Source organism: Paraburkholderia sp. BL6669N2 (assembly GCF_003387275.1).
Classification (GTDB): Bacteria; Pseudomonadota; Gammaproteobacteria; order Burkholderiales; family Burkholderiaceae; genus Paraburkholderia.
This window is the reverse complement of the sequence record NZ_QUNA01000001.1, coordinates 57,672-288,357: the sequence shown is the minus strand read 5'-3', so window position 1 is coordinate 288,357 and position 230,686 is coordinate 57,672. Positions and strand designations below refer to the sequence as shown.

Annotated in this window: 180 protein-coding genes, 6 pseudogenes and 2 riboswitches (2 of these 188 only partly in view); of the genes and pseudogenes, 61 read left to right on the top strand and 125 right to left on the bottom strand. The window is 63.1% G+C overall.

What is annotated here, in order from left to right; all coding sequences use genetic code 11:
- Positions 1 to 407 carry the end of a DUF4062 domain-containing protein gene (locus tag B0G80_RS01210; RefSeq protein WP_116116677.1) on the top strand. It extends 610 nt beyond the left edge of the window, so the window shows 407 of its 1,017 coding nt (coding positions 611-1,017); the start codon falls outside the window, past its left edge; the stop codon is at positions 405 to 407.
- Here the strand turns inward: B0G80_RS01210 and B0G80_RS01205 are convergent.
- The 8 genes from B0G80_RS01205 to B0G80_RS01170 all read right to left on the bottom strand — a co-directional run bounded on the left by B0G80_RS01205 (position 404) and on the right by B0G80_RS01170 (position 8,087).
- Positions 404 to 589 (bottom strand): hypothetical protein, encoded by a 186-nt coding sequence (locus B0G80_RS01205; protein ID WP_116116676.1) that lies wholly within the window; start codon positions 587 to 589, stop codon positions 404 to 406. The genes B0G80_RS01210 and B0G80_RS01205 overlap by 4 nt on opposite strands.
- A gap of 26 nt (positions 590 to 615) precedes the next feature.
- Positions 616 to 939 (bottom strand): hypothetical protein, encoded by a 324-nt coding sequence (locus B0G80_RS01200; RefSeq protein WP_116116675.1) that lies wholly within the window; start codon positions 937 to 939, stop codon positions 616 to 618.
- Complete coding sequence (locus tag B0G80_RS01195; RefSeq protein WP_116116674.1) at positions 932 to 1,504, bottom strand: hypothetical protein; 573 nt, start codon at positions 1,502 to 1,504, stop codon at positions 932 to 934. Before B0G80_RS01195 ends, B0G80_RS01200 begins: the two co-directional genes overlap by 8 nt.
- Before the next feature lie 50 nt (positions 1,505 to 1,554).
- Positions 1,555 to 2,076 carry a hypothetical protein gene (locus B0G80_RS01190; RefSeq protein WP_116116673.1) on the bottom strand — a complete coding sequence of 174 codons (522 nt, stop codon included), beginning with the start codon at positions 2,074 to 2,076 and terminating at the stop codon, positions 1,555 to 1,557.
- 677 nt (positions 2,077 to 2,753) lie between these two features.
- Positions 2,754 to 5,963, bottom strand: a complete 3,210-nt coding sequence (locus B0G80_RS01185; RefSeq protein ID WP_116116672.1) for a DUF927 domain-containing protein — start codon at positions 5,961 to 5,963, stop codon at positions 2,754 to 2,756.
- A gap of 52 nt (positions 5,964 to 6,015) precedes the next feature.
- Positions 6,016 to 6,240 carry a hypothetical protein gene (locus tag B0G80_RS01180; protein ID WP_116116671.1) on the bottom strand — a complete coding sequence of 75 codons (225 nt, stop codon included), beginning with the start codon at positions 6,238 to 6,240 and terminating at the stop codon, positions 6,016 to 6,018.
- Between the two features lie 118 nt (positions 6,241 to 6,358).
- Positions 6,359 to 6,613, bottom strand: coding sequence for an AlpA family transcriptional regulator (locus B0G80_RS01175; protein WP_116116670.1), 255 nt, complete (start codon positions 6,611 to 6,613; stop codon positions 6,359 to 6,361).
- A 211-nt stretch (positions 6,614 to 6,824) separates the two neighbouring features.
- The gene (locus B0G80_RS01170) at positions 6,825 to 8,087 is read right to left on the bottom strand and encodes an integrase arm-type DNA-binding domain-containing protein (RefSeq protein ID WP_116116669.1); all 1,263 of its coding nucleotides are present in this window, start codon (positions 8,085 to 8,087) and stop codon (positions 6,825 to 6,827) included.
- Between the two features lie 455 nt (positions 8,088 to 8,542).
- On the opposite strand from B0G80_RS01170, the gene B0G80_RS01165 reads away from it, so the two are divergent.
- Positions 8,543 to 9,028 (top strand): DUF2147 domain-containing protein, encoded by a 486-nt coding sequence (locus B0G80_RS01165; RefSeq protein WP_116116668.1) that lies wholly within the window; start codon positions 8,543 to 8,545, stop codon positions 9,026 to 9,028.
- 111 nt (positions 9,029 to 9,139) lie between these two features.
- On the opposite strand, the gene B0G80_RS01160 is transcribed toward B0G80_RS01165, so the two are convergent.
- The 6 genes from B0G80_RS01160 to typA all read right to left on the bottom strand — a co-directional run bounded on the left by B0G80_RS01160 (position 9,140) and on the right by typA (position 19,000).
- The gene (locus B0G80_RS01160; RefSeq protein WP_106284577.1) at positions 9,140 to 9,589 is read right to left on the bottom strand and encodes a transposase; all 450 of its coding nucleotides are present in this window, start codon (positions 9,587 to 9,589) and stop codon (positions 9,140 to 9,142) included.
- Between the two features lie 160 nt (positions 9,590 to 9,749).
- Positions 9,750 to 10,847, bottom strand: coding sequence for a cell division protein ZapE (gene zapE, locus B0G80_RS01155; RefSeq protein ID WP_106284576.1), 1,098 nt, complete (start codon positions 10,845 to 10,847; stop codon positions 9,750 to 9,752).
- Between the two features lie 89 nt (positions 10,848 to 10,936).
- Complete coding sequence (lpdA, locus tag B0G80_RS01150) at positions 10,937 to 12,367, bottom strand: dihydrolipoyl dehydrogenase (protein WP_116116667.1); 1,431 nt, start codon at positions 12,365 to 12,367, stop codon at positions 10,937 to 10,939.
- A gap of 138 nt (positions 12,368 to 12,505) precedes the next feature.
- Positions 12,506 to 13,792: a 2-oxoglutarate dehydrogenase complex dihydrolipoyllysine-residue succinyltransferase gene (gene odhB, locus B0G80_RS01145; protein WP_116116666.1), complete on the bottom strand. Its 1,287-nt coding sequence runs from the start codon at positions 13,790 to 13,792 to the stop codon at positions 12,506 to 12,508.
- Between the two features lie 139 nt (positions 13,793 to 13,931).
- Entirely contained in the window at positions 13,932 to 16,793 is a 2,862-nt protein-coding gene (locus B0G80_RS01140) for a 2-oxoglutarate dehydrogenase E1 component (protein ID WP_106284573.1), read from the bottom strand.
- Positions 16,794 to 17,173: 380 nt separating this feature from the next.
- The gene (gene typA, locus B0G80_RS01135) at positions 17,174 to 19,000 is read right to left on the bottom strand and encodes a translational GTPase TypA (protein WP_007182288.1); all 1,827 of its coding nucleotides are present in this window, start codon (positions 18,998 to 19,000) and stop codon (positions 17,174 to 17,176) included.
- Positions 19,001 to 19,319: 319 nt separating this feature from the next.
- On the opposite strand from typA, the gene B0G80_RS01130 reads away from it, so the two are divergent.
- The 4 genes and pseudogenes from B0G80_RS01130 to B0G80_RS01115 all read left to right on the top strand — a co-directional run.
- Positions 19,320 to 19,835: a MarR family winged helix-turn-helix transcriptional regulator gene (locus B0G80_RS01130; RefSeq protein ID WP_106284572.1), complete on the top strand. Its 516-nt coding sequence runs from the start codon at positions 19,320 to 19,322 to the stop codon at positions 19,833 to 19,835.
- 49 nt (positions 19,836 to 19,884) lie between these two features.
- Positions 19,885 to 21,393, top strand: coding sequence for an efflux transporter outer membrane subunit (locus B0G80_RS01125; protein WP_116116665.1), 1,509 nt, complete (start codon positions 19,885 to 19,887; stop codon positions 21,391 to 21,393).
- 80 nt (positions 21,394 to 21,473) lie between these two features.
- A complete protein-coding gene (locus B0G80_RS01120; protein WP_181919885.1) occupies positions 21,474 to 22,766 on the top strand; it encodes an EmrA/EmrK family multidrug efflux transporter periplasmic adaptor subunit in 1,293 nt (430 codons plus the stop codon).
- A gap of 19 nt (positions 22,767 to 22,785) precedes the next feature.
- Positions 22,786 to 24,360 (top strand): annotated as a pseudogene (locus tag B0G80_RS01115) (DHA2 family efflux MFS transporter permease subunit); the annotation flags it as partial.
- Positions 24,361 to 24,480: 120 nt separating this feature from the next.
- Here B0G80_RS01115 and truB read toward each other — a convergent pair.
- The 9 genes from truB to B0G80_RS01070 all read right to left on the bottom strand — a co-directional run bounded on the left by truB (position 24,481) and on the right by B0G80_RS01070 (position 37,553).
- On the bottom strand, positions 24,481 to 25,416 hold the full coding sequence (gene truB, locus B0G80_RS01110; RefSeq protein ID WP_116119464.1) for a tRNA pseudouridine(55) synthase TruB: 936 nt from the start codon (positions 25,414 to 25,416) through the stop codon (positions 24,481 to 24,483).
- Between the two features lie 94 nt (positions 25,417 to 25,510).
- Complete coding sequence (gene rbfA, locus B0G80_RS01105) at positions 25,511 to 25,876, bottom strand: 30S ribosome-binding factor RbfA (RefSeq protein ID WP_007182294.1); 366 nt, start codon at positions 25,874 to 25,876, stop codon at positions 25,511 to 25,513.
- A 216-nt stretch (positions 25,877 to 26,092) separates the two neighbouring features.
- Positions 26,093 to 29,053, bottom strand: coding sequence for a translation initiation factor IF-2 (infB, locus tag B0G80_RS01100; protein ID WP_116116663.1), 2,961 nt, complete (start codon positions 29,051 to 29,053; stop codon positions 26,093 to 26,095).
- Between the two features lie 93 nt (positions 29,054 to 29,146).
- Positions 29,147 to 30,622 carry a transcription termination factor NusA gene (gene nusA / locus B0G80_RS01095; RefSeq protein ID WP_012432652.1) on the bottom strand — a complete coding sequence of 492 codons (1,476 nt, stop codon included), beginning with the start codon at positions 30,620 to 30,622 and terminating at the stop codon, positions 29,147 to 29,149.
- Positions 30,619 to 31,077 carry a ribosome maturation factor RimP gene (gene rimP, locus B0G80_RS01090; RefSeq protein WP_106284567.1) on the bottom strand — a complete coding sequence of 153 codons (459 nt, stop codon included), beginning with the start codon at positions 31,075 to 31,077 and terminating at the stop codon, positions 30,619 to 30,621. Before rimP ends, nusA begins: the two co-directional genes overlap by 4 nt.
- Positions 31,078 to 31,613: 536 nt before the next feature.
- A complete protein-coding gene (gene rluB, locus B0G80_RS01085; protein ID WP_116116662.1) occupies positions 31,614 to 33,488 on the bottom strand; it encodes a 23S rRNA pseudouridine(2605) synthase RluB in 1,875 nt (624 codons plus the stop codon).
- 64 nt (positions 33,489 to 33,552) lie between these two features.
- On the bottom strand, positions 33,553 to 34,749 hold the full coding sequence (scpB, locus tag B0G80_RS01080; RefSeq protein WP_116116661.1) for an SMC-Scp complex subunit ScpB: 1,197 nt from the start codon (positions 34,747 to 34,749) through the stop codon (positions 33,553 to 33,555).
- A 370-nt stretch (positions 34,750 to 35,119) separates the two neighbouring features.
- A complete protein-coding gene (locus tag B0G80_RS01075; RefSeq protein WP_116116660.1) occupies positions 35,120 to 36,346 on the bottom strand; it encodes a pyridoxal phosphate-dependent aminotransferase in 1,227 nt (408 codons plus the stop codon).
- 304 nt (positions 36,347 to 36,650) lie between these two features.
- Positions 36,651 to 37,553, bottom strand: a complete 903-nt coding sequence (locus B0G80_RS01070) for a LysR family transcriptional regulator (RefSeq protein WP_116116659.1) — start codon at positions 37,551 to 37,553, stop codon at positions 36,651 to 36,653.
- A gap of 409 nt (positions 37,554 to 37,962) precedes the next feature.
- On the opposite strand from B0G80_RS01070, the pseudogene B0G80_RS01065 reads away from it, so the two are divergent.
- Positions 37,963 to 38,358 (top strand): annotated as a pseudogene (locus tag B0G80_RS01065) (transposase); the annotation flags it as partial.
- Between the two features lie 290 nt (positions 38,359 to 38,648).
- Positions 38,649 to 38,903: a hypothetical protein gene (locus B0G80_RS01060; protein ID WP_116116658.1), complete on the top strand. Its 255-nt coding sequence runs from the start codon at positions 38,649 to 38,651 to the stop codon at positions 38,901 to 38,903.
- Positions 38,904 to 39,219: 316 nt separating this feature from the next.
- Here the strand turns inward: B0G80_RS01060 and B0G80_RS01055 are convergent, their stop codons facing one another.
- A complete protein-coding gene (locus tag B0G80_RS01055; RefSeq protein ID WP_091794922.1) occupies positions 39,220 to 39,543 on the bottom strand; it encodes a hypothetical protein in 324 nt (107 codons plus the stop codon).
- A gap of 265 nt (positions 39,544 to 39,808) precedes the next feature.
- Between B0G80_RS01055 and B0G80_RS01050 the strand changes: the two genes are divergently transcribed.
- The 3 genes from B0G80_RS01050 to B0G80_RS01040 all read left to right on the top strand — a co-directional run bounded on the left by B0G80_RS01050 (position 39,809) and on the right by B0G80_RS01040 (position 41,529).
- Positions 39,809 to 40,528 carry a YdcF family protein gene (locus tag B0G80_RS01050; protein WP_408967688.1) on the top strand — a complete coding sequence of 240 codons (720 nt, stop codon included), beginning with the start codon at positions 39,809 to 39,811 and terminating at the stop codon, positions 40,526 to 40,528.
- Between the two features lie 248 nt (positions 40,529 to 40,776).
- Positions 40,777 to 41,016, top strand: coding sequence for a hypothetical protein (locus B0G80_RS01045; protein ID WP_106284560.1), 240 nt, complete (start codon positions 40,777 to 40,779; stop codon positions 41,014 to 41,016).
- 255 nt (positions 41,017 to 41,271) lie between these two features.
- Positions 41,272 to 41,529 (top strand): hypothetical protein, encoded by a 258-nt coding sequence (locus tag B0G80_RS01040; protein ID WP_007182306.1) that lies wholly within the window; start codon positions 41,272 to 41,274, stop codon positions 41,527 to 41,529.
- A 77-nt stretch (positions 41,530 to 41,606) separates the two neighbouring features.
- Here B0G80_RS01040 and B0G80_RS01035 read toward each other — a convergent pair whose 3' ends face one another.
- On the bottom strand, positions 41,607 to 41,897 hold the full coding sequence (locus tag B0G80_RS01035) for a putative quinol monooxygenase (protein WP_116116656.1): 291 nt from the start codon (positions 41,895 to 41,897) through the stop codon (positions 41,607 to 41,609).
- Between the two features lie 515 nt (positions 41,898 to 42,412).
- On the opposite strand from B0G80_RS01035, the gene B0G80_RS01030 reads away from it, so the two are divergent.
- Positions 42,413 to 43,747, top strand: a complete 1,335-nt coding sequence (locus tag B0G80_RS01030; protein ID WP_258878789.1) for an EAL domain-containing protein — start codon at positions 42,413 to 42,415, stop codon at positions 43,745 to 43,747.
- Here B0G80_RS01030 and arfB read toward each other — a convergent pair.
- A complete protein-coding gene (arfB, locus tag B0G80_RS01025; protein ID WP_012432640.1) occupies positions 43,744 to 44,148 on the bottom strand; it encodes an alternative ribosome rescue aminoacyl-tRNA hydrolase ArfB in 405 nt (134 codons plus the stop codon). The genes B0G80_RS01030 and arfB overlap by 4 nt on opposite strands.
- 153 nt (positions 44,149 to 44,301) lie before the next feature.
- Between arfB and B0G80_RS01020 the strand changes: the two genes are divergently transcribed.
- Entirely contained in the window at positions 44,302 to 44,943 is a 642-nt protein-coding gene (locus B0G80_RS01020) for a VC0807 family protein (RefSeq protein ID WP_116116655.1), read from the top strand.
- 273 nt (positions 44,944 to 45,216) lie between these two features.
- Here B0G80_RS01020 and B0G80_RS01015 read toward each other — a convergent pair whose 3' ends face one another.
- The 3 genes from B0G80_RS01015 to recC are packed head-to-tail and all read right to left on the bottom strand — an operon-like array spanning position 45,217 to position 54,364.
- A complete protein-coding gene (locus B0G80_RS01015) occupies positions 45,217 to 47,304 on the bottom strand; it encodes an AAA family ATPase (protein ID WP_116116654.1) in 2,088 nt (695 codons plus the stop codon).
- On the bottom strand, positions 47,301 to 50,993 hold the full coding sequence (gene recB / locus B0G80_RS01010; RefSeq protein WP_116116653.1) for an exodeoxyribonuclease V subunit beta: 3,693 nt from the start codon (positions 50,991 to 50,993) through the stop codon (positions 47,301 to 47,303). The genes B0G80_RS01015 and recB overlap by 4 nt, the downstream gene beginning before the upstream one ends.
- Entirely contained in the window at positions 50,990 to 54,364 is a 3,375-nt protein-coding gene (recC, locus tag B0G80_RS01005) for an exodeoxyribonuclease V subunit gamma (RefSeq protein ID WP_116116652.1), read from the bottom strand. Before recC ends, recB begins: the two co-directional genes overlap by 4 nt.
- Positions 54,365 to 54,587: 223 nt before the next feature.
- Between recC and B0G80_RS01000 the strand changes: the two genes are divergently transcribed.
- Positions 54,588 to 57,143 (top strand): FUSC family membrane protein, encoded by a 2,556-nt coding sequence (locus tag B0G80_RS01000; protein WP_116116651.1) that lies wholly within the window; start codon positions 54,588 to 54,590, stop codon positions 57,141 to 57,143.
- A gap of 26 nt (positions 57,144 to 57,169) precedes the next feature.
- On the opposite strand, the gene B0G80_RS00995 is transcribed toward B0G80_RS01000, so the two are convergent.
- Together B0G80_RS00995 and B0G80_RS00990 are read right to left on the bottom strand one after the other, a co-directional pair.
- Positions 57,170 to 57,379, bottom strand: a complete 210-nt coding sequence (locus tag B0G80_RS00995; protein ID WP_116116650.1) for a hypothetical protein — start codon at positions 57,377 to 57,379, stop codon at positions 57,170 to 57,172.
- Positions 57,380 to 57,578: 199 nt separating this feature from the next.
- Positions 57,579 to 58,046, bottom strand: coding sequence for an Lrp/AsnC family transcriptional regulator (locus B0G80_RS00990; protein WP_181196667.1), 468 nt, complete (start codon positions 58,044 to 58,046; stop codon positions 57,579 to 57,581).
- A gap of 243 nt (positions 58,047 to 58,289) precedes the next feature.
- On the opposite strand from B0G80_RS00990, the gene B0G80_RS00985 reads away from it, so the two are divergent.
- Positions 58,290 to 58,859, top strand: coding sequence for a cysteine dioxygenase family protein (locus B0G80_RS00985; RefSeq protein WP_116116648.1), 570 nt, complete (start codon positions 58,290 to 58,292; stop codon positions 58,857 to 58,859).
- 212 nt (positions 58,860 to 59,071) lie between these two features.
- On the opposite strand, the gene B0G80_RS00980 is transcribed toward B0G80_RS00985, so the two are convergent.
- The 4 genes from B0G80_RS00980 to B0G80_RS00965 form a co-directional block, all read right to left on the bottom strand.
- Positions 59,072 to 61,699 (bottom strand): mechanosensitive ion channel family protein, encoded by a 2,628-nt coding sequence (locus tag B0G80_RS00980; protein ID WP_116116646.1) that lies wholly within the window; start codon positions 61,697 to 61,699, stop codon positions 59,072 to 59,074.
- Between the two features lie 190 nt (positions 61,700 to 61,889).
- Positions 61,890 to 62,537, bottom strand: coding sequence for an NAD(P)-dependent oxidoreductase (locus tag B0G80_RS00975; protein ID WP_116116644.1), 648 nt, complete (start codon positions 62,535 to 62,537; stop codon positions 61,890 to 61,892).
- Positions 62,538 to 62,681: 144 nt separating this feature from the next.
- Positions 62,682 to 63,137, bottom strand: a complete 456-nt coding sequence (locus B0G80_RS00970) for an Rrf2 family transcriptional regulator (RefSeq protein ID WP_116116642.1) — start codon at positions 63,135 to 63,137, stop codon at positions 62,682 to 62,684.
- Between the two features lie 87 nt (positions 63,138 to 63,224).
- A complete protein-coding gene (locus B0G80_RS00965) occupies positions 63,225 to 63,698 on the bottom strand; it encodes a hypothetical protein (RefSeq protein WP_116119462.1) in 474 nt (157 codons plus the stop codon).
- A 300-nt stretch (positions 63,699 to 63,998) separates the two neighbouring features.
- Here B0G80_RS00965 and B0G80_RS00960 point away from each other — a divergent pair, with 300 nt between their 5' ends.
- Together B0G80_RS00960 and B0G80_RS00955 are read left to right on the top strand one after the other, a co-directional pair.
- The gene (locus B0G80_RS00960) at positions 63,999 to 64,580 is read left to right on the top strand and encodes a DJ-1/PfpI family protein (RefSeq protein WP_116116640.1); all 582 of its coding nucleotides are present in this window, start codon (positions 63,999 to 64,001) and stop codon (positions 64,578 to 64,580) included.
- 142 nt (positions 64,581 to 64,722) lie between these two features.
- Positions 64,723 to 65,046, top strand: a complete 324-nt coding sequence (locus tag B0G80_RS00955; protein WP_106284544.1) for a hypothetical protein — start codon at positions 64,723 to 64,725, stop codon at positions 65,044 to 65,046.
- 3 nt (positions 65,047 to 65,049) lie between these two features.
- On the opposite strand, the gene B0G80_RS00950 is transcribed toward B0G80_RS00955, so the two are convergent.
- Positions 65,050 to 66,798 (bottom strand): ATP-binding protein, encoded by a 1,749-nt coding sequence (locus B0G80_RS00950; RefSeq protein WP_116116638.1) that lies wholly within the window; start codon positions 66,796 to 66,798, stop codon positions 65,050 to 65,052.
- 402 nt (positions 66,799 to 67,200) lie between these two features.
- On the opposite strand from B0G80_RS00950, the gene B0G80_RS00945 reads away from it, so the two are divergent.
- The gene (locus B0G80_RS00945) at positions 67,201 to 68,388 is read left to right on the top strand and encodes an ammonium transporter (RefSeq protein WP_116116636.1); all 1,188 of its coding nucleotides are present in this window, start codon (positions 67,201 to 67,203) and stop codon (positions 68,386 to 68,388) included.
- A 179-nt stretch (positions 68,389 to 68,567) separates the two neighbouring features.
- A riboswitch (Fluoride riboswitch) is annotated at positions 68,568 to 68,629 on the top strand.
- Positions 68,630 to 68,707: 78 nt separating this feature from the next.
- The gene (crcB, locus tag B0G80_RS00940; RefSeq protein WP_116116634.1) at positions 68,708 to 69,088 is read left to right on the top strand and encodes a fluoride efflux transporter CrcB; all 381 of its coding nucleotides are present in this window, start codon (positions 68,708 to 68,710) and stop codon (positions 69,086 to 69,088) included.
- Here the strand turns inward: crcB and B0G80_RS47945 are convergent.
- The 3 genes from B0G80_RS47945 to B0G80_RS00925 form a co-directional block, all read right to left on the bottom strand.
- Positions 69,022 to 69,339: a LysR family transcriptional regulator gene (locus B0G80_RS47945; protein WP_116116632.1), complete on the bottom strand. Its 318-nt coding sequence runs from the start codon at positions 69,337 to 69,339 to the stop codon at positions 69,022 to 69,024. The genes crcB and B0G80_RS47945 overlap by 67 nt on opposite strands.
- Positions 69,340 to 69,428: 89 nt before the next feature.
- The gene (locus tag B0G80_RS00930) at positions 69,429 to 70,049 is read right to left on the bottom strand and encodes a hypothetical protein (RefSeq protein WP_258878787.1); all 621 of its coding nucleotides are present in this window, start codon (positions 70,047 to 70,049) and stop codon (positions 69,429 to 69,431) included.
- A 178-nt stretch (positions 70,050 to 70,227) separates the two neighbouring features.
- The gene (locus tag B0G80_RS00925; RefSeq protein ID WP_116116628.1) at positions 70,228 to 70,509 is read right to left on the bottom strand and encodes a hypothetical protein; all 282 of its coding nucleotides are present in this window, start codon (positions 70,507 to 70,509) and stop codon (positions 70,228 to 70,230) included.
- 363 nt (positions 70,510 to 70,872) lie between these two features.
- On the opposite strand from B0G80_RS00925, the gene B0G80_RS00920 reads away from it, so the two are divergent.
- Together B0G80_RS00920 and B0G80_RS00910 are read left to right on the top strand one after the other, a co-directional pair.
- Entirely contained in the window at positions 70,873 to 71,091 is a 219-nt protein-coding gene (locus tag B0G80_RS00920) for a hypothetical protein (RefSeq protein WP_116116626.1), read from the top strand.
- A gap of 917 nt (positions 71,092 to 72,008) precedes the next feature.
- Positions 72,009 to 72,293 carry a hypothetical protein gene (locus tag B0G80_RS00910; protein WP_116116624.1) on the top strand — a complete coding sequence of 95 codons (285 nt, stop codon included), beginning with the start codon at positions 72,009 to 72,011 and terminating at the stop codon, positions 72,291 to 72,293.
- Positions 72,294 to 72,491: 198 nt separating this feature from the next.
- On the opposite strand, the gene B0G80_RS47745 is transcribed toward B0G80_RS00910, so the two are convergent.
- From B0G80_RS47745 to catA, 6 genes are all read right to left on the bottom strand, one after another.
- Complete coding sequence (locus B0G80_RS47745; protein WP_309568737.1) at positions 72,492 to 73,073, bottom strand: hypothetical protein; 582 nt, start codon at positions 73,071 to 73,073, stop codon at positions 72,492 to 72,494.
- A gap of 396 nt (positions 73,074 to 73,469) precedes the next feature.
- Positions 73,470 to 74,246, bottom strand: coding sequence for a benzoate diol dehydrogenase BenD (gene benD / locus B0G80_RS00895; RefSeq protein WP_116116622.1), 777 nt, complete (start codon positions 74,244 to 74,246; stop codon positions 73,470 to 73,472).
- Positions 74,243 to 75,265: a benzoate 1,2-dioxygenase electron transfer component BenC gene (benC, locus tag B0G80_RS00890; RefSeq protein WP_116116620.1), complete on the bottom strand. Its 1,023-nt coding sequence runs from the start codon at positions 75,263 to 75,265 to the stop codon at positions 74,243 to 74,245. The genes benD and benC overlap by 4 nt, the downstream gene beginning before the upstream one ends.
- A 38-nt stretch (positions 75,266 to 75,303) precedes the next feature.
- On the bottom strand, positions 75,304 to 75,792 hold the full coding sequence (gene benB / locus B0G80_RS00885) for a benzoate 1,2-dioxygenase small subunit (RefSeq protein ID WP_106284531.1): 489 nt from the start codon (positions 75,790 to 75,792) through the stop codon (positions 75,304 to 75,306).
- Positions 75,789 to 77,147 (bottom strand): Rieske 2Fe-2S domain-containing protein, encoded by a 1,359-nt coding sequence (locus tag B0G80_RS00880; protein ID WP_116116618.1) that lies wholly within the window; start codon positions 77,145 to 77,147, stop codon positions 75,789 to 75,791. Before B0G80_RS00880 ends, benB begins: the two co-directional genes overlap by 4 nt.
- 112 nt (positions 77,148 to 77,259) lie before the next feature.
- The gene (gene catA / locus B0G80_RS00875; protein WP_116116616.1) at positions 77,260 to 78,195 is read right to left on the bottom strand and encodes a catechol 1,2-dioxygenase; all 936 of its coding nucleotides are present in this window, start codon (positions 78,193 to 78,195) and stop codon (positions 77,260 to 77,262) included.
- 174 nt (positions 78,196 to 78,369) lie between these two features.
- Between catA and B0G80_RS00870 the strand changes: the two genes are divergently transcribed.
- The gene (locus B0G80_RS00870) at positions 78,370 to 79,293 is read left to right on the top strand and encodes a LysR family transcriptional regulator (RefSeq protein WP_116116614.1); all 924 of its coding nucleotides are present in this window, start codon (positions 78,370 to 78,372) and stop codon (positions 79,291 to 79,293) included.
- A 248-nt stretch (positions 79,294 to 79,541) separates the two neighbouring features.
- On the opposite strand, the gene B0G80_RS00865 is transcribed toward B0G80_RS00870, so the two are convergent.
- Complete coding sequence (locus tag B0G80_RS00865; RefSeq protein WP_116116613.1) at positions 79,542 to 81,005, bottom strand: mechanosensitive ion channel family protein; 1,464 nt, start codon at positions 81,003 to 81,005, stop codon at positions 79,542 to 79,544.
- A gap of 527 nt (positions 81,006 to 81,532) precedes the next feature.
- Between B0G80_RS00865 and B0G80_RS00855 the strand changes: the two genes are divergently transcribed.
- Entirely contained in the window at positions 81,533 to 82,741 is a 1,209-nt protein-coding gene (locus tag B0G80_RS00855) for an MFS transporter (protein WP_408967687.1), read from the top strand.
- Positions 82,742 to 82,774: 33 nt separating this feature from the next.
- Here B0G80_RS00855 and B0G80_RS00850 read toward each other — a convergent pair whose 3' ends face one another.
- Entirely contained in the window at positions 82,775 to 83,059 is a 285-nt protein-coding gene (locus tag B0G80_RS00850; protein WP_106284525.1) for a hypothetical protein, read from the bottom strand.
- A gap of 179 nt (positions 83,060 to 83,238) precedes the next feature.
- Between B0G80_RS00850 and B0G80_RS45620 the strand changes: the two genes are divergently transcribed.
- The 5 genes from B0G80_RS45620 to B0G80_RS00830 all read left to right on the top strand — a co-directional run bounded on the left by B0G80_RS45620 (position 83,239) and on the right by B0G80_RS00830 (position 92,883).
- A complete protein-coding gene (locus B0G80_RS45620) occupies positions 83,239 to 83,406 on the top strand; it encodes a hypothetical protein (protein ID WP_181919884.1) in 168 nt (55 codons plus the stop codon).
- A 400-nt stretch (positions 83,407 to 83,806) separates the two neighbouring features.
- Positions 83,807 to 84,643 (top strand): IclR family transcriptional regulator, encoded by an 837-nt coding sequence (locus B0G80_RS00845; protein ID WP_106284524.1) that lies wholly within the window; start codon positions 83,807 to 83,809, stop codon positions 84,641 to 84,643.
- 365 nt (positions 84,644 to 85,008) lie between these two features.
- Complete coding sequence (locus B0G80_RS00840) at positions 85,009 to 86,406, top strand: MdtA/MuxA family multidrug efflux RND transporter periplasmic adaptor subunit (RefSeq protein WP_116116610.1); 1,398 nt, start codon at positions 85,009 to 85,011, stop codon at positions 86,404 to 86,406.
- An 18-nt stretch (positions 86,407 to 86,424) separates the two neighbouring features.
- Positions 86,425 to 89,559: an MdtB/MuxB family multidrug efflux RND transporter permease subunit gene (locus tag B0G80_RS00835; protein ID WP_116116608.1), complete on the top strand. Its 3,135-nt coding sequence runs from the start codon at positions 86,425 to 86,427 to the stop codon at positions 89,557 to 89,559.
- A 3-nt stretch (positions 89,560 to 89,562) separates the two neighbouring features.
- Positions 89,563 to 92,883 carry an efflux RND transporter permease subunit gene (locus B0G80_RS00830; RefSeq protein WP_116116606.1) on the top strand — a complete coding sequence of 1,107 codons (3,321 nt, stop codon included), beginning with the start codon at positions 89,563 to 89,565 and terminating at the stop codon, positions 92,881 to 92,883.
- A gap of 258 nt (positions 92,884 to 93,141) precedes the next feature.
- Here B0G80_RS00830 and B0G80_RS00825 read toward each other — a convergent pair.
- Positions 93,142 to 93,636 (bottom strand): annotated as a pseudogene (locus tag B0G80_RS00825) (transposase); the annotation flags it as partial.
- Positions 93,637 to 93,693: 57 nt separating this feature from the next.
- Here B0G80_RS00825 and B0G80_RS00820 point away from each other — a divergent pair.
- Positions 93,694 to 94,965 (top strand): IS256 family transposase, encoded by a 1,272-nt coding sequence (locus tag B0G80_RS00820; protein WP_408967704.1) that lies wholly within the window; start codon positions 93,694 to 93,696, stop codon positions 94,963 to 94,965.
- Positions 94,966 to 94,994: 29 nt separating this feature from the next.
- Here B0G80_RS00820 and B0G80_RS00815 read toward each other — a convergent pair.
- From B0G80_RS00815 to B0G80_RS00800, 4 genes and pseudogenes are all read right to left on the bottom strand, one after another.
- Positions 94,995 to 95,789, bottom strand: a pseudogene (locus B0G80_RS00815) (IS256 family transposase); the annotation flags it as partial.
- A gap of 485 nt (positions 95,790 to 96,274) precedes the next feature.
- Positions 96,275 to 96,739, bottom strand: coding sequence for a hypothetical protein (locus B0G80_RS00810; RefSeq protein WP_116116604.1), 465 nt, complete (start codon positions 96,737 to 96,739; stop codon positions 96,275 to 96,277).
- A gap of 108 nt (positions 96,740 to 96,847) precedes the next feature.
- A complete protein-coding gene (locus B0G80_RS00805) occupies positions 96,848 to 97,411 on the bottom strand; it encodes a peroxiredoxin (RefSeq protein WP_116116602.1) in 564 nt (187 codons plus the stop codon).
- A gap of 199 nt (positions 97,412 to 97,610) precedes the next feature.
- Entirely contained in the window at positions 97,611 to 98,948 is a 1,338-nt protein-coding gene (locus B0G80_RS00800; RefSeq protein WP_116116601.1) for an EAL and HDOD domain-containing protein, read from the bottom strand.
- 300 nt (positions 98,949 to 99,248) lie between these two features.
- Between B0G80_RS00800 and B0G80_RS00795 the strand changes: the two genes are divergently transcribed.
- Positions 99,249 to 101,063, top strand: coding sequence for a bifunctional diguanylate cyclase/phosphodiesterase (locus B0G80_RS00795; protein WP_116116599.1), 1,815 nt, complete (start codon positions 99,249 to 99,251; stop codon positions 101,061 to 101,063).
- Positions 101,064 to 101,166: 103 nt separating this feature from the next.
- A complete protein-coding gene (locus B0G80_RS00790) occupies positions 101,167 to 102,624 on the top strand; it encodes an HDOD domain-containing protein (protein WP_106285983.1) in 1,458 nt (485 codons plus the stop codon).
- A 136-nt stretch (positions 102,625 to 102,760) separates the two neighbouring features.
- Here the strand turns inward: B0G80_RS00790 and B0G80_RS00785 are convergent, their stop codons facing one another.
- Complete coding sequence (locus B0G80_RS00785) at positions 102,761 to 104,131, bottom strand: EAL and HDOD domain-containing protein (RefSeq protein WP_116116597.1); 1,371 nt, start codon at positions 104,129 to 104,131, stop codon at positions 102,761 to 102,763.
- Positions 104,132 to 104,395: 264 nt separating this feature from the next.
- Between B0G80_RS00785 and B0G80_RS00780 the strand changes: the two genes are divergently transcribed.
- Entirely contained in the window at positions 104,396 to 105,154 is a 759-nt protein-coding gene (locus tag B0G80_RS00780; RefSeq protein ID WP_106285981.1) for an acetoacetate decarboxylase, read from the top strand.
- Positions 105,155 to 105,248: 94 nt separating this feature from the next.
- Here B0G80_RS00780 and B0G80_RS00775 read toward each other — a convergent pair whose 3' ends face one another.
- Positions 105,249 to 106,043 carry an ABC transporter substrate-binding protein gene (locus tag B0G80_RS00775; RefSeq protein ID WP_116116596.1) on the bottom strand — a complete coding sequence of 265 codons (795 nt, stop codon included), beginning with the start codon at positions 106,041 to 106,043 and terminating at the stop codon, positions 105,249 to 105,251.
- Positions 106,044 to 106,289: 246 nt separating this feature from the next.
- Positions 106,290 to 107,198 carry a LysR family transcriptional regulator gene (locus tag B0G80_RS00770; RefSeq protein WP_116116594.1) on the bottom strand — a complete coding sequence of 303 codons (909 nt, stop codon included), beginning with the start codon at positions 107,196 to 107,198 and terminating at the stop codon, positions 106,290 to 106,292.
- A 126-nt stretch (positions 107,199 to 107,324) separates the two neighbouring features.
- Between B0G80_RS00770 and gstA the strand changes: the two genes are divergently transcribed.
- Positions 107,325 to 107,945 (top strand): glutathione transferase GstA, encoded by a 621-nt coding sequence (gene gstA / locus B0G80_RS00765; protein ID WP_116116593.1) that lies wholly within the window; start codon positions 107,325 to 107,327, stop codon positions 107,943 to 107,945.
- Positions 107,946 to 108,011: 66 nt separating this feature from the next.
- On the opposite strand, the gene astE is transcribed toward gstA, so the two are convergent.
- From astE to B0G80_RS00715, 10 genes are all read right to left on the bottom strand, one after another.
- Positions 108,012 to 109,064, bottom strand: a complete 1,053-nt coding sequence (gene astE, locus B0G80_RS00760) for a succinylglutamate desuccinylase (RefSeq protein WP_258878786.1) — start codon at positions 109,062 to 109,064, stop codon at positions 108,012 to 108,014.
- The gene (astB, locus tag B0G80_RS00755; protein WP_106285977.1) at positions 109,048 to 110,388 is read right to left on the bottom strand and encodes an N-succinylarginine dihydrolase; all 1,341 of its coding nucleotides are present in this window, start codon (positions 110,386 to 110,388) and stop codon (positions 109,048 to 109,050) included. The genes astE and astB overlap by 17 nt, the downstream gene beginning before the upstream one ends.
- A gap of 9 nt (positions 110,389 to 110,397) precedes the next feature.
- A complete protein-coding gene (gene astD / locus B0G80_RS00750) occupies positions 110,398 to 111,861 on the bottom strand; it encodes a succinylglutamate-semialdehyde dehydrogenase (protein ID WP_116116589.1) in 1,464 nt (487 codons plus the stop codon).
- Between the two features lie 2 nt (positions 111,862 to 111,863).
- Positions 111,864 to 112,904, bottom strand: a complete 1,041-nt coding sequence (gene astA / locus B0G80_RS00745; RefSeq protein WP_116116587.1) for an arginine N-succinyltransferase — start codon at positions 112,902 to 112,904, stop codon at positions 111,864 to 111,866.
- On the bottom strand, positions 112,901 to 113,959 hold the full coding sequence (gene aruF / locus B0G80_RS00740; protein ID WP_116116585.1) for an arginine/ornithine succinyltransferase subunit alpha: 1,059 nt from the start codon (positions 113,957 to 113,959) through the stop codon (positions 112,901 to 112,903). The genes astA and aruF overlap by 4 nt, the downstream gene beginning before the upstream one ends.
- 41 nt (positions 113,960 to 114,000) lie before the next feature.
- Positions 114,001 to 115,236: an aspartate aminotransferase family protein gene (locus B0G80_RS00735; protein ID WP_116116583.1), complete on the bottom strand. Its 1,236-nt coding sequence runs from the start codon at positions 115,234 to 115,236 to the stop codon at positions 114,001 to 114,003.
- A gap of 138 nt (positions 115,237 to 115,374) precedes the next feature.
- Positions 115,375 to 116,424: a GlxA family transcriptional regulator gene (locus B0G80_RS00730; protein ID WP_106285973.1), complete on the bottom strand. Its 1,050-nt coding sequence runs from the start codon at positions 116,422 to 116,424 to the stop codon at positions 115,375 to 115,377.
- 25 nt (positions 116,425 to 116,449) lie between these two features.
- The gene (locus B0G80_RS00725) at positions 116,450 to 117,241 is read right to left on the bottom strand and encodes an ABC transporter ATP-binding protein (RefSeq protein WP_106285992.1); all 792 of its coding nucleotides are present in this window, start codon (positions 117,239 to 117,241) and stop codon (positions 116,450 to 116,452) included.
- 81 nt (positions 117,242 to 117,322) lie between these two features.
- Positions 117,323 to 118,036, bottom strand: a complete 714-nt coding sequence (locus tag B0G80_RS00720; RefSeq protein WP_106285972.1) for an ABC transporter permease — start codon at positions 118,034 to 118,036, stop codon at positions 117,323 to 117,325.
- A gap of 4 nt (positions 118,037 to 118,040) precedes the next feature.
- Positions 118,041 to 118,730 carry an ABC transporter permease gene (locus tag B0G80_RS00715; protein ID WP_012432581.1) on the bottom strand — a complete coding sequence of 230 codons (690 nt, stop codon included), beginning with the start codon at positions 118,728 to 118,730 and terminating at the stop codon, positions 118,041 to 118,043.
- A gap of 437 nt (positions 118,731 to 119,167) precedes the next feature.
- Between B0G80_RS00715 and B0G80_RS00710 the strand changes: the two genes are divergently transcribed.
- A complete protein-coding gene (locus B0G80_RS00710) occupies positions 119,168 to 119,524 on the top strand; it encodes a helix-turn-helix domain-containing protein (protein WP_199730111.1) in 357 nt (118 codons plus the stop codon).
- Positions 119,514 to 120,794: a type II toxin-antitoxin system HipA family toxin gene (locus tag B0G80_RS00705; protein ID WP_106285971.1), complete on the top strand. Its 1,281-nt coding sequence runs from the start codon at positions 119,514 to 119,516 to the stop codon at positions 120,792 to 120,794. Before B0G80_RS00710 ends, B0G80_RS00705 begins: the two co-directional genes overlap by 11 nt.
- Before the next feature lie 24 nt (positions 120,795 to 120,818).
- Here the strand turns inward: B0G80_RS00705 and B0G80_RS00700 are convergent, their stop codons facing one another.
- The 3 genes from B0G80_RS00700 to B0G80_RS00690 all read right to left on the bottom strand — a co-directional run bounded on the left by B0G80_RS00700 (position 120,819) and on the right by B0G80_RS00690 (position 124,847).
- A complete protein-coding gene (locus B0G80_RS00700) occupies positions 120,819 to 121,772 on the bottom strand; it encodes a patatin-like phospholipase family protein (RefSeq protein ID WP_106285970.1) in 954 nt (317 codons plus the stop codon).
- A 28-nt stretch (positions 121,773 to 121,800) separates the two neighbouring features.
- Positions 121,801 to 122,352 (bottom strand): hypothetical protein, encoded by a 552-nt coding sequence (locus B0G80_RS00695; RefSeq protein ID WP_116116581.1) that lies wholly within the window; start codon positions 122,350 to 122,352, stop codon positions 121,801 to 121,803.
- 893 nt (positions 122,353 to 123,245) lie between these two features.
- On the bottom strand, positions 123,246 to 124,847 hold the full coding sequence (locus B0G80_RS00690; protein WP_116116579.1) for a rhodanese-related sulfurtransferase: 1,602 nt from the start codon (positions 124,845 to 124,847) through the stop codon (positions 123,246 to 123,248).
- 749 nt (positions 124,848 to 125,596) lie between these two features.
- On the opposite strand from B0G80_RS00690, the gene B0G80_RS00680 reads away from it, so the two are divergent.
- Positions 125,597 to 126,592: an LLM class flavin-dependent oxidoreductase gene (locus B0G80_RS00680; protein WP_106285966.1), complete on the top strand. Its 996-nt coding sequence runs from the start codon at positions 125,597 to 125,599 to the stop codon at positions 126,590 to 126,592.
- An 87-nt stretch (positions 126,593 to 126,679) separates the two neighbouring features.
- Here the strand turns inward: B0G80_RS00680 and B0G80_RS00675 are convergent, their stop codons facing one another.
- The gene (locus B0G80_RS00675; RefSeq protein ID WP_116119459.1) at positions 126,680 to 127,813 is read right to left on the bottom strand and encodes an alpha/beta fold hydrolase; all 1,134 of its coding nucleotides are present in this window, start codon (positions 127,811 to 127,813) and stop codon (positions 126,680 to 126,682) included.
- 404 nt (positions 127,814 to 128,217) lie between these two features.
- On the opposite strand from B0G80_RS00675, the gene glgC reads away from it, so the two are divergent.
- The 5 genes from glgC (at position 128,218) to B0G80_RS00645 (ending at position 134,424) form a co-directional block, all read left to right on the top strand.
- Positions 128,218 to 129,480, top strand: a complete 1,263-nt coding sequence (glgC, locus tag B0G80_RS00670; protein WP_116116577.1) for a glucose-1-phosphate adenylyltransferase — start codon at positions 128,218 to 128,220, stop codon at positions 129,478 to 129,480.
- A 63-nt stretch (positions 129,481 to 129,543) separates the two neighbouring features.
- Positions 129,544 to 131,004: a glycogen synthase GlgA gene (gene glgA / locus B0G80_RS00665; protein ID WP_106285963.1), complete on the top strand. Its 1,461-nt coding sequence runs from the start codon at positions 129,544 to 129,546 to the stop codon at positions 131,002 to 131,004.
- Positions 131,005 to 131,296: 292 nt separating this feature from the next.
- Positions 131,297 to 132,163 (top strand): pyridoxal kinase PdxY, encoded by an 867-nt coding sequence (pdxY, locus tag B0G80_RS00660; protein WP_116116575.1) that lies wholly within the window; start codon positions 131,297 to 131,299, stop codon positions 132,161 to 132,163.
- Positions 132,164 to 132,399: 236 nt separating this feature from the next.
- Positions 132,400 to 132,861 carry a hypothetical protein gene (locus B0G80_RS00655; protein ID WP_116116572.1) on the top strand — a complete coding sequence of 154 codons (462 nt, stop codon included), beginning with the start codon at positions 132,400 to 132,402 and terminating at the stop codon, positions 132,859 to 132,861.
- 411 nt (positions 132,862 to 133,272) lie between these two features.
- On the top strand, positions 133,273 to 134,424 hold the full coding sequence (locus tag B0G80_RS00645) for a branched-chain amino acid ABC transporter substrate-binding protein (RefSeq protein WP_106285960.1): 1,152 nt from the start codon (positions 133,273 to 133,275) through the stop codon (positions 134,422 to 134,424).
- A 52-nt stretch (positions 134,425 to 134,476) separates the two neighbouring features.
- Here the strand turns inward: B0G80_RS00645 and B0G80_RS00640 are convergent, their stop codons facing one another.
- A complete protein-coding gene (locus B0G80_RS00640; protein ID WP_116116569.1) occupies positions 134,477 to 136,393 on the bottom strand; it encodes a DUF3857 domain-containing transglutaminase family protein in 1,917 nt (638 codons plus the stop codon).
- 338 nt (positions 136,394 to 136,731) lie between these two features.
- Positions 136,732 to 137,397 (bottom strand): hypothetical protein, encoded by a 666-nt coding sequence (locus B0G80_RS00635; RefSeq protein WP_106285958.1) that lies wholly within the window; start codon positions 137,395 to 137,397, stop codon positions 136,732 to 136,734.
- A 334-nt stretch (positions 137,398 to 137,731) separates the two neighbouring features.
- On the opposite strand from B0G80_RS00635, the gene B0G80_RS45615 reads away from it, so the two are divergent.
- Positions 137,732 to 137,872 carry a hypothetical protein gene (locus tag B0G80_RS45615; protein WP_166679090.1) on the top strand — a complete coding sequence of 47 codons (141 nt, stop codon included), beginning with the start codon at positions 137,732 to 137,734 and terminating at the stop codon, positions 137,870 to 137,872.
- Positions 137,873 to 138,127: 255 nt separating this feature from the next.
- Here B0G80_RS45615 and hutG read toward each other — a convergent pair whose 3' ends face one another.
- The 8 genes from hutG to B0G80_RS00595 all read right to left on the bottom strand — a co-directional run bounded on the left by hutG (position 138,128) and on the right by B0G80_RS00595 (position 147,658).
- Complete coding sequence (hutG, locus tag B0G80_RS00630) at positions 138,128 to 138,943, bottom strand: N-formylglutamate deformylase (protein WP_116116567.1); 816 nt, start codon at positions 138,941 to 138,943, stop codon at positions 138,128 to 138,130.
- Between the two features lie 69 nt (positions 138,944 to 139,012).
- The gene (locus B0G80_RS00625; RefSeq protein ID WP_116116565.1) at positions 139,013 to 140,419 is read right to left on the bottom strand and encodes a formimidoylglutamate deiminase; all 1,407 of its coding nucleotides are present in this window, start codon (positions 140,417 to 140,419) and stop codon (positions 139,013 to 139,015) included.
- A gap of 8 nt (positions 140,420 to 140,427) precedes the next feature.
- Positions 140,428 to 141,651, bottom strand: a complete 1,224-nt coding sequence (gene hutI, locus B0G80_RS00620) for an imidazolonepropionase (RefSeq protein ID WP_116116563.1) — start codon at positions 141,649 to 141,651, stop codon at positions 140,428 to 140,430.
- A 100-nt stretch (positions 141,652 to 141,751) separates the two neighbouring features.
- Positions 141,752 to 142,375: a HutD family protein gene (locus tag B0G80_RS00615; protein ID WP_116119458.1), complete on the bottom strand. Its 624-nt coding sequence runs from the start codon at positions 142,373 to 142,375 to the stop codon at positions 141,752 to 141,754.
- Between the two features lie 17 nt (positions 142,376 to 142,392).
- Positions 142,393 to 144,081, bottom strand: coding sequence for a urocanate hydratase (gene hutU / locus B0G80_RS00610; RefSeq protein WP_012432559.1), 1,689 nt, complete (start codon positions 144,079 to 144,081; stop codon positions 142,393 to 142,395).
- 62 nt (positions 144,082 to 144,143) lie between these two features.
- Positions 144,144 to 144,839: a histidine utilization repressor gene (gene hutC, locus B0G80_RS00605; protein ID WP_012432558.1), complete on the bottom strand. Its 696-nt coding sequence runs from the start codon at positions 144,837 to 144,839 to the stop codon at positions 144,144 to 144,146.
- A 25-nt stretch (positions 144,840 to 144,864) separates the two neighbouring features.
- On the bottom strand, positions 144,865 to 146,388 hold the full coding sequence (hutH, locus tag B0G80_RS00600) for a histidine ammonia-lyase (protein ID WP_116116561.1): 1,524 nt from the start codon (positions 146,386 to 146,388) through the stop codon (positions 144,865 to 144,867).
- 373 nt (positions 146,389 to 146,761) lie between these two features.
- On the bottom strand, positions 146,762 to 147,658 hold the full coding sequence (locus tag B0G80_RS00595) for a LysR family transcriptional regulator (RefSeq protein ID WP_116116559.1): 897 nt from the start codon (positions 147,656 to 147,658) through the stop codon (positions 146,762 to 146,764).
- A 106-nt stretch (positions 147,659 to 147,764) separates the two neighbouring features.
- Between B0G80_RS00595 and B0G80_RS00590 the strand changes: the two genes are divergently transcribed.
- Together B0G80_RS00590 and B0G80_RS00585 are read left to right on the top strand one after the other, a co-directional pair.
- Positions 147,765 to 148,670, top strand: coding sequence for an NAD-dependent epimerase/dehydratase family protein (locus B0G80_RS00590; RefSeq protein ID WP_116119457.1), 906 nt, complete (start codon positions 147,765 to 147,767; stop codon positions 148,668 to 148,670).
- A 109-nt stretch (positions 148,671 to 148,779) separates the two neighbouring features.
- Positions 148,780 to 148,962 (top strand): hypothetical protein, encoded by a 183-nt coding sequence (locus B0G80_RS00585; RefSeq protein WP_116116557.1) that lies wholly within the window; start codon positions 148,780 to 148,782, stop codon positions 148,960 to 148,962.
- A gap of 122 nt (positions 148,963 to 149,084) precedes the next feature.
- On the opposite strand, the gene B0G80_RS00580 is transcribed toward B0G80_RS00585, so the two are convergent.
- From B0G80_RS00580 to B0G80_RS00565, 4 genes are all read right to left on the bottom strand, one after another.
- Positions 149,085 to 149,822 carry a thioredoxin family protein gene (locus B0G80_RS00580; protein WP_116116556.1) on the bottom strand — a complete coding sequence of 246 codons (738 nt, stop codon included), beginning with the start codon at positions 149,820 to 149,822 and terminating at the stop codon, positions 149,085 to 149,087.
- 47 nt (positions 149,823 to 149,869) lie between these two features.
- A complete protein-coding gene (locus tag B0G80_RS00575) occupies positions 149,870 to 150,298 on the bottom strand; it encodes an SRPBCC domain-containing protein (protein WP_116116554.1) in 429 nt (142 codons plus the stop codon).
- The gene (locus tag B0G80_RS00570; protein WP_116116552.1) at positions 150,205 to 150,630 is read right to left on the bottom strand and encodes a helix-turn-helix transcriptional regulator; all 426 of its coding nucleotides are present in this window, start codon (positions 150,628 to 150,630) and stop codon (positions 150,205 to 150,207) included. Before B0G80_RS00570 ends, B0G80_RS00575 begins: the two co-directional genes overlap by 94 nt.
- 279 nt (positions 150,631 to 150,909) lie before the next feature.
- A complete protein-coding gene (locus tag B0G80_RS00565) occupies positions 150,910 to 152,292 on the bottom strand; it encodes an NCS2 family permease (RefSeq protein ID WP_116116550.1) in 1,383 nt (460 codons plus the stop codon).
- A gap of 452 nt (positions 152,293 to 152,744) precedes the next feature.
- Here B0G80_RS00565 and B0G80_RS00560 point away from each other — a divergent pair, with 452 nt between their 5' ends.
- From B0G80_RS00560 to B0G80_RS00550, 3 genes are all read left to right on the top strand, one after another.
- On the top strand, positions 152,745 to 153,725 hold the full coding sequence (locus B0G80_RS00560; protein ID WP_116116549.1) for a PRC-barrel domain-containing protein: 981 nt from the start codon (positions 152,745 to 152,747) through the stop codon (positions 153,723 to 153,725).
- Complete coding sequence (locus B0G80_RS00555) at positions 153,722 to 154,975, top strand: MFS transporter (protein WP_116116547.1); 1,254 nt, start codon at positions 153,722 to 153,724, stop codon at positions 154,973 to 154,975. Before B0G80_RS00560 ends, B0G80_RS00555 begins: the two co-directional genes overlap by 4 nt.
- A gap of 456 nt (positions 154,976 to 155,431) precedes the next feature.
- Positions 155,432 to 156,703, top strand: a complete 1,272-nt coding sequence (locus B0G80_RS00550; RefSeq protein WP_408967704.1) for an IS256 family transposase — start codon at positions 155,432 to 155,434, stop codon at positions 156,701 to 156,703.
- Between the two features lie 499 nt (positions 156,704 to 157,202).
- Here the strand turns inward: B0G80_RS00550 and B0G80_RS00545 are convergent, their stop codons facing one another.
- Positions 157,203 to 158,564, bottom strand: a complete 1,362-nt coding sequence (locus B0G80_RS00545; RefSeq protein ID WP_116116545.1) for an MFS transporter — start codon at positions 158,562 to 158,564, stop codon at positions 157,203 to 157,205.
- A 67-nt stretch (positions 158,565 to 158,631) separates the two neighbouring features.
- Complete coding sequence (locus B0G80_RS00540; RefSeq protein ID WP_116116543.1) at positions 158,632 to 159,804, bottom strand: M20 aminoacylase family protein; 1,173 nt, start codon at positions 159,802 to 159,804, stop codon at positions 158,632 to 158,634.
- 118 nt (positions 159,805 to 159,922) lie between these two features.
- On the opposite strand from B0G80_RS00540, the gene B0G80_RS00535 reads away from it, so the two are divergent.
- Positions 159,923 to 160,873 (top strand): LysR substrate-binding domain-containing protein, encoded by a 951-nt coding sequence (locus B0G80_RS00535; RefSeq protein ID WP_116116541.1) that lies wholly within the window; start codon positions 159,923 to 159,925, stop codon positions 160,871 to 160,873.
- Positions 160,874 to 160,896: 23 nt separating this feature from the next.
- Here the strand turns inward: B0G80_RS00535 and B0G80_RS00530 are convergent, their stop codons facing one another.
- Positions 160,897 to 162,333 (bottom strand): aldehyde dehydrogenase family protein, encoded by a 1,437-nt coding sequence (locus B0G80_RS00530; protein WP_116116540.1) that lies wholly within the window; start codon positions 162,331 to 162,333, stop codon positions 160,897 to 160,899.
- 212 nt (positions 162,334 to 162,545) lie between these two features.
- Between B0G80_RS00530 and B0G80_RS00525 the strand changes: the two genes are divergently transcribed.
- On the top strand, positions 162,546 to 162,917 hold the full coding sequence (locus B0G80_RS00525) for a cupin domain-containing protein (protein WP_116116538.1): 372 nt from the start codon (positions 162,546 to 162,548) through the stop codon (positions 162,915 to 162,917).
- A gap of 113 nt (positions 162,918 to 163,030) precedes the next feature.
- Here B0G80_RS00525 and B0G80_RS00520 read toward each other — a convergent pair whose 3' ends face one another.
- The 3 genes from B0G80_RS00520 to B0G80_RS00510 form a co-directional block, all read right to left on the bottom strand.
- The gene (locus B0G80_RS00520) at positions 163,031 to 164,422 is read right to left on the bottom strand and encodes an FAD-binding oxidoreductase (RefSeq protein ID WP_116116536.1); all 1,392 of its coding nucleotides are present in this window, start codon (positions 164,420 to 164,422) and stop codon (positions 163,031 to 163,033) included.
- A 68-nt stretch (positions 164,423 to 164,490) separates the two neighbouring features.
- The gene (locus B0G80_RS00515) at positions 164,491 to 166,077 is read right to left on the bottom strand and encodes a cytosine permease (RefSeq protein ID WP_116116534.1); all 1,587 of its coding nucleotides are present in this window, start codon (positions 166,075 to 166,077) and stop codon (positions 164,491 to 164,493) included.
- 281 nt (positions 166,078 to 166,358) lie between these two features.
- Positions 166,359 to 167,339, bottom strand: a complete 981-nt coding sequence (locus B0G80_RS00510) for a LysR family transcriptional regulator (RefSeq protein WP_116116532.1) — start codon at positions 167,337 to 167,339, stop codon at positions 166,359 to 166,361.
- A 157-nt stretch (positions 167,340 to 167,496) separates the two neighbouring features.
- Between B0G80_RS00510 and B0G80_RS00505 the strand changes: the two genes are divergently transcribed.
- The 5 genes from B0G80_RS00505 (at position 167,497) to B0G80_RS00485 (ending at position 172,626) form a co-directional block, all read left to right on the top strand.
- Complete coding sequence (locus B0G80_RS00505) at positions 167,497 to 168,903, top strand: NAD(P)/FAD-dependent oxidoreductase (RefSeq protein ID WP_116116530.1); 1,407 nt, start codon at positions 167,497 to 167,499, stop codon at positions 168,901 to 168,903.
- A 403-nt stretch (positions 168,904 to 169,306) separates the two neighbouring features.
- Entirely contained in the window at positions 169,307 to 169,693 is a 387-nt protein-coding gene (locus B0G80_RS00500; protein WP_258878785.1) for a hypothetical protein, read from the top strand.
- Positions 169,694 to 169,715: 22 nt separating this feature from the next.
- Positions 169,716 to 170,399, top strand: coding sequence for a heavy metal response regulator transcription factor IrlR (gene irlR / locus B0G80_RS00495; protein ID WP_106284967.1), 684 nt, complete (start codon positions 169,716 to 169,718; stop codon positions 170,397 to 170,399).
- Positions 170,396 to 171,811, top strand: a complete 1,416-nt coding sequence (locus tag B0G80_RS00490) for a heavy metal sensor histidine kinase (protein WP_116116527.1) — start codon at positions 170,396 to 170,398, stop codon at positions 171,809 to 171,811. The genes irlR and B0G80_RS00490 overlap by 4 nt, the downstream gene beginning before the upstream one ends.
- Before the next feature lie 188 nt (positions 171,812 to 171,999).
- Complete coding sequence (locus B0G80_RS00485; protein ID WP_106284969.1) at positions 172,000 to 172,626, top strand: carbonic anhydrase; 627 nt, start codon at positions 172,000 to 172,002, stop codon at positions 172,624 to 172,626.
- Positions 172,627 to 172,661: 35 nt separating this feature from the next.
- On the opposite strand, the gene B0G80_RS00480 is transcribed toward B0G80_RS00485, so the two are convergent.
- Complete coding sequence (locus tag B0G80_RS00480) at positions 172,662 to 173,555, bottom strand: LysR family transcriptional regulator ArgP (protein ID WP_106284970.1); 894 nt, start codon at positions 173,553 to 173,555, stop codon at positions 172,662 to 172,664.
- A 97-nt stretch (positions 173,556 to 173,652) separates the two neighbouring features.
- Between B0G80_RS00480 and B0G80_RS00475 the strand changes: the two genes are divergently transcribed.
- On the top strand, positions 173,653 to 174,270 hold the full coding sequence (locus tag B0G80_RS00475) for a LysE/ArgO family amino acid transporter (protein WP_116116525.1): 618 nt from the start codon (positions 173,653 to 173,655) through the stop codon (positions 174,268 to 174,270).
- A gap of 262 nt (positions 174,271 to 174,532) precedes the next feature.
- On the opposite strand, the gene B0G80_RS00470 is transcribed toward B0G80_RS00475, so the two are convergent.
- From B0G80_RS00470 to B0G80_RS00425, 10 genes and pseudogenes are all read right to left on the bottom strand, one after another.
- A complete protein-coding gene (locus B0G80_RS00470) occupies positions 174,533 to 174,751 on the bottom strand; it encodes a hypothetical protein (RefSeq protein WP_106284972.1) in 219 nt (72 codons plus the stop codon).
- Positions 174,751 to 175,101 carry a hypothetical protein gene (locus B0G80_RS00465; protein ID WP_116116523.1) on the bottom strand — a complete coding sequence of 117 codons (351 nt, stop codon included), beginning with the start codon at positions 175,099 to 175,101 and terminating at the stop codon, positions 174,751 to 174,753. The genes B0G80_RS00470 and B0G80_RS00465 overlap by 1 nt, the downstream gene beginning before the upstream one ends.
- A gap of 249 nt (positions 175,102 to 175,350) precedes the next feature.
- Positions 175,351 to 176,262: an endo alpha-1,4 polygalactosaminidase gene (locus B0G80_RS00460; RefSeq protein WP_309568735.1), complete on the bottom strand. Its 912-nt coding sequence runs from the start codon at positions 176,260 to 176,262 to the stop codon at positions 175,351 to 175,353.
- Positions 176,263 to 176,364: 102 nt separating this feature from the next.
- A complete protein-coding gene (gene pelG / locus B0G80_RS00455; protein WP_116116519.1) occupies positions 176,365 to 177,738 on the bottom strand; it encodes an exopolysaccharide Pel transporter PelG in 1,374 nt (457 codons plus the stop codon).
- Positions 177,738 to 179,390, bottom strand: coding sequence for a GT4 family glycosyltransferase PelF (gene pelF, locus B0G80_RS00450; RefSeq protein ID WP_116116517.1), 1,653 nt, complete (start codon positions 179,388 to 179,390; stop codon positions 177,738 to 177,740). Before pelF ends, pelG begins: the two co-directional genes overlap by 1 nt.
- Entirely contained in the window at positions 179,387 to 180,397 is a 1,011-nt protein-coding gene (locus tag B0G80_RS00445) for a hypothetical protein (RefSeq protein ID WP_116116516.1), read from the bottom strand. Before B0G80_RS00445 ends, pelF begins: the two co-directional genes overlap by 4 nt.
- A pseudogene (locus tag B0G80_RS00440) lies at positions 180,390 to 181,817 on the bottom strand (PelD GGDEF domain-containing protein). The gene B0G80_RS00445 and the pseudogene B0G80_RS00440 overlap by 8 nt, the downstream one beginning before the upstream one ends.
- Positions 181,818 to 181,907: 90 nt before the next feature.
- Complete coding sequence (locus B0G80_RS00435) at positions 181,908 to 182,459, bottom strand: penicillin-binding protein activator LpoB (RefSeq protein WP_116116513.1); 552 nt, start codon at positions 182,457 to 182,459, stop codon at positions 181,908 to 181,910.
- A gap of 37 nt (positions 182,460 to 182,496) precedes the next feature.
- Positions 182,497 to 186,456 carry a tetratricopeptide repeat protein gene (locus B0G80_RS00430; protein ID WP_116116511.1) on the bottom strand — a complete coding sequence of 1,320 codons (3,960 nt, stop codon included), beginning with the start codon at positions 186,454 to 186,456 and terminating at the stop codon, positions 182,497 to 182,499.
- Complete coding sequence (locus tag B0G80_RS00425) at positions 186,446 to 189,244, bottom strand: sugar ABC transporter (protein ID WP_116116509.1); 2,799 nt, start codon at positions 189,242 to 189,244, stop codon at positions 186,446 to 186,448. The genes B0G80_RS00430 and B0G80_RS00425 overlap by 11 nt, the downstream gene beginning before the upstream one ends.
- A gap of 640 nt (positions 189,245 to 189,884) precedes the next feature.
- Positions 189,885 to 189,964: riboswitch (cyclic di-GMP riboswitch) on the top strand.
- Between the two features lie 54 nt (positions 189,965 to 190,018).
- Here B0G80_RS00425 and B0G80_RS00420 point away from each other — a divergent pair.
- Positions 190,019 to 190,891 carry a spherulation-specific family 4 protein gene (locus B0G80_RS00420; RefSeq protein WP_116116508.1) on the top strand — a complete coding sequence of 291 codons (873 nt, stop codon included), beginning with the start codon at positions 190,019 to 190,021 and terminating at the stop codon, positions 190,889 to 190,891.
- Positions 190,892 to 191,290: 399 nt separating this feature from the next.
- Positions 191,291 to 191,452, top strand: coding sequence for a DUF1328 domain-containing protein (locus B0G80_RS00415; RefSeq protein ID WP_007182451.1), 162 nt, complete (start codon positions 191,291 to 191,293; stop codon positions 191,450 to 191,452).
- Between the two features lie 209 nt (positions 191,453 to 191,661).
- On the opposite strand, the gene B0G80_RS00410 is transcribed toward B0G80_RS00415, so the two are convergent.
- Together B0G80_RS00410 and B0G80_RS00405 are read right to left on the bottom strand one after the other, a co-directional pair.
- Positions 191,662 to 192,291 (bottom strand): GNAT family N-acetyltransferase, encoded by a 630-nt coding sequence (locus B0G80_RS00410; RefSeq protein WP_116119455.1) that lies wholly within the window; start codon positions 192,289 to 192,291, stop codon positions 191,662 to 191,664.
- Positions 192,292 to 192,395: 104 nt separating this feature from the next.
- Entirely contained in the window at positions 192,396 to 193,301 is a 906-nt protein-coding gene (locus B0G80_RS00405) for a LysR substrate-binding domain-containing protein (RefSeq protein WP_116116506.1), read from the bottom strand.
- 106 nt (positions 193,302 to 193,407) lie between these two features.
- Here B0G80_RS00405 and B0G80_RS00400 point away from each other — a divergent pair, with 106 nt between their 5' ends.
- Positions 193,408 to 194,298, top strand: a complete 891-nt coding sequence (locus B0G80_RS00400; protein ID WP_116116504.1) for a DMT family transporter — start codon at positions 193,408 to 193,410, stop codon at positions 194,296 to 194,298.
- Between the two features lie 65 nt (positions 194,299 to 194,363).
- On the opposite strand, the gene rfbC is transcribed toward B0G80_RS00400, so the two are convergent.
- From rfbC to B0G80_RS00300, 20 genes are all read right to left on the bottom strand, one after another.
- Positions 194,364 to 194,915, bottom strand: a complete 552-nt coding sequence (rfbC, locus tag B0G80_RS00395; RefSeq protein WP_116116503.1) for a dTDP-4-dehydrorhamnose 3,5-epimerase — start codon at positions 194,913 to 194,915, stop codon at positions 194,364 to 194,366.
- A gap of 110 nt (positions 194,916 to 195,025) precedes the next feature.
- Positions 195,026 to 196,021, bottom strand: coding sequence for a GlxA family transcriptional regulator (locus B0G80_RS00390; RefSeq protein ID WP_116116501.1), 996 nt, complete (start codon positions 196,019 to 196,021; stop codon positions 195,026 to 195,028).
- A 727-nt stretch (positions 196,022 to 196,748) separates the two neighbouring features.
- Entirely contained in the window at positions 196,749 to 199,961 is a 3,213-nt protein-coding gene (locus B0G80_RS00385; RefSeq protein ID WP_116116499.1) for a multidrug efflux RND transporter permease subunit, read from the bottom strand.
- Positions 199,962 to 199,974: 13 nt separating this feature from the next.
- Positions 199,975 to 200,523, bottom strand: a complete 549-nt coding sequence (locus B0G80_RS00380; protein WP_106284987.1) for a GNAT family N-acetyltransferase — start codon at positions 200,521 to 200,523, stop codon at positions 199,975 to 199,977.
- 4 nt (positions 200,524 to 200,527) lie between these two features.
- Positions 200,528 to 201,109 (bottom strand): GNAT family N-acetyltransferase, encoded by a 582-nt coding sequence (locus B0G80_RS00375; RefSeq protein WP_116116498.1) that lies wholly within the window; start codon positions 201,107 to 201,109, stop codon positions 200,528 to 200,530.
- Between the two features lie 4 nt (positions 201,110 to 201,113).
- Positions 201,114 to 202,475 carry a TldD/PmbA family protein gene (locus B0G80_RS00370; RefSeq protein WP_116116496.1) on the bottom strand — a complete coding sequence of 454 codons (1,362 nt, stop codon included), beginning with the start codon at positions 202,473 to 202,475 and terminating at the stop codon, positions 201,114 to 201,116.
- Positions 202,475 to 203,911, bottom strand: a complete 1,437-nt coding sequence (locus tag B0G80_RS00365; protein ID WP_116116494.1) for a TldD/PmbA family protein — start codon at positions 203,909 to 203,911, stop codon at positions 202,475 to 202,477. The genes B0G80_RS00370 and B0G80_RS00365 overlap by 1 nt, the downstream gene beginning before the upstream one ends.
- Entirely contained in the window at positions 203,904 to 205,571 is a 1,668-nt protein-coding gene (locus tag B0G80_RS00360; protein WP_116116492.1) for an ABC transporter ATP-binding protein, read from the bottom strand. Before B0G80_RS00360 ends, B0G80_RS00365 begins: the two co-directional genes overlap by 8 nt.
- Positions 205,568 to 206,683, bottom strand: coding sequence for an ABC transporter permease (locus B0G80_RS00355; RefSeq protein ID WP_116116490.1), 1,116 nt, complete (start codon positions 206,681 to 206,683; stop codon positions 205,568 to 205,570). Before B0G80_RS00355 ends, B0G80_RS00360 begins: the two co-directional genes overlap by 4 nt.
- Positions 206,637 to 207,689: a microcin C ABC transporter permease YejB gene (locus tag B0G80_RS00350; RefSeq protein WP_116116488.1), complete on the bottom strand. Its 1,053-nt coding sequence runs from the start codon at positions 207,687 to 207,689 to the stop codon at positions 206,637 to 206,639. The genes B0G80_RS00355 and B0G80_RS00350 overlap by 47 nt, the downstream gene beginning before the upstream one ends.
- 8 nt (positions 207,690 to 207,697) lie before the next feature.
- The gene (locus tag B0G80_RS00345; protein ID WP_116116487.1) at positions 207,698 to 209,626 is read right to left on the bottom strand and encodes an extracellular solute-binding protein; all 1,929 of its coding nucleotides are present in this window, start codon (positions 209,624 to 209,626) and stop codon (positions 207,698 to 207,700) included.
- 291 nt (positions 209,627 to 209,917) lie between these two features.
- Complete coding sequence (locus B0G80_RS00340; RefSeq protein WP_116116485.1) at positions 209,918 to 212,662, bottom strand: TonB-dependent siderophore receptor; 2,745 nt, start codon at positions 212,660 to 212,662, stop codon at positions 209,918 to 209,920.
- 304 nt (positions 212,663 to 212,966) lie between these two features.
- Positions 212,967 to 213,542: a helix-turn-helix domain-containing protein gene (locus tag B0G80_RS00335; RefSeq protein WP_012432476.1), complete on the bottom strand. Its 576-nt coding sequence runs from the start codon at positions 213,540 to 213,542 to the stop codon at positions 212,967 to 212,969.
- Positions 213,543 to 213,840: 298 nt separating this feature from the next.
- On the bottom strand, positions 213,841 to 215,025 hold the full coding sequence (locus B0G80_RS00330; RefSeq protein WP_116116484.1) for a lipopolysaccharide assembly protein LapB: 1,185 nt from the start codon (positions 215,023 to 215,025) through the stop codon (positions 213,841 to 213,843).
- Positions 215,026 to 215,034: 9 nt separating this feature from the next.
- Complete coding sequence (locus B0G80_RS00325) at positions 215,035 to 215,463, bottom strand: biopolymer transporter ExbD (RefSeq protein WP_011487696.1); 429 nt, start codon at positions 215,461 to 215,463, stop codon at positions 215,035 to 215,037.
- A 24-nt stretch (positions 215,464 to 215,487) separates the two neighbouring features.
- The gene (locus B0G80_RS00320; protein WP_012432473.1) at positions 215,488 to 215,910 is read right to left on the bottom strand and encodes a biopolymer transporter ExbD; all 423 of its coding nucleotides are present in this window, start codon (positions 215,908 to 215,910) and stop codon (positions 215,488 to 215,490) included.
- A gap of 12 nt (positions 215,911 to 215,922) precedes the next feature.
- The gene (locus tag B0G80_RS00315; RefSeq protein ID WP_116116482.1) at positions 215,923 to 216,828 is read right to left on the bottom strand and encodes a MotA/TolQ/ExbB proton channel family protein; all 906 of its coding nucleotides are present in this window, start codon (positions 216,826 to 216,828) and stop codon (positions 215,923 to 215,925) included.
- 76 nt (positions 216,829 to 216,904) lie between these two features.
- The gene (locus B0G80_RS00310; protein ID WP_106284998.1) at positions 216,905 to 217,573 is read right to left on the bottom strand and encodes an energy transducer TonB; all 669 of its coding nucleotides are present in this window, start codon (positions 217,571 to 217,573) and stop codon (positions 216,905 to 216,907) included.
- A 1,040-nt stretch (positions 217,574 to 218,613) separates the two neighbouring features.
- The gene (gene uvrA, locus B0G80_RS00305; protein ID WP_116116480.1) at positions 218,614 to 224,547 is read right to left on the bottom strand and encodes an excinuclease ABC subunit UvrA; all 5,934 of its coding nucleotides are present in this window, start codon (positions 224,545 to 224,547) and stop codon (positions 218,614 to 218,616) included.
- Between the two features lie 263 nt (positions 224,548 to 224,810).
- On the bottom strand, positions 224,811 to 226,367 hold the full coding sequence (locus B0G80_RS00300) for an amino acid racemase (RefSeq protein ID WP_116116479.1): 1,557 nt from the start codon (positions 226,365 to 226,367) through the stop codon (positions 224,811 to 224,813).
- A gap of 111 nt (positions 226,368 to 226,478) precedes the next feature.
- Between B0G80_RS00300 and B0G80_RS00295 the strand changes: the two are divergent.
- Positions 226,479 to 226,812, top strand: a pseudogene (locus B0G80_RS00295) (LysR substrate-binding domain-containing protein); the annotation flags it as partial.
- Here B0G80_RS00295 and B0G80_RS00290 read toward each other — a convergent pair.
- Together B0G80_RS00290 and B0G80_RS00285 are read right to left on the bottom strand one after the other, a co-directional pair.
- Positions 226,782 to 227,099 (bottom strand): single-stranded DNA-binding protein, encoded by a 318-nt coding sequence (locus tag B0G80_RS00290; protein WP_106285001.1) that lies wholly within the window; start codon positions 227,097 to 227,099, stop codon positions 226,782 to 226,784. The pseudogene B0G80_RS00295 and the gene B0G80_RS00290 sit on opposite strands and share 31 nt — an antisense overlap.
- A 126-nt stretch (positions 227,100 to 227,225) precedes the next feature.
- Positions 227,226 to 228,149 carry a LysR family transcriptional regulator gene (locus B0G80_RS00285; protein WP_116116477.1) on the bottom strand — a complete coding sequence of 308 codons (924 nt, stop codon included), beginning with the start codon at positions 228,147 to 228,149 and terminating at the stop codon, positions 227,226 to 227,228.
- Positions 228,150 to 228,378: 229 nt separating this feature from the next.
- Between B0G80_RS00285 and B0G80_RS00280 the strand changes: the two genes are divergently transcribed.
- Positions 228,379 to 229,446, top strand: coding sequence for a glutathione S-transferase family protein (locus B0G80_RS00280; RefSeq protein ID WP_258878784.1), 1,068 nt, complete (start codon positions 228,379 to 228,381; stop codon positions 229,444 to 229,446).
- Here the strand turns inward: B0G80_RS00280 and B0G80_RS00275 are convergent.
- Positions 229,359 to 230,270, bottom strand: coding sequence for a LysR family transcriptional regulator (locus B0G80_RS00275; protein ID WP_116116475.1), 912 nt, complete (start codon positions 230,268 to 230,270; stop codon positions 229,359 to 229,361). The two genes, B0G80_RS00280 and B0G80_RS00275, sit on opposite strands and share 88 nt — an antisense overlap.
- A 167-nt stretch (positions 230,271 to 230,437) precedes the next feature.
- On the opposite strand from B0G80_RS00275, the gene B0G80_RS00270 reads away from it, so the two are divergent.
- Positions 230,438 to 230,686, top strand: the beginning of a protein-coding gene (locus B0G80_RS00270; RefSeq protein WP_408967948.1) for an SDR family oxidoreductase. The gene runs 489 nt beyond the window's last position; only the first 249 of its 738 coding nucleotides appear in the window; it begins with the start codon at positions 230,438 to 230,440; the stop codon falls past the right edge of the window.

The window sequence follows — 230,686 nt, the reverse complement described above, 5'->3', positions numbered from 1 at the left end:
GCGGCGAGACCGATGGAACCACGCTGTCAGCTGCTAACGGCACCTTTTCTAAATCTGCCTTGGACTCTGTTCTAGAACTTCATTTGACGTGCAAAACAGTTAGAGGCAGCAGGCTGCAAGAAAGAACAGTGACATGGACAAACAGCTATATTCATGTGTTCTCCTTGCTCGCGGCAAAGCTGCTTGAAGAACCGAGCGATTCGAATGTTCGTGGATACCTTAGGCACCTTCTGCAAACAGAGTTAGCAGAAGCCTCCGTGGAAGTTGACGAGAGAGACTTTCAATCAATGAAACTGAAACTCGTCGCTCTTGGCGTGATTTCTCTTCAGAAAGCCTCTTCGCATCTGTTGTGGATTCTGACCGCGAACGGCAAGGCGCTGATGATGAAAATGCACTCTACACCCTAGATCGCCGCCCGTGCTTGAGCCGCTGCAACGCGCTGGGCGTGCGCCTGTGCTTGGTGACCGGCTTTCTGCTGTGCCGCGATCTGATCGATCATGCGGTTTCCGTCCGTGTGAACGACAGGCCCTGCGCCGTTGGTCGGGCCTTGATAATTGCCGCCTGCCTTCATCGTGTCCATTGCGTTCATGCTTCTACTCCTTTGGGGTTGGTGATTTAGCGATTCATCATTGCTTGAAGATTCTCTAGGCCGCGTCGTGCGCGTTGCTCTTCTGCGGTCTTGCGTTCTGCTCGTTCATCGTCGGACATCGAAGCCTTGCCCGAACGGTGCGTACTGAGTTCGGTGAGCGGATCGACATGGCCGCGCCCGCTGTCGAAGAATGTCGCTGCGGGCTTCTTCGGCGGCTTTTGGGTCGCTGCCTTCGGTTGATCCGCCGATGGCTCGGCGGCCTTTTTGTCCTTGGGCGTCGGTGCTGCCGCTGCGAAGAAGGTTGACGATTCGCCTACGGGTTCAGCCGCTGCGCTGCCATGCTTACGCAATCCGATTTTCTGCGCTCCTCGTATCGGGTAAATCTCTCACGCCTAAATCGCGTGCAATCTGTGCTTCGTTCGGGTGCCCTGTGCGCGCGTCACCATCGACTCTAGGCCAACGACGCTCAAAGAGAACGAACAGCACAAAAGCATCGACGTTGTTAGTGGTGGCTTCAAAGGCCCGCCACTCTTCGTCAGCGTTCTCCCACAATGCGTGACCTAAGACTAGCGCGCGCAGATAGCTGTATTGCGCATCGGTCGCGGCGTTTAGTTCCGCAATCCAATCGCGCGTCGTGCCTTGCATCCCTATGGCCGCGTCAATGAAGTGCTGGCCTTCGTCGCGACGATAGAAGTCGTTCCAGCCGGTCACATCCAGCATAAGTGCGTCGTCGGATCGCGTGCGCTCGCTCTCTGGCAACCTCGCCTCACTGCCGTACATCGCGTAGAAGTCGGCCTGCGTGAAGTCGGTCTTCCCTGCCTTCGTCGCCGTCGCGTATATCCAGCGGTTAGCGATGCGCCGCCCGAACTCGCTGGCAATGCTGTCGTATTCGTGTTCTAACTGGCTCGTGGGCATTGGGCTGTAGGTCGGTGTGGATTCGGGTCGCGGTTGGCTCGTAGTGCGCCCTAGTGCCTCGTGGTTTGGTCCGTTTCCGCAGCCGCGCCGAACTGACGATCAATGCGCCGTTGGTAGAAGTCCGCGAGCGACTTGTCGATGAGCTTCTGCTGGCCGCTTTCTGTCATCTCTGTGATGCCCAGCAGCATGTTCAACTGGCCGATGGCGTTGAGTCGCGCCGACTCCCTGTTGCGGTCGTCCATCACGATCTGAAGCAGCTTATGGGCTGCGAGCCTGCTGTGCCAAAGGTCTTCAGGATTCGATGCCTTGATCCGTTCCGTCACCTTCGCGGCGATAGATTGGACTGACAGGAGCGCGAGCGCCAGCATGTCGGCGTTGCCTAAGTATTTGCCGTACCTGATCATCTCGAAGGCGCGGATCACGGCGGCGTCACGCGGGATGCCCTTGACGTAAAGGTCAATGAATGAATCGACGTTCTTTGCTAGATCGGGAAACAGCCAATCCTCGTCTGCAAAATTTCGCGGGTCGTGGCGCTCTATGTCTTCGTTTCCGTGGTTGTAACTTCTGCTCATGATTCGGTATCCTATGCTTACTTACGCCCGAATGTACTAGCCTTGGGTGTCGGAGTCGAGTTCCCGTTGGCGTTTGCGGGGATTGATGCGGGGAAAGCGTCGGCGTGCTGGCGATAGTGAGTGTAGAACTCAAACGGGCATTGAGTTCGCCGCGTCCTGTCTACGCTCTGGTGCAGAACCTCTAGTCTCTTTTGTGGATGTTTTTCGTGGTCCGCTGATGTGCGTCGGCGGGTGGGACGGGCCGCTGCGCTGCGCGTTGTGATAGAGGATCGCCGCGCCCCTAATTACTCCTATTACTCCTACAACTAGAACGGAGTAACCCAGCAAAGCCGCGCCCTGCCTAGCGCTTACTCCTATTACTCCTATTACTCCCAAAATATATAAGAAGGCGTAAGCAGGGCCACTAGCGCACGTCACTTTGTTTGCTTGTTCTTTCGTATTAACCGACCATGCGTTTGAATGATACAAAATCTCCTCTTTTCTCTCCCTCTCCCTCTATCTCTTCGAAAAGCGGAGTAATTCGAGTAATCGGAGTAAGTCTGTTGATTTTAAATAACTTTCCGGAGTAATTTGCAAAGAGTCAGGAGTAATCGGAGTAGTTCGAAACAGACCGACGCCAAAGAAAAGGGCGTCACATTGGACGCCCAAGGCATAACGACAAACGTTGAACAGGCACCTCACTCGGTCAACGCTTCGCGCACCTTGTATAGATCGACGTGATACATCCGAACAGTGCCTTTGCCGGGTACGCCTTTTCCCTTGGCTGCGCGCCCATCTTTAGCGCGATCAAACAGAGCGTCGGCGGCCTCCAACGCCTTGATCACACGCTTCGAATCAAACCCCTTCGTCACAGCATGCAAGCCCGAAGACGTCAGCAAGTAACGCCGACGCACGCGACCTTCATCAAACGCTTCCAGCCCCGGCGCGGTATCGTCTTCGGCCACGGGCGTATCATCTTTGATCGCCTCCCAATAGCCGTACCTGTCGCCGCTGACGCGGTGGGTGACGGACTTGGTGATTTTTCGGTCTTGCCCGTCTTCGCCCTTCTCCACAACCTCCAACTCGCGCAACTCACCGTAGCGGATATCAGAGAATTTTGTATCCTCGAATCGCTCAACGCCGTCGAGCAGGGATTGAAGAATCTGCGCATCTTCGGAGTTCGACATTTTCGATGAAGGTCGATAGGCTTTCCATGCCTTGAACGACGTTTGCGCAGCGGCGGCAGCTTCCCCTTCATCCCACGGTGCGATGCCGTACCCCACCGCCAACTCGCCCGCCAAGCCGCACATAGCAAACGCTCTCGCAACACGACGCTCTTGCCCGTCCGCAGCGTCGAACTCCGGCATCAGAGCGTCGAGCCGTTCGCCAAGCTTCGCACCGGCGGCAAGATCGACAATCAAGCGCTCCACGAACGCGACGCCCGCCCACCCGTAGTTCTCTGCCGCCAAACGTGACACTTCATCCGAGAACGCCGCGCCAGACGAACGCCCTTGGAGGTCATCAAACGCGCCGTATTTCCGCGAAGCCGGAACATCAAGCAAACGAACCTGCTGCCCGGCTTTCGCTTGCAGATCGTCTTGCTGAAGCAACGCGCTCATCGTGCCTTCGCCGTTCGACATCAGGAAAACTCGCCACGTCTTCGACTCGCGCACATCGCCGTTTTGCTGGGCGCGGCTTCGACCAGAGCCATTAATGAGCGCATAGGCGGCTTCATACACGTCGCGCATGTCGCGGGCCTGTCCCATCTCGTCCAAAGCCAGCAGCGTGTCGGTGTGTGTAACCGCCGCGCCCTCCAAACCGTTCGCCGTCGCGTTCCAAGTCCGCATAAACTTCGATCCGCCCCACGTCGCGACAGCAGCACGCGCGATAGTCGATTTACCAGTCGAGCTATCACCGAAGAAGTGAAGGCCCGCGCCGGATACGTGCAAGTGCTTCAGCAGCGGTCCAGCAAACGAAGCGCTAATCCCTAGCATCAGGAGCGGATTCCCACGAGCCAGCGCGGCCATGCCCTTCCAGCCTTCGAGCGAGCCGCCAGAGCCGTACGGCGCGACGACAGAGCGCGACTGGAAATAAATGTCCTTACCGCCGATCACGCGCTCAGGCAATACGAACGAGGCCGCGCCATCCCAGCCGGTCGTTGACGCGCTGAACAGCTTCCTATTGGACTGGAACATTCGGAAGTACTTCACCAACTCTTTCTCATCGTCCGGGTTTATCTTCAGGCCATTCTTGGTGAGTTCGCGCTTCGCGTCGGTCGCGTCGCCGACAAGCATTGCTGACGGCACACACCATTTCTTCCATCCCTTCTCCGTCTTGAACTCGATCAGGATGCCATAGTCCGAATCGTTCCGATCACGCGTCTCAGCAAGAATACGCAGCGGCGAGCAAAGGTGAACGTCAATGTTAGTCGTGGTGTCATCCTTGGTGCTGTACTTCACGCCATGAAAGTACAGACCCGCAAGATACTTCCGCTTTTTGATTTCAAACGGCGCGTCATAAACGCGATAGCACGGCCGCTCTTCTGCCTTCGGGAAGTATCCGTTGCCCTCGGCGGTCGCGCCCGACTCCGTGCCCAGCTTCGACTCAAACGGCTCCTTTTCGGACACATCGTCGTCGCCGTTTTCCGGCGCAACGGATTGCGCTACGTTGGGACTGTGTTCAGGCTCAGGAGCGTCGTTCCTTCGATCAATTCGATAACGCACCTTCGGCGTCTCATCGGACAACTCCCAACCCATCATCGCTTCATACTCCGCAGCGGCAGCGATCTGCGCCACTTGATCACGTGCCCACACCATCTCCGGCGACTTCTCCGACTCCTTCAGCCAATCGCAATACGTTTCATCGGTAAGCACGCCTGCCGCGCGCGCAGCTTCGAGAAACGAAGGACGGCCACAGGTCGTGTGCTGGCAGAAATAAGTGTAGTTGTATTGGTTATCGGCGTTCGGTGTATTGATCATCGCACCATCAGCGCGACCGTCAGTGTGATCGCCTGAGTTCACGCAATCCATTGCGATTCGCCCTTGCCCACGATCCACCGCACCGCTCGCCAGCGCATCGTCGCTCCACTTCTTGTAGATAAACGCCTTGAAGCCTGTAGGGTCGTTGTCGGTCGATCCGATGACCACGCGCGGTTTCGAGCGCTCCACCTTAATGTCGAACGCCTTTAGGATTTCGTCAGGCTCGTATAGCGCGTTCAGGTCCGAATCGACAAGGCGAACATTCCACGGCTTGCCGCCAGCGTCGGGATATTTCAATTGGCCGTCCTTCGTCTTCGAGTTCACGCCGAAGGGAATACGGGCTATCCGATTAACGTCAGGCAGTTCGTCAATGCCGTGGCGTCGGTGCAGGGTTTTGATAATTGCGCAGGTATAGTCCTTCGCATACGCCAGATCGGTGATGGGAGTTTTAAGCACATACCAAATTTGCGCGTTTCCTGGCGACGTTTCCACCACGAAGGTCGGCTTCAACTTCCCGGTGAAGAAGTCCAGCCCCTGCGGATCAGGAGAACGCGCGGCGTCCATCGACTTCGTGCCAACATCGTCAAGCATCACCGCCAGCAGCGCCACAAAGTCTTCTCCGCGCCGCCGCCAAACCGTCTTGCCGTTTTTCTCCGACACAGACGAACGCGAAGCGGAAACTGTCACATAGGGGTTTTGGTCTTCGTCTAACTGACCTTCAGTGCGCTGGCCGTATGGCTCAACCCAAGGCGCGTCTTCCGGTCCAATTGCCGTTTCTCGTTGCACCCACGTCACGCGCCAATCTTCAGCAGCGCCTTCCGCGCGCTTCAACGCCGCCTTCATCGTGTCAAGCATGAGAATCGAGTTTGCGCGGCGCTGCGCCAGTGTTAAGTCCTTGACGTTGTTTCCGTTTTCACTAACGCATTGCATAATAGTTCCTGTAGTTCCTGTCCTGTGAAGTTTTCTTTTAAGCCGCTGCTAGTCACAGCGGCTTTTTCTTTTCGCCAACGCGCCGACCGTGCGTGATCGGGCGGCCACGACGCGCGCCGCTGCTATCCGGAAACGGATTGACGCGGGTCTTCGCGAGATGGATAGTGGCCCTACGCAAGTACTCCGATAGCGTCATGCCGATATCCGCCGCCGCGGAATTTGCCTCTTCGAGAAGTGCTGGGGTGAGGCGACACGCAACTTTTGCTGTGTTGTCCATTTGGACCTCCTGTTGTTTACGGGTTCTATTTTCGGCTGTCCTAGTGTCCAAACTCGCTCAACAAAAAGCCCGCAGGCGGTTCTAGCACCGACTCTGCGGGCTTGCGGGAACACATCCATCAACCAGGTTCGCCGCCCTCAATCGGGTGCGCTGCCAACCACGCGTCCGGTCCAACGCGCATCCACTCGTGCAGCGCAGGAGCGTTCCACAAGCGCAGGCTCGGTGACACCTTGAGCGGCTGCGGGAACCGGCCTTGCTTTACCATCTTCCAGATCGTGGTATCGCTCAGCGGGATCACGCCTTTGAACTGCGCACGCCGCACCAAACCAGTCAGCGGCAGTTCTTTCGTTGTACTATTGTTATTCATGATCATCTTTCCTGTCGTGGATATGCAAACTGATCGGCCAAAAGAAAACGCGCGCGTCCCATCGGCTCAGAGCCTTGGGTAACGCGCGCGTTTAGCTGCCGCAAAAATCCCTAAATTGCCGTCCCGGCGTCTTCGCGGGTCGGTGTAATCCTTCGTGAGTCTTTATACTGCCCTACCTTAATGACGCCTGCAAGCGAAAACGAGTGTTCGCAGCGGCTCAAGCCGCCTTCGCCCGCCGCGTCTTCAGCACAGAAACTTTCTCGCTCGCGGCCAGCTTACCGATCAGGTCGGCGTAAAACTGCAGGGCCTCGCGTCGTTCCTCTACAAGTTCGTGATGGTGATACGCGCCCGCTACGCCCTTTTCCGTGTGCGCCAGCAATAGCTCGACAACATCGCGCCGGAATCCGTGCTCACGAAGGATCGTTGCGCCAGTTCCGCGCAGGCCGTGCGGCGTGAAGTCGCTCGGAACGTCCTTAAGTCTCTTGAAGAAGAAGGTCATGGTTGCCGGGGAGATCGGCACAGACAGCTTAGATGATGTCGTAAAGGCCCAGCGGCCATCGCCGGTTAGCGCGTACTGCGCTTCGAGTATCGCGACCGCCTGACGGCTCAGGAAGACGCGGTGCGGCTTGCGCATCTTGGTCCGCTCTGCCGGGATGGTCCAACTACCCTTCTTCAAGTCGAATTCGGTCCACTCCGCCTTCAGCGCTTCGGTCTTACGGCATAGCGTCAGCGCGATTATCCGCGCAGCGGCGACGGTCGAGGGATGGGCCGCGCCATCTACCTGACCCGCTATCGCGCGCCAAAACACGCCTAGCTCCGGTTCGGTTAGGTGGCGGTGATGCTTCGAGGGCGGCACCTTGATAACACCGGTCATCGCTGCTGCCGGGTTCGCTCCCTTCTCCACTCGAAGCGTTCGTATCGCGTGATCGAAGACTTGCTGAACAAGCGCGCGCACCTTCTCAGCCGTTCCCGGAATCGCTTTGAGGGCTTGGCCTTCGATGATCTCCAAAATCTGGTAAGGCTTCACATCGGCCAGCGACGTTCGTCCAATTGACGGCCAGACGAAACGCTCTAGTAGTGATCGCATCTTTCGCTGATACGGTGCGGTGGCGTCGCCTAGCTGCTCGGTCAGCCACTTCTCGGAGAAGGTCTTGAACAGGCCGTCGTCGGCCATCGCCGCGCGCCTCTTCTCTTCACGGTCGGCCTTCTTCGCAGCGGAAGGATCGACGCCTGCCGCGAGTTGCTGACGGGCGGCGAAGTGCAGATCACGCGCGGCCTTGATCCCGACTTCGGGGAACTGCCCGAACGTGACTTCAGAGCGCTTCCCGCTGGGCGCGACGTAGCCGTAACACCAGGTGCGCGTTCCCGCCGACGAGACACGAACGAACAAGCCGCCGCCGTCCGCGAGCTTGTAGGGCTTCTCCTGACCACGCGCGGCGTTCAGCTTCGCGGCGGTGAGGGTGTAGTTAGTTGATCGCATTTCTAGCTTCCTTTCGTTTAACTTTCGCCGTAAGGTGGCGCGGCTCGCCCGTCGCATTCCCCGTCTTAATCCCCGCATTCCCCGCGTACTGGAAGACGATGGAAGCGAAAGGAACGGAAACAACCGCGAAGGGTATTTATCACTTAAGTTTTTGATTTTACGCACTTTTAATGTACGTAACTAAGCAATGCTAAGCAATTACGAAGGACGGCGAAGATCGAATAGAGTATCCACTATCAAACGACGCGCGCACTTTCACGTATTCTGCGCTGACGACGTGTCACCGGCGGCGGCCAAGCAGCAATCCACAGGCCGCGGGCGGCGCACGAGGGCAGCAGACATTGAACCTGAGGGGCCATGCAAGGCATCACGGCGGCCGTGGTCTGAAGACCGCCCGAGATGCCAATAACGCCGCGCGACCATGATCGCGCCGTCTTTAATCAAGGAGGAAGACAATGATGCAATTCACCCACCGCGCGCGCGCAGTCGCGCTTCGCACAGCCCGACATGCGGCGCTCGCCGGCGTCCTGCTCGCCAATGCCGTGACGGCCATGGCGCAGGCCGACAGTCCGGTCGGCACCTGGCAAACCATTGACGATCATACGGGCCAGCCCAAAGCGCTCGTGCAGATCTCGCAGGACGGCAGCGGCGCGCTCAGCGGCAAGGTCATCAAGGGTCTCGGCGCGAACGACCAGCCGGATCGCCGCTGCACGGCCTGTACCGACGCGCGCAAGGATCAGCCGATCCTCGGCATGACGATCCTTAGCGATCTGAAGAAGGACGGCGACGCCTGGGATCACGGGCAGATTCTCGACCCGGAAAATGGCAAGCTCTACAAGTGCAAGATGCACCTGGAAGACGGTGGGAACAAACTGGTCGTGCGAGGGTATATCGGCGTGTCGCTGCTGGGTCGCTCGCAGACGTGGATTCGTCAGCAATGATGCACGGGTAGCTCGGGGCTCGTTACAGAGCCCGCATGGAACGATAAAAAACGGCCGACGATCGCAATCGTTCGGCCGTTTCTTTTATTGGAAGACGCTGCGTTGTGTGGGTCATGCAGCGTGTTTGAAGGGCGAATGGAACGGGAACGGCGAGGACGGCAGTGGCTGGCTGGTGGGCGGGCTGTACACCGCTGGTGCGACAACCGGCGCCTTTTCGGCTTCACCGCTCTTCGGCTTCTCGTTCACGTGCGTACGCATGCGCGCTTCCATCAGGCCGCAAAGTTCTTCGCTCGCCGCGCCGAACAGTTGCTCCATGACGCGGTTGAGCACACCGGATTCGTACCACGCCTTGAAGCGGCGATGGCAGGTCTGGTAGGACGGGTACTTGCGCGGCATGGCGGACCAGGTGGCGCCGCTGTACATGACCCACAGCACGCCGTTGAGCACCGAGCGCGTATTGGCGAGCGGCCGGCCACGCAGTTCGGAGCGCGGACGCAATTCGGGAAGCAACGGTGCGACACGTTGCCATTCTTCGTCGTTGATATCACGGTAAGGATTCATGGTTTCTCCTTTGTCAAAACCTTGACAAAAGATATCCAGTCGTCCGCGCACGGAATATAAGACCAATCCGAATCTTGAAATTACGCCGGACGACGCCGCGCTGTCGGTGAACGGCGCGTGATCTATCGCAAAAGCGCCGCCGGCCACGGCATGCGGCGCCTCAGGTCAGCGACGTATCGACGATCCGCCGCGGCGTGTCGAGATATTCCTTCGATTGCATTTCGACGATGCGCGACACCGTGCGCGCGAACTCGTTAGCCATCGGACCATCCGTATACAGTTGATCGGGCGGCACCGCGGCGGACATCAGCAGCTTCACCTTGTGATCGTAGAACACGTCGATCAGCCACGTGAAGCGGCGTGCTTCCGAGGCCATGCGCGCGGACATCTGCGGCACGCCGGAGAGGACCACCGCGTGAAAGCGGCTCGCCAGTTCCAGGTAGTCGTTCTGCGAGCGCGGTCCGCCGCACAAGGTCGCGAAGTCGAACCACACCACGCCGTCAGCGCGGCGCAGCGCCTTCAACTCGCGCTTTTCGATGTGCAGGATCGGGCTTTCGTCGGGCACCGCGGCAAGACGCGCGAACGCGTCGCGCAAGGCTTTGTCGGCGGCGGCGCCGAGCGGCGTGTGATACACCTCGACCTGCGCCAGCGTGCGTTGCCGGTAGTCGATGCCCGCATCGACGTTGATCACGTCGAGCTTCTGCTTGATGAGTTCGATCGCCGGCAACATGCGGTCGCGATGCAGGCCGTCCGGATACAGCGTGTCCGGATCGTAGTTCGAGGTCATCACGAACTGCACGCCGTTTTCGAACAGCTTGTCGAGCAGGCGGTACAGGATCATCGCGTCGGCAATATCCGACACGTGGAATTCGTCGAAACAGATCAGCCGGTAGCGTTTGGCAATGCGGCGCGCGAGTTCGTCGAGCGGATCGGCCTGGCCTTTCAGATCTTCCAGTTCGCGATGCACTTCGCGCATGAATTCGTGGAAATGCAGACGCGTTTTGCGCTGCACCGGCACGATCATGTAGAAGCTGTCCATCAGAAAGCTCTTGCCGCGCCCTACGCCGCCCCACATGTAGACGCCGCGCGGCAGGTCCGGGTGGATGATCAGCTTCTTGAACGCGTTCGAGCGGCGCGACTTGTATTCGACCCACTCTTCATAGCACCGCTGCAGACGGTCGACCGCCGCGCGCTGCGCCGGATCCGATTGGTAGCCGCGCGTCTGCAGTTCTTTTTCGTAGTATTCGGTGACGTTCATCGTGTTGCTGCAAATAGAAAGGCGGGAGGGAGTGAACCCGCCCGCCTTCGTGGTAATGCCGGAGTACTGTCAGTCAGGCGTGCGCGGAATTACATGTTCAGCGCGCGCTTGTCCACGGCGAGTGCCGCTTCGCGCATGACTTCCGACAGCGACGGGTGCGGATGGCAAATACGGCCGATGTCTTCCGACGCCGCCTTGAATTCCATCGCCACCACGGCTTCCGCGATCAGGTCCGATGCGTCCGCGGCGATGATGTGCACGCCGAGAATTTCGTCGGTCTTCGCGTCGGCGATCATCTTGACGAAGCCTTCCGCCTTGTTGATGCCGAGTGCGCGGCCGTTCGCCATCATCGGGAACTGGCCCGTCTTGATCTCGCGGCCTTCGGCCTTGAGCTGCTGTTCCGTCTTGCCGACCCACGCGATTTCCGGTTCGGTGTAGATCACCCACGGAACGCAGTTGTAGTCGATATGCGGCTTCTGACCGTCGATGATTTCAGCGACCAGCACGCCTTCGTCTTCCGCCTTGTGGGCGAGCATCGGGCCGCGCACCACGTCGCCGATCGCGTACACGTTCGGCACCGAGGTCGCGCAGTGGTCGTCGACGTCGATGAAACCGCGCTCGTTGGCCTTCAGGCCGATCGCTTCGAGACCGAGGTTGTCCGTGTTCGGCACGCGGCCGATCGACACGATCAGGCGGTCGGCTTCGAGCTTCTGCGCGTTGCCGTCCTTGTCCGTGTAGTTGATCGTCACGCTGTTATCGGTCGTGGTCACTTCGCCGACCTTCACGCCGACGTGGATGTCCAGACCCTGCTTCTTGAACTGCTTGGCCGCTTCTTTCGCGAGCGCCTGGTCAGCCGCGCCGAGGAATTCCGGCAGCGCTTCGAGCACGGTCACGTCCGCGCCCAGACGGCGCCACACCGAGCCCAGTTCCAGACCGATCACGCCCGCGCCGATCACGGCGAGTTTCTTCGGCGTGGAGTCGAAGCTCAGCGCGCCTTCGTTGTCGGCGACGATCTTGTTGTCGACCGGAATGTTCGGCAGATGGCGTGCCTTCGAACCTGTGGCGATGATCACGTTCTTAGCCGTGACCACTTCAGTTTCGCCTTCGCCGCTCACTTCGATCTGCACGCCGGCGTCCGTCTTGCCGGTGAACTTGCCGTGGCCCTTGAGCCACGTGATCTTGTTCTTGCGGAACAGGAATTCGATGCCCTTGGTCATCTTTTCGACGATGCCTTCTTTACGGGCCATCATCTTCGAGATATCGACCTGCACGTTCTCCACGGAGATACCGTGGTCAGAGAGGTGATGCGACGCGTTTTCAAATTCTTCCGACGACGCGAGCAGCGCCTTCGACGGAATGCAACCCACGTTCAGGCACGTGCCGCCGAGCTTCAGCGTGCCGGCCGGGTTCTTCCATTTTTCGATACATGCGACGGTCTTGCCGAGCTGCGCTGCGCGGATGGCGGCGATGTAACCGCCAGGGCCTGCGCCGATCACGACGACGTCAAATTCTTTGGACATGACAATCCTTTTGATGGCGGAACGGCGCGCGGCCACGCTTCGTGGCGCACGGCGTTCCTGTACTGCGGAATGCGAAAAACGTGATGCTTATATGGCGTCGGTTTGCGCTAAGGCAAGCCGACGCCAGCCGAGCCGCGCTTACAGGTCGAGCAGCAGGCGCGCCGGGTCTTCCAGCGCATCCTTCATGGCGACCAGCGACAGCACCGCTTCGCGACCGTCGATGATGCGGTGGTCGTACGACAGCGCCAGGTAGTTCATCGGGCGGATCACGATCTGGCCGTTCTCGACCACAGCGCGTTCCTTGGTGGCGTGCACGCCCAGAATCGCGGATTGCGGCGGGTTGATGATCGGGGTCGACAGCATCGAACCGAACACACCGCCGTTCGAGATGGAGAACGTACCGCCGGTCATTTCTTCGATCGACAGCTTGCCGTCTTTCGCCTTCTGGCCGAATTCAGCAATCTTCTTCTCGATTTCGGCGAGGCTCAGCTGGTCCGCATTGCGCAGGATCGGCACCACCAGACCGCGCGGCGAACCGACTGCGATACCGATGTCGAAGTAGCCGTGATAGACGATGTCGTTACCGTCGATCGACGCGTTCACCAGCGGGAATTTCTTCAGCGCATGGACCGCGGCTTTCACGAAGAACGACATGAAGCCGAGCTTCACGCCGTGTTCCTTTTCGAAGCGGTCTTTGTACTTGTTGCGCAGGTCCATCACCGGCGCCATGTTCACTTCGTTGAACGTGGTCAGGATGGCGTTGGTTTGCTGCGACTCGAGCAGACGCTCGGCGATACGCGCGCGCAGACGCGACATCGGCACGCGTTGTTCCGGACGGTCCTTCAGCCATTGGTCAGCCGAAGCCGGCGCCTTGACGTCCGGCAGCGACGGCTTCGCAGCCTTCTGTGCGGCGGCCGGTGCCGGTGCCGGTGCGGCCTTGGCAGCAGGAGCGCCCGCGGTCAGCACGTCACCCTTGGTGATGCGGCCGTCGCGGCCCGTGCCGGACACATCGCCCGCGCCCAGGCCCCTTTCGGCCATCAGCTTGCCGGCAGCCGGCGAAGCAGCGGTGTTCGCACCCGTTGCGGATGCAGCTTGCGCCGCCGGAGCCGGTGCAGCGGCGGGTGCCGGTGCGGCTTCCGGAGCGGGCTTCACTTCGGCTTCGACAGCGGCGGCGCCTGCCTTGCCTTCGGTGTCGATCTTGGCGATGACCTGATCCGCCGTGACGGTGTCGCCGTCGTTCGCGATGACTTGCGCGAGCACGCCGGCCGAGGGTGCCGGCACTTCGAGCACGACCTTGTCGGTCTCGATTTCGATGAGAATTTCGTCTTGAGCAACCGCTTCGCCCGGCTTCTTCTTCCACTGGAGCATCGTGGCTTCCGAGACCGACTCGGAAAGCTGGGGAACCTTGACTTCAACAATAGCCATTATGAATATCCTGAATACGTATCGGGTGACGGCGCGCGATCCATGGACCCGTCACCGCCTGCGAACCTTGACTGCCGCGCTGATCTTTCAGATGCGGCACGGGAAAGCGCCCTGCGCTTTCCCGGTTCAGCTCTTGTGATTATTTAGCGATCGACGCGCTCTTGAGGCGGCCGAAAGCGCCTTCGACCAGCGCCTTCTGCTGCTCGTAGTGCTTCGCGTAGTAGCCGACTGCCGGCGAGGCCGAAGCCGGACGTCCGCTGTATGCCAGCTTCTGCCCTTCCTTCATGCCGTCCTTCAGGTGGTGCTCGATGTAGAACCACGGGCCCTGATTCTGCGGCTCGTCCTGCACCCAGACCACTTCGGTCGCGTTGTCGTACTTCTTCATTTCCGCTTCGAACTGCTTGTGCGCGAACGGATAGAGCTGTTCGATACGGATGATCGCGACGTCGTTCGACTTCGATTCGCGGCGATGCGCCAGCAGGTCGTAATACACGCGGCCCGAGCAGGCGATCACGCGCTTGACCTTCTTCGCGTCGATGGCTTCGTCGACTTCGCCGAGGATCGGCTGGAACGCGCCCTTTGCCAGTTCGGAAAGGTCCGACACGGCTTCCTTGTGACGCAGCAGCGACTTCGGCGTGGCGACGATCAGCGGCTTGCGGAACAGGCGGATCATCTGACGGCGCAACAGGTGGAAAATCTGCGCCGGCGTGGTCGGTTGAACGACCTGCATGTTGTGGTCCGCGCACAATTGCAGGAAACGTTCGATACGTGCCGACGAGTGCTCCGGACCCTGACCTTCGTAGCCGTGCGGCAGCAGCATGGTGAGACCCGAAACACGGCCCCACTTCACTTCGCCCGACGAGATGAACTGGTCGATCACGACTTGCGCGCCGTTCACGAAGTCGCCGAACTGCGCTTCCCACGCGACGAACGTATTCGGTTCAGCGGTCGAGTAACCGTATTCAAAGCCCAGCACCGCTTCTTCCGACAGCACCGAGTCGATCACCGTGAACTTCGCCTGACCTTCGGCGATGTTCTGCAGCGGCACATACGTGCCGTCGTTCCAGCGTTCGCGGTTCTGATCGTGCAGCACCGCGTGACGGTGCGTGAACGTGCCGCGGCCCGAATCCTGACCGGTCAGGCGCACTGCATAACCCGACGCAACCAGCGACGCGAAAGCCAGGTGTTCGCCCATGCCCCAGTCGAGCTTCGCTTCACCACGGCCCATCGCGCGACGGTCGTTGAGAACGCGCTCGACCAGCGGGTGAACCTTGAAGTTTTCCGGCACCGTGGTGACGCGCTCGGCCAGACGCTTCAGTTCCGCGAGCGGCACTGCGGTGTCCGCAGCGTCGGTCCACTTTCGGTTCAGGAACGGCACCCAGTCCACCGCGTACTTGCTCTTGTAGTTCGAGAGCACCGGATCGACCGTGTGGTGGCCTTCGTCCATGGCCTTGCGGTAGGCCTTGACGAACTCCTCGCCTTCTTCCGCGGTGATCACGCCTTGCTGCACCAGCTTTTCAGCATAGAGTGCGCGCGTGCCCGGGTGCTTGGCGATCGTCTTGTACATCAGCGGCTGCGTGACTGCCGGCGTGTCCTGCTCGTTGTGGCCCAGCTTGCGGAAGCAGACGATGTCGACAACGACGTCCTTGTGGAACTGCATCCGGAAGTCGATCGCCAGTTGCGTAGCCAGCACGACCGCTTCGGGATCGTCGCCGTTCACGTGCAGCACCGGCGCTTCGATCATCTTGACGACGTCCGAGCAATACAACGTGGAGCGCGAGTCGCGCGGGTCCGACGTCGTGAAGCCGATCTGGTTGTTGATGACGATATGCAGCGTGCCGTGCGTGCCGTAACCGCGCGTTTGCGCGAGGTTCAGCGTTTCCATCACCACGCCCTGGCCCGCGAAAGCCGCGTCGCCGTGGATCTGCACCGGCAGCACCTGCAGGCCGCTGTCGTCGCCGCGACGGTCCATACGGGCCTTCGCCGAGCCTTCGACCACAGGGTTGACGATTTCGAGGTGCGACGGATTGAACGCGAGCGACAGGTGAACCGGGCCGCCTTCGGTCGAGACGTCCGACGAGAAACCCTTGTGGTACTTCACGTCGCCGGCCGGCAGGTCGTCGTGGTGCTTGCCTTCGAATTCGGCGAACAGGTCAGCCGGCATCTTGCCGAGCGTATTGACCAGCACGTTCAGACGGCCACGGTGAGCCATGCCGATGACGATTTCCTGAACGCCGTTGGCGCCGCCATGACGCACCACTTCGTCCATCGACGCGATGAAGCTTTCGCCGCCTTCGAGCGAGAAGCGTTTCTGGCCGACGTACTTGGTGTGCAGGAAGCGCTCGAGGCCTTCAGCGGCCGTCAGGCGATTCAGGATGTGCTTTTTCTTTTCGTTCGAAAAGTTCGGCGTGGAGCGGATCGACTCGAGCCGCTCTTTCCACCAGCGCTTCTGTTCCGGATCGCTGATGTACATGTACTCGGCGCCGATCGTGCCGCAGTACGTGTCGCGCAGAGCCTTGACGATCTCACGCAGCGACGCGCGCTCAAATCCGAAATACAGATTCGTGGCGCTGAACTCCTGGTCCATGTCGGCTTCGGTGAAGTCGTAGAACGCGGGTTCGAGTTCGGGAATAGCGGGACGTTCGCGGCGCTTCAGGGGATCGAGATTGGCCCATTGCGAGCCGAGGAAGCGATATGCGCCGATGAGGGACTGCACATAGACCTGCTTGCGAGCGGTAGCGAGATCTTCGCCGCCGGCTGCCGTGCGCGGGATGAAGGCATTAGCCTTGGCCCGTTGTGCAAACGATTCGACGATCGGGCCATGGGCCACGTCGTTGGCATTGCTGCCATCCGATGCAGGAACGTTCTGCAACGCGTCGAAATAGCTGCGCCAGTTCTCGGGCACTGACGCCGGATTATCGAGATACGCTTCGTACATTTCTTCTACGTACGGAGCATTGCCGCCGAACAGATAAGAGTTCGACTGGAATTGCTTCATCATTTTTACGCTCACCTTTCTTCGAGTTTCTCGAGAAATAGCGGGTTACAGAACCTTCCGCGACACGGCCTGACCGTTTAGCGGATTGCGCGAATCAAGTCTTGCTTGGAAGGACCTAAAACTTTGCACCCGGGGAGCATATCACAGAACGGATAGCGCAGATAGCAGACGGATTGCCGCTGAAGCCCGTCGCGACGGGCTTTCGGGCCACTTTCGGGAGTCGCAACAGTCTTCTGCGGAAATCGGGGACAAACGGTCAAAGCGGCGCCAGGCGCGGCATATCGGCGGCGACCAGAAGGCCGGAAACGACAAAAGCCACCCGAAGGTGGCTTTTGCCTGACTGCTAGCGTGCGCTGCACCGGCCAAAGCCGATGTCCGCCTGCTTAGTCCACCGCGCCCTTGCGGCTCGCGCTGCGACGCTCGTGTTCCTTCAGGTAACGCTTGCGCAGACGGATGGACTGCGGCGTAACTTCGACCAGTTCGTCGTCGTCGATGAACTCGACCGCGTATTCCAGCGACATCTGGATCGGCGGCACGAGGCGCACTGCCTCGTCCGTACCCGACGAACGGACGTTGGTCAGCTGCTTGCCCTTGATCGGGTTCACGACCAGGTCGTTGTCACGGCTGTGAATGCCGATGATCATGCCTTCGTACAGCGGCTCGCCCGGCGACACGAACATACGGCCGCGATCCTGCAGCTTCCACAGTGCGTACGCGACTGCCGCGCCGTCGTCCTGCGAAATCAGCACGCCATTGCGACGCTCGCCGACCGCGCCTTCCTTGACCGGCTGATACGAGTCGAACGTGTGGCTCATCAGGCCCGTGCCGCGCGTGAGCGTGAGGAATTCCGACTGGAAGCCGATCAGGCCGCGCGCCGAAATACGGTACTCGAGGCGCGTACGGCCACGACCGTCCGACGCCATGTCGAGCATTTCGCCCTTGCGGCGGCCCAGTTCTTCCATCACGCCGCCCTGGTGGCCGTCTTCCATGTCGACCGTCAGGTTTTCGTACGGCTCGTGCTTCACGCCGTCGACTTCCGTCATCACCACGCGCGGACGCGACACAGCCAGCTCGTAGCCTTCGCGGCGCATGTTTTCCACCAGAATGGTCAGGTGCAGTTCACCGCGGCCTGCCACTTCGAACGTGGTTTCGTCGCCGGTTTCCTTCACGCGCAGCGCGACGTTGTGGTTCAGTTCCTTCATCAGGCGGTCACGGATCTGACGGCTCGTGACGAACTTGCCTTCGCGGCCGGCCAGCGGCGACGAATTGACGAGGAAGTTCATGGTCAGCGTCGGTTCGTCGACAGTGATCATGGGCAGCGCTTCCGGTTGTTCCGGTGCGCAGATGGTCACGCCGATGCCGATTTCTTCGATACCGTTGATCAGCACGATGTCGCCGGCTTCAGCCGAGTCGACCTGCACGCGCTCGAGACCCTTGAACGACAGCACCTGGTTGATCTTGCGATTCAGAATCGCGCCGTCAGGACCCGAACGCACGGCGACCGACATGCCCGGCTTGATCGTGCCGCGCGTGATGCGGCCCACGCCGATACGGCCGACATACGACGAGTAGTCCAGCGACGTGATCTGCAGTTGCAGCGGAGCCGACGGATCGGCCGGGCGAACCGGCACGTGTTGCAGCACGGCTTCGAACAGCGGGCGCATGTCGCCTTCACGCACGTCCGGGGTCAAGCCCGCGTAGCCATTCAAGCCCGATGCGTAGACGATCGGGAAGTCGAGTTGTTCGTCGGTGGCGCCGAGTTTGTCGAACAGGTCGAACGTCTGGTTGATCACCCAGTCGATACGCGCGCCCGGACGGTCCACCTTGTTGATCACGACGATCGGCTTCAGGCCGAGCGCCAGCGCCTTTTTGGTCACGAAGCGCGTTTGCGGCATCGGGCCTTCGACGGCGTCGACCAGCAGCAGCACCGAGTCGACCATCGACAGCACGCGCTCCACTTCGCCGCCGAAGTCGGCGTGGCCCGGCGTGTCGACGATGTTGATGTGCGTGCCTTCGTACTCGACCGCGCAGTTCTTCGAAAGGATCGTGATGCCACGTTCTTTTTCGATGTCGTTCGAGTCCATCACGCGCTCAGCGATCTGCTGGTTGTCACGGAACGTGGCGGTCTGGCGGAGGAGCTGGTCGACGAGCGTGGTCTTGCCGTGGTCGACGTGAGCAATGATGGCGATGTTGCGTAGGGCGCGAGTCATAGGAACCTGGAGACAGTTGAGTGCGCCAGCAGCAGCATTGTGTGAACGAAACCAACAAAGCCCAAAGCGCACTTTTGGGAACCCAATATTGTAGCACGTGCAAATGAAGCTTTCTGGTATTCCCTGATAGGGCCGGGGTCGGCGGCGCAGCGGCCATCAGAAATGAAACGTAAGCACGCGGGCGAAATCCTACGCAAAATCACGCGGATTATGACTTGAGCGGAGAAAGTTCCTTGCCTAAGCTGTAATAACACTTGCCGCGTCAACCAACCGACCTCTATAATCCTGCCTAGTCAACCATTGCATTCGCACGAGAATCATGACGGAGCCGTCCGCTACACCCCCGCCGGAGATCAGCGAATACCAGCTAGGCGAAAGCGTCGGCTATCTGATCTCGCGAGTGAAATCGACCCTGTCGAACCTGGTCACCCAACGCAGCATGGCCGAACTCGGCATCACCAGCCAGCAGGGCAGCATCCTGTTTATGGTGGCCAGCGGCAAATGCCTGCTGGCGGCGGAACTGGCCCGTGAATACGGCATCGACGCGAGCGCCGTCACGCGGTTGATCGACCGGTTGGAGAAACGCGGTCTGCTGACGCGGGTTCGCAGCAATGAAGACCGACGAGTCGTGCGCCTCGCGCTGACGCCGGAAGGTCACGCCATCGCCGCCAAAATGCCGGCTATTTTCACCGGCGTGCTGGACAGTCTGCTAGGCGGCTTCACCCCGGAAGAAGTAGGTTTTCTGAAGAGCATGCTGCGTCGCGTGCTCGTCAACTCCGGCGATCAAACGGGACTAACCCGTGATGCAGCAAGCAATTTTGACAGCAAATCGTAAGAAATTGCTTGCAGTGTCCATCATTACATTCCACTCAAAGAGTCGAGCGATGAAATCCCTTTCCCTGTCCGCGCCCGCGCTTTCGAGCCGGGCCGCCGTCGCCGCAGTGGTGACGGCGCTCGCCCTCACGGGGTGCGCGAACTACTTCGGTATGAAAAGCGACAAGCAGATCTCGTCGCCCGCTCAGTACGAGTCCGCCCAGAGCCTCGCCGGTCAGGGCGGCCAGTGGCCGTCGCTCGATTGGGCCAACCAGTTCGGCGACCCGCAACTGCCCAAGCTGATCGCCGAAGCGCTGGAAGGCAGCCCGTCGATCGCGCAGGCGCAAGCGCGTCTTGCCAAGGCCTCGTCGTATATCGAGAGCTCGCGCGCGGCGCTGTACCCGAAGGTGAACGGCAGCTATTCGTGGACCCGCGAACTGTTCTCGGCCAACGCGCTCTACCCGCCTCCGTACGGCGGCACCTGGTATAGCGAGAACAACGTGCTGGCCAGTGCGTCGTGGGATCTGGATCTGTGGGGCAAGAATCGTGAGCGGCTGGGTCAGGCCGTGTCGCAGGAAAAGGCCGCTGAGGCCGATATGCAGCAGGCGCGCGTGACGCTCGCGGCGTCGGTGGCGAGCACGTATAACCAGCTCGCGCAGCTGTACGCGTTCCGCGACATCGCCGCGCGCGAAATCGCCAACCGCCAGGATATCGGCCGCATCACCAACGGCCGCGTGACGGCCGGCCTCGACACCAATGTCGAACGGCAAACCGCGAACGGCAACATTGCGACCAGCCAGTCCAATTTGACCGACCTCGACGGTCAGATCACGGTCGTGCGCTATCAACTGGGCGCACTGCTCGGCAAGGGTCCGGATCGCGGCCTGCAGATCGCGCAGCCCGCGCTGACCAACGGCAACGTGGTGGTGCTGCCGGACAACCTGCCCGCCGACCTCATCGCGCGCCGCGCGGATATCGTCGCCGCGCGCTGGCAAGTCGAAGCCGCGATGCACGACGTGAAGGAAGCCAAAGCCGAATTCTTCCCTGACGTGAACCTCGCGGCCGGCTTCGGTTTCGACGCGTTCGGCTGGGGCCGCTTCCTTAAATCCAGCAGTCGCCAGATGCAATTCGGCCCGGCCATTCACCTGCCGATCTTCGACGCCGGCGCGCTGCGCTCGCAGCTGAAGGGCCGCTTCGCCGACTTCGACCTGGACGTGGCGAACTACAACCAGACGCTCATCAGCGCCCTCGCGGACGTCGCGACGCAAGTGTCGTCGATCCGTTCGATCGACCAGCAGCAAGGCGACGCACAACGCGCGCTCGACGCGTCGACCAAGGCATATGAGCTGGCTGTGATCCGCTACAAGGCCGGTTTGTCGCCGCAGTTGCAGGTGCTGACCGCCGACCAGAACCGCCTTGCCGCCGACCAGACGGTGACCGGCCTCAAGATGCGCCGCCGCGACATGCAGATCGGGCTCATCAAGGCGCTCGGCGGCGGCTTCGACGCGACGCAGACCGGCCTCGTGGTGCCGACCGATGCTCCGGCATCGGCCTCCGCCGCGACCACCGCTGCGAACTGAGCGCGCGAACCACGCCAGATCGAACACACGCATAAACATCCGAATAAACGACGACGTCTGAAAGAACCCGGAGCACATTAATGAGCACCACCCAACAGCCCGCGGCTACGACTCAGCCGACCCAGCCGACCCAGCCGACCCAGTCGGCCCCGCAGCCGACGCAACCGCCGGCACAACCCCCGGCGAACAACGGCAAACGCAAACTCATGATGACGCTGCTCGTCATCGTGATTCTGATCGCCGCGATCGCCTACGGCTTTTACTACTTCCTCGTCGCGCGCTTCCATGAAGACACCGACGACGCGTACGTGAACGGCAACGTCGTGCAGATCACGCCGCAAGTTACCGGCACGGTCGTCGCCGTGAACGCGGACGACACGCAAACGGTGAAGGCGGGCGACCCGCTCGTCGTGCTCGATCCGGCCGACGCCCGCGTCGCGCTCGATCAGGCCGAAGCGAACCTCGCGCAGACGGTGCGTCAGGTGCGCGGCCTGTTCGCCGACGACAATCAATACCAGGCACAAGTCGCCCAGCGCCAGGCCGACCTGTCGCGCGCCCAGGACGACCTGAAGCGCCGTTTGACGGTCGCGCAAACCGGCGCCGTGTCGCAGGAAGAAATCTCGCATGCCCGCGACGCCGTGAAGAGTGCGCAAGCCGCCGTCGATGCCGCCCAGCAGCAGTTGAACTCGAACCGCGCGCTGACCGCCAACACCACGATCGCGAATCACCCGAACGTGCAGGCCGCCGCCGCGAAGGTCCGCGACGCGTACCTGAACAACGCGCGTAACAACCTGCCGGCGCCGGTCACGGGCTACGTGGCCAAGCGCTCGGTGCAAGTCGGCCAGCGCGTCTCCCCAGGCACCCCGTTGATGGCGATCGTGCCGCTCGGCGGCGTGTGGGTCGACGCGAACTTCAAGGAAGTACAACTCAAGCACATGCGCATCGGCCAGCCGGTCGAACTGACGGCCGACGTGTACGGTTCGTCGGTGGTGTACCACGGCAAGGTGGTCGGCTTCTCGGCGGGCACGGGTTCGGCGTTCTCGCTGTTGCCCGCGCAGAACGCGACCGGCAACTGGATCAAGGTGGTGCAGCGTCTGCCGGTGCGGATCGCGCTCGATCCGAAGGAACTGGAGCAGCATCCGCTGCGGATCGGCCTGTCCATGCAAGCCGACGTCAGCATCAAGGACGACAACGGCGGCCAGCTCGGCCAGGCGCCGAACACGGTCTACCAGACCAACGTGTTCGAGAAGTACGGCGACCAGGCTGACGCGGAAATCGCCCGCATCATTTCGCAAAACGCCGGTCCGAACGGCGGCTCGCAAAAGTCGACCCAGGCCGACGGCGCGAAGCCTGTCGCAGCGAAGGTGATGTAAGGCACGCGACGATTCAGACAAGGCTTCTTTAATGGCTCAGGCTCAGGCGCAAGTCCCTCATCCGCCTCTCGAGGGCGCGCAACTGGTGATCGGCACCATCGCGGTGTCGCTCGCCGTTTTCATGAACGTGCTCGACACGTCGATCGCCAATGTGTCGATTCCCTCGATTTCGGGCGACCTCGGCGTGTCGTCGGATCAGGGCACGTGGGTGATCACCTCGTTCGCGGTCGCCAACGCGATCTCCGTGCCGCTCACCGGCTGGCTGACCGAACGCATCGGCCAGGTGCGGCTGTTCATGGCGTCGATCATCCTGTTCGTGATCTCGTCGTGGATGTGCGGCCTCGCGCCGACCCTGCCCTTTCTGCTCGCTTCGCGCGTGTTGCAAGGGGCGGTGGCCGGTCCGATGATTCCGCTGTCGCAAACGCTGCTGCTCGCAAGCTATCCACGTGCCAAGGCGCCCATGGCGTTATCCATGTGGGCGATGACCACGCTGATCGCGCCGGTGGCCGGCCCGATTCTCGGCGGCTGGATCTCGGACAACATCTCGTGGCCGTGGATTTTCTACGTCAACATTCCGGTCGGCGCGATTGCCGCCATGGCCACGTGGACGATCTTCCGCAATCGCGATTCGGTCATTAGAAAAGCGCCGATCGACGGCGTCGGTCTAGGCCTCCTGATCGTCTGGGTTGGCTCGCTGCAGGTCATGCTCGACAAGGGCAAGGACCTGGACTGGTTTTCGTCGACGACCGTCGTCGTCCTGGCGCTGGTGGCGGTGATCGCGCTCGCGTTCTTTATCGTGTGGGAGTTGACGGCCGAGCACCCGGTGGTGGACCTGTCGCTGTTCAGCCGGCGCAATTTCACGGGCGGCACCGTCGCGCTGTCGATCGGCTACGGCCTTTACTTCGGCAATCTGGTGCTGCTGCCGTTGTGGCTGCAAACCGACATTGGCTACACCGCGACCGAAGCCGGCTTGGTGATGGCGCCGGTCGGCCTGTTCGCCGTGCTGCTGTCGCCGATCACCGGCAAGATTTTGCCGCGCACCGATCCGCGCTATATCGCGACCCTGTCGTTCCTCGTGTTCGCACTGTGTTTCTGGATGCGTTCGCGTTATACGACCGGCGTCGATACGTTTTCGCTGCTGGTGCCTACCTTGATTCAAGGGATCGGCATGGCCGGGTTCTTCATCCCGCTCGTGTCGATCACCCTGTCGGGACTGCCGGGCAACCGGATTCCGGCGGCGTCGGGCCTGTCGAATTTCGTGCGGATCATGTGCGGCGGCATTGGCACATCGATTTTCCAGACGGCGTGGGATCACCGCACGATCATGCATCACGCGCAACTGGCCGAACAGGCCAACGCGTACAACCCGGTGTTCGACCAGTCGATCCGGCAGATGGGCGCGGCGGGCTTCAGTCAACCGCAGGCATACGGACTGTTCAACACGATGGCGACGCAGCAGGCGGCGCAACTCGGTGTGAACGACCTGTTCTTCGTGTCCGCCGGCATCTTTATCGCGCTGATCGCGTTGATCTGGATCACGAAGCCAGAACGTGCTGGCGGCGACGCGGGCGCGGCGGCCGCGGCGGCGCACTGAGCTTTCGGCGCAAGTCCGTATCCGGCAGAACGATATAAAAAAGGCGGGACCGCTTCTTCTGAGCGGTCCCGCCTTTTTCTTTGCAGCGCGTTTGTCGCGCGCTTGCCACCTGCATGGTTTTCAGCTCGCCGTCGTGACGACCAGCCGTTCGGGTGCCAGCACACCCTCGCCTTGTCTGGCGACGCCAAGCAGACGCCCTTGCGCCGCGTACACCCGGACGCGCGGCGCATTCACCGCATCGCCCGTGATGGTCAGTTCGGACAGTTTCAACCGCTGGCCGTGCAGGAAGCGGCGGGTCTCGTCTTCGTTCAACCGCACCAGCGGGAATGTCGACAGCAACGCATCGACCGGTTGCAGCCATGCATCGCGTTCACTTTCGGCTGCGTCGGACAACGCGTCGAGCGTCACCGAATTGTCGAGCGTCAGTGCGCCGACACCGGTGCGCCGCAGCGCCACCAGATGCGCGCCGCAGCCCAACGCTTCGCCGATATCCTCGGCCAATGTGCGCACATACGTGCCCTTGCTGCACGTCACGCGAAACGTTACGTCCGGCAGCGCGCAGGCGAGCATCTCGAGCGCGAGGATCGTCACCTGACGCCCTTCCCGCTCCACCGTCTGACCTGCGCGCGCGTATTGGTATAACGGCTTGCCATCGCGTTTGAGCGCCGAATACATCGGCGGGACTTGCGTGATTTCGCCGACGAACTTCGGTAGAACCGCCTGAACCGCCGCTTCGTCGCACGTGACTTCACGCGTGTCGATCGCCTCGCCTTCGGCGTCGCCGGTGGTCGTGCGGATTCCGAGGCGCATGGTCGCCTCATAGGTCTTGTCGGCTTCGAGCAGGTCTTGCGAAAACTTGGTGGCTTCGCCGAAACAGAGCGGCAGCAAGCCTGTGGCCAAGGGATCGAGCGTGCCGGTGTGGCCCGCCTTTTTCGCCAGATAGAGACGCTTCGCGCGAATCAGCGCGTCGTTGCTCGACAGGCCGAGCGGCTTGTCGAGCAGCAGCACGCCGTCGAGCGCGCGACGCGGCACGCGGGGGCGTTGAGGTGCGGTCATGTCAGAAAGACAAAAGTCTTCGAAGGGTGCGGAAAACAGCACTGAGCGCATAGCGGCTCAGGCATGGCAGCGAGCGCCGCGGCAAACAGCGCGTTCAGTCTTCTTTCGCGCGATTGGCGTTGGCTTCGTCGATCAAACGCGACATCTCGACGGCGCGCTCGATCGTTTTGTCGTAATGGAAATGCAGCGTCGGCACGGTGTGGATATGCAGGCGCTTGAACAGCTGATTATGCAGATGGCCGGCCGCGTGCGTGAGCGCCTCGAGCGTCTGCTGCGGATCGCCGGTGAGCGTCGTGAAATAGATCTTGGCGTGCGCGTAGTCCGGCGTCAGTTCGACGCTTTGAATCGTGACGATGCCGATGCGCGGATCTTTGACCTCGCGAAGCAGCTCGGACAGATCGCGCTGGATCTGATCGGCGATCTGCACGTTGCGATTGGGTGAAGAACGTTTTTTAGGCATGGTGTGATGTGATCCGTTCTGACGGATGCAAAAAAGTGGTTCGCGCCGCTGCGTTTCGGGCTTTATCCTCGCGGCATTCAAACGGCCCAGGATGACCGGAAGAAACTCGAACGCAGGCGCTCTGCGCGACGGACACGAACAAAACGTGTGGCCCCAAAAACAACGGGCGGAGCGGGCGTTAAAGCCCGCTCCGCCCCTAGAGCCGTGCCGCGTGAATTACAGCGTACGCGCGACTTCGGTGATCTCGAAGACTTCGAACTGATCGCCTTCGACGATGTCGTTGAAGTTCTTGATCGACATACCGCACTCGAAGCCCTGACGGACTTCCTTCACGTCGTCCTTGAAGCGCTTGAGCGAATCGAGCTCGCCCGTGAAGATGACGACGTTGTTGCGCAGCACGCGCACCGACGACGAGCGCTTGACGAAACCGTCCGTGACCATACAGCCGGCCACCGCGCCGATCTTCGGTACCTTGAAGACCTGACGCACTTCGACCGTACCCGTGACGATTTCGCGCTTTTCCGGTGCCAGCATGCCCGACATCGCGGCCTTCACCTCATCCACTGCGTCATAGATGATGTTGTAGTAGCGAATATCGACGCCGTTGGCTTCCGCCAGCTTGCGCGCCTGCGCGTCCGCACGGGTGTTGAAGCCGATGATGACCGCCTTCGAAGCCGTTGCCAGGTTGACGTCGGACTCGCTGATGCCACCCACGGCGCCGTGCACGATCTGCACGCGCACTTCGTCGGTCGAAAGCTTGAGCAGCGACTGCACCAACGCTTCCTGCGAACCTTGCACGTCGGCCTTGACGATGAGCGGCATGTACGCCACTTCGCCTTCGCCCATCTGCTCCAGCATGTTCTCGAGCTTCGCGGCCTGTTGCTTGGCCAGCTTGACGTCGCGGAACTTGCCTTGACGGAACAGTGCGACTTCACGCGCCTTACGGTCGTCCGGCATGACGATGACTTCTTCGCCTGCCTGCGGGACTTCCGACAGACCCTGAATTTCGACCGGGATCGACGGGCCCGCCGACTTGGTCGGCTTGCCGGTTTCGTCGAGCATGGCTCGCACGCGACCGTAGGCGCTACCTGCCAGCACCACGTCGCCGCGGTTCAGCGTACCCGACTGGACCAGGATCGTTGCAACCGGACCCTTACCCTTGTCGAGCTTCGCTTCGATAACGAGACCCTTGGCCGGTGCTTCGACCGGTGCCTTCAATTCCAGCACTTCGGCTTGCAGCAGCACGTTTTCCAGCAGATCGTCGATGCCCGCGCCGGTCTTGGCCGACACCGGCACGAACGGCGATTCGCCGCCGTATTCTTCCGGCACGACGCCTTCCGCGACGAGTTCCTGCTTCACGCGTTCCAGATTGGCATCCGGCTTGTCGATCTTGTTGATCGCGACGACGAGCGGCACGCCGCCTGCCTTCGCGTGAGCGATTGCTTCCTTCGTTTGCGGCATCACGCCGTCGTCGGCTGCAACCACCAGAATCACGATGTCGGTCGCCTTCGCACCGCGGGCACGCATGGCCGTAAAGGCTTCGTGACCCGGCGTGTCGAGGAACGTGATGACGCCGCGCGGCGTTTCGACGTGGTAAGCGCCGATGTGCTGCGTAATCCCGCCCGCTTCGCCCGCTGCAACCTTGGCGCGGCGGATGTAGTCGAGCAGCGACGTCTTGCCGTGGTCGACGTGACCCATGACCGTGACGACCGGCGGACGCGGCAACGATTCCGCATCGGAAATCTCGCCTTCGACCAGCATGGCTTCCGGATCGTCCAGCTTGGCCGCAACCGCGTGGTGGCCCAGTTCCTCGACGATGATCATCGCCGTTTCCTGGTCCAGCATCTGGTTGATCGTGACCATCTGGCCGAGCTTCATCATCGACTTGATGACTTCCGACGCCTTCACGGCCATCTTGTGCGCCAGATCGGCGACGGTGATGGTTTCCGGCACGTGCACTTCACGCACGATCGGTTCGGTCGGCGCCTGGAACGTGGTGTTCTGATCCTGATGCTTGCCGCGACCCTTCGGGCCACCGCGCCAGCCGCGATCGACACCGCCGCTCGTATCGCCACGCGTCTTGATGCCGCGGCGCTTCGCGGCGTCGTCCTGCCAGCCGCCCTTGCCGCCGCCCGGCTTCTTCTTGTCGCCGGCGGAAGGCGTGGTCGTGGCTGCCGGAGCCGCAGCTGCCGGCTTCTTGGCTGCCGGACGCGCCGGTGCTTCACCAGCCGGACGCGCCGGCTTGTGAAGCGTGCCCTTCGCTTCCGCGGCCTTGGCCGGCTCAGCGGGCTTCGGTGCCGGTTCCGGCGCCTTGACCTGCGCCTTGCGCGGCGTGTTCATCATTTCGCGAATCGCGCGCGCTTCGGCTTCAGCCGCGGCACGGCGCTTGGCGATCTGTTCCTGCTCGGCACGCGCTTTTTCAGCAGCCTGACGCGCTGCGTCTTCTGCTTTCTTCGCGGCTTCGCGTTGCGCGGCGCGCTCTGCTGCGGCGCGCTCGTCGTCCTGCTCGCTTTGCTTGGCGACCGCCGGCTCCGCAGCCTTGGCGGCGACCGGCTCAGCCTTCGCGGCCGCAGGCTGCGCAGCTTGTGCCGGCTTGGTAGCCTGCGCCTGCTCGCGAGCTGCCGCCTCGGCCGCAGCACGCTTCTTCGCGGCTTCTTCTTCGGCGCGGCGACGCTCGGCTTCAGCAGCCGCTTCGCGCGCCTGACGTTCCGCTTCTTCGCGCTCGAGTTGTTCCTGACGCGCCTTCAGCTCCTGAGCCTGCTTTTCGAGCAGCTCGGCTTCGTGACGAGCTTCCTCTTCACGACGCTGGAGTTCCAGATCGTCGATGTCGGCCTCAGCCACATGATTCGATGCATCTCCGTTTTCAGCGGAGGTTTCGTCGCGGCGGACGAAAGTGCGCTTCTTACGCACCTCGACCTGAATGGTGCGAGCTTTGCCCGTCGCATCGGATTGCTTGATTTCCGACGTATGCCGTTTCGTCAGCGTGATCTTGCGCTTGTCAGCATCAGTCGAGCCGTGAGACTTGCGCAAGTGGTCGAGCAGACGCGCCTTGTCCGTTTCGGACAAGCTATCGTCTTCGCTCGCTTTTGTGACGCCCGCCGCCTGCAGCTGCTCAAGCAGCACGCCTGCAGGCATTTTCAGTTCCGCGGCAAATTGGGCTACGTTGTTACTCGCCATTCATTCCTCTTAATGCAAGGACCGATTCCTTGCGGTTAGCATCGGGTCATGCGGCCTGACGGCCGCTTCAATTTAGTGCGCCATGGTCATTTCTCACTGGAACCAGTGTTCACGTGCTTTCATGATCAACGCCTTAGCGGCATCCTCTTCCATTCCGGTCATCTCGACCAGTTCATCCACAGCCAGCTCGGCGAGTTCGTCGCGCGTCTGGATCTGATGTTCGGCCAGCTTGGCGAGCAGGTCGGCGTCCATGCCGTCCAGGCTCTTCAGGTCGAGCGCTACATTTTCGACCTTTTCTTCATTCGCGATTGCCTGCGTCAACAGCGCGTCGCGCGAGCGATTACGCAGTTCGTGGACGGTGTCTTCGTCGAACGCTTCGATTTCGAGCATTTCGTTGAGCGGCACATAGGCAATCTCTTCGAGGCTCGTAAAGCCTTCGTCGATCAGGATGTCAGCGACTTCTTCGTCGACATCGAGACGCGCCATGAACAGGTCACGCAAAACGCCACGTTCCTGATTCTGCTTTTGCGCAGATTCGTCCGGCGTCATGATGTTGATCTGCCAGCCGGTGAGTTCGCTGGCAAGACGCACGTTCTGGCCGCTGCGGCCGATCGCGACCGCCAGTTCGTTTTCGTCTACGACGACGTCCATCGAATGTTTTTCTTCATCGACGACGATCGACTGGACGGCTGCCGGCGCGAGCGCGCCGATCACAAACTGTGCGGGATCCTCCGACCATAGCACGATGTCGACGTTTTCGCCACCGAGCTCGTTACGCACCGCCTGCACGCGCGAACCGCGAATGCCGACGCAGGTGCCGATCGGATCGATGCGCTTGTCGTACGCGACCACACCGATCTTGGCGCGCACGCCCGGATCGCGCGCGGCCGCCTTGATTTCCAGCAGGCCTTGTTCGATTTCCGGCACTTCCATCTCGAACAGCTTCATCAGGAACTCGGGCGCCGTACGCGACAGTTCGATCTGCGGACCGCGCGCGGTGCGATCGACCTTCGCGATGTAGGCGCGCACGCGGTCGCCCACGCGCAGGTTTTCCTTCGGAATAAGCTGGTCGCGGCGCAGCAGCGCTTCGACACGGCCGGTTTCGACGATGAAGTTGCCCTTGTCGAGACGCTTCACCGAGCCGGTCATGATGTGCTCGCCGCGCTCGAGGAAGTCGTTCAGGATCTGTTCACGTTCGGCGTCGCGCACCTTCTGCAGGATCACCTGCTTGGCGGCCTGCGCGCCGATACGGCCGAATTCGATCGACGGCACCGGTTCCTCGATGAACTCGTCGAGTTGAATCTCGGGCTTCTGTTCGCGTGCTTCGAACAGCAGGATTTCCTGATCCGGCTCCTGCAAACCGGCTTCGTCCGGCACCACTTTCCAGCGTCGAAACGTTTCGTGTTCGCCGCTTTCACGATCGATCTGGACGCGAATATCCGCGTCTTCTTCGAAGAGTTTCTTGGAGGCCGAAGCGAGGGCCGCCTCGAGCGCGGCAAATACCACGTCTTTGTCGACGTTCTTCTCGCGTGCCAGCGCATCCACCAGCATCAACACTTCGCGACTCATTGTTTGCGGCTCCTAAAGTCAAACTTCGGAACGAGGCGTGCCTTATCGATATCCGCGAGCGTGAAATCGAGCATCGCGGCGCCTTCCTTCCCTTCAAATTCCAGACCGATCGTCTCGTCTTGCGGAGCATGCAGAATGCCCCGGTACGATTTCCGTCCGTCCAATGGCTTTTTCAATGTGATTACCACTTCGCTGCCTGCGAAGCGTTCAAAATCCGCCAGTTTTTTCAGCGGGCGGTCGAGCCCCGGCGACGATACTTCAAGCCGCTCGTAATCGATATTTTCGACCGTCAAAACGTGCTGGAGCTGACGCGTGACTTTCTCGCAGTCTTCGATCGCGATGCCGGCCGGCTGGTCGATATAGATACACAACATGCCGCGCCCGGTGCGCTCGAGATCGACGAGCTCGTAGCCGAGTCCCACGACCGTGGTTTCAATCAGTTCCGTCAGTTGCACAGTGCCCTCTTAGATGTTCGCGCAGCGAGCCTGCCGCTTGTTTTGCAAACAACCAATGCGGGCCGCGCGCCAAGCCGGCGCACGTTCGTGCTACCCGAGATGCCGAACCACTGAGAACTGCGCGGCAAAAAAAAATGGGCTAAACGCCCATCATCTTATTGCCGGTGGTCGCACCTGAGCCGCACATAAAAAGCCGCACGCCCAGCGACTTCGCGATTGTAGCCATTTTTCGGGACAAACGCAAACCGCAGAACGCCGCCCAACGCGCTTTTCCGCTTGATTTCATGGGAATCTTTCAACGATATGACGGCGCTTCGGGGCTTTTGCAAGGCGGCTGACGCCGCCCTGAAGCTGCACCGGACAAGCGGGGCAGATGAAATCCGCCCTCACTTCCCGTTACACCGTGGTTTTATGCGTCACATGAAATGTGAGCGGCGCCGGGCCAATGCCTTTCGTCGATCGACTCTGCCGGTCGCCGGCAAAAGATCCTTGAAAAAAATCCGCGGCTGACCGCCATTGCATGACCGGCGTGGTGCTTAGCGACCGCGCGAACGGCCGCGAGGAGCGCCGCCACCACGATTGGCGCCGCCGGCGTTGCCGCCGCCCGCACGGTTGCCGGCGCCGCCGCGATTCCCGCCCGGCCCGCGATTGCCGCCGCCGCTGCCTGGATTGGGAGCGCCGCTGCCGCCGGCGCGCTTGCCCCCGCCGGCCGCACGGTTGCCACTGCCGGACGGTGCGCGATTGCCATCGACTTCACGGCCGCCACGCGGGCCGCCCGCGCCGCCGCCCATCGGGCCACTGAACCCACCGGCGCCACGTGCGCCGCCGCGATTGCCGTAACCACCGCCGAAACCTGAGCCCGCACCACCACCGAAGCCACCGCCCGCCGCACCTCGCCGTCCCTGGCCCTGGCCACGCGGTTGTTGCTGGTCGAAGCGGCCATGCGACATCAGCACGGGTTCGCGGCCGATGAAGCCCATCGACGTCTGCATCGGATCCGGCTGCTTGCGCTCCGGCGCTTCCCGGCGACCACCCTTGTCTTCCGCCGGCGCCTTCAGGCCGACCGACGCCATCAGCGCGCGCACCTGGTTGTCCTCGAGCTCTTCCCAGCGGCCGCGCTTGAGACCCTTGGGCAGCGAGATCGGGCCGTGACGGGTACGAATCAGGCGGCTGACCATCAGGCCGGCCGCCTCAAACATACGACGCACTTCGCGGTTGCGCCCTTCGGCGAGCGCGACGTGATACCAGTGATTCGTGCCTTCGCCGCCGCCGTCGCGGATACGCAGGAAGTTGGCGGGGCCGTCTTCCAGCTCGACGCCGTTCAGCAGCTTCTGACGCATGCCTTCGGCCAGTTCGCCGACCACGCGCACCGCATATTCACGCTCGACGCTATAACGCGGGTGCATGAAACGGTTCGCCAGATCGCCCGACGTGGTCAGCATCAGCAGACCTTCGGTGTTGAAGTCGAGACGGCCGACCGCGAGCCACTTGGCGGTTTTCATCGGCGGCAGATTGTCGAACACCGACGCACGACCTTCCGGATCCGCGTGGCTGACGATTTCGCCGGTCGGCTTGTGATACAGCAGCACGCGCGGCGGCTTGTTGGCCAGCTTGCGCTTGACCGGCTTGCCGTTGATGCGAACCTGGTCGGTCGGCATGATGCGCTGGCCGATGTGAGCCGGCTCGCCGTTCACCGACACGCGGCCGGCGACGATCAGTTCTTCCATGTCGCGGCGCGAACCCATGCCGGCTTCGGCCAGCACCTTGTGCAGCTTCGGCGCGTCGTCGTCAGCGGCGAGCACGCGCTTGGGCGCGGCCGGCTTGCCACGGCGCAGCATCGGCGCGCGCACGCCGCCGGTGGTGCTGTTGTCCGCGTCGAACGCGGGCGATGTGACGTACGAGAACAGATCGTCCTGACCCGCGACTGCCGCGGCCGCCGGCGCTTCACCGCCGCGGCGGCTGTTCTGACGCTGGCCGCCTTCACGCGGCTGACGCTCGCGTTGACCTTCACGCTGACCTTCGCGCGGCGCACCGTCACGCGGTGCGCCCTCGCGCTTCGCGCCGCCCGCATTGCGGCGCGGCCCTTGACCCTTGGCGCCCGCGTCCTTGCGCGGCATACGCACTTGCGCGACGACTTCGCCGTCCGGCGGCGCCTCGGTGACGACCGGCGCCCCTTGCGCGGGCGCGCCTTCGGCGCCCTTCGTCTTCGCGCCGGCGCGACGCCGGGCGATCAGGCTGCGCGGGCCGCGACGCAGGCCGCGGCGCGGACGGTCTTCGCCGTCTGCTTCCGTGGTCTGCGCCGGGCGTTCGCCCTCGCCTGCCGACGCTTGCTTGGTGCGCGTTTCGTCAGCGCGCGCCGACGGCACGGCGCGCTCGGATTCGGACGAATCGGTGTCGTGGGTATGTGTCAAAACAACCTCAAAATGTCAGGTCGCGCACGCCCGTTGCGGGCGTGGCAAAAAAAGTTCGGTTACGTCAGGCGCTGCGCGACTCGGGTTCGTCGTCGGTCAGAATGCCTGCGTCCTGCGCCGCATCGCGACGATCCACAGGATCGCCGTGCGCCGCCTTGGTCGGGTTCGGCTCGGCGGCGTGCTCCGTATTGCGGAGTACGCCCGAGTCGTGCGCGGGTATTGCCGGATCGGCCTGGGAGACCGGATCGTGATTCTCTGCGGACTCGGCGACGCCGGTCTGCGGTACAACGTTCGCCGGGTGCGCAGCCTCAGTCTGTTCCTGCGCGGCCGGCGCGGCAGCGGCGTCCGTATGCGCTTCGGATGATGCCGATGCGTTTTGCGCGGCAACTTCTACCGCCGCGTCGGCCGCCTGCGCCGATTCCACCGGCTCAGCGTGCTGCGTCTCGTGCTCTCCAGCAAGCTCGTCAGCGATTTCTGTTCCTGACGCCTCGCTCAGTGCTCCAACCGGGCTGTCAGCGGCATGGCCAACTGCGGCGGCGGAGTCGGATTGCGGCGCTTCGCTCGTGGCTTGCGGAATATTCTCCGGCTCGCTATCGGCAGTTACACTCACAAGCTCATCCGCAGCAGCGCCTGCTTCAACTACCACACCGGAATCCACCTGCTCTTCTTCCGGAGCCGAAACCTGAGCGACATCGGCGTCGGCGAACTCGATTGCGTGCTGGCCGAGCAGATCCGCGTTCAACTGCGCCGACGGATCGGCGAGCGGCGGCAATTCGTCCAACGCCGTCAGCCCGAGGTCGTCGAGGAATTGCCGCGTGGTCGCGTACAGTGCCGGGCGACCCGGCACGTCACGATGACCGATCACTTCGATCCAGCCGCGATCCTCGAGTTGCTTGACGACCTGCGTATTCACCGTGACGCCGCGAATCTCTTCAATGTCGCCACGCGTCACCGGTTGCCGGTATGCAATGATCGCGAGCGTTTCGAGTACCGCGCGCGAATATTTCGGCGGTTTCTCAGGATGCAAACGATCCAGATACGAGCGCATCGCCGGCTTGCTTTGAAATCGCCAGCCCGACGCCAGCCCGACCAACTCCACACCGCGCCCAGACCAGTCCTGCTTGAGGTCTTCGAGCAACGTCCGAACGGTGTCTGCCGACACGCCGTCGGCAAAGAGCTTGCGCAACTCGCCGAGCTTTAACGGCTCCTGCGCGCAGATCAAGGCAGTCTCGAGGACGATCTTCGCCTCTTGGGTATTCATGCAGCTAGGTCAGACCCTGTGGTCAAAGAACCGGATCAAACAGACGATGTGGAACTGAAGACGCGCTCGCCCGATTCTGATCGGTCATATTGATGGGAGCACGCACCGGGGGGAGGCGAAACAGACAATCGAACCAAACCCAGCCGGACGGAGCAGCGATATTCCTGAAGGGAACCGCGTGACTGAGCGCCATATTACGCAAAAACAATCAGTGCGTAAAGACGAAATCCCCCGCGCATTTTCCAACCCCGGCTTCACGGACGTGCTTTAGTGAAAAAGCGGGCCTAATTTGATAAAAACCCGCTTTTTTTCGCCGATCTTCGCCTGGTTGGCTCAATAGCTTCAGGCAGCCACCTTTTCCGCCACGTGTTCATTGTGCCGTCGCATGTTCCCTCAAGAACCGCTTCAGGCGCTCGACGCCGGTGTCCAGCCGCGCCGTGTCGCAGGCGTAGCACCAGCGCACGAAGCCCTCGCCTTGCGGACCGAACGCGCTGCCCGGCGCCACGCCGAGCCCGACGTCACGCACCATCGCCTTGCAAAGCTCCAGACTGCGCGAAGCGCCCGGCATCGAGAAAAACAGATACATCGCGCCGGGCGGCGCCTTGACGTCGACGCCGGGCACCGAGGCGAGCGCGCTCACCAGATGGTCGCGCGACGCCTTCAGGTCGCGCACCAGTTCCTGCGTGAAGCGCTCGCCCTGCTCGATGGCCGTAATGCCCGCCTGCTGCACGAAGGCCGGCGCGCACGAAGTGTTGTACTCGACGAGCTTGCCCAGATCGTCCATCAACACGGCCGGCGCGACGATCCAGCCGAGCCGCCAGCCTGTCATCAACCATGCCTTCGAAAACGAATTGACGCAGATCACGCGTTCGTCCCGGGTGGCCAGATCGAGGAATGACGGCGCCGTGCGCGAGGGCGCCCCGGCCGCGCCGGGCTCGGCGTCCGCATAGTAAAGGCGTTCGTAGACTTCGTCCGCGACGATCCAGATGCCGTGGCGCCGGCAATGCGCCAGCACGGCACGCTGCTCGTCGCGGCTCATCACCCAGCCCGTCGGATTGTTCGGCGAGTTGATCAGCAGCATTTTCGTGTCCGGGGTCAGCGCCGCCAGCAGTTGCCCGAGGTCGAGTTGCCAGCCGCGCTCGCCGTAACCCAGCGCGACTGTTTCGACATGCGCGCCGAGAATCTTCGGAATCTCGACCAGATTCGGCCAGAGCGGCGTGACCGCGACGACGCGGTCGCCCGCGCCCACCACGAGTTGCGCCGCGAGCATCAGCGCATTCACGCCCGCGCTCGTCACCGCGACGTGCTGCGCCAACGTCGCGCCGTGCAGGTCGCTGACATAGCCCGCCAGCGCGGCGCGCAGCGGCGCGATGCCGAGGTTGTGCGTGTAGAACGTCGCACCGGCCGCGAGCGACGCGCTAGCAGCGTCGCGGATGAAGGCGGGCGTGACGCGGTCGGATTCGCCGAACCAGAACGGCAGCACGTCGGCGACGCCGAAACCGGCGTTGGCGACTTCGCGGATCTGCGAAGGACGCAGTGCGCGCACGGCATCGCGCGCGTTCGGGATGGATGGCACAGGCAGGTCCGATTCGCTCATCGAGGATTCCAGACGGGGGAAAGGCATGGGTTGAACTTCAGCAGAGGCGATAGTTTAGCGTGGTGCGTCTTTTCGGGACCGCGAAACCGCCGGATGAAAATGCGTGGCGGACGATTGGTCGCGGATGGGGCGCGGCCAGGCGCCATGCTTTGAGAGCCGCGCCGATCGCCCCGTCGCACCGCCCGAACTTAGGGTAGCGCACTCGTCACGCCACCGCGCCTTCTACCCATCGGAATTTCGCACTCTCTATGCGGCCGCGCATTCGCCACTCCCTGGAACATCGCGCACCGTCGACCACCACAAACTAGTTCAAGTCCTCCGCCCTCCCCGGCAACTGGCGAATCAGTCCCCACACCGCCTCCGCCGCCGGCGACAGCGAGCGGTCGCGCCGGCGCACCAGCTCGACCGTACGCTCGGCGCGCGGCTCGAGCGGCCGGGCTACCAGCGCCGCGCCCGCCGGTAGCGGCAAGGCCAGCCAGGGCAGCACGCTCACGCCGACACCCGCCTCGACCAGCCCAAAAACGGTCGCGGAATGCCCCAGCTCCTGCACCACCGTGGCGCTCACGCCGTATTCCTGCATCGCCGCGTCGATGATCGGCCGGCTGCCCGATGCGTAATCGAGCATCACGAGCTGCTGGCCGTCCAGGTCAGTCCACGCCACCTGCTCCTGCGCCGCTAATGGATGATCGTCGCGCGAGACGACGCAGAACGAATCCGTCATCAGCGATTCGCTTAGCAGGTCGTCGGCGGAAAACGGGCCGATGACCACGCCGAAGTCCACCTCGCCCGACTTGACCTTGCGCACCACGTCGCTCTGCACGTCGTCGCGCAAGCCGAGCGCGATGTAGGGGAATTGCTGCCCGCACGAGGCCACCACGCGCGGCATGAGCCGGCATGCCACCGTCGGGCTGGCGGCCACCACCACGCGTCCGCGGCGCTGTTCACCGATTTCGCGGATCTCGCGCAGTGCGTCGTCAAGGTCGGTCAGCAGACGCGACACGCTCGACACCAGGTTGCCGCCGACATCCGTGAGTTGCACCTCCCGGGTGGTGCGGTCGATCAGCTTGAGGCCGATCTCGCTCTCCAGTTCCCGCACGCAGCGGCTGACTGCTGACTGCGTCAGGCCGATTTCATCGCCGGCGCGGCTGAAGCTCTGCAAACGGGCGACCTCGATGAAAACCCTTAGCTGGCGCAGCGTGACATTCATTTACCGACCTCATCAATTGCATCATTTGATGCGCATTGTAAGGCTAAAGACAGCACCCCATCTCCTTTTCGCAGTTTCGCTGCAATGCAGCAATAAGGCGCAAACGCACGCTGGTCGGGCCTGATTGCACAAGATTGGTGATTGTCCCGATTTGCGAGATGGGTTTTTTGGATTCTTATACGCCCCTAGCTAGCGCCCGCGCTGGCCCGCTGTCACAGGGCTTTCAGGCGGTTGGACTCAACTTGGCACACTTCCTGCATTTAGATGCACACAAGGGTCGGCGCCATGATTCTGACTGCATAGCAGACCGTGGCAAGCCCGACCCTCCTTGGCACTCGCCTATCGAGTGCATGGAGAGTGCGCGGCGCGGGGCAGCGCACCGGAGTTAGCTTCGCTGAGGTGAAACATGATGCTGTTCGACGATTTGAGAGACAACGAGTGGGCGCTGGTCGAGGCGTTGTTCTGTGCGGAGCCCGCACGGAGCGAACGGCGCGGTCGGCCACGCGTGGAAGCGCGCGCGGTTGTCAACGCCGTGCTGTGGGTGCTGTCGACGGGCGAAGGCTGGTCCAAACTGCCGGGCCGCTATCCGTCGCCGCCGACTTGCCGCCGCCGTTTCGACGAGTGGCAAGCCGATGGTACGCTCGCCGAAATAGTTAAGCGACTCGGCACGAGCGGCCGTGAAATTTCGCTGCGCGGCCGGATTGGCGCGACCGCCGCGAAACCGCCGGCACCGCCGAGCCGTGACCGCCTGCGCGGCGCATTCTGGACCAATCCGGAATCGTGGCGCGCGCCGGTCAAGATGGCCTGACGCATACTGCTTTTCCTCCGGGCGCCTGCTGGCGCCCGGCATGTATCAAACCCAGGTCGACGCGTCTTCATGCACGCCCTGCCTGATATGGGCACCGCTCCCGGCGCGCCCACCACAGTCGTCCCTTCCCGCCGCACCCAGCTTGCGCGCTGCTTCAGAGGTCTGAAGCGGCGCCATCGTTGCGGGTGAAACATCCATTTACTATTACTTACAGCGTGCTTTCGTGACTGGGCATACCTTATATGTATGCAAACAGGCCTTGTTGATCGGCTTGACGGGAGCTCAGCATGAAACCAATGTCACTGCTTCTGTGCGGCATTGTCGTTTCATCAATGGCCGCACCGGCGCTCGCTCAAGAGCGCCAACAGGCCTGGAACTGGAGGCCGGATCGTCCGGCTACCATCGAAGCCTGGCAGCAAAGCGATACACGCGCTCGCGACTTCACACCGCCGGCGCCGCGTGGGGATTTGCGCGGCGATATCGCCAGCAATGTGCGAACGCGGCCGGAGCCGGCTCGCCCGGATCCGACACGTCGGCGTTAGGCGGAGCCGGACGTGAGCAGCGGCCGTGCGCAGTGCCGGCGAAATTCCGCAGCGCATATTGAGTAATTGGGGGAACCACCGCGCGTCGTGCCAGTCTGATTTAACGCCATTAGCACAGCGTGGCAGTAGTAATTCCGGTACGCCCGTATCCTCGCGATACGGGCTTTTTTTTGCGCTGTCCTTACGCAAATCGCGCCGCCCGCGGGCACGCACGACACACGGCGCAACGCAAGCGCAATGAAGCGAAGACCGAGCAATGGGGACGCCGCCAGCCGCTCGAGGCGGCCGGGTAACAACGCCTGCCGGCCCGCCTGACCTAAGGTCGGACTTCGAGCGCGGCGGTAGGCCGCGTGTCGGCGGTGGCGACGACGTAGTCGTTCATGCGCTGCGCTGTCCAGCTGAGCAGACGTTCGTCATGGGCGAGCCGCGCAAACTCGGCTCTGCCGCGCTCCGTAAGCACGGCGATATCGACAGGTGCGTGAAAGCCCGGAGCCGGCGCGACAGTGCGCTGCCGAACGGTGTCCATCAAGCCTAGTGCGCGAAGATATTGGAAAACACCCGGCCTTCTAGCCCATGGGACCTGGCGATATTGCGCCCGCCGCAGCGCTTCAAGTACCGCTTCGTTGGAATACGTGGTCATCTCACTTCTTTCTTAAAGTGCAGCTATGACACATTTATGCCCAACACGTCACCGCGCCACCAGTGACGCGCGTAGCACCCGCCCTTGGCTGGAAGCTGACTGCAACGCGTGCAGTCGAATTCCGCCAGGTGCTGCCTGGTCTCGTTTCGGAACCCCCGTCTGAACGGCATGTTAGCGTTCTGTCCACGAACCGACGATGCAACCGCTGCGGCGCGATAGCAAGCCCGTGGATTTGTCCCGAAAGACATACGTTACCCCATTTAAATTGATTCTATTCACTTTATTAGCGCTTTTTTTTGCAGCAATCGTGCTATGGAAGGGCGCCCGCCGCCCTCTCGCCATCTGCATGGTCGCCTTCTTCTGGCTGCTCGCCGCAGGCTGGCTCACTGCACCCTTGCTACGGTTGGCGCAGCCGCACTGGCGGACGGAGACGCCGGCCACGTTCGCGCCGCGCACCGCGATCATCATGCTGGGCGGCGGCACGATCTACGGCGACGACCACGTCCTCATGCCTCCACGCGACGTGCTGGCGCGCATTGCGGCAAGCGCCGAGTACTACGCCGCCTGCAAACGCGCGGCGGATACGTGCCATGTGATCGTGAGCGGTGGCAATCCGCAGCGGCATCCCGCCACCGAAGCCGACACGTATCTGCCTTACCTGCTGCGCCGGCAAGTGCCGCGCGCCGACATCGTGCTGGAAAACAGCAGCCGCACGACCTACGAAAATGCGCGCAACGTCTCCAGCATTCTGCAGGGCTCGCGTTACGACTCGCTGATCCTTATCACTTCGGCCTATCAGATGCCGCGCGCCCTGCTCGACTTCCACCGCTTCGGCCTCGCACCGCAGCCGATGATCTCGAACGCGATCGGCGCACGTCTTGGTGTACTCCCGCGATATGACAATCTGGCGAGCGCGGAGATCGCGTTGCACGAATTGATTGGCATCGCGCAATTTCACGTCTATCGCGCGATTGGCTGGTTCTGAAATTCGAGTCGCATGACAAAACGATTATTTAGAGATGCCAACCATGTGCTTGAGTGGTGATACGTCGTCATGACCTCTCGCGTCAGTCAACACGCATTGCAACCGCCGCCCGAACGTAACCAGATGTAACGAATTGTCATTGGAGTTACAAAACCCTCTGTTGGAGCGGATATTGCTGGCTAGAATGCATTGTCTTTCCGTTTGGACAGGCAAGTACTCAGGTCCACAACCACTCTGCGGAGGTAGCAATGAAGAAAGTGTCCCTGGCGATCCTGGTTTCCCTCAGTGCCGTAACGGGCGCGGCCTATGCGCAGGACAACGGCGTCATGATGAGCACCGATCCGGCCAAGGCCGCCGACGTCGAGCAGCGTGCGCAAGATTTGCAAAACCGTCAGCAAGCAATGGACAGCGCACCGGCCATGCCGATGAAGCACCACAAGGGAAGCATGCATCACAAGAAAGCGCCTAAGGCCGACGCCGGCTCGTAAGCATAGCCACCCAACTCCCCCGCGGCCCCGCCGCGAGCGAGCAAAAGCCGAAGCCGGCGCCGCCGGCTTCGGCTTTTTGTTGTTTAATGAGTTGGCGAAAGACTCGCCAGACGCGGAGCAGCGCGGCGCGCCGAGCCGGCCCGCGCTGGCGGCTCGAGCCGTGCGGCGCCCGGTTGGCGGTGTGCTAAAGTCGCGCACCGACCGGCGCCTGGCCGGAATCCCCTAACCCGTGCGCACCTTGGTGCGGAGGACAGCATGAGCAACATTCAGCTTGATATCGAATGGACTGAAGCAGCATCTCGCAAAATCGAAAAACTGATGCCGCGCGGCGGTCAGGAAGCGTTTCTGGCGCTGCCGCCCGTCGAATGCCTGCCGATGGAAGGCGATGTGCTGTTTCTTGGCCCGGACGGCAAGCAGCAGCCGTTCATCGTCGCGGAACGCCAGTATCACCATGACGGCGACGCAGACTGGACCATCATCCTGATTCTCGACGTTCCGCAAGCCACGCATTAACAGCACAAACGGCGAACGCCGTGCCGGGCCGCTCGTGCCCGGCAGCGCGCTCGTCATTGTGCGATTCGCCTGAAGGTTCAGGCGATTTTCGACACGACGCGAATCTCCGCGTGTTCCACCCAGTCTGCCACCGCTTTCCTGTACGCCTCGATGTGTGCCGATTTTGCATGCACCGCGAGCGCTTCCTGGCTTTCCCAACGCTCGACAAACACGAACCGGCGCGGCTCCTGCAGGTCGCGGTGCAGATCGTACTGAAGCGCTCCCTGCTCGTTGCGCGTCGGCCCGACCAGCCCCTCCAGCGCCTGCCGCAGTTGCTCTTCATACCCCGGCTTCGCCACCGAGATTGCGACCACCGCGATTTCCGACATGCCTGACCTCCCTTTTCACGAAAAGCAGCAGCATACCGGGCGCTCGTCAAAGCTGCAGGCGGCCTGCGCGCAAATGAGCGGCGCGCGTGTTCAGGCATCGCCTGCACCGACCCATAACCGGTTCAGCATCCTTCCGTCTGAGTACCGTCCTTGCCTGGAGTTTGGCGGGTGTCCGCTTGCCGCCCTGTTACGCTCGGTTTCATACAGGCGATTGATTGCGCGAGGCGCAACCGGGTTTGCGCGGCAAACGCGCGCAAAACTCACGCCGGACGGCCGGTCGGCGTGGAGATCGGCATCACCGCGGATATGACCCTGCGTCTGTGATTACCCGCACATTCACGCGAATTGCAAACTGATAGACTGGTTTTGAATAATTCGCCGGAGTCCAGCATGGCTGGCATCGCTCTCCGCGTTCCCGGGCTGTATCCGAGTTGCCCTGCGCGCGCGTGGGCCGTGCATTCGTTGCGCGTCGCATTGCCTGGCGCGTCCCGTCACCCGTTTGCCGCGATGTCGCCATGTCCGCTCTCTTCCCCGCCTTTATGCCATCCGTCAGCGAATTGACCCTGAGCGGCCTGCTCCCGCATCTGGTCCGGGACGAGTCCGGCTGGACCGCGACGTGGCGCGCGCTGACTTTACATAGCGTGTTCCAGCCGGTGCTGTCGGTCACGCACCAGCGCGTGGTGGGCTATGAGGGCTTGCTGCGTGCCTTCGATCCGGTCGGTTTGCCGGTCTCGCCCGACGTGCTGTTTTCCGGCACCCGCTCGGCCGCGGACGCCCGCGAACTCGACCGCATCGCGCGCTGCCTGCATGTGGCGAATTTCATGGAGCAAGGCATCAGCACCGGCTGGCTGTTTTTGAACACGCGCCCGCAGGTGTTCGAAACCGGCTGGCCGCAACGCGCGTTCATCGACGAACTGTCGTCGCATTTCGGTCTGCCGCAGGAACGCATTGTGATCGAAGTGCTCGAGCAGCCCGCCGACGACGAATCCGCAGTCGCCAGCATGCTCGCCGCGTCGCAGCCGCGCGATTTCCTGATCGCGATCGACGACTTCGGCACTGGCTTCTCGAATTTCGACCGCGTGTGGCGCTTCCGCCCGGACATCGTCAAACTCGACCGTTCACTGGTCGCGCGCGCCGGCAGGCGCGAAGGCGACGACTCGATGATCGGCCATCTGGTCTCGATGCTGCATCAGTCCGGCACGCTGGTGCTGGCCGAAGGCGTCGAAACCGATGAAGAGCTGATGATCCTGATGGAGGCCGATGTCGATTTCGTGCAGGGTTTCTGGCTCGGCCAGCCGAAGAGTTCCGTGAAGGCGGCCTGCGCCAAGGTGCCGGCGGTGATCGAATCGATGTGGAGCAAGTTCGCGGAGTACGAACGCGAGCATGCCGGCCACCAGCGGCTCGGTTTTGAAGGGTTCGCAGAAGCCGTGCTGAGTGCCGCCGAGACCTACAAGGCCACCGGCGATCTGCGCCAGGCGGCGCAAAAGGTCTGGCATCTGCGCGAGGCACGCCGCGTATTCGTCACCAACGGGCTGGGTGAGCAAACTCTGCCTTCCGTGACGGCCGCCTCGGTGCCGCCGCCTCCGCTACGGCTCGCGCCGCTCTACACCGATACGCGCAGCAACTGGTCGCGGCGCGCCTACTTCAAGCACGCGCTCGCCGCGCCGGGACGCGTCGCCATGATGGGCCCGCACTATTCGCTCGCCGACGGTCAGGACTGCTACACCGCGGCCCTCGCCTTCGAGCATGACGGCCCGCATGTGTTGTGCGTCGATTTCGTGCCCACCGCCACGACCGCCGTGGCGCGTCCTGCGGGACCCGGCCCTTCGGGACGCGGCGGCAAGCGCTAGTCGTCGACGCGGCCGCGGCCGGATTTGATCTCGCTGCGTTTGGCTTTGCCGTCGAGGCGCCGCAGGTTCGACGCGCGCGTCGGCCGGGTTGCGACGCGCGGTTTGCGCGTCACGCTGACGCTTTCAATCAGTTCATCGAGCCGCGCCAGCGCCGCCGCCCGGTTCATCTCCTGCGTCCTGTGCTCCTGCGCCTTGATGATCACCACGCCGTCGCGCGTGAGCCGGTGATCGGACAGCGCGAGCAGGCGCATTTTCAACACTTCCGGCAACGACGATGCCTGCACATCGAAGCGCAGGTGAATGGCGCTCGACACCTTGTTGACGTTCTGACCGCCCGCTCCTTGCGCGCGCACCGCGGTCAGTTCGATTTCGTTCGGCGGGATCGGATAGCGGGATGTCATGACACGAGCTTGAATCGGAAAACATGAGTGTACACAGCGCGCGACCGATCACCGACTACGGACTATCGGGCGCGCCTGCCGATGCGAAAAACTATTTGCGTCGACGCGGGCAGTTCATCGATACTGCGTTTTTCGCTTACAGCGTAAATTCACATGAAGCTCCGCCCAGGGTTTGTGCTGGAACTGGCTGTCAACTTTCTGTTGCCGTGGCTCGCCTACCGGCTTGCGCTGCCGCATCTGGGCGAGACCGGCGCGTTGATTGCGTCAGCCGTGCCGCCGATCGTGTGGAGCCTGATCGAACTCGTGCGGTTCCGGCGCGTGGACGCGCTCAGCGTGATGGTGTTGGCCGGCATCGTACTCTCGGTCGCGGCCATGGCGCTCGGGGGCAGTCCGCGCATGCTGTTGTTGCGCGAGTCGCTGGTATCTGGCGCGATCGGCGTAGTGTTTCTGCTCTCGTTGCCGATGCGCCGCCCGCTGATCTTTTATCTCGCGCGCGCCACCGTCGCGCGCGAAATGGAAGGCGGCGCGGCGCGCTTCGAGGCCCTGTGGCAGGAGCGGCCGGCTCTCGTCAGCGCGATGCGCTTGATGACGCTGGTGTGGGGCGTCGGCCTGACGGGCGAGACGGCGTTGCGTGCGTGGATGGCGCTCACGTGGCCGATCGAGCGCTTCCTCGTGGTATCGCCGTTTATCGGCTACGGCATTTATGGCGGGCTCGCGTTGTGGACGTTCTGGTATCGGAAGACCATGCCTAGCCGGGTCGAGGCGGGTGTGCAGTCGGGTGGCGCGGCTGGTTGAACGGGTTCGGCGCGAAATGGGCGCTTGGACCGTGGCGCCAATCTACCTTCTGCCGTTCTGCCGTTCTGCCGTTCTGCCGTTCTGCCGTTCTGCCGTTCTGCCGTTCTGCCTTCCTACCTTCCTGCCGTCCTGCCGTCCTGCCGTCCTGCCGTCCTGCCGTCCTGCTGTTCTGCTGTTCTGCTGTTCTGCTGTTCTGCTGTTCTGCTGTTCTGCTGTTCTGCAGCCTAACCCGCGCGACCAGCTCGCGAAGCAGCCTCCCGCTGTCCAAATCCGCTATTCAGCCCCACGCCACACCTCCGCGATCCGCGCCGCTAACCCCGAGTCGCGCTGTGTCGGCGTCGCAATCGCCTGCGCCAGCACGGCGCGCGCGCCGATCACTTCGACCCGTTCACGCGCGCGCGTGATCGCCGTGTACACCAGTTCGCGCGACAACACCCGACTAAATACGGAAGGCAGCATCAGCACCGCGTGCTCGAACTCGGAGCCCTGCGATTTGTGAACCGTGAGCGCGAACGCTGTGTCGTGCGGCGGCAGCGCCGCCGGCGAGACCGCTCGCAAGCCGCCGTCGCCGGTCCGGAAATACACGCGCAACGCGCCGTTCGCGCCCGGCAGCGCAATCCCGATGTCGCCATTGAAGAGACCGAGCGCGTAATCGTTGCGCGTCACCATGACGGGACGGCCGGCGAACCACTGCGCGCCCACTGCCAGCGTCACGCCCGCCGCGCGCCGCACCTGCGCCGCCATCGCCGCATTTACCTGATCGACGCCGCGCGGTCCGGAACGGGTCGCGCACAAAATGCGAAAACGGTTCAACGCGTCGAACAGTGGCAATGGGTCGGGCGTTTCAGCTGCCAGCGCTGTGGCAAGCGCGTCGGCGTACGGCGCGAAACCTGTGGCGAGCCGTGCGACGGTGCGCTCGGCAAGCGCCGCGTGCGTATCTTCGTGAAGCGCCGCAGCGCACGTTTCTGTCGGATCGGTGCGCAGGACATCGAGCGCGGCGCTCGCCGAGCCATTGCGAATCGCGAGCGACAGACGGCCAATGGGCGATTCCAGGCCGAACCGATAGTTGCGCTCGAGCCAGACGACACAATCGGCTAGCGGGTTCTGCATGGGCGACGCGGCGGCCATGTGCGAAGGTGGTGGCGCGGCGCTTTCGAAAAGGTCGCCAACAGGTAGTTCGTCGAAAGCACCAGGCGAGTCCGTGTGTACAAAAAGATCGTCGTCGGGTGCATCAGGCTGCGCGAAAAAATCCGCGGGCTCCTCGCCGAAGCCTCGCGATGCGCCGGGCAATGCCTGCGCGAGTTGCGTTTCGTCGATGCCGAGCGCGTCGGCGATGCGCCGCAAACCACTTTGCGTGAAAGCCGGGCGCGCGCTGAGTTCGGCGAACACCGCGCCGGCTTCGACGGCGGCGAGCTGGTCCTTGTCGCCGAGCATCACGAGACGAGTCTGCGGCGCGATGGCGTCGAGCAGATGCGCGGCCATGGCGACGTCGATCATCGACGCCTCGTCGATCACGACGACGTCGTAAGGCAGCGGATTATCCCGATGATGCCGGAAGCGTCCTCCCGGCCCGGAGCCGAGCAAACGGTGCAACGTGTACGACGTCTGCGGCAAACGCGCGGCCAGTTCGAGCGGCAAATCGCCGGCGCGCGCGAGCAAGGCCTCCTGCATGCGCTGCGCGGCTTTGCCGGTGGGGGCCGCGAGTGCGACGCGCAGATCCGCGCGTGCATCGAGCAGGCAGGCGAGCACGCCGACCACGGTCGTGGTCTTGCCGGTGCCCGGTCCACCGCTGACAATGGTGAGTTGCCCGGACAGCGCCATGACCGCCGCGACGCGTTGCCAGTCGACCTGGTCGTCCTTCGGCGGACCGAAGTAGCGCAGGAGACGCTGGTGGAGTGTCCCGGCATCGGCCAATCGCCCGACACGCTCTCCCGCCCGCGCATGCGCCACCAACGCGCGCGCAAGCCGCCGCTCGTAGTCGTAGTAGCGAGCCAGATACAGCCGCCCTTGCCCATCGACCACCAGCGGCCGCAACGCCGCCGAGCTTTGCGAACCATCGCTCGCCATGCCGCTGGCGAACAGCGCGGCGCGCACTTCGGCGATCGACGCCTCGAAGCGTCGCGCCAGCACCGCGAGCGGCACGCATACGTGGCCTTCGGCTGTCGCGCGGCTCGCGGCAAACGCGCTCCGCGCCGCCCACTTGACCGCCTCGGCTGACGCGCCGCCACGCCGCGCCAGCGCACCGATGCGGCGCGCAAAACCTTCGGCGAGCGCAATACTGAAATCCGCCGGCGCGGGCAGACTCACGCCGATGTCGTCGAGCTCGGGAGGCGCCGATGCGCTCTGTTCGAACGTGCTCATTGAGCACCTCCGATCATGGCCGCATCGAGCAGCGCGACCAGCTCGAATGCGGGACGCCGCATATGCACGCCTGCTGGACCATCGGCATCGCGCCAATGCGGGCGCACGCCGCGCACGAACAGATACAGATAGCCGCCAATATGCGTGTCGTACGAATAATCGCGCACCCGCGTTCTCAGATAACGATGCAGCGCAACCGTATAAAGCAGCGCCTGCAGGTGATACGCGTGGCTCGCCATGGCCGCTTCGAGCGGAGCCGCGGCGTAGTCGGCAGCGGTGTCGCCCAGATGGTTCGACTTCCAGTCGACGATCCAGAAACGCCCGTCGTACTCGACGATCATGTCGATAAATCCTTTGACAAACCCACGCAACACGCCGGGTTCCAGCGCGACGTCGGGATAGCCATGTTCGATCAACAACTCGCGCAACGCGGGGAAGTCCAGCGACGGCGCGGCGAACAGAAACTCGAGCTCGTTCAGGCGCCGGCGCGGGTTCAGCTTGGCGAGCGTCATGCCGGGCTGCAGTTCGGTGGTGACCACGTCCCTGAGCAGGTTGTGCATCATCGCCGGCAGGCGTGCGGCGAGTTCGGGCACAGCCGGCGCCGGACGCTCGCGCAACGCGCCGCGAATGGCATCGGTCCACGTATGCGGCTCGGTGAAATCAGCGAGTTCGAACATGCGGTGCAGACAGTCGCCCGCAGCGGCGCCGCGCGGAAACGCGAGGATGTCGTCCTCGGCGTAGGCCGGAACCTGAGGCGTGGGCGCGGGCGCGACAACGAGCGCATCGGCAATCTCGTCGTGATCGGGACGCACCTCTTCCACCGGCGCGTGCATCTCTTCGCTCTTACTGCCGGCGGCGATCAGCCCGCTAAAACTCGCCATGCGCCACTGATCGCGCAACGGCCTGCGATTGGCTCGCGCCTGCATGCGCGCGCTGCGGTCCTGGAGGCTTTCGAGCGGCACGCGGCGCGCCGGCCTCGGCAGTGCAGCGAGCGTGATCGGGCCGCCAGCCAGCGCCTGCCAGCGCGCCGACAATGCGGCTTCGTCGGGCGGCTCGGCGAGCCAGTCGCCGAACGCATGACCCTCGCCGGCCACGAGCCAGTTCAACACGCTGCGGCGCGACTCCTTCGTGGAGCGCGAGGACTGGTACGTACCGGCCACCAGATAGCAGCGGTAGACCGCGCGCGTCAACGCCACGTAGACGAGCCGCGCCCGTTCCGCCGCCTGTTCGCGCACCGCGTAGCGCGATGCGTGCTCCGCTTCTTCGTCGTCGCAACCGTAGTGCAGTACCGCGTGGCCCATGTCGTCGTGATACTCGCGCGCATCCGGCAAACCGGACGACGGCGGCTCGCGCAAGCCGCCGTCGTTCAGGAACGGGCAGAACACCACCGCGTATTCGAGCCCTTTCGATTTATGGACCGTGACGATCTGCACGAGATTGCGATCGGACTCAAGCCGCAACTGCGCGTCTTCGCCGCCGCCCTGCGTGCGTTGCGCGGCGAGCCAGCGCAAGGTCGGCGCGATGCCGGGCAGCGTTGCGGCGCGCGCCTGAACGAGTTCGGCCAGATGGTTCACGTTCGTCAGACGACGTTCGCCATCCGCCGCGGCAACCAGCCGTTGCGCGACGCGCAGCTCACGCATCAGCGTGCGCCACATCACCGCGAAACCGCGCTCGTGCCACAGCGTGCGATAGCGCAAGAAACGCTCGACCCAGCCCATCGCGTCGGCGGCGTGCGCGGGATCGTCGGCGACCGATGGCGCGTCGGCGACCTGCTCGAGTCGCCACAACGCGGCGGCGTCGAGACCCAGCCAGTCGGTGGCCAGCGCGGCGCGCAGGCGGCGCAGATCGCCGGGCGTATCGACGGCGGCCAGCACGCGCTCGATCTGCTCGGCGTCGAGCGTCGCGAACACCGACGCCTGCGCCAGTTCCACGCTGCCGACACCCCACGCGGCCAGCACGCGTTTGATCAGACTGCCCTGCTTGTGCGTTTGCACCAGCACCGCGATGTTGCCGGGCGCGAGCGGCTCATCGCCGATCGTCACCGCGCCTTCGCGCGCGCCGCGCAACAAGCGCACGATTTCGGCGGCGCACGCTTCGCTCGCTTCGCGCTGGGCCTCGCGTTTGGTCAGCGCGGCGTCGCCTTGCGGCAAGGTCCAGATACGAAAGTCGCCGGCACTCGCGTCCGGATCGGTGAACGGCGGCCTGCGCCGTTCGCCCGCGCGCACCGGCTGGTAGTCGAGACCTTCCAGCACGAACGCTTGGTGGTTGGCTTTGAAAAGCCGGTTGCACGCCTCGACGATAGGCGCGGTCGAGCGCTGATTCACGGCCAGCGTGTAGCACGCGGATGCCGCCTCACGCGCCGCCAGATAGGTATGCAGATCCGCCGCGCGAAAACTGTAGATCGCCTGCTTCGGATCGCCGACCAGAAACAGCGGGCCGGCCGGCGCGAAGATGCGGCTGAAGATCGCGAACTGCAGCGGATCGGTGTCTTGAAATTCGTCGATCAGCGCGGCGGGATAACGCGTGCGCAACGCGTCGGCAAGCCACGGATGCGCGGCGAGCGCGCGATACAGGTTGGACAGCAGATCGTCGAACGACACCACGCGGCGCGTGCGCTTGCGCGCCACCAGTTCGGCGGGCGCGTAGCCGAGCCAGGTCTGCACGAGCGAGAGCCAGCGCGCGCGTTGCGCGGCCTCGGCCGCGACCACGGCCGCCGCCAGCGCTTCGGCATGCTCGAAGAACGCATGTTCGGGCGGCTCGAACTTGACCTTGGTAGCCTTCTTCAACGCCGAAGCCGTCAGCTTCAACGCGGCCTTCGGCGGCGGCGCATGACAATCGCCCTGCGCGAAGTACTCGGTCCATGCGGCGATCGCGGCGCTCACATGGTCGGGCTTGTGCGACGTCTTGCTCAGACGGTCTTGCGCCTCGGCCAACAAACGGACGATCGAATCGCGCTCCGCATGCCAGAGATCGCACGCGGCGTCGAAGCCGGCTTGCGGATCGGCGCCCGTGCCGCTTGCGTCGACCTTGCCCCAGCGCAATTGCGCCAACGGCTTTTTCAACCGACGCGCGAGTTGTTCGTCGAGTGACGCGGGGCCGGCGCGTTTGGCCACCAGCCACGCGGCGAACGCAGGATGCGCATGCGCCACCGGTTCCACCTGCTCACGCCAGAAGTCAGCCGCCATTTCGAAGCGCAAGGCCGCGTCGTCGGCTTCCATTTCGAAGGCGAACGGCATGGCTGCAGCGAACGGCGCTTCCTGCAACGCGCGCTGACAGAACGCGTGGATGGTGTGGATCGCCGCCTGGTCGAAGGTGCGCAGCGCGCGCCGCACCACTTTCAACGCGTTCTCGCGCGCGATGCCCCGCTCCGGCGCCAGCGTCGTCTCAAAGAGACGGCGGATGAACGGATCGCCGCCGTCGTCGTCCAGGTCGATGGCGCGGTCCAATTCCGCGAGACGCCCGCGTATGCGCTCGTGCAATTCCGCGGTCGCCGCCTTCGTGAACGTGACGACGAGAATCTGATCCGCGTTCAGGTTCTTTTCGAGCAGCAGCCGTACGTACAGCGCGCAAATATTCCAGGTCTTGCCGGTGCCCGCCGACGCCTCGATCTGATTCACGCCGTCGAGCGAACAGGCGAAGACATCGAGTTCTTCGGCGACCAGCGCGTGATGCTTCGTGGCGCCGCTCATGATGCGCTCCGCAGATGTTGCAGGAGCGGCTTGAACACGATCGCGGCGAGGCTGCCGAACAGTTCGTCGAGCATGAGCGGCGTGCCGCGCAAGGCAATGCGCAGGGCGGGGTCGTCGGACTCGCCGCGCACGCGGTCGTTGATCCACACGCCCTGCGCCGCCGAATCGCTTTCGCTGACCTTGGCCCACGCGCTCTTCGGGAAGAAGCGCAGTGGCAGCATGCGGCCTGCCTTGAACAACGCGGCGAGCGGCGCCAGTTCGTCGAGCGGTGCGGCGACCGGCGCGAGCTCGAAGCTCTCGCCGCTGCCATGCCAAACGGTGCGGCGCGGACCGTTTGGCTGCGCGGCGCAATAGACGAGATGCGCGAGCCATGCCGACAGATAGTCGCGGGCGGTAGGTTTGGCGTAGCGGAAAATCACTTGTCCTGTTTCGGTGAGCAGGTTCAGACTGCCGTGCAGTTCCAGCGGCGTTTCGGCGGCTTGACGAAGCTGCGCGTCATGCGGGCCGAACAGCGCACCGGCCGTCCCGGCGCTGTCGGGCCAACGCGGCACGATGTCGAGCACGAATGGCAGTCGCTCGACGCCCGAAGCCACCTCGCGGCGCACGCTGTCGGCGAGTTGACGCAACGCGCCGAGTTCGCGCGCTCTCCACACCGCGCCGGTCGCACCGCCCGGCAATTCCGGGCTCGCTGCCGCCACGCGGCGCACGCGTTCGAACACGACGTCGTCGTCCGTATCGAGGTCGAGCAGCACGGGCAACAGACGGTCCGCCAATGCATCGCGCCCCGCGTAATCCAGGTCGAACGGCTCGGTATCGAGCAATTCGCCTTGTGCCTCCGACAGCACGATACCCAAGCGGTCGCGCAACAGCGCGCGCGCAGGATGCCGCCAGAAACGCACGAATTCATCGAAGGCAATCGGCGCGGGTTCTTCGGGAGGCAACGGTCGATCGAAGAACGGCGCCGCGGCCGGATGTGTAGGCGCGGCCAGCAACGTGGCCAGTTCGGCGCGGTCCGCGTCATAGCTGAACAGCCCGGATTGCGACGAGAAATAGTCCGACGCGAACGCCTGCAACGGATGATCGACGATGAACGCATGTCGCGCGCGCTCGACTTCCGCAGGACTCGCGCCCTCGCCCGCCGACGCCTGCGCGAGATGGTCGAGCAATTCGTCGACCAGCGCGGCCGGCGGCAACGGCGCGTTGTCGCGAATGCTCCGCCCCGTATAAGCGATGAAGAGACGATCGCGCGCCGCGAGCAGAAGGTCGAGGAACAGATTGCGCTCATCGTCACGCCGTTGACGGTCGCCGGCTTTGCCGAACGCGGCCATCAGATCGAACTCGTCGGCGCGCGCAAGACTCGGCAACACGCCGTCGTCCATGCCGAGCAGGCAGACGACGCGATACGGCAAGCCGCGCAAACTCGTCAACGACGAAAACGTCACGCTGCCCCAAGGCACGCCGCCGCGCGCGGGGTCGTCGAGTGCCTCGGTGAGTGCGCCGCGCACCACCGCGGCAGGTATCCCGACTTCCTGCGCGCCGGCCTGCATCGCGTCGCCCATCTTGTCGATCGCGTCGCGCACGGCGGCGAGCGAATCGGCGAACTCGACGCCGCCGTCGAAACACTGCGCCAGCGTTTCGAGCAGCAGTTGCGTCCATTCGGAGGGCGTGCGCTCGATCGCGCAATTCGCCGCGAAGCTCTCGATGTCGTCCACGAAACGCGACAGGCGGCCGAGCAATTCCGCTTCCGAACCGTCGGCGCCTTCGACCGGCAGCCAGGCATCGACCGGTTCGCCGCCGTCCGGCATCGCGTAGCCGAGATAGAGACGCGTGAGCGCATCCGCGAACGTATGGCGGGCGATCGGCACGTGCTCGCCGGACGGCTCGACCGGCGCGAGCCCGCGACGCGCCCCTGCCGCCGCCAGCCATTCCTGCGCGGCTTCGAGCGAGCTGGCGTCAATGCCGTAACGCACGGCAATCGCGTCGACGCGCAGCCATTCGATCAGATCCGGCGCACCCACGCTGCGCTCGGGCAAGGCCAGCCAATCGAGCAGCAAACGTGCAACCGGATTGGCCTGCGAGGGTGGCAAGCCGGTAATCCGATACGGAATGCGGCGCGTGTCGCCGGGCGGCGTCGTGCCGAACACGGCGTCGATCAGAGGACCGGCCGCCGCGAGGTCGGACACGGCGACCAGCACGTCGGACGGCTGGAGGTCGTCGAACTCGTCGAACCAGCCGAGCAGACGATCGTGCAGCACTTCGAGTTGGCGCGACAGGCTGTGGCAGACGTGAACTTCGATGCCGCTCTCGATCGGCAGTTCGTCAGCCTCAGTCTCGTCCTGCAGATTGAGAATGCCGTTCTGCACGGCGGCGAGCCAACTCGGCTCCGGGTTCTCGGTGAAATCGCCGGCCTCGCCTGAAGCAGCGCTCTCAGTCAACTCGTGCAGCATGTGCAACTGCGCCTGGGTCTGGCGGCCCCACTCGGCAAGCAGTGGATGGCCGACTTCCTGATAGTCGAGCTGGCCGGCGGCGTCGAGCGCTTCGACGCGCCCCGCGCTGACGACGTCGAACCAGAACTCGCGGCACGGATTCATCACGTACAGCCGCACGTCGATCCAACGCGAGAGCGCGCGCAGCAACGCCACATGCAACGGCGGCATGGTCGGCAGCGCGAATACGCTGACCGCCTCGGGCCACTGCGCATTCGAAATCGCCTCGAGGTCGAGCGTGCCGATTTCGTCGAGAAAACGATAAGCGGGCGGCAATGCAGCCGCGGCAGATTGCGCGTCGCCTGAAAGCTCCGTCAGCACAGCGCGCCACAATGCCGCTTGCCAACGCTCGTCCTCGCGCGCCGCTTCACTCGCGCCGACAAGGCGCGGACCGGTGTCGTCAGCCGCGCCGCTCGCGAAGATCGAGCCGCCCTTCTGCCATTGCAGCAGCCATTCCGGGCGATAGGTCAGATAGTGGTCGAGCACGGTCGCCACGCGGCGCGCGAGTTCATAGCGCATCGACGCGTCCGCTGCATCGAGATACGTGCGTAGACGCGGCGACGCATTCCACGGTAGCGCTTCGTCAGCCTCGCCCAACAGCCGGTAGCAACGCCACACGAGCCGGTCCGGCGCGAACGGCGAATGCTTCGGCACCTCGATCACGCCGCCGATCTGCGCCCATAGCCATTGCGCGAGATAACCAAAGTTGACATTCGCGCAGATGCCCTGGCGCGCGGCGATATCCAGTTCGAGCCGGCGCCGCACCGCCGCGCTCGGGACGATCACGGGCTGCGCGGTCCACGGATCGGACGGCGTTTGTGCCAGGTCGTCGAGCAGCGCGCCGACAAGGGTTTCGTAGCGATTCGAGTAGAAGAGCTGGAGCATGGATCCTGAGGCTTGCGGGCGGCATGGGCGGAACGCCCCAAGCCGCGACAGACATTGAAGCGACAGCATAACAAACGCATCCCCAGGGCAGAACCTGGCCGAACGGACGAGGTCAGATCAGCCATAAAATCAGTTAGACTCGACGGCAGTTCGGGCTGCCCGGGTTTGCTTGGGTCTGCCCCATCAACCGCGGTTTTCTCAGTGAATGGAATCCAGGCAGTCGATGCGTTATTCGGTTGAAATAAAAAAATTCCTCTACAGCCAGTACTTTTATGGCGGCCTGCGCATCGCAGTCGGCGTGTCGTTACCGGCGGTTCTGTGTCTGATCGTGTTTCACGATCGCGAGCTCGGCTTCACGATCGCGACCGGCGCGCTCGGCGCGTGCGTGGTGGATATGCCGGGGCCGCTCAAGTACAAGCACAACGAGATGCTGGCGTGCACGGTGATCGGCTTCCTGTCCGCGCTTGCCACCGGGCTCGCCACGGTGAACGCGGTGGCGCTGTGGTGCACGGTCGTGCCGCTCACCTTCCTGCTGTCCTTGATCGTCGTATACGGCAACCGCTGGCCTCAGATCAGCTTCGCCACGCTGTTCATGATGATCATGACGCTGGAAGAGCACTTCACGCCCATACAGGCGCTCGTCAACGCTTCGTGGATTCTGGTGGGCGGCCTCTGGTACACCTACTGGTCGACCTTCGTGAGCCGCTGGATGATGCATCGCATCGAACAGCAGGCGCTGGCCGAAAGCGTGTTCGCGTGCGCCGACTATCTGCTGGCGCGCGCCGAGTTCTACGACCTCGATAACGATCTCGACGAGTGCTATCGCAACCTCGTCGACAAGCAGATCACCGCGGTGGAGCGCCAGGACGCCGCGCGCGACATCGTGCTGCGCAATCTGCCCAGATTCAAGAGCGGCAAGCTCGAACCACGCCGCGCCATGCTGTTCAATCTTTTCATCAACACGGTCGATCTTCACGAGCTGTTCGTTGGCGCCCATACCGATTACCCGCTGGTGCGCACCACGTTCGGCGGCTCGGATCTGCTGGTGTTCTACCGCGACCTGATTCGCAAGGCGGCTGCCGATCTGGAAGAGATTGGCCTTGCGGTACTGCAGAACCAGGCGCCGCGTGGGCGCGTGAACGTGAAGGCGGAATTGCGCGCCATCGAGTTCGAAATCGAGCTGATGCGCAAGCAGGATCTGCCGGCAAAAAACCACGAGGCGTATTCGGCGATCTCGTCGACTTTCCGGCGCGTCTGGAGCGCCACGCGTCTGATCGACAAGATGCGCAAAAGTCTCTCCAGCGAGCCCAGCACGAGCGAGACCGAACTGCGGCTCGATCAGGCGCTCACGCGTTTCGTATCGAGCCGGCGCGTGCCGTTCGGGCAGATCTTCTCGAATCTGACCATGGCCTCGCCGAGCTTCCGCCACGCGTTGCGCGTGACGATTGCCGTCGCCGTGGGCTTCTGGCTCGGGCGGCTGCTGCCGCTCACCAATGCCTACTGGATCGTGATGACCACCGTCATCATCCTGAAGCCCGGCTATTCGCTGACCAAACAGCGCAACGGACAGCGGATTGTCGGCACGCTGATCGGCTGCGCGGCGAGTATCGCGCTGATGATCTTCGTCAAGGAGCCCCACATCCTGCTGGCCGTGATGTTCGCGTCGATGGTGATGAGCTACAGCCTGCTGCTGTTCAATTACACGGCGAGCGTGGTGTTCACCTCGTCGTATGTGCTGCTCATGTTCCATCTGCTCGCGCCGGGCAGCATGCGCATCATCGGCGAGCGCGCGATCGACACCGTGGTGGGCTGCGCGATCGCGATCGCGGCGAGCCATCTGTTCCCGTACTGGGAATATCGCTTGATGGGCAAGCTGGTCAACAACATGATCAACGCGACGCGGCAGTATCTGGAAGCGAGCTGGTGGTGGAGCGGCAAGCCGGCCGCCGCGGTGGTCGCTACCGTGACCGAAGCCGGGGCGCGTGCGCCGACGGCGGCGATGGCCGATCCGGCGATCGACTTCGGCAAGCCGGTGTTGGCGGCGGCCGGTGGTGCGGCGCGCGGCGGCGGCAGCGTTGCAAACGGTCACGCCAGCGCTGGTGCGGGCGGTAGCGCGAAGGCTGGCGCAAACGGTGTCGCTAATGCGGCGGCGACAGCGTCCCTTGGCGCAACGGCGAAACCAATCGCCGACGCCGGCGCCAGTGCGGGCACGACCACGGTCAGCAACCCGACCGCGAAGCCCGTCTCCGGCGCCTCCGCTGCCGCTGCCGCGGCGGCGACTGCGCTCGATCGCGACTACCGCTACCGGCTCGCCCGCAAGAACGTTCACGTAGCGTTCGCCAATCTGGGCCAGGCATTTCAGCGCATGATGCTCGAACCGAAGTCCGCGCAGAAGTTCGTGCCGGAGTTGAACGGCCTGCTGGTGCGCAGCCACGTGCTCGCCTCGCAGATCACCGCGGCCGCGCCACTGCTGCGCACTTCGGCGCAACAGCAGGTCGACGGCGTCTCGCTGCAACCGCTGCAGCGCGCGCTGAGCGTCGTGCGCGACAATCTCACCGAGGCTGAAACCGGCACCGCGCCGGCCGCCGATCAAAACGAGCAGATCAAACTGCTGGGCCGCGAACTCGATGCGATGGTGGTCGAAACGGAGAAATCGCCGGACTATTCGGCGGATGCCGTGCATGACATGAAATTGCTTGCGCATCAGTGCAAGCAGATGCTGTCAGCGGCGGCGCAGATTCGCAAGGATGCGAGCGTGATTCGCCTGCCGGACGAGTGAAAAATGGCGTCGACGTGCGCGTCGCCCTATTGAGCAACGCCGCTTGCCGGCTTGGCGGCAGTCGCCGCTGCGGCCGCACCCGACGAAATCGACGGCGCCTCTGCATTCTGGCGGTCGAAGTCGTGCTTTTCCTTGATGGCGTTATAGAAGAGCGTGGCGATCACCAGCAACACCGCGACCACGATGAACGCAGCAATGCCAAAGGTCGGGTTCTTCTTGCGCGGAGGTTTGTTCATGAGGCGGGCTCGGTTCGCGAAGCAGTCGCGGATGGTGTCTGGGAAGGCGGCATTCTACGCCCACTGAGCTTGCACACAGCTTGCAGCGGCCGGGCTCAATGGCATGGGCATGTGAGCTTGCGGGAAAGCCTCGGCTGTCGCCGCGTGCTCGTATGATTCGCTGTTTGAAAAGCAGCAAACGGCGCACCCGCTGCCCCACCTACCTCACCATGGCCGGTCTCACCGGCAACGCCGTCGAATATTTGATCTGCTCCATCGCAAAACTCGAACTCACGTCGTACAGCGGCACTGCGGCGATCAGTTGCTTGTACACACGGTCATAGTCGTCGATGTCAGACACCACCACGCGCAGCAGGTAATCGGTTTCGCCGCTCATCCGGTACACCTCCACCACTTCCGGAATCTCCTGCACCGCATGCGTGAAGGTTCGCGCCCACTCCTCCGTGTGCTGATTGGTGCGCACCGCGACGAACACCGTCGTGCCCACGCCGAGTTTGCGCGCGTCGCACAGCGCGACCTGCGCGCGGATCACGCCCGCCTCTTTCAGACGCTGCAGCCGCTTCCAGCACGGCGTTTGCGACAGATTCACGCGTTGCGCCAGTTCGGCGATCGGCATGGTCGCGTCCGCTTGCAGCAACTCCAGCAGCTTCCGGTCGATGATATCCATTCCCGTCATGACATCCCCATAGGAAATTATTCTACTTTTCAGATTCCAGAGGGAATTATATGGAAACTCTTTCTCCAGGCAAACCGGTATAAATATCCCTATCCGAAAACAACCGATGAGCAGCCCAGCCGCTGCCTGATCATCATGAGTCAAGACCTCCGCTCCGCATCCCTCGAATGCCTCCAAGCCCAACGCTTGCTACCCGTCAACGCGGCTCAGGCGGCCTCGTGCGAGCAGGTGGACATGTTGTTGCGCGCCGTGCGCAACGCGCCGCTCGCGCGCCTCTGCGACACCCTGGACGCGATATTCGACGCCTGCGCCCATTTCCCCGAACCTTCAGATTCGACCTTTTTCGCGCGCAGCATGCGCGTGGCGCTCGCCGAGGCGGCGGCAAACCCGGAATTGCTCACGGCGGCACAACGCGAAGGCGCGGTCGAGAAATACCGGCGTCATCTGCTGGCTGCCGATCCGCACGGCCGCTACGCGATCGCCGCGCTGGTGTGGCTGCCGCAACAGGCGAGCCCCGTGCATGCGCACCACACGTGGTGCGGCTACGCCGTGGTGGACGGCACGCTGAGCGAAACAGTATTCGAATGGAACGGCGCGCAGCATTGCGCGAGCGCCACGCGCACACAAGCGCGCAAAGCGGGCGCGGTGTCGTTCGTGCGCGGTGGGCGTGGCGGGATTCATGAGCTGGGTAATCGCAGCGAAGCGCCGGCCGTTTCGCTGCATATTTACGGCGTCGCGGGCGCGCAGATCGCGACACACGTCAATGACATCGTGCGTACGGCGGATGTGCCGGCGCTGGCCTGAAACGACATGCGGCACGGGTGCCCGGCACATCTGCGCCCCCGACCCTTGTGACACGCAAAACGGGCACGCGCGCCGTGCCCGCTGAAACTCACGTCCAGCGTGAACCGCGCGGCTTCGTCGCAAGCCGGACATGCAAAAGTAGCGTGTGACCTCGCGCGCTCGCATGGACACGACGCGGGCACGAAAGACCAACTTCCCACTCCCGGCAGCTATCAACTCTTCCCACCCGCCTCGCCTGCCGTCGGAATCTGTGGCGGAATCGGCGCGGTTTGCCCGGTCGGCGGCGGCGCCGGCCGCGGTTCGTGCGACACATCGCGTGCGACGGCAAGCGGCGCATGCACCGCCCGCGCCGCCGATGCCGCGCCAGCCTGCGCATGCTCATGCGGATGCGCAGCGATTCCCGACACTTCGTCGTCCTGCAAAGGCTGCCCTTCGCTATCTTTCGACGACGTGTACACACGCATCTGCGGCACCGGAATCTCGATACCCGCTTCGTCCATCTTGCGCTTCAGACGCAGATTGAAGGCGCGCGCCACGCTCCACTGCTGCAACGGTCGCGTCTTGATCTGCCCTTTCACGACCATCCAGTTCGGATCGAACCGGTCCAGCCCCCACACCTCGATCGGCCCAAGCATCTCGCGCCGGTAACGGAAGTCGGCCATCAGATCCGCGCCGACTTCGCGAATCAGTTGCGTGATCTGATCGACGTCGGTGGTGAACGACATGCGCACTTCGAACACGGCGTACGCGAAGTCGCGCGAGAGGTTCTTGACGATCTTGATCTGCGAGAACGGGATCGCGTGAATGGCGCCCTGACCGTCGCGCAGCCGCACGGTACGGATCGACAGATGCTCGACCGTGCCCGCGTGGCCGCCGTCCACGTCGATCCAGTCGCCCACCGAAATCGTATCCTCGATGATGATGAACAGCCCCGTGATCAGGTCAGTCACGAGCGATTGCGCACCGAAACCGATCGCGAGGCCGATCACGCCGGCGCCCGCCAGCAGCGGCGTGACATTGATGCCGAGATTCGCCGCCGTCACGATGCCGGCGATCGTCATGATCGAGACCAGCAGGACGTTGCGCACCAGCGGCAGCATCGTGCGGGCGCGCATGCTCGGCGCACGGGCCTTATTGCGCGGCCCGGCGGGATTGAGCGCCTCGGTGATCGCCGTGTCGACCAGAATCCACAACAGCCAGGCAATGAACACAGTGGCGACGATCGCCGTCACCGCATGCGCAATACCGCGTGCGGCAACGTTTTCCTCGACCACCGCGGCGAGCGACACACCCCACAAACGCGCGGCCAGCTCGAAGAAGAACAGCCAGATGAAGAGAGTCAGCAGCGTGCCGAAAAAGCGCAGCAAGCGTGTCAGATAGGGCGAGCGGCGACGCGCGCGCGCACTGCGCGGGCGCGTCAGACGCAGCACGATGGCCGACAGGAAAAACGCCAGCACCAGCAGGGCCGCGGTTACCACCGAAATCTGCAGCACGTTTTCGCTGGAGCCCGACCCGCCGAGCGTCGCCACCACCGAAGCGGTGGCCAGCACCAGCACGGGCACGTGCCACAGCGCGGCGAGCACCTCGAAGGCGTCGGTCGCGGCCTTGTGATTGGTGCGCTGCTCGTAAGGCCGGTTGCGGATCAGATGCGCGACCGGCCGGCGAAACGCGAGCGCGAAATAGCCCGTCAGCACAGCGGCCGTCATGTTGGCCGCCGTCGAAATCAAGGCGGCGAGGTTCGAGCCGAGTTGATGCGCGACGTCGTAATTGACGGCGGCGTCGCCGAGCGCGCCGCACACGCCGACCACGAACAGCACGCGTCGCGCATGATCGATCAGCAGGCGCACGGCGATCCGCCGGTGCCCCGAGCCGAACAGCGAAAACATGATCAGACAGATCGCCGAAAACACCGCGCCCGCGACGATCGCATACGCGACCACCATGCCGAGCGTACGGCCGAGCGCGTCGGGCATGGCGCGCACGAACAGCAGCGCGGCCACGAAGGCGATGATCCAGGGGCCGACGCGACGCAGCGCGAAGATCAGCAGTTCGCGCGTGGTGGGATTCGGCTGCAATCCCATGACAATGCCGAAGCGCCGGTACAGGCGATGCTGCACATAGATGAGCGCGCCGGCGCAGGCGCCCCAGCCCGCCAGCATCGCCGCCATCGAAAACAGAATCCGGCCGAAGCTCTCGTGCCCCTGCCCGGAGACGATCGTGTAGAGCTCATTGCCCGCCGCGTTGAAGCGGCCGCCCCAATAGCGGACCGGCGTACGGCCTTGATGCACGTCCGATTCGAACGACGCGATGCCCGACGCGATCGCGCCGAGCAGGCCGGCGCTCGGCTGCGCAGGCGCGGGCGGCGCGACGTTTTGCGAGACGTCGCGCAATTTTTTGAGCTGGGTGACGAGCGCGGTGCGCTGGCGGTCGTTATCGAGCGTGGAGATCACGCTGTCGAGCGAGCGCGCCAATTCCGCCTGGCTGGCCGGCGACGGCGCGGACGCCTCCTCCGCGGCCGAAGCGCCTGAAGCGGAGGACGCGGGGGTCGCCGAGACCGTCGCGCTGTTGATCAGGCTCTGCAAGGCCGGGATGACGGGCGTCCCGGTGGGGGCGCCCGCGGCAAACGCGTTCGCGGGCAACCAGCCGACGGCACTCAGGATCAGCGCGACAAAAACTGCGGCCGCCCATGCGCCGAACCGTGCGGCGAGTGGCGGGCGCGCGCCACGGCGGGCCTCGCATGCGCTACGGTCAGAAGAAAAATGAAAGGCGGCGTGGGTCGCCGGCTGCCCGCCGTTGGACGGCGCAGCCTCGGACTCACGCCGCGACGGGCATGACTGCATGGCAATCCGTAAGAAAACGGGAGACGCCAGTGTATCCGCACTTTTATCGGGAGCGACCGAACTTGCGTAACCGAATGTTAGGACGCTTGCGCGGGCTCAAGCGTTGTGAGGACCGCGCGCGAGTCCTGACGTCGCGTTGGCGTTGGCGTCGGCGGTGCCCGCGCGCGGCCCGTTCAGCCTCGTTTCCGGCTCAATAAGCGACCGTTGCGACCTGACGGATGAAACGGCCCTGCTCCAGTTCATCGACGAAAGCAACGGCGTAGTCTTCCGCGGAAACGCGGCTATTGCCCTCGGCATCGGCCAGCAACGTGTTCGCGCCCGTGCGGAATTTGCCCGTGCGCTCGCCCGGCGCGATGATCGCGGCCGGCGCGAAGAAGGTCCAGTCGAGGTCGGTCGCGCTGCGGTAGTCGTCGAGTACTTTCCGATGCTCGAGCGCGATGGCCTTGTAGGCGTCAGGAAAGCCTTCCGAATCGACCAGTTGCTTGCCCGGCGCCACTTCGAGCGAACCCGCGCCGCCCACCACGACGAGGCGCTTCAGGCCCGCCGCGCGCACGCCTTCGATAAGCGCGCGAGTCGCTTTGCCGAGCGCCGCGAGATCGTCTTGCGGCGGCGCATAGGCGCTCGCCACCACGTCGTGGCCGCGCACCGCCGCGCCGACGCTCGCGGCATCGAGCAGATCCGCTTGCGCCGCTTTCAGATTCGCCACGTCGGTCGGCACGCGCGCCGGATTGCGCGCCAGGGCCGTCACCTGATGCCCGCGGCGGGCCGCTTCGGTGGCGATCCGCGAACCAATCATGCCGGTGGCGCCGAACAATGCGATCTTCAACTGTTTGCTCATTTTCACTGCTCCTGTCGTTAGCATATATGTAACTGTATCAATTACATATAACGCGGAAAAAAGAGGGGCTTGAGCCCCCGTTCGTTGAGAGGCGCATGTTGCGATTGACCGCCACGCGCCCTTCCGTACTGCTTTTTTGCTACGTCACCCGTGCGAGCGCTTCTTGCGTTCGCGCTGCTTTTCGGCACGCACCACGTCGGCTGTGGCGTCGGCCAGCGTGCGCGCGCCGAGCGAGGCTTCCATGGCTTGCTGCGCTTCGTCGATGATGCCGCGCAGTACGCCTTGGATATTGCGCCCGACCATGCACGCCGGATTCGGCTCCTCGCGATGCAACGCGAACAATTGCGCGTCGTCTACCGCACGATACACCTCGAGCAGCGTGATCTGCTCCGGCGCCCGGGCCAGCAGCGCGCCGCCGCCCGCGCCGAGCTGCGAGGTGGTGAGGCCCGCTTCCGCCAGCATGCTCAGAAGCCGCCGGATCAGCGCGGGATTCGTATTCACGCTCCCCGCGATCATGTCCGACGACAACGGCGCGCCCTCCTGCAACGACAGCAGCGCGAGCACATGCACCGCGAATGCAAACCGGCTACTCGTGTTCACAACAAACCCGCCCGGCGACGACAATGTGTAACCATAGTAATTACATTTAATCCGACTGTCAAACGATATGGCGAGCCAGCCGGCATGTCACTTGTCCATCTGCTTTTGCGCATCGCCGGATTCGCCCGATGACGACGAAGCCGCCGCATTCGTCGACGACGCCGAGCTTTGCGCCGACCATTCCTGGAGCTTGCGCCCCGCCGATTCGAGCCCCTGCCCGGTCAGCGACGCAGCCTTGCCGAGTTGCGCATTGGTGGCGCTCGCCGCGCTTTGCAGGTTCGCTTGCGCCGTCGAAGCCAACGCGTTGGGGTCGATCTTGATCGTGGGCGCCGAGGCCGAGTCGAGGTTCTGCTGCGCGGCGGACTTCGTCGCGTCGACCTGCTGGCCGACGTAGCTGGCGGCCTGATCGAGCTTCTGGCCGGCGACCTGGGCCGCGTCGTTGAGCTTGCCGGCAACCTGGCCGGCGGACGCGTCGTTCTTCTGACAGGCGGCGAGGCCGCCGAACACGACGGCAACGAACGCGGCACGGCGCAGCAAGGATGAACGGATGGATAAAATCATGATTGTGTGTGAGCCGCGTCGAGCGGCTTCCGCATGCGAAAACGCGCCAATGATACGCCGTTGCGCTGCACGCGCCTTAACGAGCGCCTGGAAGGCGGTTCGCTCGAAGCAGCGCCGCGCGCCGAGCCTTACGCCGGCGCTGAGTTCCACGGCCCGGACGCACGCGTCCGGTCGCGTCCACCGCATGATCCGTCGCGGTTCTGTCAAACGTAGTGGAGTAGACTCCCTGAGCTTATGCGTGTCAACGAGTGAGCGTCGCAGCTCATTCGCTGTGTTCCGTTGATCAATTGGAGGCATACGATGGCGGCAAAGAAGATTCTGTTTCTGACCGGCGACTTCGCCGAGGATTACGAAACGATGGTGCCGTTCCAGGCGCTGCAGGCAGTCGGCCATGTGGTCGACGCGGTCTGCCCGAACAAGAAGGCGGGCGACCGGATCAAGACCGCGATTCACGATTTCGAAGGCGATCAGACCTACACTGAAAAGCCCGGCCATCAATTCACACTCAACGCCACCTTCGACGACGCCGACCCGAGCCAATACGACGCGCTCGCGATCGCCGGCGGCCGCGCGCCGGAGTATCTGCGGCTCAACCACAAGGTGATCGAACTCGTGCGGCAATTCGCCGAAGCCGGCAAGCCGATCGCGGCCGTTTGCCACGCCGCGCAACTGCTGGCCGCCGCCGACGTGATCCGCGGCAAACGCATTTCGGCCTACCCGGCCTGCGCACCCGAAGTAAAGCTGGCGGGCGGTGAATACGCCGACATTCCCGTCGACGCCGCGATCACCGACGCCAATTTCGTCACCGCACCGGCGTGGCCCGCGCATCCCGAATGGCTGCGCCAATTCCTCGTGCTGCTCGGCACGCGCATCGAACTCTGATCTGTCTGCCTGATCCATCGGCGCGCGCATTGTCCTTGCGACAACGCGCGCACGCCAAAACTTCCCGCAATTGAGACTCGTCCGATAGTTCGTAGCGCAAGGCTTTTCTATAGTCGCCGGCTGACTTGGGAGAGCTTTTTCAATGGAACTGACCGACTGGATCGTCATTCTCGCCGTCGTATTGATCGCAATTGCCTTTTTCTGCGGACGCACGCCGGCCAACTGGTCGCGCGAAAACCGCGCGCGCCGTCTGGCGGGCACGCGCATGCTGGTTCAGGCCGCGTGTTCGGTATGGGCTGCGCTGTTGCTCGCCGCGCGCGGCCTCTTCGCCCTGGACGGGTTGCCGGGTCTGCATCCGGCGCCGCTGGAAGCCCTGACAGGCGTTACGATCCTGATAGCGTGCGGCTGCTACTGGTCGATTCGCGGTAGAAAAATGCTCAAGCCACGCCGTCTCTTTACCGCGTAACGGCTACGGCGTACTGATGCCGGGCCGCGCGTCCGCCGCATGTGCGGCGCCGCCATCACTTCCACTCCTTCGATCGCGATCTTCCACGCCCGGGCGGGCCTCGCGAATAGCTAGAGCACTCGTCACCACCGGTGGCGCCGACGTGCCGACCGCCTGCTGCGCGATCCGCGCCTCGGCCTCAGGCAGCGACAGATAGAACGTCGTGCCCACGCCTTCTTTCGACTCCGCCCACACACGTCCGCCGTGCCGCTCCACCACGCGGCGCACGAGCGCGAGGCCGATGCCCTCGCCCGCCGCCACGTTGCCATGCAAGCGCTGAAACGCGTTGAATAGCCGCGGCAAGGCGACCGCCGGAATCCCCAGGCCGTTGTCCCGCACGTAAAAGATCCGCAGCGAGTGCACACCGGGCGGCGCGGGTGTCGTACCGATCTCGATCCGGCCTTCCCGCGAAGGGTCGAGATAATTCACCGCGTTGCCGATCAGGTTCGCGAATACCTGTTCCAGCGCAGTGGGATCGCCCCACACGGCGGGCAATTCGCCCACGCTGACCGGAGCGCGGCGCGCGCGGATCGAGGCTTGCATCGCGTCGATGACGCGCGGCACGATATCGCGCACCTCGACCTTCTGCTGCCGGTACTCGACCCGGCCGACGCGCGACAGCCGCAACAACGCGTCGATGATGTGCGAAGCGCGCAGCACCGCCGTCTGCAGATAATGCAACGCTTCGCCGATGTCCTCGTCGACCACCCGCTCGATGCGCTGCCGCGTCTCGGCCGCGAGCGACGACTCGCGCACGGCGGCGCGAAGTTCGTCGCACGAACGAATCAGCTCCTTCGAGAAGCCTTGCAGATTCACCAGCGGCGCACGCAGATCGTGCGACACGCTGTAGATGAACATTTCGTTTTCCTGGGTCTGCTGACGCAAGGTCTCGTTGATCCGCGCCAGTTCGCCAGTGCGTCGCGCAAGATCGGCCCGGAAGCGCGCCTCTATGCGCTCGGCTTCGAGCAGGCGCCGGCTGGTCTCGTGCAAGGTCAGATCGAGGCGCGCGATCTCGTCGCGGCCGGGGCCGATGGGCGCCAGCGGTTCATTGCCCGCGAGGCGCCCGGCGTTGTCGGCGAGGAGCGCAAGCCGGCCACGCACGCCGCGCGTGAACAACCAGACAGCCAGCGCGACGAACAGCAGGGAGCCCAACACGGCCGCGACCACTAGGGTCTGCTGCCGCTCGCGGGCGGCGTCGGCCGCATTCGAACGCAATGTGTCGAGACGCCGCTCTTCCGTCTGGAACGCCGCGATTTGCTGACGAAAGCGGTCGAGCACATCGGACGGCGCAAGGTCGCGGAAGCGCGCGAGCACGTCGCGCCGCCGGCCCGAACGCAGCAGGTCCTGGATGCGGTCGGACCATTGCCGGTAAGCCTGCACCGACTGGCGCGCCTGAACCACGCGCTCGACTTGCGCCGGATTGTCGGCGACCAGTTCGGCCAATTGATCGATACGCCGGTCGACGTCCATCCACACCGACACCGGCGTGGAAAAGCGGCCGTCGTTGGCAAGCACCGCGCCGCGCAGCGCAACCGACTCGCCCAGCACCGGTTCGAGAATCGCGGTGGTCTGACGCAGCACGTCCTGGCTATGGATAGCCCAGCGCTCCGCCTGTGTCGCATCCGCTTGCGCCTTGACCAGTCCGGACAATAGCGACAACTCGAAGAGGGCCGGAATCGCGATCAGCAACAGGCCTTTAGTGGTCAGTCTCATGCGTGCGCATTGGGGGTCGGTGGCCCGACAGATCATGCTCGGGGACGGGACATTATGTCGGCGTTGTGCAGGAAAACAAAGCGCGCCCGCCATCGGCCAGGCCTGCGCCGCCAGCGTGCACCACAGTCGTACGAAAAACGTCAGCGTTTTGAACTAAACGTAAACAAAATCGAATAATCAGCCCCGATTTGGTTCGCATCTTTCGCGGCGGGGAGCATATGCACATAAATTGTGCGTTTTGTGTGAGTCGAGGTGCGACCACGACGGTGTGCGTGTTGCTCGGAATGCACGTGCAATCCCTTCACCGGTGCGGAGTTGCACCTCCTCGACGCGGCTCGCGCACAAATTTGGCCCGTTTCTTGCATTCAACGCCCGCTTTTTTGGCATACGCGGGACATATCGATGGAAAGTCTGAAAACCGGCACCGACACCCTCTTTCTTTTGCTCGGTGCCGCGATGGTGCTCGCCATGCACGCAGGGTTCGCGTTTCTCGAACTTGGGACAGTGCGCAAAAAGAATCAGGTCAACGCGTTGGTCAAGATTCTGGTGGACTTTTCGGTCTCGACGATCGCGTATTTCTTTATCGGCTACACCATCGCGTACGGCGTGCAGTTCTTCGGCAGCGCCGAGTCGCTGGCGGCGCACAACGGCTATGCACTGGTGCGCTTCTTCTTCCTGCTGACATTCGCCGCCGCGATTCCCGCGATCGTGTCCGGCGGCATCGCCGAACGTTCGAAGTTCAACCCGCAACTCTTCGCGACATTCGTGCTGGTCGGCTTCATCTATCCGTTCTTCGAAGGAATAGCGTGGAACAACCGCTTCGGCGTCCAGGACTGGCTTGCCCACCTGTTCGGTGTGCCGTTCCACGACTTCGCCGGCTCGGTCGTCGTGCATGCGTTCGGCGGCTGGGTCGCGTTGCCGGCCGTGCTGCTGCTCGGCGCCCGTCACGGCCGCTATCATCGCGACGGTGGGATCGCCGCGCATCCGCCTTCGAATATTCCGTTCCTCGCACTCGGCGCCTGGGTGCTGGCGGTCGGCTGGTTCGGCTTTAACGTGATGAGCGCGCAGACCATCGACAAGATCAGCGGCCTCGTCGCCGTCAATTCGCTGATGGCGATGGTCGGCGGCACGCTGACCGCGTGGCTCGCGGGCCGCAACGACCCCGGCTTCACGTACAACGGGCCGCTCGCCGGACTGGTGGCGGTCTGCGCGGGCTCCGACGTGATGCATCCGCTCGGCGCGCTGGTGACAGGCGGCATCGCCGGGGTGCTGTTCGTTTATATGTTCACCTGCGTGCAGAACCGCTGGCGCATCGACGACGTGCTCGGGGTGTGGCCGTTGCACGGCTTGTGCGGCGCGTGGGGCGGCATCGCCGCAGGCATTTTCGGCCTGCGCGCGCTCGGCGGCCTGGGCGGCGTTTCGTTCGGCGCGCAACTGGTGGGCACGCTCGGCGGAATCGTGGTCGCGACGCTCGGCGGCACGCTCGTGTACGGCGCGATCCGGTTGACGGTGGGGCTAAGGCTCGATCAGGAAGACGAATACAACGGCGCCGATCTGTCGATCCATAAGATTTCCGCGACCTCGGAGTGAAATGCGACCGGGAGCGCCGGTCGGCGCTTTCGTCTCGCGTACGCGTCGCGCCGGTGGCTTTTCAGCTCCGGCGCACGGATCGCGCCGGCGCCGAATCAGCGGCATTCCATCGGGTCACTCGCCAGCAATCCGTTGCGAGCGCTCCGACCTGTCCCCGCTTGCGCGCGCCGCTGTTAGACTTCCGCGCTGGAGATGGCATTCTCCCTTAACCGCCCTCGTGGCTGATGATGCCTGCTTCGTCCGGATGAACGCGGAGTCGGCATCGTGCTCCTCGCTCTGCCCGGTTTGTCGACACTCCGGTTTTGCCAGGCCTCCTCTCATGTATTGGTCCATACTCGCTGTCGGCATCGGCGGCGCGCTCGGTTCGTTATTCCGCTGGTTTCTGGGCATTCGCCTGAACGGCGTCTTCAGCGACTTGCCGCTCGGCACTTTCGCCGCCAACGTCATTGCCGGATATGTGATCGGCCTCGCGGTCGCAGGCTTCGCGCGGGCGCCGCAGATCGCGCCCGAATGGCGGCTCTTCGTCATCACCGGCTTGATGGGCGGTCTGTCGACTTTCTCGACTTTTTCAGCGGAAGTGGTGCAGCGCCTGCAAGACGGCCGGCTCGGCTGGGCGGCGGGCGAGATCGTGATTCACGTGGCCGCGTCGCTTCTGATGACCATGCTTGGCGTTGCGACGGTGTCGCTGCTGTCTCGCTGAAGTCGCACTCTTCTCGATTCGCTCATCCGCACGTCTTCGACGCTCGCCAGTCCGGCGGCGTGCAGGTCCGCGCCACGCCGCGTCCGATTGAACAGCTTGACGCCCAGCGCCTTTTCCCTGCGCGTGAGCGCCTGACTCAGCGCGGGTTGCGCGATGTTCAACCGGTCAGCGGCGCGCGCACGGCCGAATCCGAAGACCCGGCCGCTATTGGCACCGTACTGCGAGTGGGCTGGCGACAAATCGACGCTCATAGCGACGCCGGTTTCGGTCCATCAAAATTTGAGTGGAAGCGCTCCTTGCCGACGGTTGAGACCGTCTGCGAGCTTGCGCCTTGAGCTCTTTAGCGAACCCTCGATTTTCCACCACTCTTCGCCCGGCGCCTGAAGAGCACAGCGAATCCAAGCGCGACAAGCAAGGCCACTATCAGACCGGCGCTCATGCCCGTCGTGCCGCGCCTTTCATCCGGACTGGAAGCAGCGGAAGCGGCAGCAAGCGAAGAGCTCGGCGTTTCAACCGGCTTCGGGAGCGCCACACCGGCGGCACTCCCCTGGCGCACGAGAGAGGCCTCCGACGTCGGGGACGCCTGAGATGCGACCGCAGGAACGGTATCCCCAGTCGGACCGACAGGAGCACTTTCAGTGGATGAAGCCATGGCCGGAGCCTGTGCGGCGTTAGAACTCGCTTCGGCAGATCTGGCCAGCGCCTTCCACCTGGCGAATACCGTATCAATGCAATGAACGTCGCTGCATGCGTTGCGCGATTGCCGCCACTGAGCGACCTGTTCGCGCGAAAGCTTGCCGCTGCTCAACAGAGCCTGTTGTTGCGCGGAGATATCGTCGTATTCGTTGTTCAGGATGGCGTGGTCGCATATGACGCGTTCAGCCGGTTGTCGCGTGGTTGCACATTGAATATCGCTTGCCCATGCTCCGGTTGGACCCAAAGCCGCCATTGACAGCAGCATTGGCAGAAATCGCTTTAAATGCACCGGCCCTCCTTGAATGTCGTTGCCTTGTTAAAAGTGCGGTCGCTCGCGAGCGAAATTCCCTATGCCTGCGGCAGGGTCACGAGACCGTTCACAGTGCCGCCGCATGAGGCGGCACTCGAAGCAGCTTACCGAATCTGGCTCGCAGTCGCTGATTTCATGTCACGGTTAAAAGAGACCTCGCCTGTTCGAGGAGAGCTTGCGACGCGGCGAACTCATTGCGCCCTGCCATCGTCAGCGCCGCTTTGCCTGTGCGAACGAACAGATCGTCGTCAGATGTTACGACGGCACTCGCCTCTGGACCGGGACGGTCGTACCGGCGAAAGAATTCGAGCATTTGCGACGCATCCAATCGCGAATCCTCAGGACCCGCCCTGGCTAGAATCTCGGCGGCTGCTGCTAGCTGTCGAGTGGCCTGGAGGAATTCAGTACGGTCCATGAAACTTGCCCCATGAGTCACCGTGGTCGATTAGTCACCGTGGTCGATTGTTCGAAGAGTTTAGCGCAAGACTTTCCAACGCTGCCGACGTCGGCGGCTAGACGACGCGACTGAGTTCTAACGTACATCACCTCTGAACTGACGATTGCCGCCCTGTCCAGGGCATGCGGTTCGCGTAAGTGTTGGCCTCGACGGCAGCGGACAAGCTGAAATGTTCGCCTAAACCCAACATCGGATCACGCCTTCGCCCGGCTAAATCGGCATCAACAAGGCTTGCAGCCCCGACTCGAATGGCTCTGCGGAAACGACCTCTCCGTCGGCACGATCGTTGCAAATATGGCTGCCTCAACGGAGGTTGCCATCATGTGCGTCTTGCAGGGTTTCGTTAATGCCATTCCGCTGCGTGCGTCTTCACTTGTCGCCGCCGCTACCATCTCTGTCGTGGTGATCTGCGGCGCCGGCATCGCAGCATTCGTTGGGTTGCTGCCCGAGTCGGATGACGTGGCCGTCGCAGTGACGGCGACGCCGTTAATCGACATGCAAGTCGACGCTTATATGAAGCGTGTCGCAAGTGCGTATTGAACCGCCAGCCGTAAAGCAGGCGCGAACGCCGCAGCCTTGCGCTGCTCGTTTACGTGCGAGCTACCGCGACGCCGATCCCAATCAGCTATCAGGAGCGCAGTACGCCTTTCAAGCGCCCCAGTTCAGCGGGTCTCGTGTATGAGCGGTACAACTCGCCAACCGTGCCGAATGCCAGGGCCGGTTTGAGAGTGGCACCGGGAAGTGCGTGAGTAATCCAATCAAAGGCATTCATTTCACGTTGAGCGGCATGCACCGCCGCGGTAAGCACGGTGAGGGCTCGTTCTGCGGAGTGCCCACCCAGGTCGACGAAGCAGCTCTCAAATGGATGCTTCGTTATGCTCTCGACGTGTAACGCTGACTTTCGAACGTCCAAATCAACCTCCTTCGTGGATTGCCCATCCTGTATAGCAACTGAATATGACAATACATCGCGTTGTCCCGCCAACGATTCGACTCGCCTCGCGCGAGCATGACGGTCGCGCTGCGGCGCGGTAACCGTCCAGGAGAATTGGCGCGCAGCAACGCGGCGTGAACAGGCGCACACCCTTTTCGAATCCAGTCGCGAGTATTCCTCGTATATGCAGTCAGATCCGCGCGATTACGCGTGGCAACTCTGGAGGAATACATCTTGAAATACGGGTCTGTGTTCGTCGCTGTCGCGCTGTCGCGCCGTCTGCCGATGCCGAAGTAACAGGACAGGCAATCGACCTCAGGCGCTCGAATTCGGCGTAACGCTGTCATTTTCGGTGCCGGGCCACGACTCACCTGCATGCATCGCATCGGGACGCAGCCAATGTCCGCCCTGATTGCGCTGGAGTAGCTGCTTGCGAATCGCCGCTGCGCAACCGGTCAGCTTTTAGCGGCATACGAGACTTCGGCGCGACTGACGCACGCGTCTGCATCAAAGGAGAATCACCATGGAAAAGTCGGCGACGAAACTTCTGTTCGCGCGTGTCGCTATCGTGTCGCTTTGCGCGTGCGCCGCGACGCTTGCGCAGGCTGGCGGGAATGGCAATGGCGGGTCTGGCGGCGGCGGTGCTCACGGTGCCGCGACCGCAGGCATGACGTACCACAGCGAGCCCGTCTCGAGTCCCTGGAACCGGGTTCCTGGCGACATGAGCAAGAGCGCGGACACGGCGCATCAGGATATGCCCGGCATGACTCCCAACTACAACACTGTGCCGGATAAATCAGTGCAATGAATGCCTGAAAGTTTGCCGGCGCGAGGCGGTTCATCGTCTGCGCGCCCGGCAACATGTTTGAATGGCGCGCTACCTCAGGTGGGAATGCCGCTGCCCGCGCCCGGCTTCACATACCGACAATTCGCGCCGCTGCCGGGCCAGAAAAACGTTACTCGGGCCAGCCGGAAGGCGTAATAGCCGATTACGCTCGTCGCCTCTTCATTTCGCCAATTGCACTGGCAAGCGCATGAAGTTTTCGATGAGCCGCAGCAAGTCCGTCTCATCCGGCCGCGTACCCCATCGGCTGTATCCCGCAACCGACGCAATGGCGAACCAGGAATGCGGCGGAAACCATTCTGCTCGCACTGTCGCGCCGCCGATGATTCGCAGTCGTCCCGTATCGCTGAGGAACTCAGCGTGAATCTCCTCATCGCCGACGGTTTTGCTGGCGATGACTGGCGTGGACCGAAGCATGAAGCCCTCCTGCGATTTCTGGCTGCAAAAGCGGATGCTGTTGAACTGGCTCTCCCGAAGAAAACGAACGTGGCCGGGACGTTTGCATCCACCCGCCGAGTCAGCGACGAAGACCGAGGTTTTCCTGATGACGCTGCGCATTTGATACGCACGTTGCATGCCGGACAGAGCAAACGCCCGATAGCCGAGCTTTTGCCCGGCGCGCATTTGCGGGCCGCATGGTTGGAGGGCGATTGGGTTTGTCGGATGCACGGAAAATGAACTGCGAGGCACCTGTTCTGTGCTGGGCAGCGCGCCGCGGAAAGGCAACGCGATGTGCTCGCGCAACCCGCGGCCGACTCTCCCACAAGGTTCGAAAAGAGACCGCGCGAGAGGCGTACTCTTACGACGGAGCGAAATCGTCGTGGCACTGGAACAGCTGTGCCTCGACTCGGCCGCCGCCGACGATCGCGCCCGAAGTCATCGATGCCTATTCTGAAATGGTGAACGGCGCGGTCGGCCGATATTGCTCGGACGTGACGCGTTACACGACCAGCAGTTTCCTTCGCGTGAAATTGGGGGACACGCTGCAGCGGCGCAGTGCCGCTATGTATATTTACGAGAGCCTCGAGGAGGCTTCGTCTCACGAGGCACGCCAGCCGATGCACCCGCAAACAACGCGAGGTGCGCGCCGCCGCCGGCCCTGCTGATTGCGCGAGCCCGTTGACCGGTAAGCGTGACGAATCAACCCGTGTCGCCGCCCGCTACTGGCAACACCGTGCCGGTGATATAACCCGCCTCGTCCGAGGCGAGGAACAGGATCGGCGCGGCCTGTTCGTCGATGCTGCCGTAGCGCTTCAGGAAAGTCGATTCAGTGACCTGCTTCACCGCTTCGCCCATCCAGATTTTTTCCTGCTCGCTGTCGCCGACAGCATTGCGCGGCACACGTCGCGGCGGCGCATCGGTCCCGCCCGGCGCAGTAGCGACTACGCGGATGTTGTGCTCCGCGTATTCCATCGCCAGCGACTGCGTGATCGCATTGACACCGCCCTTGGCCGCCGAATACGGCACGCGGCGGATCCCGCGAGTCGCATTCGAGGACACGTTCACGATGGTCCCGCCTCCGCGCTTGAGCAGGTACGGCAAGACTGCATGGCATGCGTACAGCGTCGGCATAAGCGAGCGGCGAATTTCCGCATCGATTTGCGCAGGCTCGAACTCGGCGAAGGGACGCATGCGAATCGCGCCCCCCACGCCGTTAATCAGAATGTCGACGCCGCCGAACGTGCGCGCGGCGAAGGCCATCGCCGACGCGGCGCCTTCGTACGCCTCGAGATCGGCGACAAACCCGGCTGTTTCTGCGCCACGCGCTTCGGCGGCGACTTCCGCCACGAACTCCGCGCGATCCACGAACAGCACCTTGCCGCCTTCGGCGGCTGCACGAAGCGCCACCGCTCGACCGATGCCCTGCGCGGCGCCGGTGACCACCATGACCCTGCCGGCGAATCGTTGCGTGTTCATGCGGTCCTCGGAGCGGCGTTAGGCGTGAACTTCTCGTAGTGGAAGCTGTTGGGCTTCACACCGTTGTCGTCGAAATGCTTGCGCACTGCGTCGACCATCGGCGGGGGTCCGCACAGGTACACATCCACGTCGCCATCGTTGACGGCCTCCGCCGGCATATGCTGCGTCACCCAACCTTTGCGAGGATGGGTCGACTCCGTGTCGGCCACGACCGTGCTGTAAGTGAAGTTCGGCAACTTCGCCACGTAGGTTTCGATTGCATCGACCTGCACGAGGTCGAGGTCTCGCGTTACGCCGTAAATCAGATGGACTTTCTGCTGCGAATTCGTGCGAGCCAGCACTTCAAGCATCGACAGGAACGGTGCCAGGCCCGTGCCGCCGGCGAGGAACAGCAAGGGTCTCTCGACAGCGCGCAGATAGAAGCTGCCTAGCGGTCCCGTCAGTTCCACCTTGTTGCCTGCCTGCGCGGATTCGAGCCACGTGCTCATCACACCGCCGGAAATTTTCTTGATCAGAAAACTGATTTTCGATTCGCCCGGCGCCGACGAAAAAGAATACGAACGGTGCTGACCGCTGCCAGGCACGTCGATATTGACATACTGGCCCGGCAGAAACACCGGCGCGGTGGCATCCACATCCAGTTCGAGCACGATGGCCGCATCGTTGTGCGCTTCGACCTTGGATACGGTCGCGGCGAACTTGCTCTGCTCAGTCTTGCATGCGGTGGATGATGCCGGCACCGCAATGACGCAATCGCTTTGCGGCACCATCTGGCAGGTGAGCACGAGACCACCTTCCTTCTCATCCTCGCTCAGCGCGTCTTCAATGTAGTCGTCGCCCAGGTCGTAGCTTCCACTCTCCGCGCGGCACTTGCAGGTGCCGCACACGCCGTCGGAGCAATCCATCGGCAGATTGATTTTTGCGCGAAAGGCGGCGTCGAGCACCTTCTCGCCCGCCTTGCATGTCACGAAGCGGGTCACGCCGTCTTCAAAATTCAGTGCAATGTTGTAGCTGGACATCTTGCCTCCTGTACTTCTCATTTCCGCGGTGTTCGCGCTCAAACGTGATAGACGTCGAGTACCTGGCGGATGTAGTCGTCCTTCAATACGATGCGCTTGTAGCAGATCAACAGTTCATTGTTGACCTTGCGCAGAGTGACGAACATCGTGCCGAAAAACTGGTCAGTGGTTTTATAACGGTGGCTGAGCGTGTTGAAGTTGTAGCGCACGTCCACTTCGTTCTCGCGCTCGGCCAGCACTTCCACATTGGTCACGTTGTGACTGGTTCGCGGTTCCGGCATCGAGGCACTGCTGCGCTCGGTCTTGATGCGGAACACACGGTCTTCCAGGCCGCCACGGTCCGGGTAATACATCAGCGAAATCTGACTCTCGTGGTCGTCGGTGAGTTGGTCATCGTCATCCCACGCCGGCATCCAGTACGTCACGTCCTCGGTATAGCAGGCAAGCCAGTCGTCCCATTGACGGTCGTCGAGCAGGCGCGCTTCGCGGAACAGCGCGGCGCAAATTTTCTGGTGATCGAAGCTCATGCCAAAGCCTCCCCTCGTTCCTTCCTGAGTGCGTCGCGCATCACATGGACCCAGTACTCGTGTTGGCAGACGAACAGGCCTTCGTCTTCGCTTCGCTCGCCTGAAATGCGCGGTTTCAGACCCATATTTTTTGCGTTCGTGTCGGCTCCTTCGACCCACAGCGGCGCGCCGCGCGACAGGTCGTTCCACATTGCAGTGGTGCCGGCATAACCCGCCTGGCAGGCACGGAATTCTTCGAGATCATCCGCGGTGCCCATGCCCGAGACGTTGAAGAAGTCTTCATATTGGCGAATGCGGGTAGCCCGGTCGGATGCGCTCTCGCCCTTCGGCGCGAAACAGAAGATGCTGACTTCGGTCTTATCCACGCTGATCGGACGTACGACGCGAATCTGCGTGCTGAACTGGTCCATCAAAAACACGTTCGGATACAGACAAAGATTGCGCGTCTGGTTGACGATGAAGTCGGCCTTCACCTCGCCCACGCGTGCCTTGATTTCGTCGCGGTATTGATAGACGGGGCGCACTTCCGGGTTCATCGTCCTGGTCCACAACAGGATGTGGCCGTGCTCGAACCCGTACACGCCGGCTACCGACTTGCTCCAACTATTCGCATCCACGGCCTTGGTGCCCTCCACCTTGCGGCGGTCCATCGTGGCGGCGTAATTCCAGTGCACGGTGCTGACGTGGTAGCCGTCGCAGCCGTTCTCCATCTGCATCTTCCAGTTGCCGTCGTAGATATACGAGGAATTGCCGCGCAACACTTCCAGCCCGTCCGGAGCCTGGTCGACGATCTGGTCGATGATGACCCGGGTCTCGCCGAGGTAGTCCTCGAGCGGAATCGCGTCCGCGTTGAGCGTGCCGAACAGGAAGCCGCGATAGCTCTGGAAACGTGCGACTTTTTTCAGATCATGCGAACCGTTGGTGTTGAATTGCACCGGATATTCGGTGGTCTTTACGTCTTTCACTTTCAGCAGCTTGCCGGTGTTGGCGAAGCTCCAGCCGTGGAAAGGACACGTGAAAGTGCCTTTGTTGCCGTGCTTTTTACGGCACAGCATCGCACCCTTGTGCGCGCAGGCATTGATGACCCCGTGCAGTTCGCCGCTTTTGTCACGAGTGACCACGACGGGCTGACGGCCAATCCAGGCGGTGTAGTAGTCGTTGTTATTGGGAATCTGGCTTTCATGCGCGAGATAGACCCAGTTGCTCTCGAAAATGTGCTTCATTTCGAGCTCGAACAATTCAGCGTTCGTGAAGATGTCGCGGCGGCAACGGAATACGCCGTTTTGTTTGTCGTCCTGAACCGCTGTGTGCAGCAGTTCATCGAGTTGCGAAGTTTTGTCGAAAGTTGCGGACATGAGTGCTCTCCTACGCGTGCTCCAACTCATGGAGCACGCGCATCAGTGTCGAAAGATTCTTGCGAAGGATTGAGCGGCAGCAGTGGTACGACGCAGCGGCCGCGTTCAGTGCTCAGGCGTTGGCAGACGCCCGCAGACGACGCACGAGCTGGTTATCCTTGCCCTGAATCAGCGGAGTCAACTCGATGTCGAACTGGATTTCCTTATACGCATCGGTCTTCATTCCCAGCGCAGTGCCGCCGGTCTTTTCAACCACGTGGGGAATCAGATCTTCGCGAGTGGCGTAAGCGAAGTCGTCCCAGATCAACGGATCACCCTCGATGTTGATTTGCGTCGTCAGCTTGCGGGACTTGTCGGAGGTGACGAAGAAATGCACATGCGCGGGGCGGTTGCCATGGCGGCCGAGCACGTCCAGCAGTTGCTGGGTCGCGCCATGCGGCGGACAGCCATAGCCGACCGGCATGAGCGTACGGAACTCGTACCTGCCGTCAATGCCGGTGCCGACCGCGCCGCGCAGATTGAAGTCGCTCTGCGCGCCGGTCGGGTCAAAGTGCGAATAGAAGCCTTTCGAGTTCGCGTGCCAGCATTCGACCAACGCGCCCGCCACGGGCTCGCCATCCGGGCCGGTTACCGTGCCGCGGATAACCAGCGGGCCGGCGTCATCGTCCGGATCGATATCGATTTTCGCCACGCCATCGCGCACCGGCGCGCCGGCCACATACAGCGGACCTTCGATCGTACGCGGCGTGCCGCCGGTAATTTCAGCCGCCTTGTCCTCCGCGTCCATGCGGATGTCGAGGTATTTCTCCAGACCGAGACCGGCAGCCAGCAGCGCGGCTTCGCCGTCCTGGCCGAGCTTGTTGAAGTAGTGGACGCCGGCCCAGATTTCGTCGGGCGTCATGTCGAGGTCGTCGATGGCCTTGAACAGGTCGCCGAGCAGTCGATTGACTATCTGCTTCGCGCGAGCACCGCCGTCCTGGCTACCCACGTTGGTAGCGGCCTTCAGCAGGTCTTGCACCTCCTTCGTATCGAACACTTTGACGCTCATGTCTTCTCCTGAATCTCTATTTTCCGATCGGGTAAACCCTCGGTTTAGCGCCCTCCAGAATATGCCTGAGAGGTATAATGAGTGCTGAAACAGAGTGTGAATGCAGAATAATTGACCCGGGAAGGCGCCGTCCAACACTGATTTGGTATCGGTCTATATCTGTGAGGTATTGACATGGAACTGCGGCATCTTCGCTATTTCGTCGCCGTAGCCGAGGAACGCAATTTCACGCGCGCGGCACAGCGGCTGAACATGGCGCAACCGCCTTTGAGCCGCCAGATCCAGCAGCTCGAAGAGCTACTCGAGGTGCAGCTATTCCAGCGTGATTCGCGTCCGTTGAAGCTCACCGAGACGGGTAAGTTCTTCTATGCCCACGCCGTCCAGTTACTGGCCCAGACGTCCGAACTCGAATCCATGACGCGGCGCGTGGGGAACATCGAGCGCAGCCTCTCTGTCGGTTTCGTGGGCTCCACGTTGTATGGAATGCTGCCCAAAATCATCCGGCGCTTTCGCGACGAAAACACTACCGTCGAACTCAGCCTTCACGAGATGTCGACAATGGACCAGATCCGAGCGCTAAAAGACGGTCAGATCGATGTCGGGTTCGGTCGTATTCGGCACGAGGACGCCAACATCCGCCGGGTGACTCTTCGCGAGGAGAAGATGATCGTTGCATTCCCGGAGGGCCATCCACTCTCACTAGCGAAACCCGTCCTTGCTCTCAGCGACCTGGTCAACGAAACGCTGATTATTTTCCCTAAGGCGCCGCGCCCCAGTTATGCCGACCAGGTGCTGTCGGCATTCGAAGACCGCGGTCTCAAGCCGCGCCGGATCTACGAAGTGCGGGAGTTGCAGATTGCGCTAGGCCTCGTAGCAGCGGGGGAAGGCATTTCTGTCGTTCCGAGTAGCGTGTACGGCCTGAAGCGCGACGATGTGAGCTACAAAGAGCTGGACGACCCTACTCTGGTATCGCCAATCATCATGAGCATGCGTGCGCTCGACGAATCGCGCGACATTCGGGAAATGCTTGAACTCATCTATCGGCTGTACGAGGAGGAAAAGATAAGCTTTGCACCCCGTAACGATTCGGGGCGGTGATATCCGCCATGCACCGGGGTTTGGCACCGGACGTCGACGGTGCCGAACAGCCCAATATGCGCGCGTTGCGACGAAATGCCTGCGGCGGCTGGTCGACTACCCTCGGGATATTCAGAGCCGTGCAACAGCAGTTCACGCATAGGCTTACACAGATTAAAAGATTACCGGAGTGCTCGACCGGGAAAACGTCTTGCCTGTAGCGCAGCTTCCTGCAGTGGAAACCTATTTTCCGTGTGCGACGAAGGGACTCACGAATCGTTACGCAGAGAGTGCAGTTGCCGAACCTTGTCGAAAAGCCACTGGAAAACCGAATGGTCTGTCTCCTGCTCTGCAGGAATCGGCGTCATCAGCTTGCTGATTGCGTTCTGACGATAGGCCAGCAGTTCACACATCTGCTTCGCCACTTGCGGATGCTCCTTCAGGAACGAAGTCATATCCTCCTTGCTTACCTGATATAGCAGGCAAGGGGTAAGTGTCGCAATGGAAACGTGCATAGGAAGTCCGGCGAGCAGCCCCGTTTCGCCAAATGTTTCATCCGGTCCGATACGGGCAATTTCACGGGCGCCGGACGATTCAGTATAGGTAACGGCAAGTACGCCGGAGTGGACAATTGACAGACTATCCGGGACCGTTTCAGACGCCAGAACCTGTTGATTAGCCTGGTATTCGTGTCTGGAAAGTCGCGCTGCAAGCCGTGTGACTTCATCGCTTGTCAGGCTTTCGAATAGATTCACTCGTTTTAGAAGTGCTTCCTTGGCGTCATGCGCGGTAGCGGTTGGCGCGGGCATCCCTAGTGCGCGCAGTGCCACACCTGATGCCGCGAGATGCCGATAACAGAGGTCGAAAAGCTCGTTAGATGCAGATAGTTTTTTGGACATATCGTCGACAAAGCCAACCACCTCGTATTGCACCGAGTTCAACGTGGTGCGTTTCATGCGAGCGGAGGGAGCGGGAACGTCAAGGATGGCGTTGCACCCGGTCAGGGCGCGGCTTAAGGCGTCGAGCACGGTCTTCGGCCGTGCCTCCGGCTCAATCTCCAGGACCAGCGAGAGGCCGTGAACATTCGTCGGCCTGCTGTTGTTGGATATTTTTGCCTTTGCGGCGACGGCATTGGGAACAATAAGAGTGTTGCCCTGACCGGTCAGCAGATGCGTGGCGCGCCAGTTCATCTCGACGACCTTGCCTTCAACATCATCAATCTCCACCCAGTCGCCAACAGAATACGGCTCCGTGGTATTGAGTACGATTCCCGCAAAGACGTCGCTGAGTGTGCTCTGGATTGCCAGGCCAAGCACAATGGCGAGGGCACCCGACGTAGCAACGAGGCCGCGCACCGGCAGCTCGAGGACAAACCCAAGGGCGGCCACGACCGCAGCGAGGAATACCACCGCGCCAAATACGTCCGAGAATAGCCGCTGCCGTCGCCAGGCGCTTGGTAGTAGCAGCGTATCGAGCGAAAGCGTAAGCAGACGCGCTGCCATCAGCCACCAGATTATTTCAAGCACCTGCCCGACCCAGTGCAATTCGACGGCGTCCGCGTAGGGCGCCTGGGTGAATGGGCTCAGGCCGGACGCGAAAAGTACCCAGCTCAACACCGAAAAAAGCGTAAGCCGTATCAGGAGCCGAGCCAATTCATGCGCAGGGAGTCGGAAACGCCATACGATGATGTCGAGAGCGACGATACCGAATCCCAGAATCAGTGGATATTTCACAGACGTTCCTCAGCAGGCGACCTTGGGAGGATATCTCATCGTCTACGCCTCACAACCGCTGCAGGTTCAACTTGCTAGTGATGAGCTGCGGCTAATCTGCGGAAAAGACCCCTGCCGCCGATATGCAGCTGATTCGCATCCGAAGAGGCCCATTCGAGCATGTCGTTTGCGAGCGAAGTTGCAATCGTGCCAATCTGTTTCAGGTCTTCGGTCGGACCTGCGGGGTCGCCTGGATAATCGGCACAGGGACTGGCCGTGTGTCGCATCATTGCTACGCTTGTGGCTTTATAGAGCGGCCGCTCCAGATATTCGGCGAGTGTTCTCAGTAATTCGGGTGCGTGCTCCGGGGCAAGTGACCACGCGTTTGCATTGTCACACTTGCCATCATGACACAGCGGGCGGGTCAGAGTCCGAGAACTCCCGCCCTGACTACACGGTGTGTCTCTCAGGCTGATTGCGTTTATCACCATTGCTCGGCGGTGTGACAATACTAGGATTGACACAGTCCACTACTAATCCGAGGACACGTGCAGACAGATTCCCCCCGGCGTGCCAGTACGCTCATCCAGATCCCCCGCGGCATCTGGATGCTGGGCTTCGTGAGCATGTTCATGGACATCTCGTCCGAAATCATCCATAGCCTTCTGCCGATGTTCCTCGTGACAAGTCTCGGTGCGAGCGCCACGATGGTCGGCCTGATTGAAGGCGCGGCAGAGGCGGCTTCGCCCATTGTCAAGGTGTTTTCAGGGGTGTTGAGCGACTACCTTGGTAACCGGAAGTGGCTCGCGGTCATCGGATACGGCATGGGAGCGTTAAGCAAGCCACTGTTTGCGCTGGCGCCCACCGCGGGCATCGTATTGACGGCACGTGTGGTCGACAGAGTAGGCAAAGGCATTCGGGGTGCACCGCGCGACGCGCTCGTGGCTGACATCACTCCCGCCCATCTGCGTGGCGCGGCCTATGGCCTGCGGCAATCGCTCGACACAATCGGCGCCTTTCTTGGACCGTTGCTCGCGGTCGCCCTGATGCTGCTGTGGGCGGACAACTTCCGTCGGGTATTCTGGGTCGCGGTGGCGCCGGGACTTGTTGCCGTTGCGTTACTCGTTTTCGGTATCAGGGAACCTGCACGGCAGCCGGGAGCAAAGCGCGTCAACCCGATTAAGCTCGACAGCCTGAAGAAACTCAGCGGGCCTTATTGGTGGGTCGTCGGTGTCGGTGCAGTCTTCACGCTCGCACGCTTCAGCGAAGCCTTCCTGGTGTTGCGCGCGATGCAGGGTGGCATCCCGATAGCCCTCGTGCCTCTCGTCATGGTGGCGATGAATGTCGTGTATTCGCTGTCGGCGTACCCATTCGGAAAACTGGCTGACTCGATGAGTCACACCAGGCTGTTGGCCGCCGGCATTCTGGTGCTCGTCGCATCTGACATCGTGCTGGCTCATGGCAACTCATGGCCAGTTGTGATAGTCGGGGTAGCCCTCTGGGGGCTGCATATGGGGTTGACTCAAGGTCTGCTGGCGACCATGGTCGCGCAATCGGCACCGCCCGAGCTGAAGGGCACTGCATTCGGCTTCTTCAACCTGATGAGCGGACTAGCGATGCTTGTCGCCAGTGTCGTTGCCGGTCAACTCTGGGACCGCTTCGGAGCGAGTACGACGTTCTATGCCGGGGCGGGATTCTGTATCGCAACGCTGTTCGCGCTGGCGACCCGGCCATTGACGCGCGACAGCACGCCATGACCTGGCGGCTACTTGACGAGCCGCGAGTGCAAATCAGTCGTCGTCTTCGTGACGATGGTGTTCCCATCCGCGGTGCCGTCCGTGGTCATGCCATCGGCGCTCGTCGCCGTAGTCGCCTTCATAGCGATATCCGTAGCCATAGACCGGGGCCGGCGCGTAGACCACTGGCGGCGGCGCCTCGTACACGACCGGGGGTGGCGCGACATACATGGGACCAGGAACGCCCAGATAAACGCCGATGTCCGCGTGAGCGAAAGCCGCGCTGGACGCACAGGCAGCGGGAATTCCCACCGCGAGAAAAAGGGTAGCGCGCTTCATGAAGTTCTCCAGTCCTGCCCGGTTCTGGCGGATGCCAGACAACGACGAACGAGGCGGATTGTAGGGGGGCCAAGCCGTAGCAGGTGCAGCCGGATTGTCAATTCTGTAACAGGCGGTAATCGGAAAATCTCGCCGGTTTTAGAGGCTGATTACGACACGCTCAGGGAGTCGCGCGAGACATGAACACGCTCACCGATCTGGACCGGCGGCTGCGTTGTGTAGTTGAATTTCACCAGCGCCCACTGGAAGGGATGTGTGGTAGAGAACTGGAAGAGATCCCGGAAGCAAACTTTGTTGTGCGCTCATACGCACAAAAAAAAAGGCGTCACGTTGCCGTGACGCCTTAAAAAGTTCTAGCCATTCCGAGGGCCGTGCTAGAACCTGAGAGACGGTATTCGAAAGTTGGGCCCGCGATGCGGCGCCTGTACAGAGCGCGCAGACCGTTACGGTGGACTATGACAAGACACTCGGCACAGACATTGTGCGGGCCACGGCAGGTTCGGAACTTCAAAATGCGGAACCTGAAACCGTCTTTCGAAATGAGATTCCATTTTTTATGGTTATGCTGACTAAGTCAAGCAAAATCTAAAGAGGCTTCGTTCGTGGCGGAAAAATATTCCGATACAATGAATCTTCCGATGAAAAATCACTTCGATGCCCCACGTTGGGGCCGCCGCCGGCGCTTTGAGAGAGGGCTCCAGCTTGGCCTGCGAAGAAAGAAATTGAAATAAAGTTCCAAAAAAACATATGAACCGACCCACGCGCTCCCAAGCTGCCGCGGACCCGACCAGAGACAAAGACGGCTCCGGCGACGAAGTCACCGCCCTCGCGCGCGGCCTGACCGTGCTGCGCTCGGTCGCCGCCGCGGACGCGCCGCTCAGCAACCGCGAACTGACCGAGTTGACCGGCATTCCCAAGCCCACCGTCTCGCGCATCACCGCGACGCTGGTCAGCGCGGGCTTTCTGTTCCGGCTGCCCGACAGCGAGCGTTTTGTGCTGACCTCGTCGGTGCTCGAGCTGAGCAACGGCTTCCTGCGCAACTTCGATATCCGCGCTCGCGCGCGGCCGTTCCTGATCGAACTGGCCGAACGCACGGCGTTGTCCGTTCATCTGGCCGTGCGCGACCGCCTCGACATGGTGGTGATCGACGCGATCCGGCCGCGTTCGGCAGTGCTGGTGTCACGCCTTGAGATTGGCTCGCGCATGAATCTGAGCCGCACCGCCGTCGGCCGCGCGTATCTGGCCGCGCTCGAAGCACCGGAGCGGGAAAAATTGCTGATCGGCTTGCAGGCAGCTGAAGGCGACGACTGGGGCCACCTCAGCAGCCGGCTCGACAGCGCATTGCAGGAAACCATCGAGCGCGGCTTCGCGATTGCAACGGGCGAATGGTACGACGGGCTCAACGCGATCGCACTCGGTTTCACAGGACCGTCGGGCGAACGCTATGCGGTCAATTGCGGCGGTTCAGCCGACCAATGCCCGCGCGACTGGTTGATCTCGCGTGCCGCCCCGGCGCTGCTCGAGTGCGTCGCGAGAATCGTGCTGGAGATCGGCGGCACGCCGGGGCGCCGCCTGGATACCTGAAGCGGCCGCGGGGCTCGCCGGCGAGCGGCGGAGGCTTGTGCAAGCAATCCTGTAACCTTCGTAATCAACAGAAAAATACGCGGGTGGACTGTTACAGAGCCCACGACGTAGGATCATGCCTTCCTGTCGCGAGACGCGCGCCCGGCTTGCGGTTTTCTCCTTCGATAACGTTCCGGCCGCCTGTCTCGATGCCGCATTGCGCTAACATCGCTGTCCCGCGCCTCGGGTAGGATCGCGCGGAACGAGCGCGGTGCACCCGTTGTCGAAACCGCCTGTCATGCCATTCGCGTGCCGCTCCGCCGAACTGTCGAAACGGCGCGAACGCGCACGCGGCTCACATCCAAGCCAGTCACCTGACCGAACCGATGGACGAACAACAACAGCATTCGGAAACCACACGCCCTGTTCCTCCGGCTTCCCAACCGTCCTCCCGCAGCGGCCCCACCGGCACACCGAACCCGCCGCCAGGCATGGTGAAGCGGCACCGCGGCCGTAATATCGCGCTGCTCATCGCCGCACTGGTCATCCTCGGGGTCGTGCTGTGGCGCTGGCACCCGTGGGGCAGTCCCGGCGGCGCAGCGAGCGCGGGCGATGCGAGCGGCGCCCGCGCCGGGCGCGCTGGACGCGGTGCAGCGATGGGCAATATGCCGCAGCCCGTTCACGTGGCGGCCGCGACGCAGGGCGAAATGCCGGTGGTGTTGACCGCGCTCGGCACGGTCACGCCGCTGGCCAACGTCACCGTGCTGCCCCAATTGAGCGGCGTGTTGCAGGACGTGTATTTCAAGGAAGGCCAGATGGTCAGGAAGGGCGACGTGCTGGCCCAGATCGACCCCCGCCCCTACCAGATCTCGCTCGACAACGCGCAAGGCACGCTTGCCCGCGACGAGGCCCTGCTGCAAACCGCCCGCCTCGACCTGAAGCGTTATCAGACGCTGCTCTCGCAAGACTCCATCGCGAGTCAGCAGGTGGATACGCAGGCCTCACTGGTGCGTCAATACGAAGGCACGGTGAAGTCCGACAAAGCCAATATCGACACCTACAAGCTCGACCTCGTCTACGCGCGCATCACCGCCCCGGTGTCGGGACGGGTCGGTCTGCGCCAGGTCGATCCGGGCAATTACGTCACGCCGAGCCTGACCAACGGCATCGTCGTGATTACGCAACTGCAGCCGATCAGCGTGATCTTCACGACCTCCGAAGACAACCTCCAGCAGATCATCCAGCAGACCCAGTCGGGCGCGAAGCTCTCGGTCACCGCGTATGACCGCAGCAACACCACCTCGCTCGAAGGCGGCATGCTCGAAACGCTGGACAACCAGATCGACACCACCACCGGCACGGTCAAGCTGCGCGCGATCTTCCAGAACAGCAAGAACCTGCTGTTCCCGAATCAGTTCGTGAATGCGCGCCTGCTGGTCGATACGATCAAGGACGCGGTGATCGTGCCGACGCCGGCCGTGCTCAATGGTTCGATGGGCCCGTTCGTGTACGTCGTGAAGGCCGATAACACCGTGACGGTGCGCCCGGTCAAGCTCGGCCCCGTGGATGGCGAGCGCACCAGCATCAAGTCCGGCCTGGCCGTCGGCGAGCGCGTCGTGATCGACGGTTCGGACCGTCTGAAGGAAGGCGCGAAAATCACGATTCCGGCCGACAAGCCTCGTGGTGCCTCAGGTGCCTCGGGCGCACGTGGCGCGGCCGCTGCGTCGGGCGCATCCGGCGCCCACGCGCATCATGGCAAACACGCGGCGCAAGCCTCGCAATAAAGGCACGGCACTTACCGCATGAATCCATCTCGCGCCTTTATCCTGCGTCCCGTCGGCACCGCGCTGCTGATGGCGGCGATCATGCTGGTCGGTCTCGTCGCGCTGCGCTTCTTGCCGCTCTCGGCGCTGCCCCAGGTCGACTATCCGACCATCCAGGTGCAGACCTTCTATCCGGGCGCGAGCCCGGACGTGATGACATCGTCGGTCACCGCGCCGCTCGAGCGTCAGTTCGGGCAGATGCCGTCGCTCAATCAGATGTCGTCGCAAAGCTCGGCCGGCTCGTCGATCATCACGCTGCAGTTCAGCCTCGACCTGCCGCTCGATATCGCCGAGCAGGAAGTTCAGGCCGCCATTAACGCGGCCGGCAACCTGCTGCCGTCGGACCTGCCCGCGCCGCCGATCTACGCCAAGGTCAATCCGGCCGACGCGCCGATCATCACGCTCGCGATCACCTCGAAGACGCTACCGCTGACTCAGGTGCAGGATCTGGCCGACACACGCCTCGCGCAGAAAATCTCGCAGGTGGCGGGCGTGGGTCTGGTGAGCCTGTCGGGCGGCCAGCGCCCGGCTGTGCGGATTCAGGCGAACCCGCGCGCGCTCGCTGCGTACGGTCTGAACCTGGACGACCTCCGCACCACGATTTCGAATTTGAACGTCAACACGCCGAAGGGTAACTTCGACGGTCCCACGCGCAACTACACGATCAACGCGAACGACCAGTTGACCGACGCCGACGCCTACAAGAGCGCCGTGATCGCGTACAAGAACGGCCGCGCGGTGATGCTGACCGACGTCGCCAACATCGTGCAGGGTGCGGAGAACACCAAGCTCGGCGCGTGGGTCGACGGCACGCCCGCGATCATTCTGAACGTGCAGCGCCAGCCGGGCGCGAACGTGATCCAGGTGGTGGACAGTATCAAGAAGCTGCTGCCGCAGTTGCAACAGGCACTGCCCGCCGCGCTCGACGTGGAAGTCGTCACCGACCGCACCACCACGATCCGCGCGTCCGTGCGCGACGTGCAGTTCGAACTGGCCATGTCGGTCGTGCTGGTCGTGCTGGTCATGTATCTGTTCCTCGCCAACGTCTACGCGACCATCATTCCGAGCCTCTCGGTGCCGCTCTCGCTGATCGGCACGCTCGCCGTGATGTACCTGTGCGGCTTCTCGCTCGACAACTTATCGTTGATGGCGCTGACCATTGCGACCGGCTTCGTGGTGGACGACGCGATCGTGATGATCGAGAACATCGCGCGCTATGTGGAGGAAGGCGAAGCCCCGCTCGAAGCCGCGCTGAAGGGCTCGAAACAGATCGGCTTCACGATCATTTCGCTGACGGTCTCGCTGATCGCCGTGCTGATTCCGCTGCTCTTCATGGGCGACGTGGTCGGCCGCCTGTTCCACGAATTCGCCATTACGCTTGCCGTGACGATCGTGATTTCGGCGGTCGTGTCGCTCACGCTCGTGCCGATGATGTGCGCCAAACTGCTGCGTCACTCGCCGCCGCACGAAAGCCACCGTTTCGAAGCCAAGGCGCACCGCGCGATCGACTGGGTGATCGCGCGTTACGCGGTCGCGCTCACGTGGGTGCTGAACCGGCAACGCTCCACGCTGGTCGTTGCGGTGCTCACGCTGGTGCTGACCGGCGTGCTGTACGTGTTCATTCCAAAGGGCTTCTTTCCGGTGCAGGACACCGGCGTGATCCAGGCGATCACGCAGGCGCCGCAGTCGGTGTCGTATGCGTCGATGGCCGAGCGTCAGCAGGAACTTGCCGCGCAGATCCTGAAGAATCCGGACGTGGAGAGCCTGACCTCGTTCATCGGCGTGGATGGCAGCAATATCACGCTGAACAGCGGCCGCATGCTGATCAACCTGAAGCCGCGCGACGACCGCAGCAACACCGCAAGCGAAGTGATCCGCCAGTTGCAACGCGACGTCGCGCACATTCCCGGCGCGTCGCTCTACATGCAGCCGGTGCAGGATCTGACGATCGACTCGACCGTCAGCCCGACGCAGTACCAGTTCATGTTGACCGATGCGAACATCGGCGAATTCACTACGTGGGTTCCCAAGCTGGTCGAGCGGCTGAAGCAATCGCCCGAACTCGCCGACGTCGCCACCGACTTGCAGGACAACGGCCAGTCGGTCTACATCGAAATCGACCGAGCCACCGCATCGCGTTACGGCATTACGCCGGCCACTGTGGATAGTGCGCTGTACGACGCGTTCGGCCAACGCATCATCTCCACCATCTTCACGCAGTCGAATCAGTACCGCGTGATTCTGGAAGCGCAACCGGCGATGCAGCATTACACCGAATCGCTGAAGTCGATCTATCTGCCCTCTTCCACCTCCACGGGCGGCCAGGTGCCGCTGTCGTCGATCGCGCGCTTCATCGAAAAGCCCGCGCCGCTGCTGGTCACGCATCTGAGCCAGTTCCCGGCCACCACGGTGTCGTTCAACCTCGCGCCGGGTTCGTCGCTCGGCGCGGCGGTCAAGGCGATCGATCAGGCGGAGAAGGACATCGGCTTGCCCGCGTCGTTCCAGACGCGCTACCAGGGCGCGGCGCTGGCGTTCCAGGCGTCGTTGTCGAACGAGCTGTTCCTGATTTTCGCGGCGATCGTCACGATGTATATCGTGCTGGGCGTGCTGTATGAGAGCTTCATCCATCCGATCACGATTCTCTCGACGCTGCCTTCGGCCGGTGTCGGCGCACTGCTGGCGCTGCTGATCACGGGGCATGATCTCGACATCATCGGCATCATCGGGATCGTGCTGCTGATCGGTATCGTGAAGAAGAACGCGATCATGATGATCGACTTCGCGCTCTACGCCGAGCGCGAGGAAGGCAAACCGCCGCGCGAAGCGATCTACCAGGCGTGCCTGCTGCGCTTCCGGCCAATTCTGATGACCACGCTCGCCGCCCTGCTCGGCGCGCTGCCGCTGATGCTCGGCACCGGCGCAGGCTCGGAACTGCGCCGTCCGCTCGGTATCGCGATTGCCGGCGGCCTGATCGTCAGCCAGTTGCTGACGCTGTTCACCACGCCGGTGATCTACCTCGCATTCGACTCGCTCGGCCGCCGCACGCGTGAGCGCTTCAATCGCGGCGGGCCGTCCAAAGGCGCCACGCCGCCCGTCAGCGATGCAGGGAACTGAGCGATGAATCTGTCGGGTCCGTTTATCTCCCGCCCGGTCGCCACCACGCTGCTGGCGATCGGCATCGCGCTGGCCGGCATTTTCGCGTTCACCAAGCTGCCGGTCGCGCCGCTGCCGCAGGTCGATTTCCCGACCATTTCGGTGCAGGCCTCACTGCCTGGCGCGAGTCCGGATACCGTGGCGACCAGTGTCGCCAGTCCGCTCGAACGGCATCTCGGTTCGATCGCCGACGTCACCGAAATGACCTCGTCGAGTTCGGTCGGCTCGACGCGCATCACCATGCAGTTCGGCCTGAATCGCGATATCGACGGCGCCGCGCGCGACGTGCAGGCCGCCATCAACGCAGCGCGCGCCGATCTGCCGGCGAGCTTGCGCAGCAACCCGACTTACCACAAGGTCAATCCGGCCGACGCGCCGATCCTGATTCTCGCGCTCACTTCGAAAACGCTCACGGCGGGCCAGTTGTACGACTCCGCGGCCACGGTGCTGCAACAGTCGCTGTCGCAGGTGGACGGCGTCGGCGAAGTGGATGTGAGCGGCTCGGCCAACCCGGCCGTGCGTGTCGAACTGGAGCCGAATGCGCTCTCGCACTACGGCATCGGTCTCGAAGACGTGCGGGCGGCGCTCGCCGCGGCCAACGCGAACAGCCCGAAAGGCTCGATCGAATTCGGCCCGAGCCGCGTGCAGATCTATACCAACGACCAGGCCAGCAAGGCGTCGCAATACAGGGATCTGGTCATCGCCTATCGCAACGGCGCGGCGGTGAAGCTCTCCGACGTGGCCGAGGTGGTCGATTCGGTCGAAGACCTGCGCAACCTTGGCCTCTTCAACGGCAAGCGTTCGGTGCTGGTGATCCTGTACCGCCAGCCGGGCGCGAACATCATCGACACCATCGACCGTGTCACGGCAATGCTGCCGCAACTGCACGCGTCGCTGCCTGCGGACGTGGACATCGCGCCGGCCGCCGACCGCTCCACCACGATCCGCGCCTCGCTGAAAGACACCGAGTTCACGCTAGTGGTCGCAGTCGCGCTGGTGGTGATGGTGGTGTTCCTGTTCCTGCGCAACTGGCGCGCCACGCTGATCCCCAGCGTGGCCGTGCCGATCTCCATCATCGGCACGTTCGGCGCGATGTACATGCTCGGTTTCTCGATCGACAACCTGTCGCTGATGGCGCTGACCATCGCGACCGGCTTCGTGGTCGACGACGCGATCGTGGTGCTGGAGAACATCTCGCGGCATATCGAGAATGGCGTGCCGCGCATAAAAGCGGCTTTCCTCGGCGCACGTGAAGTCGGCTTCACCGTGCTGTCGATCAGCATTTCGCTGGTCGCCGTGTTCCTGCCGATTCTGCTGATGGGCGGCATTGTCGGCCGCCTGTTCCGCGAATTCGCACTGACGCTCTCGCTCGCAATCGGCGTATCGCTGATCGTCTCCCTCACGCTCACGCCGATGATGTGCTCGCGCCTCCTGCGCGAGCCGCACGAGCAGAAGGAAGAAGGACGTTTCGGCCGCTGGCTGGAACGCGGCTTCGCGTCCATGCAGCGCGGCTATGAGCGCACGCTCGGCTGGGCGCTGCTGCATCCGCGCCTGATCGTGACGATCCTGCTGCTGACCATCGGCCTGAACGTGTGGCTGTACATCATCGTGCCGAAGGGTTTCTTTCCGCAGCAGGACACGGGCCGGCTGATCGGCGGCATTCAGGCCGATCAGTCCACCTCGTTCCAGTCCATGAAAGGCAAGTTCGCGCAGATGATGGAGATCGTCGGCAAGAATCCGGCGGTGGAAAGCGTGGCCGGCTTTACCGGCGGACGGCAGACCAATTCCGGCTTCATGTTCGTGACGCTGAAATCGAAATCCGAGCGCAAGGCCTCCGCCGATCAGGTGATCCAGCAACTGCGCGCGCCGCTCGGCGACGTGGCCGGCGCGCGGACTTTCCTGCAGGCGGTACAGGACATTCGCGTCGGCGGACGGCAATCGAACGCGCAGTACCAGTTCACGCTGCTGGCCGATTCGACGCCCGACCTGTACCTGTGGGGCCCGAAGCTCACCGAGGCGCTGCAGGCGCGCCCCGAACTCGCGGACGTGAATTCCGACCAGCAGCAAGGCGGCCTCGAAGCGATGGTGACGATCGACCGCGCCACCGCGGCGCGCCTTGGCATCAAGCCGGCGCAGATCGACAACACCTTGTACGACGCGTTCGGCCAGCGCCAGGTGTCGACGATCTATAACCCGTTGAATCAGTATCACGTTGTGATGGAAGTCGCGCCGAAGTACTGGCAGAGTCCGGACATGCTGAAGCAGATTTACATCAGCACGTCGGGCGGCAGCGCGAGCGGCGCGCAGACCACCAACGCTCCGGCAGGCACGGTGACGAAGGAGACCGCCGCCGCGACAACCACGTCCACGAGCGCGACGACGGGCGGCACGGCGGGCACGACCGCTTCAAGCGCGGCGAGCATTGCCGCCGACTCCGCGCGCAATCAGGCGATCAATTCGATTGCGGCGAGCGGCAAGTCGAGCGCGTCGTCGGGCGCGGCGGTGTCGACGGCGAAGGAAACGATGGTGCCGCTGTCGGCGATCGCGAGCTTCGGGCCGGGCAGCACGCCGCTTTCCGTGAACCACCAGAGCCAGTTCGTGGCTTCGACGATTTCGTTCAATTTGCCGCCGGGCGTTTCGCTGTCGACGGCGACTCAGGCGATTTACGACACGATGGCGCAGATCGGCATGCCGGGGACTATCCACGGCAGTTTCCAGGGGACCGCGCAGGCGTTCCAGCAGTCGATGTCCGATCAGCCGATTCTGATTCTGGCTGCGCTGGCCGCCGTGTATATCGTGCTGGGGATGCTGTATGAGAGCTATATCCATCCGTTGACGATTTTGTCGACGCTGCCTTCGGCGGGCGTGGGCGCGTTGTTGGCATTGCTGCTGTTCAAGACGGAGTTCAGCATCATCGCGTTGATCGGGGTGATTCTGCTGATCGGGATCGTGAAGAAGAACGCGATCATGATGGTGGACTTTGCTATTGAAGCTTCGCGGCATGGACTGTCCTCGCGGGATGCGATTCATCAGGCTTGTTTGCTGCGGTTTCGGCCGATCATGATGACGACGTTTGCTGCGTTGCTGGGGGCTTTGCCGCTGGCGTTTGGGCGCGGGGAAGGGGCTGAGCTTCGGGCGCCGCTTGGGATTGCTATTGTGGGTGGGTTGATTGTTAGTCAGATGCTCACGCTTTATACGACGCCGGTTGTGTATCTTTATATGGATCGGGTTCGGGTCAGGTGGGAGGGCCGGAAGGGTCGGCGGGCTGGGGCGGCTGCTAGTTGATGTTTGTTGTGGTGCGTGGGTTTTTTGTTGTTGGCCTTTTCTTGATTTGTTTGTGGTCTATTAGTGTTGCCCCTGTGCGGGGCGGCACTTACTTCTCTTTGCCGCGGCAAAGAGAAGTAAGCAAGAGAAAGCGGCTCACACCGCTAATTCTTAAGCGGGTCCCCCGCACAGCCACGGTAGTGGTGCATCTGGAATCAGTGTTTTCGCGCACTCCGCGCGAACCTGTCCGCATTTTTGTGTGCGAGGCGGTTAGCGGAGTTACCCGCGTGCGTTGGTAAAACGCTCTCCAAACAGAATAGCGAACTGGTTCATGGCGGAGGACCAGTCGAATGCCGCCCGTACAGACTTCGCCAGCACGTTGCGCAATGCCAGCCACAGTAGCTTGATGGCGGCCTCGTCGTTGGGGAAGTGGCCGCGGGTCTTGATGATCTTGCGTAGTTGCATGTTCAGACTCTCAATGGCATTCGTGGTGTAGACGACACGGCGTATGTCGGGCGGAAACACGAAGAAGGGTGTGACGTTCTCCCACGCCCGTCGCCACGACTGCACGATGGTCGGATACTTCGCGCCCCATGGCCCTTCGGCAAAGGCCTCCAGGGCCTGCTGCGCGGCCTGTTCGTTCGCGGCGGCATAGACCGGACGCAGCGCTGCGGCGACGCTTTTGCGATCCTTGTAGCTGGCGTATTCCAGGCTGTTGCGGATCAGGTGCACGATGCAGGTCTGCACGGCCGTGCGCGGGTACGCCGTGCCGATCGGACCTATCCGTAATTTCGTGGGCGGGGCATATCATGAGGGATCAAGATCATGGATATGCCGATGAAAAAGAAACGCACCGTCGCGTCTCAGGCAGCGGCCCGCGGGCCGCTGCCTGAACTGCCTGAAGCGCTGCTGGATGAACTGGTGAAGGGTCCGATGACGCCCGCCGAGGTTCAGGACCTGATGCTGGCGTTCAACAAGGCGCTCATCGAACGCGCGATGGGCGCCGAAATGAACATGCATCTGGGCTACCGGCCCGGCCAGCCCAAGCCTGCGGAGCAGACCAATGAACGCAACGGCGCCAGCGGCAAGACAGTCATCACCGAGCGTGGCCCGGTGCGGGTCGATCTGCCGCGCGACCGTGAAGGCAGCTTCGAGCCGATCCTGATTCCCAAGCACGAGCGCCGTTTCACGGGCTTCGACGAACGCATCATTGCCATGTACGCACGCGGCATGAGCGTGCGCGAGATCCAGTCGTTTCTGGCCGAAAGCTATGGCACCGAGGTCTCGCCCGACTTCATCAGCTCGGTCACCGATGAGGTGATGGCCGAAACGCTTGCCTGGCAAAGCCGTCCACTTGAGCCGATGTACCCGGTGGTGTTCTTCGACGCGCTGCGCGTGAAGATCCGTGGCGACGGTGTGGTGAGCAATAAGGCGGTGTATCTGGCGCTGGGCATTCAGGCCGACGGCCAGCGCGACGTGCTCGGCCTGTGGATCGAGCAGACCGAAGGTGCGAAGTTCTGGCTGAAGGTGTTCAATGAACTGAAGACCCGGGGCTGCCAGGACATCCTGATCGCGGTGGTCGACGGCCTGAAGGGGCTGGCCGAGGCGATCGGCACGGCGTACCCGCGCACGGCCGTGCAGACCTGCATCGTGCACCTGATCCGCAACAGCCTGGAATACGCCAGCTACAAGGATCGCAAAAGCGTCGCCGCAGCGCTGCGTCCGGTCTATGCCGCCGCGAACGAACAGGCCGCGCAGCAGGCCCTGGAGGCCTTTGCCGAAGGGCCATGGGGCGCGAAGTATCCGACCATCGTGCAGTCGTGGCGACGGGCGTGGGAGAACGTCACACCCTTCTTCGTGTTTCCGCCCGACATACGCCGTGTCGTCTACACCACGAATGCCATTGAGAGTCTGAACATGCAACTACGCAAGATCATCAAGACCCGCGGCCACTTCCCCAACGACGAGGCCGCCATCAAGCTACTGTGGCTGGCATTGCGCAACGTGCTGGCGAAGTCTGTACGGGCGGCATTCGACTGGTCCTCCGCCATGAACCAGTTCGCTATTCTGTTTGGAGAGCGTTTTACCAACGCACGCGGGTAACTCCGCTAACCGCCTCGCACACAAAAATGCGGACAGGTTCTGCCGATCGCCTCGGCCAGCCCCTTCAGGCCGTCGACCACCGCGATCAGGATGTCCTGGCAGCCCCGGGTCTTCAGTTCATTGAACACCTTCAGCCAGAACTTCGCACCTTCGGTCTGCTCGATCCACAGGCCGAGCACGTCGCGCTGGCCGTCGGCCTGAATGCCCAGCGCCAGATACACCGCCTTATTGCTCACCACACCGTCGCCACGGATCTTCACGCGCAGCGCGTCGAAGAACACCACCGGGTACATCGGCTCAAGTGGACGGCTTTGCCAGGCAAGCGTTTCGGCCATCACCTCATCGGTGACCGAGCTGATGAAGTCGGGCGAGACCTCGGTGCCATAGCTTTCGGCCAGAAACGACTGGATCTCGCGCACGCTCATGCCGCGTGCGTACATGGCAATGATGCGTTCGTCGAAGCCCGTGAAACGGCGCTCGTGCTTGGGAATCAGGATCGGCTCGAAGCTGCCTTCACGGTCGCGCGGCAGATCGACCCGCACCGGGCCACGCTCGGTGATGACTGTCTTGCCGCTGGCGCCGTTGCGTTCATTGGTCTGCTCCGCAGGCTTGGGCTGGCCGGGCCGGTAGCCCAGATGCATGTTCATTTCGGCGCCCATCGCGCGTTCGATGAGCGCCTTGTTGAACGCCAGCATCAGGTCCTGAACCTCGGCGGGCGTCATCGGACCCTTCACCAGTTCATCCAGCAGCGCTTCAGGCAGTTCAGGCAGCGGCCCGCGGGCCGCTGCCTGAGACGCGACGGTGCGTTTCTTTTTCATCGGCATATCCATGATCTTGATCCCTCATGATATGCCCCGCCCACGAAATTACGGATAGGTCCCTCCGCGCCAGTGACCAAGGGCTCATCAGCTCCCGCTTCGCACTGCGTGCGTCGCGGACGGGTATGCCTGGGAAACCTAAGTTTTGATAAGCGCAGCGCGTCAAACAGCCGCAGCAAAAGCGTCCTGGGCACTGTCGATTTGAATGTGCGGGGGGCGTTATGAACGGCGCTTCGGCGCGCGCAGCGCCGCCGGAAGAATGACTGCTGTGTCATTCACGCCGAGTGTGCGAGAGCACTGATTCCAGATGCACCACTACCGTGGCTGTGCGGGGGACCCGCTTAAGAACTAGCGGTGTGAGCCGCTTTCTCTTGCTTACTTCTCTTTGCGGCCGGCAAAGAGAAGTAAGTGCCGCCCCGCACAGGGGCAACACTAATAGACCACAAACAAATCAAGAAAAGGCCAACTCCAGAGACCAAAAAACCAAAAACCTAAAGCCTCTGCCCCACAGCAAGCTCAAAAACCCTCGCCCATTGCCGAGCCTGCCTCTCATCCCGCATGGGCAAAACCCAAACCTGATGCTTAGGATCCTTGACTTTCAAAACAACCTGCCACTGCGCGCCGGGCCGCTGCACCTCCGCCCCTAGCAGGTCGGCAAAAATATAGGCCCCCTGCTCCTGGCCCAACCGGATCTCACAAAGCCGCTTATCGGCAGCAAGCCGCACCGCCCCCCAGCTCCCCTTGAGTTCATGAGTCCAATCTCCGTCACGGACGTTGGAAGCCACTTCCTTGCGACGCCGCAACCAATAAGCGAAAGCGGCAATCAGCAGTAAACCCACCAGCACAGCAACGCCAACAGCAACCCCCAACCCAAAATCCGCCTGCAAGGCATCAAACGCCCGCACCGCCCCATACCCCAGCGCGATCAGCGCAATCAACGCAACGACAATCGGCATCGCAAGCTCACAAGAAAAAACGCAGCCTAGCACGAGCGATGCTCACCGCTCGCCGCAGAAACACCGCAAAAAACCATTGCGAAAATTGAGCGGACGCACCGCTTGACGTTAAGGCTGCTTATGCGCCGCCGCCCAATCCTTCACGGCCTTCAGCGTATTCTCGACGTGCTTCTCCGGCGAGAGGCTCGTGTACTCGTAAATGATCTTGCCATCCGGCGCGATCACATACGACACGCGATTCGCCATCGAAGCATACATCGGCATGCCAGCGTCGTATTGGCCGATCATCTTCGAATCGGCATCGGCAGCCACCGGGAATTTGCTGCGGCACTCGCTCACCGAAAACTTCGTCAGTGTGTCGATGTTGTCGTGCGACACGCCGATGACCGTCGCGCCATACTTCTTGTATTCGTCGACCGCTTCGGCGAACTCGTGGGCTTCGATCGTGCAGCCCGTGGTGAAGGCCGCCGGATAGAAATACACCACCACCGGCCCCTTCTTCAGCTCGTCGGCAAGCGAATAGGTGTAAGTCTTGCCGCCCAACGAAGCCTGCGTGGTGAACGACGGCGCCACGTCGCCCGGCTTGAGAGTCGCCGAGGCGGTCAGCGAATGCATGGCCAATCCCACCGACACGGCGGCGGCCAGTGCGGCCGATATGAATTTCTTCTTCATCTGCTTTTCTCCAGGCGTGGATGCACGCGGTTCGTCCAAAGAACCCAGGGCCGCCGCGTTCATGGGAACGCCGGCCAACTCCGCTATTGGACCACGTACTCACAAGGTACGTAAGAACCGGCCTGAAGGATGCAGAGTCGCTGACATGAACGCGCCACCGCATGCACACTGCAAGCCCGCGACGCCACCGCCCCGCCCGTCAGGCGACCGCTTCCTCGATATGCGCGCCGAACCAGGCCGCGGCCGACAGGTTCAGCTCGGCCAGCACGTCGGGCGTAAAGGCCACGAAGCCGGCCGGCGCGTCGGGGCCCAGTGCGATCGATGCCGCGTCCACGCCCTCGCCCGCCGCCTCGGCGAGCCGCAGCAAGGTGCCGAGTTCGCCGCGCCTCGACACGATCGCCTCGCGAATCTGCGGCGCGAGGCTGAGTTTCTCCAGCACCGCACCGGGCGTGCTGCCCAGCACCACGTGGATCAGCGAAAAAATTCCCGTCATGAAGGCGGCATCGGCGAATTCGTCGTCGGCGGGACGCAGCCAGGCCGCGGCCAGCTCCATGAAACGCGAGCGCGTGCCCGCCAGTTGCACCAGCGGATCGGCGCGCCACGGCAGCTCGCCGCTGTCGGCGTACAACAGCAGTTGCGCCCAGCGCGCGATCTGCCGTGTGCCGGTGGCAATGATCGCCTCGCGCAACGACGCGATATTGCGTCCCAGCCCGAATGCACCCGAATTGACGAGGCGCAGCAGTTGCACGACCACGCTCGGGTTCAGCTTGAGTTCCGCTTCGAGTTCGACAATGCCGGCGTCGCGCGACAGCAACGCCAGCAGGCGCATCAGGCCCGGCCGCAGCGAACGGTTGCGCGGCGCGGCCAGCACCTGCGGCCGCGCAAAGAAGTAGCCCTGAAACAGATCGAAGCCGAGATCCCGCGCGAGCGCGAAATCCTCGCGCGTCTCGACCTTCTCCGCGATCAGCGTCTTGCCCTGCCCACGCACCAGCGACGCCAGCTTCGGCAGCACGGCGCGGTCGGTCTGCAGAAAGTCGATCTTGACGATGTCGGCATGCGGCAGCGCGCCGCTCAGCTCGTCGGACAGTTCGCTCACGTCGTCGAGCGCCACCTGAAAGCCGGCGCGGCGCAACTCGCCCAGACGGCGGACCAGTTGCGCGTCGAATTTCACGGTCTCGAGGATTTCGAGCACGAAACGCTCGGGCGGCATCAGATGGACGATGTCGTTGAACAGCAGCGCACGGTCGATATTGACGAAACCGCGATGCGGGCCCAACACCGTCGGCACGCCGATCCCGCCGATCGCCCGCGCCACCACCTGCGCGGTCGCCTGAGCGTCGTCGGTGACTTCGGCGTAGTTGTGCGCGCCGGCCCGAAACAACAATTCATAAGCATTGAGCGCGCCGTCGCGATCGAGGATCGGTTGACGGCCCAGATACACGAACTGCGTGGCGGGCCACGGTTCGGCGCCGCCGGCAACTGCGTCGAGCACCTCTTTATGCCGGGCAGTGGCCTTGGCTTGATGGCGTTCAGACATGGGGCATCAGGGGAAGTGTTCGGAAAGCTACGCAGCAGCGACGTCTCAGCCGGTACTACACAACGGGGTTGTCTTATTAACGGACGTCGCACAGCCGCACTTTAACCGAATCGTTCCCCTGCCGCCGCCAGGCCGTGCAAAGGCTCCCTTACCGGATGTTTTTAGCGCCGGGCGCTAAAGATTTCGCCGCAAAGGTCGTTATCTCGTTCTGATGGGGCGGCGTGATACCTCCCGACCGCCCCGATTGGCGGGCAGGTGAGCCGCCCGCCTGCAGACGAATACAGGTTGCCAGCGATAAACATGGAAGCGAACAGGATCACCGCGCCCCGCCGGGGCTCCTTGCGCACGGTCATGGACCGGCTTCGTGCGTTGGGCCGGCGCGTGGACGGCAAACCGCAGACGGCCGCAAGCCGCGCTGCGCAACTGGAACAGGTGGTCGGCGCCGTCGACCTGCTGGCGCACGTCGACGACGAGTTGCGCTTCATCTACGTGTCCGAAGCCAGCCTGCGCTTCATCGGTTATCACCGCGAGTATCTCGAGACCATCACGCTGCACGACCTCGTGGCGCCGGCCGACGTGGCGCGCCTCGACACCCTGCTGACGCGCGCCGCCGTCTCGGGCAACGTCGAGAAGGCCACGCTCAGCCTCATCAAGTCGCTGACTTATCCGATCACAGTCGAGCTGCGCGTGGTGCGCAGCAGTCACGACGGCACCGCGGGCTATGCGATCGCCGGCTTCGACGTGTCCGCCTGGCGCGCCACCGAAGAACGTCTGACCCAGGCGCTGCATCTTGACCGCCTGACCAATCTGGCCAACCAGTCGGCGCTGATTCCGGCGCTCCTCGACGCCCAGCAGCAAGCCGACGCGCACGGCACGCCGGCCGCTCTGCTGCTGCTCGACCTCGACGACTATCAGCGCGTGAACCGCGCGCTCGGCTACGACGCCGGCGACGAAATGCTGCGCGACACCTCGCGCCGCATCCTGAACATGACGAGCCCGAGCGAGACCGTGGCGCGCGTGGCCAGCGACGAGTTCGCGATTCTCGTGAAGCCCGCCGCCAGCCGCACCGACGCGGCGGCCGCCGCCGAAACGCTGGCGAGGCGCCTGTTGACCGCGATCCAGCAGCCGTATGTGTTCAATGGCCAGCAGGTGCATCTGTCGGCGAGCATCGGCATCGCGCTCTATCCGGACGTGCGCCACGCCAACGACACCGCCGCCCACGACACCCACCTGCTGCGCTGGGCCGACCACGCCCTCCTGCAGGCCAAGGCGGCCGGCGGCAACACGCTCGCCTTCTACGTCCCCGACGACAACCCCGCCGACGCCGAACGCCTGAAGCTGGAAGCCGACCTTTACGACGGCGTGCGCAACGGCGAGTTCTCGCTGCACTTCCAGCCGATCACGAGCAGCCGCACGCACGGCGTGGTCGGCGTGGAAGCGCTGATCCGCTGGTTGCATCCGGTGCATGGGCTGGTGCCGCCGTCCATGTTCATCCCACTTGCTGAGTCGATCGGCCTGATCAACTTCCTCGGCAACTGGGTGTTGAAGGTGGCCTGCATGCAATTGATCCAGTGGGATGCGAAGGGCATCTCCCTGCAATACGTGGCCGTGAACGTGTCGCCGCAGCAGTTCCGCGATCCGCGCTTCAAGGACTCCGTGCGCGAGGCGATCGAGTTGACCGGCATCGATCCGCGCCGGCTCGTGTTTGAGATCACCGAAAGCCTGCTGATGCACGACCCGGCGCATGCCAAGGGTCTGCTCGAAGAACTGACCGCCATGGGCATCCGTTTCGCGGTCGACGACTTCGGCACCGGCTATTCGAGCCTGGCTTACCTGCAACGCTTCCCGCTGGCCAAGCTCAAGATCGACAGGAGTTTTGTCGAGAATCTGCTAACCTCCCGGAACGATCAGGCAATCGTTAGTGCCGTCGTGGGCCTCGCTCAGACATTGGATCTCGAGCTGGTGGCCGAGGGCGTCGAAACAGAAGCGCAGCGCACCCTGCTCACCGAGATGGGATGCGACCACATTCAGGGTTGGCTCGTCTGCAAGGCGCTGCCCTCCGACGAACTCGCGCAGCGTTTCGAAGCGCGCACGCTTCATTTGCACAGCGCCTAGCCATGCAGGCGAAGCGCTCATGTCTTGAATCATGCAGCGGAACAAGCCGGTCTCTGGCCGGCGTGGCACTCATTGGAACATGTATGGCTTTGGCGGGACTCACATGGTAAAGGCGGCGGTGCTCGACCGGCTCTGGACGCGAATGAGCGAGCGCGGCGATTTCCCCATGCTGTCGCAGTCGCTGCGCTCCACCATGGCGGCGATGAACAATGACGACCTCGACTTCACCGGACTCGTGCAGGTGGTGTTGTCGGACTTCGCCCTCACGCAAAAAGTGCTGCGGCTCGCCAACTCCGCCATGTATATGGCGTTCGGCGGCAACATCACGACCGTGTCGCGCGCGCTGATGGTGCTCGGCATGGACGCGGTCGGCCATCTCGTGGTCGGCCTGAAGATCGTCGATCACTTTCATCACAGCGCGCCGCGCCGCATCGACGCGAAACTCGAATTGAACCGCACGCTGCTCTCGGGCTGCGTCGCGCGCAAGCTGACCGAGCGCGGCGATTTGCGCGCCGGCGAAGAAGCCGTGGTCTGCACGCTGATGCGGCAGATCGGCAAACTGCTGGTGGTGTTCTATCTCGACGCCGAATGGGACCAGATTCGCCGCCATATCGACGACGGCGCGCTCGAAGCCGATGCCTGCGTGCTGGTGCTCGGCGTCACGTTCGACGAAATCGGCGCCGAAGCCGCTGTGCGCTGGCGGCTGCCCGACATGATCCGCTCCGGCATGGGCGAGTTCGACCCGCAAGACGTCACGCAGCCGCGCCAGGTGCAGTGGCTGCGCGCCATCACCAATTACTCGACGGCGGTCGCCGACGTGCTCACCCAGCAGAACATGCCGGACTGGGAGCGCGAGGAACGCATCGCCGAACTGGCGCAGGAATATTGCGGCGCGCTGAACACGGATCCCGAAGTGCTGCTCGAAATGAGCGTGGCGCTCGCCCGCGAAGAAGGCGGCGACGGTGTGATGCGCGAAATCGTCGAACTGCGCGCGAATGCGGATGCGATCGCGCGCGAGGCGCTCAATCCCGAGGCGCGTATCGCGGTGGGCGTCGAAGATCTGCGCGGGCTGCCGGCCGGCAGTCCGCTCGCGCCGGCGCTGGCGATGGCCGCGGAAACGCTGCTGGCCGGTCTCGGCTTTGCGCGCACCGTGGTGTTCGTCAAGCACAGCAACGGCACCTTCAAGGCGCGCCTCGGTCTCGGCCCGAAGATCGACGCCGCGTTGCCGAAACTAACGTTCAGTACCGCCTTCGAGCCCGACGTGTTTCATCTGGCGATCGCCAACTCGGTGGGCATCTTCATCGAGAACGCACGCGATCCGAAGATGGTCGCGCGGCTGCCCGAATGGTTCCGCCGCTCCTTCGACGACGCCCGGGCCTTCGTGTTGCTGCCAGTCGTCGATGAAAGCGACACGACGGTGGCGCTGCTCTACGGCGACTGGTCGCATAGTCAGGAGCCACGGCGCATCTCACAGAAAGAGATGAGCGTGTTGAATGAACTGGCCAAGGAGTTAGGCCGTTTTTTCGGCTTGGGGCAGATGCGGGAAATGGAGATGATGTGAAGACCTGGCGTGATCGTTGATCACGACGCTTCACTCTCACCTGTTCTGTGTTTGCCCGACGCCAAGTTGAAATCGAGCCAGTCCCGCCGGGACCGCCGCGCCTGATATGCAGCAGTCTCCGGCTGAATCGCTGAACTCAATCCTCGATTCTTTCCAGACCTTGCGCGCTGCGGTCCGCGACGCCGGCCCACGCGCCGGCCACCAGACCCAGCTCCGCCACCTCTTCCACCGTCAACGGCTGCAAGCGTTCGCACAGCGCGCCGATCTCATCCCACGCGCCGCATTCGAGCGCTTCGACCGCGCTCAGCAGCAACCCCAGCGCGCCCTGCCGATGCAGAATGCCCGCCTGGATCGGACGCGACAGCGTCAGCACGTTCAAGGTGCTTTCGAGCGAGCCGCCGAACACCGCGTCGACGAATGAAAATACGCCGGTCAGGAAAGCCGCGTCGGCTTCGTCGCGACCGGCTTCGGGCAGACGCTCGATCGCCAGTTCCATGAAGCGCGCGCGGGTCGCGGCGAGTTGCAGCAAGGGGTCGTCCTCGAGCGCGACCTTGCGGCCGTCGGCGTAGAGCAGCAGCTGGGTCCAGCGCGCGATGCGGTTGGTGCCGGTCGCGTTGATCGCTTCGCGCAGCGTCGTCACCTTGTGGCCGACTGCCAGTCCGCTCGAATTGGCGAGCTTCATCAGATGCATCACCAGCACCGGGTTCAGCTTGAGTTCGGCTTCGAGCTGCGCGACGGTCGGATCGCCCGAGAGCAGTTGCAGCAGGTTCAGCAACGCATGGCGCGGCGCGCTGACACGGCGCGTCGCCGAGTTCTGCGCGCGCGCGAAGAAGTAGCCCTGAAAGCGATCGAAGCCGAGTCCATGCGCCGTTTCGAAATCGGCCTGCGCGTCGATGCCCGAGGCGACCAGCAGCTTGCCTGCCGACTTGAGCACGCTCGCCAGTTTCGGCAGCAGCGCGCGTGGCGCGTGCATGAAATCGATCTTGACGACTTCGGCGTAAGGCAGCAGTCTGGCGAAGGCTTCGTTGGGCTGGGTTACCTCGTCGAGCACGAAGCGATAGCGCCGCCCATGCAACTGGACGATACGCGCCACCAGCGCCTCGTCGATCTCGATGGTGGGCGCCAGTTCGAGCATGAAGCGCTCGGCGGGCAAGCCCAGAATCGCCTCGTCGAAAAGCATCTCGCGGCTGACGTCCACATAAGCCGGATGCCCGGTCAGCGCACCGCGCACATTGCCCCGAAGCAGGCCGTGAATGATCGCTTGCGCCACGCGTTGCGCCGGATCGGGCGCGCGGTGCGATGATGCGCCGGCATCGCTGTTCTCATACCCCGCGGCATGTGCGGTGTCCGCCGTCTGCGCGGACCATTCCGGTGCCCGCACCTTGATCTCGTAGCCGCACAGCATGCCGTCCCGATTGAGAATAGGCTGCCGCGCGAAACTGGCATTCAATTGCGCATTGTCCGTTGCACCCGCGTGGCCCGGACTCTCGACTGCGATGGTGGTCATTGCACTCCCCGCTAAGCGCCGCCCCGGCGCTTACTGCTGTATTTTGATTTTCGCCGCACCGCCAGCGCGCGTCTCAAGCCATCAAGGCTGTAGCGCCCGCGGTGGGCTCGGCAATTTTAGCGCAGGCCGCCATGCGTGGACACGTCCGCGAAGCAATATCTGGAAATAATTGGAGATCAGTCTGAAAGCGAGGCGACGCAAAATCGCCGATACTCTTGTGCAGTGCAGAAGCGTTCCACCCGCGTTTAACCACCAAGGAAAAACATGGACGTCAAAAGCGTGCTGTCAAATGCCTTCGCCATGCCGATCACGAGCCCGGCATTCCCCATGGGTCCGTACCGGTTCATCAACCGCGAATTTCTGATCATCACCTACCGCACCGATCCGGACAAACTGCGCGCCGTGGTGCCCGAGCCGCTCGAGATCGGCGAGCCGCTGGTGCACTACGAGTTCATCCGCATGCCGGATTCGACGGGATTCGGCGATTACACTGAAAGCGGCCAGGTGATCCCGGTGTCGTACAAGGGCGTGGCGGGCGGCTACACGCTGGCCATGTATCTGGACGACCATCCGCCCATCGCCGGCGGCCGCGAACTGTGGGGCTTTCCGAAGAAGCTCGCGAACCCGGTGCTCGCCGTGCATACCGACACGCTTGTCGGCACGCTCGACTACGGCCCAGTGCGCATCGCCACCGGTACCATGGGCTACAAGCATCGGCAACTCGATCTGGCGCAGCAGAAAAAGCGCCTCGAAACGCCGAACTTTTTGCTCAAGGTGATTCCGCATGTGGACGGCACGCCGCGTATCTGCGAACTGGTGCGCTACTACCTGCAGGACATCGATCTGAAAGGCGCATGGACCGGCCCGGCCGCACTCGAACTGGCGCCGCACGCGCTCGCGCCGGTGGCGGAATTGCCGGTGCTGGAGATCGTCGAAGCACGCCATCTGCTTGCCGATCTCACGCTCGGTCTCGGCGAAGTCGTGTTCGATTATCTCGATCAGCCGGAAGCAAACGTGCGTTGATCGATTGGCGGTCACCTCTCGCAACGCCTCAAATGCAGACGGCCGCGATTAGCGGCCGTCTGCATCAGCTACAACGAATCACGTGAACCGCGCGTTACTTCAACACCACCTTCACGTCGAAGTACTTCGCTGCGAAACGGTCGATGGTGCCGTCCGCCTTCAGTTCCTTGAGCGCCTGGTTCAGCGCGTCCTTCAAGGCCTTGTCGCCCTTGCGGATGCCGAAGCCGACGCCCGCGCCGAGCAGCTTCTCATCGGTGACGGCCGGACCGGCGAACTCGAAGCCCGCGCCTTGCGGCTTTTTCAGGAAGCCTTTCGACGCGGCTTCCGCGTCCTGTAACGCGGCGTCGAGACGCCCCGACGCAAGGTCAGCGTAAATCTGATCCTGCGTCTGATACGGCACGACGTCGACGCCGGCCGGCGCCCAACGCGCCTTCGCGTAGGTTTCCTGAATCGTGCCTTGCAGCACGCCGACATGCTTACCCTTGAGCGATGCCGGCGTCGGCAGCAGACCGCTGCCCTTCTTTGCAATCATCTGATTCGGGATCGTATAGATCGGATCCGTGAAATCGATCGCCTGGCGGCGCTGATCCGTGATCGTCATGTCCGAGTTGATGGCGTTGAATTTGCGCGCCTGCAAGGCCGGGATCAGACCGTTGAACGAGTTCTCCACCCACACGCATTTGGCCTTCAGCTTCGCGCACACGGCATTGCCGACGTCGATGTCGAAGCCCTGCAGCTCGCCCGACGGCGACTTCGATTCGAACGGCGCATACGACGCCTCGACGCCGAAATGCACTTCCTTGATATCGGCCGCCGCTGCGGTGCCGGCCGTGACCGAAGCCGCCGCGAACAGCGCGAGCGCAGCCATGTTTCGCCAATTCATCTTCATTACGGGTGTTCCTCTACGGTATTGAATAAGACGGAGCCGACCTCGGGCAAGCATGATTGCCCGGCCAAAATTGCGCTTCAAACTCGTGCGGCCGGTGTGGTGCAGCGCAGCAGCCGCGAGGCCGCGATTGTACAGGCTGCGTTTGCCGCGCCTGCGGGCGCGCCGCGTGGCGCGTGACCGGGCAGGCGCTTCGGGCTCACGCGCAAAGGTGTAAATAGCTGTCGCGTTCAGGCAAAGCCGAACGTGTTAGAGCGCGCCGTCGCCGGCTGCGAAGTCGCCGCTGAGTTGTTGCGACAGGTGCGTATAGACGGCGGCCACATGCGGCAAATGACGCGATTCCGGATACGCAAGCACCCACACCTGCGACTCGGCTTCGTCGAGCGGCGGTGTCAATTGCACGAGATCGTCGCGGCCGCGCGCGAGAAAGGTCGGCAAGATGCCGACGCCAAAACCGCGCACCACGAGTTCGAATACCGCCATCACACTGTTGGTCTTGTAGCGCGGCTCGACTGTCGGGCAATGACGCTTGCGCCAGAGCACGGAAGGATGATCGCCGAGCGAGGCGTCCGGGGCCGCCCAGTCGCAGCGCGCCAGCGCATCGACCTCACTCGCCTGGATGCCGCTGCTCCTGGCGGCGAACACCGCGATGCGCAGCGGGCCCACGTGCTTGCCGACCAGATGATCCGGCGCGCGGCGCGTGGCGCGCACGGCGATATCGGCATCGCGTTTGGTGAGACTCGCGAGACTGTTGGTCGCCGTCAGCTCGAACGACAACGCCGGATGCAGCGCCACGAAATCATGCAGCGCGGGCAACAGCAGGCCGTATAGCACGGTATCGGTGGTCGTCACGTGGACGCTCCCGGACACGCGATCACTGCTCGCCTGCACCGTGGAGCGCGCCGCTGCGAGTTCGCTTTCGATGCGCTCGGCGTGACGCGCCAGTCGCGCGCCGAGCGGCGTGGCGCGATAGCCGCTGCGTGAGCGCTCGAACAAACGCTGCCCCAGCCCGCGTTCGATCCGCTGCACCGAGCGGAAGATGGTCGAGGCGTCGATACCCAAACGCTGCGCGGCTTCCGCGAGCGTGCCGGCGCGCACCAGCGCGAGAATGGTCTGCGTATCCGCCGAAGTCAGTTCGTATTGCGTTTTTGCACGCATGGTTTGGCAAGCCGCCTGTTTATCCGGAATGCGATCCGGGCTACTTTTACCACATGGACTTGTCGGCCGACGAGCTTTGCCACCGGCACCTGCCGGGACTTTATCCTCATCTATAGCGGTGAAACCATGAAACTCTATTACTCGCCGGGCGCCTGTTCGTTGGCGGTTCACATTGCATTGCGCGAAGCGGATCTCGACTTCGAAGGCATCAAGGTCAATCTGCAAACGCACAAGCTCGCCAACGGCGACGACTATTACGCGATCTCGCCGCGCGGCTATGTGCCGCTGCTCGAATTCGCCGATGGCTCGCGCCACACCGAAGGCGCCGCGCTGCTGCAATACGTCGCCGATCTTGCGCCCGAGGCGGATTTGCTGCCGCCCGCGGGATCGCCGCAACGGCTCGAAGCGCTCGGCTGGCTCACGTATATCAGCACGGAATTGCACAAGACGTTCAGCCCGTGGCTCTGGCATCAGGAGACGGCCGAGTCGACGAAGGCTGAATGCCGCGCGAAACTCGCCACGCGTTTTAGCGAACTCGACAAGGTGCTCGCGGCACGCGACTATCTGACGGGACGGTTCTCCGTCGCCGATGCGTATGCGTTCACCGTGCTGAGCTGGGCGCGCATGCTGTCGATCGATCTTGGCGCTTATCCGAAGCTGGAGGCGTATCTGGAGCGCGTTGCGGCACGGCCGAAGGTGCGGCAAGCGATGGTGGCGGAAGGTTTGATCCGCGCGAACGCGGCTTAAACGGCCGCGCCCGTGAGAAACGTTGCGCGCCTGGCGCGCAACGTTAGTGTCTTGCGCAGTCGCGGACTACACGAGTTTCGACAACGTGTGCTGCGTCGTCTCGACAACCATCAAGCCGGCGCGCAAACCGGGCTTGACCGTCGCATTCGGAAATACGAGCCGTTCCTCGTCGTGCTGCACGACATAGCGGTATTCGCCGTCGCGCGCGAGAACGGTGCCTTTCGCGAATGGTGTGAAATTCGCGACATCGGCGGCGACCAGCAATTCGAACGCGTCGCTTTGCTTGGTGATCTGATCGATCACCGTGAAAGCGCGCGGCAGATCCGCACGAATCTCGCCGCGCATGCCCGCCAGCAGATGACGCACCGCATGATCGGCGCCGGCGAAGCGCGTCAGATCGTTCTGACCGAACGGACGCACCTTGCCGAGTTCCAGCGTGCACGCTTCGGCGCCGCACGCCTGCGCGGTGAAATGCGAATACGTATTGCCCTTGGTGGTATGCAACAGCACCGCGCTGATACGCGCCTCGCCGAGCCAGTCGAACATCGCGCGCGAAAACGGCTTGCCGGTATGCGGCAGCAATGCGAACTGTTCGAAGGCGGACGCACGGATCGCCGTGTGCATGTCGATATGCCAACGCGCGCCCGGCTCGCCCGACGCTGCCGCGAAGAACTGCGTCGCCGCCTGTTCGAGCGCGGCGGCACGCGGTGCTTCATAACTCTGCGGCACTTGCAGATGACGCCCGCTGAAGAGCCGGTTCAGATCGTCGTCGCGATAACGGCACGCGTCGCGCATGGCGTCGACGTTGCCGAGAACCACCAGCAGGCGGCAAGTCAGCGCCGCCGTGCCTTGCGCGATGTCACGCACCAGAAAACCCAGCAGTTCGATCGGCGCGGTCTCATCGCCGTGCACGCCGGCGGAGACGAGCACGCTGCGCACGCCCTCTTCCTGCGCCGCCGGCTCCATCAACAGCACGCCGTCGTCCAGCCACGACCAGCGCACGCCGCCGGCACACGTACCCTGTGTTTCATTCGCGGCCGGTCGCGTGCCCGCCAGCGTATAAGCCAGAAAATCGTCGAGCATCGGAACCGGCATATCGCGCTCAGCGCTGGAAGTCATACAGCGAGCCCAAACCGAGAATCTGCGTCAGTTCGTCGAGCGCGGTGCGCGATTCGGCGAGCAATTGCGGATCGGTCAGATCGGCCGGCGCGAGGCGGTCACGATAATGTTTTTCGATCCACGTATCCAGTCGGCCGAACAAGGTGTCGTTGATCCACACGCCTTGCGTGACGGCCGCGCGTTCCGCGTCGTCGAGGACGACACGCAGACGCAGGCACGCCGGGCCGCCGCCGTTCTTCATGCTTTCGCGCAGATCGAACACCAGCACGTCGTCGATCGGGCCCGCATGCGATGCCAGATCGTCGAGATATGCCGCCACGCGCGGGTTTTCGCGGCATTCCTGCGGCACCACCAGCACCTGCTTGCCGTCCGGACGCGTCAGCAACTGGCTGTTGAACAGATACGAGGTGACGGCGTCGGCCACGCTCACCTGCGCGTCCGGCACCTCGATCACGTTGAAGTCCGCCTTCAGGCCGGTGAGCTTCGAACGCAGTTCGTCGTACACCGCGTTCTGTTCGACGAACGCCAGTTGATGACAGAACAGCGTATTGCGATTGCCGACTGCGATCACGTCGTTATGAAACACGCCCGCGTCGATCACGTCCGGGTTCTGCTGCGCGTACACCGTAGCCGATTCCGCAAGGCCATGACGATGCGCGACCGCGCGGCTCGCCTCGAAGGTTTGACGCGCCGGGAAGCGCTTCGGCTCCGGCCCGCGCCGATACTCGCTGCGGCCATACACGAAGAATTCGACGCCTCGTGCCGCATAGTCCGCGCAGAAGCGCGTGTGATTCGCCGCGCCTTCGTCGCCGAGCGCGGGCGTGCCGGGCAGCGCCTCGTGCACCACGAAACGGTCGGCGTCATTGAAAATCGCGCGCAATGTGCGGCGCGTCGACTCGTGTTCGATCGCGCGATGCAGCTTGCTGCACAGATTGGCCGGCGTGAAATGCACGCGGCCGTCGTGAGTGTCGGCGGACGGACTCACGGTCGCCGCATTCGCGGTCCACATCGCCGAAGCCGAACTCGCGGCGGCCAGCAGTTCGGGCGCGTCTCTCGCCACACGTGCGATTACGGTGGCGTCGTCGCCGGAGAAACCGAGTTCGCGCAACAGACGCATCGACGGACGCTCCTGCGGCGGCAACACGCCCTGATGAAAGCCGAGATCGGCCAATTGCTTCATCTTGCGCAGGCCCTGCCGCGCCGCCGCCTTCGGATTCGCAACCGACTTCTCGTTGTTCTGCGACGCGACGTTGCCGAACGAGAGCCCCGCGTAGTTGTGGGTCGGGCCGACCAGGCCGTCGAAATTGGCTTCAGTGGCTTGCATCGTCGATCCTTAGAATTGAAGGCCCGGCGAGACGCTCGCGGGCATTTGCAGTTGCGCGCTTTCGACGGATGCCATCGGGAACGCGCAGTAGTCGGCTGCGTAGTACGCGCTCGGCCGGTGATTGCCCGAGCGGCCCGGCCCGCCGAACGGCGCGCCCGACGAGGCGCCGTTGGTCGGCCGGTTCCAGTTGACGATGCCCGCGCGGATGGTGCGCTGGAAATGCGTCCAGAGCGCTTCGTCGTCGGCGAGCAAGCCGGCGGAGAGACCGAACTCGGTATCGTTGGCCTGCTCCAGCGCTTCGTTGAAGCTGCCGTAGCGGATGATTTGTGCCAAAGGACCGAAGTGTTCTTCGTCGGGCAGATTCTTCACGCTTGTGACGTCGAGAATCGCGGGCGTGACGAAGCCGAGCTTCGGGTCGCGCTGTTCCATCTTCAGTAAAGCGCTTGCGCCGTCAGCCAGCAAACGTTCCTGCGCGGCAACGAGCCGCGACGCCGCGCGGGCCGAGATCACCGCGCCCATGAACGGTTGCGGATCGGCGTTGTATTCGCCGACCGTGATGCGCGACGTGACTTCGGTCAAGCGTTCCATGAAGCGATCGCCGCCCGCGTCGTTCGGCACGAAAATGCGGCGCGCGCAGGTGCAGCGTTGACCCGCCGACAGAAACGCCGACTGAATCGTGTGATGCACGGCGGCATCCACGTCGGCCACCGGGCCGATCACGAGCGGATTGTTGCCGCCCATTTCGAGCGCCAGCACGATTTCCGGGCGGCCGCCGAACTGCTTGTGCAGCAATGTTCCGGTATCCGAACTACCCGTGAAGAACAAACCGTCGATCTGCCGATGGTTCGCCAGCGCAATGCCGGTGTCCTTCTCGCCTTGCACGAGATTCAGCACTCCTGCGGGCAAGCCGGCGTCGCGCCAGATCTGCACGGTGAGCGCGGCCACGCCGGGCGCGAGTTCCGACGGCTTGAAGACAACCGCATTGCCCGCGATCAGCGCCGGCACGATGTGCCCGTTCGGCAAATGCCCCGGAAAGTTGTACGGCCCGAACACAGCCACCACGCCGTGCGGACGATGCCGCAGCACGGCTGTGCCGTCCGCCATCGCCGAGCGCTTTTCGCCGGTGCGCTCGTTATAAGCCTGAATCGAGATCTCGACCTTGGCCGCCATCGAAGCCGCTTCCGTGCGCGCTTCCCACAACGGCTTGCCGGTTTCGCGGCCGATCGCCTCAGCCAGCGCTTCCTTGCGTTCGGTCACGAGCGCGGCGAAGCGGCGCACCACGCCGCAACGCTCGTCGAGGCTCAACGCCGACCACGCGGCGAAGGCGCGGCGCGCGCTGCGCACCGCATGGTCGACGTCGCCCGCCGAGGCGCTGTTGCCTTCCCACACCGTCGCGCCCGTGCCCGGGTTGCGCGACGCGAATGCGGGTCCTGTGCCGGCGGCCCATTCGCCGTCGATGAAAAGCTCGCTCATGATCATCCCTGTTTGTGTTTCTGCGGCAGCACGCGCACGAGGTCGCCTGCCTTGACGTCGAGTGCCGCGGCTTCAGTCGCGCTCAGACGGAATACGCCGTCCTGCGGCACGCCCGCCACCACGCCGACGCGAAAATCGCCCAACGAGGTATTCGACACCATCGATTTCGGTCCATCCTGCGGCGCGCCCGAGGTGCTCGACGCCGCGATCTCGACCGGCACCACCACGCTCTCGCGCACCGTGCGCAAGTCGGCGATATGGCATTCGAGCACCGGACCCGCGTCGAAGATATCGACGTGATTCTCGTAGCGCAGCCCTTCCGATTCGAGCATGCGGCGCGCCGGAATCGTGTCGTTATGCGTGAGGCCGACGCACTCCTGCGCCTCTTCCGGCAACAGCTCGACATACACCGGATAGCGCGGCATCAACTCGGCGAGGAACGCCTTGCGGCCATGCGAACTCAGATAGTCCGCCGCATTGAAATCGATCTGGTAGAAATGCGAGCCGACCGCGCGCCAGAACGGCGAGGTGCCTTCGGCATCGAAATGGCCGCGCAATTCCGCGCACAGACGCTGCGGAAAACGCTCGCGAAACTGCGCGAGAAACATGAAGCGCGAGCGCGACAGCAAGCCGCCCACGCCACTCGTGCGATAACGCGGGCTGAGGAACAGCGAGCACACTTCGGCATAACCGGTCAGGTCGTGCGAGATGTTCAGCGCGCGCATGCGCGTCCAGATGCCGAGGTCCTGGCTCGCGTGCACCACGGTGCTCACGCGGTAGTTATAAAACGGCTGTTGCAGGCCGACCGCGGTTTCGATGCCGCACACGCCGGCGATGTCGCCCGTGTCGGTGTCTTCCATCACGAAGAAGTAGCCGGCTTCATGCGGCTCGGCCTTGTCTTCCATCGTGCGGCGCGCGCGTTCCACGCGTGCCGCAAGTGCGTCGCGGTCCGGCTTGAAGGTGGTGAGACCCGGACCGGTTTCCTGCGCGAGCCGCATGAGCGCGTCCACATCGCCTCGTTGCACAACGCGAACGACGATCATCGTGCCTCTCCCGATTGTTCATCCTGATGCGGCTGGTGCAGCGGCACGCAGCGCACCGTGTCGCCTTCTTCGACGCCGAGCGCCGCTCGCGCCGCGTGCGGCAACGACGCGCCGGCTTCTTTGCCAGCTGTCAATTCGCCGAGCACACAGCGGAACTCGCCATCGGCGCCGTTATATGCAATCAGATACGTCGAACCGTCGGCGGGCGCATCGTTCTCGTGCACCACACGCGTTTCGTTGCGCGTCACGCAAGCGCTGCGATCCACCTGCGCGGTCAACACCGGACCCGCGTCGAAAATGTCGATGTAACGATCCGTCTCGAAGCCTTCTTCAAGGTGAATGTCATACGCGAGCAAGGCCTTCGAATCCGGCTCGCCGAGCACGCGCTGCGCCGCCTCGGGCAGCAACGGCACATAGATGGGATACGTGGGCATTACTTCGGCGATGAACGTGCGGCTGCGGCCGCCCGATTCGATCTCGATGTCCGCGAAGTTGCGACCGAAGAACTTGCGCCCCACCGCTTCCCAGAACGGCGACACGCCGTTCTCGTCGGTCACGCCGAGCAGCAGCGAAAACACCTCGGGCGTGAAGCGCTTGCGATTGGCGGCGATGTACATCATTCGCGCACGCGACATGAGATGGGCGGCGGCGTCGCCACGAAGCGACGGATCGATGTAATAGCCCGCAAGGCGGCTCTTGCCGGTCAACTCATGCGACATGGTCAGCGCGTGAATCTTGCGGTTCACGTGCAGTTCGCGCGACGCATGAATCAGCGCGTCGTTGCGAAACGCGTAGAACGGGTCCGAATAACCGGCCGCGGCGACAATGCTCGCCGTGCCCATCAGCTTGCCGCTCTGCGCATCTTCGAGCACGAACAGATAGAACTCTTCGCCCGGAAAATCGACTTCCGCGCGAAACGAATCTTCCGATAACGCGACGCGCGCCTCGAGCGCACGCCGGTCGTGCGGCAGTGAATGCAGCACCGGCTGCGCGGTGCGCGCCATATGTTCGAGCGCGTCGAGATCGGCGAGGCGGCCTGGGCGTACGAAGAGCATCATCGTTCCTGTTGAATGTGACGCATGATCAATGCCGTGGATCAGTTCGACGTGGCTTCGGCCTTCGCGCCGACAATGCTTTCGATGGCCTTGGCGAGTCGCTCGAAGCCTTCGTTCATGTCGTCGAGCGGCATGATCAGCGACGGCACGAAACGCAGCACGTCAGGACCGGCCATCAGCATGATCACGCCGTGCTGGCCTGCCGCCGTGACGAAATCTTTCGCGCGGCCCCTGAATGCATCGGTCAATTCCGCACCGATCAGAAGACCCCGGCCGCGCACTTCCGTGAACAGACCGAAGCGTTCGTTCAACTTTGCCAGGTGGCCTTTCAGCGCTTCACTGCGCGAGCGCACGCCTTCCAGCAGCTTCGGGTCACTGACCAACTCGACTACCTTCTCAGCGATCGCGGCGCCCAACGGATTGCCGCCGTACGTCGTGCCATGCACGCCGACCTTGAAATACGCGGCCAGTTCGTTGGTGGTCAGCATCGCGCCGATCGGGAAACCATTGCCGAGCGCTTTGGCGGTGGTGAGAATGTCCGGCGTTACGCCGGTTTCCTCGTACGCGTAGAAATAGCCGCTGCGGCCCACACCCGTTTGTACCTCGTCAAAAATCAGCAGTGCGCCGTGCTGATCGCAGGCTTCGCGCAGTGCTTTCAGGAACGCCGGATCCGCCGGGATCACGCCGCCTTCGCCCTGAATCGGCTCGACGATCACCGCGCAAGTTTGCGCGCCGATGGCTTTCTGTGCCGCTTCGATGTCGTTGTACGGCAAGTGGGTGATGCCGGCCGGCACCGGGCCGAAGCCTTCCGAATACTTCGGCTGGCCGCCGACGCTGACCGTGAAGAACGTACGGCCATGGAACGACTGCGTGAACGAGATGATTTCGTATTTATCCGCGCCGTGGCGGTCGAACGCGACGCGGCGTGCCAGCTTCAGCGCGGCCTCGTTTGCTTCCGCGCCCGAGTTGGCGAAGAACGCGCGGTCGGCGAACGTCAGGTCTTCGAGGCGTCTGGCGAGGCGCAGCACCGGCTCGTTGGTGTAGCCATTGCCGATGTGCCACAGCTTGCCGCCCTGCTCGTGCAGCACGTTCAGCAGTTCGGGATGCGCATGACCGAGAGCGGTGACGGCGATGCCGCCGGCGAAGTCGATATAGTCGCGGCCTTGCGTATCCCAGACGCGTGAGCCGAGACCGCGATCCGGCACGAAGGCGGCGGGCGAAAACACCGGCACCATGACTTCGTCGAAGGTCTGGCGTGTCACTGTCAGGTCGTTCATGGCAAATCCTCGTTACAGGTGAGAGGTAATACAGGTAGTGTAGGAAATCGCACGCGATACGTCTTGCGCATACGCGACGCTTTCTATGAGGTTCCACGCGAATCGGCCGGGGTTGAAGCCGCCACGCGCTCGTTCGCTTCAATCGGCCTGATCCGGCCGCTCGATCAGCGCACCCGGCCGCGGCTCGCTGGCCGCCGCACCGCTTGCGCCCGTCTGCTTGTCGATCCAGTTACGACGATCCTCTCGCGGTGTGACACCAAAGCGTTCGCGGTACGCATTCGAAAAGTGCGCCGCTGACGAAAACCCGCAAGCGAGGCTGATCTGCACGACGGACTTACTGGTGCGCTGCAATTGCGTGCGCGCTTTCGAAAGCCGCAGTCCCAGATAGTATTTGGACGGCATCGAGCCGAGATACTGGCGAAACAGGCGCTCCAACTGCCGCCGCGACACGCCGACCAGACCGGCGATCTCGTCGGTGGTGAGCGGGTCTTCGATATTCGCTTCCATCAGCAGCAGCGCGTCGTTCAGGCGCGGATGACGCTCGCCCGGCGCGGTCACGAACGGAATGCGCTGACGCTCCTCGCCCGCGCGCAATACGCCGACGCCGAGCGTGTCGGCAATCCGATCCGCGAGCTCGGGGCCGTGCTCGCGGCCGATCATCGCCAGCATGAAGTCGACGGTCGCCTGGCCGCCCGCGCAAGTGGCGCGATCGCGATCGATTTCGAAGATCTGCTGCGTGACGATGGAGCGCTCGAACTGCTCCGAGAACTGCTGATAGGTTTCCCAGTTGACGCTCACGCGATAGCCGGACAACTGCCCTGCCATGGCGAGCCACCACACGCCGTGATGAATGCCGGTGACGAGCGGCGTGCGCTGCCCGACGCGGGACAGGCTGGCGAGAAAGAGGCGATAGTCGGCGAATTGCTGAAAGCGCTCGCTGACGATGATCAGCCAGTCGCATGCAATCGCGTCGCCGAAGGCGGCGTCCGCGGGCCACTGCGCGCCGCCCGCGAGCGGCACCGCGCGGCCGTCCCACGAGCACACCTGCACGCGGTACAACGCGCGGCCGTCGATTTCATTGGCGAGATTGAGCGCGTCGACAATCGGCCCGACGCCCGACATCGACACGGGCGGCAAGGCGACAATGGCGACCTGCGTGGTGCGAGCCGGGCTGGACGTGCGAGGCATCGAGTGAATCTGCGCGAGCCGCGCGTTACTTCAGGCTGCCGGACAGGAACTGCTTGAGCCGCTCGCTGCGCGGCGCGCTGAGCACTTCGGCGGGCAAGCCCTCTTCTTCGGTACGTCCTTGATGCAGGAACATCACATGGTTCGACACGTTGCGCGCGAAACCCATTTCGTGCGTGACGACGATCATAGTGCGGCCTTCTTCGGCGAGCTTCTGCATGACCTTCAACACTTCGCCGACCAGTTCGGGATCGAGCGCGGAAGTCGGCTCGTCGAACAGCATCACGTCCGGGTCCATAGCCAGCGCGCGGGCAATCGCCACACGCTGCTGCTGCCCGCCCGACAGATGCGACGGATACTGCTTTTCGAGGCGCGGCGCGAGACCGACCTTCTCGAGATATTCGCGCGCACGGTCTTCGGCTTCCTTGCGCTTCAGACCCAGCACATGAATCGGTGCTTCGACGATGTTCTCGAGCACATTCATGTGCGCCCACAAGTTGAAGTGCTGGAACACCATGGCGAGCTTCGTGCGGATGCGCTGCAACTGCTTGTGATCGGCGACTTCGAGATTGCCGGCGCGATCGGTTTTCGTCTTCACCATCTCGCCGTCGACGACGATTTGCCCCGCGTTCGGCCGCTCGAGGAAATTGATGCAGCGCAAGAAGGTGCTCTTACCCGACCCGCTCGCGCCGATGATGCTGATCACGTCGCCCTTGTTCGCATTGAGCGACACGCCCTTGAGCACTTCGTTATCGCCGTAGCGCTTGTGGATGTCCTGTACGGCGAGCTTGCAAGCTTCGGTTTGAGTCGTGTGGAGCAAGATGCTCTCCCTTTGAAAATACGGATCAATCTTCGTGACGGCACACATTGCGCGCGCCATCCTGTGCAAACACGGCGCGTTTCAATGCGTGCGCACCGCCAGGTAACCCAGCCAATGACGCTCGGCGCGGCGGAACAAAGCCACCAGCGCGAACGACACCACGAGGTAAATCAGCGCCGCGAGGCCGAACGCATCGAACGACTGGTAGGTTGCCGAGTTCGCGTCGCGCGCCACCTTGAGGATGTCCGGCACCGTGGCCGTAAACGCGACCGTGGTGGCGTGCAGCATCAGGATCACTTCGTTACTGTACAACGGCAGGGCCCGGCGCAGCGCGGACGGTATCACAATGCGCCGGTACATCGTGAACCAGCTCATGCCGTAGGCGCGCGCCGCTTCCACTTCGCCGTGCGAGGTCGAGCGGATCGCGCCGGCGAAAATCTCCGTGGTGTACGCGCAGGTGTTCAGTGCGAAGGCAAGAATCGCGCAATGAAAACCGCTGCGGAAAAAAGCGTCCAGCACCTGATGCGAGCGCACGAATTCAAGGCTGTACATGCCGGTGTAGATCAGCAGCAGTTGCACGTACAGTGGCGTGCCGCGAAACACGTAGGTGTAGAGACGCACCGGCGTAGAGAGCCAGCGCTTCTTCGACACGCGCGCCACCGCCAGCGGAATCGCCAGCACGAAGCCGATGCCGATCGACGCCACCAGCAGCCACAGCGTGACGGCGAGTCCGGACATGCGCTGGCCGTCCCAGTACAGGAACGCGCGCCAGAATTGATTGAGGATGTCGATCATGCTCTTAGAGCTCCGCGTGCCGCACGCCGATCGAATAGCGCTTTTCCAGCCAGATCAGCACGAGATTCGACGCGGTGGTGATCGCCAGATAGATCAACGCGGCGACCAGGATGAAGAAGAACATGTTGAAGGTGCTTTTGCCGGCGTCCTGCGCGGCTTTGACCACGTCCGCAAGACCGATGATCGACACCAGCGCCGTCGCTTTCACCAGCACCTGCCAGTTGTTGCCGATGCCCGGCAGCGCGAAACGCATCATCTGCGGGAACAGGATGCGCGTGAACACGCGCGCGCCGCTCATGCCGTAGGCGCTGCCCGCTTCGAGCTGGCCGCGCGGCACCGCCAGAAAGGCGCCACGGAAGGTCTCGGTGAAGTACGCGCCGTAGATGAAGCCAAGCGTCAGCACGCCGGCCACGAACGGATCGATATCGAACTGCGGCAGATTCAGCGCGTCGGTGAGATTGTTGACCGCGATCTGGATGCTGTAGAACAGCAGCAGCATCAGCACGAGGTCGGGCACCGAGCGGATCAGTGTCGTGTAGCCGGTCGCGATTGCCCGCAGCGGGCGGTTGAACGAGAGTTTCGCCGCCGCGCCCGCGAGGCCGAGCAGCACGGCGGCCGCCAGCGACAGGACGGACAGCTCGATCGTCTGGATCGTGCCGGCCAGCAACACCGGACCAAAGCCATATAGGAACACGCGTGTCTCCATCCAGGTTGTTTGAGGATGTCTCGGACGGCGTCGGCTTGTATCTGCCCCACTCGTCCAGCATGGCGCGCAGTCTGGCAAGCGAAAATTAATTTCTCAAAGGCGGCCGGAAGCTTTGTTGCGATGCAGCAAGACGGGCTGTGGCGCGCGGTGCGGCTTGCAGGGCTTGGTTTTGCAGGGAATTGGCGTTGGTAAAGCGGGACGCGCGCGGCGAGCGCCGCCGCGAATTAGCAAGTTTCGGGTCGCTTTTTCGATAGATCACGGGCGGTCGGCGCGAGGCGATAGGCCGCTCGGAAATGGCTTCGGCGACTCGTATATGAATCACGAAGGGCCTTCGTGGTTCATATACGAGTCACTCGTTGTTTTTCGCTTGGAACTGACCCATAATGGTTCACAAACGAGTCACGAAGGCCCTTTGTGACTCATATATGAACCATACCGCGCTTATGCCTAATTCGGTGACACGTCCCGCCTCGCGCTACAGTCTGGAAGCTGCCTTGCTGCTCGGGCAATTGATTCGCCGCGCGCGCCTCGAACGAAAAATCCCCCTGGTCCAGTTAGCCGAGCGCACAGGATTGTCCCGCAGCCTCATACAGCGGATCGAGAAAGGCGATCCATCCTGCTCGATCGGTGCGGTATTCGAAGCAGCCGCCGTGGTCGGCGTACGTCTTTTCGATGCCGACCGCACGAGTCTGGCAAATGCTATTCAGGCCAACGCAGACATGTTGACGCTGCTGCCACGCGCCGCGCGCGCACCTCGCATCGAAACAAAAGATGATTTCTGAAGCCTCGTATAAGGAAGCCTTTGTCTGGTTCTGGCTCCCGGGCGCAGCCGAACCTGTGGTCGCTGGGCGCCTGGCCGTTGTCGGCGACCGGATTCTCTTCAACTACGGCCAAAGTTACCTCGGACGCGACGACGCCATCCCGCTCTATGCGCCCGAGCTGCCGCTGCAACGCGGGACGATCCCTCTGTCCGACGGTTTATCGATTCCGGGAAGCATCCGCGACGGAGCCCCGGACGCGTGGGGCCGGCGGGTCATCATCAGTCGCAAGCTTGGCGTGCGGGGTTCCCAGATCGGCACCGCCGACCTCGACGAGTTGACGTATCTGCTCGAGTCGGGCTCGGATCGAATCGGGGCCCTGGACTTCCAGTTGTCGCCAACCGAGTACGTGCCTCGGGAAACGGCCACTGCATCCTTCAGCGATCTATTGAACGCAGTTGCAAGTGTCGAACGAGGCGTGCCGCTGAGTCCCGATCTCGAGCGCGCGCTGTTTCATGGAAGTTCGATCGGCGGCGCGCGTCCCAAAGCGCTGATCACCACGCACAACCGGAAATTCATCGCGAAGTTTTCTTCCCAAAGCGACGTCTACAGCGTCGTGAAAGCCGAATACATTGCCATGCGCCTTGCGTCCGAAGTCGGCATTCATGCCGCGCCGGTCACGCTCAAGCACGTCGGCGGCAAGGATGTATTGCTCGTGGAACGCTTCGACCGCGTGCGCGCAGCAGACGGCTGGCAACGCCGCGCGATGGTGTCGGCGCTGACGCTATTCGGGCTCGACGAAATGATGGCGCGCTATGCAAGTTATGAGGACTTCGCCACGCTGATCCGCCATCGCTTCAGCGCTCCGAAAGCTACGCTCAAAGAACTGTTCGCACGCATGCTCTTCAACGTGCTGTGCGGCAATACCGACGACCATGCGCGCAACCACGCAGCCTACTGGAATGGAAAGGAGTTGGCGCTCACGCCGGCGTACGACATCTGTCCACAGGCGCGAGCCGGCAACGAAGCCACCCAGGCCATGCTGATCGTCGGCAATGAGCGCTTCAGCAGGATTGAAACCTGCCTGAAGGCGGCGCCGCTATTTCTGCTCTCCGCCGACGAAGCCGCTGCGCTGGCCGAGCATCAGATCGAGGTGATCTGCGATCGATGGAACCCGGTTTGCACCGAGGCTCAACTGAGCGAAGTGGATCGTAATCTGATGTGGCGGCGCCAGTTCCTCAATCCATTCGTATTTGAAAATGCGCCGCCGACGCTCGCGGCCTTGCTCCGTTAGACTCGGCCACGGCGCCGCATCCTTCTAATCGATCCCCAGCCTCGCGCGGATCGCCGGCAGCATATATTCGACTGCGGCGCGCCCTTCCTCGATGGCCGGCGCCGCGCGGTGAAAGTCGAAAATCCCCATGCCGCCCAGGCGCGGCTGGATCAGGATATCCGCCGGCTCGCCCGCGAGGCGGCTGCGCGTAATCCGCACCTGCATGATGTCGATGCTCTGCGCGATCGAACTCAGCATGGACGGCACGCGGGCGCTCGGCGCGGGCGGCACGCGCACGTCGTCGGTGGTGCGTGCGTCGGCGGGCGCGAGCCACTTCGGCCAGGGTTTGCCGTTGCGGCGCAGCGCGAGCGGGGGCGGCGCCGTCGGATCGATGGCGGGCGTATCGACCACCGCGCCGCCGAAATCGCGGCCATTCAGAATGTCGTTGTTCAGATCGACGGCGATCACGCAGTCCGCGCGCATGCCCCGCGCCACCGAAACCGGCACCGGATTGCTCAGGCCGCCGTCCACCAGCCAGACGCCGTTGTGCCACACCGGCGTGAAAATGCCGGGAATCGCAATCGAGGCGCGCACCGCGTCGACCACGCTGCCGTCCTGCAACCAGCTCTCGCGGCCCGAATCGAGTTCGGTGGCGACGGCCGCGAACGGCATGTTCAGTTGCGCGATCGAGCGGCCATTGAATTTGTCGGCGAAGAGCTGGATCACTTTGCGCCCGCCGAGCAGGCCGCCCGAGAGCCGCAGATCGAGCAGGCGCACCACCGTCTGCCACGTGAGCCGCGAGACCCACTCCTCGAGCCAGTCGAGATCGCCGTTCGCGTACACCGCGCCCACCAGCGCGCCGATCGACGTGCCGCAGATCACATCGGGCTTGATGCCCGCATCGTGCAACGCGCGAATCGCGCCGATATGCGCCCAGCCGCGCGCGGCGCCGCCCCCTAACACCAGCCCGATCCGGCTGTATCGACGTCGACGAATCATCTTCTTCCCCGCTTGTGTCTTCTCACTTCTACCGTCCCCGGATCACGTCCGAGCGCGATGTCGTGTACACCTTCTGATACTGGTCGAAATGCACGTTGAAAATGCCTTCTTCGGTCACGCCGCCTTCGCGCCACTTCCAGCTCCAGACGGTTTCCGGCTTGAGCGGAAACACCGCGACCTGACCGGGCTTGCCGAGCAGTCGGCGCACTTCGTCCTCGCTCATGCCCATGCGGATTTTCGCGAAGTTGGCCGCCGTGAGCACCTGGGTGATCGCCTGCAATTTGCCGTCGCGATCGATGTCGACCATGTACGTATTCAGGCCTTGCGGGCCGCGCGGATACTCGAAGCGTTTCGAACCGTCGGTGAACGTGCGCTCCGTTTCCGGCTTGCCCATCTGGTCGCGGATTTGTGCTTCGGTCGTGACGCCCGGCGTCATGTCCTTGAGCAGCAACGCATCCGGTTTGACGGCGTTGAAGAATTCCTTGAGTTTTTGCACGGCGCGGTCGCTCGATTGGTCGTCGCAACCGGTCAACGCAACGCACGCGGCCAGCATGGCGACAGTCAGCAGTTTGAGGCTCACAGCGAGTTTTTCCTGTACGGACGCGGGCCGCGAAGGCGCGCATCCCGTTGTGTAGTGTCTGCTACAGGATAACCGCGCACGAGGAAAACCGCGAGCGGGCGCGGCAAGGCGGTGTGCGCCGTCGTACACGACGGCGGAGGGAAGAGGCGGCGATGGCGGGAGTTCACGCGGCGAAGCACGTTAAAAACCGTCGCCACAAGCAAAAAGGCGACGCTGTGCAAAGCGTCGCCGGGTCGGTCGATACGGTCAACCGGAAAATGGAAGCGGCCGTTTCGGCCGCCTGACAACAAAGCACCGCGGACGACGCGCAGCGGTCTGGTTCCGGACGAAGCGGTGAGCAACCTTGGCTGCTCACCTTGCGCCATCGCCGGAATGGCAAACCGCTGCTTGATTGGCCGTCCTGGTCCCTCGATAAGCCTTCCAAGTGTGACTAATCTAAACGCATTGGCGGGTTTAGACGAGAGCGCGTTTACACCGAATCGGCAGATGATTTGCGTTGGGTCGCGAGGTTCTCAGCACCTTTCGACGGCGCGTTTCAAGCGCGCGAAATCGACGCAAAGGCAGCGCATCCCGTCAGCTGGAGCACCGAGTCATTTTGCGGTGTCTGGATCCGCGCGCACAGCAAGGTCGATGCTGCGAGCGCCGCAATGCCGGGCGTCGCGAACAACGCGCGCTCCAGAACAGATCGGATTGCGAAACAAAAACGGGAGGTGGTCGTGGGCAGCGCGTACGTCGTGGCAACGAGTGGATTTGCCATCGACGGTAAGGCAGGCCTTTGTATAAGAAAAACGCGTCATTCTGCTAAGCAAATATGCGAGATTTTCTTGCGCGGCGCGACGCGCTCACGCGCGGCGGTTCAAGCAAGCACGCCTGCCGCGCGCGGCGCGACGCGCTCAGATCACGCGAAACCCATGCGTGCCGTCGCGTCCGAGTTGCGTGACGAGACCGTACTCCCATTCCAGATACGCGTTCATCGCTTCGCGCGCGTTGTCGGTGCCCTCATAAGGCCGCCGGTAACGATCGATGCGCGCCGACGCCATGCGTGTCTCGCCGCTCTCGACCGGCAAGCCCGCTTCTATCCACGCCGCGGTGCCGCCGCTCAGCACCTGCACCGGTTTGCCGGTCAATGCCGCAACGTCGGGCGCGGCGAAGCGCGCGAGCCGGCTGCTGCCGCTGGTGACGACATAACGCTGCGCATCCGGCAGCTTGTGCAGCGCCTTCTCGAGTTCGCTGCGAATCACGAACCACGCACCGGGAATATGACGCTTCACATAGTTCGCGCTGCTGGTGAAATCGAGCACGGCGGTGCCGCGCGATTGCAGCAGCGTCACCAAGCCGGCCGGCGTGAGCTCATCGGCGTCGGGCGGCGTGGGCGCATGGCGGACCGCGGGCGCCGCACCCTTCTCGCCGAAGTCGGCGGCCATCAAACCATCGACGACATACACCTCGACGTTCATCTGCGCGAGCCACGACGCGGTCATGTTCGCGCGCACGCCGTCATTGTCCGCGAGGATCACGCGCGCGCCGCGCACCGGCGCGAACATGTCGGTTTCCTGCACGAGCTGGCCGCCCGGCGCGCTGCGAAACCCGGGCACGTGGCCCGCTTCGTATTCTTCCGGCGTACGCACGTCGAAGCGATATACGGTGCGTACCGCTTCGCCGGCCCAGCGGCGTGCTTCGTCGCGTGACGTGCGGCCCACCCTCGCGCGATCCGCCACGGCGCGTGCGGAATCGGCAGCAGCCAGACGCAGTTGATCGTCGGCAATCGGCTCGAAGCGGCGCGAACTGCCGTGCGCCAGCGCCTGGCCGGCCAGCGTCCAGCCGATCGTGCCATTGCGCAGCGCCGCGACCGGATTCGGCAGGCCCGCGTTGATCAGCGACTGCGCACCGATGATGCTGCGCGTGCGCCCCGCGCAATTGACGATGATCCGCGTCGACGGATTCGGCGCAAGCTGACGCGCGCGCAGCACCAGCTCCGCGCCGGGCACGCTGATGCTGCCGGGAATATTCATGGTTTGATATTCGTCGAACGGGCGCGCGTCGAGCACCACCACGTCCGCTTCCTGATCGAGCAGCGCCTGCACCCGCTGCGCGGTGAGCGACGGCGTATGCCGCACGCTTTCCACCAGTTCGCCGAACGCCTTGCTCGGCACGTTGACGTCCCGGAACAGCTCGCCGCCGGCCTCGCGCCAACCTTGCAAACCACCTTCGAGCAAGGCGACGTCGGTATAGCCCAACTGGTCCAGACGGCGCGCGGCACGTTCTGCGAGTCCTTCGCCAGAGTCGAATACGACGATCGGCACGGCCTGGCGCGGCAAGCGCACGGGCGCGTCGAGTTCGAGCCGCGACAGCGGCAGATCGGCGGCAAACAGCGGATGACTGCGCGCGTGCGGATCTTCCTCGCGCACGTCCACGAGCGCGATTTCCTCGCGATCGAGCAGTGTGCGGCGCACGTCTTCGAATGATCGGGTACGAAATGCCTGAACGAAACTCATGAGATGAAGGACTCCTTTGCCACATTCCAGATGTGCGGCAACACGTCGTTCGCGTAGCCGGAGACAAGCGGCTTGCGGGCGCACCGCCCGGATAGACGGACCGTTTCACCGCACCGATATTTGCACCGTACACGTGAATGCTGATCGACGTACGGTCACTAAAAGCGTCGCTCACACGATGAATATCGCCGATGCAAGGCGACACCGCATCCACGGCGCCGGTGTCGAGCCGCCTGGCTGCGCCGTTTTCTGCAGCGTGCCGCCTTCGGCGGTACGGTGATGCTGCGCAATTTCCGCGCCACGCGGCACGCGCATCAGGCTCCGCACGGTGTGATCGCGACGAGCAACGCAATCCGGCCGGCGAACGCGCGCAAGCGGTCGGGCCTCAGGGCTTAGGTCATCGATAGTTGAGAAGACCGGTTTGGATAGCGCTGATCGACGGCACTTACGCACCATGAGCGAGTGCGGCGTTGAAGGTGTCAATCAACAACAGTGCGACACATCGGCACGCCCTTCGATCACGGCGCCACGTGCAAAAATATCGGCCACCTGCTGCTCGCGCGCGCTGCGATGCGGGTTTGCATGTAACGCCTAAGCGGTTCCAGTTCGGCGTTTTCGCCCTTGCCACGCCCGCGCGAGCAAACCCCCTTTCATGAACGTGGACATCGCGACCCCGTCAGCAGAAAAGCGCAAGCTTTGCGAGAATGCCCCATCGCGCGACAGCGCCGGAAACAACAAGTGAACAGACAATGATCCCCTTCTCGGTCCTCGACCTTTCGCCGGTCACCGCAGGCGCCACGCCGGCCGACGCGTTCAGGAATACGCTCGACCTCGCCCAGCACGCGGAGAACTGGAACTATCGCCGCTTCTGGCTCGCGGAACATCACAACATGACGGGCATTGCCAGCGCCGCGACTGCGGTGGTGATCGGCTATGTCGCGGGCGGTACGAAAACGATCCGCGTCGGCTCGGGCGGCATCATGCTGCCGAACCATGCGCCGCTCGTCATCGCCGAACAGTTCGGCACGCTCGCGTCGCTTTATCCCGACCGTATCGACCTGGGCCTCGGCCGCGCGCCCGGCACTGATCAGAGCACTGCGCGCGCGTTGCGCCGCGACTTGCAAAACAGCGCGGACTCGTTCCCTGACGATGTCGTCGAATTGCAGCGTTATTTCGCCGACCCCGTGCCGGGGCAGCGCATTCGCGCCGTGCCGGGCGCAGGCCTGAACGTGCCGCTGTGGCTGCTCGGTTCGTCGCTCTTCAGCGCGCAACTCGCGGCGGCGCTCGGTCTGCCGTTCGCCTTCGCTTCGCATTTCGCGCCGGATTACATGCTCACGGCGTTGCAGGTCTATCGCTCGCAATTCCGTCCTTCGGCTACGCTCGATAAACCACATGCGATGGTCGGCGTGAATCTGTTCGCCGCCGATACGAATGAAGAAGCGCAGCGTCTTTTCACCTCGCTGCAGCAGCAGTTCATCAATCTGCGACGTGGCACTCCGGGTCAGTTGCAACCTCCGGTCGAACGGCTCGAGGCGTCGGAGATGGAATTGAACGGCGTGGCGCACTCACTCGCCTGCACGGCGCTGGGCGATCGCGATACGGTGCGCGAAGGCTTGAAGTCGATCATCGAGCAAACCGGTGCGGATGAGTTGATGCTCACCGCGCAGATCTACGATCACAAGGCGCGACTGCGCTCATTCGAGATCGGCGCGCAAGTGCGTGAGGAGTTGGCGGGCGGCAAATAAGACCGGTAACTTCGTCGACGAATGCAAAAAGGGTAGCCGGTGGCCGCCCTTGTTTGTCGATCGGCGCGACTCGACCGCGTCATCAATTCAATGGCTCGCCGGCACCGCCGCGAGACCGTCCAGCAGTGCTTTATGAAACGCCTGCGGATCCTGCATCTGCGGCGCATGCCCCAGTCCGGCGAATTCGACGAGCGTCGCGTGCGGAATTGCCTTGGCGGCGGCCTTGCCGAGTTCCGGGTAATGGCCGATTTTCGCGCGTACGTCGGGAGGCGCGGCGTCCTTGCCGATCGCAGTGGTGTCCTTCTGGCCGATCAGCAGCAGCGTCGGCACGCTCACCTGACCGAGTTCATAAACAACAGGCTGCGTATAAATCATGTCGTCCAGCAACGCGGAATTCCACGCGACGATCTGCTTGCCCGGACCGCGATACATGCCCGCCAGCATCTGCACCCACGGTTCGTAGTTCGCGCGCCACTGCCCCGCGTAATAAGTCGACTGCTCGTAGCGGCGAATGCTTTCGGCGGTCGTCTTCAACTCGCGCTCATACCATTCATCCACTGACAACGAGGGCACGCCCTTCGCCTTCCAGTCTTCCAGACCGATCGGGTTGACCAGCACCAGTTGCTGCGTCTCGCGCGGATACATCAGCGCGTAGCGGATCGCCAGCATGCCGCCGGTGGAATGCCCGATCATCGTCGCGTCGGTCACGCCGAGCGATTCCAGCAACGCATGCGTATTGCGCGCGAGCTGTTGAAAACTGTACTGATAGTGCTCGGGCTTGCTCGACTTGCAAAAGCCGATCTGGTCCGGCGCGATCACGCGATAGCCGGCGTCGCTCAGCCGATGAATGGTCGCGTCCCACGTCGCCGCGCAGAAGTTCTTGCCGTGCAGCAGCACCGCTGTGCGGCCGTTCGCCTTGGCCGGCTTGATATCCATGTACGCCATATGCAGCGCCACTCCTTGCGAGGTGAAGTCGTACTGGCTGACCGGTGCCGGGTAGTTGAAGCCCTGCAACTCGGGGCCATACGCCGGGCCGGTATCGCCCGCGACGCTCGTGGCGGCTGAAGCGGCGGGGCTGCCCGGACTCCCCGCGTCGACGCCCGCGGACGCGGCGGCACTCGCGGGCGTGGCGGCGGATGCCGCAAAAACGGCGGGCGCGGAAGCGGCGGATAGCGCACAAACGCTCAACGTGGCGAGCAAGAACAGGCGGCGAAAACTCATCGAAGTTTTTTCTGAAGGGAAAAGCACAGGAGGCATGCGGGGCAAACGCACGGCGCGACCATCGCCGAAACCCCGGCCGGGAGCGCACGATTCTACGACGCGCCGCCCGACTCTGCTGCCGCCGGCGCCGGCTGACAGCGGCATGGCGCTCGTGGCACGCATATTGCGGCTCGGCACCGCACGCTTTATATGTGTCGTGGCGCACGGATCGCCGCGGTGCAACAGGTGATCGTGCGCAAGATGGGCGCTCGCGCGGCATCGGCACAATTCAGACTACTCGTCCGCGGCAAATCAGTGCTAGAACTAGCAGACGGGCCCGCGAAGACGGAGCCGGCGCGCAGCACGATTCATCAGTGGAGAACAAGCGACCCACGCATCCGGGGCATACTAATCAGGAGACAGACATGCACACTCCGGCACGGCTGAACGATCTGCAACGCACCACCCTCGCCATCGTCCTTGCGGGCGGACGGGGCACGCGGCTCGGGCCGCTTACCAACAAACGCGTCAAGCCGGCGGTGCACTTCGGCGGCAAATACCGGATCATCGATTTCGCGCTGTCCAACTGTCTGAACTCCGGCATCCGTCGCATCGCGGTCGTCACGCAGTACAAGGCGCACTCGCTGTTACGCCATCTGCAGCGCGGCTGGAGTTTCCTGCGCGGCGAGATGGGCGAATTCATCGACTTGTGGCCCGCCCAGCAGCGTGTGGAAGGCGCGCACTGGTATCGCGGCACCGCGGACGCGGTGTTCCAGAACCTCGACATCATCCGTTCGATCCGGCCGAAATACGTGGTGGTGCTGGCGGGCGACCATATCTACAAGATGGACTACACGCGCATGATCGCCGACCACGAGGAGAGCGGCGCGGATTGCACGGTCGGCTGTATCGAGGTGCCGCGCATGGAGGCGGTGGCTTTCGGCGTGATGCACGTCGATGAAAACCGCCGCGTGACCGACTTCCTGGAAAAGCCCGCCGACCCGCCTTGCATTCCCGGCCGCCCGGATACGGCGCTGGCCAGCATGGGCATCTACGTGTTCAGCGCGGATTACCTGTATTCGTTGCTCGAAGAGAACATCTCCACCATCGACACCGATCACGACTTCGGCAAGGACATCCTGCCGCGTGTGGTCACGCAAGGCATGGCCATCGCGCATCCGTTCAGCATGTCGTGCGTATCGTCGGATCCGAACGTGGAGCCGTACTGGCGCGACGTCGGCACGATCGACGCGTACTGGGCCGCCAATCTCGACCTCGCCTCCACCATCCCGACGCTCGATCTCTACGACCGCAACTGGCCGATCTGGACGTACCAGGAACAGTTGCCGCCCGCCAAGTTCGTGCGCGACATGAAGGGGCTGCAAGGCTCGGGCAATAATCTGATCGTGTGCGGCGGTTGCGTGATCTCGGGCTCGCAGATTTCGCGCTCGGTGCTTTCGTCGGATGTCAAAGTGAGTTCATTCTGTAACATCAATGAGGCAGTCTTGTTGCCGCAGGTTACCGTCGGCGCGAGCTGCCGGCTGCAGAAAGTGGTGATAGACCGCGGCTGCACGATACCGGAGGGCACGGTGATCGGCGAAGATCCGGTGAGCGACGCCGAGCGCTTCTACCGTACCGAGGACGGCGTCGTGCTGGTCACGCCGGAGGCGCTGAAGCAGAAGATCTAGCCAGGCCGGCTGCCGCCGGCTCAGCCGCGCCCAACCCGAACCAACAGGACAGAGACTGAGCCTATGACGATTCGCGCCCTGCACGTCGCAAGCGAGCTGTATCCCCTCCTTAAAACGGGCGGTCTCGCCGACGTCGCGGGCGCGTTGCCGCCTGCGCTGATCGAGCGCGGCGCCGATGTGCGGGTACTGTTGCCAGGCTTTCCGGCGGTAGTCGCCGGTTTGACCGACCTGACGCCGGTCGCGCAACTGGGCCGCCGCTTCGACGCGCCGGGCGTCACGCTCGAACGGGGCACGCTGGCGTCGAACGGCCTGGTCGTCTATGTGATCCGCGCGGCCACGCTGTACGACCGGCGCGGCAATCCGTATCTGAATGACGAACACGTGCCCTACGGCGACAACGCGCAGCGCTTTGCGCTGCTCGGCTGGGTCGCCGCGCAACTTGCGCAGCAACTGGACCCGGCGTGGTCGCCGCAGATCGTTCACGCGCACGACTGGCACGCGGGGCTCGCGCCGGCCTATCTGAAGGCGGCCGAACGCCAGCATGGCAGGTCCTTCGCCCGCAGCGTCTTCACGGTGCACAACCTCGCGTATCAAGGCGTATTTCCCGCGCACCAGTTCGGTCAGCTCGGCCTGCCGGACGATTTTTTCAGCGTGCATGGCGTCGAGTTCTACGGGCAAATGTCGTTTCTCAAGGCGGGCCTCTACTACAGCGACCGCATCACCACGGTCAGCCCGACCTATGCACGGGAAATCCAGACGCTTGCCCAGGGCGGCGGCCTCGACGGTTTGCTGCGCCATCGCGCGCACGATCTGAGCGGCATTCTGAACGGCGTCGACTACACGGTCTGGTGTCCCGGCACCGATACGCTGCTCGAGAACCACTACAGCGCGACGCGGCTCGCCGGCAAGCTTGCGTGCAAGGACGCGCTGCAAAAACGCTTCGGCCTCGCGCAGAAAAGCGACGCGCTGCTGTTCGGCGTGGTGAGCCGTCTGACCGAGCAGAAAGGCCTCGACCTGCTGCTCGAAGCCGTGCCGGAAATCATCAAACACGGCGGACAGCTGGTCGTGTTCGGCACCGGCGACCCGGCGCTGGAGAACGGTTTGAAACGCGTCGCGCACACGCACCCGGAGTCTGTGGCGGTGGAGCTGGGATTCGATGAAACGCTCGCGCATACGATCGTCGCGGGCAGCGACGTGATAGCGGTGCCGTCGCGTTTCGAGCCGTGCGGCCTCACGCAACTGTATGCGCTGGCGTACGGATCGCTGCCGCTCGTGCATTGCGTGGGCGGTCTCGCGGACACGGTGGTGGACGCGTCGCTCGAAAATCTCGCCGACGACCTCGCCACCGGTTTCGTGTTCGAACGATTCGAACCGAAGGGGATCGGCGCAGCCATCCGCCGCGCCTTCGCCCTCTATGGGCGCCGTACCGAATGGAAGGCGGCCCAGCGGCGCGCGATGCGCCAGGACTTCGGCTGGGGCGCCTCGGCGGAGCGTTATCTGGCGTTGTACCGCGAGCTCGCATGAGTTCGAAAAAGCCGTTGAGCAAGCAGGCCCGCAGCATTTCATGGGCCGGGGCTGGCTTCGCAGCCGTCCTCCGCCGCGTGCGCGTGTGATGGTTCGGCGCAACAACTCGGGGACGGATCGACTCGCGCGCGGCAAAGTCATGTATTGTTTCCTGACAATGCAGCGCGTGCGGGTTTCCTGCACCATCTGAAGCATTCCTGCCGCACGAGGCGTCCGGTGCTTGCCGGATCGCCGCCGCGGTGCACCCTTCCCGTTTTCATTGATCGCGCAGACCCGTTGCGCGGGCCATACCATGACCAAAAGCGTTCTGAGCATCCAGTCACATGTCGTCTTCGGTCACGCCGGCAACAGCGCGGCGGTGTTTCCGATGCGTCGGCTCGGCGTCAACGTCTGGCCGCTCAATACCGTGCAGTTCTCGAACCACACGCAATACGGCCATTGGACCGGCAGCGCGATCGACGGCTCGCAAATGGAAGACCTGGTCGACGGCATCGGCGCGATCGGCATGCTGCCGCGTTGCGACGCCGTGCTATCCGGCTATCTGGGCACGCCCGAACAGGCGCAGTCGGTGCTGGAGATCGTCAAGGCCGTGAAGGCTGTCAATCCGCGCGCCTGGTACTTCTGCGACCCGGTGATGGGCGCGGCGAGCGGCTGCAAGGTGGAACCGGGCATCCAGGAGTTTCTCGTGCGCACCATGCCCGAGATGGCCGACGCCATGGCGCCGAACCACACCGAATTGCAGCGCCTCGTGGGACGCGAGATCGAAACGCTGGAAGAAGCCGTGACGGCATGCCGCGAGCTCATCGCGCGCGGGCCGAAGCTGGTGCTGGTCAAGCATCTGCTCGATCGAAACAGTCCCGCCGACCGCTTCAACATGCTGGTCGTCACCGAGCGCGAATCGTGGATGGCGCAACGCCCGCTCTATCCGTTCGCGCGGCAACCGGTGGGCGTGGGCGATCTGACTAGCGCGGTGTTCGTCGCGCGTACGCTGCTCGGCGATTCGATTCGCGCGGCCTTCGAGCACACGCTTGCCGCCGTGAACGCGGTAGTCAAGACGACCTGGCAGGCTGGGCGTTATGAGCTCGAACTGGTGGCCGCACAGAATGAAATCGCGCAGCCGCGCGAGTGGTTCGATGCGTGGGTGGCGGATACGGCGTAGGTGGCGGCCGCGCACGACGTTTCAGGCAATCCTCAGCGCTAGCATAGCGGCAGGTCCGAGCAGCCCACGCAAAACCGTCTCCTGTGCGCGTCGTGGCAATCGATTCGCGCCGCGTCTCTCGACTGTCAGCCGGCCGTCCTATCCTATAATGCGTGCCGCGTGGACAAGGCACCTGTGCCCGCCCGCAGCGCATTTTTCAGGCATCCGGCATTCAGTTTTCAGCAGACGAGGCATCGATGGACGGTTATATCCGCAGCGAGCGGGAAGAATTTTTTGAGCAGTTGTGCATCAGTGTCGACGCCGACGAGGCGCACGAACAGGAAGCGATCGAGTTCTTCGAGAGCCAGTTCGACCAGGCCGACTTCGATCCCGCGCAATGGCTCGACATCGCTTTGTACTATTCGCCGGCGGTGGCGCGCGGCATCGTCGATATGGTGACGCCGGACGACAAGGCGCGCAGCAATATCGCCGAAGTGATCGCCGACAACCTCGACATCTCGTACGGCGAAGACGAATGCCAGCAGTTCGCCGAGACCATCGAATTCGCGCTGAACAACGGCGTGCCGGTGGATATCGACCTTGTACTCGACGGCTGCCAGCGCGCCCTCGACGATCTCGACACATGGGCCGACGAAGACACCAAGGCGCCGCTTCAGCGTCTGCGCGAGGAGTTGTTGCGCCAGCAAGGCGAGCGTTGAGCGGCTGGTTTCGAAGCCGTTACGAGTTTCCATTCTGACAGGCGGCAGCGACCTTGCTCCGCCACAGCGCGGCGGCCACGCTGCCCGCGCATCGTTCATATGCAGCAATCCGCACCCGCGCGCCCGCGCCGGGACGCCGCCAGCCAACGCGCTGCGCGGGTTATGCCGAAATGCTCATTCAAAGCGCCTCGAACTGCCAAGACGGTGCCAATTTGGCTTTCTATATTCGCGCCAGATTGATCGCCGCTTGAACGCAAATGCGCGCAAGTGCGCGCATTCCCGCATTGTTCAAAGCGACCGATCATTCGTAGTCTCTCGATGCGCGCCATGCGAAGTCCATGCGCGCGCGTCGATCCAGCGTTACCGCCTTGCCGCTTTCACTACCCGAAACTGTCGATGGAAGGAGAGACCATGAGTCTTCGCTACACGCTGAAACCGCTTGCCCTGTTCGTTGGCGCTATCTTCGCCATCGCGCCGCCGGCCAGCTTCGCCGACGACCTGCCGGTGAAGATCGGCTTCGCCGCCCCGCTGACCGGCGCCAACGCCGGCTACGGCAAGGACCTCGAAAACGGTGTCCGGCTCGCAATCGAGGAAGCCAACGCGCAAAAGATCAAGATCGGCGACAAGGTGGCGCAATTCCAGATCGTCTCCGAAGACGACCAGGCCGACCCGCGCATCGGCGTGCAAGCCGCGCAGAAACTGGTCGACGCGGGCGTGTCGGCCGTGGTGGGCCACTTCAACTCGGGCACGACGATTCCCGCTTCGCAGGTCTACGAGCAGGCCGGCATTCCGGTGATCGACCCGGCCGCCACCAATCCGATCATCACCGGACGCGGCTTCGCGAACACCTTCATGGTGATTTCCACCGACGCGCAGAACGCCGGCAACGCAGGCGTCTATGCCGTGGAAGTGACCAAGGCCAAGCGCATCGCGATCATCGACGACCGCACCGCGTTCGGCCAGGGCGAGGCCGACGAGTTCGAGAAAGCCGTCAAAGCGCACGGCGGCAATCTCGTGGCGCGTGAGTACACCGACAACAAAGCGGTGGACTTCAGCACGCAGATCACCAAGATCAAATCGACCAATGCCGATCTGATCTTTTTCGGCGGCCTGGACACGCAGGCCGCGGGCTTCGCCAAGCGCATGAAGCAACTGGGCATGAACGCGCAACTGGTTGGCGGCGGCGGCGTGATGGATCAGGACTTCATCAAGCTCGCGGGCGATTCCGCCGAAGGCGTGATGGCCTGGGAATATGGACGGCCCCTCGCACAGTTGCCGGGCGGCAAGGATTTCTCCGCGAAGTTCAAGAAGCGTTTCGGCGTGGATATCCTGTCCTATGCGCCGTTCGGCTATGACGGCGCGTGGGCCGCGATCAAGGCGATGCAGAAGGCCAAGTCCAGCTCGCCGAACGACTACAGGCCCGCGCTCAAGGCCATCGATTTCGAAGGCGTAACCGGCAGGATTTCCTTCGACAACACCGGCGCGTTGAAGAGCGGCGCGTCAACGCTTTATCAGGTCAAGAATGGAGCGTGGGTGCCCATCGTGACCAAGAGCGGAAGTTAAGCCAGGCCCCGATTCCGGCACGGTTTGCTCGTTTGCGCCCGTGCCGGTGGAGTCACTGTGGCTTCTTCGAATTGGCGACCTTGACCACCAGTTCGGCATCGAGGTCTCTCTGGATTCGCACGAGATCGTCGTGCATCCCGGCGAATTCACTCGCTGAACACATCTGATGATCAAAGGCGGCGCGCAGGTGCCGCCTGACCTGCAAGACCCGCGCGGCCGGATCGTAGACGTAGCTGGATGAAAAGGTCAGAAAGCGGTCTTGCACCGCCGTGTCGGATGGCAAATCCGTCACTCGAACGAAGCGCGGCAGCGTCATTTCCAGGGTCTCGTCGAACTCTCCGCCGATGCACGTCCAGGGCTGAGTCCTCGCAGGCTCCGCGAGCCACGCCTGCACCTGCGAGCCCATGCCGCCGGAAAAACTCGTCAAAGCGGGTACCGCCGTGGTGCCGTCGGTCCAGACGAAGTGTTCCACCTTCCCTTGCATCGACGCGGCGAATGGTCCGGTCGTGGCGCCGAGATCCGCCGTGCGCAATTGCGACGTGCCGTGCAAACCCGTCTGCAATAGACGGTTCGCGGCAATCTGCTGCGTGCGTTGCCGCGTCGAGCGCCGAAAGGTATTGCGCTCGATCTCGGCGGTAAAACCCGCGTCCTCGACCCGGTAAGCGTAATTCGCCGCGCCGTTTTCATCGATGTCGATCTGCACGCGCGCGCTGCGTTCGCGCAACTGCGTGGCCGGCGTGCGCGACAGCACGCCCTCGCCGACCAGCAATACCGGCCGGTCCATCACGCTCGGAGGCAGATAGCCGAACGCCGTGCCGCCCGCCGTCGTGTCCGCATACAACGACAACTCAGGAATCCAGACGATCGCATGATTGATCGCGCTCGATCCGTAGCCGGGCACGTCCGGCAAACTGTAGTACGGCCCGAGATTGAGCAGTACCGCCTCGCTACGGATGCCGACCGCGGCCAGCAACGCACCGTAGAGCGCGACGTGGTCCTTGCAGTCGCCGTAGCGGTTGCGCAGGATGTCGGTCGCCTTGTGCGGGATCGCCGCCGTTTCGCCAAGAAACAACGCGACGTAGCGGATATTCAGACGCATCCAGTCGTAGAGCCGTTGCGCCTTCACGCGCGGATCGTCAGTGCCGGCGCTCAGCGCTTGCGCGAGGCGGACAATCGCCGGATCGCCAGTCGTCGCGTCGGTGGCCGGGCCGCGATAGCGCGCGGCAAAATTCGCGAAGTCCGGCTCCGTCGATACCATCAGGCGATCGCCCCAGTTCGCGTAGCCAACCGCGCCCGCTTCGAGCGGCGCATACGCTCCGTGCTGGTAGTCGAACTCGTAGCGGGTACGGCCGTTTGCCGTGACCGGCGGCACGGCGACGTAGCCGCGCGCGTCGGCGTAAAGCGGCACGTCGGCAGGCAGATCGAAAATCAGGCGCTGCAGTTCGACCGGGTCGCGGGTCGGCTCGACGAGGTAGGCGAAGGTGCCCGCCTGCAAGGGCTTCGTGCGCGTTTTGCGGAACGCCAGATGCACGCGCGAGCCCGGCTCGACGCCCGGGAAGATCACCGTGCGCAACACGCCGTCCTCGAAACTCGGCGCGCCTGCCGAGCGCGGCTCCTGCACGTCGCGGATCGCCTCGGGACCGACCGGATGCGCCACGCCGTTCAGGTCGATCGTTTCGGCGGCCAGCAACTGCACCTGCTCGATGTCCTTGTTGAACCACACGTAGCGTTGCGCGATATCGTCGACGCCGCTCGTCGTGTTGGCGCGCAGGACGGTGTCGTCATGCTCCTCGACGGAGCCGTCTTTCTGGATCGTGAAGAGATGGACGTCGCGCTCGATCGTGGAAGGCGCGCGGTCGTCGCCGGATGCGGTCGACGCGCTGTCGTCGGCGAACGCGCTGAACGCGACGCACGCGCCCAGCGCCGACCCACCGGCCAGCCTGAGAACAAACGCCATGCACCGCGTCATGTGCGCCGCGCCCTGCCCCGCGCGCCATCCTGTCGACTACGGGCAAGCGCCCGCTGCAGCGTGACGGCAATTTTCCCCAAGATGTACCTCGGCTGAGTCCGTATCGTGGTTTTAGCACATGATGGCCGCGCGGTCCGGCTCGCTGCGTCGACGCCGATCGATGCGACGGCACGCCGATTCGATGAACCTCTACCGGCATCACTTGGGATTCGTTCCGTCGGACCGGCATGGCGCTCGCGCAGGATCGCGTGATGTGGACACTCGCAGCGGAGCTTAACGCCCGCCGCAGGAGTGCCTATCAGCCGGCGTAAGCGAGTACTAGCTCGCGGCGCGCCGCCTCATTCCGTCTCGCCGAGTTGCCCTAGCAAAGCCTGCAATCGCTCGACGTGCCTGAGCAGCAGATGCCGATGCTTTTCGATCTGCTCCAGCCGTCCCGCGAGATCGGCCTGGATCGGGTCGTCGAGATCGGCGGCGGCGATCACGTCCTCCACCTTGGCGCGCATTGTTGCCAGTTCGACCGGCGCGTGCGTCAAATGCCGCTCGAAACGCCGTACGTCCTGGATCGCCAGATCGCGGACCTTGCGAAAGTACGCCTGACGTCGATGCGCTTCCGCGTCGAGGATTTCTTCCTCGACGCGCCTGGCCGGCCCCGGCTGGCCGAAGATCGGTTCGGGCGGCCGCAGCACCGACTTCTTTCGCACCGGATGCGCCGTGCCCCGAAACCGCGCGAGCGGCTGTTCATTGTCGATCGCTTCACGCGCCTTGAGCGGGACGTCCTGCTCGGTATGCGGCACGTTCATCCAGCCGCCCGGCAGTCCCGTGACCGCTTCGATGCCGCGCACGAATTCCTCGCTGAATTCGCGCTGGCCCGACAACATCAGTTTCAGATAGCTCGCGGAGAAGGTCATCATGCGCGCGAGTCGTGTCGCCGCGCCGACCTCGCGAGTCAACAGCACCAGGTTTGCTCGCCAGACCGGGAGCAGCAATTCGTCGGAATCTTCCATCGCTGGGTCTTCCATCTTTTTGCCCGCTGTAGAGATCACACGCTTGCGCGCGTTATCGTTTTGAAAGGGTAGACGCTTCACCGCATGGCGCGCAATCCCGGAATGCCGTTGCGTGAGCGCCGATCTGTCGTAAATACACGCCACTGCGCGATTGCGCGGCGTTGCTCGCCATCCATTGCCGGTGGCGGCTCGCAACGATCGTCGTGCTGAATTGACACCTGCATTTGCTCGGCGTTCCTCCGCTCCACGAGCGCGATGTGGCATGCTTGCGGGCGGTCGCGGCACGCCCCGTGCTGAACCGTTTGTACCCCAACACCGATTTAAGGATTCTGTAATGAAGAAGATCGTCCTCGCCATCGCCGCAGCCGTCGCAGCCCTGAGCGCCATCGCTCCCGCACAAGCTTATGAGCATCATCATCATCCTGAGTGCCACAAGGTGCGCGTTCATCATCACTGGGAAAAACGCTGTCATTAATGGCGGTGCCACGCTCTGACCGGCACGGCACATCGTAAAGCCCCGCTCAATGCGGGGCTTTTTTTCGCCATCGAGTCGATGCGGAGCAGGCAGATTGCTTCAACGCGCTCTATACGTTCTGCGCGAAAACGGCAGCATGCAATCACGGACACATGCTGTTACACCTTTGCGGTGTCAGCCGACGCGCATCACCGTGCCGCGCAGCTTGCGTGGCGATCGTGAAGCGCGTGGAAAGAAGAGAAAACGAGCGGCGTGTCACGCCGTCCTGACGCGTTCCAATGCTTTCACGACGAGCGCGTCCAGCAGAGGTTCCACTCTCGCGGCCAGCGATTCGTCATACGCATACGGCAAGTGCTCTTCCATATACGTGATCTGCGAAAGTTCGAGCTGCAGTGCATGCACGCCTTGCGACGGCCGGCCATACTCGCGCGTGATATAGCCGCCCTTGAAGCGCCCGTTGGCGACAGCCGTATAGCCGCCGTCGTATCGCTCGACAGTAGCGGCCATCTCCTCGGCCAGTCCCGTCACCGCGCTCGCGCCGTTTGCGGTGCCGAAATTGAAATCGGGCAGACGTCCCTCGAAAAAACGCGGCACGTGCGAGCGGATCGAATGCGCTTCCCACAGCAGCACCTTGCCGTGTTTTGCTTTCAGCGCCGCGAGTTCGCCTTGTAACGCCTCATGGTAGGGCTTCCAGTAAGCCTCGCGACGGCGCGCGACTTCGGCCTCGTCCGGCAGATGTCCGTCCAGATACAACGGTTCCTTGTCGAACGTATCGACGGGTAGCAAACCGGTGGTGTCCTGGCCCGGGTACAGATTCGCGCCATCGGGTGCACGGTTCAGGTCGATCACATAGCGCGCGTAGGTGGGCGCGAGAATCGACGCGCCCATGCGTTTTGCGAACGCATAGAGACGGTCCAGATGCCAGTCGCAATCGTCGGTGCGCTGCGCGGCGGGCGTCATCGTTGCGGCGATGTCGGCCGGAATTTGCGTACCCAGATGCGGGATCGAAATGAGCAGTGGCAGGCTTCCCTGATGCAGCGAGAAAACCGGCGGAGTGTTCGAAGCAGTCATGTCAGTCCGGAATCGATAGGATCGAAGGATCGGTTCAGCGAGTCAATGCGCGGAACGTTGGCACGCCATTCATTTGAGCAAGTCCGCCAGCGCCACGCGATAGCGCGCGTACGCACCCTCTTCATCGCGATGCCTGCGATTGTCGACGACCTTGTCGCCGCCCGCGTAGACGTCGCGAATCGGCGTTTCACCATGCTCGCAGAATACAACGCCCGAGAGCCAGGCGTTCGGCGCATGCTCGGCGATGCTCGAATGATCCGCGTCGAGCACGAGCCAATCGGCGCGGCGGCCCGCCTGCAGCGCGCCGACCGCGCGACCCGTTGCGTGAGCGCCGCCTTCGAGCGAGGCGTCGAACAGACGATCTGCGACATGCGTGGCCTGCGCCGACGCCAGCACGTTGCGTTGCCGGCGCGTGAGACGCTGGCCATATTCGAGCAGACGCAACTCCGCGCGCCAATCGACGCCGATATGACTATCCGAGCCCACGCCGATGCGCCCATGCGCATCGAGATACTCCTGCGCCGGAAAAATGCCGTCGCCGAGATTGGCTTCGGTGGTCAGGCACAAACCGGCGACCGCGCCGCTCTTCGCGAGCGCCAGCGTTTCGTTCGCATCGACGTGCGTGGCGTGCACGAGGCACCAGCGGCTGTCGACATCGAAACGATCGAGCAGCCATTGCACCGGACGCGCGCCTTCGGTTTCGACGCAGGCATCGACTTCGGCGGTCTGCTCGGCGATATGGATATGAACGGGCGCCGTGCCCTCGATACCGCCGAGCAGCGTATGCAATGACTCAGCGGAGACGGCGCGCAGCGAATGCGGCGCCACGCCATAACGCAACGCGCCGCTTTCAGGCCGAGCAGTACGCAACGTGCCGAGCAGATCGAGCAGACTCTCCGGCGTATTGATGAAGCGCTGCTGATCTTCACGCGGCGCACGCGAACCAAAGCCGCTGTACTGATACAGCACCGGCAGCATGGTCATGCCGATGCCGCTCGCCGACGCCGCATCCACTACGCGTTGCGCGAGTTCCGCCTGATTCGCATAGCGGCTGCCTTGCGGCGTGTGATGCACGTAATGGAATTCGCACACCGACGTATAGCCCGCTTTCAGCATTTCGATGTACAGCCATTGCGCGACGCTCGCCAGGCCTTCCGGTGTGATGCGCGCGGCGAAGCGATACATCAGATCGCGCCAGCTCCAGAAGTTATCCGTAGCGCCCGCGCCGGATGCGCGATATTCGGTAAGACCGGCCATCGCGCGCTGAAACGCGTGCGAATGAAGATTCGGCATGCCCGGCAGTACCGGACCCGCGGCCTTCTGCGCGCCGGCGGGCGGAGTCGGCGTATCGGGCGTGACGGCGGTGAGCGTGCCGGTTGCGTCCCACTCCAGCAGTACGTTGCGGCGCCAGCCATCCGGCAGGTATGCGTACTCGGCGAACAGCGATTGATTCGTTTGCTTGTGCGGTTCAGTCATTTCAGGCCTTAGCTCAATTCACGCCGCGTATAAACGGTCTCGCCCGCGCGCACGACTCGCTCGCATAGCGGACGTCCAATCCAGTAAGCCAGCTCGGCCAGCGAGTCGACCGACCACACCGCGAAATCAGCCGCGCGTCCCGCTTCCAGCGAGCCGTGGCGATCCGCCTTGCCGAGCGCGCGCGCCGCATGCGACGTCACGCCTTGCAGCACTTCGGGCACTGTCATGCGGAACAGCGTGGTGGCCATATTCATCATCAGCAGCAGCGAAGTGGCGGGCGATGTGCCGGGGTTGCTGTCGGTCGAAATCGCGATCGGCACCTGATAGCGCCGCAGCAATTCCAAAGGCGGCAACTGCGTCTCGCGGATGAAGTAGTACGCGCCCGGCAGCAGCACGGCCACCGTGCCCGCGTCCTTCATCACGGCGACGCCGGCTTCGTCGAGAAACTCGAGGTGGTCGGCGGACAGCGCATGATGGCGCGCCGCGAGTGCCGTGCCGCCGCCGTTCGACAATTGCTCGGCATGCATTTTCACCGGCAGCCTGTAACGTTCCGCTGCCTCGAAGACGCGCTCACTCTGTTCCAGCGAAAAACCGATTCGCTCGCAGAACACGTCGACGGCGTCGACGAGGCCTTCATCGGCGAGCGTGGGCAGCATGGTGTTACAGACTTCATCGATGTACGCGTCGGCGCGGCCGGCGAACTCGGGCGGCAGTGCGTGCGCGCCGAGAAACGTCGTGTAGACGGTCACGGGATAACGCTCGCCCAATTGCCGCGCGACGCGCAACATCTTGCGCTCGCTGACGAGGTCGAGGCCGTAGCCGGATTTGATCTCGACCGTGGTCACGCCTTCCGCGAGCAACGGTTCGAGGCGCGCGGCCGACTGGCGGAACAGCGAGGCTTCGTCCGCGGCACGCGTGGCGCGCACCGTGGAGACGATGCCGCCGCCCTGCCGCGCGATCTCTTCGTAGCTGACGCCCGCGAGGCGTTGCGCGAATTCGTCCGCGCGCTGCCCGCCGTACACGAGATGCGTATGACAATCGACGAGACCCGGCGTCACCCACGCGCCGTGCAGGTCTTCCTGCGGCCATGCGGCGTAGTCGGCGGGTAATGACGAAGCCGCACCGAGCCACACGATCGTGCCGTTTTCAACGGCGATCGCGGCATCGGGCAGCGTGTGTTGGGGATCGCCCTGCGGGCAAAGTTTCAGGTGATGCCAGACGGTTTGCTTCATCGCGTGCTCTTTGCAGCTTGTTGCGTGTCTGTGGTGGTTCGCGTGCGCGGGCCGTGGCTGCCATGACATAAGCGGCGGCGAGCACGCACGCGAATCGTCGTCATCGTTGCGTGTAGCGGATGCTGATTGCGAGCAACGCGCCCTTGCCTTCAACCGCGCATGACAGCGCGCCCGGCGTGTCGATGCGCAGCGTGTCGCCAGTTGCGAGCGGCAGCAGTTGAGCGTCGCCTGCTGTGACCGACACTGAACCTTCCGCGCAATACAGCAGGACCGCGTCGGCGGAAAGCGTGTGTTGCGTCGCGCCGCGCCACACTTCTACCTCACCCTGCGCCGCGTCACGCCGCACCATCAGGTTGAAGTCGCGAGTCGCGCCATCGACCAGACGCGCGTCGATTTGCGCCTCGCCGGCGAAGCGAGCCATGTCGAGCGTTTGCGTCAACGCGTGCGTTTTCACACCTTGCATGCCCTGCGTGCCGCCCGCTTCATCGAGCAACATGCCCGCGCCGGACAACAGCACAAGCGTGCGATCGATGCCCGGAAAGCGCGAGAACGGCCCGGCTTGCGCCACATCGGCCACGCTCACCCGCCATACGAAGACATCGAGCCCCGCGCCTGCGGGAAACGCCGCCACTTCGCGCGTGACACCGCCGCCGTTCCTCCACGGCGCCGCCACGAGGTCGGCGCCGCGAATCAGCGTGAGGCTTGCGCCGTTGCCGACAGGCATGCTTTGAAACACCACGCTCAACGGCCCAGCATCGGCAGATTCAGCCCTGCCTCGCGCGCCGTTTCCTGCGCGAGTTCATAGCCCGCATCCGCGTGACGCATCACGCCCGTCGCCGGATCGTTGAACAGCACGCGGCCAAGGCGCTCCTTCGCTGCATCCGTGCCGTCAGCGACGATCACGACGCCCGAGTGCTGACTGAAGCCCATGCCCACACCGCCGCCGTGATGCAGCGACACCCACGAAGCGCCGCCTGCCGTATTCAGCAGAGCGTTGAGCAACGGCCAGTCGCTGACCGCGTCCGAGCCGTCCTTCATCGATTCGGTTTCGCGATTCGGACTCGCCACCGAACCGGTGTCGAGGTGATCGCGGCCGATCACGATCGGCGCCTTCAGTTCGCCGTTCTTCACCATTTCGTTGAACGCCTGGCCCAGACGATAGCGGTCCTTCACGCCGACCCAGCAGATCCGCGCCGGCAAGCCCTGGAACGCGATGCGTTCGCGCGCCATGTCGAGCCAGTTGTGCAGATGCGGATCGTCGGGGATCAGTTCCTTGACCTTCGCATCGGTCTTGTAGATATCCTCAGGATCGCCCGACAGCGCGACCCAGCGGAACGGGCCCTTGCCTTCGCAGAAGAGCGGCCGGATATACGCCGGCACGAAGCCCGGGAAATCGAACGCGTTTTCCACGCCCATTTCCAGCGCCATCTGACGGATGTTGTTGCCGTAGTCGAGCGTGGCGGCGCCGCGTTCCTGCAGCGTCAGCATGGCCTGGACCTGCTTGGCCATCGACTGCTTGGCCGGCAATACGATGCTGTCCGGCACGGTCTTCTGACGTTCGCGCCAGTCTTCGACATTCCAGCCTTGCGGCAGATAGCCGTGAATCGGATCGTGCGCGCTGGTCTGGTCGGTCACGCAATCCGGCGTGATGCCACGGGTCACGCATTCAGCGAACACATCGGCTGCGTTGCCGAGCAGGCCGATCGACACCGGCTTGCCTGCTTTCTTCGCTTCCTCGAGCATGGCGAGCGCCTCGTCGAGGGTCGCTGCTTTCTTGTCCACGTAACGCGTCTTCAGACGGAAGTCGATGCGCGTCTCGTCGCATTCCACCGCGATCATCGAGAAGCCGGCCATGGTCGCCGCCAGCGGTTGCGCGCCGCCCATGCCGCCCAGGCCGCCCGTCAGAATCCAGCGACCCGACGGATCGCCGTTGAAATGCTGGTTCGCCACCGAGAAGAACGTCTCGTAGGTGCCCTGCACGATCCCCTGGCTGCCGATGTAGATCCAGCTGCCCGCCGTCATCTGGCCGTACATCATCAGGCCCTTGCGATCGAGTTCGTGGAAGTGTTCCCACGTCGCCCAATGCGGCACCAAGTTCGAATTCGCCAGCAGCACGCGCGGCGCGTCGGCATGCGTGCGGAACACGCCGACCGGCTTGCCCGATTGAATCAGCAGCGTTTCGTTTTCTTCGAGATCCTTCAGCGACTTGAGAATCTGATCGAAGCAATCCCAGTTGCGCGCGGCACGGCCAATACCGCCGTACACGACCAGCGCATGCGGATGCTCGGCGACTTCCGGGTCCAGATTGTTCTGGATCATCCGGTACGCGGCTTCCGCAATCCAAGTCTTGCAGGTCTTCTCCGCGCCGCGCGGTGCGCGGATCGTGCGGGTGGGATCGAGACGCGGGTCGATGTGTTTCGGGTTGTTCATGATGGCCCTCGGAATGCTTGAAGATGGTCGAAAAAGATTCGGGTACGGCAAAAACGGCGATGTCAGAAATGTCCGGTGAAGCGATAACGGCTGCCGGGGTGCCAGAGATTCGCGATCGAAGCGACCTGGCTTTGCGACCACGTGCGCCGATGCAGCACGAGGCACGGTTCGAGTTCGTCCATGGTCAGCAACTCGCGCGTGTCGCCATCGGCGGCCAATGCCTCGATGCGGTACTCGACCCGCTGCAACGGCGCGACGCGCACGAGATACTGATTCGGCGTGGTGTTCGTGAAGTCCTGCAAAGCGTACTCGGGAGCGACCGCGGGATTGACCCAGCGCTCTTCGAGTTGCACCGGCTCGTCGTTTTCAAAATGCAACACGCGCGAATGAAACACCGGACTGCCCGCGCTCACCTGCATTTCCTCGGCGAGCGCTTCGTCGGCGATGCTCGCGCCGATGTGCAGCACGTTGGCCTGATAACGATGACCGCGCGCGACTATTTCGTCGGAGATGCTGCGGATCGCCACCAGCGTCGATTCGTACTTGGGACGGGCCACGAAAGTGCCCGACCCTTGCACACGCGTAAGCACCTGCTCCGAGGTCAGCTCGCGCAACGCGCGGTTGACCGTCATGCGCGCCACGTTGAATTCGCGCGCGAGCTCGTTTTCGGAGGGCACCTGATCGCCTTCACCCCATTCACCCGCATGAATGCGCGCGAGGATGAAGTCCTTGATGCCCTGATAGGCCGGTGCGTTCATTGGCTTGCTGTGCCTCGCTGACTGCTTACTGTTCGGACGCGAAGGAGAGCGGGCTCAGCTTCGCGATCGTGCCGTCCTGCACGAGACGCGTGACCGCCGCGATGTCCGGTGCGAAGTAGTGATCGAGTTCGTAATGCGCGACGTCCTTGCGCACTGCGTCCATCACTTTCTGCAGGCTCGGGCTGGTCTTGTGCGGCGCGCGCAGATCGACACCTTGCGCGGCGGCGAGCAGTTCGATCGACAGAATGTTCGCGGTGTTTTCAGCAATGTCGCCAAGCTTGCGCGCAGCGAACGTCGCCATCGACACGTGGTCTTCCTGGTTCGCCGACGTAGGCAGCGAGTCGACCGATGCCGGATGCGCGAGCGTCTTGTTCTCCGAAGCGAGCGCGGCGGCCGTGACGTGAGCGATCATGAAGCCCGAATTCACACCGCCATCGCGCACGAGGAACGGCGGCAGACCTGACAGCGTCGCGTCGATCAGCAGCGCGATGCGGCGTTCGGCCAGCGCGCCGATTTCGGCGGCGGCGAGCGCGAGGTTGTCAGCGGCGAAGGCCACCGGCTCCGCGTGGAAGTTACCGCCCGACAGCACTTCGCCCGTGTCCGGGAAAATCAGCGGATTGTCGGAGACGGCGTTCGCTTCCAGCAGCAGCACGTTGGCGGCGTGGCGCATCTGATCCAGACACGCACCCATCACTTGCGGCTGGCAGCGCAGGCTGTACGGATCCTGCACCTTGTCGCAATCGGCGTGCGAAACGTTGATGCCCGAGCCTTGCAACAGCGAGCGGTACGCTCCGGCCGCATCGATCTGGCCTTGATGGCCGCGCAGTTCGTGAATGCGTGCGTCGAACGGCTTGACCGAACCCATGGCCGCGTCCACCGACAGCGCGCCGGACACCAGCGCGGTGCGGTACAGGTCTTCGATCGCGAACATGTTGTAAAGCGCGAGCGCGGTCGAAGCTTGCGTGCCGTTCAGCAGCGCCAGACCTTCCTTGGCTTGCAGCGTGAGCGGCTTGAGGCCGACGAGCGCGAGGCCTTCGGTGGCCGGCATGCGCTCGCCCTTTGCGAACACTTCGCCGACGCCGAGCAGCGTGGCCGACATATGCGCGAGCGGCGCGAGGTCGCCCGATGCACCGACCGAACCCTTCACCGGAATGACCGGCAGCACGTCGGCGTTGTACAGCGTGATCAGCGCTTCCATCACTTCGCGGCGGATGCCCGAGTGACCGCGGCCGAGGCTCGACAGCTTCAGCGCGATCAGCAGACGCACAACCGGACGCGACATCGGCTCGCCCACGCCGACCGCATGCGAGAGCACCAGATTCCGCTGCAGCAGTTCGAGTTGGTCGTGCGGGATGTGCGTGCTGGCGAGGCGCCCAAAGCCCGTGTTGATGCCGTAGGCCGGCTCGCCCTTTGCGGCGATGTCGGCCACGGCTTTCGCGCACGCGTCGATCGCGGCGTGGCTGGCGGGATCGAGCTGCAACGCGACGTGTTCGCGAGCGATCTGGCGCAGTTGCGGGAGGGTCAGGTAGCCGGGCTTCAGAGTCATCATGGTTGTCGTCCTGTCTATACAATTTGAGAGAAGTCTAGCGGCGTCGGCTTGTATATACAACTTGTTTTTTGAGGATTTGGCCTAGGGGTTTCCATTAGGGCGAAACGCAAGCTTGGCGTGGATCTTGCCCCTGCCGTAATTTCCCGCCGCCGCGCATTGCGGATGACGTTCCCACCGCCCGCGCGTTTCTGCTTGTATATACACGTTCAAAATGGCAGGCGCGAGGCGGACAAAAACATCTCGCCCGGAAACGGCGCGTTTCGAGACCAATAAAAGCGTTATAGAAGAGACGGCTCAAGACGACGCAAAAAAGCCCGCGCGCTCAGGCGAGCCGCAGGCTTTTGCTGATCGGACTAGTGATGAAACAGCATCGCTAAAGCTTCACGCGCGCCGCGATGAAATCCAGAAAGCACTGCACGCGCCCCGCCAGCGACGCACTCTGGTAATACACCGCGCTCACCCGTTGCCGCTCGTCCGCCAGCACGTTGCCGAGAATCGGCACGAGACGCTTTTCGCGCACGTCGGCCGCGCTCATGAAATCGGCGAGACAGGCGATGCCCCAGCCCGATAGCGCCAGTTGCCGCAATGTCTCGCCGCTCGACGCGGTGATCGCCGGCTCGATCTTCAGCGATTCCGCGCCGCTCTTGCGCCCCTCCCGCAACGGCCAGCGGTTCAGATGCTCCGGCGCCGTAAAACCGATCAGCCGATGTTCGCGCAGCGCTTCCACCGATTTCGGCTCGCCGTATTCGGCCAGATACACCGGACTTGCGAGCACGCGCAGCTTGCTGGTGCCGAGCGCGCGCGCATGCAAGGTCGAATCCTGCAATTCGCCGATGCGGATCGCGATATCCACCTTCTGCTCCAGCAGGTCCACGATCCGTTCATTACTGGTCAATTCCAGTCTGATCTCCGGATACAGCGCCGAAAACGCCGTCATATGCGGCGCCACGCAATGCAGCATGAAGGGCGATGCGGCATCGACACGCAGGCGCCCCGAGGGCCGCGCGCGTCCGCGCGTGACGGACTCCTCGGCCTCTTCCATCGCGTCCAGAATCGCTCGCGCGCGCTGCAGGAAGGTCTCGCCCTCCTCGGTGAGTTGCAGACGGCGCGTCGTGCGCCGCACCAGCGCGGTGTCGAGTTTCTTTTCGAGGCGCGTGAGCGCGCGGCTCACGCCGGAGACGGTCTGATTCAATTTCTCCGCAGCCGCGGTGATCGAGCCGCTGTCGATCACCGTGACGAACACCAGCAACTCGTCCGTCGAAGTTTTCATTGTTGATTTGAAATCAAGATTGATTTGAGACTAACACGGTTTTTGCGAGAATCAAGTCGGCGGATACTGCGTGCATGTCATCGTGTTTCTCATCAAGGAGAACGTCTTGAAGGTTTTCATCACAGGTGCAAGCGGTTTTATCGGTGGTTCGATTGCAGCGCATCTGGCGCGCGCCGGCCACTCCGTGCGCGGCTTGATCCGCAACCCCGAACATAGCGCCGAGCTGCAACGCCTCGGCATCGAACCCGTGATCGGCACGCTCGACGACCGCGCGTTGCTGATCGCCGAAGCGCAAGCCGCCGACGCCGTCATCAACGCCGCGAGCAGCGATCATGAAGGCGCGGTGAAGGCGCTGATCGACGGACTCGCCGGCTCCGGCAAAACGTTTCTGCATACGAGCGGTTCGAGCATCGTCGGCGATGCGTCGGGCGGCGAAGCGGGTCAGGCGCGCATCTATCACGAAGACGCGCTCCCCGAGCCGACTTCCGACAAAGTGGCGCGCGTCGCAATCGACCTGCTGGTGCTCAATTCGGCCAAGCTGAATATCCGCTCGGCCGTGTTGTGCAACACGCTGATCTACGGCCACGGCGCGGTGCCGGGCAGTGCGAGCGTGCAACTGCCGCGCCTCGTGCGTCAGGCGCAGAAGAGCGGCGTGGTGCGTCATGTGGGCAGCGGCGGCAACATCTGGTCGAACGTGTTTATCGACGACGTCGCCGAACTGTATCGCCTCGCGTTGGATAAAACGCCGGCGGGCACCTTCTACTTCGTCGAAAGCGGCGAGGCGTCGTTCCGCGACATGAGCGCTGCGATTGCACGCGCGATGAAGCTCGGCGAGCCGCAAGACTGGCCGCTCGAAGACGCGCAAAAGGAATGGGGCTACGAAATGGCCTCGTACGGCCTCGGCTCGAACAGCCGCGTGCGCGGTGAACGCGCACGCAAGCTGCTTGGATGGGAACCGAAGCGCACGTCGGTGATCGACTGGATCGAACACGACATGATGTCCAGGGCGTAATTAGTGTAAGCGTTGTCGTTGCGAATCCGTAAGCTCGACTCGATAGAATCGCGCTCACCTGATGGTGCGATTCGACAATCCGAGCCGCACATGAGCCCGGATTTGATCGATGACTTTGGCGCTGAATTTCGATTGGCTAACTAATCTGCTGGCGATTCTCTTCGTCGTGGCGTGTCTCTACGATGCACGCTACGACGAATACGGCACGCTGACGTTGTCAGCGGCCGTGATGGGACTCGTCGTGATGGCGATCGAACTGTTTCTCAGGCCCGCCTTCGACATGTCGCTTTGAAACTGGGCGCTAGCCGTTCCATCAAGCCGCGACAAACGCTCGCGCTGTTTTACGAAGCGGGACGTCAAGGTGCATGACGTCCCCCTCTAACCGCGCAGATCGAGGCTGGCGTTGCCCCGCAATCAAGAACCACATGCGGCGCAGCCGCCTTGCGGCTTCTCTTCATACCGGTCGTGATGTCTGACCCAATCGGTCAGACTGTGATCTTCATTGCGGCCCTTCGGCGTGACGTCCAGATGCGCGTAGGTGTTGATGAAGCGTTCGTCGCCGCGTCCATAGACGGAATACGTGTGATATACGTCGCCCTTTCCGTCTTTGTAGAACACGCTATGGCCGTGTTGCTCGTCGATGCCGACGTCCTGCTCGGTGAAGTTGTAGAACGCATTCTTGCTCTCCAACTGTTCGGGCGTGAACGACACGTGATAGTCGAAATTGAAATCGCTGCCGGCCGATGACACCCACGGGAAGGTCCAGCCCATGCGCTTTTTGAAACCCTCGATCTTCGCGAGCGGCGCATGCGACACCGTCACGTACGATACATCGTGATGCTCCAGATGCGTGACGATCCCCGTCATGTGATCCGACAGGAACGAGCAGCCGACGCAGCCCTCTTCCCAGTCCGCGCCAAACATGAAGTGATAAATGATCAACTGGCTGCGTCCATCGAACAGATCGGCTAGCGTCTTGCGGCCCTGCTGCGTATCGAACGTATACGTCTTGTCGACCTTGACCCAAGGCAGCGCGCGGCGTTTGCGCGCGAGTTCGTCGCCGGCGCGCATGTGCGCTTTCTCTTCGGCTAACAATGCCTTGCTGGCGGCCAGCCATTCCTCTCTTGAACCCGTACGGTGTTGCGGTTCCATATGCGTCTCCTTTCCTGCATCGAGCAGACTAACGACAACAAACGAACTCACGCCACGTAGCGTTCCAGCGAATCGATCCCATCGGCCCAGCCGCGGCGATGATCGTCGCACTGCGCGTCGTCGGCGAGACGTTCGTGCGTGAGCGTGAGCCATGTGGCGTCGCCGTCCGGTTCCAGCAGCAGCGTGACCTGCGATTCATGCTCCGGGTTGTAGCGCCACACCCATGTGAAAACAAGTTTGCGGTCTTGCACCACCTCCAGATACACACCGCCGACCTCGACCTCGTTACCGTCCGGCTTGCGATAGACGATCGCGTAACGTCCGTCGACGCGCACATCCATTTCCACGCGCACCACGTCCGCTCCACCCGGATGCATCCACGTCATGAATTGCGCCGGTTCCGTCCAGGCGCGGAAGACTTTGGCGGGCGCGGCGTTGAGCCGCCGCTGGAGGGTGAGGCTGGGCTGGGTGGACATGGAGCTTGTTCCTCTTCGACGAAAGCGGCAAGACGATCGAGTGATTCGGACCAGAAGCGTTGATAGCGGCCAAGCCATTCCATGGCTTCTTCCATGGGCCCGGCGGACAGACGGCACGCCACTGTGCGGCCGGTTTTGCTGCGCGTGATGAGACCCGCCTCGCTCAACACGTCGAGGTGTTTCATCACAGCGGGCAAGGACATCGCAAACGGCTCGGCGAGTTCGCTGACCGACAGATCTTTCGACGACAGACGCGCGAGCAACGCACGCCGTGTCGGGTCGGACAGCGCGGCAAAGGTGCGATCCAGTAGCGTTTCGTTAAACTTAACCATGAGGTTAAGTATAGGAACGAAGCAACTAAAGTCAAGGACAGGTGCGCGTTCTTCGTAAAACCCGCGAAACGTAAAGTGGGAAGTACGGCAAAAAGATACGCGGCGAGCCGCAGATCAAGCCTGCAACGCGCCGCGTCAAAGGTGGAGAACAAACGACTACAGGCTCAAGCAAAGCAGCCAGAAACGCACCACCCTGCTCTCGCTTTCCAGCGCAGATTCAACAGTCCGATCCTGCAACCCGGCGAGACCCAGGCAGCGCCCGAGTTCACGACATAACGATCAGATCGCCCAGCCGCCGAGATAGAAACCGACCAGCACGATCGCGATGACGACCGTGCCCACGTTCAGCTTGCGATATTCGCCGCTGACCACGCGGCCGATCACCAGCGTCGCGAAGCCGAGCATGATGCCCGTCACGATGTTGGCGGTCAGCACGATGAACACCGCGCACATCAGGCCCGACATGGCGTCGACCATGTCGTCCATATGCAGCTTGCTGACGTTCGAAAGCATCAGCAAACCCACGTACATCAGCGCGGGCGCCGTTGCATACGAAGGCACGAGGGCGGCGAGCGGCGAGAAGAACATCACCACGAGGAACAGCAGACCGACCACCGCCGCGGCCATGCCGGTCTTCGCGCCTGCCGCCACGCCGACCGTCGATTCGATATACGCGGCAGCCGGCGCGCCGCCGAGCAGGCCCGAGAAAATCGAGCTCAGCGAGTCGGCCGTCAAGGCGCGGCCACCGTTGATGATGCGGCCGTTTTCATCGAGTTGCCCCGCTTGTCCCGCAACGGCGCGGATCGTGCCCGTAGCGTCGAACACCGCGGTCATCACGAGGGCCAGCACGCTAGGCAGCACCGCCATGGACAATGCGCCCTTGATGTCCATCGCACCGATCAGCGAAGCGTGACCCGGCGCGCTCAGCGACGGCACCGCGAACACGCCGTGAAACGACATGGCGGGATCGATCACGAACGCGATCGCCGAAATCGCCACGATCACGATCAGGATCGAGCCCGGCACGCGGCGGCGCACCAGACCGAAGATGGCCGCGAGACCCGCCACCGACATGATGGCCGGCAGCGCCGTGATATTGCCGAGCGCAACTGGCAAACCCGCGCCCGGATTCTTCACCACGAGGCCCACGTCGTTGGCGGCGATCAGCAACAGGAACAGGCCGATGCCGATCCCCGTGCCGTGCGCGATGCCCGTCGGCAGATTGCGCAGAATCCACGAACGCACACCCGTCACCGAAATCGCGGTGAAGACCACGCCCATCAGAAACACCGCGCCGAGCGCGACGTTCGGATGCAGACCCTTGCCGAGCACGAGGCCGAATGCGGTGAACGCGGTCAGCGAAATCGCGCAGCCGATCGCGATCGGCAGGCGCGCCCACACGCCCATCAGCAGCGAGCCGAACGCCGTGGTCAGACACACGGCAACGAACACCGCGCTGGTGTCGAAGCCCGCTTTGCCGAACATGCCCGGCACGACGAACACGGAATAGACCATCGCGAGGAAGGTCGTGATACCCGCGACGATTTCCTGGCGCTGTGAACTGCCGCGTGAAGAGATTTCAAAGTAGCGGTCGAGAAAGCCCTTTCCGTCGAATGATTCGGCGCCGACGTCAGAAATCGGTTGGGCGTGGGGTTCCATCATGATGAGTGCCTCCTTTATCAGCGTGCTGAAGCGGTCGCGGTGCGGCCGCCATCAGGGTCGTCTCGTTGCGTTGGTTTAATGTGGGTGAGTCTTTTTGCTGTCTCGAAATGTAGGGCAACACAAATATATCTCCCATCGCATGGATGGCATGCCTGACATGTCGCGATGCTTATATCCTTTAGCGGACGCCAAAGTAGCTTTGCGGCCCGCGCGTTTACACCTACGGTGGGTCACATAGATCTGAAAGGCTTTTGAGGGTTTTCACGCCTGAAAACGGAGTTCGACGAGCCGGTCAATCGGCCAGCCGCGGCACAAACCGTGCTTGGGGGGCAACCTGTCAGATCGCCTGCAAACCGGGGCCGCCCGACGCCGCGGGTTACACTCTGGCCCGTACCTGTTTAACTGCGGCGGCCCACTGCGCCCGACCGCACCGGCCCATGGAGTCCTTCTTGATGAGCGGCGGTTTTTCGCGTCCTGCCTGGCGTCTCTTGCTTCTCGCTGTGTTCGCGCTGTTCGCGCTGTCCGGTTGCAGCCTGCTGTGGGGCCCGCAGCAGGCGCCGATCGTCGAAGCCACGGTGATGCCCGTCGAGCCCGCCAGCGCACCCGTGGCCGCCTCCGCGCCCGAACCTGTCGAGACCGAAGCGGCCGAACCCGAGCAATCGAAAAAGCCGAAGAAGCCGGTCGTCAAGCCGCACAAAGTCGAGCCCCCGCCGCCTGTTGTCACGACGCCTCCGCCGCCTCCGCCGCCGCCCCCGCCGCTGATCGTGCTGCGCACCATCGAGCGCAATGAGGCGCACGCGCTGCTCGATAGCGAAGTGCGAAAGCCGGATGGCAAGGTGGTCGGGCGCGCGGTCGATCTGATCGCGGACGCAGGCGGCAAGCCGCGCGAGATGGTCGTGAACCTGCAAGGCTTCCTGGGCGTCGGCGACCGCAAGGTGACCTTCCCGTGGAACGCGTTCCGCTTCACGCCAGCGGCGAAAACCGCTCCCATTACGCTCAATGCCGCCGCGATCCCGGCGAACGCGGCCAAGGCGGCCGCGGTTGCCGTGCAATTGCCGCTGATCGACGCCACTGTCGAGCGCTCGAACGGCGCCAAGGTCGGCCGCGTGATCGACGTGCTGATCGACGCCAACGCGCAACCGCAGGCGGTCGTGCTCGACGTCAACGGCATGGTCAGCACGGAACGGCGCACGATTGCCGCCAACTGGTCGGCACTGCGTTTCGTCACGAAGGACAAGGAATTGCATCCGCTCATCGATCTGAGCGATGCGCAGATCAACGCGACACCGCCTTACGCGAGCGACAAACCGATACGCGCGGTGTCGCCGGCGCCACCACCGTCGCCCGCTCCTGCTTCCGTGCCCGCCGCTGCTGCGGCGCCGGCCGCCGCGGCTACGTCCACGGCGGTGTCCAACGCACGGGCGGCCCGATGACAGGCCGCACTCTGGTAACGGCGCGCAGCTTGCGCGCGCTCGATTGGCTGAATTTTTTCGTCGCCAACGTGCAAACGGGATTTGGACCGTTCATCGCCTCCTATCTCGCCTCGCATAAATGGACGCAGGGCGAGATCGGCATGGCGCTCTCCGTAGGCACCATCAGCGCGATGGTGAGCCAGGTGCCCGGCGGCGCCGCTGTCGATGCCTTACGCAACAAGAAGGGCGCCGCGGCGTGGGCGATCTTCGCGATCATCCTGAGCGCGGTACTGCTCGCCGTCAGTCCAACGGTGCTGCCGGTGATCGCCGCCGAGGTCTTTCACGGCTTCGCGAGTTGCATGCTGACGCCGGCGCTCGCCGCGATCTCGTTCGCGCTGGTGGGACGGGCGAATCTCGGCGACCGGCTGGGGCGCAACGCGCGCTGGGCGTCGATCGGCAGCGCGGTCGCGGCCGGGCTGATGGGCGTGTTCGGCGAATACTATTCGCCGCGCGCGGTCTTCTGGCTGACCGCCGCGCTCGCCGTGCCCGCGCTGTTCGCGCTGACGATGATCCAACGCACCGACACCGTCGAGCTTCCCAAAGCCGGACCGACGCCGCAGCAGATCGAGCGGCGCGAAAGTCTGCGCGAGTTGCTGCGCGACAAGCGGATGCTGTTGTTCGCGGCGTGCATCGTGCTGTTCCATTTGTCGAATGCGGCGATGCTGAATCTCGCTGCCGGCGAAGTGACGGCCGGCATGGGCGACAACGTGCAGCTCGTGATTGCGGCGTGCATCATCGTGCCGCAGGCGATCGTGGCGATGATGTCGCCGTGGGTCGGACGTTCGGCCGAGCGATGGGGGCGTCGGCCGATTCTGCTGCTCGGGTTTTCGGCGTTGCCGATACGGGCGTTGTTGTTTGCCGGGATCAGCAGCCCTTATTTGCTGGTGCCGGTGCAGATGCTCGACGGGTTGAGTGCCGCGGTGTTCGGCGTGATGCTGCCGTTGATTGCCGCCGATGTGGCTGGCGGTAAGGGACGTTATAACCTCTGTATCGGGTTGTTTGGTTTGGCGGCCGGGATTGGGGCTACGTTGAGTACCACCGCTGCGGGTTTCATCGCCGATCGTTTTGGCAATGCTGTCAGCTTTTTTGGGTTGGCTGCGGCTGGCGCGTTGGCTGTTTTGCTGGTGTGGGCGGCCATGCCCGAAACCCGTGACGCAGCGGCCGAGGATGAAGCGCCGGTGGCGGATGGGGGGGAGTCGGCAGTGCGGTGATTGGGGTTAGGTTTTTTGCCGGCGTGGCGGGTTGGTTGTGTTCTCGCGGGTGTTGGCCTTTCCTTGCTTTGTTAGTGGTCTATTAGCGTTGCCCCTGTGCGGGGCGGCACTTACTTCTCTTTGCCGGCCGCAAAGAGAAGTAAGCAAGAGAAAGCGGCTCACACCGCTAATTCTTAAGCGGGTCCTCCGCACAGTCGCGGTAGTGGAGCATCTGGAATCCGTGTTCTCGCGCACTCCGCGTCAGTGACAAGGCGCTCATTCTTCCGGCGGCGCTACGCGCGCCGTCGCGGTGCTTCAGCTGCCAGCCGCTCGAGGTTGGTCCACTGTTTTTCGATCGGCGCGGTGTTTGCATCGGATGCCGCGTGATCGGTTTGTATGGATTCCTGCATTATCCGCGCGGGGACCTATCCGTAATTTCGTGGGCGGGGCATATCATGAGGGATCAAGATCATGGATATGCCGATGAAAAAGAAACGCACCGTCGCGTCTCAGGCAGCGGCCCGCGGGCCGCTGCCTGAACTGCCTGAAGCGCTGCTGGATGAACTGGTGAAGGGTCCGATGACGCCCGCCGAGGTTCAGGACCTGATGCTGGCGTTCAACAAGGCGCTCATCGAACGCGCGATGGGCGCCGAAATGAACATGCATCTGGGCTACCGGCCCGGCCAGCCCAAGCCTGCGGAGCAGACCAATGAACGCAACGGCGCCAGCGGCAAGACAGTCATCACCGAGCGTGGCCCGGTGCGGGTCGATCTGCCGCGCGACCGTGAAGGCAGCTTCGAGCCGATCCTGATTCCCAAGCACGAGCGCCGTTTCACGGGCTTCGACGAACGCATCATTGCCATGTACGCACGCGGCATGAGCGTGCGCGAGATCCAGTCGTTTCTGGCCGAAAGCTATGGCACCGAGGTCTCGCCCGACTTCATCAGCTCGGTCACCGATGAGGTGATGGCCGAAACGCTTGCCTGGCAAAGCCGTCCACTTGAGCCGATGTACCCGGTGGTGTTCTTCGACGCGCTGCGCGTGAAGATCCGTGGCGACGGTGTGGTGAGCAATAAGGCGGTGTATCTGGCGCTGGGCATTCAGGCCGACGGCCAGCGCGACGTGCTCGGCCTGTGGATCGAGCAGACCGAAGGTGCGAAGTTCTGGCTGAAGGTGTTCAATGAACTGAAGACCCGGGGCTGCCAGGACATCCTGATCGCGGTGGTCGACGGCCTGAAGGGGCTGGCCGAGGCGATCGGCACGGCGTACCCGCGCACGGCCGTGCAGACCTGCATCGTGCACCTGATCCGCAACAGCCTGGAATACGCCAGCTACAAGGATCGCAAAAGCGTCGCCGCAGCGCTGCGTCCGGTCTATGCCGCCGCGAACGAACAGGCCGCGCAGCAGGCCCTGGAGGCCTTTGCCGAAGGGCCATGGGGCGCGAAGTATCCGACCATCGTGCAGTCGTGGCGACGGGCGTGGGAGAACGTCACACCCTTCTTCGTGTTTCCGCCCGACATACGCCGTGTCGTCTACACCACGAATGCCATTGAGAGTCTGAACATGCAACTACGCAAGATCATCAAGACCCGCGGCCACTTCCCCAACGACGAGGCCGCCATCAAGCTACTGTGGCTGGCATTGCGCAACGTGCTGGCGAAGTCTGTACGGGCGGCATTCGACTGGTCCTCCGCCATGAACCAGTTCGCTATTCTGTTTGGAGAGCGTTTTACCAACGCACGCGGGTAACTCCGCTAACCGCCTCGCACACAAAAATGCGGACAGGTTCCCGCGCGGGGGGCGGCCGGTGCCACGTTGAAAGAGTAGACGAGGCAGCAAAAAATGGCAGTTTGAAGGGTCACGCACAAATAGACATTTCCGACCGCGCGCCCTAAGAGTTGCCCGCGAGAAAACTGCCAACGTCTCGACGAGACGCTCAACCGCAAAGCCGTCAACGGTACTGAACGACCGCGACGGCGCGCGCAGCGCCGCCGGAAGAATGAGCGCTTTGTCACGAAAGCGGAACGTGCGAGAACACAGATTCCAGATGTGCCACTACCGCAGCTGTGCGGGGGACCCCCTTAAGAATTAGCGGTGTGAGCCGCTTTCTCTTGCTTACTTCTCTTTGCGGCCGGCAAAGAGAAGTAAGTGCCGCCCCGCACAGGGGCAACGCTAATAGACCGCTAACAAAGCACGGAAAGGCCAACACCAGCGAGAACACACCCCAACCCGCCACGCCGGCAAAAACCTAACCAATATCCTGCCCCGCGGTCTCCCGCATAAACGGCAACGGCAACAAAGAAACCACCCCGCACCCAATCAGATACCAAGCCGGCGCGAGGTTGCTGCCAGAAACCTGGATCAACCACGTAGCAAAAAACTGCGCAAACCCACCAAAGATAGAAACCCCGAGACAATAGACAATCGACATCCCGGTAGCACGAATCTCGCGAGGAAACATCTCCGGCAACATAACGATATTAGGCACAGCGGTAAAAGCAACAAGCACGGCCAATCCGGCGACCACGGACAACAGAACCGGCACCGTAGGCGAAGCATTGATCATCATGAACGCCGGATACACCGCCACAATCAGCAACACGCGCGAAATCCACAAGACACGCTTGCGCCCAACGCGATCGGACAACGCGCCGGCGAACGGCGAACAGATCACCGTCACCACGGCAGCGGTCCACGCAGCCCAGAGCGCCGACGACATCGGCAAATGCAAAATCCTGATCGCGTAGGTCGACAGATAAAACAGCACGATGTAGTTAGCCGCGGTCCCACCGATCGTCGTCAACACACCCGTCGTGATCACTCGCGAATGGTCGCGAAACAACTTGCGCACCGGCTGCGAGGCAGGCTGTGAACTTGGCTGCGAACCCGCGGCGCCATCTTCCACACCAGGCAGCGTCTCATTCAAATGCCGCCGGATATAGATCCCAATCGGCCCCATCGCCATGCCGATCACAAACGGCACGCGCCACCCCCAACTCTCCAGCGCCGCGGTCGAGAGCGCCGCCGCCAACGCGACACCCAACAACGACCCGCACACCGTGTTCAACCCTTGGCTCACGAACTGCCAACTGCCGTAGAACCCACGCGTTTTATTGCTGCCATACTCCAGCAGCAACGACGTCGACGCACCGACCTCACCCCCCAAAGCAAACCCCTGAATCAACCGCGCGAGAATCACGAGCAACGGCGCGGCAACCCCGATCGCCGCATACGTCGGCGCAAACGCGATGATCGCGGAGCCCAGCGTCATCAGCCACAGCGTGAGACTCATCGCAGCCTTGCGGCCCGCGCGGTCCGCATACGCGCCAAGCACGATACCGCCCACCGGCCGCATGATGAAACCGACGCCGAACGTGCCGACCGCCAGCATCAGTTGCGCGAGTTGCCCTTCCACCGGGAAATACAGTTTGCCGATGATCGTCGCGAAGAAGCTGTATATCGTGAAGTCGAAAAACTCGAGGCCGTTGCCGAGCGTGATCGCGGCAATCGCCTTGGCGTGGCTCGTACGTTCGACAGGCTGCGCGGCCAGCGTGCTCTGCATGCTCAACGCGTCGGTGCCGGCGGATTGCGGTGCGGCGGAATAGTCCATCTGTGTCTCCTTGATGTCTTCCTGCTGGTGCGCGGCGGTTTTGCCCGCTTATGCAAACGCTGCGGCCTCAGGCCAGAAACGTCTGCGCGAGCCTCACCCAGTAGGCGGCGCCGGTGGCGAGGCAAGCGTCGTTGAAATCGTAGCCAGGGTTGTGGACCATGCAGCCGCCCTCGCCGTCGCCATTGCCGATGATCAGGTAGCTGCCGGGGCAACGCTCGAGCAGGAACGCAAAGTCTTCGCTGCCCGTGAGCGGTTGCATGTCGGCAATCAGGCCGTCGTCGCCGAGCCAGTCGAGCGCGACTTGCCGCGCGAGCCCGGTCATGGCCGCATCGTTGACGAGCACGGGATAACGACGCTGATAGTCCACGTCCGCACGCGCGCCGAACACGGCCGCCTGCCCGCACGCCACCGCCGTGATGCGTTCCTGCAGATAATCGCGAACCTCGGGTTTCAATGCGCGCACCGAGAGGAGCATCTCGGCGGTCTCGGGAATCACGTTCGGCGCTTCGCCCGCGTGAATGGCGCCGACGGTGATGATCGCCATGTCGAGCGGCGCGATATTGCGCGACACGATGGACTGCAACGCCAGCACGATCTGCGCGCACACCACCACCGGATCGACGGCCTTATGCGGCACGGCGCCATGACCGCCACGCCCCGTTACCTTGATGATCACCGTATCCGACGAAGCCATGAACGAGCCCGGCAGGAAACCGAACTTACCGGTCGGATAGCCCGGCATGTTGTGCATCGCGAACACCGCGTCGCACGGAAACTTGTCGAACAGGCCGTCCTCGAGCATTTTCTTCGCGCCGGCCAGGCCCTCTTCGGCAGGCTGAAAAATCAGATTCAACGTACCGTCGAAGCACTTTTCCTGCGCCAGGTGTTTGGCGGCGGCGAGCAGCATGGCCGTGTGGCCGTCGTGTCCGCATGCGTGCATCTTGCCGGGCAGCTTGCTCGCATATGGCAGGCCGGTGGTTTCGTGAATCGGCAACGCGTCCATGTCGGCGCGCAGCCCAAGCTTGCGCGTGCCATTGCCCACTTTCAATTGACCGACAACACCTGTCTGACCCAGCCCGCGATGCACGGTGTAGCCCCACTCCTGCAGACGTTCGGCGACCAGGTCGCCGGTGGCGAACTCTTCGTAAGCCAGCTCGGGATGCGCGTGGATCTGGCGGCGCAGCGCGATCATTTCGTCTTCGAGTTCGGCGATGCCCGCCGGAATGGCCATGGTGTTCACGTCATGTCTCCGTCATTGAAAGCGTGAACCCAGCATAACGATGCCGAAATTCCAGTGGCAGGCGTAGAATCGTTGCGGCAGCAACTCGTGGTTGCCACCCCACCGCCCGCCTCGTCAGATGAAACTGCATCAGCTCAGCACCTTAGCGGCCATTGCCGATACTGGAAGTATCCGGGCCGCGGCCCGTTCGCTCGACCTGTCGCCGGCCGCCGTGACCAAGGCGATGCGCGAACTGGAAGCCGATCTGCAAGCGCCGCTGGTGGTACGCAGCGCGAGCGGCGTCGCGTTTACCGAGTTCGGTCGCGCGCTGGTCGTGCATGCGCGTCTGGTGTTGGGGCAACTCCAGCGGGCGCAGGCGGAGATCGAAGCACTTCGCGGCGCAGCGGCCGGCAAGCTGTCGATCGGCGTCACGCCATGGGTCGCGTTGACGTTTCTGCCGCCCGCAGTGCAGCGCTTCCGCCAGCGCATGCCGGAAGTGCAACTGGAGTTCTTCGAGGGTTTGCTCGCGGTCGTTCAGCCGCGTTTGCGCGACGGCAGCCTGGACTTTTCAATCGGCCGCCCGCCACCGGCGTCGCCGCAATCGGAGTTTCACAACGTACCGCTGTTTTCCACGCATTCGGCCGTGGTCGCGCGGCGCGATCATCCTAAGGCCGGTTGCCGCACGTTGCTCGAACTGGAAGACGCGGAGTGGATATTGAACTGGGACCCGGCGAGTCGCGAGTCGATCTCGGACAATGTGTTCCGCAAGCGCGGCATGCAGGTGCCGCATACCATTCTGCTCGCGCATTCGCTGGCGGTCGTACTCGGTTTGCTTGCACACACGGACATGCTCAGCATTTTTCCGTGGCCGCTCGTCGAAGTGACGCTCGCGAAGGAGCAGTTGTGGGCGCTGCCGCTGCGCGAGACGGTCGATGAAACCATCGTCAGCATCACCTCACGCCGCAGCGCGCCGACGAGTCCGGCGGCCGCGTGCTTTCTCGAATGCCTGCGTGAAGTGATCGACGAAGGGGCGCGCTCGCAAGAGCCCGAGCAGCGCCGGCTGTTTCATTCGATCGAGTTGCTGCTTTAGTTTTTTCGCCGCGCGGTAGAGATTCAACCCTCGTAACCGACCACGCCCTTGATCTCCAGAAAGTCCTCCAGACCGAACTCACCGTACTCGCGGCCATTGCCCGATTGCTTGAAGCCGCCGAACGGCGCCTCGGGGTTGTAGTCCGCGTAGTTCAGATAGATCGTGCCGGTGCGCAGGCGCTTCGCCACCGCACGCGCGTGTTCGATCGAGCCGGATTGAATGTAGCCTGCGAGACCGTAGAGGCTGTCGTTGGCCATTGCGATCGCTTCGTCTTCGGAGTCGTAGGCGAGGATCGACAGCACCGGCCCAAAGATTTCCTCGCGCGCGATCGTCATGTCGGGCGTGACCTTGCCGAATACCGTCGGACGCACGAAGTAGCCGTCCTGCAATCCTTCGGGGCGGCCCGCGCCGCCGGCCACCAGCGTCGCGCCCTCTTCGATGCCCACGCCGATCAGCCGCTGGATCTTGTCGAACTGCTGTTCGCTGATCACGGGGCCGAGGTCCGTGCCCTTCGCATCCGCGGGACCGACGTTCAGCGCTTGCGCGGCTTCTTTCGCATAGGCGAGTGCTTCGGCTTCGCGCGCACGCGGCACGAACATCCGCGTGGGCGCATCGCACGACTGGCCGCTGTTGTCGAAACACGCGCGCGTGCCGCGCATCACGGCTTCTTTCAGATCGGCGTCTTCGAGAATCAGGTTGGCCGACTTGCCGCCCAGTTCCTGATGTACGCGCTTGACCGTATCCGCCGCGGCCTTCGCGACCTGCACGCCCGCGCGCGTGGAACCGGTGAACGACATCATGTCGATATCCGGATGCGACGACATCGCTTCGCCCACCGTGCGGCCTTCGCCGTTCACAAGGTTGAACACGCCGGCCGGCACGCCCGCTTCGTCGAGAATCTCGGCGAAGATGATGGCGGACAGCGGCGCGAGTTCCGAAGGCTTGAGCACCATCGTGCAGCCGGCCGCGAGCGCGGGCGCGACCTTGGTGGTGATCTGCAAGGCCGGCCAGTTCCATGGCGTGATCAGCCCGCACACGCCGACCGCTTCCTTGCGGATCAGAATGCCGCTCTTCACATACTCGAACTCGAAGGTATCGAGCGTGCGGATCATCGTCTCCAGATGCGCGACGCCGGTCCAGGCCTGCGCGTCGTTCGCGTACTGCAGCGGTGCGCCCATCTCGCGGCTGATCGTATGCACCATGTCGTCATAGCGCTTGCGATAGACGTCGAGGATCGCTTGCAGCAAGTCGATGCGTTGCGCAATCGTCGTCTCGCTGTAGGTGGGAAACGCGCGCTTCGCGGCCGCGACGGCGCGATCCACATCCGCCGCGCTGCCGAGCGAAATCTGCGCGAACGCGGCGGCGGTGGACGGATCGATCACGTCGAGCGTGCTGGCTTTGGTCTGCTCAATGGGATCGACCCATTGACCGTCGATATAAAACTGTTTGGCGTGTTGCATGAGGCTTGTCCTCTACATGAAAGTTTCAGGTCAGACGCGGAGCAAATCGCACCCGCGGCGGCATCGCCTGCTATACATCGACGCCGCTCAATCTGAATGTCTTCAAATCGAAATTCATCGCTACGCAGCTTTGGCTCAGACTCCGGCTTCGAATCCATTTTTCGCCTCGTCTCAACGAGTGCGACTACGATCCAATCAACCAGGAGAGACACATGAGCAACATTACTTTCACCCGCATCGACGCTAAAGGCCCAGGCGCTTCCGGTCTGAACCCGGCTCTGCACGATCCGGCCGACGTCGTTCTCGACGGCGCCAAGGCACCGCACGCCCTCAACGCTTACTCCGACGCCACCAACATGTTGTCCGCCGGCGTATGGCAATGCGATGCGGGCACGCTGAAGCTGGCCGACCTGCCCATTCACGAAGTGTGCGTGCTGATCGAAGGCGAAGTCGTGATCACCAGCGACGACGGCCGCAGCGAACGCTATGCCGCCGGCGACGCCTTCATCCTGCACAAAGGCTTCTCGGGCACGTGGCATATGCCGGTGGCGACCAAGAAGTACAGCATCGTGTACTGCGGTTGATTCGAGTACTGCATTGCACTGCTGCTTCATCTAAAACCGCATTCTTCAAGATGCGGTTTTTTTATGCCTCAGAAAAGAACCGCGTCCACGCACATTGCGCGGACGCCTTCGCATTACATCGGAAAACCCAGCGCCTTGATCGAATTGATCCACAGACGGCGCCAACCGCCGCGATCATCCGCGCCGTCGAAGGCGTTGAAGGTGATCTTCGCGGCGATCCAGCGCACGGGTTCCGGCGGAATGTACGACGGTCCCTTGCGTGAAATATCTAGCGACGTGATCACCGTCTCGCGATTCCAAAGCATATCGAGGCCCATCTTCGCACCGAAGCGGCTGCCCGCCACGCCAAAGCCCGTATAACCGGCGACGAACACGCTCTTGCCGCCGTGATAGCGCCGCGCGAACACTGCGCCGCGCGAGCAGTAATCGATCGGGCCGCCCCACGCATGCGTGAAGCGCACGTCGTCGAGTTGCGGGAAGGTGCGATAGAACGCTTCGGCCAGCTTGTAATAGGTGCTTTCGTCGCGATCTTCCGCGGGGTTCGGATTGCCGCCGAAGTGATAGCTCACCCGTCCGCCGAAGATGATGCGATTGTCTTTCGTGAGTCGGAAATAATTGAGCTGCGTACGTGTGTCGTAAATCCCCTGGCGGTTCTTCCAGCCGATGCGCGCCATCTGTTCTTCGCTCAACGGCGCCGTCGCGATGATGTGATCGCGCACCTGCATCACGCGGCGCTTGATGTCGGTCACGCCGACGTCCGCCGTGCCCGTGCCGAGCAGCACGCGCGGCGTCTCGATGCGGCCCGCCTGCGTATGCACGATCATCTTCGCGCCGCAATCTTCGAGACGCGTGATCGGCGAATGTTCATGCAGACGCACGCCGAGCTTCAGCGCAGCGGCCTTCAAACCCCATGCGAGCTTCGCCGGATGAATCGTGCCGCTGCGATTACGCGACCACATCGCGCCGGCAAAAAGCGGCGAGTCGAGTTGTTCTCGTGCGCCTTTGCTGTCGAGCAAAACCACGTCGTGTCCATGGGCGACATGCAGCTCGTAATCGCCCTTCAGATGACCAAGGTGGCCCGAATCGACCGCGACCGTCATCTCGCCGTTCCATTCGACGTCCGCCTCGATACCGTAGCGCGTCAACGATTCCTTGAAGCCGTCGAGATTCTCCTGCCCGAGCTTTTCGAGTACGTCGAGGTCTTGCGGAAAGACGCGCGTCGCATTCGGCAGGCCGTGCATCACCGAAGTCGAGATGATGCCGCCCGGACGCCCCGAGGCGCCATAGGCCACCTTGCCCGCCTCGACCAGCACGACGTCGAGTGACGGATCGGCTTCTTTCGCCTGAATCGCGGCCCACAGACCGGTGAAGCCACCGCCCACCACAACCAGATCGGCGATGGTCGGACCGATCAATTCCCGTTCGACAGCCGGCGCGCGCGGATTGTCCAGCCAGAACGGAAACAGTTTTACCCCTTCAAACGCGCGCTTTACTGACTCGCTCATCCTGTTTGCCTACTCAAATTAAATACCATTGCCCGTACTGCGCGAAGCCGCGCACATTGGCGTGCGCTTCAGCCCGCGTCCTGCGTATCCAGTTCTGCCTCACGCTCGCGTTCCGCCCGCGCCCCGGACTGCGCGACTACCTTAAGCTTAGTCGCCGGCACCACGGGACGCACGGTCACATTGTGCTGCGAACCACCACGCAGCCAGCGTCGGCCTTGCGGTCCATACACGCCGTCCGGTTCCGGAAAGCACTGCAACAAAGCGATATACAGTGCGGCCGCGAGCGTCAGCGAAACCGGCATGCTGATGTCGAGACCACCGGCGAGCTGGCCGAGCGGGCCGACGAACTGGTCCGGCAGATTGACGAAGCACAGGCTGATCGCCGCGCTCGGAATCCACGCGCCCATCGCGCGCCAGTTCCAGCCGTGCGTGAACCAGTAGTGACCGCCGCGGCCGCCGCGATTGAACACCTGCAAGTCGTCGGACAGATAGAAACCACGCCGCGTGACGAAGCCGATGATCATGATCACCATCCACGGGCAGCTGCACACATTGATCAGCACCGAGAAAGTCGACACGCTTTCGACCAGATTGAAGGCGAAACGGCCGACGAAAATGAAGCCGATCGCGAGGCTGCCAATCAGCAACGTGGCGCGCACGCGGTTCAGGAATTTCGGAAACATGCTCGACATATCGAGGCCTGTGCCATACAACGCGGTCGTGCCCGTCGACATGCCGCCGATGATTGCGATCAGGCACACCGGCAGGAAGAACCAGTTCGGCGAGATGGCCAGCAAACCGCCCACGTAGTTATTCGACGCGATGAAATCCGGCGCCTTGCTGGCGATGATCGTCGCCGTGGCAAGACCGAAGAAGAACGGCACGAACGTGGCCAGTTGCGCGAGCATCACCGCGAGGATCGTGCGCTTTCTCGGCGTGTTCTCCGGAATATAGCGGGCCCAATCGCCGAGCGTGCAGGCGAACGATACGGGATTGCTCATCGCGACCAGCACGGCGCTCACGAAGGCGGGCCAGAAACCGACCGAGCCGAGCGCGACCTTGCCGGCGTATGCGCCATCGAACGACTTGGTGAAGGCGAACAGACCGACCACGAAGAGAATGCTCGCCGCCCACACCGCGATCTTGTTGACCCACAGCATGAAGCGAAAGCCATACACGCATACGGTCAGCACCAGCACCGCGAACAGGCCGTACGCGAAGCTCAGCGTCATCCAGTTGACCGGCAAGCCGAGCAGATGATTCGCACCGCCCACGAGCGCATCGCCCGAGCTCCACACCGCCAGCGAGAAAAACGCGACCGCGGTCAGCACCGCCAGAAACGAGCCGACGATCCGCCCGTGAATGCCGAAATGCGCGCCCGACGAGACCGGGTCACTCGTGCCGTTGCGCGGACCGAACAGGCTCATCGGCGCGAGAATGCACGAGCCGATCAGCACGCCGAGCACAATCGACCAGACCCCCGCCTTGAACGACAAACCGAGCAGCACCGGAAAACTGCCGAGCACGGAGGTGGAAAAGGTGTTGCACCCGCCGAACAGCAAGCGGAACAGATCGATCGGCCGCGCATAGCGCGAGCGATCCGGAATGCGTTCGAAACCGAACGTTTCGACTTGAGTGATGCTGTTGCTGCTCATTGTCTCCGACTCCTGTAACGGCCAGGTCAATCACAATGGCTCGCCACGGGGATGCGGCGTCCACTTTTCTCAGATGTCTGGACGCCACTGTAAAGACAATCGGCGCGGGCAAAAATATCGTCTGCCCAACCTTTACTTCGATCTCCGGCGATGTAAGTCACAAGTCCCGTCCGGTAAGGCTCCGTGGGCAACGGAAAGGCCGTATAGGGACTTCCCGCAGCGCTGGCGAAGCGCAAACGTCGAAGCGAATCGCGAGAAGCCCGCTCGCCTTTTTGCTGGCTCTACGCCGCGTCCGCGCCGCCCGTCTGGCGCGCCTGGCGGCGTTTTTTGGCGGCGGCCACAGCAGGCAGCGGCACCGGCACCGCGCCCGACATGCCGTGCTCGATCAGAAAATCGCGGAACAGCCCAGCCACATGCGGCAGGCGTTTGTCCGAGACGTGCATCACATACCAGTCGCGTTCGATCGGATTGGCGGACATGGGCAACAGCGCGAGCAAGCCCGCCTGAAACTCCAGCGAACAGGCGTGCAGCGACAGGAAAGCGATACCGAGTCCCGCTTCGACCAGCTGCTTGATCGCCTCATTGCTCGATAGTTCAGAGCCGATATGAAGCTTGAGGCCCGCAAGGCGAAACAGATTCTCGACGGTCGAACGCGTGCCCGAACCGCGTTCCCGCACGAACAGATTCGCGCTTTGCAGATCATCGAGCGACAACCGTTTTTTCTTCATCAGCGCATGCGCGGGCGAGGCGACGAATGCCATTGGATGTTTGGCGAACGCGGTCGCAGCCGTGCGCAATTCGCGCGGCGCGCTACCCATCACCGCAAGATCGATTTCATGCGTCGCCAGCATACGGATGATGTCGGCGCGATTGCCGACCTTGAACTGCACTTTCACTTGCGGACGCGATTCGGTGAATCGCACCAGGAACGGCGGGATCAGATATTCGGCGGTGGTAATCGCGCCGATGCGCAGCGTGCCGCCCTGCTCGCCGTGCAACGCGGCCAGATCGTCGGCCGCGCCGTTCCACAGGTCGAGGATCTCCAGCGCATAGCGGGCGAGGATCTCACCGGCCGCGGTCAGCTGCACGCCACGGCCCACACGCTGCAGGAGCGGTGCGCCCGCCGCCTCTTCCAGCAGCCGCACCTGTAGCGAAACGGCCGGTTGCGTGAGCCGCAATTCCTCGGCCGCGCGTGACACGCTGCCGAGCTTCGCAATCGTATGCAAGGTCTTCAACTGACGAAACGTCGCGGCTTTTAACATAAGTAAAAACCTATATGTCCCGTATAAACATTAAATTGTGCTGCGGTTTCTGCCGATTCTATACTGGCCTGACAGATGAGCCCGGGAATGTCTGGAATCGCGCGCAACGCGGCGCCAGCACCGGCCCGGCACGAACAACCTCAGGAGGATAGCGATCATGACCGCAATCGATCAGCCGGCAGGCACCACGTCGCAACAGGCGCAACGGGCGCACCACGCGCAGTCCGCGCAACGCACGGACAAGACGGCGGCGCATCGCGTCGTGATCGTCGGCGGTGGCGTGGGCGGGCTCGGGCTGGCCACGCGTCTGTCCGAATCGCTCGGGCGTGCGGGTCTCGCGCAGATCGTGCTGGTCGACCGCTGGCCCACGCATTTCTGGAAGCCCCTGCTGCATGAAGCCGCTTCAGGCCAACTCGATCCGGCGACCCATCAACTGCAATACGCAGTGCAGGCGCAACGCCATGGCTTCGAATTCGAACAGGGCGAACTCACCGCGCTCGATCGCGCGGAGCGGCATATCACGCTGAGTGCATTGCATGATGCCGACGGCCGCGAAATTCTGCCGTCGCGTCAGATCGCTTTCGACACGCTGGTGCTGTCCATGGGCAGCGTGACGCAATATTTCGGCGTGCCCGGTGCCGCTGAACATGCGTTGCCGCTCGAATCGGTCGCGCATGCGGAAGCATTCCGCCGCAAGTTGCTCGATGCCTGTCTGCGTGCGAATCACGCACGCCGGGCGCGGACCGCGCAGGCGGACACGCCGGTGTCGATCAACATCATCGGTGCGGGCGCAACCGGTGTCGAACTCGCCGCCGCGGTGCGCGACACGGTACGTCTGCTGAATCGCTACACGCCGTTCTCGCTCGATCCGGTACGCGACTTCCGCATCCGTTTGATTGAAAGCAGCGGGCGCGTGCTGCCCGCTTTGTCCGAAACGATTTCAACGCGCGCGCAGCGCATGCTCGCCAGTCTCGGCGTGGACGTGCTGAGCACAACACGCGTCACCGAAGTGCGCGCCGATGCCGTGCTGACCGACGGCGGGGCTCCGCTCGCCAGCGACATCGCCATCTGGACAGCGGGCATCTCGGGACCGCCTGTCTTGCGCACGCTGGACGGCATCGCGGTGAATCGCAACGCGCAGATTCAGGTGAATCGCACCTTGCAGTGCACGAACGACGCAAACGTATTCGGCCTCGGCGACTGCGCGGCCTGTCCCGCCGACGACGCCGGCGCGTTCCTCGCGCCGCGCGCGCAGGTCGCACATCAGCAGGCGCTGTTTCTTGCGCGTGCGTTGAAGTGCCGGATTGCGGGCGAAGCGCTGCCCGAGTTCGTGTACCGCGACGCCGGCACGCTGGTCGGCTTCGGGCGAGAAGGCACCATAGGCAGCCTCAGCAGCAGCTTGCTGACGCAGCCGGTGTTCGTCGACGGATGGCTGGCCACCGCGGTCTACAAGCTCATCTATCGGCGGCACGTGATGACACTGACCGGCTTCGCGCGCATGGCGCTCGATTCGGCGAGCCACTGGTTGCGCAGACGCGTGCACCCGGTGATTCGTCTGCACTAAACAAAACTTCGCTGCTCACGCGCCGGCCGATGCGATCGGTTCGGCAAGTGAGCGGCCTGTTCCCTGCTTCAATCCACCGCATCTGAAACGCGTCCGCCGTGGAAACGCGCGCACCACGGCCCGCTCGCGCCTCACGTCCTCGGCGCCGCATCGGCGACGCCTGCCAACTCCCTCGCATTCCGCACAATCCAATCTCCGTTTCCGTTCGATCCAGTCCTCATGCCAGGTCGGAGCGACTCGCTGAACGCGATCGTCATGACGATCCTGTCATGTGTGTCATGCGTGCCACGCACCGCAACAAAAGATGCACACGACATATATGACGGAATTGTCATGTTTATCTCATGCTGGCAGCGATCAGGTATCCGTACGATAGGTGCGTCCCGTCCTCAAAGTGAACCGTATGCGCCACTTTCAACGAATGCGAAGCCTGACGACGCGCATCACGCATTTCGGTGCAAACGTCCCGGAGCGCTGGGAGCGACTGCGCGTCGATCATCCGGTCTCGCTCGGGGCCGCGCTGCTCGTCATTGCACTCAGTTCGCTGGCGTTCTGGTGGAATCAACCTGACGGGCTGTTCGACGGCGGCGACCCCGCCTGTCCTTCGGCATATGGACCGCCGGCTGGTCCGCAGGAGCCGTTCATCGAGCGAGGCCTGCTTTCGCTCGAGGTATTTTCCACGATGACTCGCACCATGCCGCGGCCCTCCGGTCCACCCGCCGCAGCCCATCACGAGCTCGATGCACCCCATGCGTCCGCATCATGCGCGCCCACCCGCGTCGGCCGCTAACCAGCAGCACTGAAAGAAAATCATGCGCATCCTGATCGTCGAGGACGAAATCAAAACCGGCACGTATCTTCGGAAAGGCTTGACCGAAGCGGGCTTTATCGTCGATTGGGTGGAAGACGGCGTGACCGGCCAGCACCGGGCGTTGACGGAGGACTACGATCTGATCGTGCTCGACGTCATGCTGCCCGGCCAGGACGGCTGGACGTTGCTGAAAAACCTGCGCCGCACCCATTCGACTTCCGTCCTGCTGCTCACCGCGCGCGACGAGGTGGACGACAAGGTGCGCGGCCTCAACATGGGCGGCGACGACTATCTCGTCAAGCCGTTCGACTTCGCCGAACTGCTGGCCCGTGTGCGCTCCATTCTGCGACGTGGCCAAACCCGCGACGCCGCCTCGCTGCAAGTATCGAATCTGGTGCTCGACCTGACGCGCCGCAAGGCCACGCGCCACGGCGACATGATTCTGCTCACGGCCAAGGAATTCGCATTGCTATGGCTGCTCATGCGCCGTCAGGGCGAAATCCTGCCGCGTTCGACGATCGCTTCCCAGGTGTGGGACATGAACTTCGACAGCGACACCAATGTCGTCGACGCCGCGATCCGCCGCCTGCGCGCAAAGGTCGACGACAACTATGAACCCAAGCTGATCCACACCGTGCGAGGCATGGGCTACGTACTGGAAGAGCGCGGCCCGGCGCAGCCATGATTCGACGTCTACTCGCGGCGCTGCTCGTGCCGCGGACTTTGCGTGCGAGGCTGTCGATCCTGTTCGCGCTTTCGACCTCGGTGCTACTCATATTCAATGGCGTATTGCTGTATCACGGCCTGAAAACGCGTATCGAAGCGGCGTCGGCTCGCGAGATGACCACGACCCTCGCCGCGCTGCAATTGCGCCTCCACACCATGCCCAGCATCCAGGCGGTCAGCGCGGATCGCGAGACGTGGCACAACCAGTTATACGGCCATCAGAACCTCGATATCGCGCTATTCGACGCGCACAGCGCACCGCTCATCCGCACCAACGGCTACTGGCCGAACGCGCAGACGATGACCGTCAGCACCGACCTCGCGCCGGTGCGCGTGTCGATCGCAAATCTGCCGCTGCGCTTTCTGGTGGCGATGGCGCCGCTCGGCGATGGCGCCGGCACGCAGGTGCGAGTGGTCGTCCAATACGACGCGAGCGGCGAACGCGCGCTACTGCGCGCCTATGCGCTCAACGTTCTGGTCGTCATCGTGACGGGCACGCTGGTGAATGCGCTGCTTGCATGGTCGATCGCGCGTTTCGGACTGCGGCCGCTGGCCCGTTTGACGGCGCGCGCCGAGCAGATCTCCAGCCGCCATCTTGCGGAGCCCTTGCCCGAACACGAGATGCCCGGCGAACTAAAGGAACTAAGCCGGGCGTTCAACCGGATGCTCGCGCGCCTGCATGAGTCGTTCACGCGTCTCACGCAATTTTCGTCCGACCTTGCGCACGACATGCGCACTCCGCTCACCAATCTACTGGCTGAAGCGCAAGTGGCACTCTCTCAACCCCGTTCCGCCGACGAATATCGCAGCGTGATCGAATCGAGCGTGGACGAATGCCAGCGCCTCGCGCGCCTGATCGACAGCATGCTGTTTCTCGCGCGCGCGGACAGCGTTCGCCACCGCTTGACGCTGCAGTGTGTCGATGCAGGCGCCGAAGCGCTGCGCATTGCCGGCTATTACGAAGTCATGGCCGCCGACGCCGGCGTCGAGATCGTCGTCTCGGGCAACGCGCGCTTCGAAGGCGACGTGCTGATGGTGCAGCGGGCGCTCAGCAACCTGATTTCAAACGCGTTGACCCACGCGCCGCGCGGCAGCATTGTCGACGTGCGATGCGCGGAACGCCGGCGCCATGCGCACATATCGGTATCGGACACCGGCGCCGGCATCGCGACGCCGCATCTGGAGCGCATCTTCGACCGTTTCTACCGGGTCGATCCATCGCGGCATAACTCGGCGAGCGGCACCGGCCTCGGACTCGCCATCGTCAAGTCGATCATGGACGAACATGACGGCGAATGCAGCGTGGAAAGCGTACCGCATTTGCGCACCACCTTCAGCCTGCGCTTTCCGAAGCATCCGCCGATCAGCTAGGCGAAGCACGTGCCCGCACGATGACAAAACTATCATGCGGTGATCACTACGGTCTCATCCCGCGTCCCGCACAATGTCCGTGCCTGTTCGATATTGCTCAGTCATCCCAATCAACCCGCAGAGGGGTCGATGAAACATTGCACAAGCGCACTCCCCAACGCGAATATTGCATCAACGGAAGCCCGTTCATGACATCTCCGAAACACATGCTCGTCGAAAACCTCGCCTGGTCCGACGAAATCATTACCCGCGATCCCGCTTATTTCCGGCGCCTCGCCGGCAATCAGCAACCGAACGTGCTGTGGATCGGCTGCTCCGACAGCCGCGTGCCGGAAGCCATTACGCGGGCGAAGCCCGGCGAGATTTTCGTACATCGCAACATCGCGAATCTCGTCGCCGATAACGACGAGAGCCTGTCGAGCGTGCTCGAGTACGCGGTCACCGTGCTGCAGGTGGAACATGTGATCGTCTGCGGGCATCACTGCTGTGGCGGCGTGCAGGCGGCATTGCGACCGCCCGCGCCCGAGTTGCCGAACGTCAATCGCCGCATTGGAGGAATTCGCCGGTTGTGCGCGCTGCACACCGCCGAATTGCGCGAGCTGCCGAGCTTCGAGGCGCGCGCGGATCGACTCGCCGAGCTCAATGTGCTGGCGCAAGTGCAGGCGCTGCAAGCCATGTCGCTGATTCAGCGCGCACCGCGCCCGGTGCGGATTCACGGCTGGATCTTCTCCATGCACGAAGGACGTTTGAAGACATTGACTGACACGCCCTGGCCCGCGAACTACGACACGAATGCCGAGGCCGCAGCGGGCTGATTGCCTCTGCGCCAACCGGGCGGCGTGGCTGCAGGTCAGTCCAGAAACTCGGTCGCCCGCTTGCGCAGCACCGCGCCGAAGTCGTCGAGCCAGCCGATCGACAAACGCCAGCTCTGCCAGTAGAGATCGACGTCGATATGCTTGCCCGGCGCGATCTCCACCAGTTCGCCGCTGGCCAGATGCGAGGCGATCATGCGCTCCGGGCACATGCCCCAGCCGAGGCCCGTGACGCAGGCACGCAAGAAACCGGCGACGTGCGGAATCCAGTGCAACGGCGGATCGACTTCCGCGCGCGTGATGCGGCGCATGAAGCGCTTTTGCAACTGGTCCTTCGGATTGAAATCGACGCAGGGCGTGCGCCGCAAGCTCTCGCGCGTCACGCCGTCGGCAAAGTGACGCGCGAGAAAGTCCGGTGAACAGACCGCCAGATAGCGCATCCGGCCGAGCCGCGTGGAGCGGCAACCCTGCACCGGCTCGGCTTGCGTGGTGACCGCGCCCTGCACGCTGCCATCGCGAATCCGCTGCGCGGTGTGGTCCTGATCGTCGATCACCAGATCGAGCAGCATCTCCCGCTCGACGCAGAATGGCGCGACCGCGTCGATGAACCAGGTGCCCACGCTGTCGTCGTTGACGGCGATGCGCAGCGCCGGCCACGCTTCAACCAGCGCGCCGGGCAGCGCCGGCAGCCGGCCGGTCAGTTCCGCTTCGAGCAATTGCACGCGTTCGGTGTGGCGGCACAGCAGCGCGCCCGAGGTGGTCGCGACGCAGGGCTGGCCGCGCTTCACCAGCACGCTGCCCACGCGCTCCTCCAACAGTTTGACCCGCTGCGATACCGCGGACGGCGTCACATTCAGTTCGCCGGCGGCACGGTCGAACGAGCCGTGGCGCACCACGGCGGCCAGCGCGTCGAGCAACGCATAGTCGAGCATTAGCGTTCCTTAATCGGCATTAAGTGAATTAGCTTCTCTTATGATCGGCAAACCCGCAGACTAGCTTCGTTCGCGGCTCCCGTCTACTGGATCGATTATGAACTGGCTGTCTCTTTCCCACGGCGCCGCCTTGTGCGCATCCCTGATCGTGACCATCGGCGCGCAGAACGCCTTCGTGCTGCGTCAGGGCATCATGCGCTCGCATGTCGGCAAAATCGTCGTGCTGTGCGCCTTGTCGGACTTCATTCTGATCGGCGCGGGCGTGGGCGGCGCATCGGTGCTGGTCGAGCGCTATCCCCTGTTCGTCCACGCGATGCTGTACGTCGGGCTCGCCTATCTGGCGTGGTTTGGGATCAATGCATTGCGACGCGCGGTGCGGCCGGAGCATGCGGTGCTGGATGGCGAGAACGTCGGCGCGGCACCCGTGCAGCGCGCCGTGCCGATCATTCTGATGACGCTCGCGTTCACATGGCTCAATCCGCACGTGTACCTCGACACGTTCCTGCTGATCGGCACGGCCGGCGCACGCGAACCCGAAGGCGCGCGGGTCGCCTTTGCGCTGGGGGCGATGGCCGTCAGCGGAATCTGGTTCATCGGTCTGGGTTACGGTGCGCGCGCTCTCGCGCCGCTCTTCAAGCGGGCGACGGCATGGCGCGTGCTGGATGGCGCGATCGGCAGCATGGTGCTCCTGCTCGCGGTGACACAGTTGCGGTAAGCGGCGTGGGCGCGGTCGTCGTTCCACGATGTCGGTGAGCACACAGCCGGCCCGCCAGTACGGAGCGCCCTGCGCCACGGCGAACCGTATATAGCGTTCCCGCTTAGATGCAGCCGAGCGGCGGACGCCTTCAACGCAGCCGCGGCGCGCGTAGAACATTCGAGCTACGAAAAACGCTTTCCACATGCGTGCGATGAACGCCTTACCACGGCCGGTGGTCGCGCTCGACGAGTCAGAAGTCTACGCGTCGGATTCGCGCTGCTCACCCGTGACTGTCGATCCACGCACGCGCCCATTCGAGACCCGCGCGTTGCGCTTCGTCTTCGGTATCGAAGTAGGCGAGAATGCCCGACGCTTCGACCAGCTTACCGGCGAGCGTGATGGTCCCGCTTGCGCCGTACCGCTCGGGCTGCAAAATGTCCTCCTGCTGCAAGATGGCGTGACCCCAGACGGTGTAGCCGTGATAAGTCTGGGACTCCATTAACGTGTCACCTCAGGCGTGACACCTCCAGAGCTGACTCGCAGCACATTGCCCTCGGGCGTGATCTGCCGCGGAATCTCGGACATGTCCGGTGCGTGTGCAGGCACGCTTTCCCGCCGATCCGATTTCGCGACGAGTCTCCCAACCGGCGCCGGCGCGGTGCGCGTGCGAGCTTTCATTGCGTGGGGAACGATGTGCCGACTCGCGACAGGCCGACGGGCAACGACTGCGCAATGCGGCTTGCCAACTCGCGCTTCCGGTGGGTTCCAGACCTCGACATAGTGCTCGCCGGCCATTGCCGTTGAAGCCGCCGCGCACAGCATGATGCCCAAGCCCAAAAATCGAAACATGTTCTCTCCCTATGCTCCGCCGCACGCGCCGCCGCCGTTGCAGCAGCGCGACGAGATTCCATGCAGGACACTGTACATCCATACAGGTTTTTGCGCAATCCAATGATCGTCGCAGAGCAGTTTGCGCTCCGGGCATGACGCCCATGCGTACTGAGGATGAGAACCTAGCCGCCGCCTGGATGGCGAGCGACTAGCAAACTGTGAGTGGGCTTTGGCAGGCAGAGAAGCCGTCTTGATTCAATCCGCTTGTCACGGCCGTGCGTTGCCGGTTCCGGCCGCACCCACGCCGACTGTCGCGAGTCCGCCATCGGTAACGTAAGGCACGAAGCCGGCCTCCGTAATCCGTGCCGCGGTGGCGGCCGCGCATGCGCCGTCAGCGGGCGGGCAATAGTCGATGGACAGCACCGGCAGCCTGTATTGATCGCGGATCGTTGCCGCCTGCATCAGTAGCCAGTCGCGATCGGCTTGCGGCACTTCCGTGTAACGCTGCTTGCCGGCATCCCAACCGCGATACAGCGATTCGAACGCCACCATGCAGGCGAGATCATGGACCTGCGGCAAGATCTCGAAGCCGCGGTTGAAAATCAGCTTCGCGTCGGGATAACGCTTCTTGATTGCGCGGACGACCCGCACCAGCCCCGCTTCCTGCGCGGCGCGCGCGGCATCGGTTTTGGCGATCAGGTGGTAGGAGTCGAGCGTGTCGAGGAAGAAGCCGCGATAGCCCTTTTTCCATAACGGCGCGATCACCTTGTCGACGAAAAACGCCGGCCATTGCGCGGCCGTCTGATCGATCACATGGGAGGCCCATGCCTCGTTGACGCCCGGCAGCCACTGCCGCGGCATGGCGTGGTAATACGCGCGATGCGGGTTCACCTCGCCGACGCTCACATACGCGAACCACGCCGGATGCGCGCTCGCGTGAGCGCGCGGATCGAAGTGCGCGTCGGGGTCGACCACCACGATATCGAATGCGGCCAGTTCCTCGACGGGCGGATTCGTGCCGTAGTACAGCGCTACCGACGGTCCCGCTGGCGCGTCCGCCGCGCTCTGTGCGTGCGCCACCGAAGCCAGCGCGCCGAGCGCGGCCATGCGCGCGAACCGGCTGACATGACGCAGCAGCGCGCGCAGGCTGAAACGTCGGTCGTGATCGTGCTCGGACAAATCCGGCTCCCCTGTCATGTTATTCAGGCAACGCCGTCGACGGCAAGAAAGCGTGTTCCGCGATCATGCCGTCGATCGGCCACGGAAACGATATATCGCCCTTCAACCCCGCAACATATACGTTTCGTATTCCAATGACATGAATTTGCGGTCCAGCACCTTCACGGCTGCCACCACCACGACCAGCAACGCCAGCGCAAATCCATAGCCGTAGAAATCCGGCCCGAGCCTGAGCGTGATACCGGTGAAGAGTCCATTCAGCACGACGAATGCGCCCGTGAGCCGCAGCACCATACGCCGTCCGTCGAGATAAAAGAACACGTTGAGCAGACCGAGCAGCAACACCTGCAGACTCGCCGACACCACGTCGACGACAAGCAGCGGCATATACAGTGGCGAAATGCCGAGCGAGCCGAGCACGCGCTCACCGAAGGCGATGATCAGCAGCAGCACGACCGCCTGCACTTTGATAATTTCATACAGGCCGGCCCGCACGCTGCCCACCATCATGTCGCGCATTTCGTTGATATGGCGCAGCGTCGCGCCGCTGCGCACGGCGTCGTAGAAGGCGTCGTAGTACTCGACGAAATCCGCCTCGATGCGCACGAGGAACGTCGCCATGCCGGGCATCACGCACACGTAGGCGATAAAAATCGGAATGTCGTAAATCACCGACGCGTTCAGCGGTCCGATCACGTGCGTGCCCGTGCCCGGCGCGTACCAGAACATGAACTTGTCGAGCCACACGCCGATATTGAATAGCAGACCGACGAGCGCGAGGCTCGGATAGGCGAAGCGCCGCTCGAACACTTCGAATGAAACGAAACGCTCGCTGCGGTAGTTACGATAAATCAGACCCGACAGACCGGCGAGCAGCACGATGTGCCCCGCCACGAAGCCGCCGAGCAGGCCGACCAGTCCATAGCCGTTCAACGCGAGCGCGAGGCACACCACGCATGCATAGCCGATCGCGAACACCATCAGTATCTGCCGGTACTGCTTCACGCTTGATAGAAAGATCACGGCGATCCAGATATTGCTGACCACCACGAAGCCCGTAATCATCAGCAAACGGTAGATCAGCGGCTCCTCGCGAAAGCCCACCAGCATCGCGACCAGCGCGACCACGCTCGCCAGCACCGACGACACCAGCACCACGCCGTTATAGTTAGACAGCACAAGGTCGTCGCGCTTTTCGAACAGCCGGTCGGAAATGAAGCGCGTGAACGACAGTTGTAGCGGCCCGGTCAGAATCAGGCTGAGCGCGATCAGATACGTGACCGACACCTGAAACTGCACGATCGCGAAACTCGGAATTACCGAGGTCAGACTGATCAGCCCGATGATCAGGATGCCGAAGATCGACAGGATCAACGGTCCCGAACTGATCAGGCCCGCGTAGGCGTAAGCGCGCGCCGCGCCCACCAGCGTGTCGCGGCGCATGATTTTGCGTAATTCGAAGCCGATACCCGCCATCAGCGTGTCTCCTGCGATTGAACGGGCTGCGCCGAACTCGCGTGCGGCTCCGCCTTTGCTTGGGTGCCGTGATGCATCGGGCAACGCGCCGCATCGGCGGCCGTATAGTTGCGCTCGCGATCCGGCATGGCGGCGAGACGCTCATACAGCGTGCGATAGCTGTCGATCATCTGCTTCCTGGTGTAATAGCGGCGCACGCGCGCGAGGCCGGCCTGTTGCGCGGCCTGCCAGCGGGTTTCGTCGGCGAGCAGCGACAGCACGGCTTGCGCGAAGGCCGCCGGATCGGCGAGTTGAACCACCATGCCCGCCGAGCCGAGCGCGCGATCTTCGTCGTCCGCGCCTTCGATCAGTTGACGGCACGAGCCCACGTCCGTCGTGATGGCCGGCACGCCGGCCGCGAAACCTTCCAGCACCACCAGCGGCAGCGCCTCGCTGATCGAGGTCAGCGCGATCACGTCGATCTGCGGCATCATGTCGTCGATGCGCTGGAAGCCGAGGAATTTCACATTGCGGCTCAAGCCGAGACTCTCCACGAGCGCGCGGCACTCGAGCGCGTAAGCGGGATCTTCCTCTTCCGGCCCGATGATCCAGCCTTCGAGATCCGGCATGGTGCGCGACGCAATGAAGATCGCGCGAACGAAGGTCTTGATGTCCTTGATCGGCACCACGCGGCCGATCAACGCGACCACGCGGTGCGAGCGCGGCTTGCGTTCGGCTATCAGCGGCGCGAGCGCGTCGACGTCGATGCCGTTCGGAATGCATTGCGTGCGCTCGGCGCGCGCGCCGTCCGTGATCTGGCGCTGACGGTTCGCTTCGTACAGCGCGACGATATCGTCAGCAGCGTCGTACGCGAGCTTGCCGATCGCTTCGAAGAAACGCACCCACAGTTCGCGGAAATAGCTGACGCGAGAAATATCGCGTTCGAACACGCCGCGGTTGTCGCGAATCCACTGGCTCTGCAACAGGTCGATCTTGCGCTCTTTCGTGTAGATGCCGTGCTCGGAAATCAGCAGCGGACGGCCCGTGCGGTAGTGCATCAACGCGCCGAGAAAGCCGCCGTATCCCGTCGATACCGTGTGATAGACCTTCGCCGGCAACAGCTTCTCCGCGACGCGCGCGAGCTGCCACAGCGGCTTGTGCATGATGCGCACGGTCCAGAAGTAATCGGTGAACGACGGATCGGTACAGTACTTCTGATATTGATCGACGATCGTGTCCCAGGCCGCGCGGCTCGACAGGAACTGCTCTTCGTTCAGCGCGCCATTCGCCCCGAGCATCGGAATCATGCTCGCCATCAGAGCGCCGACATCCAGCCCGCTGCGCGGATCGCGCAAGGCGTCGTGCAAACTCTGCGAGCGCGCGAACGCCGCGGTGTCGCCGGCGACGGCACGCGGCTGAAAATCCGCCACGACCTGCTCGTACAGGAAGTGCGTTTCAATATGCACCACGTTGTCCGGCAGCGCATACGCGGCGCCGTTGTAGTCCTGTTCCCGGCTGCCGATGAACACAATCGCGAAGCGGGTCTCCGGGTAGGAGCGGATCATTTCATTGACCCAGCTCGACACGCCGCCACGCACGAACGGGAACGTGCCTTCGAGCAGCAGGCAGACATCGGCATCGGCGGCACGGCGGATCGGGAGTTCTTTCATCATGACCAGTACTTCACAACCGGTTTGAGTGTGGGCAACGCGGCCGCATTGCCCAGCGATGCGAGAAGCTGCTTGACGCGAGCGTAGTCGCCGCGCAGGAAGTCGGCTTCCGCGAGCCACGGCACCAGCCGTTCGCGCGGGAAACCGAGTGCGAGCGCCTGGCCAATGTATTCATGCGCGGCATTGGGCAAGCCGTTCGCCAGCGCCAGACGGCCGCGAATCAGCCACAGCGCGGCATCGCTTGGATCGGTTTCGAGCGCCGCTTGCGCGTAGCGGTCGGCCTGTTGCAACGTATGGCGGTAAACCGCGCCTTGCACCAGGTTCTGATACACGAGTTCGAAGTACAACTCGGCGAGCAGGCGGTTGAGCGCGCGGCGCTCGGCGTCGTTATCGGCCGCTTCCAGCGCTTTGCTGGTGCGGAAGATCTTCTGCATGATCTCGTTTTCGGCGTGATCCAGCGTGCCGTAAGCGATCAGGCGAATGTCTTCGAGCGGATCGGCAAGCAACTCGCGCAGCAACGTGCCCGTGGTGCGGGTAGGCATGTTCTGGATCGCCACCAGCGCGGACAGCCGGTCGGTAGGCGACACCTGAGTGTTGGCGAGGCGCGCCTGCAGACGCGCGCCGCCGCCGTGCGACACGCGCGACACCAGGTAAGTGACGAATTCCGGGCGCGGCACATCGGCGAGTTGATCGCTCTCCTTGCTGCCCGGAAAGAGCGCCGCCCACACGCAACTGATCAGCACCACTAGGCCGCCGAACAGCGGCACCACGGTGCAGGCGAGCCACAGGAACAGCAACGTAACGCCGCGCGGCTCGCGGTAATTCAACGGCAGCCACGAGCGGAACGCGACTGCCTCCGCGAGTCCCGCCAACGCCTGCAACGCGAAAAAGCGCAGCAGCGGATCGAGCGCGCCGGCCGGTTGCAGCAGGCTCGCGATCGCCAGATATTGCACGATCACGGCCACCACGGCCGCGAGCGCGCCGACGATGAGAGAAAGGGTCTTAGACATCGAGGCCGCTTCGTTGAGAAGACGCATCAGCGCCGCGCCCGGCTCGTCGCCCTCGAGGTGGAGCGTATGAACGCCGACGCGCGCGCGTTCCAGGTCGGTTGTTGAACTGGGCCGTCAGGCTGGCTTCGATCCGCGCGAGATAACCGTCGATGCCGGTCGTGTCGGTGGCCGGCATCAGATTCACCAGCACCGACTGCTTCGCGGTCTGCACCGGCCACATCACGTCGAGTGAACGGCGGCGGCGCATGACGTGCTCGAACAGCGAGTCGCCCTCTTCATCGCGCGGAAACGCGAGCGCCACGAGCGACGACGCCACGCCCGCCTTCTGCTGAAGACGCGTGAGGCGGCTCAGGTCGAGTGCGAATTCATACGGGCAGTTCGGCACGCGGTCGAGAATGCGCTGTACGAATGCGGAATGCTCGACGCCGTCCGCGTAATAGCCGAGCAGCACCAGCAGCAATTGCAGGTTGTCGAAGTTGAGCGACAGGAACGGCATGCGCTTGACGACGAGCAGCGCGCGCAGTTCACCGTCCGCCGATACGAGCGGCGCGCACACCAGGTACTGGCTGACCGCCACTACCGTGTCTTCGTTCTTCAGATGCGCGACGCTCAGCGTGTTCAACGCATGCGTGACGAGTTCGTCGTGCACGGCGAGTTCGAACGGGTCGCCGATCCGCGCGATGGCCAGCGCGCCGAGCTTGCCGTGATGCACCGGATACAATGCCGCGACTTCAATCTGGCAGGCTTGCGCGACAAATTCGAGCAGACCGCTCGCGCCGCTGAGCGGATCGCCGCCCGGCGGATCGTTTTCCTTGCCCGCGGCCGGCACGGCGAGTGCCGTATCCGTGGCGACCGACAGACGGCGCAACTCGGTAATCGAATCGCGCAACGTGGTCGGACGCGACAACAAATCCTTTTCGAGCCGCTCGTGCGAGAGCCGCATCAGATAGTGACTGTTGGTCAGCGCGACGAGACGGTCGTTCAGGTAATCGTTCAGTGAGGACGCGCGCTCGGCGCGGCTACCCCACGTATCGCCGAAGTGCCCGGCGAGAATCGTCTGGATCAAACCGCCCGCGAAATACAGTGTGGGGAACGGGCCGCCGTGCGGATAAAAGAGCGCCCACGCGCCGAGCATCAACGCTCCGCTCAGCAGGCCGAGCAGGCTGCCGTAGCGCAAGGCCACCAGCAGCGACGCCAGCCACAGCCACGGAAAACCATTGTGCAGCAGCAACGGGTCTTCAGGATGAAGCCAGCGGGCCACGGCCAATACGGCCAGCACGAGCACGACAGTCTCCACGATCGCGAACGGCCGCGCCACCGCGGGCGCCAGAAAGCGGCGCACGCGTCCGAGATTGCCGAACGGATGCGCATGGCGCGGCTTCGAGGCGCCTGGGTTGTTTTCCACGGCTGCGGTATTCACGGCCATTTCCTTTTCACATGTCGGGTTGCGGCTGGCGGCCCGCACTTCGGGCGCAAACAGGCAACCTTGGGGATATGCTTATCGATGCTTTTACTGACGCGCTTGCAACGGCGCCAGAACCTTGGCGATCAGCGAGGTCGCCACGCTCGACAGACCCGAGCGGCTCCAGCCCGTACGCGTGCCCGTCGCGCTCCACACCACGGCGCCGTTCGACACGTCGATCAGTTCGAACGTGACGCCGACCACCGGCTCGCCGTCCACGCCCGTTTTGTAGCGCCATTCCTCGACCGCGCCGGACAGCACATAGCGGGCGTTCTGCGAACGCGCCCATTCGAGCGCCTTGTCGCTGTCGGCGCGCTGCGTCGTGTCGAACAGCGAGTTGCGGTTCGAATCGGCCGGCGCGATGCGCACATCGGCGATCCCGCCCGCGCGCAGCGTGTTGGCCGCGATCGACTCGGCGCTGTGACCGGCATCCGGCGTTTCAGTGTAGTTGGCGATCGACACCACCGCCACCTTGTCGCCGCGCGCGAGCGCGGGGCCCGAAGTCTGGCGCACCGTGCCGCAGGCGCTCACCATCAGGGCCAGCGCGGCTGCCGCGACACACCAAGCGCTCGTACGAGCCGATCGTTTAATGCCGTACATGAAGAATTCTCCTTGGGATAACTATGCGAAATCCGGTTCAATAAAACCAGCTATAGCGCGCGCCGATCTGGGTCACCGGCGTGCCGAGACGCGAGACGCGCTGATGCGAGAAAAAGAGTGCCGCGTGATCGCCGCCGAACACGGTGCCCGCGAGGCCCAGACTGATCGACGGTCCCCAACCCTGGAACGAGTCGTGCAGCACGCCGACGTCGAGAAACGGCCGCCATGCGCGCGTGTACTGGTCGATCAGATCGTTGCCGAAACCGAAGAACGCCCCGTATTGCGAGTACGTCTGCGGGACGAAGGTCGATGCATCGACCGGCCCGGCGCTCGCCGGAATCAGCCGCGAAATCAGACCGTCGGCGGAGCCGCTCGCACCGTAGTCGCCATGCGTGCCGATCAGACGCACCGTAAAGTCCGGATAGTTCGTGCGGATCCGATAACCGATCTCACCCGTCGAGAGCACGCCGCTGCCGAGGTAGTTGCGCGCCTGGCTATAGAAACGATCGGCTTCGACCATGCCCGTCGCATACAGATGCTGCGTCGCGCGATACGTGATCGTGCCGACCACGTTGTCCTTCATGCCGCCGACCAGTAGTGCCTGCGATTCGCGTGCCGTCTGATTGCGGCCCGCTTTCAGCGCGATCGACAGCGGCGAGTTCCTGCCCCACTCCGCGCCCACCGACACGCTATAAAAACTGTCGAGTGCTTCGCGGCGGCCGGCGGTCACCATGAAGGCGGTGTCGTACGTTTGACGGCGCGCGTAAAATTCCACCGAACGATCCACCGAAGGCACGTTGGTCAGTTGCGACTCATCCGTCGAGTGCTGAAAGCGTTGGACACCGTTCACGCCGACCATGTAGAGATCGGCGACCTTGATGCTGCCCGCCAACGTCTGCTCGATATAGTCGAGCGGATGTTCAACGAAGCTGGTCACGGTCGCGTCGAGCGATTGCGGCCAGGTCAGCGCGGTTTGCTGCAGGCGGCTGTGCAACTCCGAATCGTAGGGCGCACCTTCCAGACCCTGAAACGCGAGGTTTTCCGCCGCGCCCGGACGATCCACCGCGATCGAAGCATCGATACGGTTGTAGAGCGGCAAGCGTGCGCCTTGCTGGTCGAGCAGACGCTCCATCGCGGGCTTGTCGTTTTCAGCGAGCGCGATCGCGATCAACTGTTCCGAAGGCTGCATCAGCACGTCGGCGTACTGGCGAGCCAGCCAGCGCTTCGCCAGCGGACTCGCTTCATGCGACATCGCCCAGGCGAGCGCCACGTCGCGCGCCACCGACGAAGTCAATTGCGCCTGATCCAGCGACTTCGCCGCCGCTTGCGTCTTCACGGGCTGCGCGGGCGGCAGGCCGGCCGCGTCGCCGAGCAATGTGCGGCGGGCTTCGGCGTTGTCGTTGCGGCCCGCGTCGCTCGCGAGCAGATCGATCAGAAAAGCCTTCGACACGTCCGCGTTTTCGAAGATCGACGCGAGCGTGACGCGGCGGCCGAGCATCTGCTCACGCACTTCGCCGCCCTCCGAGGCGCGCGTGCGAAGCACGATCTGGCCTTGCGCGCTGTTGGCGCGAACCTCGGCCTCTTCCTGCTGCATCTGGCGCCAGACGTTGCGGCGGATCGACCAGGCGAGATCGCTGCGCCCCGCCATTTCCTGCGCCTCGGCGTAGGCGAGTTGCCACAACGGATCGCGCGACATCGAGGCCGCCTGCAGGCGCAGATACTTGAGCGCCGCTTCCGGCCGGTTCAAACGCATCTGCGCGGCGGCGAGCGGCCCCCACAAAACGGGCGCCTGCGCGGGCGCATCGCGCCATTCGGCGACCGCCTCGCGCAACTGCGCTTCGCTGCCGTAGTCCACCAGCGTCCAGAGCAGTGCGGCGCGCAAGTCGAGCGTCGCGCCGGGCAGCGACACAGCGTGCTGCAAATCGTGCAGCGCGTCGAGCGGACGATCGATCTCGCGATAGTATTCGGCCCGCACGCGCAGGAATGCCGGGTCGGCTTCGCCAGCCGCCAATTGTTCGGGCGTCAGGCTCTTTAGCAAAGCGTCGACGCGGTCGTATTGCCCGGCATCGGTGTAATAGTGAATCGCGCTCTGCAGCGCGCGCTGCGAGTGATCGCGGCGGAACTGCAGCTCGGACGTACGCGCCGCGTCCACCGGATAGGCGTCGTAGAAGTAAGTCATCGCGCTCAGATCCTCAGGCGCCGCCTGGCCGCTTGCCAGCAAATGCTTGTAGGCGTCGTTCGCGATGTCGTCACGCTGCAGCAGGCGCGCGAGCTGCGCGGCGTTGCGCCAGAACAGCACGTCGTCGTCCTTGGCGCCGCGGCGCGCGGCGAGCAGCGTGTCGAGCGCGCCCTTGTAGTCGCCGTGACGATACAGAAGGCTCGCCGTGCGCAGCGCGTATTGCGTGTTCGACGGATAAAGCTGGTTCAGCTTGCGGTAGTACGCCAGCGCTTCGTCGTCGTGACCCGAGCGCTCGGCGAGCTGACCCAGACGCGCGTCGATCGCTTGCGCCGGCGAATTGCGTTGGCGGCCGCGCAGGAATGCCAGCGCGTCGTCAGGACGGCCGAGGCGTTCGTAAGCTGCGACTACGGAGTCGAGCAGCTTCAGGTCGCCGGGCGAAGCATTCGATGCCTGGATCAACGCGGCCAGATAGGCGTTGTCGTCGTTGAGCATCGGCGCGAGGCGCATCACGTTTTTCCAGCCTTCGGGGTCGTGCGTGGCTTGAGCGTAAGCGAGCCACATCTGCAAGGCGAGCGGCGACGCGTGATTCCATTCGGCGACCTGAGCGAGGCGCCTGGTCCAGACCGGCGAACCCGGGTTCTTGCTGACCTGCTCCGCCGCCACGCGCTGAGCGTTCGGCAGATCGCTCGATTCGAGGAACGACTGATAGAGGAGGCCCGGCACGTCGTTGGAAGCGGCGGAGTTCGACGCGGCGGGCGGTGCAGCCGCGGGTTTCGCCGACGCCGGCCCGGCGATGGACGCCGCGACGCGCACGACATCCACCGCGCGCGAGCCATGGGTACTCGCGCGCATGGCAAAACCGCCCCGAACTTGCGGACCATCCATATAGGCGTACTGCCCCTGCGCGCCCTCTTCACTTGCACGCTCGCGGATAAAGCCGACGAGCCGCAGCGCGCCGTCCTCTTCAGGCTGAGCCTGCGCATAGCCGGCCAGCGCCTTCGCGTAACGGTCCACGAGATCCGGACGATGCGCCGCGCGCGCCAGATTCAGCAGCACCACGAGCGTATCGCGATCGTGCGTGAATTCAGAACCGTGTTGATCCGCGGCAGCAAGCGCGTCATCGAGCAGACTGCCCGACTGCAAGGCCTTGATGCCTTCGATAAAGCACTGACGTCTCGCATCGAACGTCGCCGCGCTGGCTTGCAAACGGAACCAGCCGTTCGCCGCGCCGCGATAGTCGCCGCCATACATGGCAAAGCGCACGACTTCGCGGTTCCAGCGCGTTTGCTGCGCGGAGTCCTGTACAGCGAGGCGAGCATAGAGCTGCCCGGCGAGTTGCTGCGCATTCACCGACGCAGCCGCCTCAGCCAGCATCTGCAAATCGGCATTCGACCACGTCAGCGCAGCCGCATTCGTGAGCTGCGTGCGCAAACGGCCGAGCGCGGCCTCGCGGCCCGGATCGTTGGCGGGCAGCGCGAACGTCTCGCGCGTGTCGACGGTCAGACGAAGCAACTGCGCCGCGCGGCGCAGGCGATCGTCCGGAATCGCCTCCATGCGGGCAGCAATACGGCGCGCGTCCTCATTGCGGCCCAGACGCACGTACTGCGTGCCGAGCACCGAGAGGATTTCCGGGTTGCCAGGCTGCACGCGCAGCCATGCTTCCAGATACGCGATGCTGAGATCGCTCGGCGCGTCGGTCGACGTCATCCGGCTGCGCAGACCGCCGCGCGGATGCACGAGATAGAGCGTGATCAACACGACGCCCGCGAGCAGCAGGACGAGCCACGTGGGCGCGATGCGAGGGCGTTTATCGACCACAAGCGACCTCGATCGACTGGTAGTTCAATTTGGATCCGACGTTAGCCCGCGTATCGAAACGCAGGAATTCGCCTTCGCGACGCGTGGCGACAGCCTGCCTGTCGACGCTGACCTTGCACTGCTGCGCGTTGGCCAGCTTGACGAATGGCTGGTAGTGACCGGCGAACTCGAAACGCATGCCCTGTGCCGTGCGCTGGAAATTGCGCACGAAACCGTTGGCTTCGCCGATATACGGCGCCGCGTTCGCGACAGCGCCGATCGCAAAGCGGGCGCTGCCGCCGTCGATATGGACATAGGTGCCGTCGGGGCCTGTTGCAAAACCGGTCACGCCCGATGCGCCGGCCAGCACCGGTTTGGTTGCTTGCGGCCAGTGCAATTCGCGCACCTCGCCATTACCGCGCACGAGCCACTCGCCGGCTTGCGGACCCACTTCTTTCGCCACCGCGAACGTGTGCCAGTCGAGCACCTTGCGGATGTACTCGCTCACGTAGACCGGCATGACCGGCTGCTTGAGCACCGTCGAAAAGATCTGGTCGAGCGCGCGCAGCGAGGCCACTTTGGTGCCGCTATACATGTGGTAGTAGATGTCGATCGGCTTGAAGCGCAGCGGCTTGTCGGTCATCGAGAAGGTTTCGAGCACGCGCGTGAAGCCATAGAACGGCCCCTGCCAGTCGTTCGTATAAACGTTCTCGTCCTGATTCGGCGCATACACCTGATAAGCGCCCGGCCCCTTGTCCACGCCGATCGGCGCGATATTGGTCCAACTGTTGGCTGATCGGGTGATGACCGTGTCGCCGCCGTTGAAGTTGTAGACCCCGGCTTCGTACACCTTGCGCACGACGAAACCCGGCGGACGGCAGTCGCCCGACCATTGCAACAGCACGGTCTTCTTTCCGGGCGGCGCCAGGCGCGTGTTGATGTAGTCGATCGAACCGGTGATCTCGCGGTCGATATTGAAGTGATACCCCGGAATGTTCAGCGAGAACGCCGCGTCGCCGCCTCCGCGATCCACCTGTGCGCCGGTCTTGCCGTCCACCTGCTCCCACTGGAACGGATGCGAGTACGTGTGCGTGCCGATTTCGACGTTCGGCAGCGCGAACATCTTGCGCGCGATCTCTTCGAGACGCGGCGAGATATCCGGATGCAGCCCCTTGGGACCCACTTCGCCTTCGATCACCGAGAGCGTCATCGGCACCTGATAGCGGGTGAAGATCTGCTGGTATAGCGCTTCGCCGGAATAGTCGGGGCCGGGGAATTCGGCGCGCGAGGCGAAGCCGTCGCCGTCCACGTGGGACATGAGCAGACGCTGGCCGTTTTCAGTCGTGACGCTCGGCGACGGCATGTCCTGCAAATGCAGTGCGGCTTTCATGAACGCCATGGGCTGGATCGCCCAGCGTTCCTGCTCGATGCTGTCGAGCGAAGCCACCGTGTACGGACTGAGCGCGTAGCCGCCCCACGGTGTGAGCGCGACCTGATCGACCAGCACGCCGTTGGCCGAAACACGCAGCAACGACTGGCTGCGCGAGCCCACGCGCACGCCTTGCAGATCGCGCGGTTCGGGCTTCGGGCTGATTTCGAAGCCGACCATCGGGTCGCTCTTGACCACCGTGACCGGCGCGGCCAGCGTGCCGCCCACGGCTTGCAGATCGAGCGCCGCGCCTGCCGAACCGGCCGCGTCGAAACCGAACGCGCCGAGGAAGGCGACAGGCACGTGATCCGCCATGCGAGCCGCGACCCAGCGTTGCCACGCCTCGGGATCCGGCACCGCGCCGCGCTGGATCCACGCGACGACACCGGCGTAACGGTCCGGCGTAATGGCGTCGGGCAGACGCGACGAGAAGTCGGCGTACTCGACGTCGTAACCCATATAGTTGAGCGGCGTGGCCAGATCGCGCACGCCGGCGCTCAGGTCGAGCGGATCTTTGGTATCGCGGTCCTGCACGACGAGAATCTTGCGCGGCAGGACCTCGATCTTGCCGATGCCGACCACGTCGCGTGCCGTGCTCGTCACGTAAGGCAGCATGCCGGCCGACACGACGCGCGCGGCGGTCTCGCGGGCGCATTCGCGGTCGTTGCGCGCGCAATATTCCACGGACACCACCGGCACACCGCTTTGTTGCGTGAACGCGCGTGCATCCGCAATGCGTTGTGCGCGCAACGCTTCCGGGACTTCCAGAAGCTGGCCGCTGTCGTTGATACCGCGCACCAGCGAATCGCCGACTACCGCATAGAGCGACTGCGCCACTGGCAGCGCATTGCGCATGACGTCGGCGCCAGCCGCTACGAGGCGCGCGTCTGGATGAGCTTGATGAATGCGGCCGGCTGCGGCCACAGCCACGGGCGTGTCGAGCAGAAAGCCACGATAGCCGCGCTGCCACAACGGCTCGATCTGACTGGAGAGGAACGCCTCGGCCGAACCGGCGGACTCGGCGCCACTGGTGCGCGCGATCCACGTGGTGTGCGCCAGCGGATGAGCCGCCGGTTCGAAACCCGTGGCGGGGTCGACCACGACGGCGTCGAATGCTTGCAATTCGCCGACAGGCGGATTGGCTGCATAGAAGAAAGCGAGGTTCGGTTGAGACGCGGCGGAGTGAGCCGCCGCAGCGGACTGCAACGGTGCAGCTTCAGCCTGCGTCGCTGCTTGAGTCACCGCGTGTGCAGCAAGCGGTGCAATACCGGCCGCGCCAAGCACTACCGCAATCAAGGTTCGCGTAAGAAATCTTTCGCCCGCACGTTCGACAACCCCGCAAGAGTCCCCGCCGGCGCATGCCCGGGTCCGCTTCTTCATCGCCAAAATCTTTTCCCCGTTCAGTCTGAACGCGAGCGGCGTTCTCCCTATGGGGAGAAAGTTTCCGCTTGCGGATTTTCTAGCCGGCCCGTCGGCATTATTTACATCGCGCAAAAGTAGCGTTGCGGCGGATGCGATACCGACTTTTTGTTTGTTTACTGGTAAGGCGGTGGAAGATATCACATGACATGGGGTGTCTCAAGCTCGCTTACGCCGTTGCGTGAATCCCGATAGTTAAATAAAGGCAAATGCATCCGCTTGAATTCAAAGGCAAACGATTGCGCGCCTCTGCGAGCCGAATAGTAATGACGGCGCTGCCTGAAATTAATTCGTCAAGCGAATCGGCGACGTGTTGGAAAATCGCCGCAGAGTGTTCCGATCATGCTCGTCGGCGCTAATTCTTCCGATCATTAAATTACAAACACGCGCTGCGGTATTTTTCAAATCGCCCAAATTTTTTTAAGGCCTGTCTAACACGTGCATATGACCGCTCGCCGCCTCGCGGTCGACACCGCACCCAGCAATAAGTACCGAAATGCGTAGACAGAAATTAATTTTCCGATATCCTTCTCGGGCATTCGATTCGAATGCTGCGAATAAATAAATCGGCCCCCTAAAGAAAATTCAGGGGATGCCGTAAGCGCAGTTTGGGCAAACCCGGAGCGATCCGGCGACGCAAAACTACAGGGACTCCCTCGCGGGAGTTTGCCAGTTGCCCGCCGTATCCACGGCGGGCCAATCGACAGCGGTGACCACACCGCGTCAGGAGGCTACATGCTGGACAATCGGGGAATGGGTGCAGTTGCGTTTGTGGCTTCGGAATCGGCGGAAGCAATCCGTCTTTTGGGCCGCACAGGTAGAAGTCTGAAACGGGCCGGACTGATCGCGGGCCTGCTAGTTGTGGGTTGCCTGAACGGCACCGCCTTCGCGGCCACCACGACGACCACGACAACCACCAGTCTCGTCGTACCTTCCTACTTCAATGCCACCAGCAGCGTCGCGAACTGGAACAGTCTCGTGACCTCGGCGCGCAAGGTGCCGACCACGGCCATCCTGAATCCCAACAGCGGCCCTGGCGCCAAGGAAGATCCCAACTACGCGGCGGCCGCCGCCAAGCTTCGCGCCGCCGGCGGCAAGGTGCTGGGCTATATCTCCACCTCGTACGGCAAGCGCTCGCTTTCCGCGGTCGTGACCGACATCAACGCCTACGTCGCGATGTATAAGGTGGACGGCTTCTTCATCGACGAGATGACGTCCGACAGCCAGATGTCGCACATTCAGTTCTATCAGTCGATCTACAACTACATCAAAGGATTGAACGCCACCTACTCGGTGACGGCCAATCCGGGCACCAACATTCCCGAGCTTTACGCGAGCTTGCCGACGGCCGACCAGTTCGTCGTATTCGAAAGTACCGCGAAGAGCTACGCGAAATATCAGCCGATGAGCTGGCAGGCCGCCTATCCGAAGAGCCGCTTCGTGCACATGGTGTACGGCGCGACCGCTGCCCAGTTGCCGGGTGTTGTGCAATACGCGAAGACGCATGGCGCGGGCGGCGTGTATGTCACGTCGCTCGCCGGCGGCAATCCGTATAAGGCATTACCGCCCTACTGGAACGATGAAGTCACAGGCGCCGCCGCGCGTTGATGAGCTGACTTATATCGACATCGATATGACGTCTGCAGCGGCCGGCGTGGCCGGCCGCTGCAGTTCGTGAACGACGCAGCCGCCGCGTCGTGATCGTGACCAGAACACACCCATCCGTTCCGACAACCGCAGAACGTACTCGCGGTATAGCGGATCGCTTTCCACCTGATCGGGTTATCTCCGCCGCCGCGACAGATCAGCCTTGACGCCGTGCATCACGCGACCGGGCAGAAACGCGACGCTGCCGCCACCATGCGCGCGGTCTCCCTCTGGCGCGTTCGGTCTGGGCACACCTATTGCTCTATTCCGCTCGCCGGCAAATAACCCGTCAAAGCACGCAGTGCCCACAACGAGTCGCCGTTTTCCATTTAATCCAGCAATCCATCGGTGGGAGGCCCCATGCTTCGATACGCTGCAATCTTCTTCATCATCGCGATCATCGCCGCGGTATTCGGCTTTGGCGGCATTGCCGCAGGCGCGACTGAAATCGCCAAGGTCCTGTTCTTCATCTTCGTGGTGATCTTCCTCGTTACCTTGCTGATGGGCGTGATGCGACGCTGATGAACGCGTCGACTGTCTAGGTTGAGTCACACTTGCCCCGGCGCGCAAACCGGCACTCCGTTGCAATACTTGCCGTACCGTATTGCAATTGTTGCTGACCGCGCCGGGGTTCTCACTTCAGGCTAGCCCTGCATTCAAACGTTTTCACCCAGCATTGCACTGCACCACTTCCTCGTTTTCTTTATCGCTTCGTTGGACCTTCCTTGTCTTCACGCCGCGCGCGCAATCGGCGCACGCGCACTCAACCGATGCGACCAGTTAGCGAGCGTACGCGTCGCCACCGACGGCTTGCTCAGGATCGCACTGTCGTAATTCTTGCCATCGAAGCGTACGAAATCGATGATGCGAAACCCCTGCCCACGATAAAACGCAATCAGATGCGCGGCCGGTTGCGGCGTATCGAGAGCAAGCTCCGCATAACCGCGCGTCGCGGCCCAATGATCGGCGAAGGCAATCAGCAACGTACCGATACCGCGCGCCTGCCACGCGGGCCCAACCGCGAACTGTCGCACGCTCGCGATACCGTCGCGCCGGTATAGCTCGCACGCCGATCCAGGATCTGCCGCGTAGAGGGTCATCGTACCGACGATGCGCCCGTCGCACACCGCCACGTAGCAATCGCCGCGCGTTGCGCGCAGGCGTGTCGTCTCGACGGTCTGATCCACGCACGTGCAATTGAGGCCCATCGCGCCGAGCGGTGTGAAGGCCCGATGCAACAGCGCCGTCAATGCGACGAACGAATCGCGAGCCGGATCGAAGCGGCGCAATTCGACACGGCCCACGCCGTGATACACGTAGTCGATACGAACGGATTGTTGCTTCGCTGCACGTCGCTTCACGTTGAGCACCTCGCGGTATCAAGATGCCCGAAGTGTAGATTTCGCGTGGGTGCGTCTCAAGAAAAAATGTCGTAAAAACTCACATGAGAGCCGCTGCGGACGCGTTAGCTTAAGGCCGGCGCAAGCTGTGGTTCGCCTTCGCGCAGACCGAGATGCAATTCCTCGCAGAGGAACGTTTGCAAGGTTTGCACGGCGGCCGCCTGCGCGCCGGAAACCTCGCGCATGAAGAGACCGAAGTCCGCGGTGGGCGCGTCGGGCAAACCGTCGGCCTGGCCGAGCACGCGCATGGACTCCGAGCGAATGTTGCCGTCGAGCAGCACGGACACACCGAGCCCGGCTTCAACCGCGGATTGCACGGCCGGCAGACTCGTGCTCGTGCACACGATGCGCCACGCGATCCCCGCGCGCCGCAACGCCGTCAACACCTGCTGCTGCCACAGGCACGCGTCGCCGAAGGCCACTACCGGCAACGCCGCCTGCGCGTCGCGGTTGAAGCCGCGCGCGCCGACCCAGAAGAGCGGCTGCTTCCACGTGAGATGCGGCGCCGCGTCGACCAGCGCCGGATCGCCGACCACTACATCGAGGCTGCCATCCGCGAGCCGGTTCGACAGCGCCGCACTGCTGTCGACGACGATCTCCAACGCCACTTGCGGATAAGCAATCGAAAAGCGCCGCAACGCTCGCGGCAATCGGCCGACCGCAATGTCCTCCAGCATGCCGAGCCGCACGGTGCCGGACACCTGCCCCGCGCTCAACGCGCGGCGCGCATCGGCGCCCGCGCCGAGTATCGTGTGGGCATAGGGCAACAGCAGATGTCCCGCTTCGGTGAGTTGCACACCGCGCGGCGAGCGGTCGAGCAAGCGCTGCCCGAGTTCGTCTTCGAGCCGGCGCAGTTGCATGCTCACCGCGGCCTGGGTGCGCGCGAGGCGCGTCGCCGCCACGCCCACCGCGCCCGTCTCCGCCACGGTGACAAAGGCGCGCAGCAGGCTGCTGTCGAGATCTCGGGTCATAAAGGTTCTTGAAGTCGGCATAAGAAATATCAACTTATCTTAATACCGCGAGCACCGATAAGATAGCAATGACGAACCCCGAACGAACGCCAACTCGCCGACAACCATGCAGGACACTACTCTCCAACCCGCGTTGAATCCCGCGCAAACCAGCGTGAAACCATCCCGCAGCGCGGCCGGTGCGGCCCTGCTGTGCGTGCTGTCAATGTCGTGCGTGCAGTTCGGCGCCGCACTTTCCGCGCCGACGATGGCCACGTACGGTTCACTCAGCACCACCTGGCTGCGCCTGTGCTGGGCTGCATTGGTGCTCGCCTTGCTGGTGCGTCCGCGCTTGCTGAGTTATTCGCGCGCGCACTGGACTGCCGCCGGCGTGCTCGGTGCCGCGATGGCGGGCATGACGCTGTGCTTTTTCGCGGCGCTTCAGCGCATTCCCTTAGGACTCGCGGTCGCGATCGACTTTCTTGGGCCGCTCGCCGTCGCGACCTTCGCCGTGCGCCGCGCCCGCGCACTGCTCTGGCCCGCGCTGGCAATCGTCGGCGTGATCCTGCTCTCGCGCGATCGCGCCGGCTGGATCGGCGAACCGCTCGGCGTGCTGCTCGCTTGCGGCGCGGCGCTCGGCTGGGGCAGCTATATCGTGTTGATGAAGAAGACCGGCACCCTGTTCGCGGGACTCGAAGGACTGTCCGTGTCGCTGATCGCGGCGGCGCTCGTGGCCACGCCATTCGGATTGGCGCAAAGCGGTCTGCACGTGGCGGCGGCCCAGGTCATGGCGACAGCCGGCCTCGCGCTGCTGGTCCCGCTGCTGCCGTACGCACTGGAAATGGTGGCGTTGCGGCACATGCCGGCCGCTTCATTCGGCATCCTGATGAGCGTCGAGCCGGCGATCGGCGCATTGGCCGGCTTCGTCGTACTGCATCAGCCGATGGGGATTCTGCAGATCATGGGCACGCTGCTGGTGGTGACCGCAAGCGTCGGCGCCGTGATGGTGGCGCGCTGAAATCCGCGGCACGGTCGTGTGCGCACCCCGGCGCACACCTCGGCGCGCAAGACCGTGCGCCTGGCTCAGGCGATGTTTTCCGCTTCGTAAAGACGCCGGCCCGCGGCATCCTTCGCGCCAAGGGTCGGCTCGAAATCGATCGGCCACTCGATGCCGATGTCGGGATCGCGCCACAGAATGCAGCGCTCCAGTTCGGGAAACCAGTATTCCGTGGTCTTCCACAAACACTCGGCGATACTGGAGAGCACCACGAAACCGTGCGCGAAGCCGGGAGGCACCCAGATTTGCCGGTAATTGGACGCGCTCAGATACTCCCCGCACCACTTGCCGAAATTCGGCGAATTGAGCCGCACGTCGACGGCGACGGCGAACACTTCGCCCACCACGACCCGCATGAGCCGGCCCTGAGGGCGTTGCACCTGGTAGTGCAAGCCCCGCAACACGCCACGCACCGCACGCGAATGCCGGTCCTGCACCCATTGAAAAGCTTGCGAGACGTCGTCGGTAAACTCGTCCGCGCTAAAGCTCTCGAAGCAGAAGCCGAACTCGTCGCAAAACACCTCGGGCTCGATGAGTTTCACCTCCGGCAATGTCGTTGCGATCACCTTGTTGCCCATTGCCGCTGTGCTCGTAAGAAGCCTGACCGGCGAAAACGCTGCCGCCACGACGGAGAACGCGTCCACGTGTCGTAAGGCGCCCCGCCGCCGGCTCGGGCGCCTGCATGATGTTACGCCTCGCTCGCCACGCGGCTGCGCGCGCGATATTCGGTTGGAGACAGCGCCATGCGCTTGCGGAAAATCTTCGCGAGACGATCGCCGTTGCCCGTACCGCTGCGCCGCGCGATCTTGTCGACAGGCAGTTCAGTCTCGGTGAGGAAGTTACAGGCAATGCGCAAGCGAACCTGCAGCAGATAGTCCGACGGCGTGACCTGCATTTCATGCTTGAAACGCCGCAGGAAATTGCGCTCGCTCATCGCCGCGACCTGCGCGGCGTCCGCCACCGAAACCGGACGGTCGCAGTTGGCCTCCATCCAGCGCGCTGCAGCGCGGATCTTCTCGGCCACGCTGAGCGTGCCGCCCTCCGCGGGTAGCGGCACCCAGGTGGCAGCCATGCCGGGCATCACGCGGTCGGCGACGCTGCGGGCAAGCTCCGCACCGAGATCGCGTTTGATAAACATGAGCGCGCTGCGGGCACAGTCGTTACGGTCATTAGACGCGTTGAGCGCGGACTCGCCCGTGACACTGCTGAGATAGCGGTTCACCTGCGGTCCGTCGCTATCCGTCGGGCCGGCCGCTTCCAGCACGAGCCGTCCTTCACCGATCGTTTCGATCGCACGCGTGCGCGATTGCACCGCGCGCAGCCAGCCAAGCACCCGCTCGTCGCGCGCGGCCACATGCGCGCCGTAGCCGCCCGCGATGAACAGCACGTCGAAACCGCTGGCGAAGCGCGCGTCGATACGGTCCGTCCAGATGCGCGCGGAACAAGAACTGGCGACGCTGCCGCCGTCCATGGAAAGGAATTGCACTTCGTAAGGCTGCTCTTCACCGGCGCGCGAACCCGAGAGTTCGTTCGCCGTCTGGAACATCTCCACCACCGTGCCTGGGCCGAGCAGCCAGAAGCCGTCGAACAGCAACACGCCGATGCGCCGCGTCGCACTACGCACGTTCAGCGTCGGCGTATGTAACCAGGTGATCCTCGCAGTATCAAGGTGCATGTGCGGCATGATATTTCCCCAAACTGTCGTACATTGTGGACCCCGATCGCCGTTAGCCGCCGTTATGACGGAATGATTATTGCCAGCGGAAATCGCAGCTGGCCGCTTAACGGATTAAGCGTGATGGTAGCGGAATGGATCGCTAGAGTAAATTTGAAAAACAAATTACTGTCGAGAAATAGAATGTATGAAGAAAACCGTTATCTCGCGTTTGATATGACAACGGCGCGATGAGTCTGCGCCGCAGCCGCGCACACCCGGCGCTCCCGGCAGCTCGCCGCCAAATCGTTGCCAGCAAGGCTTTCCAGGCACTGACGGAGCGCGTGCCGGGGCGCCGCAACGCATCCGGATTATGACCTGCGTATGGCAAAGCGGCATCCAAAAGTGTTTCAAACTTGAAATACAAACCTCGCAAATAATGACCATTCAATAGCCGATTTATTCGCAAATCGGGAATTTATTGGCCACCGGGTGCAATCGGCCTGCATTTAACGAATCGATCGCTATTAATCGTTTATAAACGCGTTTTTCGAACGTCCGAAAATGTTTCTATATTGAAACATTGGCGGTTTCATACGTATGAACAATTCGTGCTTGCAGTGCACAATAACTATAAACATCGGAGGATTGAAGGCTTGTCGCGCCCGAAAAATCAGGCGCGTTTGAAGTTGCGCGGCCGCCGCGTGACGGCGCCGGCCAGCGCACCACGCCGGTCACGATGCAGCTATCCGAACGCTCAGGCCGTCGGCGACTCGTCGAGCGACTCGCGTTCGATCCCGGTCGCGGCACGGCGGCCCTGCCGCTCGGCGCGCCTGCGATGCAATGCCGCCAGCCGCCGCCGTCCGTGCGTGAGCGAAGCGACCGCATGGAACGCGACCGGCGCGAACACCAGCCCGAACAGCGTGGCAGCCAGCACCCCGCCGAAGACGCCCGTGCCGATCGAGCGGCGGCTTTCGGCACCCGCGCCGCTCGACACCACGAGCGGCACGACGCCCAGCAGAAACGCCGCCGAGGTCATCACGATCGGCCGGAACCGGGCGCCCGCGGCCTCGGTCACCGCACGCGTCAACGGCACGCCGCCCTGGTACAGATCGCGGGCGAATTGCACGATCAGAATCGCGTTCTTCGCCGCGAGGCCGATCACCGTGATCATGCCGACCTTGAAGTACACATCGTTAGGCATGCCACGCAACAGCACCGCCGCAACCGCGCCGATCACGCCGAGCGGCACGACCATCAGCACGGCAAGCGGAATCGTCCAGCTTTCATAGAGCGCGGCCAGCGCCATGAACACCGCCAGCAACGACAGGCCGATCAACAGCGGCGTGAGTCTCGCGGCCGCGGTTTCCTCGCGTGCCGCATCGACCCAGTCATAGCTCACGCCGACCGGCAGGGAAGCCGCAAGCCGCTCCAGCTCCGCCATGGCCGCGCCGGAACTGTAGCCTGGCGCCGCGTGGCCGCTCACGTCGAGCGACGGGTAGCCGTTGTAGCGCGTCAGCATCACCGGGCCGATCGTCCACTGACGCGTTGCGATAGCCGAGAGCGGCACCATGCCGCCCGTTGAGTTGGGCACGGCGAGCGCGAGCAAATCCTCTTCGGTCATGCGCGCGGCGGCGTCGGCGGCGATCATGACGCGGCGCATGCGGCCGCCGGCCGGGAAATCGTCGATATAGGTCGAGCCGAAAGTGCTGCCCAGCACGTCCGCGATGCGGTCGAACGACACGCCGAGCGCATAAGCCTTCGCGCGATCGACGATAAGCTCGACGCGCGGCGCGTCAGGCAGATCCTCGGAGTGCACCGAAGCCAGCACCGGACTCGCCTTGGCCTGCGTGAATAGTTGCTCGCGCGCGGCCTTGAGCGCGTCGAGCCCCACGCCGCCGCGATCCTCGAGGCGGAACACGAACCCGTCCGAATGCCCGAGTCCCGGCACCGAAGGCGGCAATTGAGCCTCGACGCTACCGTCCAGAATCTGGTCGAACTTTGCATTGAGCCGGTCGCGCAGGGCCAGTGCATCGATATCGCGCTTGCCCCAGTCCTTGAGTTCGACGAATCCCATCGCCACGTTCTGACCACTGCCCGAAAAGCTCCAGCCGATCACACTCGTGACGTTCGCGATTGCGGGCTCGGCATGGAGAATGTTTTCCGCGCGTTGCACCACGGCCAGCGTGCGCGCCTGGGTGGCGCCGGCGGGCAATTGAATCATGACCTGCAACTGGCCTTCGTCCTCGCTTGGCAGGAAACCGCCGGGCATCTGCCAGTAGAGCACGCCGCACACGCCGACCAGCACCGCGTAGATGGCCAGCATGGGGCCGATACGGCGCAACGTGCGCGCGGTCAACCCGCGATAACCACGCGCGGCGCGATCGAAGCCGGACGTGAAACGGCTCGCCGCGCGCGCCGCGAAACCGCGAATGCCGCGGCGCGCGTCGCGTTGACGCACCGATTGCGTGTGCGCCTTCAGCAGATTCGCGCACAACGCGGGCGTCAGCGACAAGGCCATGAACGACGACACCAGCATCGACGCGATCATCGCCACCGCGAATTGGCGGTAGATTCCGCCGACGCCGCCGGGAAAGAACGCCATCGGCACGAACACCGCCGTCAACACCGCCGTCACGCCGACAATCGCGCCGCCGATCTGCGACATGGCTTTGCGCGTGGCCTCGCGTGGCGGCAAGCCCTCTTCTTCCATCACGCGATGCACGCTCTCCACCACCACGATCGCGTCGTCGACCAGAATGCCGATGGCGAGCACGAGGCCGAACATCGTGAACACGTTGATCGACAGACCGCACGCATACATGGCGAGAAACGCGCCCATCAGCGTGACCGGAATCACGACGGTCGGCACCAGCGTATAGCGCAGATCGCGCAGAAATAGCCACATCACGAAGAACACCAGCACGACCGCTTCCGCGAGCGTGACGAGCACCTCGTGAATGGCGATCTTCACGAAGTGCGCGTTGTCGAACGGGATTTCGACGGCGACGCCCGAAGGCAGGCCTTTCGCCAGCTCGGCAAGCCGTGCGCGAATCGCATTCGACGTTTCGAGCGCGTTACCGCGCGGCCCGAGTTGAATCCCGACCGTTGCAGCAGCCTTGCCATTCAGGCGCGAATAGTACGAGTAGTTGTCACGCCCAAGTTCGACGCGCGCGACATCGCGCAGGCGCACAGCCGAGCCGTCCGGCCGCGCCTTCAGCACGATCTGGCCGAATTCGGCCGGCGAGATCAACTGGCCTTTCACGTTCACCGAGGCGGTCAATTGCTGGCCCGGCACGAACGGCGCGTCGCCGAGCGTGCCCGCCGTCACGGTCGCATTCTGCGCAGCGATGGCGGCGTTGACTTCGGCGGCGCCGAGGCCGTATTCGCGCAGCTTCATCGGATCGAGCCAGATGCGCAGCGCTTCGTCGGCGTCCCAGAGTTGGGCTGAGCCCACGCCGGGCGCGCGCTTCAACTCGCGCAACACGTAGCGGCTCAGATAGTCGCTCAATTGCACGGAGTCGCGCGTGCCGTCAGTGGAACTCAGCGCGACCAGCATCAGGAACGTGTTGGCCGCCTTGAACACGCTGATGCCCTGCTGCACCACCTGCTGCGGCAAACGCGGCTCGACCTGCTTGAGCCGGTTCTGGATGTCGACCAGCGCGAGATCCGGATTGGTGCCGGGCGCGAAGGTCGCGTCGATTTCGAGTTCGCCCAGGTTGTCGCTGGTCGTTTGGTAGTACAGCATATTGTCGGCGCCATCGAGACTCTCCTCGATGATGCTGCCGACGCTCTCGTCCACGACTTCAGTCGACGCCCCCGGATACATGGCGGATATCACGATGCGCGGCGGCGCAAGGCGCGGATACTGCGCCACCGGCAGTTGCGGAATAGCCAGCGCGCCCGCCACGACAATGGCGAGCGCGACGATCCATGCGAAGACCGGGCGGTCGATGAAGAAAAATGGCACTCAATGAATCCGTTCAGATTGTCTGGAGGCGCGGTGCGTCGACGAGGCGGGCCATATGCAGCGCGTCCGCCAGCACACCGTCACGCATGGCGAAACCGCGCGAGCGGCCTTCTTCGACAAAGCCGAACTTGCGATACAGCGCGATGGCCGGCGCGTTGTCGGCAAACACCGTGAGGTCGATGCGGCGCAAGCCGAGCGACGCATCCGCGCAGTCGATCAAGCCTTGCAAAAGCGCGGTGCCGACACCGCGGCCATGATACGCGTCGTGCACGGCGACGCCTAAATGCGCGCAGTGCGCGCGGCTCGACCGGTGGACCTCCAGGCCCGCGTGGCCGACCACGCGTCCGTCGATAACCGCGCACACGTTCACGCCGCCTTTGAGGCTCCGCTCGTGCCACGCCGCGAGTTGTTCAGGACTGCGATAGCCGACCGACAGCGTGCCGCGCCGCACGCCAGGCAAGCTCATGATCTCGGCGAACGCATCCATGTCCGACGACTCGAACGCGCGCACCATAATACATTTGTAATGTGCGGCGTCGTCCGGCAACCTTGTTTCGTTCATGGTTTTATTCCGCTGCGAGATAGGCGACAGGAGGCGGCGACATCCACGGCGCCGGTTCGCGCAGCCGCGCCATGAAGTAACAGTCGATCAGTACGCCGCGACGCAATATGGCACCGCGCTGATGCGCTTCGATCTCGAAGCCGAACTTGCGGTATAGCGCGAGTGCCGCGTGGTTATCGGTGTAGACATGCAACTCGACGCGGCGCAGACCGAGCCAGTTGTCGGCCAGATCGAGCAGCTCCGCCATCAGCGCATGACCGATGCCGCGCCGCTGCCATGCGTCGTGCACGCCAATGCCGAGCGAGGCGGCATGCGCGCGGCGTCCCTTGAAAGGACTGAGGCTGGCCTGACCGACCAGCGTGTCGCCGACCGTCGCCGCGATCGCGATGCCAGGGGCCTCGAATTTTTCCAGGTGCTCGCGTGTGCTGGCAACGGTCCGAAACGGCACCTGCGGATTGCCGTTCATCGCCACGGGCAATTGCAGCATGGCGTGAAACTGTTCCGCGTCGGCCACGCGCAACGCGCGCAGCGTCAGGCCCTCGGGCAAGCTCTCAGGTTTTGATTTTGTTTTTTCGTGTTGATCCATAGGCTTATAACGTCAATTCGAATGACCTCACCAGAATGCCCGGCAATTGCATGCCGCCCGTGGCGCGCTCGCCCCATGTCGAATCGCTCAATAGCAGTTCCGCTTGCGCGCCGAGTTGTTCGAGTTCGCTGCCGAGCAAACGGTACAGGCTGTCGTCGAAACGCATGGCTTCCAGCGGTGCGACGATTTCTCCGTTCTCGACGCAGAACGTCGCGAAGCGCGTCATGCCGGTGAGGCGGCAATTCATGCGGTCCGAGAAGTTCACGTACCAGAGGTTGCCGATGTAGAGACCCGTGTCGATCTTTGCGAGCACCTCCTCTTCCAGCAAGTCGCCCGCTTGCATCGAGAGCGCGGCCGGTGATTCGCTGGCCAACGCGCCGTTCGGCGTCAAACCGTATTCGCGTGCGCTGCGTGCGTTGGTCAGGCGTTCGGCACTGCGGCCGGCCTCGATCAACGGGACGCTGTCACGCAGGTAACCGTCGTCATTGAATCCTGGCGTGATGCCGAGACCGAGATCTTCGCTGATCGTCACGCGCGGATCGACTACGACTTCTCCCACATGCAGCTTGTACAACTCGCTGCGTGAGCTCGCCTGAGCGCGGGCGGAAAAGCCGCTCCATGCGGTGACGCCGAGCAGTTCCGCGAGCGCGGCGGGCGCCAGATAGGAACGGTAACGTCCCGGCGCCAACGTGCGCGGGGGGCGCGCCAGAACGGCAAGACGTGTCGCGGCCTGTTCCACTTTGCCCACGAATACGGCGTCGCTCCAGTCGTCGCCGGCGTAGGTGGTTTTGATCGCGCGGCCGCTCGGGTCGTACAGCGACCAGCTGAAATTGAAGTTGTCCACTTCATACCAGCCGCGGCTGCCGGTCGTCGATGCGAAACCGCGCACGATCGTGCCGCCCGCATAGAAGCCCACGAAGTCGAGCCCTCGCGCGCATTCCGCGACGATGTGCGCGAGCCCGTCAGGGTTCGGCAGCTTGCCGGAGCGCTGCGTGGTGCGCTGCCATTTCGACGTGTCGAACAGTAGATGCGGATCGTCCGCCGCACCGCGCAGACCTTCGCGCAAGGTGGCGAGGGCGGCGCTCACTTCATCGAGATCCTGCTGCAGATCGCCGCATACGGTCAGCGTGGAATAGGCCTGACGCGCGCCGTCGATCAGACGCAAGGTCAGCTTGCCTTGCGACACGCTGCCGGTCTGCCGCACCTTGCCCGAATTGAAACGGATGAAGTCGGACTGCTCGCCGGCAAATGAACTGAGCGTGGTTTCGCCGCCTTGCTGCAGACGCTCGATCGCATCGGCGAGCAAAGTGAAATGCCGCTCCCAATCCACCGACGTGGCAGCGCGCGAAGAGATGAACTGACTCATCATGCGCCTCCGAACACGTCGATGTTGCTGAACACGCAAGCCGGCGACGCATGGCCGACGCGAATGATCTGCGCCGGCTCGCCCTTGCCGCACATGGACGTGCCATACACTTCGCGCGTGCTCGCGTTGCCCACTGCGCTGAGGCTGCGCCAGAAATTCGCGGAAATACCGCGGTAATTCGGCTGTTTGACGACCTGCGTGAGCTTGCCGTTCTCGATCAACTGGCCGAACTCGCAGCCGAACTGGAATTTGTTGCGATGGTCGTCGATCGACCAGGACGTGTTGGTGCGCATCAGAATGCCGTGTTCGATATTGCCGATCATCGCCTCCAGTGAACTCTCGCCCGGCTCGATATTCAGATTCGCCATGCGATCGATCGGCGGCCGGTTCCAGTTCGAAGCACGCGAGTTCGCGACGCCCGGCATGCGTGCGCGCTGTTGCGACAACGCGCCGCCGAGCGGACGTTCCAGCACGCCGTTGCGAATCAGATATTGCTTGTGCGCTTCGGTGCCGTCGTCGTCGAATGCGTAGGCTGCGGCTTCTTCGCGCAGCGACGGATCGAAGGTGACGTTCAGCAGTTCCGAGCCGTAGCGATACGAACCGAACATGTCCTGCTTGACGAAGCTCCAGCCCGCGAAGTTGCGTTCATCGCCGAGAATGCGATCCAGTTCGAGCGGATGGCCGATCGATTCGTGAATCTGCAGCATCATCTGGTCGGGCATCAGCAACAGATCGCGCTTGCCCGAGGGGCAATTCGGCGCGGCCAGCAATTGCAGTGCTTCATTTGCGACGCGCGCACCCGAGCCTTCGAAGCCGAAACGCGTCAGCACTTCCATGCCGCCCTGTCCGAGCGTGCCGTAGTTGCCGCCCAGCGTGCGCACTTGCGTATCGCCGTTCGCGTGCGCGGCGACACTCAATTGCGGCATCACGAAACGGAACTGCTGGTCGATACGTACACCGTCGCCGGTGATGTAGAGTTGATCGGTGTGCGTGATCTGCACTGCCGCCACGCGTTCGACGATTTTGGCATCGAGGTTCGCGCCCGCGCATTCCGCGCCGAGAAGCTCGAGCCATTCGGCACGGCTCGGCAATGCGCGTTGCGCATTCGGCGACATGTACTGGCCGCTCGCCGCGGGTCGCGCGACTTCCCGATGGTCGATCAGCGACAAGGCCGCACTCGCCTCAGCGCGTGCGGTGGCTAAATCGAGCGCGGCCTGCAAACCGGCCGCCGAGAGATTCGCAGTCGCGGCATAAGCCGCCCCCGCGCCCACCCACGCGATCAGCATCGCACCGCGATCGCGCACGGTGCGCAGCGGCTGCGCGATGTCGTTGCGAATCTCGTGGTCGTCGACCTGTTCGTCCACAATGCGCAGCGACCAGAACGCCGCGCGGCTTTTCAGCGTTTGGGCGGCTTGCGCCCAACGTTCGTCAATCATTGGCATGTCCCGTATGAGTCGCGGCCGTGCCAGGCTCCGGCACATTGAGCGACGAGGCGAGCAGCGACTGGGTATAAGGATGCGATGGCGCATGCAACACATCGAGTGTGTCGCCCGCCTCCACAATGCGTCCCGACTTCATTACGATCACGCGATGCGCCATGGCTCGCATCACCGCCAGATCGTGCGTAATGAACAGATAGCTTAGCTTGTACTTTTTCTGCAGATTTGTCAGCAGATTCAGCACCTGTTTCTGGATCGACACGTCGAGTGCGCTGGTCGGCTCATCGAGCACGATCAATTCCGGTTCGACGGCCAGTGCGCGCGCAATCGCAATACGTTGACGCTGGCCGCCGGAGAATTCGTGCGGATAGCGCAGCATCGCGTCGGCCGGCATGCCGACTTCTTCGAGCAGGCTGCCGACGCGCGCGCGCCGTGCCTTCGCATCCACTTCCGGCCGATGCACGGCCAAGCCCTCGCCGATGATCTGCTCCACCGTCATGCGCGGCGACAGCGAGCCAAACGGGTCCTGAAACACGACTTGCATGCGCGAATACAGCGCGCGGCGCGAGTTCGCCGTCTTGAGCGTGGACAGCGGCAAACCATCGATATGAATATGGCCGGCGGCCGGCTGTTGCAGACCGAGAACGGTCGCGGCCAAAGTCGATTTCCCCGAACCCGATTCACCGACAATGCCGAGCGTTTCGCCGCGCCGCACGCTCAGATCGACATCGTGCACCGCACGGAACGTGGAGCGCCCAAACATGGACCGCCAGCCTTTCGCCGACGTGCGGTAATCGACGGCCAGTCCTTGCACTTCGAGCAGCCGGCGCGCGCCCGCCTCGACCGGTTCGACCGCGCGTTGCGGATCGCTGTCGAGCAGCCGCCGCGTGTACGGATGCTGCGGGCTCGCGAATAGCGCTTCGGTCGTATTGGTTTCGACCAGCACGCCCTTCTCCATCACCGCGACGCGCTGCGCAAAACGTTTCACCAGATTCAGGTCATGCGTAATCAACAGCACGGCCATGCCGCGTTCGGCCGCTTCCTGTTCCTGCAACGAAATCAGCAAATCGACAATCTGCTGGCGCACGGTGACGTCGAGCGCGGTGGTCGGTTCGTCGGCGAGCAGCAAACGCGGACGGCACGCGAGCGCCATGGCGATCATCGCGCGCTGCCGCTGGCCGCCGGACAACTGATGCGGAAAGCTGTCGATGCGCCGCTCCGGCTCGGGAATGCCCGTGCGCCTGAGCAACTCGATGCCGCGCTCGCGCGCCGCATTCGGCCTCAAACCTTCATGCAGACGCAGGCTCTCGGCGATCTGCTTGCCGATCGTGAAGAGCGGATTGAGCGCCGTCATCGGTTCCTGAAACACCATTGCGACGTCGGCGCCGCGCAGACCGCGCATCTGGTGCTCGGTTTTTTGCAGCAGGTCCTCGCCGTCGAGCAACATGCGGCCGCTCAATTCGGCATGCTCGACCAGCCGCAGAATGGACAGCGCGGTGACGCTCTTGCCCGAGCCCGATTCGCCGACCAGCGCCACGCGCTCACCGCGTGCGATTGAGAGGCTGAGTTCATGCACCGCGACCTTGTCGCCGAAACGCACGGAGAAACGATCGATTTCCAGCAACGGACGAGCGATCGGCGCCTGAGTGGCGGTCATCGCGGACCTCCGCCGAAAGCCGAACCGCGCGAACGCGTGTCGAGCGCATTGCGCAATGCGTCGCCCATGAAGGTCAGCAACAGCAACGTGATCACCAACGCGGCAAACGCCGACATGGAGATCCACCATGCGTCGAGATTGTTCTTGCCTTCCTGCAGCAGTTCACCAAGGCTAGGTGTCGGCGGCGGAACGCCGAGGCCAAGAAAGTCGAGGCTGGTCAGCGAGAGAATCGCGGCGCTCATGCGGAACGGCAGGAAGGTAATCACCGGCGTCAAACTATTCGGCAGAACATGACGCCACATGATCTGCCAGTTGCTGAGACCCATGGTACGTGCCGCCTTCACGTAATCGAGCGAACGGTTGCGCAGGAATTCGGCGCGCACGTAATCGGACAGGACGAGCCAGCCGAACATCGACAGCAAAATGAAGAGCAGCCACAACGTGGGCTCGAAGATCGACGCGAAGATGATCAGGAGGTACAGGTCGGGCATCGAACTCCAGATTTCGATCAGGCGCTGACCGATCAAATCGGTGCGTCCGCCGTAAAAGCCCTGCACCGCGCCAGTCAGCACGCCGACCACGACCCCGGAAACCGTGAGCGCCAGCGCCATCAGCACCGACAAGCGGAAGCCGTACAGCAGCCGCGCCAGCACGTCGCGCCCGAACTGATCCGTGCCGAGCCAGTTGCTCGCGGTGGGCGGCGCCGGATACGGATGCGCGGCGAAATAGTCGATCGTGTCGTAGTGGAAATGATTCGGCGGATAGATCGCAAAGTTGCCATTCGATTCGAGCCGCGAGCGGATATACGGATCGAGGTAATTGGCACGCGCCGGAAAGTCGCCACCAAACAGCGTCTCCGGATAGTCCTTCACGATCGGGAAGTAGTAGTGCCCGTCGTAACGGACGAGCAACGGACGGTCATTGGACAACACCTCGCCGAGCAGGCTGATGGCGAACAACGACAGGAAGATTACGAGGCTCCAGTAACCGAGACGCTGCCGCCTGAAGCGCAGCCACGTACGCCGCCACGGAGACGGCGACGCCGCGTGCGCCGCGCCGGCCGCGTCAGCGGTCCAGGCGGTTGAATTGGATGCGGGGGTCGACGAGGACATAGCAGACGTCAGCAATGAGTTTGGTTACGAGGGCAATCAGCGTGAACAGAAACAGCGAACCGAGCACGACCGGATAGTCACGGCGAATTACGGAGTCGTACGAGAGTTGGCCCATGCCGTCGAGCGAGAACAGCGTTTCGATCAGCAGATTGCCGTTCAGAAACGCACCGACGAAGGCCGCCGGCAAACCGGTGAGCAGCGGAATCGCCGCATTGCGCAGCACGTGTTTCCACAGCACGTCGCGCTCCGGTGCACCCTTGGCGCGCGCGGTCAGCACGTATTGCCGGCCGATTTCCTCCAGAAACGTGTTCTTGGTCAGAATGGTGACGATCGCGAAGTTCCCGACGACCGAAGCCGTGACCGGCAACACGATGTGCCACAAATAGTCGAGCACCTTGCCGAATGCGCTGAGATCGTTGAAGTTATCCGAGGTAAGGCCGCGCATCGGAAACACCTGCCAGAACGTACCGCCGCCGAATAACATCAATAACAGCACGCCGAGCACGAAACCGGGAATCGCATAGCCGGCGAGCACCAGCACGCTCGTGACGGTATCAAAGCGCGAGCCGTTGCGCACCGCTTTCGCGATCCCCAACGGCACCGATATCAGATAGGTGAGCAGCACCGTCCATAAGCCGAGCGTGATCGACACCGGCAGCTTCGATTTGATGACGTCCCATACACTGTCGTGCTGATAGTAGGACTGGCCGAGATCGAACGTTGCATAGTGCTTGAGCATCAGCAGATAGCGTTCGAGCGGCGGCTTGTCGAAGCCGAACTGTTTCTTGATCTGTTCGATCTGCTGCGGATCGACGCCCTGGCTGCCGTGATAACCGCCGCCGCCCGCCCCCGCCTCTCCGCCACGGCCAGCGCCGTGGCGGAGTTGCGTCATCACCTGTTCGACCGGCCCACCCGGCACGAACTGTGTGACGACAAAGGTCAGCGTGACCACGCCGAGCAGGGTCGGCACCATCAACAACAAGCGTCTGAGAATGTAGGCAAGCATGCTGTGCCTCAGTGAGCCGTAGCGGCCGTAGCCGCGGTGGAAGATGCGGTCTGGGCGGCCGGCGTTTTCCTGTACCAGTAGTCGATCACCCAGTCTTCGTATACATACGACGTCGGCACTTTGTCCGGATGACCGAGCGTCGACTTGTATCCGATCCGCGCGCCCGGCGCGTAATACTCCGGCACGATGTAGAACGAATAGATCAGCACGCGGTCCAGTGCACGGGTTGCCGCTTCGAGGTCGTCGAGATTGTCGGCGGAGAGCGCCGAGTGAATCAGCGAGTCGACCGCTTTGGAGCGGATGCCCGGATAGTTTTCCGAGCCGACTTCTGAGGCCGCCGCGCTGCCGAAACGGCGCGTCAATTCCGCGCCGGGAATCGTCACCGGCGGATAGATGAACGTGGTCATGTCGTACTCGAAGTTATCCAGCCTCTTCTGGTACAGCGCGCTGTCGATCTCACGCATATGCGCCTGAATGCCGAGCATGCCGAGCGCCTGCATATACGGCAGGATCAGGCGATCCATACCGGGCTGATCGTCCATGATCTCGATCGTCATCGGCGTGCCGTTGGCGTCGCGCAAGGCGCCGTCGCGATAGTGCCAGCCCGCTTGCGCCAACAGATCGCGCGCCACGCGCAAGTTGCCGCGCAAGGAATCTGGCGCGATCGTCGTGGGTTGCTTGAGCATGGGGCCGAATACTTCCGGCGGCACGTCGGCCCTCAACGGCTCAAGCAAGGCCAGTTCCTTCGGGCCGGGCATGCCGGTCGCACCGAACGGACTCGCCGCAAAATAGCTGCTGGTGCGCCGGTATTGACCGTAGAACATCATACGGTTCATCCAGTCGTAGTCGAATGCCATCGTCAGCGCGTGACGCACGCGCGGGTCCTGAAACATCGGCTTGCGCAGGTTCATCAGCAAGCCTTGCATCTGCGCGGGGCCGTCGGCGAATTCGCCTTTCTTCAGTAGTCCGTTGTCGAAGTTCTTGCCGACGTATTTGCGCGCCCATTGCGTTGCGCTGTATTCGACAAGCACGTCGGTGTCGCCGGCCTTGAACGCTTCCAGTTGCGTGTAATGGTCGCGATACAGTTTGAAGGTGATGCTCGCGAAGCGGAACATGCCGCGCCGCGACGGCAGATTCGCGGCCCAGTAATCAGGGTTGCGTCGATAGGTAATCTGCTTGTCGTTCTTGCGCGACTCGATCAGATACGGGCCGCTCGCGATCGGCGGTTCGTTCGCGATCTGGTCGAACGGCAGACGTGTGCCGTCCGCGCGCATGCCCCACTTCGGCGAGAAGATCGGTAAATCGCCGGCGATCAGCGCTGCGTCGCGTTCGGCGTGCTTGAATTCGAAGCGAATCGTGTTTTTGTCGATCACGGTCGCGCTTTTGATGACCGAGAACTGCGCATTGAAGAGCGGCGAGGCCTTTGGACTCGTCAATGTGTCGAACGAGTATTTGACGTCGGCCGCGGTGATCGGATCGCCGTTCGAAAAGCGCGCGGCGGGATTGATGTGGAAGGTGGCCGAACCCAGGTCCGGCGCGACCTCGACATCGTCGGCGATCAGCGGGTACTCGGAAGCGAGTTCGTCCCAACTGCGCTGCATCAGCGTATCGAACATCAGATGCTGAATGTCCGGCGCGGGCGCACCGCGCACGAGAAACGGATTCAGCGAATCATAGCTCTGCAGTTCGTCGAAGTTCTGAAAGCTGAGCTTGCCGTCGCTCGGCGCCGTGGGATCCGCGTAGTCGAAGTGCGTGAAGCCGGCGGGATATTTGGGCTCGTCGTACTGCGCAATCGAGGGCCGCGCCTGCGCGCAGACCGCGCCCAATGCCAGACACGCCCCTGCGCACAGCGCGATTCGCGCGGCAGTGCCAGGCAGGCGCACCGCGGCCGCTACAGTTCGCACGGCGCGCGACCAGTGAAACTTCACAAGTCTCATCTTCGGAATGCGTAAGAACGCGCGCCGGCTTCAGGCCGGCGCGCGGTAAATCGAATCGGCAAGAGTGCCGGCATGACGCCTTCGCTCTCGTAGCTTTCCCCCGCTAGCGCTGCTCTGCGCGCTAACTCGTTGCCGCTCGCCGCCGCTCGCCTTGGTTCTGAACGAGCATTGTGCACGCGGGCATGCCTCGGTACATCGCTAACCAATTTGCGCCGCTCCGGCACCAACAATGGAAGCCGGAGCGGCCAACCGCCTGGACAGACAGCGGGTGCATCACAAACATCGAGGACTTCAGAAGCGGTACGACGCGCCGACCTGGAAGAAGCGGCCGATGTTAGTGTAAAGCGACTGGTCGTAGCCCGTGATATCCGGGGTGGCCTGCCACTCGACGTCGAACGGCGGCTTGCGATCGAAGATGTTGTTGATGCCGCCGTAGATCGTCCAGTTCTTGAAGCCGCGATACGTGGCCATCAGGTTGAACTGGCTATACGACGCCACCGACAGCGTGCCGCCGTCGCCGAACTCCGACGCCACCGCGTTGGTGTACGGGCCGGTGTACTGCCACGTCAGCGTGGTGGTCAGCTTGCGGTAATCCCAGGAGAGGCTGGTATTACCCTTCCAGCGCGGATTGGACGCACCGAACGGTTGCAACAGCGCGAGGTTGTTGCCGGCGAAGTCCTGCGTCGGCGCGCCCGGGCTGTTCAGCTTGAAGTGCCACACATAGGCCCAGTCGCCTGCCAGCGTGAACGTGCCGTACTTCGTGCCCACCGACTTGCGGAAGTTCATGTCGAAGCCGTCGGTGTCAAGCGAACCGAGGTTGACGAACTGTTCCTTGATGTACGCTACCGTGCCGTCCGGATTGCGGATCACGTTCGACGGGTTGTTCGCATTCATCACAGCGTTCGGATCGTCCGTGCCGATCACACCGTCAATATGGATCTTGTAGAACGCCGCACCGATATCCGTCGACGAGTCCGGCGAAAGCTGGAAGCCGATGTTGTAGTTCTTGGTACGCTCAGGCTGCAGCGCCGGATTGCCGTTGACCTGTTCCGTCGTGAAGTGCTTGGTCGGCGTGCCGCTCGGGTCGTTCGGGTCCACCAGGTTCTGGTGAGCCAGATAGGTTGCCTGCGAGTTTTCGACCAGCGTCGGCGCGCGGAAGCCGCGGCTATACGATGCGAAAGCCGTGAGAGCCCGGACCGGCTGGAAGCGCAACGCGAAGCTCGGCGAGAACGCACCGCCGAAATCGCTGTAGTGGTCGTAACGGCCCGCCTGCGTGAACGTCAGGTTGTGGATGATCGGAATATCCACCTGATAGTAGACGGCGGCCACATTGCGCTCACCGTCGACCGTTTGCACGTTGGCCGGCGCCGTAATGCCGAGCGCGCTATACGTACGCGAATTGATGATGTTGCTTTCGTGACGGAATTCCGTACCGAAACCGACACCGACCGGACCGCCCGGCAGAGTGAACAGGTTGGTTGTCGAGGTCTTCGCCGTGACGCTGTCGAGCTTCGAGATCGCCTGCTCATAGTCGTTCTGGAAGACGCCGTTCAAACCGTTCGGCGTAGCCGACGGGTTCGAAAAGTTGAATACGCCGTTCTGCAGAATGTTCTCGAGGCCCGCAACATTCAGCACGTTGCCGTAGGTCGTGTCGACCGTGCTCTGCGAATGGCCGTAATCCGCGGACCAATCCCAATCGCCGAATTTCGGGGTGGTGAACGAGCCCTTCACGCCGGTCGATGCGCGCCAGAACGTCGACACCGTATCCGCCGAGACGGTATTCGGGAACGTATAGTTGATCAGCGTGGGCACGCCGAACGGGTTGTACGGATTGGTACCCGAGACCGTGCGCGAGATCGGCAACGCAGAACCGGTGGCCGGGTTGAACGCGTTGGTCTGGCTGCTCAGCACGGCCGGACCTTCGTTCTGCACGGTTTCGTTGCGGCTCACCCACAAATCGGCGTAAGCCTGCATGTCGTCATTGATCTTGAACGTGCCGCGCACTTTCGCGTTCAGGCGCGTGATCGCAGGCACCAGCGAGGTGGTGCTGGCCGGATTCGATTTACACGTAGATGCGCCGTTCGCCGACACGCTGCCCGGAGGACAGGGATTGAGCGCCATGTTGGTGCCGTCGGCCGTGGTCCAGTACGACTGCTGGTTCGGACCGAGCGGGCCCGCGAGACCACCCGGGAACTGGCTGAAGTCTTGACCCGCGGTCATGTCGCGATCGCCGAGCGACGAGCCGGTGTCGCGGTAGTAGCTCGCGGCGGCTGTCACGTTGAAGCGGTCGCCATTCAGGTCACCGATACCGCCGAGCACGCTGAAGTTGCCCTGCGCGTCGCCCGGATGCTGCGCCTTGCCGAGCTGGCCATCGATCTGCAAGCCCTGGAAGTCTTTCTTGGTGATGATGTTGACCACGCCCGCAATGGCATCCGAACCATACACCGAGACCGCACCGGTCTTCACGATGTCGATGTGGTCGATCATGTTGAGCGGGATCGAATTCACGTCGAAGAACGTGTCGGTGAAGTTCACCGCCTTGCCGTAATTCGCTACCCGTTGCCCGTCCACTAGCACCAGGGTGTACTTCTCGCTCAGACCGCGCAATGCAATACCGCCGCCGCCTTGCGCGGAGCTATTCATTGTCGTTTGACCCCAGCTGCTCCCCGAATTCGCGGACGTGCCGCGCAGGAAGTCGGCCACGGTCGTATAACCGCTTTGCTGGATTTCCTTGGTCGTGATGGTCTGAACTTCCGTGTTGCCGACCTTGTCCGCCGTGCGGATCAGCGACCCGGTCACCTCGAATTTCTTGAGTTGCTGGACCCCTTTGCCCGTCGGCGTCGCGGTGGTGTTGTCCGCAGACGGTGTGGCGGCCGTGCCCGTTGCCGGGGTGCTTTCCGTCGTCGTCGCGCCTGCCGCGGTGCCGGTGGTCGCCGGCTGGCTTTGCGCAAACGCCGGTACGGCGATTGCGGCCGACAACGCCAGTTCAGCCCAGACTATTCTTCTAATGGCCAGCGCCAATGCCCTTTGTTTCATTTTTCCCCTTCTCGCTCGTCAGTAAGGCCACAGCAGTATGTGAAGAGTGGTCTCGTGAACCGCTCTACTCGATATACGGCGATCTTGCGCCGCGTTCCGTTAAAGCAACTTCAAATAAGTCAGCGTCGGACTACTAATTTATTGCAATCGGAATGCGCAGCGCTTTCCAATCGATTACATATCTACTGCCGCGCGAGTGGGTTCCGCCATGCGTCGGTCCGGCTTCCCAAATCGCGGGCACACACTTAAGTAATGCTTACAAATATCGAGTGACTGCTTTTTTTCTAAAGCACGGCCTGCGGCACTAAAACAATCTCGGCGTCCCGACCCACACGACCACCGCTTCTTCACGCGCGGTATTGGACCAGGAGTGCGGCACGGTAGACTCGTAATGCGCGGTGTCGCCTGCCTGCAATACGAACGTCGTGCCTTCCAGCGTGAGCGAGATCTGACCGCTCATCACATACAAGAATTCTTCACCGGCATGCGTTGTGACTTCCGACGGGTTCTGTCCCACCGGCATCCTGACGAGGATCACTTCCAGCTTGCCGCCGACCGACAGGTTCGTCAGCCTTCCAAACAGATTGGCGGTTCCGTCAAATCCGAAGTACTTCAGCTCGCTTCCTCTACGCACCGACTTGTCTTCTGTCGGTGTGTCGACGAAGTACTGCACCGTGACACCCAAAGCTCGCGCAATACCGACTAGCGAGGTAATCGAAGGTGTTGCATGACCCCGTTCCACCTGCGATAAAAAGGGCTTGGAAATACCCGCGGTCGTTGCCACTTCATCCAGTGTGCGACTGAGCCGTTGGCGCAGCGCGCGGATTTTGCTTCCTATAGAGATTGCAACATGTGCCTTGTTATTGAGTGGCAAGACCATAGCAAGACAGAATCCCGTAGTCAAAAATAGTTTGATATATGCAAATTATGTTTCGTAGAGCGCGACGTTCTCCCTAAAACGTCCCTGATAGCCCTGCTGACGGTCCGCCATGGATAACCGCATCAATTTGTTATCCAGAAGACTTTGCCCGCTCCCAACCATCCTTTTGATAGTTGCGGCTGCAACCACACATCGACATCGAAGACGAGCCCACGTTAATTGGAACGCGCACACTCCCTCGCGTCCGCCGTGAGGGGATGCGCCTCATCTGAGAGAACCTGACGGAAGTGGAGTGCGCTTATTTCGACGCCACCAGAACCCACAAACGCGCGAGGTCGGCTGAACCATCGGTGCCTTTCACCGCACGGAAGGTTTGCACCGCGCGAGCCTTGTCGCCCGCGATGTAGTACGCCTCGCCGAGATGCAGCTGCGCCTGGTCCGGATGGTCGAGTCCACCCTTGGCGATCGCGGCATCCATCGCCGCCAGACCCTGCTTCGCCTGCCCCGCGAAAACCTGGTTGAAACCCATGTCGACGGGGGCAACGGGATTTGCCGGATCGGCGGGCGCTTGCGCGCGTTTGGCCGCGAGTGCCTGCAGACGTTTTTCGCGCTCCGCTTGCGCGTCACGTCCCAAAACACCCGACGCAAAGCCCTGATCGATGATCTGCTTGCCTTCCGCGGTGGTGCCCGCCACGATCGCAAGCTGGGTCATTTCCATATAGTCGTCGGCGGTCGAGAGCGATCCGGTAGCGCGGCGCAGGCGATACGTGTCGATATCGAGCTTCGACGAATAGCCCGGCTTATTGCGAATCGCCGAGAACAGATCGTCCCAGTAAGACTGCTTCGGATGATAGGCAACCAGCTTCTCGAGCGTGCTGCGGTATGTGGCATCGTCCTTCACGCGTTGCGCACACGTGCCGAGCAATTGCAGTTGCGATTCGTCGGGCGCGTGACCCGCATGCACCTGTGCATCGATACCGGGCTTGAGCAGGCTCACCACGCTCGCGCAATCGTTCGACAGGTAGTAGGACTGAACCAGCAGCGTGCGCATGTCCGGATCGCTGCCGCCGGTCTTCAGATAGCGCTGCGCGACTTTCGCCGCCTGCGCATAGTTCTTCTGCTGGAAGTAGATGCCCGCCAATGCCGCCGACGTGCGCTGTTCGTCCGCGCCGCTCAGCTTGCCGGAACTCAGCAACGTTTCGTAAGCCTGAGCAGCCACGCCGGTTTCACCCGCCGCCGCCGCGGCCGCGCCACGCATCTGCTCGATCATGGTGCTTTCGTACGGCGTCTTGCCGGGCACGGCCGCCGCCTGATCGATCTTTGTCAGCGCGTCCTTGTACTTGTGCGCGCGATACAGATCCTGCGCGGCATTCAGCGGCTTCGCCACGTCCGGCCGCAAGGTGTCGGCGGCATGAGCGGCGAGCGGCAGCACGAGAGCGGCCGCGATGACGGCCCGCTTGAAGCGGTGGTGAATCGTTTGCATTGCCCTTCCCTATTGCATGTACTGCTCATTGCCGATCAGGCCGATCTTGGTCGCGCCCAGCCGTTGCGCGGACGCCATGACCTCCGCGACATCTTTGTACGGCACCAGCTTGTTCGGCCGCAGATGGATCTCGGCTTGAACCGGTTCGGCGGCCACTTGCGCGAGCCTGGATTCGAGCGCCGCGCGGTTCGGCACCGGCTGGCCGTTCCAGGTCGTGGTGCCGTCGAAGTCGATATCGATCTGCACCACTTCAGGCTGCGTGATCGGCGGCGGTGGATTGCCGACCGGCAGGTTCATCTTGATGGCGTGCGTCTGAATCGGGATCGTGATGATCAGCATGATCAGCAACACCAGCATCACGTCGATTAGCGGCGTGGTGTTGATGTCGACCATCACATCCGGTTCGCTGCCGCCGCCCGACGATACGTTCATTCCCATTTTTGGCTCCTTTCGGGCGCAAAATCAGCCGCCGCGCGCGGGCGGCTCAGTGATAAATGAAACCTTGGCGATACCGGCGCGCTCGCACTCGGTGATGACCCGGCCGATGAACTCATAACGCGCGCTCTGGTCGCCGCGAACGTGCACTTCCGGTTGCGGTGTCATGACCGACACGGTCTTCAAACGCGCCAGCAGCGTCGGGGCATCGACCTGCTTTTCGTTCCAGAAGAAGTCGCCGTCACGATTCACCGCGATGACGATACTCTTCGGCGTGGTCTGCAGCGGCTGAATCGTCTCCTTCGGCAATTGCACCGGCACCGTATGCGTCACGACCGGAATCGTGATCAGAAAGATGATCAGCAGAACCAGCATCACGTCGACGAGCGGCGTGGTGTTGATACTGGAGATGACCTCGTCGTTGTCGTCTTGCCCAACGCTCATTGCCATGACGGACTCCGCTTATTGAACCAGCGACGCTTCGCGAGCCGTAGCACGCGCCGGGCGACGGCTGCCGGCCAGCAACACGGTATGCAGTTGTGCGCCGAATGCACGGACACGCTCCATCACCGACTTGTTGCGACGAACCAGGAAGTTGTAGCCGAGCACCGCGGGCACTGCCACCGCAAGACCGATCGCCGTCATGATCAGCGCCTCGCCCACCGGACCCGCAACCTTGTCGATCGACGCCTGGCCGGCAATGCCGATGGCCGTCAGTGCGTGATAGATCCCCCACACCGTACCGAACAGGCCGACGAACGGCGCCGTCGAACCCACCGTGCCGAGAAACGCCAAACCGTCTTGCAGCCGGTTCGACACATTGGTGATCGCACGCTCGACCGAGGTATCGATCCACGTGTTGCGGTCCACGGCCTCAAGCAGTGCTTCTTCGTGATGCTCGCCCGCTTCGATAGCCGTTTCGGCGATGAAGCGGAACGGCGATGTTTCGTCGAGCAGCTTTGCGCCTTCCACCAGTGACGGCGCGGTCCACAACTGTTCGTCCGCGCTCTTCGCGCGGCGGTTCGCGCGGAACTGTTCGACGAACTTGGTGATCATGATGTACCAACTGCCCATCGACATGAGCACCAGCAGAATCAGCACGAAGCGGGCGACGAAGTCGCCGTTATTCCAGAGGGCGCTGAGCCCATAAGGGTTGCTGACCGTTTCAGACGTAGCGGGTGCCGGCGGCGGCACTGCTTCGTCGGCGGCCGCGCTAGCGGTTTGCGGCGCGGCGGTGGCCGGTGCCGCGGCAGCCGACGCCGCGGCGTCGCTGGCCTGCGCGTGGGCCATCTGCGGTGCAACGAAATCCACCGTGGTCACGGCGATCAACATGCTTGCCGCCAGTGCGGCGAGAGTACGCTTCTTCATGCCTGCTCCAAGTTCATTAGTACAACTTCTAAACTAAGACTGATAAATCGCTACCGGTACCGAACAGCCTGTGAATTCAGTTCAGGTTAAACGAGAACGGAACTTGCACACGGACAGCCTGGCCTTGGGAAACGCACGTGAACTGCTTGACTGCGTTGAATGCGGCACGATCCAGTGAGGAGTCGTCCGAGGATTTGGCAACGCGTTCATTCGTAATATGGCCCTGCGGGTCGACGACGAATTCAACAACAACATCACCCGTCACGTTGTTTTCCTGCGCTTCCTTCGGGTAGCGGATCGACGAACGGATCTGATCCGAGTTCGGACACACCACTCCGACCTCGGTGCTCACAGGCTTCGTCGGCGCGGGCGGCGCCGGCGGTGCGGGTGGCGCCACCGCGGGCGCCGAGACGACCGGTGCGGCCTGATGCGTAATAGTCGGCTGCTGCGGCGGCGTCTGCACCTGCACTTCCGGCGGCGGCACGAATGGCGGCGGCGGCGGCGCGAACTTCGGCGGCGGCAACTGCACCGTGGGCAATGGCGGCGGAGGCGGCGGCTTCACCGGTTCGATGATTTTCGTTTCGATTGGATGCTGAATGACCTGCACGACCTTGGTGGCGAGGCCGTTGATCAGCGCATAAATCAGCACGATGTGCAGAAGCAGAACAACTGCGATGCCGCCAAAGCGGCGTACTGGGTTTTGCTGCTTGCGCCCAAACTCGCGCGGGCGCCCTGGCCTCTCCATACGGGCCGCTGCTGCCGGAAAATGCCCTTCGACTTTCGTACCCACCTTTACTCCTCCGGCGTGAACCGTCCATTTCTGTAACTGCAGTGCGCTTACCTGCCGCAAACAGCATTCACTTCAACCATCTGGCAACCAGTGGTCTTTGATTCGGAGTCCAAAACGGACGTGACACTGCCCGGCTCCGATCCGACGACACGGACGCCTCTCTGGAAGACGGTGGCCGTGCGTCATGCGAGCCGAATAACCGATCTAAGTAGAACTACTAATAGATTAAATTTGAGCCGTTCGCTTCTGCCTTGCATGAACGCTGGAGAGAACCTGATCTCTATAACTCGTCGCGCCTGGAACTTTTTGCGCAAACGTCACACGCGTTTCATGGGAGGCAACAATAGCAGGACAAAAAATGTACGGTCAAACTTTTTTTGATGGCGACATACTTAGTTTAGAGCGGTAACTCTAACTCATGCCAAATTCGCGCCGCTTTAAAAGAATAAGCGTTGGTGGAGCAGATAAGCATTCGGATGTTTCTGCCCGACAATTGGGAATTTACTGCACTTCCGGCGTGCATCGATGCACGAAAAACTACCGGACGAACGCCTAAACCGGAATGCTGAGGTCCCACTGGGCAGGCGTTCAGACGCCCTCGCAGCGTGACTTGCGTGGATGGCGGGCATGACGTTGTCGTGGTAATCGGGCGCGGGGGGTATGACCGCCGCCGACGGCGAGACGATAGCAGAAGGAAAGAAGCCTTTAAAAATATTTTTAGCGGTATTTACGACACTCTTTATACGCATCCCAATTGCACGCTGAATTGAATTACAAAACAATTCCAATAAATTACATTACGCCGACAAAGCGAAGGATGGCGGGGACAAGCGATGTCGGTGCGGCGTGAACGTCACAAGCAGAGCAATTCCGCGCGGACCGAATGGCCTCGCCGGAGTGACATGAATCACGCGTCGGCAAACTCCCGCGGGTTCGACAAACAAATAAACGAGCAGGCAGAAGCGGCGCGCCCTCAATCGCGCCGCTCCGCTGCATTAGCCGTTCGTGCCCTCTCCCGCCGTGACAGTGTTGTTGTCGCGCGATCGCGCGAGAACCGGCCGCAACGCGGCGCCCGTGTGACTCGCCGCAATGCGCGACAAGCCTTCGGGATCCGTAGCAGCGACGATCGAGCCGCCGCCTACGCCGCCTTCCGGACCGAGGTCGATGATCCAGTCCGCCTCGGCGATCACATCCAGATCGTGCTCGATAACGACAACGCTATGGCCGCCGTCCGCGAGACGATGCAGCACGCGAATCAGCTTGGCGACGTCGGCCATATGCAGGCCCACGGTCGGTTCGTCCAGCACATACAAGGTATGCGGCGGCTTCTGCCCGCGCCGCGTGATGTCGTCGCGCACCTTGCTCAATTCGGTGACGAGCTTGATCCGTTGCGCCTCGCCGCCGGACAACGTGGGTGACGGTTGGCCCAGCGTGAGATAGCCGAGCCCGACGTCTTTCATCAATTGCAATGGATGAGCAATGTTCGTGATGGGCGCAAAGAATTCGACGGCTTCGTCGATCTCCATGGTCAGTACGTCGCCGATATTCTTGCCGCGCCACGTGACCGCGAGCGTCTCCGGATTGAAGCGCTGCCCGTGACACACATCGCAAGGCACTTTCACGTCGGGCAGGAAGCTCATGCCGATGGTGCGCACGCCCTGCCCCTCGCAAGCCGGGCAACGGCCTTCGCCGGTATTGAACGAGAAACGCGAGGCCGTGTAGCCACGCGCACGCGCCTCGAGCGTGCCGGCGAACAGCTTGCGGATCGCATCCCACACGCCGATGTAGGTGGCCGGACACGAACGCGGCGTCTTGCCGATCGGTGTTTGATCGACCTCGAGCACACGGTCGATGGTTTCCCAGCCGGTGATCGAATCGCAGCCCTGCCACGCATGCGTCACGTTCAAGGGCGCGCGCGGCGCCGTGCGCGCCAGCACGCTGGAGCGCCGGTTCGCCGCGGGCTTTTCCTCGGCCGCCGCACGCGCGCGCCGCGTGGCCGGCGATGACAACACCGAACGTCCGACGGCGTCCAGCAGATTGGTCATCAGCACGTCGCCTGCAAGCGTCGACTTGCCGGAACCGCTGACGCCCGTGACCGCCACTAGCCGCGAGAGCGGAATGCCGACCGTAACGTTGCGCAGGTTATGCAGCTTGCCACCATGCACGGTCAGCCAGTTCTCCGGCACCGCGGCCGTGCGCTTGCCCGGCGCGACCACTTCGCGACGCGGCTGCAGCGGGTGCACGATGGGCTGTGCAAGAAACTGTCCGGTCAGCGAATCGGGCTGCGCCGACAGATCCGCCACACTGCCCTGCGCGACCAGCGTGCCGCCGCGTTTGCCGGCGCCCGGCCCGATGTCGATAATGTGATCGGCACGGCGGATCGTGTCCTCGTCGTGCTCGACGACCACCAGCGTATTGCCCTTGTCACCGAGCTTGCGCAACGCGTTCAGCAGAATCTGGTTGTCACGCGGATGCAGACCGATGGTCGGTTCGTCAAGCACATAGCAGACGCCTTGCAGGTTGCTGCCGAGTTGCGCGGCAAGCCGGATGCGCTGCGCTTCGCCACCCGACAGGCTCGGCGCCGCACGATCGAGACTCAGATAGCCGAGGCCCACTTCTTCGAGAAACTGCAGACGGCTGCCGATTTCGCTCACCACGTCACGTGCGATTTCCGCATCGCGACCGGTCATCTCCAGCGTGTCGATCCAGGCGCGCGTGTCGGACACGGTCCATTGCGCGACATCGACAATCGCCTGCGCGCCGAACGTGACCGCACGCGCGGTGGGATTCAAACGCGTACCGGCGCAATCCGGACACGGTTCGTCGACAAGCCCTTCGGGCTCCTGCTCTTCCGACGGCAGGCTTTGTTCGCGGCCACGATTGTCGTCGACGACGATCGTATCGTCGTACACCGCGCGTTGTTCGCGCGTGAGGGCCAGGCCCGTGCCGACGCAGGTCGTACACCAGCCATGCTTGCTGTTGTACGAGAACATGCGCGGATCGAGTTCCGGATAACTCGTGCCGCACGTCGGACACGCGCGCTTGGTGGACAACACCTTCACCGCGCCGAGTTTCGCCGTGGCGCGGCCACCGCTGATCGCGTCGTGCAAACCGTCCAACGGCGCCAGCAGATGCATCACGCCCTTGCCGACTTCCAACGTCTGGTCGAGCGCCCGACGCAGTTCGGTTTCGTTGTCCGGCGACACGACGAGGTCGGCCACCGGCAACTCGATCGTATGCTCGCGGAAACGGTCGAGCTTCGGCCACGGGTCCACCGGCACGAATTCGCCGTCCACACGCAGATGAGTATTGCCGCGCGCTTTCGCCCACTTCGCCAGATCCGTGTAGACGCCCTTGCGATTCACGACCAACGGCGCAAGGAAACCGACATGCTGCCCCTTGTGATCGCGCAGCAACTGCGCCGCGATCGATTCGACGCTCTGCGACGTGACCGGCGTGCCGTCGTGAATGCAATGCTGCAGACCGAGCTTCACATACAGCAGACGCAGGAAGTGCCACACCTCGGACGTGGTCGCCACGGTACTCTTGCGGCCGCCGCGCGAGAGCCGCTGTTCGATCGCGACGGTCGGCGGAATGCCGTACACGGCGTCGACCTCGGGACGTCCCGCCGGCTGCACGATGGAACGCGCGTAGGCGTTCAGCGATTCGAGGTAACGGCGCTGCCCTTCGTGGAACAGAATGTCGAAGGCGAGCGTGGACTTGCCCGAGCCGGACACGCCGGTAATCACGTTGAATTTGCCGTGCGGAATGTCCACGTCCAGCGATTTCAGATTGTGCTCGCGCGCGTTGACGATGCGCACCACGTCCTCGCCTTCGATCGCCCGGCGTGCGCGCGCGGCGCTCAGCGCTTTTTGCAGCGGAATGCCTTGCGACGCCGGTTCGGCCGCCGCGCCCATGGCGCGGTCGTATTGCAGCAGCGCTTCGCCGGTATGCGACTCCGGACATGTTTTGACGTCTTCCGGCGTGCCGGCGCACAGCACGCGCCCGCCGCCGTCGCCGCCTTCGGGACCGAGGTCGATCAGCCAGTCGGCCGCGCGGATCACGTCGAGATTGTGTTCGATCACGATCAGCGAATGGCCGCTTGCGAGCAGCTTGCCGAACGCCTGCATCAGCTTGGCAATGTCGTCGAAATGGAGGCCCGTGGTCGGTTCGTCGAACATGAACAGACGCTTCGCCACCGCTTGCTTCGCACTGCGCGCGGTCCGCGCCTGCGCCGATTCCGCGAGAAAACCGGCGAGCTTGAGCCGCTGCGCTTCGCCGCCCGACAGCGTGGGCACCGGTTGGCCGAGCTTCACATATTCGAGGCCCACATCGACGATCGGCTGCAGTACGCGCAATACTTCGGCATCTTTAGCGAAGTACGTGGTGGCTTCGCTCACCGTCAATTCCAGCACGTCAGCAATACTCAGCGCGCGCGCCGGTTCGCCACGTTCGATCTTCACTTCGAGCAGTTCAGCGCGGTAACGCCGCCCGTCGCAATCGGGGCAGCGCAGGTACACGTCGCTCAAAAACTGCATTTCGATATGTTCGAAACCTGAGCCGCCGCAGGTGGGGCAACGGCCTTCGCCCGAATTGAAACTGAACATGCCAGGGCCGTAGCCGCGCTGCTGTGCGAGCGGCGCCTTGGCGAACAGTTTGCGGATTTCGTCGAACGCGCCGACGTAACTCGCCGGATTCGAGCGCGCCGTCTTGCCGATCGGCGACTGGTCGACGAACACGACGTCGGTGACCTGATCGGCGCCGCTCAGGCTTCTGAACGCGCCGGGCGATTCCGTGGCGAGTCCGAAGTGCCGCGCCATGGCCGGATACAGCACGTCTTGCAGCAGCGTGGATTTACCGGAACCCGACACGCCCGTCACGCAGACGAGCCGCTCCAATGGAATCTCCACCGTGACATCGCGCAGATTGTGTTCGGTCGCGCCTTCGAGCACGATGCGCGGCGTGGTGGCATCCACCGGCCGCTGCGACCAGTGCGCCGCGTCGGCCACATGCCGACGGCCGCCGAGGTACTCGCCGGTGAGCGTGCCTGACGAACGGATCGCCTCGGGCACGCCGTCGTAAATGATCGAGCCGCCGCGCTCGCCCGGCCCCGGACCCATGTCGATCAAACGATCCGCCGCGAGCATTACGGAGGGATCGTGCTCGACCACCACCAGCGTATTGCCCGCATCGCGCAACCGGTGCATGGCTTCGACGATGCGGTTCAGATCGCGCGGATGCAAGCCGATACTCGGTTCGTCGAGCACGAAGAGCGTCTTGGTGAGCGAGGTGCCGAGCGCCGTGGTCAGGTTGATCCGCTGCACCTCGCCGCCCGACAAGGTGCGGCTTTGCCGGTCGAGCGTCAGATAACCGAGGCCCACGTCGCACAGATATTTCAGGCGCGTGCGCACTTCGGCGAGCAGCAGTTTGAGTGCGTCGTCGAGCAAGGCGCTCGGCAAGCTGATTTCGTCGAAGAAGCGCCGGATGCGCTCGATCGGCATCAGCATCAGATCGTGCACGGTCAGACCGGGCAACGCTTCGAGTTGCCCGCGCGTCCAGTCGACGCCGCGCGGCAGGAAACGCTTGCCGGGCGGCAGCACCTCGTCCGCGTTCGCCTTGCTGCCGAGGCGCCACAACAGCGATTCCGTTTTCAGGCGCGCGCCGCCGCAGGTTTCGCACGGCGTATAGCTGCGGTACTTGGACAGCAGCACGCGAATATGCATCTTGTACGCTTTCGATTCGAGATACTCGAAAAAGCGTTTGACGCCGTACCAGTGGCTTTGCCACTTGCCGTTCCAGTCCGGCGAGCCGTTGATGACCCAGTCGCGCTCGGCGTCCGTCAACTCGCCCCACGGCGTGCCGCGACGGATATCGGCTTTCGCCGCGTAGCGCATCAGATCGTCCTGGCACTCCTTCCACGCGGGCGTTTGCATGGGCTTGATCGCGCCGTCGCGCAGCGTCTTGCGCGCGTCCGGAATCACCAGCCCGAGGTCGACGCCGATCACGCGCCCGAAGCCGCGGCAGACTTCACACGCGCCGTACGCCGAGTTGAACGAGAACAGCGCGGGCTGCGGGTCGGCGTAGCGCAGATCGCTTTCCGGACTGTGCAAGCCGGTGGAGAAACGCCAGATTTTCGGTTCGGCTTCCTGACTTTCCGGCCCTTCCGACGAGGCCGGCAGCACATAAATATTGACGCGCCCGCCGCCGCGCTTGAGCGAGGCCTCGATTGCCTCCACCACCCGCTGCTTGTCCACCGAACGAAGCCGGAAGCGGTCGGCCACCACGTCGAGCAGCTTGCGCTTGCCGGTAGGCGAATCGACTTCGCGCTGCGCCTGGACGCGCGTATAGCCGCTGGCCGAGAGCCATTGCTCGACTTCCTGCTCCGACGCGGATTCCGGCAACTCGACCGGGAACGTGACCACCAGTCTCGGTTCGTTCTCCGCCGTGCGTTCGAGCAACTCCGCGTAGATCGTTTCCGGTGTGTCGTGACGCACCTGATGAGCCGTCTTGCGGTCGAACAGTTCGGCGGCGCGCGCGTAGAGCAGCTTCAGGTGATCGTTGAGCTCCGTCATGGTGCCGACGGTGGAACGCGAACTGCGCACCGGATTGGTCTGGTCGATCGCGATGGCCGGCGGCACGCCGTCGACACGGTCGACTTGCGGCCGGTCCATACGGTCGAGAAACTGCCGGGCGTAAGCGCTGAATGTTTCGACGTAGCGCCGCTGCCCTTCCGCATACAGCGTGTCGAACACGAGGCTCGACTTGCCGGAACCGGACGGGCCGGTGACGACCGTCATTTCGCCGGTTCGTACGTCGAGGTCGACGTTTTTGAGGTTGTGCTGGCGTGCGCCGCGAATCCTGATAGTGCCGTTTGTGCCGTGTTTGCCGTTAGATGCCAATTTTTCCGACCGTCTGAATGAGTGGACCACCTCTCACGGACGCCTCGCGACCGCGCAAGTTCGGTGCGGCTGGCCGGCGGAGATGCACGCCGAAGCCCTGCTCGCAACGGGATACTATACTGTATATTTATACAGTTTTCCACGACGCGGCAGGGCGGTGCCTGGGAGGCGCGTCAGGCGGTGGCCGGCGGCGAAAAACGCGCGCCGCTGAGCACGGCAGCAAGCGTTGTGCCGATCGGAACGAGAAGGATTTAGAGCCGCTCGAAGCGGCGGGAGTGAGAGCCGCTGTCGCGCTAGGCTTTTGCGAGCCTGCGAGAGGTCGCGACGGGCGCGTCGCGGTTGACGGCAAACGCTTTCCGCGCTGATCGGCCCACTGACAGCATCGTAGCTGCCGGCGTCGCATCCAGCGCACCGCTTTCCCCCAGCGCATACGCCACGCACCGTCTGGCGAGCACCTCGGTCGGATCGACCAGCCTGACGACCAGGCCACCCGCGCGCGCCAGCGTCGCATCGCGCAGCAACAGCGGCAACTCGGTACAGCCCAGCACGATCACCTGCACGCCTTGCGCAACCAGATCGTCGACGGCAGCGGCGAGATCGTCGCAACACTCGCCCGACGTGAAGCCCGCCTTCGCGCCTTTCGGCCCATAGACGGCATTCATCAGCCGCGCCTGCGCCGCCTCGCCGGGCGCAACCTGCACGAGCCCCCGCGCTTCAAGCGACCTTTCATAGACGCCGCTCGCTAGTGTCCCTGAAGTGGCGAGCACGCCGATTTCACGCAGCCCCGGAAAGTTTTCGTGCAGATAATCCACGGTACAGGTCAGCATATTGACGATCGGAATGCTGAGCGACGGCTGGATCCGCTCGACGAACGCATGCGCCGTATTGCACGGAATCGCGATGAGATCCGCGCCGCCCTCCTCGAGCGTCTTGCAGGCGGCATACAGTGCGAGCGTCGGATCGTCGCCGTTACCGAGCAGCGCGGCGGTGCGATCCGGAATCTGCGGATTCTGCTCGACCATGATCTTGATGTGGTCCTGATCGCACGCGGCGGGCGTATTGCGCACCAGCTTGCCCAGAAAGTCGACCGTCGCCGCAGGCCCGACGCCGCCCAGCACGCCCACCTTGAAGCGCCGCTCGTGCTGCGAAAAGTGAGCTGCCGCGACGTAGCGCGCGTAGACCAGATTGGTGTCGACGAGCGACACGTCGACCCGGCCGAGCGAGCGCGCGACCAGCGCGATTTCAGCAAGGCCCGGCAGAATGATTTCCGCGCCCTGTGCGATGAGGTCCGCGCACGCCGCGCGCAGCAACTCGACCGGGCGTCCATGGAGACGGCCGTTGCGGATGCCTTCATCGCTATAGACGGCGCTCGTCACGCAATCGACGCCCGCTTCGTCGCGCGGATGCAGCACGTCGAACCGCGTGGCGTCGAAATAACGCTCGAAAAGACCGTTATTGCGGATGGCGTCCGAAGTCAGCACGCCGATCCGCCGCACCGACGGAAACGCTTGGCGCACGTGCGCCGACAGCGCCGTCATGATGTTGGCGACCGGCACGGCGACGTTCGCCGAGAGTTCTTCGATGAAGGTATGGCTCAGGAAACACGGCAGCACGATTGCCTCGACGCCGCGCTTTTCAAACGCGCGCATGGTGTCGAACACGTGAATCTTGAACTGCGCGTTCGCCTCGCTCTGCGAGGCCGGCCCTTGCCAGGACCGCTGCTCGAGAATCAGATCGTAGGGCCGCGCCGCGCCTGGCCGGTCCCAGGCAGCGGTCAAGCGGCACAGAACATCGGCGCTGGCGAGCTGCGCCGCGCCCGTCACTACGCCCAGCGCACGATAGCGATTCATGATGACTTCCCCCGACGTTTTTTTTTGCCGCCCGCCTTGATGGTAGGCGGCTTCTGCGCGGTTGAGGATGACATTATGTGGGCCGACTATGACGTGGGGTTAACCACGACCGACGAATTACCTTGTGTTCACGATCTGATCATCGCGCAGTGCGCAGGAGCGGGCTTCAGTCCGTTGATTCGCTACGAGGCGCGCTTATGGCTGACCGTCGATGGTCGGCTTCGGCATGGGCGTGGCGCTGGTGCCGTACACGTTGCGTCAGATGCAGGATCCGCGCGTCTGCTTCTTGCCGCTAATGAGCAAGACGCTGATGTCGCAAGTGCTGCTGTTGCGCAGGAGCGGCGACGCGGAACCTGTGGCGGACCGCTTCGTCGAGCATCTCAGGGACGCCGGCGGCAAGCCGCCGGGCCGCACTCATTCGTCCGCTTCGCGGCGGCCTTCGTAAGCCGTCAGCAGCTTGTGGGCGACCATGTCCACGGCCGGTTTGACGAGCCCGTTCTTGTCGGTCCAGACCTTCGGCGTCAAGGTGCCGCTCAGCGCGACGCTGTCCGCGTCGCTCAACGCGAGCAGCGCGGTTTGCACGTCGTCGTCGAAGGCGATTACGTTGACGAAAATCGTGTCGCCGTCGTTGGTGGCCGCGCGCACCTTGCAGGTCACGAAACGCCTGCCGTTCTGCCCCGTGCGAATCTGCGCCTCGCCGTACAACCGCCCGCCCACCAGTCCATCGATCATCGCCCTGCTCCTCTTGTTGCGTACCGTGCGGAAAGCAGAATCGCCCAGCACGGCGCGTATGATCCCACGAGACGCGGCTGAGGCTGCACAAAAACGCCGCTCAGGCGCGAACCAACGGCGTGGGCGTCACGCGCCGATCGTCATATCGACACCGCGCACGAGGCGCTTCGCCAGCCGCGGTTGGCGCAACTGTTCGAGCCACCACTGCAACGCGCGCCCTTCATGATCGCCGCGCCACGCAACGTACAGCACGTTCGGCTCGCGCGGATCGGCCGTGGCCTTTTCGATCAGTTCGCCCTGCTTCAATAGCGACGCGACGCGCTGACGCGGTAACCAGCCCACGCCCAGGCCGTCGCGCTGCGCCAGGATTTTTGCGCGCATCGACGGCACGGCGAGCGACGCCTGTCCGCCGATCACACCGTAAGCACGCCCCGCCGTCGCACGCGATGAATCCGCCACCACCACCGCGCGATGTTCGAGGATTCGTTCGCGGCCGAGCGGTCCCTCGACGGCCGCTAACGGATGGCGCGGCGACACCGCGAACACCCATTCCATCACGCCGAGTTCGAACCAGCGCAGGCCGGGAATCGCCGGCGGCTCGTTGGTCGCGCCCACGATCAGATCCGCGCGGCCGTCGCGCAGCGCCTCCCAGGTGCCGCTCAAGACTTCGTGCGTAAAGCGCAGCTTGACGCCGGAGTTCAGCGCATCGAATGCGCGCACCACCGGCATCAGCAGTTCGAATTCGATGATCTCGTCCGTGACGATCCAGAGACGGTCTTCCCAGCCGCTCGCGATCTGCTTCACGCGCTGCGTCATGCGCGACATGTCGAGCATCAGACGCGCGGCTTCATCCGCGAGAAGCTGGCCGGCGGGCGTGAGTTGCAAGCGGTAGCGGCGCCGGTCGAACAGCAGCGCGTCGAAGCGCGTCTCCAGTTGCCGGGCGGCGTGCGAGACCGTGGACGGCGCCTTGCCGAGGCGCGCCGCCGCGCGCGACAGGCTGCCGGTCTCGCGAATCGCGTCGAGCAAAGCCAGTTCGTCTTCCGACAACATGTTCCATTCCTTCGAACGAGTTCGACGAAACGATGGTACGGCAAAGCGCCGATGCCAGTCCACTATGGTGATATGACGGCAACGTCGGCGGCGAGCACAGTTCGCGTAAGCTTTCGGAAGAGCCGCACGAGCCGCCGACGAGTCACTGCAAACGCCGCCGGTGCCGCGTCTGGAACATTCATTGCGCACGGCCGTAGCACGCCGACGCGCACGCACAAGGAGCAGCGACATGGGACTTTTAGTGGACGGGAAATGGCAGGACCGCTGGTACGACACCCACTCGACCGGAGGCCGTTTCGTGCGCAAGGACGCGGCCTTCCGCAACTGGGTCACCGCCGACGGCTCGCCGGGTCCGAGCGGCAGCGGCGGCTTCGAAGCGCAAGCGGGACGCTACCACCTGTACGTGAGCCTCGCCTGCCCGTGGGCGCATCGGACCTTGATCGTGCGGGCGCTCAAGGGCCTCGAAGCAATGATCGATGTCTCGGTCGTGCACTGGCTGATGCTGGAGAACGGCTGGACCTTCGCGGACGGCCCCGGCGTCGTGCCCGACAGCGTCAATCACGCAAAGTTGCTCCACCAGGTCTATACCGCCGCCGATCCTCACTACAGCGGCCGCGTCACGGTGCCGATCCTGTGGGACAAGCAGCGGGCCACGATCGTCAGCAACGAATCGTCGGAAATCATTCGCATGCTGAATTCGGCGTTCGACGGCATCGGCGCGAAGCCCGGCGATTTTTATCCGGCGCCGTTGCGTCCGCAAATCGACGCGATCAATGCGCGCGTTTACGACACGCTGAACAATGGCGTCTACAAGGCCGGCTTTTCCACCACGCAGCAAGCCTACGAAGAAGCCGTTACACCGCTGTTCGAAACGCTCGACTGGCTCGAAGCGCAACTCGCGACACAGCGCTATCTGACTGGCGCGCAGCTCACCGAAGCCGATATCCGGCTGTTCACGACACTGATCCGCTTCGACGCCGTGTATGTCGGCCACTTCAAGTGCAATCTGCGCCGCATCGCCGATTACCCGAATCTGTCCGCCTACACGCGCGACATCTACCAGTTGCCCGAAATTGCGCAGACGGTCGATTTCGCGCATATCAAACAGCATTATTACGAGAGCCATCGCGGCATCAACCCGACCGGCATCGTGCCGCTCGGCCCGGTTCAGGATTTCTCCGCGCCGCACGGCCGCCTAAGCGAGCGCCTTCACAGCGCGCCGCCCGACGTCGCCGCAGCCGCTTCGAAAATATCGCGCAGCCACTGCGCGAACACCCTCACCCGCGACGACAACTGACGGTTCTGCGGATACAGCACGGACACCGGCATGGGCGGCGGCGGAAAGTCCGCAAGGATGATTTTCAGCCGCCCCGCCGCCAGTTCGGCCGCCACCCGGTATTGCGGCACCTGCACGATGCCGAGCCCGGCGAGCGCAGAGCCGGTGTAGAGCTCGGTGCCGCTCACCGATACCGTCGACGGCAGGACCATCGCCACCTCGCGGCCCGCCACGCTGAATTCGAGCGGCACGGCCTTGCCGGTCGCACTCGACACGTAGTTGACCGCCCGATGCGTGGACAGCGCCGACGGCTCGGCCGGCTCGCCAAACGCGGCGAGATACGCCGGACTCGCGACCGTCACTTGCGCCAGTTGCGCGACGCGGCGCCCCACCATCGACGAATCCTGCAGATTGCCCGCGCGCAACACGCAGTCCACGCCTTCCCGCACCAGATCGACGAGCCGGTCGTCTTCGCCGATGCTCAGTTCGATGCCCGGAAAGCGCGCGAGAAACGCCGGCAGCGCGGGCACCACGAAATGCCGCGCCAGCGTGCCCTGCAAATTCACCCGCAACAAACCCTTCGGCGCGAGGTTCGAAAATGAGCCCTCGGCCTCCTCCATGTCGGCGATCAGACGCACGCAGCGGCGGTAGTACGCCTCGCCGTCGTGCGTAAGACGCACCGTGCGCGTGGTGCGTTCGAGCAGCCGCGCGCCGAGCCGCTGCTCCATGCGCTTCATCAGGTTGGTAACGGTGGCGCGCGGAATCTGCAGATCGTCCGAGGCGCGCGTGAAGCTTTGCCGCTCGGCGATCCGGATGAAAACCCGCATTTCCTCGAAACGGTCCATGGTGGGTGCCTGTCGTTGCCTGCGTGTGGCGCCGGTCGGGCGGCCGACGCGCTTATTGTTAAAGCAAATGGAATGGCGATGCCCAGTTTAACCTGATTATCCAGGCGACGAAAACGTCCATGATTTATCTCACCCACTCATCGGACTCAAGGAAGCGAATCGTGAACATGCTCAACAACGCTCGGGTCGCAATCGTCACCGGCGCATCGCGCGGCATCGGCGCAGCGGTTGCTCAACGTCTGGCCAAGGACGGTTTCGCCGTTGCGGTCAATTACGCATCCAGTTCGGCCGAAGCCGATCAGCTCGTCGCCGAACTCACGGCGGCGGGCGCCAAAGCCATCGCGGTGAAGGCCGACGTATCGAACGCCGACGAGGTGCGCCGCCTGTTCGAACTCACTGAACAGCAGCTCGGCAAG

What these genes read in the sequence shown, in the direction of transcription:
- B0G80_RS01205 (WP_116116676.1), bottom strand. Translation starts at nt 589, where the DNA reads ATGAACGCAATGGACACGATGAAGGCAGGCGGCAATTATCAAGGCCCG.
- B0G80_RS01195 (WP_116116674.1), bottom strand. Translation starts at nt 1,504, where the DNA reads ATGCCCACGAGCCAGTTAGAACACGAATACGACAGCATTGCCAGCGAG.
- B0G80_RS01190 (WP_116116673.1), bottom strand. Translation starts at nt 2,076, where the DNA reads ATGAGCAGAAGTTACAACCACGGAAACGAAGACATAGAGCGCCACGAC.
- B0G80_RS01185 (WP_116116672.1), bottom strand. Translation starts at nt 5,963, where the DNA reads ATGCAATGCGTTAGTGAAAACGGAAACAACGTCAAGGACTTAACACTG.
- B0G80_RS01180 (WP_116116671.1), bottom strand. Translation starts at nt 6,240, where the DNA reads ATGGACAACACAGCAAAAGTTGCGTGTCGCCTCACCCCAGCACTTCTC.
- B0G80_RS01175 (WP_116116670.1), bottom strand. Translation starts at nt 6,613, where the DNA reads ATGATCATGAATAACAATAGTACAACGAAAGAACTGCCGCTGACTGGT.
- B0G80_RS01170 (WP_116116669.1), bottom strand. Translation starts at nt 8,087, where the DNA reads ATGCGATCAACTAACTACACCCTCACCGCCGCGAAGCTGAACGCCGCG.
- B0G80_RS01165 (WP_116116668.1), top strand. Translation starts at nt 8,543, where the DNA reads ATGATGCAATTCACCCACCGCGCGCGCGCAGTCGCGCTTCGCACAGCC.
- B0G80_RS01160 (WP_106284577.1), bottom strand. Translation starts at nt 9,589, where the DNA reads ATGAATCCTTACCGTGATATCAACGACGAAGAATGGCAACGTGTCGCA.
- zapE (WP_106284576.1), bottom strand. Translation starts at nt 10,847, where the DNA reads ATGAACGTCACCGAATACTACGAAAAAGAACTGCAGACGCGCGGCTAC.
- lpdA (WP_116116667.1), bottom strand. Translation starts at nt 12,367, where the DNA reads ATGTCCAAAGAATTTGACGTCGTCGTGATCGGCGCAGGCCCTGGCGGT.
- odhB (WP_116116666.1), bottom strand. Translation starts at nt 13,792, where the DNA reads ATGGCTATTGTTGAAGTCAAGGTTCCCCAGCTTTCCGAGTCGGTCTCG.
- B0G80_RS01140 (WP_106284573.1), bottom strand. Translation starts at nt 16,793, where the DNA reads ATGATGAAGCAATTCCAGTCGAACTCTTATCTGTTCGGCGGCAATGCT.
- typA (WP_007182288.1), bottom strand. Translation starts at nt 19,000, where the DNA reads ATGACTCGCGCCCTACGCAACATCGCCATCATTGCTCACGTCGACCAC.
- B0G80_RS01130 (WP_106284572.1), top strand. Translation starts at nt 19,320, where the DNA reads ATGACGGAGCCGTCCGCTACACCCCCGCCGGAGATCAGCGAATACCAG.
- B0G80_RS01125 (WP_116116665.1), top strand. Translation starts at nt 19,885, where the DNA reads ATGAAATCCCTTTCCCTGTCCGCGCCCGCGCTTTCGAGCCGGGCCGCC.
- B0G80_RS01120 (WP_181919885.1), top strand. Translation starts at nt 21,474, where the DNA reads ATGAGCACCACCCAACAGCCCGCGGCTACGACTCAGCCGACCCAGCCG.
- truB (WP_116119464.1), bottom strand. Translation starts at nt 25,416, where the DNA reads ATGACCGCACCTCAACGCCCCCGCGTGCCGCGTCGCGCGCTCGACGGC.
- rbfA (WP_007182294.1), bottom strand. Translation starts at nt 25,876, where the DNA reads ATGCCTAAAAAACGTTCTTCACCCAATCGCAACGTGCAGATCGCCGAT.
- infB (WP_116116663.1), bottom strand. Translation starts at nt 29,053, where the DNA reads ATGGCGAGTAACAACGTAGCCCAATTTGCCGCGGAACTGAAAATGCCT.
- nusA (WP_012432652.1), bottom strand. Translation starts at nt 30,622, where the DNA reads ATGAGTCGCGAAGTGTTGATGCTGGTGGATGCGCTGGCACGCGAGAAG.
- scpB (WP_116116661.1), bottom strand. Translation starts at nt 34,749, where the DNA reads ATGAATACCCAAGAGGCGAAGATCGTCCTCGAGACTGCCTTGATCTGC.
- B0G80_RS01075 (WP_116116660.1), bottom strand. Translation starts at nt 36,346, where the DNA reads ATGAGCGAATCGGACCTGCCTGTGCCATCCATCCCGAACGCGCGCGAT.
- B0G80_RS01070 (WP_116116659.1), bottom strand. Translation starts at nt 37,553, where the DNA reads ATGAATGTCACGCTGCGCCAGCTAAGGGTTTTCATCGAGGTCGCCCGT.
- B0G80_RS01060 (WP_116116658.1), top strand. Translation starts at nt 38,649, where the DNA reads ATGAAACCAATGTCACTGCTTCTGTGCGGCATTGTCGTTTCATCAATG.
- B0G80_RS01055 (WP_091794922.1), bottom strand. Translation starts at nt 39,543, where the DNA reads ATGACCACGTATTCCAACGAAGCGGTACTTGAAGCGCTGCGGCGGGCG.
- B0G80_RS01045 (WP_106284560.1), top strand. Translation starts at nt 40,777, where the DNA reads ATGAAGAAAGTGTCCCTGGCGATCCTGGTTTCCCTCAGTGCCGTAACG.
- B0G80_RS01040 (WP_007182306.1), top strand. Translation starts at nt 41,272, where the DNA reads ATGAGCAACATTCAGCTTGATATCGAATGGACTGAAGCAGCATCTCGC.
- B0G80_RS01035 (WP_116116656.1), bottom strand. Translation starts at nt 41,897, where the DNA reads ATGTCGGAAATCGCGGTGGTCGCAATCTCGGTGGCGAAGCCGGGGTAT.
- B0G80_RS01030 (WP_258878789.1), top strand. Translation starts at nt 42,413, where the DNA reads ATGTCCGCTCTCTTCCCCGCCTTTATGCCATCCGTCAGCGAATTGACC.
- arfB (WP_012432640.1), bottom strand. Translation starts at nt 44,148, where the DNA reads ATGACATCCCGCTATCCGATCCCGCCGAACGAAATCGAACTGACCGCG.
- B0G80_RS01020 (WP_116116655.1), top strand. Translation starts at nt 44,302, where the DNA reads ATGAAGCTCCGCCCAGGGTTTGTGCTGGAACTGGCTGTCAACTTTCTG.
- B0G80_RS01015 (WP_116116654.1), bottom strand. Translation starts at nt 47,304, where the DNA reads ATGAGCACGTTCGAACAGAGCGCATCGGCGCCTCCCGAGCTCGACGAC.
- recB (WP_116116653.1), bottom strand. Translation starts at nt 50,993, where the DNA reads ATGAGCGGCGCCACGAAGCATCACGCGCTGGTCGCCGAAGAACTCGAT.
- recC (WP_116116652.1), bottom strand. Translation starts at nt 54,364, where the DNA reads ATGCTCCAGCTCTTCTACTCGAATCGCTACGAAACCCTTGTCGGCGCG.
- B0G80_RS01000 (WP_116116651.1), top strand. Translation starts at nt 54,588, where the DNA reads ATGCGTTATTCGGTTGAAATAAAAAAATTCCTCTACAGCCAGTACTTT.
- B0G80_RS00995 (WP_116116650.1), bottom strand. Translation starts at nt 57,379, where the DNA reads ATGAACAAACCTCCGCGCAAGAAGAACCCGACCTTTGGCATTGCTGCG.
- B0G80_RS00990 (WP_181196667.1), bottom strand. Translation starts at nt 58,046, where the DNA reads ATGGATATCATCGACCGGAAGCTGCTGGAGTTGCTGCAAGCGGACGCG.
- B0G80_RS00985 (WP_116116648.1), top strand. Translation starts at nt 58,290, where the DNA reads ATGTTGTTGCGCGCCGTGCGCAACGCGCCGCTCGCGCGCCTCTGCGAC.
- B0G80_RS00980 (WP_116116646.1), bottom strand. Translation starts at nt 61,699, where the DNA reads ATGCAGTCATGCCCGTCGCGGCGTGAGTCCGAGGCTGCGCCGTCCAAC.
- B0G80_RS00975 (WP_116116644.1), bottom strand. Translation starts at nt 62,537, where the DNA reads ATGAGCAAACAGTTGAAGATCGCATTGTTCGGCGCCACCGGCATGATT.
- B0G80_RS00965 (WP_116119462.1), bottom strand. Translation starts at nt 63,698, where the DNA reads ATGATTTTATCCATCCGTTCATCCTTGCTGCGCCGTGCCGCGTTCGTT.
- B0G80_RS00960 (WP_116116640.1), top strand. Translation starts at nt 63,999, where the DNA reads ATGGCGGCAAAGAAGATTCTGTTTCTGACCGGCGACTTCGCCGAGGAT.
- B0G80_RS00955 (WP_106284544.1), top strand. Translation starts at nt 64,723, where the DNA reads ATGGAACTGACCGACTGGATCGTCATTCTCGCCGTCGTATTGATCGCA.
- B0G80_RS00950 (WP_116116638.1), bottom strand. Translation starts at nt 66,798, where the DNA reads ATGAGACTGACCACTAAAGGCCTGTTGCTGATCGCGATTCCGGCCCTC.
- B0G80_RS00945 (WP_116116636.1), top strand. Translation starts at nt 67,201, where the DNA reads ATGGAAAGTCTGAAAACCGGCACCGACACCCTCTTTCTTTTGCTCGGT.
- crcB (WP_116116634.1), top strand. Translation starts at nt 68,708, where the DNA reads ATGTATTGGTCCATACTCGCTGTCGGCATCGGCGGCGCGCTCGGTTCG.
- B0G80_RS47945 (WP_116116632.1), bottom strand. Translation starts at nt 69,339, where the DNA reads ATGAGCGTCGATTTGTCGCCAGCCCACTCGCAGTACGGTGCCAATAGC.
- B0G80_RS00930 (WP_258878787.1), bottom strand. Translation starts at nt 70,049, where the DNA reads ATGCTGCTGTCAATGGCGGCTTTGGGTCCAACCGGAGCATGGGCAAGC.
- B0G80_RS00925 (WP_116116628.1), bottom strand. Translation starts at nt 70,509, where the DNA reads ATGGACCGTACTGAATTCCTCCAGGCCACTCGACAGCTAGCAGCAGCC.
- B0G80_RS00920 (WP_116116626.1), top strand. Translation starts at nt 70,873, where the DNA reads ATGTGCGTCTTGCAGGGTTTCGTTAATGCCATTCCGCTGCGTGCGTCT.
- B0G80_RS00910 (WP_116116624.1), top strand. Translation starts at nt 72,009, where the DNA reads ATGGAAAAGTCGGCGACGAAACTTCTGTTCGCGCGTGTCGCTATCGTG.
- benD (WP_116116622.1), bottom strand. Translation starts at nt 74,246, where the DNA reads ATGAACACGCAACGATTCGCCGGCAGGGTCATGGTGGTCACCGGCGCC.
- benC (WP_116116620.1), bottom strand. Translation starts at nt 75,265, where the DNA reads ATGTCCAGCTACAACATTGCACTGAATTTTGAAGACGGCGTGACCCGC.
- benB (WP_106284531.1), bottom strand. Translation starts at nt 75,792, where the DNA reads ATGAGCTTCGATCACCAGAAAATTTGCGCCGCGCTGTTCCGCGAAGCG.
- B0G80_RS00880 (WP_116116618.1), bottom strand. Translation starts at nt 77,147, where the DNA reads ATGTCCGCAACTTTCGACAAAACTTCGCAACTCGATGAACTGCTGCAC.
- catA (WP_116116616.1), bottom strand. Translation starts at nt 78,195, where the DNA reads ATGAGCGTCAAAGTGTTCGATACGAAGGAGGTGCAAGACCTGCTGAAG.
- B0G80_RS00870 (WP_116116614.1), top strand. Translation starts at nt 78,370, where the DNA reads ATGGAACTGCGGCATCTTCGCTATTTCGTCGCCGTAGCCGAGGAACGC.
- B0G80_RS00850 (WP_106284525.1), bottom strand. Translation starts at nt 83,059, where the DNA reads ATGAAGCGCGCTACCCTTTTTCTCGCGGTGGGAATTCCCGCTGCCTGT.
- B0G80_RS45620 (WP_181919884.1), top strand. Translation starts at nt 83,239, where the DNA reads ATGAACACGCTCACCGATCTGGACCGGCGGCTGCGTTGTGTAGTTGAA.
- B0G80_RS00845 (WP_106284524.1), top strand. Translation starts at nt 83,807, where the DNA reads ATGAACCGACCCACGCGCTCCCAAGCTGCCGCGGACCCGACCAGAGAC.
- B0G80_RS00840 (WP_116116610.1), top strand. Translation starts at nt 85,009, where the DNA reads ATGGACGAACAACAACAGCATTCGGAAACCACACGCCCTGTTCCTCCG.
- B0G80_RS00835 (WP_116116608.1), top strand. Translation starts at nt 86,425, where the DNA reads ATGAATCCATCTCGCGCCTTTATCCTGCGTCCCGTCGGCACCGCGCTG.
- B0G80_RS00830 (WP_116116606.1), top strand. Translation starts at nt 89,563, where the DNA reads ATGAATCTGTCGGGTCCGTTTATCTCCCGCCCGGTCGCCACCACGCTG.
- B0G80_RS00820 (WP_408967704.1), top strand. Translation starts at nt 93,694, where the DNA reads ATGCCGATGAAAAAGAAACGCACCGTCGCGTCTCAGGCAGCGGCCCGC.
- B0G80_RS00810 (WP_116116604.1), bottom strand. Translation starts at nt 96,739, where the DNA reads ATGCCGATTGTCGTTGCGTTGATTGCGCTGATCGCGCTGGGGTATGGG.
- B0G80_RS00805 (WP_116116602.1), bottom strand. Translation starts at nt 97,411, where the DNA reads ATGAAGAAGAAATTCATATCGGCCGCACTGGCCGCCGCCGTGTCGGTG.
- B0G80_RS00800 (WP_116116601.1), bottom strand. Translation starts at nt 98,948, where the DNA reads ATGTCTGAACGCCATCAAGCCAAGGCCACTGCCCGGCATAAAGAGGTG.
- B0G80_RS00795 (WP_116116599.1), top strand. Translation starts at nt 99,249, where the DNA reads ATGGAAGCGAACAGGATCACCGCGCCCCGCCGGGGCTCCTTGCGCACG.
- B0G80_RS00790 (WP_106285983.1), top strand. Translation starts at nt 101,167, where the DNA reads ATGGTAAAGGCGGCGGTGCTCGACCGGCTCTGGACGCGAATGAGCGAG.
- B0G80_RS00785 (WP_116116597.1), bottom strand. Translation starts at nt 104,131, where the DNA reads ATGACCACCATCGCAGTCGAGAGTCCGGGCCACGCGGGTGCAACGGAC.
- B0G80_RS00780 (WP_106285981.1), top strand. Translation starts at nt 104,396, where the DNA reads ATGGACGTCAAAAGCGTGCTGTCAAATGCCTTCGCCATGCCGATCACG.
- B0G80_RS00775 (WP_116116596.1), bottom strand. Translation starts at nt 106,043, where the DNA reads ATGAAGATGAATTGGCGAAACATGGCTGCGCTCGCGCTGTTCGCGGCG.
- B0G80_RS00770 (WP_116116594.1), bottom strand. Translation starts at nt 107,198, where the DNA reads ATGCGTGCAAAAACGCAATACGAACTGACTTCGGCGGATACGCAGACC.
- gstA (WP_116116593.1), top strand. Translation starts at nt 107,325, where the DNA reads ATGAAACTCTATTACTCGCCGGGCGCCTGTTCGTTGGCGGTTCACATT.
- astE (WP_258878786.1), bottom strand. Translation starts at nt 109,064, where the DNA reads ATGACTTCCAGCGCTGAGCGCGATATGCCGGTTCCGATGCTCGACGAT.
- astB (WP_106285977.1), bottom strand. Translation starts at nt 110,388, where the DNA reads ATGCAAGCCACTGAAGCCAATTTCGACGGCCTGGTCGGCCCGACCCAC.
- astD (WP_116116589.1), bottom strand. Translation starts at nt 111,861, where the DNA reads ATGAGCGAGCTTTTCATCGACGGCGAATGGGCCGCCGGCACAGGACCC.
- astA (WP_116116587.1), bottom strand. Translation starts at nt 112,904, where the DNA reads ATGATCGTCGTTCGCGTTGTGCAACGAGGCGATGTGGACGCGCTCATG.
- aruF (WP_116116585.1), bottom strand. Translation starts at nt 113,959, where the DNA reads ATGCTCTTCGTACGCCCAGGCCGCCTCGCCGATCTCGACGCGCTCGAA.
- B0G80_RS00735 (WP_116116583.1), bottom strand. Translation starts at nt 115,236, where the DNA reads ATGAACGACCTGACAGTGACACGCCAGACCTTCGACGAAGTCATGGTG.
- B0G80_RS00730 (WP_106285973.1), bottom strand. Translation starts at nt 116,424, where the DNA reads ATGCCTCGCACGTCCAGCCCGGCTCGCACCACGCAGGTCGCCATTGTC.
- B0G80_RS00720 (WP_106285972.1), bottom strand. Translation starts at nt 118,036, where the DNA reads ATGATCGACATCCTCAATCAATTCTGGCGCGCGTTCCTGTACTGGGAC.
- B0G80_RS00710 (WP_199730111.1), top strand. Translation starts at nt 119,168, where the DNA reads ATGAACCATACCGCGCTTATGCCTAATTCGGTGACACGTCCCGCCTCG.
- B0G80_RS00705 (WP_106285971.1), top strand. Translation starts at nt 119,514, where the DNA reads ATGATTTCTGAAGCCTCGTATAAGGAAGCCTTTGTCTGGTTCTGGCTC.
- B0G80_RS00700 (WP_106285970.1), bottom strand. Translation starts at nt 121,772, where the DNA reads ATGATTCGTCGACGTCGATACAGCCGGATCGGGCTGGTGTTAGGGGGC.
- B0G80_RS00690 (WP_116116579.1), bottom strand. Translation starts at nt 124,847, where the DNA reads ATGAGTTTCGTTCAGGCATTTCGTACCCGATCATTCGAAGACGTGCGC.
- B0G80_RS00680 (WP_106285966.1), top strand. Translation starts at nt 125,597, where the DNA reads ATGATCCCCTTCTCGGTCCTCGACCTTTCGCCGGTCACCGCAGGCGCC.
- B0G80_RS00675 (WP_116119459.1), bottom strand. Translation starts at nt 127,813, where the DNA reads ATGAGTTTTCGCCGCCTGTTCTTGCTCGCCACGTTGAGCGTTTGTGCG.
- glgC (WP_116116577.1), top strand. Translation starts at nt 128,218, where the DNA reads ATGCACACTCCGGCACGGCTGAACGATCTGCAACGCACCACCCTCGCC.
- glgA (WP_106285963.1), top strand. Translation starts at nt 129,544, where the DNA reads ATGACGATTCGCGCCCTGCACGTCGCAAGCGAGCTGTATCCCCTCCTT.
- pdxY (WP_116116575.1), top strand. Translation starts at nt 131,297, where the DNA reads ATGACCAAAAGCGTTCTGAGCATCCAGTCACATGTCGTCTTCGGTCAC.
- B0G80_RS00655 (WP_116116572.1), top strand. Translation starts at nt 132,400, where the DNA reads ATGGACGGTTATATCCGCAGCGAGCGGGAAGAATTTTTTGAGCAGTTG.
- B0G80_RS00645 (WP_106285960.1), top strand. Translation starts at nt 133,273, where the DNA reads ATGAGTCTTCGCTACACGCTGAAACCGCTTGCCCTGTTCGTTGGCGCT.
- B0G80_RS00640 (WP_116116569.1), bottom strand. Translation starts at nt 136,393, where the DNA reads ATGACGCGGTGCATGGCGTTTGTTCTCAGGCTGGCCGGTGGGTCGGCG.
- B0G80_RS00635 (WP_106285958.1), bottom strand. Translation starts at nt 137,397, where the DNA reads ATGGAAGATTCCGACGAATTGCTGCTCCCGGTCTGGCGAGCAAACCTG.
- B0G80_RS45615 (WP_166679090.1), top strand. Translation starts at nt 137,732, where the DNA reads ATGAAGAAGATCGTCCTCGCCATCGCCGCAGCCGTCGCAGCCCTGAGC.
- hutG (WP_116116567.1), bottom strand. Translation starts at nt 138,943, where the DNA reads ATGACTGCTTCGAACACTCCGCCGGTTTTCTCGCTGCATCAGGGAAGC.
- B0G80_RS00625 (WP_116116565.1), bottom strand. Translation starts at nt 140,419, where the DNA reads ATGACTGAACCGCACAAGCAAACGAATCAATCGCTGTTCGCCGAGTAC.
- hutI (WP_116116563.1), bottom strand. Translation starts at nt 141,651, where the DNA reads ATGAAGCAAACCGTCTGGCATCACCTGAAACTTTGCCCGCAGGGCGAT.
- B0G80_RS00615 (WP_116119458.1), bottom strand. Translation starts at nt 142,375, where the DNA reads ATGCCTGTCGGCAACGGCGCAAGCCTCACGCTGATTCGCGGCGCCGAC.
- hutU (WP_012432559.1), bottom strand. Translation starts at nt 144,081, where the DNA reads ATGAACAACCCGAAACACATCGACCCGCGTCTCGATCCCACCCGCACG.
- hutC (WP_012432558.1), bottom strand. Translation starts at nt 144,839, where the DNA reads ATGAACGCACCGGCCTATCAGGGCATCAAGGACTTCATCCTCGCGCGC.
- hutH (WP_116116561.1), bottom strand. Translation starts at nt 146,388, where the DNA reads ATGATGACTCTGAAGCCCGGCTACCTGACCCTCCCGCAACTGCGCCAG.
- B0G80_RS00595 (WP_116116559.1), bottom strand. Translation starts at nt 147,658, where the DNA reads ATGAAAACTTCGACGGACGAGTTGCTGGTGTTCGTCACGGTGATCGAC.
- B0G80_RS00585 (WP_116116557.1), top strand. Translation starts at nt 148,780, where the DNA reads ATGACTTTGGCGCTGAATTTCGATTGGCTAACTAATCTGCTGGCGATT.
- B0G80_RS00580 (WP_116116556.1), bottom strand. Translation starts at nt 149,822, where the DNA reads ATGGAACCGCAACACCGTACGGGTTCAAGAGAGGAATGGCTGGCCGCC.
- B0G80_RS00575 (WP_116116554.1), bottom strand. Translation starts at nt 150,298, where the DNA reads ATGTCCACCCAGCCCAGCCTCACCCTCCAGCGGCGGCTCAACGCCGCG.
- B0G80_RS00570 (WP_116116552.1), bottom strand. Translation starts at nt 150,630, where the DNA reads ATGGTTAAGTTTAACGAAACGCTACTGGATCGCACCTTTGCCGCGCTG.
- B0G80_RS00565 (WP_116116550.1), bottom strand. Translation starts at nt 152,292, where the DNA reads ATGATGGAACCCCACGCCCAACCGATTTCTGACGTCGGCGCCGAATCA.
- B0G80_RS00560 (WP_116116549.1), top strand. Translation starts at nt 152,745, where the DNA reads ATGAGCGGCGGTTTTTCGCGTCCTGCCTGGCGTCTCTTGCTTCTCGCT.
- B0G80_RS00555 (WP_116116547.1), top strand. Translation starts at nt 153,722, where the DNA reads ATGACAGGCCGCACTCTGGTAACGGCGCGCAGCTTGCGCGCGCTCGAT.
- B0G80_RS00550 (WP_408967704.1), top strand. Translation starts at nt 155,432, where the DNA reads ATGCCGATGAAAAAGAAACGCACCGTCGCGTCTCAGGCAGCGGCCCGC.
- B0G80_RS00545 (WP_116116545.1), bottom strand. Translation starts at nt 158,564, where the DNA reads ATGGACTATTCCGCCGCACCGCAATCCGCCGGCACCGACGCGTTGAGC.
- B0G80_RS00535 (WP_116116541.1), top strand. Translation starts at nt 159,923, where the DNA reads ATGAAACTGCATCAGCTCAGCACCTTAGCGGCCATTGCCGATACTGGA.
- B0G80_RS00530 (WP_116116540.1), bottom strand. Translation starts at nt 162,333, where the DNA reads ATGCAACACGCCAAACAGTTTTATATCGACGGTCAATGGGTCGATCCC.
- B0G80_RS00525 (WP_116116538.1), top strand. Translation starts at nt 162,546, where the DNA reads ATGAGCAACATTACTTTCACCCGCATCGACGCTAAAGGCCCAGGCGCT.
- B0G80_RS00520 (WP_116116536.1), bottom strand. Translation starts at nt 164,422, where the DNA reads ATGAGCGAGTCAGTAAAGCGCGCGTTTGAAGGGGTAAAACTGTTTCCG.
- B0G80_RS00515 (WP_116116534.1), bottom strand. Translation starts at nt 166,077, where the DNA reads ATGAGCAGCAACAGCATCACTCAAGTCGAAACGTTCGGTTTCGAACGC.
- B0G80_RS00510 (WP_116116532.1), bottom strand. Translation starts at nt 167,339, where the DNA reads ATGTTAAAAGCCGCGACGTTTCGTCAGTTGAAGACCTTGCATACGATT.
- B0G80_RS00505 (WP_116116530.1), top strand. Translation starts at nt 167,497, where the DNA reads ATGACCGCAATCGATCAGCCGGCAGGCACCACGTCGCAACAGGCGCAA.
- B0G80_RS00500 (WP_258878785.1), top strand. Translation starts at nt 169,307, where the DNA reads ATGCGCCACTTTCAACGAATGCGAAGCCTGACGACGCGCATCACGCAT.
- irlR (WP_106284967.1), top strand. Translation starts at nt 169,716, where the DNA reads ATGCGCATCCTGATCGTCGAGGACGAAATCAAAACCGGCACGTATCTT.
- B0G80_RS00490 (WP_116116527.1), top strand. Translation starts at nt 170,396, where the DNA reads ATGATTCGACGTCTACTCGCGGCGCTGCTCGTGCCGCGGACTTTGCGT.
- B0G80_RS00485 (WP_106284969.1), top strand. Translation starts at nt 172,000, where the DNA reads ATGACATCTCCGAAACACATGCTCGTCGAAAACCTCGCCTGGTCCGAC.
- B0G80_RS00480 (WP_106284970.1), bottom strand. Translation starts at nt 173,555, where the DNA reads ATGCTCGACTATGCGTTGCTCGACGCGCTGGCCGCCGTGGTGCGCCAC.
- B0G80_RS00475 (WP_116116525.1), top strand. Translation starts at nt 173,653, where the DNA reads ATGAACTGGCTGTCTCTTTCCCACGGCGCCGCCTTGTGCGCATCCCTG.
- B0G80_RS00470 (WP_106284972.1), bottom strand. Translation starts at nt 174,751, where the DNA reads ATGGAGTCCCAGACTTATCACGGCTACACCGTCTGGGGTCACGCCATC.
- B0G80_RS00465 (WP_116116523.1), bottom strand. Translation starts at nt 175,101, where the DNA reads ATGTTTCGATTTTTGGGCTTGGGCATCATGCTGTGCGCGGCGGCTTCA.
- pelG (WP_116116519.1), bottom strand. Translation starts at nt 177,738, where the DNA reads ATGGCGGGTATCGGCTTCGAATTACGCAAAATCATGCGCCGCGACACG.
- pelF (WP_116116517.1), bottom strand. Translation starts at nt 179,390, where the DNA reads ATGATGAAAGAACTCCCGATCCGCCGTGCCGCCGATGCCGATGTCTGC.
- B0G80_RS00445 (WP_116116516.1), bottom strand. Translation starts at nt 180,397, where the DNA reads ATGTCTAAGACCCTTTCTCTCATCGTCGGCGCGCTCGCGGCCGTGGTG.
- B0G80_RS00435 (WP_116116513.1), bottom strand. Translation starts at nt 182,459, where the DNA reads ATGTACGGCATTAAACGATCGGCTCGTACGAGCGCTTGGTGTGTCGCG.
- B0G80_RS00425 (WP_116116509.1), bottom strand. Translation starts at nt 189,244, where the DNA reads ATGAAGAAGCGGACCCGGGCATGCGCCGGCGGGGACTCTTGCGGGGTT.
- B0G80_RS00420 (WP_116116508.1), top strand. Translation starts at nt 190,019, where the DNA reads ATGCTGGACAATCGGGGAATGGGTGCAGTTGCGTTTGTGGCTTCGGAA.
- B0G80_RS00415 (WP_007182451.1), top strand. Translation starts at nt 191,291, where the DNA reads ATGCTTCGATACGCTGCAATCTTCTTCATCATCGCGATCATCGCCGCG.
- B0G80_RS00405 (WP_116116506.1), bottom strand. Translation starts at nt 193,301, where the DNA reads ATGACCCGAGATCTCGACAGCAGCCTGCTGCGCGCCTTTGTCACCGTG.
- B0G80_RS00400 (WP_116116504.1), top strand. Translation starts at nt 193,408, where the DNA reads ATGCAGGACACTACTCTCCAACCCGCGTTGAATCCCGCGCAAACCAGC.
- rfbC (WP_116116503.1), bottom strand. Translation starts at nt 194,915, where the DNA reads ATGGGCAACAAGGTGATCGCAACGACATTGCCGGAGGTGAAACTCATC.
- B0G80_RS00390 (WP_116116501.1), bottom strand. Translation starts at nt 196,021, where the DNA reads ATGCCGCACATGCACCTTGATACTGCGAGGATCACCTGGTTACATACG.
- B0G80_RS00380 (WP_106284987.1), bottom strand. Translation starts at nt 200,523, where the DNA reads ATGAACGAAACAAGGTTGCCGGACGACGCCGCACATTACAAATGTATT.
- B0G80_RS00375 (WP_116116498.1), bottom strand. Translation starts at nt 201,109, where the DNA reads ATGGATCAACACGAAAAAACAAAATCAAAACCTGAGAGCTTGCCCGAG.
- B0G80_RS00370 (WP_116116496.1), bottom strand. Translation starts at nt 202,475, where the DNA reads ATGAGTCAGTTCATCTCTTCGCGCGCTGCCACGTCGGTGGATTGGGAG.
- B0G80_RS00365 (WP_116116494.1), bottom strand. Translation starts at nt 203,911, where the DNA reads ATGATTGACGAACGTTGGGCGCAAGCCGCCCAAACGCTGAAAAGCCGC.
- B0G80_RS00360 (WP_116116492.1), bottom strand. Translation starts at nt 205,571, where the DNA reads ATGACCGCCACTCAGGCGCCGATCGCTCGTCCGTTGCTGGAAATCGAT.
- B0G80_RS00355 (WP_116116490.1), bottom strand. Translation starts at nt 206,683, where the DNA reads ATGTCCTCGTCGACCCCCGCATCCAATTCAACCGCCTGGACCGCTGAC.
- B0G80_RS00350 (WP_116116488.1), bottom strand. Translation starts at nt 207,689, where the DNA reads ATGCTTGCCTACATTCTCAGACGCTTGTTGTTGATGGTGCCGACCCTG.
- B0G80_RS00345 (WP_116116487.1), bottom strand. Translation starts at nt 209,626, where the DNA reads ATGAGACTTGTGAAGTTTCACTGGTCGCGCGCCGTGCGAACTGTAGCG.
- B0G80_RS00340 (WP_116116485.1), bottom strand. Translation starts at nt 212,662, where the DNA reads ATGAAACAAAGGGCATTGGCGCTGGCCATTAGAAGAATAGTCTGGGCT.
- B0G80_RS00335 (WP_012432476.1), bottom strand. Translation starts at nt 213,542, where the DNA reads ATGGTCTTGCCACTCAATAACAAGGCACATGTTGCAATCTCTATAGGA.
- B0G80_RS00330 (WP_116116484.1), bottom strand. Translation starts at nt 215,025, where the DNA reads ATGCAAACGATTCACCACCGCTTCAAGCGGGCCGTCATCGCGGCCGCT.
- B0G80_RS00325 (WP_011487696.1), bottom strand. Translation starts at nt 215,463, where the DNA reads ATGGGAATGAACGTATCGTCGGGCGGCGGCAGCGAACCGGATGTGATG.
- B0G80_RS00320 (WP_012432473.1), bottom strand. Translation starts at nt 215,910, where the DNA reads ATGGCAATGAGCGTTGGGCAAGACGACAACGACGAGGTCATCTCCAGT.
- B0G80_RS00315 (WP_116116482.1), bottom strand. Translation starts at nt 216,828, where the DNA reads ATGAAGAAGCGTACTCTCGCCGCACTGGCGGCAAGCATGTTGATCGCC.
- B0G80_RS00310 (WP_106284998.1), bottom strand. Translation starts at nt 217,573, where the DNA reads ATGGAGAGGCCAGGGCGCCCGCGCGAGTTTGGGCGCAAGCAGCAAAAC.
- B0G80_RS00300 (WP_116116479.1), bottom strand. Translation starts at nt 226,367, where the DNA reads ATGAATCGCTATCGTGCGCTGGGCGTAGTGACGGGCGCGGCGCAGCTC.
- B0G80_RS00290 (WP_106285001.1), bottom strand. Translation starts at nt 227,099, where the DNA reads ATGATCGATGGACTGGTGGGCGGGCGGTTGTACGGCGAGGCGCAGATT.
- B0G80_RS00285 (WP_116116477.1), bottom strand. Translation starts at nt 228,149, where the DNA reads ATGTTGTCGGAAGACGAACTGGCTTTGCTCGACGCGATTCGCGAGACC.
- B0G80_RS00280 (WP_258878784.1), top strand. Translation starts at nt 228,379, where the DNA reads ATGGGACTTTTAGTGGACGGGAAATGGCAGGACCGCTGGTACGACACC.
- B0G80_RS00275 (WP_116116475.1), bottom strand. Translation starts at nt 230,270, where the DNA reads ATGGACCGTTTCGAGGAAATGCGGGTTTTCATCCGGATCGCCGAGCGG.